The sequence below is a fragment of the Saccharicrinis fermentans DSM 9555 = JCM 21142 genome (genome assembly GCF_000517085.1).
Lineage (GTDB): Bacteria > Bacteroidota > Bacteroidia > Bacteroidales > Marinilabiliaceae > Saccharicrinis > Saccharicrinis fermentans.
This window is the reverse complement of sequence record NZ_KI912107.1, coordinates 5126289-5356974: the sequence shown is the minus strand read 5'-3', so window position 1 is coordinate 5356974 and position 230686 is coordinate 5126289. Positions and strand designations below refer to the sequence as shown.

General features: G+C 38.7%; 168 protein-coding genes, 3 tRNA genes, 2 pseudogenes, 3 CRISPR repeat arrays and 1 riboswitch (2 of these 177 only partly in view). Of the genes and pseudogenes, 69 read left to right on the top strand and 104 right to left on the bottom strand.

The annotated features are described in order from the left end of the window. The 14 genes from CYTFE_RS27690 to CYTFE_RS27685 all read left to right on the top strand — a co-directional run. Positions 1-832, top strand: the 3' portion of a protein-coding gene (locus CYTFE_RS27690; protein WP_052343367.1) for a DUF6051 family protein. It extends 332 nt beyond the left edge of the window; the window shows 832 of its 1164 coding nt (coding positions 333-1164); its start codon lies beyond the left edge, outside the window; its stop codon occupies positions 830-832. Between the two features lie 347 nt (positions 833-1179). Then, positions 1180-1869: a hypothetical protein gene (locus CYTFE_RS0122035; protein WP_027473591.1), complete on the top strand. Its 690-nt coding sequence runs from the start codon at positions 1180-1182 to the stop codon at positions 1867-1869. Between the two features lie 45 nt (positions 1870-1914). Continuing rightward, positions 1915-4167, top strand: coding sequence for a TonB-dependent receptor (locus CYTFE_RS0122030; RefSeq protein ID WP_081736067.1), 2253 nt, complete (start codon positions 1915-1917; stop codon positions 4165-4167). A 12-nt stretch (positions 4168-4179) separates the two neighbouring features. Next, positions 4180-5208, top strand: a complete 1029-nt coding sequence (locus CYTFE_RS0122025; protein WP_027473589.1) for an ABC transporter substrate-binding protein — start codon at positions 4180-4182, stop codon at positions 5206-5208. A gap of 141 nt (positions 5209-5349) precedes the next feature. Continuing rightward, positions 5350-6318 (top strand): FecCD family ABC transporter permease, encoded by a 969-nt coding sequence (locus CYTFE_RS0122020; protein ID WP_027473588.1) that lies wholly within the window; start codon positions 5350-5352, stop codon positions 6316-6318. Positions 6319-6323: 5 nt separating this feature from the next. Then, positions 6324-7100 (top strand): ABC transporter ATP-binding protein, encoded by a 777-nt coding sequence (locus CYTFE_RS0122015; protein WP_027473587.1) that lies wholly within the window; start codon positions 6324-6326, stop codon positions 7098-7100. A 25-nt stretch (positions 7101-7125) separates the two neighbouring features. Further along, positions 7126-8322 carry an ABC transporter substrate-binding protein gene (locus tag CYTFE_RS0122010; RefSeq protein WP_027473586.1) on the top strand — a complete coding sequence of 399 codons (1197 nt, stop codon included), beginning with the start codon at positions 7126-7128 and terminating at the stop codon, positions 8320-8322. A 4-nt stretch (positions 8323-8326) separates the two neighbouring features. Then, positions 8327-9016, top strand: coding sequence for a GTP-binding protein (locus CYTFE_RS0122005; RefSeq protein ID WP_027473585.1), 690 nt, complete (start codon positions 8327-8329; stop codon positions 9014-9016). A gap of 4 nt (positions 9017-9020) precedes the next feature. Beyond that, on the top strand, positions 9021-10025 hold the full coding sequence (locus CYTFE_RS0122000; RefSeq protein ID WP_027473584.1) for an ATP-binding cassette domain-containing protein: 1005 nt from the start codon (positions 9021-9023) through the stop codon (positions 10023-10025). Between the two features lie 168 nt (positions 10026-10193). Continuing rightward, a complete protein-coding gene (locus CYTFE_RS0121995; protein ID WP_161636280.1) occupies positions 10194-11180 on the top strand; it encodes an MBL fold metallo-hydrolase in 987 nt (328 codons plus the stop codon). A gap of 34 nt (positions 11181-11214) precedes the next feature. Further along, positions 11215-12426 (top strand): Lcl C-terminal domain-containing protein, encoded by a 1212-nt coding sequence (locus CYTFE_RS0121990; protein WP_027473582.1) that lies wholly within the window; start codon positions 11215-11217, stop codon positions 12424-12426. A gap of 7 nt (positions 12427-12433) precedes the next feature. Continuing rightward, the gene (locus CYTFE_RS0121985) at positions 12434-13486 is read left to right on the top strand and encodes a sensor histidine kinase (protein ID WP_161636279.1); all 1053 of its coding nucleotides are present in this window, start codon (positions 12434-12436) and stop codon (positions 13484-13486) included. Further along, positions 13479-14192, top strand: coding sequence for a LytR/AlgR family response regulator transcription factor (locus tag CYTFE_RS0121980; protein WP_027473580.1), 714 nt, complete (start codon positions 13479-13481; stop codon positions 14190-14192). The genes CYTFE_RS0121985 and CYTFE_RS0121980 overlap by 8 nt, the downstream gene beginning before the upstream one ends. 41 nt (positions 14193-14233) lie before the next feature. Then, on the top strand, positions 14234-15595 hold the full coding sequence (locus CYTFE_RS27685; protein WP_052343366.1) for an EF-hand domain-containing protein: 1362 nt from the start codon (positions 14234-14236) through the stop codon (positions 15593-15595). An 11-nt stretch (positions 15596-15606) separates the two neighbouring features. Here CYTFE_RS27685 and CYTFE_RS27680 read toward each other — a convergent pair whose 3' ends face one another. Continuing rightward, positions 15607-15846, bottom strand: coding sequence for a (2Fe-2S)-binding protein (locus CYTFE_RS27680; protein WP_044213450.1), 240 nt, complete (start codon positions 15844-15846; stop codon positions 15607-15609). A 188-nt stretch (positions 15847-16034) separates the two neighbouring features. Continuing rightward, positions 16035-17681 carry an ATP-binding protein gene (locus tag CYTFE_RS29125; protein ID WP_052343365.1) on the bottom strand — a complete coding sequence of 549 codons (1647 nt, stop codon included), beginning with the start codon at positions 17679-17681 and terminating at the stop codon, positions 16035-16037. Positions 17682-17980: 299 nt separating this feature from the next. Here CYTFE_RS29125 and CYTFE_RS0121950 point away from each other — a divergent pair, with 299 nt between their 5' ends. From CYTFE_RS0121950 to CYTFE_RS0121940, 3 genes are all read left to right on the top strand, one after another. Next, on the top strand, positions 17981-18556 hold the full coding sequence (locus CYTFE_RS0121950; RefSeq protein ID WP_027473579.1) for a superoxide dismutase: 576 nt from the start codon (positions 17981-17983) through the stop codon (positions 18554-18556). A 52-nt stretch (positions 18557-18608) separates the two neighbouring features. Continuing rightward, positions 18609-19175: a nitroreductase family protein gene (locus CYTFE_RS0121945; protein WP_027473578.1), complete on the top strand. Its 567-nt coding sequence runs from the start codon at positions 18609-18611 to the stop codon at positions 19173-19175. Between the two features lie 142 nt (positions 19176-19317). Further along, positions 19318-20025, top strand: coding sequence for a peptidase associated/transthyretin-like domain-containing protein (locus tag CYTFE_RS0121940; protein WP_027473577.1), 708 nt, complete (start codon positions 19318-19320; stop codon positions 20023-20025). 142 nt (positions 20026-20167) lie between these two features. On the opposite strand, the gene CYTFE_RS0121935 is transcribed toward CYTFE_RS0121940, so the two are convergent. The 7 genes from CYTFE_RS0121935 to CYTFE_RS0121905 form a co-directional block, all read right to left on the bottom strand. Beyond that, positions 20168-22693 carry a glycoside hydrolase family 2 TIM barrel-domain containing protein gene (locus tag CYTFE_RS0121935; protein ID WP_027473576.1) on the bottom strand — a complete coding sequence of 842 codons (2526 nt, stop codon included), beginning with the start codon at positions 22691-22693 and terminating at the stop codon, positions 20168-20170. Positions 22694-22854: 161 nt separating this feature from the next. Then, on the bottom strand, positions 22855-23748 hold the full coding sequence (locus CYTFE_RS27670) for a DUF4249 family protein (protein ID WP_052343364.1): 894 nt from the start codon (positions 23746-23748) through the stop codon (positions 22855-22857). A gap of 3 nt (positions 23749-23751) precedes the next feature. Next, the gene (locus CYTFE_RS0121925) at positions 23752-26103 is read right to left on the bottom strand and encodes a TonB-dependent receptor (protein WP_027473575.1); all 2352 of its coding nucleotides are present in this window, start codon (positions 26101-26103) and stop codon (positions 23752-23754) included. 260 nt (positions 26104-26363) lie between these two features. Then, positions 26364-27155 (bottom strand): acyl-ACP--UDP-N-acetylglucosamine O-acyltransferase, encoded by a 792-nt coding sequence (lpxA, locus tag CYTFE_RS0121920; protein WP_027473574.1) that lies wholly within the window; start codon positions 27153-27155, stop codon positions 26364-26366. Positions 27156-27424: 269 nt separating this feature from the next. Continuing rightward, the gene (locus CYTFE_RS0121915; protein ID WP_027473573.1) at positions 27425-28825 is read right to left on the bottom strand and encodes a bifunctional UDP-3-O-[3-hydroxymyristoyl] N-acetylglucosamine deacetylase/3-hydroxyacyl-ACP dehydratase; all 1401 of its coding nucleotides are present in this window, start codon (positions 28823-28825) and stop codon (positions 27425-27427) included. A 40-nt stretch (positions 28826-28865) separates the two neighbouring features. Continuing rightward, complete coding sequence (gene lpxD, locus CYTFE_RS0121910) at positions 28866-29906, bottom strand: UDP-3-O-(3-hydroxymyristoyl)glucosamine N-acyltransferase (RefSeq protein WP_027473572.1); 1041 nt, start codon at positions 29904-29906, stop codon at positions 28866-28868. Between the two features lie 122 nt (positions 29907-30028). After that, entirely contained in the window at positions 30029-31291 is a 1263-nt protein-coding gene (locus CYTFE_RS0121905) for an HD domain-containing protein (protein ID WP_235208218.1), read from the bottom strand. Between the two features lie 236 nt (positions 31292-31527). Here CYTFE_RS0121905 and rimP point away from each other — a divergent pair, with 236 nt between their 5' ends. The 3 genes from rimP to infB all read left to right on the top strand — a co-directional run bounded on the left by rimP (position 31528) and on the right by infB (position 36424). Beyond that, entirely contained in the window at positions 31528-31992 is a 465-nt protein-coding gene (rimP, locus tag CYTFE_RS0121900; RefSeq protein WP_027473570.1) for a ribosome assembly cofactor RimP, read from the top strand. 21 nt (positions 31993-32013) lie between these two features. Further along, positions 32014-33249 carry a transcription termination factor NusA gene (gene nusA, locus CYTFE_RS0121895; protein WP_027473569.1) on the top strand — a complete coding sequence of 412 codons (1236 nt, stop codon included), beginning with the start codon at positions 32014-32016 and terminating at the stop codon, positions 33247-33249. Between the two features lie 67 nt (positions 33250-33316). Further along, positions 33317-36424 carry a translation initiation factor IF-2 gene (gene infB, locus CYTFE_RS0121890; RefSeq protein ID WP_027473568.1) on the top strand — a complete coding sequence of 1036 codons (3108 nt, stop codon included), beginning with the start codon at positions 33317-33319 and terminating at the stop codon, positions 36422-36424. Positions 36425-36584: 160 nt separating this feature from the next. Here the strand turns inward: infB and gcvH are convergent, their stop codons facing one another. From gcvH to CYTFE_RS0121845, 8 genes and pseudogenes are all read right to left on the bottom strand, one after another. After that, a complete protein-coding gene (gene gcvH / locus CYTFE_RS0121885) occupies positions 36585-36962 on the bottom strand; it encodes a glycine cleavage system protein GcvH (protein ID WP_027473567.1) in 378 nt (125 codons plus the stop codon). A 113-nt stretch (positions 36963-37075) separates the two neighbouring features. Beyond that, positions 37076-37993: a homoserine O-acetyltransferase MetA gene (gene metA / locus CYTFE_RS0121880; protein ID WP_027473566.1), complete on the bottom strand. Its 918-nt coding sequence runs from the start codon at positions 37991-37993 to the stop codon at positions 37076-37078. Between the two features lie 64 nt (positions 37994-38057). Next, on the bottom strand, positions 38058-38657 hold the full coding sequence (locus tag CYTFE_RS0121875; protein WP_027473565.1) for a TetR/AcrR family transcriptional regulator: 600 nt from the start codon (positions 38655-38657) through the stop codon (positions 38058-38060). A 466-nt stretch (positions 38658-39123) separates the two neighbouring features. Then, positions 39124-41286, bottom strand: a complete 2163-nt coding sequence (gene rnr / locus CYTFE_RS0121865) for a ribonuclease R (protein ID WP_027473564.1) — start codon at positions 41284-41286, stop codon at positions 39124-39126. Between the two features lie 2066 nt (positions 41287-43352). After that, positions 43353-43625 (bottom strand): annotated as a pseudogene (locus tag CYTFE_RS0121860) (transposase domain-containing protein); the annotation flags it as partial. Positions 43626-43683: 58 nt separating this feature from the next. After that, complete coding sequence (gene tnpA, locus CYTFE_RS30195; protein ID WP_244880345.1) at positions 43684-43845, bottom strand: IS66 family insertion sequence element accessory protein TnpA; 162 nt, start codon at positions 43843-43845, stop codon at positions 43684-43686. A 235-nt stretch (positions 43846-44080) separates the two neighbouring features. Continuing rightward, complete coding sequence (locus CYTFE_RS0121850) at positions 44081-44746, bottom strand: hypothetical protein (protein ID WP_027473562.1); 666 nt, start codon at positions 44744-44746, stop codon at positions 44081-44083. 209 nt (positions 44747-44955) lie between these two features. Next, positions 44956-45210: a hypothetical protein gene (locus CYTFE_RS0121845; RefSeq protein ID WP_027473561.1), complete on the bottom strand. Its 255-nt coding sequence runs from the start codon at positions 45208-45210 to the stop codon at positions 44956-44958. Positions 45211-45309: 99 nt separating this feature from the next. On the opposite strand from CYTFE_RS0121845, the gene CYTFE_RS31600 reads away from it, so the two are divergent. Next, positions 45310-46047 carry a transposase gene (locus tag CYTFE_RS31600; protein ID WP_262505213.1) on the top strand — a complete coding sequence of 246 codons (738 nt, stop codon included), beginning with the start codon at positions 45310-45312 and terminating at the stop codon, positions 46045-46047. Further along, positions 46037-46531: pseudogene (locus CYTFE_RS31595) on the top strand (ISL3 family transposase). The gene CYTFE_RS31600 and the pseudogene CYTFE_RS31595 overlap by 11 nt, the downstream one beginning before the upstream one ends. 9 nt (positions 46532-46540) lie before the next feature. Next, positions 46541-46837: direct repeats of the CRISPR family, unit length 31 nt; unit sequence GTTTCAATTCCAGTATGGTACGATTAAGGGT. Between the two features lie 128 nt (positions 46838-46965). On the opposite strand, the gene CYTFE_RS31315 reads toward CYTFE_RS31595, so the two are convergent. The 19 genes from CYTFE_RS31315 to cas6 all read right to left on the bottom strand — a co-directional run bounded on the left by CYTFE_RS31315 (position 46966) and on the right by cas6 (position 66468). Next, positions 46966-47157, bottom strand: coding sequence for a transposase domain-containing protein (locus CYTFE_RS31315; protein WP_052343363.1), 192 nt, complete (start codon positions 47155-47157; stop codon positions 46966-46968). Positions 47158-47179: 22 nt separating this feature from the next. Beyond that, the gene (gene tnpC / locus CYTFE_RS27660) at positions 47180-48658 is read right to left on the bottom strand and encodes an IS66 family transposase (RefSeq protein ID WP_052343362.1); all 1479 of its coding nucleotides are present in this window, start codon (positions 48656-48658) and stop codon (positions 47180-47182) included. 94 nt (positions 48659-48752) lie between these two features. Further along, the gene (gene tnpB, locus CYTFE_RS0121830; protein WP_027470460.1) at positions 48753-49088 is read right to left on the bottom strand and encodes an IS66 family insertion sequence element accessory protein TnpB; all 336 of its coding nucleotides are present in this window, start codon (positions 49086-49088) and stop codon (positions 48753-48755) included. Between the two features lie 152 nt (positions 49089-49240). Beyond that, the gene (gene tnpA / locus CYTFE_RS31310) at positions 49241-49444 is read right to left on the bottom strand and encodes an IS66 family insertion sequence element accessory protein TnpA (RefSeq protein WP_244880344.1); all 204 of its coding nucleotides are present in this window, start codon (positions 49442-49444) and stop codon (positions 49241-49243) included. 81 nt (positions 49445-49525) lie between these two features. After that, a CRISPR array of direct repeats spans positions 49526-50621; the repeat unit is 30 nt; unit sequence GTTTCAATTCCAGTATGGTACGATTAAGGG. Positions 50622-50728: 107 nt separating this feature from the next. Next, positions 50729-51196: an IS66 family transposase gene (locus tag CYTFE_RS31590; protein ID WP_407689931.1), complete on the bottom strand. Its 468-nt coding sequence runs from the start codon at positions 51194-51196 to the stop codon at positions 50729-50731. 22 nt (positions 51197-51218) lie between these two features. Continuing rightward, a complete protein-coding gene (locus CYTFE_RS29110) occupies positions 51219-51887 on the bottom strand; it encodes an IS66 family transposase (RefSeq protein ID WP_154665716.1) in 669 nt (222 codons plus the stop codon). After that, on the bottom strand, positions 51874-52170 hold the full coding sequence (locus CYTFE_RS32070) for an IS66 family transposase (RefSeq protein WP_407689950.1): 297 nt from the start codon (positions 52168-52170) through the stop codon (positions 51874-51876). Before CYTFE_RS32070 ends, CYTFE_RS29110 begins: the two co-directional genes overlap by 14 nt. 56 nt (positions 52171-52226) lie before the next feature. Further along, complete coding sequence (locus tag CYTFE_RS29105) at positions 52227-52409, bottom strand: hypothetical protein (protein ID WP_027473558.1); 183 nt, start codon at positions 52407-52409, stop codon at positions 52227-52229. Positions 52410-52503: 94 nt separating this feature from the next. Then, positions 52504-52839, bottom strand: a complete 336-nt coding sequence (tnpB, locus tag CYTFE_RS0121805) for an IS66 family insertion sequence element accessory protein TnpB (protein ID WP_027473557.1) — start codon at positions 52837-52839, stop codon at positions 52504-52506. 5 nt (positions 52840-52844) lie between these two features. Next, the gene (gene tnpA, locus CYTFE_RS0121800) at positions 52845-53195 is read right to left on the bottom strand and encodes an IS66 family insertion sequence element accessory protein TnpA (protein WP_044262992.1); all 351 of its coding nucleotides are present in this window, start codon (positions 53193-53195) and stop codon (positions 52845-52847) included. A 115-nt stretch (positions 53196-53310) separates the two neighbouring features. Next, a CRISPR array of direct repeats spans positions 53311-57330; the repeat unit is 30 nt; unit sequence GTTTCAATTCCAGTATGGTACGATTAAGGG. A 223-nt stretch (positions 57331-57553) separates the two neighbouring features. Beyond that, complete coding sequence (gene cas2, locus CYTFE_RS0121795) at positions 57554-57820, bottom strand: CRISPR-associated endonuclease Cas2 (RefSeq protein ID WP_027473555.1); 267 nt, start codon at positions 57818-57820, stop codon at positions 57554-57556. Further along, the gene (gene cas1b, locus CYTFE_RS0121790; RefSeq protein ID WP_027473554.1) at positions 57820-58824 is read right to left on the bottom strand and encodes a type I-B CRISPR-associated endonuclease Cas1b; all 1005 of its coding nucleotides are present in this window, start codon (positions 58822-58824) and stop codon (positions 57820-57822) included. Before cas1b ends, cas2 begins: the two co-directional genes overlap by 1 nt. Before the next feature lie 11 nt (positions 58825-58835). Next, the gene (gene cas4 / locus CYTFE_RS0121785; protein ID WP_027473553.1) at positions 58836-59348 is read right to left on the bottom strand and encodes a CRISPR-associated protein Cas4; all 513 of its coding nucleotides are present in this window, start codon (positions 59346-59348) and stop codon (positions 58836-58838) included. Positions 59349-59381: 33 nt separating this feature from the next. After that, on the bottom strand, positions 59382-59978 hold the full coding sequence (locus CYTFE_RS27645; RefSeq protein ID WP_044262989.1) for a transposase: 597 nt from the start codon (positions 59976-59978) through the stop codon (positions 59382-59384). A gap of 69 nt (positions 59979-60047) precedes the next feature. Then, positions 60048-62333: a CRISPR-associated helicase Cas3' gene (cas3, locus tag CYTFE_RS0121775; protein WP_027473552.1), complete on the bottom strand. Its 2286-nt coding sequence runs from the start codon at positions 62331-62333 to the stop codon at positions 60048-60050. Further along, on the bottom strand, positions 62326-63249 hold the full coding sequence (cas7p, locus tag CYTFE_RS0121770; protein ID WP_027473551.1) for a type I-PGING CRISPR-associated protein Cas7/Csp1: 924 nt from the start codon (positions 63247-63249) through the stop codon (positions 62326-62328). The genes cas3 and cas7p overlap by 8 nt, the downstream gene beginning before the upstream one ends. A gap of 20 nt (positions 63250-63269) precedes the next feature. Continuing rightward, entirely contained in the window at positions 63270-64802 is a 1533-nt protein-coding gene (gene cas8c, locus CYTFE_RS0121765; RefSeq protein WP_027473550.1) for a type I-PGING CRISPR-associated protein Cas8c/Csp2, read from the bottom strand. Next, the gene (cas5p, locus tag CYTFE_RS0121760) at positions 64799-65539 is read right to left on the bottom strand and encodes a type I-PGING CRISPR-associated protein Cas5p (RefSeq protein ID WP_044212525.1); all 741 of its coding nucleotides are present in this window, start codon (positions 65537-65539) and stop codon (positions 64799-64801) included. Before cas5p ends, cas8c begins: the two co-directional genes overlap by 4 nt. Positions 65540-65664: 125 nt before the next feature. Then, positions 65665-66468, bottom strand: coding sequence for a CRISPR-associated endoribonuclease Cas6 (cas6, locus tag CYTFE_RS0121755; RefSeq protein ID WP_027473548.1), 804 nt, complete (start codon positions 66466-66468; stop codon positions 65665-65667). A gap of 521 nt (positions 66469-66989) precedes the next feature. Here cas6 and CYTFE_RS27640 point away from each other — a divergent pair. After that, positions 66990-67799 (top strand): toxin-antitoxin system YwqK family antitoxin, encoded by an 810-nt coding sequence (locus CYTFE_RS27640; RefSeq protein ID WP_052343360.1) that lies wholly within the window; start codon positions 66990-66992, stop codon positions 67797-67799. Positions 67800-69027: 1228 nt separating this feature from the next. Here the strand turns inward: CYTFE_RS27640 and CYTFE_RS0121740 are convergent. The 6 genes from CYTFE_RS0121740 to CYTFE_RS0121715 all read right to left on the bottom strand — a co-directional run bounded on the left by CYTFE_RS0121740 (position 69028) and on the right by CYTFE_RS0121715 (position 73082). Continuing rightward, complete coding sequence (locus tag CYTFE_RS0121740) at positions 69028-69237, bottom strand: Sec-independent protein translocase subunit TatA/TatB (RefSeq protein WP_027473546.1); 210 nt, start codon at positions 69235-69237, stop codon at positions 69028-69030. Positions 69238-69279: 42 nt separating this feature from the next. Next, positions 69280-70599, bottom strand: coding sequence for an RIP metalloprotease RseP (gene rseP / locus CYTFE_RS0121735; protein ID WP_027473545.1), 1320 nt, complete (start codon positions 70597-70599; stop codon positions 69280-69282). Positions 70600-70739: 140 nt separating this feature from the next. Further along, positions 70740-71894, bottom strand: a complete 1155-nt coding sequence (locus CYTFE_RS0121730; RefSeq protein ID WP_027473544.1) for a 1-deoxy-D-xylulose-5-phosphate reductoisomerase — start codon at positions 71892-71894, stop codon at positions 70740-70742. 15 nt (positions 71895-71909) lie between these two features. Then, on the bottom strand, positions 71910-72785 hold the full coding sequence (locus CYTFE_RS0121725) for a M23 family metallopeptidase (RefSeq protein WP_027473543.1): 876 nt from the start codon (positions 72783-72785) through the stop codon (positions 71910-71912). Between the two features lie 79 nt (positions 72786-72864). After that, positions 72865-72937 (bottom strand) — tRNA-Met (locus tag CYTFE_RS0121720). A gap of 72 nt (positions 72938-73009) precedes the next feature. Continuing rightward, a tRNA-Met gene (locus tag CYTFE_RS0121715) sits at positions 73010-73082 on the bottom strand. 241 nt (positions 73083-73323) lie between these two features. Between CYTFE_RS0121715 and CYTFE_RS0121705 the strand changes: the two genes are divergently transcribed. Continuing rightward, a complete protein-coding gene (locus tag CYTFE_RS0121705; protein ID WP_200871285.1) occupies positions 73324-74682 on the top strand; it encodes a DEAD/DEAH box helicase in 1359 nt (452 codons plus the stop codon). A 104-nt stretch (positions 74683-74786) separates the two neighbouring features. Here CYTFE_RS0121705 and CYTFE_RS0121700 read toward each other — a convergent pair whose 3' ends face one another. Continuing rightward, positions 74787-75104, bottom strand: a complete 318-nt coding sequence (locus tag CYTFE_RS0121700; protein ID WP_027473541.1) for a hypothetical protein — start codon at positions 75102-75104, stop codon at positions 74787-74789. Between the two features lie 684 nt (positions 75105-75788). On the opposite strand from CYTFE_RS0121700, the gene cysK reads away from it, so the two are divergent. From cysK to CYTFE_RS0121675, 4 genes are all read left to right on the top strand, one after another. Further along, a complete protein-coding gene (gene cysK / locus CYTFE_RS0121690) occupies positions 75789-76706 on the top strand; it encodes a cysteine synthase A (protein ID WP_027473539.1) in 918 nt (305 codons plus the stop codon). Positions 76707-76842: 136 nt separating this feature from the next. Next, positions 76843-78642, top strand: a complete 1800-nt coding sequence (locus CYTFE_RS0121685) for an assimilatory sulfite reductase (NADPH) flavoprotein subunit (RefSeq protein WP_052343359.1) — start codon at positions 76843-76845, stop codon at positions 78640-78642. 30 nt (positions 78643-78672) lie between these two features. Beyond that, positions 78673-80388, top strand: a complete 1716-nt coding sequence (locus tag CYTFE_RS0121680) for an NADPH-dependent assimilatory sulfite reductase hemoprotein subunit (protein ID WP_044212490.1) — start codon at positions 78673-78675, stop codon at positions 80386-80388. 18 nt (positions 80389-80406) lie between these two features. Beyond that, positions 80407-80637, top strand: coding sequence for a DUF2061 domain-containing protein (locus CYTFE_RS0121675; RefSeq protein ID WP_027473536.1), 231 nt, complete (start codon positions 80407-80409; stop codon positions 80635-80637). Positions 80638-81073: 436 nt separating this feature from the next. Here CYTFE_RS0121675 and CYTFE_RS0121670 read toward each other — a convergent pair whose 3' ends face one another. Beyond that, positions 81074-82927, bottom strand: coding sequence for an MBG domain-containing protein (locus tag CYTFE_RS0121670; protein ID WP_044262987.1), 1854 nt, complete (start codon positions 82925-82927; stop codon positions 81074-81076). Positions 82928-83156: 229 nt separating this feature from the next. Here CYTFE_RS0121670 and CYTFE_RS0121665 point away from each other — a divergent pair, with 229 nt between their 5' ends. The 3 genes from CYTFE_RS0121665 to CYTFE_RS0121655 all read left to right on the top strand — a co-directional run bounded on the left by CYTFE_RS0121665 (position 83157) and on the right by CYTFE_RS0121655 (position 85737). Next, positions 83157-84011 carry a pyruvate, water dikinase regulatory protein gene (locus tag CYTFE_RS0121665; RefSeq protein ID WP_027473534.1) on the top strand — a complete coding sequence of 285 codons (855 nt, stop codon included), beginning with the start codon at positions 83157-83159 and terminating at the stop codon, positions 84009-84011. A 238-nt stretch (positions 84012-84249) separates the two neighbouring features. Beyond that, positions 84250-85086: a GTP cyclohydrolase I gene (locus CYTFE_RS27635; RefSeq protein ID WP_052343358.1), complete on the top strand. Its 837-nt coding sequence runs from the start codon at positions 84250-84252 to the stop codon at positions 85084-85086. Between the two features lie 45 nt (positions 85087-85131). Further along, the gene (locus CYTFE_RS0121655; RefSeq protein ID WP_027473533.1) at positions 85132-85737 is read left to right on the top strand and encodes a 6-pyruvoyl trahydropterin synthase family protein; all 606 of its coding nucleotides are present in this window, start codon (positions 85132-85134) and stop codon (positions 85735-85737) included. 101 nt (positions 85738-85838) lie between these two features. Here the strand turns inward: CYTFE_RS0121655 and CYTFE_RS0121650 are convergent, their stop codons facing one another. The 6 genes from CYTFE_RS0121650 to CYTFE_RS0121625 all read right to left on the bottom strand — a co-directional run bounded on the left by CYTFE_RS0121650 (position 85839) and on the right by CYTFE_RS0121625 (position 99876). Next, positions 85839-87887 (bottom strand): DUF2264 domain-containing protein, encoded by a 2049-nt coding sequence (locus CYTFE_RS0121650; protein ID WP_027473532.1) that lies wholly within the window; start codon positions 87885-87887, stop codon positions 85839-85841. A gap of 13 nt (positions 87888-87900) precedes the next feature. After that, a complete protein-coding gene (locus CYTFE_RS27630; protein ID WP_162150101.1) occupies positions 87901-89706 on the bottom strand; it encodes a BNR repeat-containing protein in 1806 nt (601 codons plus the stop codon). A 130-nt stretch (positions 89707-89836) separates the two neighbouring features. Continuing rightward, the gene (locus CYTFE_RS0121640; RefSeq protein WP_044212510.1) at positions 89837-90946 is read right to left on the bottom strand and encodes a glycoside hydrolase family 88/105 protein; all 1110 of its coding nucleotides are present in this window, start codon (positions 90944-90946) and stop codon (positions 89837-89839) included. A gap of 104 nt (positions 90947-91050) precedes the next feature. Continuing rightward, on the bottom strand, positions 91051-94167 hold the full coding sequence (locus tag CYTFE_RS0121635) for a glycoside hydrolase family 2 TIM barrel-domain containing protein (protein WP_027473530.1): 3117 nt from the start codon (positions 94165-94167) through the stop codon (positions 91051-91053). A gap of 425 nt (positions 94168-94592) precedes the next feature. Further along, the gene (locus CYTFE_RS0121630) at positions 94593-96626 is read right to left on the bottom strand and encodes a RagB/SusD family nutrient uptake outer membrane protein (protein WP_027473529.1); all 2034 of its coding nucleotides are present in this window, start codon (positions 96624-96626) and stop codon (positions 94593-94595) included. Positions 96627-96639: 13 nt separating this feature from the next. Continuing rightward, positions 96640-99876 carry a SusC/RagA family TonB-linked outer membrane protein gene (locus CYTFE_RS0121625; RefSeq protein WP_154665715.1) on the bottom strand — a complete coding sequence of 1079 codons (3237 nt, stop codon included), beginning with the start codon at positions 99874-99876 and terminating at the stop codon, positions 96640-96642. A gap of 651 nt (positions 99877-100527) precedes the next feature. On the opposite strand from CYTFE_RS0121625, the gene CYTFE_RS0121620 reads away from it, so the two are divergent. Next, the gene (locus CYTFE_RS0121620) at positions 100528-104622 is read left to right on the top strand and encodes a hybrid sensor histidine kinase/response regulator transcription factor (protein WP_027473527.1); all 4095 of its coding nucleotides are present in this window, start codon (positions 100528-100530) and stop codon (positions 104620-104622) included. 30 nt (positions 104623-104652) lie between these two features. Here CYTFE_RS0121620 and CYTFE_RS0121615 read toward each other — a convergent pair whose 3' ends face one another. From CYTFE_RS0121615 to trpS, 7 genes are all read right to left on the bottom strand, one after another. After that, on the bottom strand, positions 104653-105153 hold the full coding sequence (locus tag CYTFE_RS0121615) for a DUF4252 domain-containing protein (RefSeq protein ID WP_161636243.1): 501 nt from the start codon (positions 105151-105153) through the stop codon (positions 104653-104655). A 10-nt stretch (positions 105154-105163) separates the two neighbouring features. Then, a complete protein-coding gene (locus CYTFE_RS0121610; RefSeq protein ID WP_027473525.1) occupies positions 105164-106648 on the bottom strand; it encodes a PspC domain-containing protein in 1485 nt (494 codons plus the stop codon). Positions 106649-106681: 33 nt separating this feature from the next. Beyond that, positions 106682-106909, bottom strand: coding sequence for a hypothetical protein (locus tag CYTFE_RS30190; RefSeq protein WP_152541717.1), 228 nt, complete (start codon positions 106907-106909; stop codon positions 106682-106684). Positions 106910-106914: 5 nt separating this feature from the next. After that, positions 106915-107643 carry a PspC domain-containing protein gene (locus tag CYTFE_RS27625; RefSeq protein ID WP_052343355.1) on the bottom strand — a complete coding sequence of 243 codons (729 nt, stop codon included), beginning with the start codon at positions 107641-107643 and terminating at the stop codon, positions 106915-106917. A gap of 184 nt (positions 107644-107827) precedes the next feature. Next, the gene (locus tag CYTFE_RS0121595; RefSeq protein WP_235208094.1) at positions 107828-108127 is read right to left on the bottom strand and encodes a PadR family transcriptional regulator; all 300 of its coding nucleotides are present in this window, start codon (positions 108125-108127) and stop codon (positions 107828-107830) included. Between the two features lie 88 nt (positions 108128-108215). After that, positions 108216-108428, bottom strand: coding sequence for a hypothetical protein (locus tag CYTFE_RS0121590; RefSeq protein WP_027473522.1), 213 nt, complete (start codon positions 108426-108428; stop codon positions 108216-108218). A 368-nt stretch (positions 108429-108796) separates the two neighbouring features. After that, the gene (gene trpS, locus CYTFE_RS0121585) at positions 108797-109786 is read right to left on the bottom strand and encodes a tryptophan--tRNA ligase (protein ID WP_027473521.1); all 990 of its coding nucleotides are present in this window, start codon (positions 109784-109786) and stop codon (positions 108797-108799) included. Between the two features lie 204 nt (positions 109787-109990). Here trpS and CYTFE_RS29100 point away from each other — a divergent pair, with 204 nt between their 5' ends. After that, positions 109991-110806 carry a CPBP family intramembrane glutamic endopeptidase gene (locus tag CYTFE_RS29100; RefSeq protein ID WP_154665714.1) on the top strand — a complete coding sequence of 272 codons (816 nt, stop codon included), beginning with the start codon at positions 109991-109993 and terminating at the stop codon, positions 110804-110806. A gap of 70 nt (positions 110807-110876) precedes the next feature. On the opposite strand, the gene CYTFE_RS0121575 is transcribed toward CYTFE_RS29100, so the two are convergent. The 4 genes from CYTFE_RS0121575 to porW form a co-directional block, all read right to left on the bottom strand. Further along, positions 110877-111914 (bottom strand): AI-2E family transporter, encoded by a 1038-nt coding sequence (locus tag CYTFE_RS0121575; RefSeq protein WP_027473520.1) that lies wholly within the window; start codon positions 111912-111914, stop codon positions 110877-110879. Positions 111915-112122: 208 nt separating this feature from the next. Next, positions 112123-112548, bottom strand: coding sequence for a tRNA (adenosine(37)-N6)-threonylcarbamoyltransferase complex ATPase subunit type 1 TsaE (gene tsaE / locus CYTFE_RS0121570; RefSeq protein WP_027473519.1), 426 nt, complete (start codon positions 112546-112548; stop codon positions 112123-112125). Positions 112549-112592: 44 nt separating this feature from the next. After that, positions 112593-114158: a T9SS response regulator signal transducer PorX gene (porX, locus tag CYTFE_RS0121565; RefSeq protein WP_027473518.1), complete on the bottom strand. Its 1566-nt coding sequence runs from the start codon at positions 114156-114158 to the stop codon at positions 112593-112595. Positions 114159-114168: 10 nt separating this feature from the next. Further along, the gene (porW, locus tag CYTFE_RS0121560) at positions 114169-117639 is read right to left on the bottom strand and encodes a type IX secretion system periplasmic lipoprotein PorW/SprE (RefSeq protein ID WP_154665713.1); all 3471 of its coding nucleotides are present in this window, start codon (positions 117637-117639) and stop codon (positions 114169-114171) included. 265 nt (positions 117640-117904) lie between these two features. On the opposite strand from porW, the gene CYTFE_RS0121555 reads away from it, so the two are divergent. After that, positions 117905-119254, top strand: coding sequence for a sigma-54-dependent transcriptional regulator (locus tag CYTFE_RS0121555; RefSeq protein ID WP_044212479.1), 1350 nt, complete (start codon positions 117905-117907; stop codon positions 119252-119254). Positions 119255-119290: 36 nt separating this feature from the next. Here the strand turns inward: CYTFE_RS0121555 and CYTFE_RS0121550 are convergent, their stop codons facing one another. The 8 genes from CYTFE_RS0121550 to CYTFE_RS0121510 form a co-directional block, all read right to left on the bottom strand. Beyond that, positions 119291-119527, bottom strand: coding sequence for a CDGSH iron-sulfur domain-containing protein (locus tag CYTFE_RS0121550; RefSeq protein WP_044212476.1), 237 nt, complete (start codon positions 119525-119527; stop codon positions 119291-119293). Positions 119528-119672: 145 nt separating this feature from the next. Next, entirely contained in the window at positions 119673-119915 is a 243-nt protein-coding gene (locus tag CYTFE_RS0121540; protein WP_027473514.1) for a NifU family protein, read from the bottom strand. Between the two features lie 3 nt (positions 119916-119918). After that, on the bottom strand, positions 119919-121028 hold the full coding sequence (locus CYTFE_RS0121535; protein WP_027473513.1) for an Mrp/NBP35 family ATP-binding protein: 1110 nt from the start codon (positions 121026-121028) through the stop codon (positions 119919-119921). Positions 121029-121186: 158 nt separating this feature from the next. Then, the gene (locus CYTFE_RS0121530; RefSeq protein ID WP_200871282.1) at positions 121187-121522 is read right to left on the bottom strand and encodes an MGMT family protein; all 336 of its coding nucleotides are present in this window, start codon (positions 121520-121522) and stop codon (positions 121187-121189) included. Between the two features lie 2 nt (positions 121523-121524). After that, positions 121525-122292, bottom strand: coding sequence for a tRNA (guanosine(46)-N7)-methyltransferase TrmB (trmB, locus tag CYTFE_RS27615; protein WP_044212473.1), 768 nt, complete (start codon positions 122290-122292; stop codon positions 121525-121527). 85 nt (positions 122293-122377) lie between these two features. Next, on the bottom strand, positions 122378-122857 hold the full coding sequence (locus CYTFE_RS27610) for a gliding motility lipoprotein GldH (protein ID WP_052343353.1): 480 nt from the start codon (positions 122855-122857) through the stop codon (positions 122378-122380). After that, positions 122844-123983, bottom strand: coding sequence for a PSP1 domain-containing protein (locus CYTFE_RS0121515; RefSeq protein ID WP_027473511.1), 1140 nt, complete (start codon positions 123981-123983; stop codon positions 122844-122846). Before CYTFE_RS0121515 ends, CYTFE_RS27610 begins: the two co-directional genes overlap by 14 nt. Before the next feature lie 115 nt (positions 123984-124098). Continuing rightward, a complete protein-coding gene (locus CYTFE_RS0121510; RefSeq protein WP_027473510.1) occupies positions 124099-125235 on the bottom strand; it encodes a DNA polymerase III subunit in 1137 nt (378 codons plus the stop codon). Positions 125236-125424: 189 nt separating this feature from the next. On the opposite strand from CYTFE_RS0121510, the gene CYTFE_RS0121505 reads away from it, so the two are divergent. The 4 genes from CYTFE_RS0121505 to CYTFE_RS27605 all read left to right on the top strand — a co-directional run bounded on the left by CYTFE_RS0121505 (position 125425) and on the right by CYTFE_RS27605 (position 128958). After that, on the top strand, positions 125425-126207 hold the full coding sequence (locus CYTFE_RS0121505) for a radical SAM protein (RefSeq protein ID WP_027473509.1): 783 nt from the start codon (positions 125425-125427) through the stop codon (positions 126205-126207). A gap of 1 nt (position 126208) precedes the next feature. Beyond that, positions 126209-127231 (top strand): glycosyltransferase, encoded by a 1023-nt coding sequence (locus CYTFE_RS0121500; RefSeq protein WP_152541714.1) that lies wholly within the window; start codon positions 126209-126211, stop codon positions 127229-127231. Between the two features lie 147 nt (positions 127232-127378). Next, entirely contained in the window at positions 127379-127837 is a 459-nt protein-coding gene (locus CYTFE_RS0121495) for a hypothetical protein (protein ID WP_027473507.1), read from the top strand. Positions 127838-128016: 179 nt separating this feature from the next. Continuing rightward, positions 128017-128958, top strand: coding sequence for a CPBP family intramembrane glutamic endopeptidase (locus CYTFE_RS27605; protein WP_152541713.1), 942 nt, complete (start codon positions 128017-128019; stop codon positions 128956-128958). On the opposite strand, the gene CYTFE_RS0121480 is transcribed toward CYTFE_RS27605, so the two are convergent. The 4 genes from CYTFE_RS0121480 to CYTFE_RS0121465 form a co-directional block, all read right to left on the bottom strand. After that, positions 128944-129645 carry a hypothetical protein gene (locus tag CYTFE_RS0121480; RefSeq protein ID WP_027473505.1) on the bottom strand — a complete coding sequence of 234 codons (702 nt, stop codon included), beginning with the start codon at positions 129643-129645 and terminating at the stop codon, positions 128944-128946. The genes CYTFE_RS27605 and CYTFE_RS0121480 overlap by 15 nt on opposite strands. Before the next feature lie 201 nt (positions 129646-129846). Then, positions 129847-130602 carry a succinate dehydrogenase/fumarate reductase iron-sulfur subunit gene (locus CYTFE_RS0121475; protein WP_027473504.1) on the bottom strand — a complete coding sequence of 252 codons (756 nt, stop codon included), beginning with the start codon at positions 130600-130602 and terminating at the stop codon, positions 129847-129849. A 42-nt stretch (positions 130603-130644) separates the two neighbouring features. Beyond that, the gene (locus CYTFE_RS0121470) at positions 130645-132582 is read right to left on the bottom strand and encodes a fumarate reductase/succinate dehydrogenase flavoprotein subunit (protein WP_027473503.1); all 1938 of its coding nucleotides are present in this window, start codon (positions 132580-132582) and stop codon (positions 130645-130647) included. Between the two features lie 18 nt (positions 132583-132600). Beyond that, positions 132601-133278 carry a succinate dehydrogenase cytochrome b subunit gene (locus CYTFE_RS0121465; protein ID WP_027473502.1) on the bottom strand — a complete coding sequence of 226 codons (678 nt, stop codon included), beginning with the start codon at positions 133276-133278 and terminating at the stop codon, positions 132601-132603. 463 nt (positions 133279-133741) lie between these two features. Here CYTFE_RS0121465 and frr point away from each other — a divergent pair, with 463 nt between their 5' ends. Beyond that, complete coding sequence (gene frr, locus CYTFE_RS0121460; protein WP_027473501.1) at positions 133742-134305, top strand: ribosome recycling factor; 564 nt, start codon at positions 133742-133744, stop codon at positions 134303-134305. A gap of 90 nt (positions 134306-134395) precedes the next feature. Here frr and CYTFE_RS29095 read toward each other — a convergent pair whose 3' ends face one another. From CYTFE_RS29095 to CYTFE_RS0121445, 3 genes are all read right to left on the bottom strand, one after another. Further along, positions 134396-136225 carry an ATP-binding protein gene (locus tag CYTFE_RS29095; protein WP_052343351.1) on the bottom strand — a complete coding sequence of 610 codons (1830 nt, stop codon included), beginning with the start codon at positions 136223-136225 and terminating at the stop codon, positions 134396-134398. Between the two features lie 222 nt (positions 136226-136447). Then, complete coding sequence (locus CYTFE_RS0121450; RefSeq protein WP_052522148.1) at positions 136448-137488, bottom strand: radical SAM/SPASM domain-containing protein; 1041 nt, start codon at positions 137486-137488, stop codon at positions 136448-136450. After that, positions 137466-138479: an OmpA family protein gene (locus CYTFE_RS0121445; protein WP_027473499.1), complete on the bottom strand. Its 1014-nt coding sequence runs from the start codon at positions 138477-138479 to the stop codon at positions 137466-137468. Before CYTFE_RS0121445 ends, CYTFE_RS0121450 begins: the two co-directional genes overlap by 23 nt. Before the next feature lie 269 nt (positions 138480-138748). Here CYTFE_RS0121445 and CYTFE_RS0121440 point away from each other — a divergent pair, with 269 nt between their 5' ends. From CYTFE_RS0121440 to CYTFE_RS0121395, 9 genes are all read left to right on the top strand, one after another. After that, positions 138749-138922 (top strand): hypothetical protein, encoded by a 174-nt coding sequence (locus CYTFE_RS0121440; RefSeq protein WP_154665712.1) that lies wholly within the window; start codon positions 138749-138751, stop codon positions 138920-138922. 4 nt (positions 138923-138926) lie between these two features. Then, a complete protein-coding gene (gene dxs, locus CYTFE_RS0121435) occupies positions 138927-140834 on the top strand; it encodes a 1-deoxy-D-xylulose-5-phosphate synthase (RefSeq protein ID WP_027473497.1) in 1908 nt (635 codons plus the stop codon). 8 nt (positions 140835-140842) lie between these two features. Next, positions 140843-143251: a TonB-dependent receptor plug domain-containing protein gene (locus CYTFE_RS0121430; RefSeq protein ID WP_027473496.1), complete on the top strand. Its 2409-nt coding sequence runs from the start codon at positions 140843-140845 to the stop codon at positions 143249-143251. A gap of 506 nt (positions 143252-143757) precedes the next feature. Continuing rightward, a complete protein-coding gene (locus tag CYTFE_RS0121425; RefSeq protein ID WP_152541712.1) occupies positions 143758-144027 on the top strand; it encodes a hypothetical protein in 270 nt (89 codons plus the stop codon). A gap of 239 nt (positions 144028-144266) precedes the next feature. Beyond that, positions 144267-146162 carry a carboxypeptidase-like regulatory domain-containing protein gene (locus CYTFE_RS0121420; RefSeq protein ID WP_027473494.1) on the top strand — a complete coding sequence of 632 codons (1896 nt, stop codon included), beginning with the start codon at positions 144267-144269 and terminating at the stop codon, positions 146160-146162. 438 nt (positions 146163-146600) lie between these two features. Beyond that, a complete protein-coding gene (locus CYTFE_RS0121410; protein ID WP_027470370.1) occupies positions 146601-147908 on the top strand; it encodes an IS701 family transposase in 1308 nt (435 codons plus the stop codon). A gap of 49 nt (positions 147909-147957) precedes the next feature. Further along, entirely contained in the window at positions 147958-149118 is a 1161-nt protein-coding gene (locus CYTFE_RS0121405; RefSeq protein WP_027473493.1) for a pepsin/retropepsin-like aspartic protease family protein, read from the top strand. A gap of 120 nt (positions 149119-149238) precedes the next feature. Then, on the top strand, positions 149239-150651 hold the full coding sequence (locus CYTFE_RS0121400; protein ID WP_027473492.1) for a C1 family peptidase: 1413 nt from the start codon (positions 149239-149241) through the stop codon (positions 150649-150651). Positions 150652-151214: 563 nt separating this feature from the next. Continuing rightward, on the top strand, positions 151215-151841 hold the full coding sequence (locus tag CYTFE_RS0121395; RefSeq protein ID WP_027473491.1) for a T9SS type A sorting domain-containing protein: 627 nt from the start codon (positions 151215-151217) through the stop codon (positions 151839-151841). Between the two features lie 156 nt (positions 151842-151997). On the opposite strand, the gene CYTFE_RS0121390 is transcribed toward CYTFE_RS0121395, so the two are convergent. Further along, positions 151998-155117: a hybrid sensor histidine kinase/response regulator gene (locus tag CYTFE_RS0121390; protein WP_027473490.1), complete on the bottom strand. Its 3120-nt coding sequence runs from the start codon at positions 155115-155117 to the stop codon at positions 151998-152000. Between the two features lie 115 nt (positions 155118-155232). Continuing rightward, positions 155233-158304, bottom strand: a complete 3072-nt coding sequence (gene ccsA, locus CYTFE_RS0121385) for a cytochrome c biogenesis protein (protein WP_027473489.1) — start codon at positions 158302-158304, stop codon at positions 155233-155235. 301 nt (positions 158305-158605) lie between these two features. Between ccsA and CYTFE_RS29090 the strand changes: the two genes are divergently transcribed. From CYTFE_RS29090 to CYTFE_RS0121370, 3 genes are all read left to right on the top strand, one after another. Then, complete coding sequence (locus CYTFE_RS29090; RefSeq protein WP_152541877.1) at positions 158606-159865, top strand: DcaP family trimeric outer membrane transporter; 1260 nt, start codon at positions 158606-158608, stop codon at positions 159863-159865. Between the two features lie 72 nt (positions 159866-159937). Further along, positions 159938-160108, top strand: coding sequence for a hypothetical protein (locus tag CYTFE_RS30185; RefSeq protein WP_154665711.1), 171 nt, complete (start codon positions 159938-159940; stop codon positions 160106-160108). A gap of 31 nt (positions 160109-160139) precedes the next feature. After that, entirely contained in the window at positions 160140-160607 is a 468-nt protein-coding gene (locus CYTFE_RS0121370) for a DUF4268 domain-containing protein (protein ID WP_027473488.1), read from the top strand. 61 nt (positions 160608-160668) lie between these two features. Here CYTFE_RS0121370 and CYTFE_RS0121365 read toward each other — a convergent pair whose 3' ends face one another. After that, a complete protein-coding gene (locus CYTFE_RS0121365) occupies positions 160669-163239 on the bottom strand; it encodes a phosphoenolpyruvate carboxylase (RefSeq protein WP_027473487.1) in 2571 nt (856 codons plus the stop codon). A 144-nt stretch (positions 163240-163383) separates the two neighbouring features. After that, positions 163384-165093 (bottom strand): glutamine--tRNA ligase/YqeY domain fusion protein, encoded by a 1710-nt coding sequence (locus CYTFE_RS0121360; RefSeq protein WP_027473486.1) that lies wholly within the window; start codon positions 165091-165093, stop codon positions 163384-163386. Positions 165094-165309: 216 nt separating this feature from the next. Here CYTFE_RS0121360 and folB point away from each other — a divergent pair, with 216 nt between their 5' ends. Beyond that, on the top strand, positions 165310-165666 hold the full coding sequence (gene folB, locus CYTFE_RS0121350; RefSeq protein WP_027473485.1) for a dihydroneopterin aldolase: 357 nt from the start codon (positions 165310-165312) through the stop codon (positions 165664-165666). Between the two features lie 230 nt (positions 165667-165896). Beyond that, positions 165897-165968 (top strand) — tRNA-Cys (locus CYTFE_RS0121345). A 1524-nt stretch (positions 165969-167492) separates the two neighbouring features. On the opposite strand, the gene CYTFE_RS27590 is transcribed toward CYTFE_RS0121345, so the two are convergent. The 5 genes from CYTFE_RS27590 to CYTFE_RS0121320 all read right to left on the bottom strand — a co-directional run bounded on the left by CYTFE_RS27590 (position 167493) and on the right by CYTFE_RS0121320 (position 174491). Continuing rightward, positions 167493-169733: a rhamnogalacturonan lyase gene (locus tag CYTFE_RS27590; RefSeq protein WP_052343348.1), complete on the bottom strand. Its 2241-nt coding sequence runs from the start codon at positions 169731-169733 to the stop codon at positions 167493-167495. Positions 169734-169803: 70 nt separating this feature from the next. Continuing rightward, a complete protein-coding gene (locus CYTFE_RS27585; RefSeq protein WP_044212200.1) occupies positions 169804-171252 on the bottom strand; it encodes a rhamnogalacturonidase in 1449 nt (482 codons plus the stop codon). 102 nt (positions 171253-171354) lie between these two features. Then, positions 171355-172098 (bottom strand): DUF4450 domain-containing protein, encoded by a 744-nt coding sequence (locus CYTFE_RS27580; RefSeq protein WP_081736065.1) that lies wholly within the window; start codon positions 172096-172098, stop codon positions 171355-171357. A gap of 7 nt (positions 172099-172105) precedes the next feature. Further along, positions 172106-173329 carry a rhamnogalacturonan acetylesterase gene (locus CYTFE_RS27575; RefSeq protein ID WP_052343346.1) on the bottom strand — a complete coding sequence of 408 codons (1224 nt, stop codon included), beginning with the start codon at positions 173327-173329 and terminating at the stop codon, positions 172106-172108. Further along, the gene (locus CYTFE_RS0121320) at positions 173322-174491 is read right to left on the bottom strand and encodes a glycoside hydrolase family 88/105 protein (RefSeq protein WP_044262981.1); all 1170 of its coding nucleotides are present in this window, start codon (positions 174489-174491) and stop codon (positions 173322-173324) included. Before CYTFE_RS0121320 ends, CYTFE_RS27575 begins: the two co-directional genes overlap by 8 nt. Positions 174492-174739: 248 nt before the next feature. Between CYTFE_RS0121320 and CYTFE_RS0121315 the strand changes: the two genes are divergently transcribed. The 7 genes from CYTFE_RS0121315 (at position 174740) to CYTFE_RS0121285 (ending at position 191414) form a co-directional block, all read left to right on the top strand. Beyond that, positions 174740-177877: a SusC/RagA family TonB-linked outer membrane protein gene (locus CYTFE_RS0121315; protein WP_052343345.1), complete on the top strand. Its 3138-nt coding sequence runs from the start codon at positions 174740-174742 to the stop codon at positions 177875-177877. A 17-nt stretch (positions 177878-177894) separates the two neighbouring features. Further along, on the top strand, positions 177895-179961 hold the full coding sequence (locus CYTFE_RS0121310) for a RagB/SusD family nutrient uptake outer membrane protein (protein ID WP_027473482.1): 2067 nt from the start codon (positions 177895-177897) through the stop codon (positions 179959-179961). A gap of 354 nt (positions 179962-180315) precedes the next feature. Continuing rightward, positions 180316-183474 carry a glycoside hydrolase family 88 protein gene (locus tag CYTFE_RS30920; protein ID WP_052343344.1) on the top strand — a complete coding sequence of 1053 codons (3159 nt, stop codon included), beginning with the start codon at positions 180316-180318 and terminating at the stop codon, positions 183472-183474. Between the two features lie 12 nt (positions 183475-183486). Beyond that, on the top strand, positions 183487-184236 hold the full coding sequence (locus CYTFE_RS27565) for a rhamnogalacturonan acetylesterase (protein ID WP_052343343.1): 750 nt from the start codon (positions 183487-183489) through the stop codon (positions 184234-184236). Continuing rightward, positions 184220-187015, top strand: a complete 2796-nt coding sequence (locus CYTFE_RS27560) for an alpha-L-rhamnosidase (protein WP_081736064.1) — start codon at positions 184220-184222, stop codon at positions 187013-187015. Before CYTFE_RS27565 ends, CYTFE_RS27560 begins: the two co-directional genes overlap by 17 nt. Before the next feature lie 90 nt (positions 187016-187105). Continuing rightward, a complete protein-coding gene (locus CYTFE_RS0121290) occupies positions 187106-188548 on the top strand; it encodes a glycoside hydrolase family 28 protein (RefSeq protein ID WP_027473481.1) in 1443 nt (480 codons plus the stop codon). Between the two features lie 40 nt (positions 188549-188588). After that, complete coding sequence (locus CYTFE_RS0121285) at positions 188589-191414, top strand: glycoside hydrolase family 2 protein (RefSeq protein WP_200871214.1); 2826 nt, start codon at positions 188589-188591, stop codon at positions 191412-191414. Positions 191415-191639: 225 nt separating this feature from the next. Here the strand turns inward: CYTFE_RS0121285 and CYTFE_RS27555 are convergent, their stop codons facing one another. Further along, complete coding sequence (locus CYTFE_RS27555; RefSeq protein ID WP_052343342.1) at positions 191640-194120, bottom strand: glycosyl hydrolase 115 family protein; 2481 nt, start codon at positions 194118-194120, stop codon at positions 191640-191642. Between the two features lie 297 nt (positions 194121-194417). After that, positions 194418-198725 (bottom strand): hybrid sensor histidine kinase/response regulator, encoded by a 4308-nt coding sequence (locus tag CYTFE_RS27550; protein WP_044212199.1) that lies wholly within the window; start codon positions 198723-198725, stop codon positions 194418-194420. A gap of 297 nt (positions 198726-199022) precedes the next feature. Here CYTFE_RS27550 and CYTFE_RS0121270 point away from each other — a divergent pair, with 297 nt between their 5' ends. Both CYTFE_RS0121270 and rhaM read left to right on the top strand, forming a co-directional pair. Beyond that, entirely contained in the window at positions 199023-199991 is a 969-nt protein-coding gene (locus CYTFE_RS0121270) for a glycoside hydrolase family 43 protein (protein ID WP_052343341.1), read from the top strand. A gap of 207 nt (positions 199992-200198) precedes the next feature. Continuing rightward, positions 200199-200513 carry an L-rhamnose mutarotase gene (rhaM, locus tag CYTFE_RS0121260; RefSeq protein WP_027473477.1) on the top strand — a complete coding sequence of 105 codons (315 nt, stop codon included), beginning with the start codon at positions 200199-200201 and terminating at the stop codon, positions 200511-200513. Positions 200514-200522: 9 nt separating this feature from the next. Here the strand turns inward: rhaM and CYTFE_RS0121255 are convergent, their stop codons facing one another. Next, positions 200523-201413, bottom strand: coding sequence for an AraC family transcriptional regulator (locus CYTFE_RS0121255; protein ID WP_027473476.1), 891 nt, complete (start codon positions 201411-201413; stop codon positions 200523-200525). Between the two features lie 131 nt (positions 201414-201544). Between CYTFE_RS0121255 and rhaT the strand changes: the two genes are divergently transcribed. The 5 genes from rhaT (at position 201545) to CYTFE_RS0121225 (ending at position 208064) form a co-directional block, all read left to right on the top strand. Then, positions 201545-202597: an L-rhamnose/proton symporter RhaT gene (rhaT, locus tag CYTFE_RS0121250; RefSeq protein ID WP_027473475.1), complete on the top strand. Its 1053-nt coding sequence runs from the start codon at positions 201545-201547 to the stop codon at positions 202595-202597. Positions 202598-202758: 161 nt separating this feature from the next. Then, positions 202759-204024, top strand: a complete 1266-nt coding sequence (locus tag CYTFE_RS0121245) for an L-rhamnose isomerase (RefSeq protein ID WP_027473474.1) — start codon at positions 202759-202761, stop codon at positions 204022-204024. Positions 204025-204157: 133 nt separating this feature from the next. Then, the gene (locus tag CYTFE_RS0121235; protein ID WP_027473473.1) at positions 204158-205273 is read left to right on the top strand and encodes a class II aldolase/adducin family protein; all 1116 of its coding nucleotides are present in this window, start codon (positions 204158-204160) and stop codon (positions 205271-205273) included. Between the two features lie 2 nt (positions 205274-205275). After that, positions 205276-206652 carry an FGGY-family carbohydrate kinase gene (locus tag CYTFE_RS0121230; RefSeq protein ID WP_027473472.1) on the top strand — a complete coding sequence of 459 codons (1377 nt, stop codon included), beginning with the start codon at positions 205276-205278 and terminating at the stop codon, positions 206650-206652. A gap of 113 nt (positions 206653-206765) precedes the next feature. Beyond that, positions 206766-208064 (top strand): class II aldolase/adducin family protein, encoded by a 1299-nt coding sequence (locus CYTFE_RS0121225; protein WP_027473471.1) that lies wholly within the window; start codon positions 206766-206768, stop codon positions 208062-208064. Positions 208065-208127: 63 nt separating this feature from the next. On the opposite strand, the gene cbiD is transcribed toward CYTFE_RS0121225, so the two are convergent. Further along, the gene (gene cbiD, locus CYTFE_RS0121220; protein WP_027473470.1) at positions 208128-209957 is read right to left on the bottom strand and encodes a cobalt-precorrin-5B (C(1))-methyltransferase CbiD; all 1830 of its coding nucleotides are present in this window, start codon (positions 209955-209957) and stop codon (positions 208128-208130) included. A 135-nt stretch (positions 209958-210092) separates the two neighbouring features. Further along, a riboswitch (cobalamin riboswitch) is annotated at positions 210093-210308 on the top strand. Positions 210309-210447: 139 nt separating this feature from the next. Between cbiD and CYTFE_RS0121215 the strand changes: the two genes are divergently transcribed. After that, positions 210448-212685 (top strand): TonB-dependent receptor, encoded by a 2238-nt coding sequence (locus tag CYTFE_RS0121215; protein ID WP_027473469.1) that lies wholly within the window; start codon positions 210448-210450, stop codon positions 212683-212685. Positions 212686-212723: 38 nt separating this feature from the next. Continuing rightward, a complete protein-coding gene (locus CYTFE_RS27545; RefSeq protein ID WP_052343340.1) occupies positions 212724-213677 on the top strand; it encodes a sirohydrochlorin cobaltochelatase in 954 nt (317 codons plus the stop codon). Between the two features lie 51 nt (positions 213678-213728). Here CYTFE_RS27545 and cobM read toward each other — a convergent pair whose 3' ends face one another. From cobM to CYTFE_RS27530, 15 genes are all read right to left on the bottom strand, one after another. Beyond that, positions 213729-215495 (bottom strand): precorrin-4 C(11)-methyltransferase, encoded by a 1767-nt coding sequence (gene cobM, locus CYTFE_RS27540; protein WP_044212198.1) that lies wholly within the window; start codon positions 215493-215495, stop codon positions 213729-213731. Between the two features lie 78 nt (positions 215496-215573). Continuing rightward, positions 215574-216770, bottom strand: a complete 1197-nt coding sequence (gene cbiE / locus CYTFE_RS0121200) for a precorrin-6y C5,15-methyltransferase (decarboxylating) subunit CbiE (protein WP_027473468.1) — start codon at positions 216768-216770, stop codon at positions 215574-215576. A 181-nt stretch (positions 216771-216951) separates the two neighbouring features. Continuing rightward, positions 216952-218355, bottom strand: a complete 1404-nt coding sequence (gene cobJ / locus CYTFE_RS0121195; RefSeq protein WP_027473467.1) for a precorrin-3B C(17)-methyltransferase — start codon at positions 218353-218355, stop codon at positions 216952-216954. Continuing rightward, positions 218336-219040, bottom strand: a complete 705-nt coding sequence (locus CYTFE_RS0121190) for a precorrin-2 C(20)-methyltransferase (RefSeq protein ID WP_027473466.1) — start codon at positions 219038-219040, stop codon at positions 218336-218338. Before CYTFE_RS0121190 ends, cobJ begins: the two co-directional genes overlap by 20 nt. Further along, on the bottom strand, positions 219037-220356 hold the full coding sequence (locus tag CYTFE_RS0121185; protein ID WP_027473465.1) for a cobyrinate a,c-diamide synthase: 1320 nt from the start codon (positions 220354-220356) through the stop codon (positions 219037-219039). Before CYTFE_RS0121185 ends, CYTFE_RS0121190 begins: the two co-directional genes overlap by 4 nt. A gap of 1 nt (position 220357) precedes the next feature. After that, positions 220358-221428: a nicotinate-nucleotide--dimethylbenzimidazole phosphoribosyltransferase gene (cobT, locus tag CYTFE_RS0121180; protein WP_027473464.1), complete on the bottom strand. Its 1071-nt coding sequence runs from the start codon at positions 221426-221428 to the stop codon at positions 220358-220360. Positions 221429-221469: 41 nt separating this feature from the next. After that, a complete protein-coding gene (cbiB, locus tag CYTFE_RS27535; protein WP_044212197.1) occupies positions 221470-222426 on the bottom strand; it encodes an adenosylcobinamide-phosphate synthase CbiB in 957 nt (318 codons plus the stop codon). Then, positions 222417-223427, bottom strand: a complete 1011-nt coding sequence (locus CYTFE_RS0121170; protein WP_027473463.1) for a pyridoxal phosphate-dependent aminotransferase — start codon at positions 223425-223427, stop codon at positions 222417-222419. Before CYTFE_RS0121170 ends, cbiB begins: the two co-directional genes overlap by 10 nt. Positions 223428-223441: 14 nt before the next feature. Next, positions 223442-224239, bottom strand: coding sequence for a nitrilase-related carbon-nitrogen hydrolase (locus CYTFE_RS0121165; RefSeq protein WP_027473462.1), 798 nt, complete (start codon positions 224237-224239; stop codon positions 223442-223444). Further along, positions 224236-225249 (bottom strand): ABC transporter ATP-binding protein, encoded by a 1014-nt coding sequence (locus tag CYTFE_RS0121160; RefSeq protein ID WP_027473461.1) that lies wholly within the window; start codon positions 225247-225249, stop codon positions 224236-224238. The genes CYTFE_RS0121165 and CYTFE_RS0121160 overlap by 4 nt, the downstream gene beginning before the upstream one ends. A gap of 4 nt (positions 225250-225253) precedes the next feature. Next, complete coding sequence (locus CYTFE_RS0121155; RefSeq protein WP_044212196.1) at positions 225254-226300, bottom strand: FecCD family ABC transporter permease; 1047 nt, start codon at positions 226298-226300, stop codon at positions 225254-225256. Beyond that, positions 226297-227433 (bottom strand): ABC transporter substrate-binding protein, encoded by a 1137-nt coding sequence (locus tag CYTFE_RS0121150; RefSeq protein WP_244880343.1) that lies wholly within the window; start codon positions 227431-227433, stop codon positions 226297-226299. Before CYTFE_RS0121150 ends, CYTFE_RS0121155 begins: the two co-directional genes overlap by 4 nt. 22 nt (positions 227434-227455) lie before the next feature. Then, on the bottom strand, positions 227456-228316 hold the full coding sequence (locus CYTFE_RS0121145) for a sirohydrochlorin cobaltochelatase (protein ID WP_200871213.1): 861 nt from the start codon (positions 228314-228316) through the stop codon (positions 227456-227458). 25 nt (positions 228317-228341) lie between these two features. Further along, on the bottom strand, positions 228342-229760 hold the full coding sequence (locus CYTFE_RS0121140; protein ID WP_044262978.1) for a PepSY domain-containing protein: 1419 nt from the start codon (positions 229758-229760) through the stop codon (positions 228342-228344). A gap of 46 nt (positions 229761-229806) precedes the next feature. Then, on the bottom strand, positions 229807-230686 hold the 3' portion of the coding sequence (locus CYTFE_RS27530; protein WP_052343339.1) for a TonB-dependent receptor. The gene runs 1304 nt beyond the window's last position; 880 of the gene's 2184 nt are visible here — the last part of the coding sequence; the start codon falls outside the window, past its right edge — the gene reads right to left on this strand; the stop codon is at positions 229807-229809.

Here is a 230686-nt window from a genome sequence, read left to right as displayed (position 1 = left end):
TGTATTATTCCCCATGGCTTTTCATATGCAACGTGCGCCTAAGGATTGGAGCAGTAAAAGAGAAATGTATCTTCTCAGTGAAAGAAGAAAAAAGAGATACCCCAATGTCTTAAACTCTACCTTATCCAACGTAGCCATTAGTATGCGCCTACACGCTATGCCCCAACGCTTCATATGGTCAGGATTACAAACTTACTATGATGTTATTCAGTTTATTGAACAATGCAAAGAAGGCAAGCATCCCTATATCCATAAAGATTTTGAATTTAACATTCTGGCTTATTCAATAGGTGGGTTCCTTGCTCAGATACTTAAACTAACCAATCACAAGCAGTACTTCTCCCATGCAAAGGTGGGACTATTTTGCAGTGGTGCCACATTTAACCGTTTATCTCCCGTTTCTAAATTCATCTTAGACAGTGAAGCAAATGTTGCATTATACTCATATTTAGTAGAACACTTGGATAAATTTATACAAAAAGACAACTTACTTCGTCACTACATGCAAGAAGATCACCTGGAGGGAGAGGTGTTCTATGCTATGCTCGATTATAAAAAAGGTCGGGAACTGAGAGAAAAACTTTTAAAAAGACATGAAAACCACTTTTATGCCATCACCCTAAAAAAAGATACGGTTATACCCTCTTTCGAAGTCATCAATACTTTAAAAGGTGCATACCGAGATATTAACATCCCGGTTGACGAGATTGATTTTGACAGAGAATACACGCACGAAAATCCTTTCCCCACCAACAAAAAATCAGCAGCTCAAAGTGAGAGTGAATTAAACAATGTATTTAAGCGTTTTTGTAACTTTTACAATACTAAATAAATTCCATATTTCACGAACATAACACCATTTTATTCCTAAGCTTCTACTTTGGCGATTCTAGTTACCTCCACAGTAGAAGCTTATACCTTCATTTTTGTAAGCAAAAATACATTTATTCTACATTTTTGTAAGCTACAAATAAGTCCCCCACCACACAAGACAATCAACAAGTTACTGATTAATAAAACACTACAACAAAGCACCCCTCATAAACATTCAAATGGCACGTTATCTGATAAAAGTATATCGTCGTTATACTAATTAAGTATTTCGAGAAAAAAATATGCCATAGAAAAGATTTCTTAAAAGGACAATTATAGAAACGTAAAAAAACAAACTATAAACATATGAAACTTAAGTTATCAATTTTTACACTAGCAGTAATACTGTCTTCATGCGACAAGGACGAAGCAATAATCCCCATTACACAAGGAGACTACCCTGTAAAAGAATATTATCTAGAACGCGATCCTAAAGTGAATGTCTGGGGGGCAGGAATAGATTTCGTGCACAGCGAGTCCGAACTAACTGAAACAGATTTAGACTATGCCTATTTGACCGAATCAGACACCTTTTCTTACGACATTAAATTTTACACTGTGAAGGCCTATTCTTATAGCGAAAATGGAGACTTGCAAAGCGAAGGAACGCCCGCTATTTTACTCGCCCCCACAACACAGGCATGTAAGATAGGCGAAGGGATCAGCTATTTCGACTCCATAAGAACCATAAGCGAAGCAATAACCGGTGAGCTAGTCTACGAATCTCCCATTGACTACAGCCTTTATAAAGATTCAGAAACAGGATTTTACGAACAAGAAAATCTTTCCGCCGCTTTAGATGCCTGCATAATAGGACAATCATTCAGAAGCAATATACTTGTTGTTCCAGAAGGAAAAACAGAAGAAGAAGTACAAGCTGTTTATCTTATCAAAACAATCGAAGGTGCTTATGTGAAATTTATGGTACGACGATTTAAACCAGATAAGCCGAACGAAAAGCAAACACTTGTACGCTGGCAGGTCATCAACAAATAAATATTTTTCATCGCATTCAATTTTTCTTTCTCTATAACTAACTTCATGAACCGACATTTGTTATTTACCTATCTCTGCTTGTCTTGTATACCTATGCTCGCACAAAAACAAGTAAATGGTATTGTGGTAAATGATAGGGGGCACACTGTATTTGCATCAGTATATACCCCGTCGGGATTATGGACTAATTGTGATTCATTGGGGTACTTCAGTTTTGAAGTACCCTCCAATGAAAATACCATTTATATCCAATCATTAGGATATCATACAGATACACTTTCATTGGCTAATAACACAAACCAAATCACTGTCCGTTTAAGAAAAAACACCTACCGCATTACACCGATAGATATAATAACCGATCGTAAAATTGAAAGCAAAAGTACAGTATCAGCATTTACGACCCTTCAGAAAGAAATAATACAACTAAACCCACAAAATATAAATGAGGTCTTACAAACAAAACCTGGCTTTACCAATAAAACCAGCTATCAAGCTCCCATTACCTTACGTGGATTATCTGGGAAAAGAATTTTGATACTCCGAAATGGTAACCGACGTTTCAGTTCCTATACAGCAGGTGTCATGTCACATACCATTAATGTATATGATCTTGAACGCATAGAGGTAGAAAAAGGTGCCTCATCGGTAGTTCATGGAGCCTCTGCCATGGCAGGTATTATCAACCTAATTGACAAATCACCCTTCTCTCAGAATGGCTACGATGCAAAATGCACAGTCGGTTACGGTACCATAAATAACGAAAAAACCTTATTGACCTGTGGTGGATGGAGCAATGGAAAACTGGGCATTAAAGCCAGCGTCCGTTATCGTGATGCTGACAACTTTCTCTACCCCAATGGGAAAGTAGCAGAAAACAGCTTTTATTCCGACAAAGAACTATGGTTTACAGCAGCTTATCAATCCGATCGTTTACAACAACTCACATTCACAGCCGACCTGCATGATGGCGGACCATGGGGCAAACCCCTTGGATTCAATGGCACCAATTACATGCGCGTACAAACGCATAAAGAAAAAACAAATAATTATTCTCTGAAATACAAACAGCCACAAGCAGGCATTTGGAATGACATTGAACTCAATGCCTATTATTCCAACGAAAGTAGAGAATTCATTAAAAACTACTATACCGCAGCTGCATATATGCTTTCATACACCGAGACAACCTATTTTTCTGATTACTACTATGGAACTCTTCTAAAAGGAAATATAAAAGTAAGTCCGGCATACCGCATCACTACTGGCGGAGAGTTTTCCCAATTTCATATCTCCACCCCTACAGACGCAGTAGACTATATCGAAGCCTTTGAATTCAACAATAGAGTGAGCGACAATGCCCGGTCTTTTACATCTGGCATTTTTATGGAACACAGTTGGCAATATAAACCAAATATAAAAATACTTTGGGGTATTCGTTATAATTACGGATCTCTTTACGAGGGAGATGCCTATAGTTTAGAACAAATAGAAGAACGCAATTCAAGTAAATCAGCCCTCACCGGCAATATAGCAAGCCAATTCAGACTAAACAATAAAACTAAACTAAAACTAAACCTTGCCCGATCCTTTCGGATGCCTGCAACCAGCGAATTGTACTCGGATAATTATACATCCAACGGAATCCTCTACAGCAATTCGGAGCTACAACCCGAATTTTGCCATAGTATAGACATAGCTTATACACTCACAACAAAATTATTTACAATGGAAATCAGTCCTTTCTTCTGGTACATGAACAATATGATTAGTAAGGAGGAGGTGACTGGTATGCCAGGCACCAATTACACCTATGTAAACATTGGTAAAACACGACTCTTTGGAGGCGAAGTAAGTGGTGTACTAAACCTAAACCACATCATCAAAAATACAGATCACCTCAACCTAAGTGTTGGTCTGGCCTACCTCAATGGAACCGACCTGAGCCATTCGAATTCTGTATTGGACGATGGCACACCTCTGGATTACACGCCACCCCTGAATATGAAATCAGAAATAGCTTATTCCTGCACCATTAAGAATAAGGCAAGACTCAAATTAGCGCTTCGTTCTATATTTTACTCCGAACAACAACGTTTGGGAGAATCGAAATATACCACTCCCTCATACTTAATTTTAGGATCGACACTCAGACTGCAACTTCCACATATCATCACTAAGCCAACACTCAATATAAGCGCCCATAACCTCTCTAACAAAGAGTACTACAGTTACTTGTCGTACCTACCTGGAGAAGGGCGAGCCATCAGATTTTTTTTAACCTTTCATCTAAATTAAATTTAATCATATATGAAAGCTAGCATCCTACTAACAGGTATCCTTTTTATAGGCCAACTTATCAATGCCAAAACAATAAACGATATGAGCGGAAGGGTGATCCATGTACCCGATAACATCACACGTATCATCCCATACGATGCAAAAACCTCCATACTTCTCTTTCCGCTAGCATCTCATGAAATGGTAGCCAAAGGCATACTTCCAGGCAAAAAAACATATAATTTTATTTCAGACAAATACGAAAAAATACCTGGCATCGACATGAACAATATTGAAGAAGTGCTGACTGCCAAGCCCCAAATAATTATAGCCGGATATCACGGTAAACCTATTCAAACAGAAAAGCTACATAAACTCGAGCGTCGTTTAAACATACCGATAGTCACGATTGATCTCTCCATTAATCGCTTAGATCAAACCTATCTATTTATAGGAAAATTACTCAACAAAACCCCCAAAAGTATTTCATACAGCCATTTTTTACACCAATTATATCAGGATGTAGACTCGCTAAAAAGAAACAGCCCAAAACCAAACGCGAAAGTTTATTATACCATTGGTGCATCCGGTTTGCTAACAGATCCTTCAGGATCTAAGCATACAGAAGTACTTAGTTACTTAGGCATCCCCAATGTTGCCCAAATAGACTTACCATCAGGAGGACATGCCAAAGTAAACATGGAACAAGTCATCCTCTGGAATCCGGACTACATATTCTGTGCAGGATTTAGAGGAGAACAAAATGCATACACAACCATCAGCAAAAGCAAAAAATGGGCTCATATTAAAGCCGTGAAAGAAAAACAGCTGTATAAAATACCGGGGCAACCATTGGGTTGGTTCGATCATCCTCCGTCCATCAACAGGATACCTGGTGTCATTTGGATGTGTCAGCTTTTTTACGGGCAATCCGCAGCCATCACCCGAGCTAAAATTATCGAATTTTACGAGCTATTTTACCAGTATAAGCTAAACAAAACGGAATATGAATTAATCTTTAGGCCAGAAAATACATTAGAAGCATCTAATACAAATTGATATTACTGCCATTTATGTCGCAAACCAACTTGTTCACCTACATTTTAAAAAACTATGAAACGAGCCTTGGGAATTGTTTCGCACGCAGGGAGACAAGTAGCTTCAGCGAGTTCCATATGGCCTTTGAAAAAAAATAAACATATGAAACGAGCGCCTTCATCACTACTATTTATCATACTGATATTATTGAACATTGCCATCGCAGCAGTCTCATTAACTTTAGGACGGTATTCCTTTTCAGGTAACGAATCAATAGCACAGTTAAGCACCATTTATATCGATATTCGTCTACCCAGAATACTGGCGGCTTTCTTGGTAGGAGGCACACTCTCTTTAACAGGAGCTGCTTACCAAGGCATGTTTCGGAACCCCATGGTATCGCCTTCTATACTTGGCGTATCAGCAGGAGCAGGATTTGGAGCTGCCTTGGCAATACTGCTAGCTTTAGGTAGTCTGGCAACACAATCCTTTTCATTTATTTTTGGAATCATAGCAGTTGTGGCCGTATATATGATCAGTCTGTCTACTGGCAAAAAGCACGACAAATGTCTTACCCTTATTCTTTCCGGAATGATTGTCGCCACCGTATTTACTGCACTTATTTCGATACTAAAATACATCGCTGATCCATATGACACCCTCCCATCCATCGTATATTGGTTAATGGGCGGATTAACCGACATCGAAATGGGAGACCTCAAATACATCGCCATGATATCCATTCCGGGATTAATCACCCTAACCCTTTCTGGATGGAAACTAGACGTATTATCCTTTGGGGACGAAGAGGCTAAAAGCATAGGTGTACATGTAGATCGGCTTCGCCTTTTGGTGATTTCTGTCGCCACGCTAATGACTGCTTCAGCGGTCAGTATCAGTGGCATTATTGGATGGATAGGATTATTAATCCCCCATATAGCACGTTTGCTCATCGGACCTAAAAATAGTGTACTCTTGCCTGCCTCCTTCCTTATTGGTAGTTCATTTTTAATGATTGTGGATGATTTTTCACGTAGTATATCATCCATGGAAATACCTTTAGGTATTACCACTTCGCTCATTGGAGCACCCTTTTTTATAATTATACTCATGAAAACAAGTAAAAGATAAAAGCTATGATAGAGATGAACAACCTACAATGTGGCTATGGGAAAAAACGAATTCTTTTTCAAATTAACGCCACCATTCAACAAGGCGAAATCACATGCATATTAGGCAAAAATGGCGTTGGAAAAACAACACTCTTTAAAACCATACTGGGACTAGTTCCTCCGCAAAAAGGAAGCTTAAATCTGGAAGGGAAAAATATACGCACGTATTCCCAACATGAATTGGCCAAAGAAATCAGCTATGTTCCCCAAGCTCATGGTTCTCCTTTCTCATTTACTGTCTTTGACGTAGTATTGATGGGGCATTTAACCCATACGAAAGGTTTTTTTGGACAACCCACAAAAAAAGCAAAGCAAGTGGCTATACAATGTATGGCATTTTTAGGCCTAGAAGAACTAAGTCACCAGACTTTTTCTAAGTTAAGCGGAGGTCAAAAACAAATGGTATTGATTGCAAGGGCACTGGCACAACAACCCAAATATATAGCGATGGATGAGCCTACCTCTAATTTAGATATGGGCAATAGCATCAAAGTGATGAATATGGCAAAGAGGCTCAGAGACAAAGGTTATGGCATCATAATGAATACCCATTCTCCAGAACAAGCCATCAACTATGCCAACCATGTCATATTACTCAAAGATGGTCGTATCGCTGCCACAGGAAAGCCCGAGGAAATCATAGACAGCCAAATCATATCAGACATATACAATGCTAATATAGAACTGGTGGAGGCCAAAAGTTCACATGGCCATACATGCAAAGTGTGCATTTCAAGCTAACATTAACAACTGAAAATATAAAATTATGATAACAGGTAGCGAAAATTTATTACAAATAGCAGAAATGAACAAGGCGTTTATTGCTGTATTTGAAAAGCACGGATTGGGTAATTACTTTAAACAAGAAAATTTAAACCGAATAGGTCGTTTTACCCGACTCAACACCCTATTAAAAACAAATCACCTAGATGCGGAATCATTTATCGAAACCTTAAATCAATTACAAAATGAAACCCTTCAAAATGCAGAAACCCACATGACCCGCCAAGAAAACTTACACTTTTCGGCCATGCTGCCATGTGGTTTACGCAATCCATTCAAAGAATTTACTGAAAAATTTATTCAAAACAACCCTAACTCTTTTACGAATTTTAATTATTTAATAGAGGGCAATGTAAACCATGAATTATCCTACTACCCTCTTCTTGACAATATACACAACTCCGACGAATTACCCGACATCATCATGGCTTCTGATATAAATAATTTTTTCCACGAACCCTTTATGAAACGATTTATTCATACTGGTATTTTCGAAAGCTACCAAGCCAATGCCTTAAATAAGTATTTAGAACAGGTACAATATGCCGACCCCCATCAACATTTTACCATGTACACTGCCAATATGCTGGTAATAGTTGTCGATATGGAAAGATTGGGGCATCGAAAAGCACCTACAACATGGAGCGACCTACTAGATCCTTCCTTTAAAAACGATATCATCATGCGTGGCGAAGATGACTTTTTTTGCAATGCAGTAATGCTACCTTTTTACAAAGATGCTGGAATGGATTCAATTAAAACACTGGCTCAAAATATTAAAAGTGGTTTGCACCCTGCCCAAATGGTAAAGCTGGCTAATCAACCCAATACACAAGGAGCCGCTGTTTATATCATGCCTTGGTTTTTCTCTCAGCGCATCAATAACAAACATATAAAAATTGTTTGGCCCAACGACGGAGCCATTGCTAGTCCCGTATTCTTATTGGTAAAAAAGGATAAGATAAATCAACACCAGCATTTTCTGAATTTTCTTTTAAGCCAAGAGACTGGAGAAATGCTCGAAAACCGTTTCTTTCCAAGCACGCATCCCAAGGTACCCAATAGTAGTTTCCCTAAAATGATTAAATGGCTCGGCTGGGATTTCATCTACAAATACGATATAGGAAAACTTAAAGAAGATATTAGAACCGAATTCATGAAAGAGTGGGACAAAAAATAAACTAATGAAAACAAAACTAATAACCATAGCAGGACCACCGTCCTCGGGTAAAACATCGGTAATTATAAAGATGATCGAAAGTCAACCGGGCTTCAAAAACCATTGTGGTGTGATTAAGTTCGACTGCATCAGTTCTCTTGACGAAGAACAATACCAAAGAAATGGCATTACAGCTAAAACGGGCCTCGCAGGTAATTTATGCCCTGACCATTACTTTATATCTAATATCGATGCTTGCTTTTCGTGGGCAAAACAAAACAAGTTCTCTACCCTCATCACAGAGAGTGCAGGTTTATGTAACCGCTGCGCTCCTCATCTAAAAGAAGTGCTCGCTATCTGCGTGCTGGATAACCTAAGTGGCATTAATACTCCCTTAAAAACAGGCCCCATGGTTAAGATGGCAGATATTGTAGTAGTTACCAAAAGCGACCTAGTTTCTCAAGCCGAGCGTGAGGTGTTCCGCTTCAAAATTCAGCAAGTTAACTCAAAATGCAAAGTACTATTTATAAATGGCATCACAGGACAAGGAGCCGACAGATTAGCTACGCTCACCTCATCAGCCAAGGGATTTGAAAACACCGATAACTTAAAGCTACGTTTCTCCATGCCTACTGCATTGTGCTCATATTGTTTAGGCGAAACCCGTGTGGACCAAGATTTTCAAATAGGAATCAACCGAAAAATTAAACTATAAAAATATGGATCCGGAAATAATATTACACAAACCTTTAAAAGAAATTGTAATCGACAACCCCATTTTTACAGATTTCTTCCACTCTTTTCATATAGATGCTCAAGAGGAAAGCAAATCATTTATTGAACTAATGGATCAAATGAACGAAGCATTTTGGGAAGAAAGAGCTTGTTCACGCCAAGAACTAACTACGCTTTTTATAGAATTTATAAATGGAATATGCGCAGCTGACAGCCAAACAAAAATAGAAAACCTGGATGTTCTGGCTGGCGTAAACAAGTTGAAAGAGCCTGAAAAATGTAGTCTCCATCTGCAAACCGGAGAAATTACTTGTATTGTAGGCCCTACAGGATCCGGCAAAAGTCGTTTACTGGCAGATATCGAATGGTTAGCTCAAATGGACACGCCTACCCAGCGAAAAGTTTTAATCAACGGTCGGGAGGCCAACGATGACACTGCCGCTCTCTTTGGCGGGAAATTGATCGCTCAAATAACACAAAACATGAACTTTGTACTCGACATGGATGTGGAAAACTTTTTGATGCTACATGCCCAAAGTCGTTTCTTACCCAATGCTGAACAAATGGTAAAAGAAGTCATCTCCTTAGCCAACGAACTATCTGGTGAACCTTTCGAAAAAAACACGGCGGTTACCTTTTTAAGTGGCGGACAATCCAGGGCTTTAATGATCGCTGACGTAGCCTGCATTGGACAAGCGCCCATTGTGCTAATTGACGAAATTGAAAATGCCGGCGTAAATAAAAAAAAGGCACTCAATCTATTGGTAAACAAAGATAAAATTGTACTTATGGCTACTCATGACCCTTTACTTATATTATTGGCTGACAAACGTGTAGTCATAAAAAATGGAGGCATGGAAAAAGTGATCAAGACCAACAGCCTTGAAAAAGCTTATTATAAAGAGTTAGAGGCCCTCGACAGTACTTTACAGAAAACCAAAGACTTCTTTAGGGTTGGTAATGAATTACAAAGCGGCAAGGAACTATGAACTAATCCATCCTCAGCTACAGGATAAAACCTACGCACATATAACAAAACCTAAAATTCACTTAAAAACCCCTGTTTGTTGATAAAAAACCCACAAACATCAGTTTAAGTTTTTATTTATTCACAAAAATACGTTGTTTGTAAAAGTAAAAACCAAAACATGGGAAGGATGAAATACCTAATAACTTTTTTAAGCACCATTTTAATCGTGTGTCATTTAAACGCACAAGAACTACCAAAGGCAAAAATAGTCCACAAAGACAAGCCCGCAGAAATATCCTATCCCACAGGAAAAATAGACCATACTAAATTTAGTGTCACCATCATCGGATCGGGCAATCCACAATATAACAGTCACCGTTCCAGTCCTTCAGCACTGGTTCAGTACAATGGAACAAAATTTCTGGTAGACATGGGAAATGGAACCCGTGAACAACTGGAGAAACTGGGATATACGAGACGCAACAGTCCTGATGCACTTTTTCTCACCCATCACCACATGGATCATAACGAGGAGTTCATACCTATGGTTCACCAAAAGTTGATGATGCCAGGAGAGTTCTTAGTAGCCGGGCCTGCTCCCATAAAAAAAATGACCGATTACGTCACTGAGTTTTATCGAGAAGACCTTCAATACCGAATGAAGAACAAAGGTCAAACATTCAACGAAGATAAAACCAACGCAATAATAAAGGAGTTACAAGGTGACAATTCGTTCAGCTATAAGGATGTAAACATCTCCACCACAGAAGTACCACATTCCATTTACACCCTTTCCTACCGCTTTGACGCCAATGGCAAATCCATTGTTATCTCAGGAGATCTTACCTACACCCCTCACTTAGCCAAGCTAGCAAAGGGTGCAGATATACTAGTTCTAGACTGTCAGGTAATTCGCAAGGGGGCCAAATCGAAGAGACCAACAAACGCTTCTCGAAACAAAAAAGGAAACAGTGCACATGCTAGCATTGAAGAAGGTGCCCGTATGGCGGCAGAAGCAGGGGTCAAAACTCTTGTCATCACCCACCTTTCCAATGTAAATATTGATGAGGTAGCCACCAAAGCAAAAATAGCAGAACAGTTTAAAGGAACTGTCATTCTGGCCCAAGACTTCTTAACCATCACATGTGATGGAAAAGTATTTATGCTTCAATAAAAAACAAAAAGACATATTTTTAAGTAAAACAAATATGAAAAAGTTATTCATACTACCCCTCGTCATTAGCCTAGGTATGGTAAACACATACGCACAGACAACACCCTCGGCGGGTCAATATAAAATAGTTGACACCGATCAACAAAAATGCTACGATAACCAAAGAGAAGTTACACCACCAGAACCCGGGAAGGCCTTTTACGGACAAGATGCACAATTCAACGGTAATCAACCGTCCTATACCGACAATGGAGATGGAACCATTACAGATAATGTAACAGGACTAATGTGGCAAAAGGGGTTCGAAGCCATGACTTATGAGCAGGCATTGACAAAAGTAAAATCATTTAATTTGGCCAACCATACCGACTGGCGTATTCCAAGCATAAAAGAGGCCTATTCATTAATGCTTTATAGTGGTGTTGACGCCAGCAGCCGCCAAATGAATCAGGTACCACCAAGCGCTAAGCCCTTTGTAAACACCGACTATTTCGATTTTGAATATGGAGCCAACGGCGATCGTATTATCGATACACAGATGATGTCATCCACCATCTACAAAGGAAAGACGATGGGTAATAACACCACCGTTTTTGGCGTTAACCTAGCCGACGGTCGCATAAAAGGATATCCGGTAAGCACACCACGCGGCGACAAAAAACACACGGTCAGATTTGTTCGAGGCAATTCGCATTACGGGATAAATAATTTCGAGGACAATGGCGATGGTACCATCTCCGATTTATCAACTCAACTAATGTGGCAACAGACCGACAGTAAAAAAGGCATGAACTGGGAGGAAGCATTGGCTTGGGTTTCAGAAAGAAACAAAGAAAACTACTTAGGCTACAACGACTGGAGACTACCCAATGCCAAGGAGTTACATAGTATACTAGATTATTCCAACGCTCCTCAGTATAACCACCAAGCCGCCATTCATCCCTTATTTAAAATAACCAAGATCAAGGACGAGGCTCAAAACGACAATTATCCATTTTTCTGGTCCTCAACAACGTTGGCAGGACAAAGAGGAGGACAACAGGCTATCTATATTTGCTTTGGAGAAGCATTGGGCTTCATGAAGAACCGCCGTTCAAATACGACTGAACTAATGGACGTACATGGAGCCGGAGCCCAACGTAGCGATCCCAAAGTTGGAGACCCCGATGATTATCCACAAGGACATGGCCCCCAGGGCGACGTAATACGCATTTACAATTATGTACGAATGGTTCGTAACTTATAATAAAGGCATGAACAAATACAAGGGAGAAAATATAGCATATTTAATTATCTGGTGCATTGTAATAGCCTTACCAGTTTACACCTTGCAAGGCGCACGAGATTTTAGCCATACAAAAGTATATATGGAATGGATTCGACTCATTCCCTTCCTACTTATTTTCATGGTCAATAACAGCATTCTTGTTCCTCATTTCTTACTGAAAAAACAAAACCTACGCTATCTCTCCTTGGTGTTTGTATTAGTAATCATCGTTACAACAGCAAGCCCTTATTTAAAATATATTCAGCACATGGTGTTTGAATCTTTTGACCAAATACAACGAATCAATCCTCGTAGAATATCAGGTAGATCTCTCGAATACAAAATGGCCACCAACGTATTGATTTCATTTTTAGTCATTGGATTCAACAACACCATCAAACTACTCATACTCAGAGAAAAAGAAGAGAAGCTACGTGAACAAAAAGACAAAACACATTTACAAACAGAACTTTCTTTTTTAAGGAATCAAATTAGTCCTCACTTTTTCATGAATACCTTAAATAATATTCATGCATTAATCAGCTTTGATACAGGCCAGGCTCAAAAGTCAATCATACAGCTATCCACACTGATGCGACATCTATTAAACGACTCTCAAGCAGGGACATCTACCATCAAAGACGAGTTTGCATTTATACGTTCATATATCCATCTGATGCGTATACGCTATTACGATAATGTTCACATCAATCTCCATTTAGAAGTGGAGCAAAGTAATAAAACAATACCTTCATTACTCTTTACCTCACTGGTAGAAAATGCCTTTAAATATGGCATCGATGATACCAAGGAGTCCTTCGTAACAGTATCAGCCCATATTAAAGATAACGAGCTATTGTTTGAGATTGCCAATAGCAAACACGAGTCCTTAGAAAATAAAAGAGAAAAAACTGGATTAGGGCTTATTAATCTGGAAAAACAATTGGTACTGCTATATGGCACAAACTACAGCTTAGCCATTGAAGATAGAGAAAAAACTTACTGTGTTAACCTTAAAATCCCTTTGAACAATGATTAAATGTATAGCCATTGATGACGAACCGTTGGCCATCCAACAGATTGAAGCCTATATTAAAGAGACATCTTTTCTAGACTTACAGGGATCCTTCAGGAATGCTTTGGATGCACTGGACTTCCTTAACAGTCACCATGTAGATTTAATATTTGTAGATATTCAGATGCCTAAATTAAACGGATTAGACCTGGTTAAAGCATTACACCAGCAACCTCAAATAATATTCACCACCGCCTACAGTGACTATGCCATTGACGGCTTTAAACTGGATGCTTTAGATTATTTATTAAAACCACTGGACTACCCATCATTCTTAAAAGCATCCAACAAAGCACTGAATTACTTTAAGCTAACCGAACACCAAAGAGAAGCACTAAGTTCTGATCCCCATCATATCTTCATCAAATCGGAGTATAAACTTATAAGAATTGAATTAGATAACATACTTTACGTAGAGGGCAACAGAGGGTATTTACGTTTTTTCCTAGCCCAGGGAAAACCCATTATGACGTTGTTAAGCATGAAAAAAATTGAAGAAAAGCTACCTTCCAATCAGTTCATTCGTGTGCACCGATCCTATTTGGTTAACCTAAAAAAAATAACCATGATCGAACGTTCTAAAATCATTTTTGACAAGGTACGCATACCTGTCAGCGAGCAATATAAAGAAAAACTACAAGCTTACATCGACGACAATTTCATTCTCTAACCACCTATAGCATCAACGCTTACCTTGTGAAATTCAATACCATGACTCAACGCTTCGTCTTCACCATTCTTTGCTTTATTGGTTTACCAATATGGCTTCAATCACAAACCATACAACAAAAAAACACCAGACTCAACAGAAATGTCCCGGAAGAAGGGGTACTGGATAGCGGACCCATTCCAACCATGCATGCCTATACCGCAGACGGCACACCTATCAGTGTTACTGAACTGTGCAAAGGAAAATATACCGTACTTGCAGCAGGATGTTTAACCTGTCCATTATTTCATCAGAACTACCCTGAAATTGAAGCAGCCTATGTGGATTATGCCCATAAAGATGTTCAGTTTTTTTATTTTTACAAATCTCTACGCCATCCTGAAATGAATGGCTATGTACAGGCTCAAAATATAAAAGAACGCTTACTTCAATTAACCGAAGCTCGCAAGAAGTTAAAAACGAAGGTTCCTTGGATTGCTGATACGATGGATGATGATATTCGCATTGGTTTGCGATCTGGTTCCTGGTCTGTCTTCCTAATATCCCCAGAAGGAGAAGTACTCTACGGTTCGGGTCGCATCGACGCAAAAGGTTTACGCAGTGCATTAACGAAAGCCGTTGGTCCACCAGTTCATACAACCCAAGCCAGTGAACTAAATCTACCACACATAGGTAGAGCTCCACAACTTACAAATATAGATTCGGAACTAAGAGTCGCACGTCCCGATGGACTCACCATACTAAACACTACACCCTCCATAGCTGAAGACACCTACTATGTCAAGCTACGTGCAGAAGCCAACGATTCCTTGCTTAAAACTGGCAATGGACGACTTTTTCTTGGATTCTACCCCGACCCCATCCATGATGTTCACTGGAATAACCTGGCTCCGCCCATGCAGTACACGCTCTCACTGCCAGAAGGAGTCAGTGCTTCACCTGCAACAGCAACAGCACAAAAAGGTCCTGGAGATAGCGATACACAACCACGTCAATTCTGGGTAGATATATCATCCAGCAAGCCCTTTGATTCATTGGAATTAACCATGAATTACTACGCCTGCACTTCAGATAAATGTTTCCCGCTATCACAACAGTATACGATAAAAATAGAAAATCAAAATCGTGGCGCCAGAACCTTTGGAATGAACAAAGGACAGTCGGCCCACAAATCCAATCCTTCAAAAACAGCAAGTAGACGCATGATCAACATGGATACCTCCAAGGATGGCTTTGTTTCCTTCGATGAATTCTACAATAAGATAAAGAAAAGACAAGGTAAAACGCCAACCAGAGAAAAAGCACAACAACGCTTTGAGAAAATAGATACCAACAAAGATGGTCTTATCTCATTAGAAGAACTAAAACGATCCATGAAATCGACTCACATACAAAACCCATGATTTTTAGCAGGTTACGAACAACAACCACAGCTACATTTAGGTCCTTCAATATGTCCATGATATGCCATAATCATTTGCTTCACCTCTTCTTCACAGCTTATTCCGTTGGGGTGCGTTTTTTCACATTGATTATCTTTACAAGCATCAGTGCTCCAACGAATATCTTCCAATGATTTTGCGCCTTTCTCAATGGCTTGTTGAACAGTGGCTCTGCTTACCTTACGGCAATAACAAATAATATCTTCTTGCATTATACAACATTTTAGTAGTGGAGCAAAGATATGGAATATTATATAAGAGACAATAAACTCTATGAATTCCTCACAAATAGAAGCTAATCAAACCAAGGGCATCAAAACCGACATTAACGATCTTTGCTATAAAATCTGCCGATTCATCATTATTTAGCAATACATAGCTGCTAGAAAAATTAGAAAACCTAAGCATCAAATGGTGGCTTATGATTAGGAATACAAAAATAAAAGACGGTACCTTTTTGGGGTTCAGATTTCAGGGTTATTTTACCACCCAATAAATTCACATACCCTCTACTAATAGATAATCCCAGACCTGAGCCTTCGAAATTTCTGGAATAAGAAGTATCTTCCTGAACAAATTGATCAAAAATATCGGACTGCCTACTCTCAGCAATGCCAATACCTGTATCTTCAATCCAAAATTGAGCAAGATCACTAGACACCGAGTAGGTGACTGAAACAAACCCTTCTTTGGTAAACTTAATTCCATTCTTTATTAAATTAGTAAGAATCGAATTAAGCTTATACTCATCGGTCACAAAGCTTTCTGACGCCATGACCCCCTCTTCAATTATCTTCAATGCTATCCCCTTAAGATTTGTTTCCTGTTTAAAAAAAGAACGAAGCTGTATCAATATGCCTCTAATATCCACCTCTTGATAACTCGGCTCTTCCAAACCAGACTCCAATTTTGAAACATCAATAATATTATTGATGGTTCCCAACATACGGTTACCACTTTGTTCAATAATCTTTATAAAATTCATTTGTTCTTCGGAGGAATATTCAACTGTTTTCAGGAGTTCGGTAAAGCCTAAGATCCCATTCATAGGCGTTCTTATTTCGTGGCTCATATTAGCCAAAAAAGCCGTCTTCATCTTCTCACTATCCTCCGCTCTCACCTTTTGCCGTTCCAGCTCCTTCATCATGTTCGAATTCAACTCAAGCTGAAGCAAAAGGTCTTTGGTTTTACTTTTCACCTTGGCATTCAGCACCTGGTTAATAATCAACAACAGCAGTATTAAAACCAATATAATACTACCTGCAAGCACAATATTTCTACCACTGTAGTACCAATGTTTCTCTTTCTGCTCATATACGCCAATCCACTTGTCATAAATATCCTGATAAGTACCATTGGCCAATAGAATTTCCAGTCCATGGTCTAACAATTGCGCCAATTCCGGAACATCTTTGTCCACCCTAAAGCCCATATTCCTTTCCAATATGCGCTGATCCAAGGTTTTAATATAATTCTTACCCAGTTTCTTAACCTGATACATACCACCCACTCTCTGAGCAAACACACAGGTAACCTCCTCACTATCCAGAGCTGGAATTAAACCACCGTAATTATTAATGTACAATATATCCACCGTAGGATTAATAGAGGTGATATAATGAGAAAGCACATCATTTTTCCACATTGCCACCTTGGGGGCGTGCAAAGACCTAAACACCTCCAGTGAAAATTTTTTATGGTAATTACTATTGTAGAAAAAACAATGCGATGTATTAATAACGGATCTCGTATAAATATAACGACTATCCGGACTCCCCGGATAATGAATACCGCCCACTGCATTCACCTCCCCCTTGTCCAGGTCCTGCTTTATCGCATGCCACTCGCCACCAATAATGTACAAGTTTGCTTTATAAACATCATTAATGGCTTTTAATATATCCACATTAAACCCTACCAATTCACCCGACTCATCCATAAACTGATAAGGTGGATAGTTGTTACTGAATGCTATTTTATACTGTCCATCGAGCCTATTGGCAGTAAATAGGACAATGAGCAAGATGATAACAACGGGGTTACGCATTAGAGATTATATTGGTATATACAACAAATCTAATTTATTTTTTACTGTAACACAAGTTCATAGTACTATGACGACAAAGGAATTGTCCGATACGGTTTACCAAATGAGTCTATAATTCCATAGAAAGATAAAAAACAACAACGAACAGTATGAAAAATAAAGCATCATTTATTGAGGCAAATATCTGTAATATCATTAGGATTTCATGTTGGATTTTTTAAATTTGCTAATGGTGTTTCAAGCAACTCATATTGTAAAAAACACAACATTATTAATGACAATTTTTAAAACAAACTATCATGAAATTTGAATTACCAGCACTGCCTTATGCAGCCGATGCCCTTGCGCCCATTATTAGCAAAAACACCATTGAATTCCACTACGGAAAACACCATCAAGCCTATGTAAACAACCTAAACAACCTAATTGCCGGCACTGAATTTGAAAATGCAGATTTAGAAACCATCATTAAAAAGGCTGAAGGTGGAATTTTCAACAATGCTGCTCAAGTATGGAATCACACATTTTATTTCACATCCTTTTCACCCCAAGGAGGAGGAGCACCAACTGGTAACTTAAGCGAGGCTATCAATAAAGCCTTTGGTTCTTTTGATGCCTTTAAAGAAGCTTTTGCAAAAGCAGCGGCCACCTTATTTGGGTCAGGATGGGCCTGGCTAGTAAAAGACAGCGAAGGACAACTAAAAATTGTACAGACCAACAACGCTGGAAATCCAATGACCGAAGGTTTGAGCCCTATACTAACTTGTGATGTATGGGAACATGCCTATTATTTAGACTATCAAAACAAACGTCCTGATTACATTGCCAACTTCTGGAAGCTGGTTGATTGGAAAATAGTGGCTGATAGATTCTAAGACTAATCTGAAAAAAAATCTACCATATTATTTCAATAAAAAAATCCTTATTATGCTTAAAGATCTGATATTAAAAAACAGGAGCTACAGACGATTTCATCAAGAAAAGGAAATAGGTGAGGATGAGTTGATTGAGTTTGTCAATCTGGCTCGTCTTTCACCTTCTGCCAGAAATGCCCAACCGCTCAAATATGTTTTGGTACACACGCCCGAAAAAAATAGTATTGTCTTCAAATATTTATCCTGGGCAGGCTATCTGAGCGATTGGCACGGACCCAAAGAAGGAGAACGTCCGTCTGCATATATCATCATGGTGAATGACACATCCATATCGAGCAATTTTTTTAGCGATAATGGCATTGCTTCACAAAGCATTTTGTTAGGAGCTGTGGAAAAAGGCTATGGCGGCTGTATTATTGGATCTGTTGAGCGTCTTCAATTACAAAGAGAGTTGGACATCCCCACTCATCTTAAGATTGTTCAGGTTATTGCTTTAGGTGTTCCTAAAGAAGAAGTGGTCATTGAAGAATTAGACAAAGACTATAAGTACTGGCGCGACTTGAAAGAAGTACACCATGTACCTAAGCGTAATATTCATGATATTATTGTAAAAATATAATTCTTCCAAAACGATTCTTTATTTCCTAAATGGATATAAAGAATCGTTCTTTACTAGTGCAAAATAATACACACAGGCGATCTTCTATAAAAAATGTTCTTACCTTAGAGAATAATGTTTCATCCTTAACTACATTCATACCATGAACTTAAAAAGAATTCTACCCGTTTTATTGCTTATTCTTGGCTCACTAAGTTCAGCACAGGTAACACGAGACTCTCTACTGTTTAGAGGTGTTATTATGGAAGGTGACAGCTTATTCTCCCTCCCCTATGCTAAATATATTATCAACAATAAATCCGGGTATACAGCCAATGAAGCAGGACAGTTCTCATTCTGGGCTAAAATAGGAGATTTTGTACAATTTTCATATGTTGGATTCAAACCCCTTTATATCCAGGTGAATGATAGTCTTGCCAACGAAAATTACTTAATGGGTGTTTTTTTAAGCCGTGACACCATCCAATTATCCGAAGTAGTTATTATTCCTCAAAGGGTTAATCCCAACGCCATTGCCCGTAATATGCCACTATTAAGCACCACAGATGACGTAACTGCACAGAACAATATGGCCATGTCGACCTACCAAGCCAAGACACAACCTGTCACCAAGTGGGATGCTGAAATGAATCAAAAAAACTTTATCCAGGCCCGATCAAACGACATAGCCTATCAAACACAAATTAAACCATCTCAAATAGTAGGAATAAGTAATGTTTCCATCGCTAAAGAAAAAGAGCGTTCTAAAATGAAGAAATTGCAGAAACCCCACAGGGCATACATCACCCAAGCCGAATGGGAATATCTGATATCCAGCTATAACGAAAAAATGAAAAGGAAATTCGAATAAGTTGAGATGATGCAATAAAGCTTTGTCATAAAATTTTCTAATGCATTTCCAGATATAAATACTACTCCCACAGAAGGTGCGGCACAAAAAAGCCAGATAAACAACAGGCGTTCATCTGGCTTTTGTTTATTCATAAGCTCATCTAGTTCATTCGAAGCACTACTTGCTGGGTATCAAAACCCTGCACTTTAGCTTTTACCGTTACATTACCTTTCTTTTTTGTTGACTGTATAATGGCCAAACACCTCCCCTTATTGGTAAGGATGCTATTGGATTGAAAATCCTGGGTATTATCGTCTGCACCAGTATCAACCCCTAACAGGCGTGCTTCCCCTTCTATTTCAAACTCCACCTTTACATTCTCGGTTTTAATGGCACGTCCCTCTTTGTCTACCAATTGAACCACCAGGTGAGCCACATCATAAGCATCGGCCAACAACTCATTTTTGTCTGTTGTTAAAGTTATTCCCACAGGTTGCGTGGTCGTATGCAATTCTGCGATGATCTCCTGTCCATCAAAACCGGCTTTTGCCGTAAGAGTCCCTGCTTCAAAAGGCACTGTCCAACGGAAAATCCGATCCGGACACTCTGACATACTCTTTCTTCCCAAAGTACGACCATTCAACAGCAACTCCACAATTGTATGATTAGAACAAACTTCAACCATCACCAGTTCTCCCTCTTTATAATTCCAGTGCATTCTGGAATCTCTCCAGCGATACGATCCATTATTATTGGGAAGCTGCTGTGCCGAAAATCCTGTTATTTTAAAACCCGACTCCTTAATTGGTAAGGTTCCTATTGAAATATGTGGTTTATTAATCCATATGCTCTTAAAATAATTCCATCCCTGCACCCTAAAGCCTGCAATATCCAATAAATCAGACCACCCGCTCTTGGAGGGCCAATCGCCATGTCGTTCACCAATATAACCAATTCCTGTCCACATAAAATTACTAAACACGCCCGGATTTTCCAGTACCTGTTTCCAATCGTCCCAGGTACCTGGATTTTCGTTGATGGTAACTTGCTTATGCGGAAAATATTTTTGCGCCCATGCAATATCCTTGTTTCGATAACTAAATCCGACCACATCTACAGCATCCGCATAACCACTAACCATACTTGTCTGTGGCACTACCAAGTTAGCGGTAGTAGTTCTACTGGGATCCAACTCCTTCACCCATTTATTCAAGCGCTCAGCCGTTTCGGTAAGTATATAGTCTCCCTTCTCCGATTCATCATATCGTTTCTTCAACTCCTCGGGTGAAAACATAGGTCCACTCCCCCAATAGTTACCAGAGTTTTGAGGATCATCAGGATCTTTCCAGAAACCAGTCACATAGCGGTAGTTCAAATAAGTCCACTCAATCTCGTTACCAATACTCCACATAAAAACACTAGGGTGATTACGGTCACGAAGCACCTGACGTGTCAAATCACTCTTGGCCCATTTTCTGAAGTGTTCCACATACCCACGTGTAATATAGTCATCATGACGATCATGATAATTCTGACGTTTATCCTTGGCATAATCAAACTCATCGAAAATCTCATTTTGAACCAAAAAGCCCATTTCATCGCACAGATCCAAAAATTCCTTAGAATAAGGATTGTGAGCTGTTCGTATAGCATTTACTCCACAAGCCTTTAGTTCCTTTAAACGACGCACCCAAACACCTCTAGGCACGGCAGCGCCAACCAGTCCTCCATCATGGTGTAAACACACCCCCTTTACATCCGTAAATTTATCATTCAAAAAGAATCCTTTACCCGCCTCAAAACGCACACTTCTAATACCAAATGGAGTAGTATACTCATCCACTACAACACCGTCTTTAATCACCTTTGTGAGGGCTTTATACATTTCGGGCATATCCGGCGACCAAAGAGCGGGTTGATCGACTTCAAAATTTTGAACAAAAACATCCTTATTATTTTTATCCAACACACAATCTGTATTTGCACTGGCAACGGCAGCTCCATTGGCATCCAGCAAGGAGGTTGTGATGATAAAGGAGCTTTCGGTATCCTGGTCGTTCTCCACAGTCACTTCCAGCTTAACCTTGGCATGATGCTCCGATACCTCGGGCGTTGTGAGATAAGTTCCCCAAATGGGTATACGTAATTTATTCAGAGTAATAAGCTTCACGTGACGATAAATACCGCTTCCGGTATACCAGCGGCTATCGGCATAGCGCGAATGATCAACGTGTACCGTTAATACGTTGTCTTTTCCATCACTTGTCAAATAATCAGTCAAATCCCAATACACAGGTGAATACCCATAAGGATTTTCACCCAACAGCTTACCATTTAACCAATAAGTGGCATTATTATACACACCATCAAACAATACAAAGGTACTTTTTTGGTCTTGAGGAGCCGGTGTAGCAAAATGCTTTTGGTAAACACCTACACCACCGGGAAGGTATCCGGTACAGCCTTCAAGTGTAGAATCAAAGGAGGCTTCCACACTCCAATCATGAGGCAAACGAACCTGGCGCCATTGGTCATCCTCCATGGGAATCTGAGTAGGTTTAGCGGTATCATTTTGCAAGGCAAATTTCCATCCAAAATTAAAATCTGTCTCTCGTTCTACTTTATCTTCATGTGTCTGACATGAAATAAAGACAATGGTGAACACCCATAATATGTACTTCATCATTTTCTATTCGTTAATATGGTTTATTAATTGATTACTCGTTATTCAACCATACAATAATAGAGAAAGACAATGGATATGCCTCTATAACCGATCTGAACAAAATCCCAACGAGTTATAAACCAAACAGGACAAAAACTAGACATGGGAAATTTACCCTTGAATCACTCTTTTCTTTTCAAAATATCCTCAGTCACTTGAATAGAATCCTGGGTTAACGAATACACCCTAAAAAAACCTCTCCCATCATTACTCACATTTGTAGGCACATTAGCAGGCGGACCACTAAACAAAGGAATCTGCAAACCGGTTTCTTCATCCACTGCCAACAAAAAGTCATAATAGTCTTTGTTAATACTCTGCATCTCCAACTTCACCCAGTCTCCTTTTTGTAGGATATAATCTGTCATATCACCATCACTATCCTCCTCCACCACACTCTGCACCCATACTCCATTCACTTCATTCCCATTAAAAAACTTATCATCGGCATATTCAATATCTGATAATTTGGGAGTAATCAACGCATTGTTCAAATAGGCAATAAAGGCATAGTATTCTTTGGTATCTTCAGGCTCCTGGGTAAAAAGTAGTATTTGCCATTGCTTTTGCCCCTGCGTGGTAGTCCAGTCTAAACTTATGGAATCAATAGGCACAATAGGATTCATCACATTACTGGCCTCATAGGTTTCCGTAATCCCATCCCCATTCACATCCACATTAGAAATACTCAGGGTATAGGTATTTCCGGGAATTCCAACATAAGATGAAGGAATCACATAGCTACCCGGCAGCTCCGTAAGTTCGTTTAAAACAATATTATTTTGCCCATCCGTTAAGGAAAGCACCGCACCCGATACCGAAGGGCTTTCTTGATCACTCTGAAACGCAGAAGTAACAGATAGCTGAACAAAATGATCCTGGTGTTGATTCGTAAAATAACCGTCCACCACCAGTTGCGGTCTATCTGTTTTAAAATCCATCTCTATTTCTTCGGTGCAAGCCCCCAATAGAATAAAGAGCAAGAGAATGTTTATATAAGCTTGAATTTTATTCATATCTTAAAATTTAAAGTTATAAGTGATCGACGGAACATATTGAAACAAATAAGTTTTTTGTGCCTTTATTTCATAGGGGTTGTCGTCATCTTGCTCATAATAAATAGACCAGGCGTTTTTGCGCCCGTAGGCATTATACAAGGAAAAGTTCCATTCCCCTTGCCATTTTCTATTATTTTTATTCTTCGTTTGAAGTGTATATGATATATCCAGACGGTGATAATCAGGCATATTTTCTTTGTTTCGAGAAGAATAGATAGGGATTATATCACCTCCAACAAACATTCTACCCGTGGGTGCAGTCATAGGCGAGCCGCTGGTATATATCCAATTCATTCCAATACGTCCCCGCTTACCTATCTTTCGGTTTAATACCAGCGAAATATCATGATTCCTGCTATAGGGTGAGAGATATTTGTTTCCTTCATTTATTTCCGGAATCTCCCTCCACGACCTACTCCAGGTATATCCAATCCAACCACTGTATTTATCCTTATTCACCTTTAGCAACAGTTCTGCACCATAGGCCCACGACCTCCCTATGCGTAACTCTCCCTCCATTTTTTCATTCAAAAGCAAATCAGGATGATCCTTAAAATCGATGGTATTCTGCATATCTTTATAAAAGAGTTCTACCGAAGTTTCAATGGTATTGGAGGACAAATTTTTAAAATACCCCACTGAGAACTGATCACTGATCTGAGGTTCTATATTAGGTGATGACATAAACCAAACATCCAATGGCGTTCCCGATGTTGAATTACTAGCCAGGTGCAAATACTGACGTGTGCGGGCATAACTACCTTTTAATGACGTCGTCTGATTGAGCATATAAGACAGGCCTAACCGAGGTTCCAGTCCCCAATAACTATTAAAAATATCTCCGGAGCCATATTCTTTTTTATCGATCTCCTCGTAGTTTTCATCAAATTCGAATACGGTACCACGCCCCATATTTTGCAAGCCAGAAAACCGCAAACCATAACGCAAGCCCCATCTACCAAAACTTTGGGCATTAGCCACATACAAAGCATGCTCCAGGGCATTGGCGTCCGGCACTTCAATCCTGTCCATCAAGGCATTTTCTCCAGTCCCCATAGCCGTTGCGGGCACCATCCCATGATAGATGGTCTGTCCTCCAAAGCTAAGCGTATTATGTGGATTCAAGTAATAATTAAAATCTATTTTCAGACTATAATCGGTAAGCTTACTATCCCATTGAAAACCTGAGGTCTCATCATTGGCTTCCAGATGATAATCATAATTACTGTTTATCACGGTAACATTAGAAAATAATTTTGGGCTATACACATGATTCCATCTAAGGGTAAAAGTACGATTGCCGTAGTCAATACTGGAGCGTGTTTCTTTAAAAACATCCCGTCCATTGTAAAAGCTAAAATACAAACGGTTATTATTATTAATCACATGTTTTATTTTGGCATTAATATCATAAAAGAATATTTTATTATCCTTATTATCCTCATCGCCCAACAAAGGCAGAAACATGTCAGCATAAGTACGCCGAGCACTCAAAATAACAGACGTTTTATCTTTTACGATGGGACCTTGCAATGTTAACCTGGAAGATATAATACCGATACCACCGTTTCCTTCCCATTTTTTATTATTTCCATCGTTCATCCGCACATCCACAAGCGAGGCCAGGCGTCCACCATTACTAGCAGGTATATCGCCCTTGAATAATTGCACATCTTTAATGGCATCATTATTAAATACGGAGAAAAACCCCAACATATGCCCTGCATTATATACGATAGCCTCATCCAACAAGATAAGATTTTGATCAGGGTTACCCCCACGCACACTGAAACCACTGGATCCCTCACTCGAAGCCTGAACCCCGGGCATCATCTGAAGCACTTTTATCACATCCACCTCTCCCATCAGAGCAGGCACAGCCTTAATATCCTTATTTTGTAATTTCTGAACACTCATTTGAGGATCGCGCACATGGGCATCCGCCTTTTTGGAGCTCACCACCACCTCTTCAATAGTTTCTGTGTCCTCAAAAAGTTCCACATTCAATGTAATATCTTTTGTAATCTCAATGGTTTTCACCAGCCTCTTATAACCCAGATATACAAACTCGACCTGGTAAGTACCGGGTTTAACACTATAAGAATAAAAGCCATAAAGATTAGAAACGGTACCGGTTTTAAGATTCTTAAAAAGAACTGAAGCAGCAATCAGTAGCTCCCCCGTATCCCCATCTTTTATATGTCCACTCAGCACCACCAAATCCTTATCGGCCGTCACTTTAGAATCACCCTTTACACGATATCCTCCAACAAAAATAAAGCATACTAAAAGGATTAAAATTTTATAGTTCATAATTTAACTCGCTAACAGGTTAAGTTCAATTTTTAATAAGATTGCCATTCAAATTGCCAGCTAGCTTGCTTCTATTCACCATAGCGATGCTATGCTTTATTTGAATAAGTTCTTGATAGATGGCACTTTCTATTCTCATGACGAAATTCTAACACATCATTCTGATGACGACCCAACACAAAGAAAGTTACAAATAAGATAAAAAAAAACGATCTAATTTTCATTAGATCGTTTTTTTTACTTTTTATAACATTGGGTAGTTATCTATCACTACTTGCGGAATATCCTTTTATGATACCACGTTGAGAATTTTTCACAAAAAGAACAATCTCGTCACGTTCTTTCGATGCGGGCAGTTCTGCTTCAATCTTTTCTGTGGCATCCGAATTATTCAATCCACTTTGATAAAGCACCCTATAAATATTTTGTATACCATTAATTTGCTCATTGGTATAACCCCTTCTTCTTAAACCGATAGAATTGATACCACCATATGACATTTTAGTATTACCTACTTTCACATACGGAGGAACGTCTTTACTCAGGAGAGCACCTCCCTGCACCATCACATGTGCCCCAACGTGCACAAACTGATGAATCGCTGACGATCCACCCATGATAGCATAATCATCAATACGCACCTCACCGGCCACCTGTGTAGCATTGGCAATTATCACATTATTTCCAACAATAACATCATGTGCGATATGCACGTATGCCATCAACAAACAATTATTACCCACCACCGTCTTTCCTTTGGATGCAGTACCTCTGTTAACAGTCACACATTCTCTAATGGTAGTATTATCTCCTATTATAGCAACGGTATCTTCGCCAGCAAACTTTAAATCCTGCGGTATTGCAGAAATGACAGCCCCTGGAAATATATTACAGTTCTTACCAATTCTAGCACCCTCCAGAATAGTAACATTGGATCCAATTCTGGTTCCTTCCTCAATCACCACATTTTTATCTATAGTAACAAAGGGTTCAATTACCACGTTAGGCGCTATTTTTGCCTCTGGGTGGATGTATGCCAATGGTTGTTTCATCTGATATGTTTTTCTTTTCTCCAACTGTTCCAGCTCCAACAGAGCTGTTTGGTTCTCTCCTGATTCATTATAATCGTTCATACTGAGGTTTTCGTATCTATTTCGCTTAATAATTCCCCATTTTTTTCCGCTGCGAAAATAAACTAAGAATCCTAATAAAAAAAATAATACGCTATTAATCACAACAGCACTTAACAAATTGACATATAATGGCTTTTAAAAACCAAGCAATGAGAACCGTTTATATTTATTCTTGTTAACTACTTATTTTAAGCTTTATTTCTGGTTACATTGGCCATGAATTCTCCTTCTGCCACCACTGCATCACCTACAAAAGCAGTCCCTTTCATATTAGCGACACCACGTCTCATAGGGGTTACCAATACTAACTTAAAAATAACGGTATCACCGGGCACTACTTTTTTACGGAACTTAATATTATCCAGCTTCATAAAATAAGTAGAATAGTTCTCTGGATCTTCCACTTGATTCAAAACAAATATTCCGCCACATTGCGCCATGGCTTCTACTAATAACACACCTGGCATCACTGGTTCTGTGGGAAAATGTCCTTGAAAAAATGGCTCATTCAAGGTTATATTCTTAACCCCCACCACTGAATTATCCTGGATATCAATAATCTTATCCACCAACAAGAACGGATATCTATGAGGTAACATACTTCTTATCTTATTGATATCGCAAATAGGTTCTTTATTCGGATCATAATGTGGCACCTCTGGTCTATTAGCCTGGCGCTTTATTTCAGCACGTATGATCTTAGCAAACTCAACGTTAGACTGGTGTCCGGGTCGTGTAGCTATAATCTTACCTTTGATGGGTAGACCGGCCAAACACAAATCACCGATCACATCTAATAATTTATGGCGGGCAGGTTCGTTATGATGCACCAGCTCCAGGTTATTTAATATACCAATAGGTTTCACCTCCACTCTGGGCTGATGAAACAAGTCGGCCAATCTATCCAACTCCTCTTGATTTACATCTCTATCTATAATAACGATTGCATTTTCAAGATCTCCGCCCTTAATCAGGTTATGCTTCATCAGCATTTCCACCTCGTGTAAAAACACAAACGTACGACATGCACTTACTTCTTCTTCAAAATCGCTTAATGAAGCCAGAGAGGCAAACTGACTTCCCAGTAAAACGGAGTTTTCAAATGATATCATGGTATCGATACTAAAAGAATCATCCGGCATCGCCACCAATTTGATTCCCTTTTCCTTATCCTCAAATACCATTTTTTCTTTCACTACAAAATATTTTCTTTCGGCTGCTTGTGCCTGAATACCGGCTTCTTTAATAGCTGACACAAAATACTTTGCACTACCATCCAATATGGGAATCTCCGGACCATCCACTTCTATCAGGCAATTATCTACGCCTAAACCACGCAACGCAGCCAAACAATGTTCAATCGTACTCACCGACACATCATTTTTTTGCAGTACGGTACCCCGTTGAGTGTAAGTCACATTTTCTGCATAAGCAGCTATAACAGGTTGATCTTCCAGATCGGTTCTTTTAAACTTAAATCCATGATTCTCCGGTGCCGGTTTTAGCACCATCGTGACCATTGCTCCAGTGTGCAACCCTGTCCCTTGCAGAGTAGCCTCTTTTGCCAGTGTATTCTGATTTTCTACCATATTAAAATATCATTGCTAAATAACAACTACTATTCATAGTTTATTCTTCGCCTTTTAATTTTTTCACCTCTTGCTTAAGTGTTCGCACATCCTTCATCAAGTCAGGCAGATTTTTAAAACCTACCCACGAACGGGAAAAAGCTTTTGCTTCAATGGCGGGAGTACCTCTAAGCAACACTCCTTCTTTTTTTACGTTATTTCCGATACCCGTATAAGCCCCCATCTTAACGCCATCAGCCACTTTCAAGTGGCCTACAACACCGGTATGACCACCAAACATACAGTTTTTTCCAATCACCGTAGAGCCAGCGACTCCCGACATGGCTGCGATCACCGTATTTTCGCCCACTTCAACATTATGGGCAATCTGGACAAAGTTATCCAGTTTCACACCCCTTTTTAAAACTGTTGAGCCCATTGTAGCTCTGTCTAAAGCGGTATTTGCACCAATCTCACAGTTATCTTCCAACACCACATTACCCAATTGGGGTATCTTGGTAAATTCCCCGTCGGCCCCGGGCGCAAATCCAAATCCATCAGATCCCACAACCGACCCGGCATGTAAAATGCAATTGTTTCCAATAACACATGAATTATAAATCTTTGCTCCTGGATACAAAATACAATTATCACCGATGCTTACATGATCGCCAATGTACACATTGGGAAAAATACTTACATTATTTCCAATTTTTACATGATCACCAATATAGGCAAAGGCACCCACATAAGGAAAATCGCCCAGAGAAGCAGTATCCGAAATAAACGAAGGTTGTTCAATACCTGTTTTACGAGGCTTCATTTCTGCATACATCTGCATCAGTTTCGCAATCGAACTATAGGCATCCTCCACCCTAATCATGGTGGCCTGAACCTCCCTCTCCGGTTCAAAAGTATTATTCACAATCACCACTGAGGCGCGTGTATCATATATGTATTTAGTATATTTAGGGTTGGCTAAAAAAGAGATAGTTCCAGGTTTACCGTCCTCTATTTTTGAAACATCACTAATAGTAACGTCCTGATTTCCAACAATCTCTCCATCAATTAATTCTGCAATTTGCTTAGCTGAGAATTCCATTTTTTAAAAAATTTGGTGCAAATCTAATAATATTATCTTCATTAAGCCCATGGTTTGAACCATTTTTCTTCGTCAGCGCCTTGCGGACTCCACACAAAGAACCATTCGACCATAAAGTTTAATTATACTTCTTGTGCCCAGTTACGAATAGATTTAGGGTAAATAAGCACGTTTTTTCTAACATTTTTACTTAACACAGATACATTTAAAATATCCGATGCTTTTGAAATATCCTTTAAGACACCTCCCGAAAATAAAATATTTATCTTCTCGTCGGTTAAACTATAGGCATGATTTTGAATACTCTTGGTATTTACAAAATATGCCACCTCTTCGTTATGAAGGCCCAACTCTTCACTCACTTTCTTTTCAATGCGTTTGGTTCTACGCTTATCAAAGGGCTCTTTTTGCAATTCAATATGAAACAAATCTCGGTTCATAATGGCTTTAGACAATGTGGACAAAACAAAATCATCATGCTGTGTCCAGATTTTAATGGCCGACATAATATCTCCATCATCCAACAGGGAAAACTTATCTAACACACCTACATCCCTTTTAAAGTCTTCCCCACAAATATCATTTTCTAAAAAAAAGCTTAGATGCGGCGTGGCAAACAATCGCTCACCCCGATGACTCAAATACTTGGCCCTCTTTAACACACTCACCAATATAGTTTCGGCCACCACCGCCGTTTTGTGTAAATACACTTGCCAATACATTAACCTTCGTGCAATTAAAAATTTTTCGATGGAATAAATACCCTTTGATTCTACCACCAACTGGTCATTGAAAACATGCAACATCTTAATAATTCTATCCGAGCCGATGGTTCCTTCCGTAACACCGGTAAAAAAACTATCACGCCTTAAATAATCCAGTCTATCCATATCCAACTGACTACTCACCAGCTGGTGAAGGAATTTTTTGGAATAAGAATTTTTAAATATTTGGATTGCCAAATCAAGCTGCCGATCAAATGCCACATTTAAACGTTCCATAAACATAACAGATATCTCCTCATGACTAACACCCCCCACCACTGAATGTTCCAGCACATGTGAAAAAGGCCCATGTCCAATGTCATGCAACAAGATAGCCATATGAACAGCCTTTGATTCCTCTTCGGTAATATCCACCCCTTTAGAACGAAGCACACTCACCGCCTGCCCCATCAGATGCATGGCCCCCACCGCATGTTGAAACCGGTTGTGCATAGCACCAGGATACACCATTGAGGTTAAGCCCAATTGTTTAATACCTCTTAAACGCTGAAAATATCTATGTTGTAATAGGTCGAAGATTAAATCAAACGGTATTTTCACGAATCCATAAACAGGATCATTAATAATTTTCAATTTATTAGATGCGACTATTCTTTTCACAAAAAACAATTTAAATAATACAATCGCAATATAGAATTTTATGTGCAAAACAACCACTAAAAGAACCCTATAACACACGATAAAAAAAATACGAGCTATAATTTTAGTCTTCATTTGATTGATAGTATTGGCACCTTGTTGCATATTAAAAGCATAATAACTATCTTTGCAGCGGTTTTTAACTAAATATCTTAAGGATAGGGGGCGGATGTCCCCTATTTTATTACCAATAGGCGATGATTACAAAAGAACAAATACTCGAAATAATAACTCAGAAGATTGAGGCTGACGGTTGTTTTATTGTTGAAGTAAAAGTTTCTACCGCTAATAAAATAACGGTTCTAATAGACAGCATGGACGGCATCAGCATTGACTACTGTATACAGATAAGCCGTTTAATAGAATCATCGTTCGATCGCGAAGAAGAAGATTTTGAACTTGAAGTTTCCACACCCGGATTAGGACAACCATTAAAAGTACTAGATCAGTATAAAAAGAATATTGGACGAGAAGTGGAAGTAACACCGTTTGAGAATGCACCCTTCAAAGGCACACTTATGGAAGTAAATGATGCCGATTTTTTGGTAAAAGAAGAGAAAAAGGTTAAAATTGAAGGAAAGAAGAAAAAAGAATTGAAAGTATTTAATCGCAACTATAAGTTCGACGAGGTTAAATCGGTAAAAATAATTGTTTCGTTTTAACGAGCCGGCAAATATAAAGTCATGGAAAACATTAATTTAATTGATACTTTTTCGGAGTTTAAAGAACTGAAGAGCATTGACAGAGCAACTATGATTAGAGTGCTCGAAGACTCTTTTAGAAGCGTTTTGATTAAACGTTTTGGAACTGACGAGAATTTCGATGTTATAATAAACACGGACAAGGGAGACTTTGAGATTTGGCGTAACCGCGAAATTGTTGGAGACGATGAATTAGAAGACGACAATCTTCAAATTTCGTTGACAGACGCTAAAAAAATTGATGAAGATTACGAAATAGGTGAAGAAGTTACCGACGAAGTTCGTTTCCTGGATTTTGGACGAAGGGCCATATTGAGTCTACGCCAAAATTTATCGGCACGTATTTTAGAGCTTGAAAAAGATAACATCTACCATAAATATAAAGACAGGATTGGTGACATCATCACAGGGGAGGTATATCAAATATGGAAGAGAGAGATTCTTATTCAGGATGACGAAGGCAATGAATTAATTCTACCCAAGGCAGAACAGATTCCTTCCGATTTTTTCCGCAAAGGAGATAATCTAAGAGCTGTAGTGGTAAAGGTAGAAATAAGAAATAACAATCCATTAATTATAGTATCACGTACTTCTCCGGTATTTCTTGAGAGATTATTTGAATTGGAAGTACCTGAAATTTTTGACGGATTGATTACGATTAAAAAGATTGTACGTATACCGGGCGAGAGAGCCAAGGTAGCAGTAGAATCATATGACGAACGAATTGACCCAGTAGGTGCTTGCGTGGGTATGAAGGGATCAAGAATTCATGGCATTGTCCGTGAACTACGCAATGAGAATATTGATGTTATTAACTACACAACCAATGTTCAACTATTTATACAACGATCGTTGAACCCGGCAAAAATTAACAGCATCAAGCTTTTTGAAGATGACAAAAGAGCACAGGTATATTTACGTCCCGATGAAGTAAGCCTTGCCATTGGTAAGGGAGGTTTAAACATTAAGCTAGCCAGCCAACTAACAGGTTACGAGATAGATGTTTACCGCGAAATGGAAGTGGACGATGAGGATGTAAGCTTAGACGAGTTTACAGATGAAATTGAAGGGTGGATTCTTGACGAGATAAAAGCTATTGGTTGTGACACCGCTAAATCGGTACTCGATCTTAGTATATCAGATTTGGTAAAAAGAACGGATCTCGAGGAAGAAACCATCAGAGATGTAATAAAAATATTGAGCGCAGAATTTGAATAAATGTATTATTTTTGCGGATATCAATAGTTTATGTAACTAATTTTAGAGAAAATCATTAATTCCCAATATGGCAGTTGGTAAAACAAATAGACTAAGTAAAGTAGCTCGAGAATTTAATGTAGGAATTCACACGATAGTGGAATTTCTACATAAAAAAGGTTTCGATGTTGAAACGAACCCTAACACTAAGGTGTCGGATGAAATGTACAACCATATTCAAAACGAATATAACACCGACCTTAATGTGCGTAAGAGATCAGAGGCTCTTAGCAAGCAAAAACCTCAAAAGGAGACCATCTCCATTGAAGATGTGAGAAAAGACCTGGCTCCCAAACAAGAACCTGCTAAGGCTAAGAAAGAGGCTGTTGTAGAAAAAACAGAGACTCCCAAGACGGAGGAACCTAAGGTATTAGGCAAAATTGACTTAAATCAATTTAGCAAGAAAAAGCCTGCCGCCGAGAAAAAACAAGAGGAACCTAAAAAAGTGGAAGCTCCCAAAGAGACTCCCAAGGAAACTCATGCTGCTGCAGCACCAAATAAAATAGCAGAAAAGCCTGTTCAGGAAAAAACTGCTGAACCCAAAAAGGAAGAGAAGAAACCGGTAGAAGCTCCTCATATACCAACTGCCAAACAAAATATTGAGGAACCTAAGGTGGTAGGAAAAATCGATATCGATTCTCTCAAAAAGCCTAAAAAAACGCCGGCATCTCAACCAGAAAAAAACAAAACCGCTAAAACTGAACCCACTAAAGAAGTGAAAGCGAAAAACACTGTTGCTGAACAAAAGCCAAAACCTGAAACAAAGGTGGAAGCGAAAACACCAACAGAAAATAAACCAACAAAAGAAAAGGTGGCTAATACTGAAACAAAGGCTGAACCTGGCAAAAAAGAATCTACTGAAGATGATTCAGTATTTAAACCTACTCAGGTAAAAAAACTTTCGGGTCCAACAGTGGTTGGAAAGATTGTACTGCCAACAACGCCCACAAAATCGGATCATAACGCCGACAAGAAAAAGAAAAAACGCAAAAGAATCCGCAAGGATAAAGAACGCGTTAATATCAATGAAAAGTCGAACCAGCAGGGAGGACAAAGATCGCAAGGTCAACGTACACAAGGACAAGGTGGCCAGAGTGGTCAAGGTGGACAAAGTGGAAACAGACCTAACCGTGGTCCTGCCGGCCAGCGTACACAAGATAATCGCAGTCAGAATAACAAAGGACCTCGCAGAGGCAAACCAGCCCACCGCCGTCCGGTTAAAGCTGAGATTAGCGAACAAGACGTACAAAAGCAAATCAAAGACACATTGGCTAGGTTAACGGCCAATAAAGGTAAGTCAAAAGCTTCTCGACACAGAAGAGATAAGCGTGATGCTGTAAGCCAAAAACAAATGGCCGAAGCAGAATTGGCACACCAAGAAAAGAATATTATACAGGTTACTGAGTTTGTTACGGTTGCCGAATTGGCTTCCATGATGGATGTACAGGTAAATCAAATTATTGCCTCCTGTATGAGTCTTGGTTTGTTTGTATCAATCAACCAGCGTTTGGACGCTGAAACCATCTCCTTGGTAGCGGAGGAATTTGACCATACGGTAGAATTCATCAGTGTTGAGGTGGCAGCAGCCATTGAAGAGGAAGAGGAAGAAGATGAAACAATGTTGGAAGAGCGTTCTCCTATCGTAACAGTAATGGGACACGTTGACCACGGTAAGACTTCTTTGCTTGACCATATTCGTAAAGCCAACGTTATTCAAGGTGAAGCTGGGGGGATTACCCAGCATATTGGTGCATACTCTGTGTCATTGGATTCAGGTAGAAAAATAACCTTCTTGGATACTCCGGGTCACGAAGCCTTTACCGCCATGCGTGCTCGTGGTGCACAGGTTACTGATATCGCTATTATTATAGTCGCAGCAGACGATAATGTGATGCCCCAAACCGTTGAGGCCATTAACCACGCTTCAGCAGCTGGTGTACCCATCGTGTTTGCCATCAACAAAATTGATAAACCGGGCGCCAATCCGGATAGGATCAAAGAAGAACTTGCCAATATGAACTACCTGGTGGAAGACTGGGGTGGTAAGTACCAGTGTCAGGAGATCTCAGCCAAAAATGGTGTTAACATCGAAGAGCTGTTGGAAAAGGTATTGCTAGAAGCTGATCTACTGGAGCTGAAAGCTGTCAAAGACAAAAGAGCTGTTGGTTCAGTTATTGAATCATCATTAGATAAAGGTCGTGGTTATGTGACCACAGTGCTGGTACAATCAGGTACCTTACATATTGGTGATATCATATTGGCTGGAAGCTATATGGGACACGTGAAGGCTATGTTCAACGAACGTAACCAAAGGATTAAATCTGCCGGGCCTTCGGAACCTGTTTTAATGCTGGGTCTGAATGGAGCTGCACAAGCAGGTGAGAAGTTTAATGTGATGGAAAGTGAACGTGAAGCCAAAGAAATCACTAACAAACGTACTCAGTTGCAACGCGAACAGGGCATGAGAACCAAAAAGCATATTACACTAGACGAAATAGGTCGTCGTATTGCCATTGGTAACTTCCAAGAACTGAACGTGATTGTGAAAGGTGATGTGGATGGATCCATTGAGGCTCTTTCTGATTCCCTGATCAAGCTATCCACCGACGAAATACAAGTAAATGTAATTCACAAAGCCGTGGGGCAAATCTCAGAATCGGACATCATGCTTGCCACAGCTTCCAACGCCTTGGTCATTGGTTTCCAAGTGCGCCCATCTATGGCAGCTCGTAAGATAGCCGAGAAAGAAGAAATCGACATACGACTGTACTCAATCATCTACGATGCCATTGAGGAGCTTAAAGGGGCAATGGAAGGAATGCTTTCTCCGGAAATTAAGGAGCAAGTTACTTCTACACTTGAAGTACGTGAAACATTTAAAATCACCAAAGTGGGTACCATTGCCGGATGTATGGTGAAAGAGGGTAAAATCAAGCGCAATTCAAAAGTCCGCTTGATCAGAGATGGTATCGTTATCTATACCGGTGATTTGGCTGCCTTGAAACGCTTTAAAGACGACGTGAAAGAAGTAGCTTCTGGTTATGAGTGTGGTGTAAGTATCACCAACTACAATGACATTAAAGAAGGCGACCTTATTGAAGCATTTGAAGAAGTTGAGGTTTCAAGAAAACTATAAGCTGAAATAAAAATTCTTTATATAGCATCCCTGTTCATTTTATTGAACAGGGATTTTTTTTGCCCTTAATTTCGAATATGCCTCCACCTTAACAATAGGGCAATAAAAAACCCGAAGAAAATCCCCGGGTTAGTATATGCGATTATATTAGGTGGTATAACTACCCAATCAATTCCTTGTATTGCTCTGCTGATAATAGCTGATCAAAATCAGCTGCATCCTCAGCTTGAATTTTAACCATCCAACCACCTTCATAAGGTGCCTTATTTACTAATTCAGGCTGATCCTCCAATGCAGGATTCACTTCAAGCACCTTACCCTTAACAGGCATGTAAAGATCAGAAACGGTTTTTACTGCCTCAATGGTACCAAAAACCTCTTCTTTATCCAAGTCTTCACCTTCGGTTTCTATTTCGATAAAAACAATGTCACCCAGTTCACCTTGTGCAAAATCTGTGATACCAACAGTTGCTTTATCGCCTTCAATTAAAACCCATTCATGATCTTTTGTATACTTTAAATTCTCGGGAACATTCATTTGTCTGCTTTTTTAAATTATGAGTATCAAAATTAAAACAAAATACTATTGCAATTCATGGTAAATGTCATGGTTTACTATTTCGCTACTAACTAGCTACTACAAGTCCACGACTAATTTATTTCGTCCAGTTTATAAGGGGTTTCCTGATAAACGTAATAGTTCAACCAGTTTGTAAACATCAAGCTGGCATGGCTCCTCCAACGAACAATAGGATCGTTGGCTGTATCATCATTGGGAAAATAGTTTTTCGGGATAGAAATATTATCTCCCTTTTCCAGGTCTCTAAAATATTCCTCACGCAATGTAAAAGGATCGTACTCTGCATGACCGGTAACAAAAATCAATCGTTTGTCGGGTGAAGCCACAATATGAACACCAGCTTCGTCTGACTCTGCCAGAATTTTGATACCCTGTATTTTATCTATATCCTTAGCCCTGACACCTGTGAAACGGGAGTGTGGTGCATAAAAAACATCATCAAAACCTCTCATCAGTGGCTCCTTTTTATCAATGACCCTATGTTCAAAGACACCAAAGAGCTTTTCGCTAAGTTGGTACTTAGGAACCCCATAATGATAATATAAGCCAGCCTGGGCACCCCAGCAAATATGGAGAGTACTGGTTACATTTCGTCTACTCCACTCCATTATCTCTTTCAACTCCTCCCAATAGGTAACCTCATCAAACTCCAGATGTTCAACAGGTGCACCGGTAACAATCATACCATCATATTTGTCTCCTTTCACCTCCTCAAAGGTCTTATAAAAATTAAGCAAATGTTCTTTGGGAGTAGACTTTGGAGCATGTGTACTTGTCATCAATAGATCCACTTCCACCTGCAAAGGTGTGTTGGATAATACCCGCATAATCTGTGCCTCTGTGGTAATCTTTAAGGGCATCAGGTTAAAAACGACAATTTTTAATGGACGAATATCCTGCTGACATGCGCGCGATTCATCCATCACAAAAACATTTTCACTTTCCAACACATTACGTGCAGGTAATTTATCCGGGATTTTTATAGGCATATTAATTTTTTTTAGCAACAAAGGCCGTAAATTACGGCCTTATTTCTTAATTTACAATGATATTTTACCGTTTTATTAACCCAAAAAACAAAATATTAAGTATATTTTGAACTTGCTCAACCATATCTTCATATTTATTGGCTGCCTTAAACATAGGTATTTCAACACCCTTTAAAGCCAAGGCAATGGCCATAGCACCCATATGAACATTTTTCATATGGAACGAACCATCAGCAATACCTTCATTGATGATCAGCTCTATCATTTCAACTTCTGCTTTCTCGGTGGTTTCCTTCACTGTTTTAACAAATTCAATCCCCCCAAATCTCTCATCGGTAAGGGCCTTAAAATAATTATTTTGCTCACTGATGGTTTTCATTCTGGTGAGCACATAATCATTTAGCTTTTCTTGCGGATTCTTGTCTGATTCCACAACAACCTTCAGCTTAGAGATCAACTCTCCTTGTTCCTTGTCTATAACCGCTTGAAATATCTCTTCTTTGTTCTTAAAATAATAATACAAAGAACTCTTTCCCTTATGGAGTTCAAGAGCAATATCTTCCATCGTGGTTTTCTTGTAGCCAAATTTGGCAAACAAGCTCTGCGCAGCTTCCAATATGGAAACACGTACAGATTCATTGTAATTAAGGCTTTCAGTTGTCATACGGCATATCGGGATTTTTACGTTTATATACAAATATACGAAATTACAATGGCAATTAAAAGACTTTCACCTCTGAATATACATCGCCCTAATATTTAGTTGAACATTTTGTTCGAAGAAATAAGTCAATAAAATAAGGTGGCTTATGGTATTTGACATAAAAAGTCAATTGTTCGATCATGAATATCCTGGTAAAACCACTCCATATTTCAATAAAAATACGGCTATGTACAATTGCGTACTGTTTGCAAAAGGTAAATAGCGCATAATAAATAGTGGCTGCAAGAAAACAACCGTCTTTTCTGTCTTTGACAAAAAGTTTCAAAGACAAGGCTTTCTATATTTTTGAAACTAAGCAGTTTACTGTTTGTAAATGACTGTTTCAAAAATGAGAATAACGCAGTGTTTGGAGTATTCTTGCAAAGACTAAATGGGAATAAAGCAAGTCACAATCAGGTGCTATTTACTAGTCAGACACCAACTCAAAATCCAATTGTTTCTTGATTAGATTGGCCTTGGCTACAAGTATAGTAACCGGATCACCCAGTTGGTATTTTTTCTTATATCTTCGACCTACGATACAGTAATTTTCTTCATCAAAGCGATAAAAGTCATCACCCAAATTACGTATAGAAACCATTCCCTCACATTTATTATCATCCAATTCCACGTAGAATCCCCATTCGGTAACGCCGGATATAACACCCGTAAATTCGCCCCCTACATGCTCTTTCATAAACTCTACTTGTTTTAGTTTAATGGAAGCTCTTTCTGCTTCTGCAGCCGTCATTTCCATCTTAGAGCAATGTTTACATTGGTCTTCTATTTTTTCAATATTAGCCGAACGACCACCTTCTAAATAGGATTCCAATAGACGATGAACCATCATATCGGGATAACGACGTATGGGAGAAGTAAAGTGCGAATAGTGTTTAAAAGCAAGACCATAGTGACCTACATTATGGGTAGAATAGGTAGCTTTAGCCATGGTTCGTATGGCCAAGGTTTCAATAATATTTTGTTCTTTCTTTCCTTCTACCTCCTTTAACAGTCGATTGATAGAACTACTGATTCGCTCCTCTCCCATAGGCATGGCCTCGTAACCAAATTTACGCACAAAGCGCGCAAAGTTCTCAAACTTATCCGGATCCGGATTATTATGTACTCTGTAAACAAAGGTCTTGGCCTTAGTTCCGCGACCACTAGATATTTCATTTTTACCAATAAATTCAGCCACTCGCTTATTGGCCAATAACATAAATTCCTCTATCAACTTATTGGCATCTTTCGACTCTTTAAAAAAGACACTCACCGGATGCCCTTTTTCATCGATATCAAATTTCACTTCCACACGCTCAAAGGATATGGCTCCATGGGCAAAACGTTGTTTTCTGAGTTCTTTAGCCAAGCGATCCAATGTCAATACCTCATTTTTAAAGTCACCGCTACCTGTTTCAATAATGGACTGGGCCTCTTCATAGGTAAAACGCCTATCGCTATAGATAATGGTTTTGCCATACCAGGTATCCACCAAATTCGCATTGTCGTCCAATTCAAACACGACTGAGAAACACAATTTTTCTTCATGGGGTCGTAAAGAGCACACCCCATTACTAAGTCTCTCTGGCAACATCGGCACAACTCTATCAACCAAATAAACAGAGGTAGCACGCTCATAACCTTCTTTATCGATAATAGTCTTGGGTTTTACGTAATGCGTTACATCGGCAATATGTACGCCCACCTCCCAATTTCCATTATCCAATTTTTGTATGGATAGCGCGTCATCAAAGTCCTTGGCATCTTTAGGATCAATGGTAAAGGTGGTCACTTTTCTGAAGTCGCGTCGCTTTTTTATCTCTTCTTCACTAATCTTATCACCTATTTTCTCAGCAGCTTCTATTACTTTTTCCGGATATTCATATGGCAAATCAAATTCGGCCAGGATAGCATGTATTTCGGCATTGTTCTCTCCAGCATCACCCAGCACATCCACAATCTCACCAAAAGGATTCTTCGTATAATCATCCCAATCGGTTATCCGACCCACAGCCAACTGGCCATTCTCTGCACCATTCAATTTAGCCATTGGGATAAACAAATCCTTGAACATGACTTTTTTATCTGTTACCAGAAAAGCAAAGCTCTTTGATATCTCCACTCGTCCCACAAAGGTATTCCGTTTACGCTCCAGGACTTCAACAACTTCACCCTCAAGGGACTTCCTTCGGCGTTTTGCAAAAGTATGCACCTTAACCAAATCACCATTTAAAGCATTTCGCAGGTTTTGCTGACTCACAAAAACATCATCTCCAATACCGTCCTGGGGCACTATGTAAGCAGTACCTGTGCTGGTAGCATCAACCCTGCCCACCACAAAAGCACCTCGTGACAACAACTTAAATTTTCCCTTGCTTACTTCTGATAAAAAACCACTCTCCAATAATTCGTACAGAACCTCCACCACTGTTTGCTTCAAAACCATTTTTTTTAGGCCCAGCAGCTCCGATATCTGTTTGTAGTTATATGTATTTTTAGGGTTATTCGTAAATACGCCTTGTACAAGACCTACTATCTGACTTTTCTTCAATCCCCTACTTCTTTTTTTTGTTTTCTTTTTACCACTCATGGGTATCTTCATTTATTAATATTACTAACTGCAAAATAACAAATTTTCTATTGACAATAGCTATTTTATACCAATATAATCACATAGTCCCTCAAGGTTTTAAAACCCTAAAACGATTTGCTACCATTAAGGAGAATATTAAATTATAGAGGTATGTATAAATATTTCCACTCCCTCTCCCCTATTATGCCACATTTCAATTCCAGTATGGTGTAGTAAGTACATAATTGCTGCATTTTCTGCGGCATCATGGTTACTACAAAAAAGAAGGCTTTTCTGAGACGAGGCATAGCGACTACTATGGTGAGTTGAAGAAAAGTAACGTAGTGACTTCTTTTGAAGCCATTTAAAGACGTAATAGATTTTCTAATGCATTTTCCGGGTTACAGCTCTCGCCGCCGACCACGGCTATTGTTCTGGCCAACCCTGCGCTCGTTAACCTGATAGTTGAGCTTTCAAATGAGAATCACTCATTGATTGAAAATTATCGTCATGTCCTTTTTGTCATTGCCACAAAAAGGACCAAAAAAGTCTAGAACAATAGATCGCTATCAACCCGCACCGAGCTCCAATTCCATCCTGCACACTCTTCTTTCGCGCTAGGCCAGCCACACTACCTCCTCGAGTGCGCCCTTGAAGCTCTCTCGCCAACGCCGGCCCCGGGGCTATTGTTCTGGCCTGCCCTGCGGTTTTTAAATTGAAACTTTCTTATTTAAATGGAAGATATCCTTTAATTGAGAAATCTTAAATACGGGTTTTTATAACTGAGAGCTTCTATGTTCTACCTAGATTTATATTTAAAACGTAGGTTTCCAATATCTGAGAAACACAACTTCCCAACTCGCCAACTACAACGATTTAGACAACTCGCCAACTAAATGGCCATAAAAGAAGAATTTTCTGAGACGAGCCATAGCAACTACTATGGTGAGTTGAAGAAAAGTAACGTAGTGACTTCTTTTGAAGCCATTTAAAGACGTAATAGATGTTCTAATGCATTTTCCGGGTTACAGCTCTCGCCGCCGACCACGGCTATTGTTCTGGCCAACCCTGCACTCGTTAACCTGATAGTTGAGCTTTCAAATGAAAATCACTCATTGATTGAAAATTATCGTCATGTCCTTTTTGTCATTGCCACAAAAAGGACCAAAAAAGTCTAGAACAATAGATCGCTATCAACCCGCACCGAGCTCCAATTCCATCCTGCACACTCTTCTTTCGCGCTAGGCCAGCCACACTACCACCTCGAGTGCGCCCTTGAAGCTCTCTCGCCAACGCTGGCCCCGGGGCTATTGTTCTGGCCTGCCCTGCGGTTTTTAAATTGAAACTTTCTTATTTAAATGGAAGATATCCTTTAATTGAGAAAGCTTAAATACGGATTTTTATAACTGAGAGCTTCTATGTTCTACCTGGATTTATATTTAAAACGTAGGTTTCCAATATCTGAGAAACACAACTTCCCAACTCGCCAACTACAACGATTTAGACAACTCGCCAACTAAATGGCCATAAAAGAAGAATTTTCTGAGACGAGCCATAGCAACTACTATGGTGAGTTGAAGAAAAGTAACGTAGTGACTTCTTTTGAAGCCATTTAAAGACGTAATAGATTTTCTAATGCATTCTCCGGGTTACAGCTCTCGCCGCCGACCACGGCTATTGTTCTGGCCAACCCTGCGCTCGTTAACCTGATAGTTGAGCTTTCAAATGAGAATCACTCATTGATTGAAAATTATCGTCATGTCCTTTTTGTCATTGCCACAAAAAGGACCAAAAAAGTCTAGAACAATAGATCGCTATCAACCCACACCGAGCTCCAATTCCATCCTGCACACTCTTCTTTCGCGCTAGGCCAGCCACACTACCACCTCGAGTGCGCCCTTGAAGCTCTCTCGCCAACGCCGGCCCCGGGGCTATTGTTCTGGCCTGCCCTGCGGTCGTTTTATTGATAGTTTAATATTCAGTAAATATGCGATCTGCTACATATTGCAAAGTAAAAAAATGCTCCAATCTGGATGTCGATTGGAGCGTTGGAATTCTCTAAGTTTTACTGGAATCTTTTGGAATTAATCGAAATTAGTGGGTGTTTTTGGAATATTCTGACAACTATTAGACTTTTTCCAATTGTGCGGCAAAAGATCAGCCAAGTCTAAATCATAATTGCTGTTGTATAACGCAATCTTAGAAAATACATCTGTAAGCCATTCGCGAGGATTTACATCACTGGCTTTGCAGCATCCCAGTAGTGAGTACATAATTGCTGCATTTTCTGCGGCATCATGGTTGCCACAAAACAGATAGCCTTTTCTTCCAACTGCTAACGGCCTAATTGCATTTTCAGCTCTTTGCTTGTAATTCATGTTCTGATCGGTGGCCATTTGCTCAACCTGATAGATTTTAGCTTTCTGGCTCATGTGCTAATGCCTCTTCCAATTTGTTTCGCCAGTAATAAAAAGTGGAAGGAGCCAAATCTTGGTTGTTACAGAAATCTTTTATGTTCAAACCTGATTCCTGATAATCTTTATACAGACGCTTAAATGTTGTTAATGTCATTCTCATTTTTTGCCATCAAAGAAACTGCTCTAGTATGAAGGTCGCAATATGTGAAAGACCGAAGACTTACCAAATAATGATTCTTGGATGAATATATAAGGCATAATTATGACAAAAAAAGCACCTATCAGTAACGTTGCTTCTACTCTTATAAGAGATTTATTTGTTTCTTGATTGTTCATCTGATAAATAACTTGGTTTCTATTAGATATGCGTCTCGTTGGATTTTTTGAGTATATTATTATTTGTCTGGTATTACTTTTTCAGGGTCTTTAATTTCTAAAGAATCTATATTGTTATACTCTATACCTTCTATTTTATTGCGATAATAAAGTAGAAAACGTTCATGTTCTGTCAACTGGCTTAATATGTATTTTAAGTAATACTTTTTCTCTGTATTATTAAGTTCAGATTGCTTATTTAGCAAATACAGTATCATATCTAGATGGCTACAAAACTTATTTAATTGTGATTTAAATTTAATTGCAATATTCTTAAAATCTTTCTCAGAAATGGTATGTTTCGAAGTTTTTAAACCTAAGCAATCAGTCCCTTCAATGAAATAAGTAAATGCCTTTATTCCTGGTGCTATTTTTTCACATGAATGATCAATAGAAAAATAATTATATCTAAAATTATTGAATTCATTGAACAAAGAAAAAAACATCGATTCAAATTGTTGCTTCTTTTGTAAACGGAATGTTTCATAAATAAGAATGTAAGCAGCAAGTGAAAATATTACACCTATAGTCCCTCCTATTAACCCTCCGAAACGTGCTAATTGTTCAGGATCTAATACTCCGTCCCAAATCAAGAAGTTTCCCTCTATTAAAAAATAGAATGAAAGCATAATTCCTAAAGCAATTAGGATAAAACCTGTATATTCTCTTTTGTATATATTTTTCATTAGATCTGTTTTTTGGTTTTGTCTATTTTAGTAAGTAAGTGTTGACCTTACCAGTTTGAGTTGCATTTTACAATACACTTTAAGCATGAATTTACTCACTATGATGAGTACTTCAAGACATTACAAAAATACAAGAGCTTACAGAGGAAATAGGTAAATTAAAACAGTTTCTTATATTAAAACAGTTTCTTGATGAAAACCATTAGCGGTTAAATATTTTCAAGAGAATTCTGAATCTTGGCATGAAGCTCAGGAGAAAACCCAGAAAGACTAATATTAATTTTCATAGAGTCAAGGTCAGAGAGATGAATAACAATAGTACCACCCTCTTCTTCGATTAGGTCTTTTATGGGTGACAGCTTATTGACAGCACGACTCTTAAAATCTTTTTGGATGTCCCTAATAGCTGCGTTATCAAGAAATCTTTTTACTTTGTGTCCTACGGTGATATTTATACTAGTCATTGATTAAGTTTTTTATTAATAGAACTAAAGATACAAAATAAAATTTTGGCTCTGTATGATTTATAATGGGTAATCATAAAAAGATGTTACTTTTATGTTATGGATAACAGCAAAGAAATATTCTCGATAGCACTAGGGTTGAATCTGCCATGGCAAGTTTCATCAGTAAGTTTTAAAAGAAATGATAATACAAGAGAACTACATATAGATTTATCTTTTGAGCGAGGAAGCCAATTTGTTTCTACGGATGGAGATTCTTATACAGCATACGATACAGTAGAGCGGACTTGGCAACACTTAAATTTTTTCGAACACAAATGTTTTATACATGTCTCTGTACCACGGGTAAAGCAAAAGGATGGAAAAGTTGTTACGCAACAAGTGCCTTGGGCACGTAAGGGCAGCGGCTTTACACTACTGTTCGAAGCATATTCTATGTTGTTAATTGAAAATGAAATGCCAGTAAAAAAAGCCTCAAGTATTATGGGCATCTATCCCCAACGGCTATGGAATATTTTTTCTTTTTGGGTGTCTAAAGCCCATGATGCAGATGACATTGAGGAGCTTGAAGCTGTTCGGTTCGATGAGACATCCAGTAAAAAGGGACACAATTATGTCACGACAATGGTTGATATCGAACAGCGTAGGGTATTATTTGCAAGTCCTGGCAAAGGAGCTGATAATATAGAAGAGTCAGTTAAATATTTAAAAGAGAAATCTATTGATACAGAATGCATTAAACAAGTCAGCATAGATATGTTCCCAGCTTTTATTTCTGGTTGCTTGGAACACTTGCCTAAAGCTGCAATTACCTTTGACAAGTTTCATGTCATTTAGGAGGTTAATAATGCTATGGATGAGTTGTAAAGTGGAACGCAAAGGTAACGACATGTTAAAAGGACATAGGTATACATTCCTCAAAAACAAGTTGGTTCCTAAGCTGCAGAACGAGCGCGACTTATTGTTAGAGATGTATCCAAGGCTAGGTGACGGCTATAGGCTTATGCACTTGTTTAAAGACTTTTGGGATATTGAAAACACAGAAGAAGCAGAAGGATATTTAGCTTATTGGTGCGACATAGCATCAGAAAGTAAAATCGCCCCTTTTGTAAAGGTCGTCAACACCATAAAAGCACATTGGAGTGGTATCTTTAATTATATCGAAAGCTAAATAAACAATGGAATTTTAGAAGGTATTAATTCCAAGATACAACTGGCAAAAAAAAGAGCCAGAAGATATCGGAATATTAACAATTTTATCAACATGATCTATTTTACATGCGGAAAATTAAAATTTGATTACCCACTATATTCCATATAACATCGATAAATTTCAATTCCAGCATGGTACGATTAAGGGGGACATAAGCGCAGATTTAATACAAGAGACATTACAAGTTTCAATTCCAGTATGGTACGATTAAGGAAAAAGAAGCCGGCGAAAAAAAGCTATCTGAAGCCCGTTTCAATTCCAGTATGGTACGATTAAGGGTTTATTAGCGAGAGAGCTTCTTTCTGTTCCTATCTTTAGTTTCAATTCCAGTATGGTACGATTAAGGGTGAAGTCCTCTCTAAAGCCAATTTGGTAGTTGTTTTGTTTCAATTCCAGTATGGTACGATTAAGGGTTAGCGAAAAGGTTCGCATCTACATTGTAAATATGCGGTCTGCTACATATTGCAAAGTAAAAAAATGCTCCAATCCGGATGTCGATTGGAGCGTTGGAAATCTCTAAGTTTTACTGGAATCTTTTGGAATTAATCGAAATTAGTGGGTGTTTTTTTGGAATATTCTGTACAACTATTAGACTTTTTCCAATTGTGCGGCAAAAGATCAGCCAAGTCTAAATCATAATTGCTGTTGTATAACGCAATCTTAGAAAATACATCTGTAAGCCATTCGCGAGGATTTACATCACTGGCTTTGCAGCATCCCAGTAGTGAGTACATAATTGCTGCATTTTCTGCGGCATCATGGTTGCCACAAAAACAGATAGCCTTTTCTTCCAACAGCTACCGGCCTAATTGCATTTTCAGCTCCGTTGTTGTCAGGCAGATATCGGCCATCAAGATGATAGCGAGACAGACGTAAGAAAAGATTGTATGTATAAGCCAGCGCCTTACTCATCTTTCCTCCTTGTAGCGCTTTGGGGTAATAGCCTTCGATCCATTTTTCAAAAGCACGCATGATTGGATAAGCCAAGCGCTTTCGTAGTTCAGCTCTTTGCTTGTAATTCATGTTCTGATCGGTGGCCATTTGCTCAACTTGATAGATTTTAGCAATTTGTGCCAATGCGTATTCAGCCCCCGTTTTGTCTTCTTTTAGACTTTCGGAGAATTTCCTGCGCGCATGAGCCCAACAACCCAGAAGCAAAACACCTTTCTTTTGCTCATAGATTGAATATGCCTGATATCCATCGGTTTGAAGAGCTCCCTGAAAATCCTTTAATAAAGGAAGTATCACTTTTTGTGCTCGGGAGCCTTTGTCGTAGTGAAAGAAAACCAAGTTATTCATTACTGATCGAACCATCCACAGATAAGCCTTTTGTGCTTTGTGCTTTTCGTTGCTAATAACAGGAATGGTACTTTCGTCAACCTGAATATAATCAGATTTTAGAACGATTTCTTTTAAACGTGCATAAAGAGCTCTTAGTAAATCACAGCTTCCTTGAAACCAACCATTAATGGTGGATGCAGGTAATTTTATACCAATCATTTTGAACATGGCCATTTGGCGATTAAAAGGCTGGTGGAAATAATATTTATTCATCATCAGCTCGCTCAATAAAGAAGGCCCTGCATTGCTGCGTGGCAAAGGCAATAATGGCATTGAACCAATACGGATAGCTGATGCTTCTTCGGTGTTTTGATCTGTAGCAATATCCGGTGATACTGATTCTTGCTTTACTGCATATTTAGGACGTTCTATACGACGTACATATACCTCTCCGGGCTTGTGTTCGAGTATTTCTGTTACTTCTTCGCCAATACGCACCCAGTTATCTTGTTTACCTTCCGGTTCAATAACTTCTACCTCTCGTCTAAGGTGGTCAGGAAGTGGTTGACGAACTGGCCTCTGCTTGTTTTTTACAGGCTTGCGGCGCTCATATTCGATAAGCTCTTTTTCTGCGTTTTCAATGATAGCTTTCTCTTCTGCAACGACCTCCAGTCCGTCCCAATCGATCTTTCGTTGATCGGGATCTTCGGCAATATGCTTTTCACTAGAATTGCCAAAAAACTTATGGCGAAACCAAGCGAGCTGGTCGATCAGCTTTTTAATTTGCTGCTCTTTTTTAGCGACTATAGCCTCTAATTTTTTGTTTTTAGCTTCCAAAGTGTCCAGAACCCTATTGTCATTTTTTCGCAAGCGGGAAAGCTCCTGAAACATCTCGTCACGTTCCTGGAGAAGCTCCTGTATTAACACATCTTTATTGCTTGAAAAATCGCTCATTTATCACTGCTTGATTACGAGCTTAAAGATAGTAAAATCAAGGCTTATAGCCAATTTTATCAATCTAAAAATCCTAAAAAAATGCTTCTTTTTGTCACCTCTTTAAGAGCCTTTTTTTAGGCTTCACATTCTTTACAATCAACATTAAATCGTGCCAACTTATAATGTGAGATGTGAGGCTTTCATCAAATGCAGGAAGTTTGAAAACACCACTGTCGAGCTTCTTATGGTAAATTACCAACCCGCCGTGTTCTAGATGAAGTATTTTCATGGTGGTCAGCCTACGGTTGACAAATATAAAAACTTCACCGTCCTGAACATTACGCTTCATTAAGGAGCTTACAATGCCGCTGAGTGTGTAAAAGCTTTTACGCATATCCACTGGTGCCGGATATAGAAAGTATTTAAGTTTATCGTGTAAATGAAACATCAGACTTAATCAAATAAGTGAACAATTGTTTTAATACTTGCGTGTTTATATTATCCCTTAGTAGCATCTTGGTGCCATTGGGAAATACGGATTCAATGGGAGCATCATTGTTTAAAGTAGGCTTACTCTTGATGATAGATGGACTCGATTGGTTATTCGTCGTTAACGGTATTACTGTCAAATTCTAGTGGAACAAAGCTATCTGGCTCATGTGCTAATGCCTCTTCCAATTTATTTCGCCAATAGTAAAAAGTGGAAGGAGCCAAATCTTGGTTGGTACAGAAATCTTTTATGTTCAAACCTGATTCCTGGTAATCCTTATACAAACGCTTAAATGTTGTTAATGTCATTCTCATTTTTTGCCATCAAAGAAACAGCTCTAGTATGAAGGTCGCAATATGTGAAAGACCGAAGACTTACTCTACATTTGTTTCAATGTTTCAATTCCAGTATGGTACGATTAAGGGACTAATAATTCCAGAAACATTTTCCCCCACGACATATGTTTCAATTCCAGTATGGTACGATTAAGGGCGCCCCCTCAACTAAGCTTATTTTTCCGTCAACAAGTTTCAATTCCAGTATGGTACGATTAAGGGTTACAGCTAAGAAAGGATGGGACGGAAAACCTATGCCTGTTTCAATTCCAGTATGGTACGATTAAGGGTACTTAACTCTAGCTTACTAATTACAACAGGAAGATGTTTCAATTCCAGTATGGTACGATTAAGGGAATCTCGTTCGAAACCATAAAAACAGCGTCTGGGTGGTTTCAATTCCAGTATGGTACGATTAAGGGATGGCTAACGCTGGGTTTAATCCTGCATTTTCTAATCTGTTTCAATTCCAGTATGGTACGATTAAGGGACATTTTAGTATTAAGGCATTTCCCAAAATTATAATTCGTTTCAATTCCAGTATGGTACGATTAAGGGCTCATATACACCATCTTTCAAGGTTGCAAAATCCTCGTTTCAATTCCAGTATGGTACGATTAAGGGATAATCATGGACAACGAAACAACATTTTCAAATTTGTTTCAATTCCAGTATGGTACGATTAAGGGCCTCTTCTTTGAGCTGTTTAAACAGCTCCTCCTTTTCAGTTTCAATTCCAGTATGGTACGATTAAGGGAGACGGAAATTGTATTACGTTAAACATAGAGTTTAATCGTTTCAATTCCAGTATGGTACGATTAAGGGATGCGTAATCGTGCTTGGCAGAAAGATTATTTTACTTCGTTTCAATTCCAGTATGGTACGATTAAGGGTGGTACAAAAAAGAAATGCGTTGTAACATTTACACGAGTTTCAATTCCAGTATGGTACGATTAAGGGTGCCTTCTCTCTTTCAACTTCTGATTTAGATTGTTCGTTTCAATTCCAGTATGGTACGATTAAGGGATTTTGGAAAAGTCTGTTTTACGAAGTCGGAATAAGTTTCAATTCCAGTATGGTACGATTAAGGGATTTTGGAAAAGTCTGTTTTACGAAGTCGGAATAAGTTTCAATTCCAGTATGGTACGATGTAAATATGCGGTCTGCTACATATTGCAAAGTAAAAAAATGCTCCAATCCGGATGTCGATTGGAGCGTTGGAAATCTCTAAGTTTTACTGGAATCTTTTGGAATTAATCGAAATTAGTGGGTGTTTTTTGGAATATTCTGACAACTATTAGACTTTTTCCAATTGTGCGGCAAAAGATCAGCCAAGTCTAAATCATAATTGCTGTTGTATAACGCAATCTTAGAAAATACATCCGTAAGCCATTCGCGAGGATTTACATCACTGGCTTTGCAGCATCCCAGTAGTGAGTACATAATTGCTGCATTTTCTGCGGCATCATGGTTGCCACAAAAGAGATAGCCTTTTCTTCCAACAGCTACCGGCCTAATTGCATTTTCAGCTCCGTTGTTGTCAGGCAGATATCGGCCATCAAGATGATAGCGAGACAGACGTAAGAAAAGATTGTATGTATAAGCCAGCGCCTTACTCATCTTTCCTCCTTGTAGCGCTTTGGGGTAATAGCCTTCGATCCATTTTTCAAAAGCACGCATGATTGGATAAGCCAAGCGCTTTCGTAGTTCAGCTCTTTGCTTGTAATTCATGTTCTGATCGGTGGCCATTTGCTCAACTTGATAGATTTTTAGCAATTTGTGCCAATGCGTATTCAGCCCCCGTTTTGTCTTCTTTTAGACTTTCGGAGAATTTCCTGCGCGCATGAGCCCAACAACCCAGAAGCAAAACACCTTTCTTTTGCTCATAGACTGAATATGCCTGATATCCATCGGTTTGAAGAGCTCCCTGAAAATCCTTTAATAAAGGAAGTATCACTTTTTGTGCTCGGGAGCCTTTGTCGTAGTGAAAGAAAACCAAGTTATTCATTACTGATCGAACCATCCACAGATAAGCCTTTTGTGCTTTGTGCTTTTCGTTGCTAATAACAGGAATGGTACTTTCGTCAACCTGAATATAATCAGATTTTAGAACGATTTCTTTTAAACGTGCATAAAGAGCTCTTAGTAAATCACAGCTTCCTTGAAACCAACCATTAATGGTGGATGCAGGTAATTTTATACCAATCATTTTGAACATGGCCATTTGGCGATTAAAGGGCTGGTGGAAATAATATTTATTCATCATCAGCTCGCTCAATAAAGAAGGCCCTGCATTGCTGCGTGGCAAAGGCAATAATGGCATTGAACCAATACGGATAGCTGATGCTTCTTCGGTGTTTTGATCTGTAGCAATATCCGGTGATACTGATTCTTGCTTTACTGCATATTTAGGACGTTCTATACGACGTACATATACCCTCTCCGGGCTTGTGTTCGAGTATTTCTGTTACTTCTTCGCCAATACGCACCCAGTTATCTTGTTTACCTTCCGGTTCAATAACTTCTACCTCTCGTCTAAGGTGGTCAGGAAGTGGTTGACGAACTGGCCTCTGCTTGTTTTTTACAGGCTTGCGGCGCTCATATTCGATAAGCTCTTTTTCTGCGTTTTCAATGATAGCTTTCTCTTCTGCAACGACCTCCAGTCCGTCCCAATCGATCTTTCGTTGATCGGGATCTTCGGCAATATGCTTTTCACTAGAATTGCCAAAAAACTTATGGCGAAACCAAGCAAGCTGGTCGATCAGCTTTTTAATTTGCTGCTCTTTTTAGCGACTATAGCCTCTAATTTTTTGTTTTTAGCTTCCAAAGTGTCCAGAACCCTATTGTCATTTTTTCGCAAGCGGGAAAGCTCCTGAAACATCTCGTCACGTTCCTGGAGAAGCTCCTGTATTAACACATCTTTATTGCTTGAAAAATCGCTCATTTATCACTGCTTGATTACGAGCTTAAAGATAGTAAAATCAAGGCTTATAGCCAATTTTATCGATCTAAAAATCCTAAAAAATTGCTTCTTTTTGTCACCTCTTTAAAAGTCCTTTTTTTGGCTTCACATTCTGTACAATCAACATTAAATCGTGCCAACTTATAATGTGAGATGTGAGGCTTTCATCAAATGCAGGAAGTTTGAAAACACCACTATCGAGCTTCTTATGGTAAATTACCAACCCGCCGTGTTCTAGATGAAGTATTTTCATGGTGGTCAGCCTACGGTTAACAAATATAAAAACTTCACCGTCCTGAACATTACGCTTCATCAAGGAGCTTACAATGCCGCTGAGTGTGTAAAAGCTTTTACGCATATCCACTGGTGCCGGATATAGAAAGTATTTAAGTTTATCGTGTAAATGAAACATCAGACTTAATCAAATAAGTGAACAATTGTTTTTAATACTTGCGTGTTTATATTATCTCTTAGTAGCATCTTGGTGCCATTGGGAAATACGAATTCAATGGGAGCATCATTATTTAAAGTAGGCTTACTCTTGATGATAGATGGACTCGATTGATTGTTCGTCGCTAACGGATTACTGTCAAATTCTAGTGGAACAAAGCTATCTGGCTCATGTGCTAGTGCCTCTTCCAATTTGTTTCGCCAGTAATAAAAAGTGGAAGGAGCCAAATCTTGGTTGGTACAGAAATCTTTTATGTTCAAATCTGATTCCTGGTAATCCTTATACAAACGCTTAAATGTTATTAATGTCATTCTCATTTTTTGCCATCAAAGAAACAGCGCTAGTATGAAGGTCGCAATATGTGAAAGACCGAAGACTTACGGTACGATTAAGGGTAAGGTTTGTAAACAATGACATAAAAAATGGATTAAAGTTTCAATTCCAGTATGGTACGATTAAGGGTTTTTACGAAAAACACTAAAATAAGGACCATAACTGTTTCAATTCCAGTATGGTACGATTAAGGGAGTATCTATCCTTAATAAAAATACATCCTGCTGGCAAGTTTCAATTCCAGTATGGTACGATTAAGGGAAAGCTTTTTGTTCTAGCACTAGAGCATCGTACTCTGTTTCAATTCCAGTATGGTACGATTAAGGGATGTAGTAGCCGATGCTGTAATATTTGCTGTTAAATCGTTTCAATTCCAGTATGGTACGATTAAGGGATTCGATCTCCTGAAATCTAAGATCTAAATCAATAAATGTTTCAATTCCAGTATGGTACGATTAAGGGTTAAAACCATCCCACCTTGAGTAACGGGCTGTTTGGTTTCAATTCCAGTATGGTACGATTAAGGGAGTTAAAGAAGTAGTCCATGTTCGTAATCAATCGCAAGTTTCAATTCCAGTATGGTACGATTAAGGGGACGGGGGGTGTCGCCTTCCAGCTATAACATAATTGTTTCAATTCCAGTATGGTACGATTAAGGGACTGTAAAATTATTCGAAATAGACATTGATATAGCGCGTTTCAATTCCAGTATGGTACGATTAAGGGGCTAATTGGGAAAGCGGATTAAAAAACAATATAAGAAGTTTCAATTCCAGTATGGTACGATTAAGGGAGTATCTATCCTTAATAAAAATACATCCTGCTGGCAAGTTTCAATTCCAGTATGGTACGATTAAGGGAAAGCTTTTTGTTCTAGCACTAGAGCATCGTACTCTGTTTCAATTCCAGTATGGTACGATTAAGGGATGTAGTAGCCGATGCTGTAATATTTGCTGTTAAATCGTTTCAATTCCAGTATGGTACGATTAAGGGATTCGATCTCCTGAAATCTAAGATCTAAATCAATAAATGTTTCAATTCCAGTATGGTACGATTAAGGGTTAAAACCATCCCACCTTGAGTAACGGGCTGTTTGGTTTCAATTCCAGTATGGTACGATTAAGGGAGTTAAAGAAGTAGTCCATGTTCGTAATCAATCGCAAGTTTCAATTCCAGTATGGTACGATTAAGGGGACGGGGGGTGTCGCCTTCCAGCTATAACATAATTGTTTCAATTCCAGTATGGTACGATTAAGGGACTGTAAAATTATTCGAAATAGACATTGATATAGCGCGTTTCAATTCCAGTATGGTACGATTAAGGGGCTAATTGGGAAAGCGGATTAAAAAACAATATAAGAAGTTTCAATTCCAGTATGGTACGATTAAGGGCTTACAGGCAAGGTAGCTGTGTTTATACGTTTATAGGTTTCAATTCCAGTATGGTACGATTAAGGGCATGCATGAATTTTTCTTCCTTAGATAACTCACTAGTTTCAATTCCAGTATGGTACGATTAAGGGCACACTTACATCTCTCTTATTACCTTGTTCTTCCTGAGTTTCAATTCCAGTATGGTACGATTAAGGGAAACTATTTACATACTTCATCAATGCCACCTCGTAGTTTCAATTCCAGTATGGTACGATTAAGGGTGTTATGATTCTGGGATGTTGTATTATTTAGCTATTGAGTTTCAATTCCAGTATGGTACGATTAAGGGAACAGGTCGAAGCTGGACAGGCCGTAATAGTCGAGTTTCAATTCCAGTATGGTACGATTAAGGGTTTCAACTTAAGTAAAGCATGGAGATCGGACATGAACGTGTTTCAATTCCAGTATGGTACGATTAAGGGTGTTCGTAGTCGATAAGTATAGCGGGGATACCACGAAGTTTCAATTCCAGTATGGTACGATTAAGGGATGACTGGAACGAATAAAAGCGAATCAATAGCCCAAGTTTCAATTCCAGTATGGTACGATTAAGGGTCAGAGCAATTTAAGACTATCGATAATGTAGTTCATGTTTCAATTCCAGTATGGTACGATTAAGGGAGATGGTAAAGATACTAGCTATATTCCAACACCATCGTTTCAATTCCAGTATGGTACGATTAAGGGTTGCCCCCATTACTGTTCTCATAAACCTACACTCAAGTTTCAATTCCAGTATGGTACGATTAAGGGCGTGTTGTGTTTACTATTAAAGACAACATTCCTGTGTTTCAATTCCAGTATGGTACGATTAAGGGGACAACTTGTACCAATTATGTGTGAAGCCGTTGTTCCGTTTCAATTCCAGTATGGTACGATTAAGGGTAATAACCTCGTCAGGGAAGCCTACAAGCTGGCCTTGTTTCAATTCCAGTATGGTACGATTAAGGGATTAAATTGTTAATGTCCAATAGTCATCATATTGGTTGTTTCAATTCCAGTATGGTACGATTAAGGGGTAAATCAGATGCAGAACGTAAAGAACTTGAGACTAAAGTTTCAATTCCAGTATGGTACGATTAAGGGTTATAAGGGTTGGCGAATATGTGAACGAAAAAACAATGTTTCAATTCCAGTATGGTACGATTAAGGGAACGATGAGGAAAGAGATCAAATGTTCACACAATATTGTTTCAATTCCAGTATGGTACGATTAAGGGTGATCGAGAAGGGGCAGGCCGAGGGAAAACTAAAGCTGTTTCAATTCCAGTATGGTACGATTAAGGGTCGCTCATGAGCGCACCGACGGCACGCTCATGAGCGGTTTCAATTCCAGTATGGTACGATTAAGGGTTGACAAATTAACTTCTCTAACTAAAGATAATAGATAGTTTCAATTCCAGTATGGTACGATTAAGGGACTGTCTGGTGTTAATCGAGATTTCTTAGCGCTTACGTTTCAATTCCAGTATGGTACGATTAAGGGGTTTGTTCTATAATAAGATTACGATGCTCTAACATCAGTTTCAATTCCAGTATGGTACGATTAAGGGTAAATGTTAACGTCACAAATAAGGCATTTTTATTTTCGTTTCAATTCCAGTATGGTACGATTAAGGGAAAACACAAGAGGAAGGAATTAAGTACTGCCAACGCAGTTTCAATTCCAGTATGGTACGATTAAGGGCCATATGATGATGATGTGACAAACTACCCTCCTAGGTAGTTTCAATTCCAGTATGGTACGATTAAGGGCATTCAGTTACAAACGTAAAAAATAGTAAAAAGATAGTTTCAATTCCAGTATGGTACGATTAAGGGTTACAACTACTTCGATGGTTTATTTAAACAAATTTTCGAGTTTCAATTCCAGTATGGTACGATTAAGGGTATGGTTGACCAAACGCTATTCGATCATCGCCATCGTTTCAATTCCAGTATGGTACGATTAAGGGCTTGGATAAGGAATAGGGGGCAGGATTCTTTAACACCGTTTCAATTCCAGTATGGTACGATTAAGGGATCGTGTTGTGTTTACTATTAAAGACAACATTCCAATGTTTCAATTCCAGTATGGTACGATTAAGGGCATGTGTATAGATAAAAATAACGGTTGGACTAGAGTGTTTCAATTCCAGTATGGTACGATTAAGGGATTAAAAAATCTACAGTTTTATCTCTATATTTTCCGAAGTTTCAATTCCAGTATGGTACGATTAAGGGTTGTTTTACAAGAGCCTCAACGTCTATAGGATCCAGTTTCAATTCCAGTATGGTACGATTAAGGGAATTGATCAAGGTTTTATCAGAGGCGCGGATGCAAAGTTTCAATTCCAGTATGGTACGATTAAGGGGCGAAATTCCTTGCTACAACAGTGCCGATGATATCGTTTCAATTCCAGTATGGTACGATTAAGGGCGAGGTTTCGGATATAGCTATAGCCTTAACAAGCTAGTTTCAATTCCAGTATGGTACGATTAAGGGGACTTACGAATTAGAAGAAAAAACTAAGCTTTTTATTGTTTCAATTCCAGTATGGTACGATTAAGGGATTCTTCTACGCTTATAACTTCCGCTACTTCCCTTGTTTCAATTCCAGTATGGTACGATTAAGGGGGGATGATGGGCAACCGTTACACTGGTGCTCTGGAAGAGTTTCAATTCCAGTATGGTACGATTAAGGGTCGACCGACGACTCAAAAAAAATATCTGATATTCAATACAATAAGATTCACAAATAGCACTAAAACGAGCTATTTAAGTTGTCGATGTGCAAAAGTATAAAATATACTGGGTTTCGACAACATTGTCAAAACATTAGTTATTTCAATATGTCAAAGAACGCAATGATCAGAATGAACCCCCCAAAAAAATAGTCACTGGAGGCCCCAAAATACACATCGACAACTATAAAAATTGATCGAGGTCATTTTTTTCATATCCAACCACCTCTTTTTCAAGCCATTTTTGCTCTCGGCTTTTAAATAAAATTAGACTATCCTGCTCTTCTTCATTCATGATCATCTCAGCTTTTGAAATGAGCTCTTTTAATTTCACCTCTGTTATTTCACCTTCAAAAACCGAGTTTTGAATCCAATTTAAATATTGCCGGCACAATTTTAACATTTTCCCCACTCGTTTTTCACCCATATCGTACATTAATATCACATACATCACCAATAAATTTTAAAAGGTTTATACAGATCCATTCCTAAAAGGTGTTTTTGCAGCTTATAACACTCTAATTTTATTAAGTGCTTGTAACTTACATTTCTTTTCAAACTCCTGTGTTTGATGGTTTCTTCCAAACGTTTTTCAAATGCCTGAATAAATTTTTTCTTTCCCTTCTCCTTCAGCACAATACGATTTAATTTCTCCTCAAAATCATGCACTTGTATCTCTTTTTTGTTTAATACTTTAAAAATAACCCGATCCACTAAAAAGGGCTTAAACACCTCAGCCAAATCAAGGGCCAAGCTAAACCGTCGTTCCCCAGGTTCATGTAAAAAACTAATAGTAGGCTCCAATTGCGTTTTCTGAATGGCACGTAAACATTCTGAATAGCACATCATATTACCAAAGGAAAGCAGACTGTTTACAATATTTAAAGGGGGCTGTTTTGTTCGGATTCCCATTTCATGATCATTAATAATTAAATTGAACGCATCATAATAGTTTTTACGAATATTCCCCTCGATCCCCATCAACTCATTAACATCCATGGTTGAATGAAGCTTTTTTCGAAGAAGTTCAATGCTATCAATGACCGGCATTAAGTCTTTGCCTCTATTATCGTAATACTTCAGATTTTTTAGCATATTAAACGAAGCTCCTTCAATAAAAGATTGGGCAATCTCTAAACGCTTTGATTTTTTTAAATAGCTCTGCGTTTGAGCGATTAACATTTTGCCTGACAAAAGCTTACATTTAGGAGCAAATGATCCAGTATAATTTTCATAGTAATCGTAAAAATGTACAGCAATATCATTCTTCCCCAGAAAATTATAAAGTGCCGAATTGGCATCTAAAGAACCCAAGACATACAATTGATCAACATGTTCAACAGGCAGATATCTCGGTTTTAATTCGTTGCCTTCTTCATCAACCGGTGTAAATTTTAGGGTATTGTCCTTTCTGGATAAACGACCCGGGTTGAATAGATAGTAGGTTTTTTTCATGCGTTTAAATTTTATCCTTCACTTTCAGCACTATAACAAAAATCATAGTAGGAACATTTTTTACATTTGGGTTTATGGATCACCCCCGGACATTTATCTGAATGTATAACTTTGTCAATCTCCACCAACAATTCCTTTATTCGCTCCCTATCGGGCATGCTTAAAAACACCTCTTCTGTCTTTCGTTCTTTCGGATATTCAAGTACGCCTGTTACACCTTCCATTCCGTTTAATTCCATAACATAGATATAGTATTTCACCTGCCAGGCATGAGAATCCAATAGTTTACTAGACTTTTTAATCTCATGTATTACCTTATTTTTCGTATCAAAATAATCCACCTTAATACCATCTATCGCAACTTCTTCGTATGTAGCGCTTCGTTGTTGATAACTGGTTTCATGAATCAATTTGCCTTCAAAAACAAGATCCGACGAATGTTCCATTTGAATATTATTTGCAAACAGCCACAATTTCCGATGACAAACCATGTAATAATTAAAATGAGTTCCAGTGATGTCCATAATTTATAGAATTAGACGTGTTTTGGTGAGACGTTACAAATCCAGCCACTTTTCGAAATTTTCGAAATTAAGCTTTTTATTGTGCATTAATTTAAAATTTGCTTGATGATCAAACCAACCTATTACTGCATCTCGATTTAGCTTTGTTGACTGCGCCGAGACGCAACTCAAGTAGGATGACCAAGGATACTCTATGGGATGCTCACAAAAATTGTGATGCACGGGATTATTATGTATATACAATACCACTTGCCTTAAATAGTCTTTAGTATCAATTCTTTTTCGTCGAAAACTATGCTCAAAAAGACTCCCTGTACGTTTATATCTTTTATTGAATGCTTTTGTATAAGCATTAAAAAGATTGGAGAATTGTTGATTAATACGTTTTTTAACATCCAAAGGACGAAGATCTTCTATGCCCACAGGTTTTGTAATGTATACCAACAAATGGAAATGATTTCCCATCAATACCCAGGCAAACGTTTTGGCCACTGGTGAAATATATTTATCATACAATCTTAGAAAATGCTCATAATTAGTTGTTTCTTTAAATATGGCACAACCATTTATTCCACGATTATAAATATGATAAAACTGATCTGGCTCCAGAGGTAATTTTGGATTCGCCATTTTTTTCGTTTTTTAGACCTTCAAGGTTTTAAAAACCTTACACTTCATTATCCCAGCCGAAATGGTAAGCTATAGAAAGTGATCATCATCAGGGAAAAATACACCTTTTTCAAAATCATAAAATCCCTCTCTGATTACCCAAATACTACTCTTTTCATCGTATATCTGAATAGGCTTAAGATCTAAAATTTTTGCTTTTCTATATTTTTCAATAAGGTACATTGGAACTTCAATTGCATTTATCAGTTTCCACGATTGAAAATCTGAATAGCTTTTAAAGTATGAATTTTCTGGTTTACAAACACAAATACTACTTTGAGAAGTAATGTTTCTACTTTTCCAAAAGTTAGTAGTGTTATCATCTTCTTCGATTTTTTGCATTGGATTGATTAACCAATTGGCGAAAATGTGTTCTTTTAAAAGCTTGGCATTTGCTATAGCTTTAGATGAAAACGCTTGCTCATTTTTGTACACTTCATTAAGCAGTTCCACCAATTCATCTGGACTATAATCTTTTAGCTCAATCATTTTTAGGGTTGCAGATAATGCATCAAAAGGAATCCATCTTTTTTCTCGCCTGTCAAATTCCCCATAGGGAGCAGGATAAAGAAAACCATTCTTCTGAGGAACTATCACGTGCAGACTCCCAATTTTATTTTTATCAAAACGACAAAGCCTTCCTGCTCTTTGAGCTAGTCGATCTATCGGACATAAATCTGAGATCATGAGGCCTGCACTAATATTGATACTCATTTCTCCAATTTGTGTCATAATTGCAATCCCCTTCGCTCTTCCGTTTTGCCATGCTTCTTTTCCCAAACACTCAATTAAAAGCTCTTCTTTTTTTTGTTTGTCGGGTTCCGTAAAACGGCTATGATATACAATTGGAATAACATTTCTTTTTTCGAAATAATTGTAAAATTCCATTGCTTTATCAACAGTATTCGCATAAATAATCGCTGTGCCTTTTTCTATACATTTATCAAGCAAATAACCAATATCATCAGGAGTTTCGTAATCTTCTATTGATTCAATTGCAAACCGCACTCTTGAAGAGTCAGAAGTATCCTCCTTGATGTCTGTAACATTTAATCCATTTTTTTTATAGTCGTACAATACCGATTCTGGCAAGGATGCACTCATTAACAATACAGGCACTTTCCATTCCTTCAACACTTCTAATAATACAAGGATGTTGGCTTGTGTAAAATCATCGTAAAAATCCGCTTCGTCAATGACCAAACAGGAATTGGCCAAATTAAATGCAATATGATGATGATCCTCTCTACTAAATGTTAGTGCTGTAAGTAAATGATCGATTGTACAAACAGTAGTTGAGGTATTCAAGTGACGAGCAAACTGATGTTGTTTAATAGCTTCCAGTTTTTCAATCGAGTTCTCTCTTACCTTTTTGTCATAACGATTAAACCAAGCACTTGAATGGTAAAGACCAGTTTCAGATAAAGTTTCGGTTACATTAATGGCCAGTGCATTTGAAGTAAAACGAGTTGGCATTGCAATAACCAGACGATCTGCTCTATTGTTTTTGATTTGTAGTGATGCCCACAATAATGAAGCATCGGTTTTTCCTGCACCCGTAGGAGCTCGAACCAAAAGGAAATCATCTTGCCAATGTTTTTCGACTAATGATTGTACTCCCCGTTTTTCCTCCCACGGAAATTCATACGAAAACTCACTAAATGGACAAGGAATATTGCTTCCTTCAATTGCACTTGCACGTCTGTCTGCAACTTGCAAAAGTACCCGTAGAGCGGAATAATTGTAATACTTTTTAAGAAGATAAACAAAGTCCTCCTTTTCGCTAACATTATTACTCAGCCTATCAAATTTCTTCCAAAAAACATCCATTCCTTCTCTTTGCCATCGTTCTTGAAATTGATGGCTTAATTTGGAATGATGAGAAACAATAGCTGCTTCAATAATTGAGAGAACCTCCTCTTGTTCTTTTTTTATTTTGAATTGGTCTTCGAGTCGTTTAACCGAGTTCCATTCATGCCGTACTCCTGCTTTTCGAATATTAGCTCCGGCATTTTTATTAACGGCCTTTTCATAATCTTGAAAAGTACCATCATTATACTTTTGCCATTGTTTAAAATCAAAATAATCTTTTTGGCAGGCATCCTGCCATTTAGGGTGCTTCTTCCCTTCATCATGAAAACGTACTGCTATTTCCAACCGTTTCTCAAGAGAAGCACCTGCGAAATCAAGATACTTTTGAACTACAAATGGCTTTGTTTTAAGTATAGCGTGAGCCTCAGACATTACATTCGAAGTATGTTCTTCTAACGAAATGCCTGATGGCTTTGCTAGTATTTTTTGTCCTTTGTTATTCATTACCAAAAGCCTTGGAAAATGTTTGAACTTTAGCATTACCTGACGGATCAAACAAGATGTTGTTCTCTTGATTCAAAAACTCCAAAGCTTCAGAATATGCTTGGTGTACACTATACTCCGACTGGTCGTCACCTAAAAAATACATAGCATTTTTTGCGTCCAATTCAGCAAGTATATTTTTTTGTTCCAGTTCTGATGCTGTAAAATATCGACTCGCTTTCCTTCCTAATAAAGGATCAAAAACAATTAATACTTTTTGAGGCTCCCCACTAACTGCATTTCGCGCTTGACTTGCATAGTCGTTCATATATCTGGTTCCTTGAAGATATAGTTTTACCCTGCGCATTCGTTCATCATCGTTGGCGTGTTTGAAATAGTTTGTCGCTATGTTAAAACTGTTCTCGTAAGTAAAAGCTTTTGAGATGCTTAAACCACTAACATCTAAAAAGAAATTCATATGCATTAAATCGTACTCGCTGAATTCTTTTGTTGCCAATGCCTGGTCTTTTGAATCATCAGATTGATCCATTTTAACTCGCACCAATAAATCACGACCCACCTCACTTTTATCCATTGCAACAGCAGGGGTAACTGATAAAGGTGCAGTTCTCCTTCCTGAATAATCGCCTTTTGATGGGTGCATAAAACCTCCCATATCGGCACGCAAATCATTTTCGATTTGGTTGGTAATTCCATCACCATTGGATACGAAAGTCGTTCCCTTATTTTCGTCAGCCTCATTTAATCGCTTAATTGCAGAAAATAATACATGACGTTGCATTTGCCCCGAAACATATACTTTCCCATCAGGACGACGTTTGATAGATGATGCATTACCTAATAATTTTTCTCCTCCATTTGCTATATGGTTTTCAAATGGTGCTAAAACTGACACTAAAATTCCTTTGATTATCATTTTGCTTATTTTTTTAAAGTTTATACTATGTCTAATTCTTCTTTTCCCTCATTCTCATTTTGCGCTACACTTTCATTTTCTGAAGCCTTGTTGCTTTTTAGTCTTGAAAAGGCAATAATTAGGTTTTGTGCTTGCGATAATTTTAACTCTCCATTCATAGTTGCTTCCATAAAAACATCAGATTCGCTAGGAGCATCCATACCAGATAATCTGCCTGCTCTAGTTACAACTTGCGCTACTAGTGCATCACCTGATTTGGCGGCGAACGCAGCACTTTCTAATTCGATAAGCACTTTTGCTTTCTGTTCTCGAATCTTCTCATGATAATTCGGAGAACCTTCTTTGATTTCTCTCTTTGCTGCATGATATGCAACATTGTTTAGCCACTTGCCCAAAAATCTGACAGAAGTGACAATTTCCGGTTTAATATTTTCCATCTTGATGAAATATGTTTTAAATAATAATTCTAATTCGTGTGAGTATTCTGCCCTAAAGGCCAGAAAATCTTGAAAGGCTGGTGCATTAAACAATTGCAAAAAACGACTACTGAATAGGTCGAATTTTTGATATTCAGTATTGGTTGCCGTTCGTCTACCTTGATTGTACAGTTTTGAATAGTAAACAGCATCAACCATTTTTCTGAGATTTCCTCCTTTTGCTAAATCAATTACATGATGGTTGTAGGTAAAGGTTTGTGCATCTCCATATTTAATCATGTAAATAGTAGCTCCCTTTAAACTATCTAATACGCTTTGTGCTAAATCCGAGACTTCAGCTTGTTTAGCAAATTCACCTATCGCTCCCAGCAATGCGATACTCCCGAGAGCACTGCTTCGTGGGGGATTTGGGAAATTGCCTTTAAATATTAATGGGCGTTTGGCTTCATACGTGACTTTAAGCTTTTCTCCCTTCCCTGATTCATTTTTTAATACATTACCAATCATAAGATTTGCACTTGCTTGTGAAATCTGTAGTTTCTTAAAAAGTTTGATAAACTGAATTGTATCTTTTAAAGACAAATCAGGAATAATGCAACAGTTATACAACTCAGGCATCCCTTTTTTATCAATCCTATATTGCAAACAGGGCTTGCAATGGGTTAATGTTGTTAATATATTATAGCCTAGTTCTTCTATATCAATTTTAGGTTTTCCTCTTCCAATTCCTCCATTTGTTGAAAATGACAGATATTCTCCTGCGATAGGTGTAGTTGCCATTTTTGCTTCTTTCTTTATTGGAGCTTTATCTTTGTTTAGTTCATTTAATAATTCAGACGAAGCTTTAAAAATATTTTTTGCTAGTTTATCTGAAGAGATAACGTTTGGAGAAAGAAAAACTCCTTTTTTAGGGTTTCCTTTTTCATCGGCACAGAAATCGTACAAAACTGAATTATTTCCTTCAATGGTTTTCGCCGGTTTTAATCGGAATTTAGATCTGGATAGTTCTATCGTTTCAGAGATGTGTTTTTTACTGATAGCGTTACCGTCAGAAATACAATATGTTTCCATAATTAATGCTAAACCATACCTACTAAATGGATGTAAATTCTTCATAACTCATTAAATTTTAAATTAATCCACCCTTCTGAATTTCCTAAGTAACAAGCATTGTTTTCAATTAATGCTTTTTTTAGCCGGCTTAATAAATTCATATCAATATCAAGTCCTACGTGTATCACTCCTGAACATGAAATATATTCTCTATTTACCGGCGTAGAATAATATTGCGGAAATGCACCAGTATTGTTTTTAAAAATGTCAAATAATTCCGACGTCGCTATTCTTTTTGGATTCTTTTCATCACGTGGTCTTTTCCTTTTTTCAGGAATCAATTCATAACTAATATTCATTGTTCCTCTTGGGTGAACATCTGCATCTGACCTACGGTACGCCTTACTCCATAGATCATTATAACTTACAATTTCTGGTAAAACAGATAAGCCAACTTCAAAGTACTCATACAATAAAGGAATGTATGTTGAGCCAGATTGAAAATTTTCTATACGAGTCTTTATAGCTCGCTTTTCATCTCTGTCTCTTAACCCTTTTTGTCGAATACTGATTAATTCTTTTCGAATAGCTTTTCTGTCGGCAATATCAATGTGCCACCCCAGAATATTTTCGAAAAGGCCACATATCATTTTTTTATTCGGGCTTTTTAACGATTTGTAAAAAGAGCCGGGTAAATCACTCACCATCGACAACGGAGCCAATGGTTCAATCTCTAAAATTACTTTTTCAGTAATCTTCGGAGGTTCTTTTAAAATTGAAATGTCAATTTCTTTTTTCATAACTTTATGTTTATTATTTATCAATCTCCGCTTCTGCTTTAACATTAACATCTAAAACCTGTTTACTTAAACATATCTCTATTACCTACCCCGTAAAAATAGATGTTGCAAAATATATGGCTATATCATTTTGATGAAGTCATATAATCGGTACTTACTTCCACCCATCCAAAACCACTGCTACTTTTTTCACTAACCCCAGCATTCCAAATCATTTTATGCACATCTACAGGTGCATACAGTTCAAAGTCAAATAAATTACCCACAATACGAGATTGCTGGGGTGTGTCTGGTTTTATCACAAAACCTGAGCGTTTGAAATCATTTAATCTTTTAACCTTAATTTGGTCTGGCTCTATAAATAAATCGTGGTGTGTATTGTTATATTTCTCAATTAAATGCTTCATAGACAGTCCCTCGAATAACTCATCTTTCGGCGATAAATAGCTGGGGTATTTATCATTTTCTTTTTGATAGCTGACTACCCAAGGCGTTTGCAAGCGGTAGCGCATTGTTTCGGTAAATTCAGGTTCGGACAGTGCAGCTACATTGGCAACTGTAAAATCAATTCCATTGAATTTATCGCCTAAGTAAAATTCCTGTGCCATAAATAATCCTTTTATAAAGTTGCAGGCCACTTCATTTACATCGAATGAAATCTGCAATTTTATTTCGTGCGTTGATATTTCAAATAATTTTTTCTCCTTCCACATTTTGGGTTTTCCAAAATTCAACCTCGAAAAACAGAATAGTTTGTAGAGTTTTGTATCGCTATCACCTTTTCCATAGCCTTTGTTATGTAAAAAATTAGCAAAGTCAGCATCCGCTTGTTTCAGGACTTTATATATCCAGGCACTGATATAATATTGATAATCCATGGGTAACATTCGTTGCTTTGTGGTGCGGTTAAGTGTTAATTCAAATCTCATTACGATACGATTTTAAATAATAGTACGATTCTCTTATTTTATAATTGCTGATAAAATCCAAAACTTCTAGCACAAGTTATTTTTGCGACTTGCTGTTGGCAAATCACTAAGAATTCTTTAAACTTATATTTAATGGCTAATAGGAACTGATGAATGTTTATCAAACATGTTGGATTTACGATCCTATTGTCAACCCTATCAAAATCATAAAGAACATAAAGCTTATTTATACAATTTTGCTTCAGCAGATTTTGGGGTACATTGTATTCTTGCATAAGTATTAGGTTAGGTTAAAAACCATTTAAATATACAAAACAATAACAAAAAAAGAAAGAGGTGAAGTTTTGTGTGCTATGAACTTTATACAGAAAAACAAGGATAGACGACCTAATAATTTAGGTCACCGGTTCACATGAGCAAAATAAATCAGAATACCCTAACCTTATAAAATAAAAACAAGTATAAGCAACAACAACATGTAAGCAAATACACCTAGTGACAGAACCATTTACAACAATACTATGTCTCATTTATTAAGATTTTTTAGCTGCTTTTTGATATCATCCATCATCATAGGAAACTGTGCATCAATAAATATACTGGGGCAGAGTAACAAAGAGTATCTAAACAAGATAGATGAAGCCGGCATGAAACAAGGCTATTGGGAAATTAAAAAGGATGACCGTGTTGTGGAAGAAGGCAACTATGTCAACAATAAGAAACATGGCATTTGGAAAGCCTATTACGAAAACCGCAAGTTGAAGCACGAGATTACCTTTGTCAATGGCGAAGCACAAGGGCCGGCTCACTTTTATTATGAAAACGGTAAGCTACGTGAATCAGGAAACTGGCAGAAGGATCATTGGGAAGGAAGCTATCAATACTATTACGAATCGGGTACCATATCCTACGATTGGTTTTACAACGACAATGGTAAGCGACAAGGAGAGCAGCGTTACTTCCATGCCAATGGACAAGTCATGTACCAAGGCCAATGGGAAAATGGAAATACAGAAGGCGCCCTGAAAGTATATGATGAGAATGGCCAATTGATACAGGAAAAATTTTACAATAATGGCACCTTGTCACAGATAGAGAGGCCTACCACACATAAACCTCGCCATAGCACGGCTAAGTTTACAGAAACTGGCTTTCACACCATCATAAATATGGATGGACAGATTGATAAGAAAGGCTTTTTTGTAAAGGGTAAATTATATAATGGAGAAAAACACCACTATGATAAAGAAGGTCACTTAACATCTATTACCCATTATAAGAACGGCGAGGTTGTGGAAGCAAAAGACCTAGAACGAATGAGGGATCAATGACTTCTTTTGAAGCCATTTTAAGACGTAATAGATTTTCTAATGCATCTTTTGGGTAATAATTCCGTCCGGCACACACTTCTTTCGCGCTAAGCCAACCGCACGACCACCTCAAGTGCGCCCTTGAAGCCCTCTCGCCAACGCCGGCCCCGGGGCTATTGTCCTGGCCAACTCTGCGGTCTTTTACTGATTGTTGTGTGTTTAAATAGGGATTATTCATTCATTGAGAGTTATTGAATATGGTTATAGATACGTTGTCACCCTCCATGTTTTAATTGAAGATATTTCGAGATTGAATTGTCCTCATATGTTCTTTTTGTCATTGCCACAAAAAGAACCAAAAAAGTCTAGAACAATAGATCACTACCTCCCCTACAGCGAGCTCCAATTCCGTCCGACGCACGACCACCTCAAGTGCGCCCTTGAAGCCCTCTCGCCAACGCCGGCCCCGGGGCTATTGTTCTGGCCTACCCTGCGGTCTTTTACTGATTGTTGTGTATTTAAATGGGGATTACTCATTGATTGAAAATTATTGAATATGGTTATGAATACGTTGTCACCCTCTATGTTTTAATTGAAGATATTTTCGAGATTGAACTGTCTTCATATGATCTTTTTACTCGGGGAGGTATATTTTAAAAGGCCCTCATGAACAAACTTCGCTAGTTTATCATTGCCACAAAAAGGACCAAAAAAGTCTAGAACAATAGATCACTACCTTACCCTGCATCAGCCAACCCAAATGATGTATTAGGACTTCGTCATGAGAATTAAAAGTGCAAACAATCAAGAACTTGTTGAGATGAGGCATAGCACCAGCTATGGTGAATTGAAACAAGTTAGCTCGCGACTTGATTGGCAGTAATTTTAATTCGCAATAGATTATCTAATGCATCTTTTGGGTATGAATTCCGTCTGGCGCACATCCTCCTCAAGTGCGCCCAGGAAAGCTTCTCTCCACCGCCGGCCCCGGGGCTATTGTTCTGGCCTACCCTGCAGTCTTTTACTGGTAGTTGGATATTCAAATGAGAATTACTCATTAAATGAGAAACACAACTGAACAACTCAACAACTCCAACGACTTAACAACTATAACAACTCCCCAACTAAATATCGCTTCTGGAAAAATAGAGCCAGTAGTAATTCCGGCCGACGCACACCAACAAAAAAGCCGCCCCAATAACAGGAGCGGCATTATCTTTTCGTTGATAAACAATAAAATAGTATTTTTTTACTTTTTATCGTCAGAATTTATATCTCTTTCAGCTTTATCATTTTGACTTTCGTTACGGGCATTTTTAAATTCCTTCATCCCCTGTCCCAGTCCTTTCATCAGCTCTGGTATTTTACGACCACCAAATAAAAGCACAATAGCAATAATAATTAAAATCCATTCGTAACCTCCCATGAAGCCACCTATATATATTGCATTTAATTCCATAACGATTTCTTTTTTTTCAAAAATAACAATTAATCAGGATATTTATTTAAAAAATGCTCTAAATATATCATTTCCATTCGCAAAGATGAGCAGACTAAACAATATAACCATACCTGCTATGGTAGCATATTCCAAGAACTTATCGCTAGGCTTACGGCCCGATACCATTTCATACAACAAGAACAACACATGTCCACCGTCCAATGCAGGTATAGGTAAGATATTCATAAAGGCCAGAATAACCGACAGAAAACCTGTCAATTCCCAGAATGCTTGCCAGTTCCATGTAGCAGGGAACAAGCCACCGATAGCACCAAACCCACCTATTTGCTTCACGCCTTCTTTAGAGAATACTAATTTCAATTGTTTCACATACCCCACCAAGGTATTAATACCCTTAGCGATACCAGCAGGCAAGGCCTCCCAGAAACCATATTTCAAATAAGTTACATCAAAGAAGCTCGAAGGAGCTTCGGCATATACCCCGATGGTTCCTTTTTTAGACACCAAACATCTCACACTATCCCTTTTACCATTTCTGATCAGGCCCAATGTCACCCTTTTCTCTTTGTTATCACCCAGCAACTTTGTTGCTTGACGATAGTATTCGGCATCCACACCATTTATAGCCACCACTCTGTCGCCCGACTTCATTCCGGCTTCATAAGCATTTCCACCTTTCAACACAGAATCTACCACAAAAGGCATACGAATAGCCGCCAGGCTTTTCACCTCCTGGTCAAGCAGATTTTTTCCAAAATTCTCGGGTATAGCTAAAACAAATGTAGAGTCAGCTCTTTTTACAGTAAGCTGAGTTGCATCTTCCAATAAAATAAAAGACACGATATCAGATGATGATTTCACCTGAAAAGTATCAACGGCAGTAACCACATCACCCTCTTCCAGTCCAATATCATGCGCCATTGAGTGATAAGTAAGCCCATATTTAGCATCATCTACATGAATATATGATTCTCCCCAAGTAAAAAGAACCATCCAAAAGATAAAAAATGCCAACAAAAAATTTACCAACACCCCACCAATCATGATCAGCAATCGTTGGTATGCCGGTTTTGAACGGAACTCATAAGGTTTAGGCTCCTCTTTCAGCGCTTCCTTGTCCATTGATTCATCAATCATTCCGGATATTTTCACATATCCACCCAACGGAAGCCAGCCAATACCATATTCCGTATCACCTTTTTTTACTTTAAACAAAGAAAACCAAGGATCAAAGAACAGATAAAATTTCTCTACCCTGGTTTTAAAAAGCTTGGCAAAAAAGAAATGTCCAAACTCATGCAAAATAACTAATATCGAAAGGCTTAATAATAACTGCCCTGCTTTTATAACAATATCCATCTATATAAAATTCGTTTTTTTGAGCTACAAATATATTCCTTTTTTGCTATTATAATAGTAATTAACCCCAAAGATAGCTACATACGACAACTCTTTTTATGTTAGCAAGCATATCCTCCCCTCAGAAACACAGCCTAGCTTTAAAAACCGATAAAGGACTGTGCTATTTTTCTGGCCTCGGCATCCGTTTCAAAATAATCATCCATGGTAGGTTTAGACAAGAAACTGCTTTTCACCATGGTTTCTTCAATAATTCCTGGCATATCTAGGAAAGCGATTTTCTTTTCCAGAAAGGCTTCCACCACAATTTCGTTGGCCGCATTCATAATGCATGGCATATTACCCCCTTTACGCAGCGCTTCGTAGGCAATGGCTAAATTCCTAAAGGCCTCCAGGTCGGTTTTTTCAAAACTCAGGTTCGGATAATCCAAGAAATTAAACCTGGGAAAATCCACCTTACATCTTTCCGGGTAGGTAAGCGCATACTGAATAGGCAATCGCATATCGGGTAATCCCATTTGTGCTTTCATTGAGCCGTCGGTATACTGAACAATACTATGTACAATACTCTGAGGATGCACAATCACATCAATCTGATCCAGCGTCAGCCCAAACAACCAACGTGCCTCAATCACCTCTAGTCCTTTATTCATCATACTTGCTGAGTCAATGGTGATTTTATTTCCCATCTCCCAATTAGGATGATTCAAGGCCTGTTCCGGCGTAACGTTTTCCAAAAAGGCCCGGTCTTTTCCTCTAAAGGGTCCACCAGAGGCCGTGAGATAAATTTTCTCGATTGGATTTTGAAACTCACCAACCAAACATTGGAATATGGCCGAATGTTCAGAATCAACCGGAAGAATAGGCACCTTATTACTGGCCGCCATCTCCGTTATGATATCTCCGGCCACCACCAGTGTTTCTTTGTTGGCCAATGCAATACATTTGCCTGCCTTAATGGCGTTCATGGTAGGCTGTAATCCAGAGAAACCAACCATAGCTGTCAAGACCACATCAACCGTGCCCATCTCCACCACCTGAGCGATGGCATCGGCACCAGCATATACCTTAATGGGCAAATCCTCTAGTGCATCCTGCAACTGTTTATATTTTGCCTCATTGCCAATGACTACTGTATTAGGTACAAATTTACGACACTGTTCTACCAGTTTACCAATTCTATTATTGGCCGTTAATACCTCTACTTCAAATTTATCCGGATGCTTTGATATCACATCCAGCGTTTGCGTTCCGATGGATCCGGTAGAACCCAACACCGCTATCCTCTTCTTCATATGTTACCGGGTATATTATTCAAAAATTATATATTTAGTAGGATCAACTGCATTGCCTTGGTACCACAATTCAAAATGAAGGTGCGGTCCAGTGGTGAGCTCTCCCGAATTACCCACATTGGCAATTGCTTCACCGGCGGCAATTTTATCACCCGCTTTCTTCAAGAGCTTCGCATTATGTTTGTATGCTGAAATCAAATCACTACTATGTTGCACCATCATGGTATAACCAGTCTCTACAGTCCATCCAGAAAAAATAACCGTTCCATCCATGATGGACAGCACAGTATCACCTGGTTTAGCAACAATATCAATTCCATAATGACTTTCGCTCTCTCTAAACTCCTTGACCACAATACCTTTCAGTGGAGAATAAAAATAAATCTGGTTTAGTTCCGGAATCATTTTCCCCTCAGGAAGCACCGCAAGATTATATTTCTCTTCTGCCTCTACACGTTGCCTAAAGGCCTCATCCTCCTTACTTATTTCAAAGTCCACCTTTTGTGGTTTTGAGATGCCATTATCTTGCAGCATCTCTTCTTCAGAAGGAGGCACTTCTCCTTGCACTACAGCCTTGATGGACTCAAAAAACTTATCACGCTTTTCTATTTCTGCCACCAGCGAATCTACCCTGTTATAATTACGTACCAACATCCTACGCTGATCCCCATCCGGATAACCGGGAATATACTCTCTCAAACCGGTGTAGGCAATTAAAAGAATAATCAACAGCACCAATATGATTGCTGAAGACCCCACTACGGTAAAAACATTTAACCTGGACAAACGCATTTGCCAAACCTCTTCGTAGGTTTGCTCATTGAAAATAGCCAGACGATACTTGTTGCGTAACTTGTGAAAGAAGCTCTTTTTAACTTTTGTATTACTCATCGAATTATTGTGATGGTGAATTTAGATGAAGGCAAAGTTAAAAAAAAGCCGAAAGAAACAAATCCTTCGGCTTTTTTAGTAGCGGGAGCCAGACTCGAACTGACGGCCTTTGGGTTATGAGCCCAACGAGCTACCAACTGCTCCATCCCGCAATATATTTTGAGTGACTTACATCACTGTTTTGTCAGATAAAAACCGATAGCTTTAAGTCTATCGGTTTGTAGTAGCGGGGGCCAGACTCGAACTGACGACCTTTGGGTTATGAGCCCAACGAGCTACCAACTGCTCCACCCCGCAATATATTTTTAACTTAAATAGTTTCCTTTTTTGCGGTTGCAAATATAGAGTCTTTTATTGAGAAAGCCAAATGAAATATATAAAATTAAAAGCTTCTGCACGTTCACAGTCTTCACAAACCTAACAAAACACCAAATATCAACATCTTAACACAATAAAAATATTTCACTACCAACACCAAGACCAAGGCTAAACATTCAAAAAAAACTCCCGAAACACTCCACACAGAACAGTAAATAAGATGAATCATATTTTATTCCAATCCTTGCTGTATCTTTACACCATGCAAAACAACAGAAGCAAATATTTAAATAAGCTAGGTATCACCGCACTCAATCCCATGCAAACAGCATCGATCGAAATGATCGAAAGCAATACCGACCTAGTACTACTGTCTCCAACAGGATCTGGCAAAACACTCGCATTCCTACTCCCCTTGGTAGACAAAATTAAAGGCAGCACAGAAAAAACCCAACTACTGATTCTCGCCCCCGCCCGAGAACTAGCCATACAAATTGAACAAGTCATCAAAAACCTAGGAACCGGTCACAAGGTTTTATGTTGTTATGGCGGGCATATGATTCAAACCGAAAGAAACAGCCTAAGACATCCAGCCGAAATCATAGTAGGAACACCTGGTCGAATAGCGGATCATGTACGAAGAGGTCATATTTCGACACAACACATTCAATATTTGGTTTTAGACGAGTTTGACAAAGCACTGGAACTAGGTTTTCATCAAGAAATGCGGGACATCATCGGACAGCTCAAAGAACTTAATCTGCGCATACTGACATCCGCCACCAATATGCAAGAGATCCCATCCTTTGTACGCTTACGTAAACACAAGATCCTCGATTTCCTGCCCCAAGAGCAGCTTCAGGAAAACCTAAGCCTAAAAGCCGTTCGCTCAGAAGGGAAAGATAAACTGGAGGCTTTTTTTAGCTTAGTCTGCATATTGGGCAACGAACCCATGGTGGTTTTCGTTAATCATCGAGAAGCAGCCGACCGCATCAGTAAACACCTGCACGAAATGGGCTTAGCACACGACCTTTTTCACGGAGGTCTCAAACAAGAAGAACGCGAACGCGCACTGATAAAATTCAGAAACGGCAGTCACCACCTGTTACTCACCACCGATTTAGCATCGCGCGGCCTGGATATACCGGACATAAAATACGTAATTCACTACCACCTCCCCAAGGAAAAAGAAGCATTTATCCACCGTAATGGACGCACTGCCCGCATGAAAGCATCCGGCACTGCCTATCTAATACTCGCAGAACAAGAAACACTGCCTGAATATATAGAAGGAGAGCTACAATTTGAAGCATTAAACAACTACAACACACCCCCTTCCCCTCCCCAATGGCAAACAATCTATTTAGACCATGGCAAGAAAGACAAAATAAACAAAATAGACATCGTAGGTTTATTCCTAAAAAAAGGAAAACTCAAAAAAGATGAGCTGGGACTTATTGACGTACTGGATCACAGCGCTTACATTGCGGTTGAACGTAAAAAAGTGAAGCAACTGATCAATCTACTGCAAAATGAAAAAATAAAAGGCAAGAAACTAAAAATCAGAATCTCAAGATAAACTCCGCAGCTTCTCCATTACAATAACGTCCGCCCAATGCAAAAGAGAGTGCACCATCACGACGCACTCTCCTTGCAAAAAAACGAATGAGCATTCTCCTCTTTCTACTTACTACATGCCGAACCGTCTTCATTGTAAAAGAAATCCTGCACCTGTCCCTCTGCATCTTTTACACTGATTTTGTAAACTACTTTCCCATCTGCCTTTGTAGCCGTATATGCTTTAAAAATAGCAACCCCTTCATTTTCCTTGGCAAATTTATCAGCCACCAGCTGAGGAATTTTATCCACAGCAATCTCGGTAAATGCTAATTCATCTTCCACTGCAACAACCTGAGCTTGTTTTACTTGTACATTCATAGTTGCAAATAAAGCTGTTGATCCAAGTAATGCCACGAAGGCCATAATTACAATACTTTTCATCTTGAAAATTTTTAATGGTTAAAAACTAAAAATCGGTTACACTATGGTACCGTACTGACCTATTATAAATAAAAGTAGTGCCAAACTAAAACAAGCAAGAAATAAAAGACACACAACAAACTAACAACATGAATGTTATACCACAACACAAATGTAAAATAAACACAATACCCAAGATAAAGAATGTGGACTTTTCACCTCATTTTGTTGAATATTTAGAGGTGTACATGCAACACTTTGTTACCGTCCGCTACCCTACATAATACCACCAATATAATCTTTACAAGAAACTCCAAACACTACGTTATGCTCATTTTTAAAACAGTCATTTATAAGCAGCAAACACCTTGCTTTCAAAAAAAAATCAAAACCTTGTCTTTGAATCTTTCTTCTCAAAGACAGAAAAAACTGTAGTATTCTTGGAGCCTCCATATAAACAAGTAGATTCCCTACAGCACACATATAGACCTACTATTTTTATATGAATATAAAACCCCGCCAAAAACAAAAACACAATCACCTAATTATTAAATACATAAAAAATACAACACAGCAAAAACACATCCACCAAAGTCTGTTTACATACTTAATTAGTATGCTTTTAACTTCATTGGCATTTCTTTTTAAAACTCTCATCTACTATGTTTGTACCAGACAATTAAGAAACATACAAAAACATTTAATATGAGCGGAATTGCAAATAGTACTAGTGCTTTAATAGGAAATACCCCTTTGGTACAAATCAACAAACTAAACGAAGGAAAAGCCCAGGTAGTAGCCAAGTTAGAATTTTTCAATCCGGCTAGTTCCGTAAAGGACAGGATTGCGCTTGCCATGATAGAAGACGCAGAAAAGACGGGAAAACTAGACAAAGAAACAGTTATCATAGAACCCACCAGTGGAAATACAGGAGTTGGACTTGCATTGGTTTCAGCCATAAAAGGATACCGACTTATTTTGACCATGCCGGAGAGCATGAGTATTGAACGCAGAAAACTCCTAAAGAAATTTGGAGCCGAGTTAGTACTAACTCCAGCACCCAAAGGGATGAAAGGCGCCATTGACAAAGCCGAAGACTTAGCGAAGGAACACGAAAAATCATTTATTCCACAACAATTCAACAACCCGGCGAATCCATCCATTCACAGAACTACCACTGCTGAAGAAATATGGAAAGATACAGATGGCAAGGTTGATGTGTTTATTTCCGGAGTAGGAACTGGGGGTACCATCACAGGAGTAGGTGAAGTACTCAAAGCACGCAACCCAGCATTAAAGGTGATTGCCGTAGAGCCAAGCGATTCGCCCGTGATTTCCGGAGGACAAGCAGGCCCCCATAAAATTCAAGGAATTGGAGCAGGCTTTATCCCCACCAACCTAAACACAGCCATCATCGACGAGGTCGTGCAAGTGAGCAACGAAGATGCTGTTCAAACCAGTCATCAGGCAGCCATAAGCGAAGGGCTACTATGTGGTTATTCATCAGGGGCAGCACTTTGGGCAGCACTAAGCGTATCAAAAAGAGAAGAGTTTAAAGGGAAAAGAATAGTAGTATTATTACCCGACACCGGCGAAAGATACTTGAGTAGTTTTGAGATTTAAGCGCACCTGCACACTTATTGCCCCTCTCAACTCCTCCCCCATCCCCAGCAACTCCTTAATAATAAAAAAATGAACACCTTAGGCCGTTCTGAACAAATTGAACGGCCATGGGTTTGTCATATATTTAGACTAAATTATGATTGACGCTATCAATAAAATATTTACGCAAGAACAAATATCTCAGGCAAAGCAACTTTACGAAGGCCTGACAGACAAACAAAGATTTTGGTTGTCGGGATATATGGCCGGACTAAATCAGAGCGGCGGCCTCCTGGATGGTGCTTTACAAGAAAGCAGCGCTTCTATTATTGGCTCCAACGGTGCCTCTGAAGTGGCTGTAGCCAATAAGCTCAGCATTATTTACGGGACCCATACGGGTAACTCGAAACTAATTGCCGAGCAATTCGCTGTCTTGGCAGAGGCAAAAGGCATTGATGTTTCTTTAACCAGCATGCCCGAATACAAAAACCGCAAGCTCAAAGAAGAAAAAAATTTACTTGTCATTGTTTCTACACATGGCGAGGGAGACCCTCCGGCTTCGGCAGAAGATTTCTACAACTACATCTTCGGAAAAAAAGCGCCCAAAATTAACCAGTTAAATCATGCAGTTATCGCCCTTGGCGACAGCAGTTACATTAACTTTTGCCAAACAGGTCGCGACATATTCAATCAGCTCAAATCCCTGGGTTCAAACGAAGTTCACGAATTAATTGAGCTGGATATAGACTTTAAGGAGCAGCTGGATGAGGTTCTTCCAGCCTTAGCCAATAAATTCGCAGGCTCCAGCTCAACTGCCACAAACCCATTGGTTCGGACTACCAACAACGAACTCAACAGTGATGAGTGGATAGAAGTAGAAGTACTCGACAAAGTATTATTAAACGGAAGAGGTTCCAGTAAAAAAACATACCATATAGAATTAGACATTGAAGACACCGGACTTAGCTATTTACCCGGTGATGCTTTGGAAATAAGAGCAGATAATGACGACAAGCTTATCCTGTCCATACTCAACCAATTAAATATCCCAGAGGATGAAACGATTGAAGCAGATGGAGATACAAAAAAAATAAAAGAAGCTTTAAAAACCGGATACGAAATCACGACAATAACAGTACCCGTTCTTAAAAAATATGCTGAATTTGCGCATAACGATCAGCTTTCAGCCATCCTTGAGAACAAAAGCAAGCTAGCCGATTTTCTATACGGCTTAGATTTCTTAGATCTAGTGACACATTTTCCTGTTTCACTAGAAGCAAAAGACCTACCTGCCATATTACGAAAATTACCAGCACGCGTATATTCCATATCGTCCAGCTATGACTATAACCCCGACGAAGTTCATGTTACAGTTGGTGCTGTCAAATACCAATTAAACAACAGAGATCACTTTGGCGTATGTTCTAGCTTTTTATCGGACAGAATTAATATCGGCGATCATGTTTCGGTTCGTGTAAAGAAAAACGAAGGCTTTCGCCTCCCCTCCGACGATACAAATCTAATCATGGTGGGACCCGGCACCGGAATAGCCCCCTTCAGAGCCTTCTTGCAACAAAGAGAAAACAACCAGGCTAGTGGTAAGAACTGGCTATTCTTTGGCGACCAGCATTTTCAGACCGATTTTCTATACCAGGCCGAGATGCTTCAATACAGAAAAAAAGGACTGTTATCGAATATCGACGTTGCTTTTTCACGAGACCAGGAAGAAAAAATATACGTACAACATCGTTTAAAAGAAAAAGGAGAGTTGGTGTACAAATGGCTCGAAGATGGCGCTTGTTTTTATGTATGCGGTGACATGAAAAACATGGCCAAAGATGTAAAAGCCGAACTCCTCAACATCATTCAACAGTACGGTAACAAAACCAAAGAAGAAGCAAATGCATACCTTAAAAAACTATTCACTGAAAAAAGATTTCAGGAAGATGTTTATTAATGATGCAATTAAAAACTTAAACAAAGACTCATGGCTAAAATTACAGAAAACGAGATATTACCATCCTGGAATCCTTCTGACGTAGAAAGAATTAAAACACAAAGCAACTTCTTAAGAGGAAGCCTTGAAAAGAGTTTGAACGATCTCGCTACAGGAGCCATTGCGGAGGATGACACCCAACTCATTAAATTTCACGGCAGCTATCAGCAAACCGACCGAGACCTGGAAGTGGAACGTAAAAAACAAAAACTAGAATCTTTGTACAGTTTCATGATCAGGGTGCGCATACCCGGAGGTCTGGCTACCGCCGATCAATGGATTGCTTTTGATGAACTCTCAAAAACCCATGGTAACAATACCCTTAAGCTGACTACACGCCAAGCATTTCAGCTGCACGGCATAATCAAGAGAAGGCTGAAAGAAACCATGCAACACATCAACGAAACACTGCTGGATACCATTGCCGCCTGCGGTGATGTAAACAGAAATGTGATGTGCACCACCAACGAGGCCATCTCACCTCTGGTGCCGTCTGCCTATAAAATGGCCAAAGACATCAGTGCACATTTACTACCCAAAACATCGGCTTATCATGAAATATGGTTGGATAAAAAAATACTGGTAGACGGAAAACAGGATGAAGAGCCCATCTACGGTAAAACATATCTACCTCGAAAATTTAAAATTGCCATTAGCATTCCTCCCTATAACGACACCGATCTGTTCTCCAATGACATTGGACTAATAGCCATTGGCAAAGGAGATCAGATAGAGGGATTTAACATCGCCATTGGCGGTGGACTGGGCATGACCTTTACCGAGGCAGGCACCTATCCTCGACTGGGAGATATAATAGGCTATGTTCCTTATGACAAAACCATTGAGGTAATTGAAGAGATTGTAAAACTTCAACGAGACTATGGTAATCGTGAAAACAGAAGAAAAGCACGTTTAAAATATACTGTTGACCGTATAGGTCCTTCTGTCTTTAAAGATATGATTGAAGAAAAGCTGGGCTACAAGCTGGCAAAATCAAAGCCCTATCAGTTTAAAACCAATGGCGACCTTTTTGGGTGGAAGAAGGCTGCCAGTGGCAAATGGTTTCTTGGCTTATACATAGAACACGGCAGAATTAAAGATTCTGATAAACAGTCACTAAAGACTGGTTTGCGAAAGATTGCCGAACTGAAGAAATGTGATTTCAGACTAACAGGTAACCAAGGTTTGGTATTAGGCGCCATAAAAGATGAGGACAAGAAAGAGATAGAAGCATTACTCAAAGAATATAAAATATGGCCTGTGGGTCAGCTGAGCGGCGCTCGTAAACACGCACTGGCCTGTGTGGCACTAAACACTTGTAGCCTGGCCTTTGCCGAAGCTGAACGTTACCTCCCATCATTGATGGACAAAATAGAAGTCATTCTGGCAGATAACAAGCTTAGCAATGATGAAATATTAATTCGGATGACGGGATGTCCCAACGGCTGTGGCAGACCATTCCTAGGCGAAATAGGCTTTGTAGGTCGTTCATTAGGTAGATACAATATGTACCTGGGTGCCGGATTCTCAGGAGACCGACTAAACACGCTGTACAAAGAAACACTATCTGAAGAACAAATATTAGATGAACTAAAAGTTCTGCTAGGTAAATATGCCGCGGAAAGAGAAAAAAACGAACGTTTTGGTGATTTTGTTGGTCGAGTTGGCATCATTCAACACCAAAGCAAAATAAAAGAATTAGAATAACCTCACACACTAATTCTTATGGAAGAAAAAAGATACCGAACATTAATTAAAACGATTTCATGGCGCATAACAGGCACCATCGATACCTTTCTGGTAGCCTATTTGATAACCGGTAAAATTGGAATGGCAGCTTCCATTGGAGGCGTTGAAGTTTTTACAAAGTTATTTTTATATTACTGGCACGAGAGAGCCTGGAATAAAATTAACTACGGAAAAACTAAACCCAAAGAACCAGAATACTTTATTTAGTCATTTAACGCGAATGATGCATGAGAACTTCGTAATAGATTTTCTAATGCATCGTTCGATAAATAAAGCAATAATCCGTTTTTCAATAGTATTCTAATTCATTTAAAGCGGTTATGGTAATCTTTCCATTAACCGACCAACCAAGATTCGTTGTACTTCGTTCAGTGGAACTACCTGGTAATTTAAAGTTTTCGATTCCAGGAATAACAATATAGTAACAAACCTGCTTTAGCTAATTCTTTCTGCCAGTAAGCTTCAACTTGTAGTATTTTTTGCAAAGAGTAGAGAGAAAAGAAGGGCTGATTCCCATGGAGAATTTTTCATAAAGAATACGATACCTATATATCAAAAAAAAGAGGCTATGTCAGATATTCGACACAGCCTCTTTTTGAATTTAAATTAACTTAAATCTTCTAAGGTTCTCTTCGTTGACTACTTACTTCTTAACAATCTTTACCTTAAATTGATCTACCACCAAAATATATACGCCATTGGCCAAATCTGACAAATCAATTTGAGAGGACTCCATCTCACCGTCCATCACTATATTTCCGGTCACGCCAAACACCTTGTATTTGCTTCCGGCATTGGCACCTGAAACATGAATAATACCCCGTGTAGGATTGGGCCACACAGCATACTGCGTCGAGCCTATATCGTTGACATCAGTAGAAAGTTGAACGGTTAGCGTACCATTCTCATAAACAAAGTTATAATTAGGATCCATGGCATTGTCAACCACAATATCATAAGTTCCTGCCACACTCGCTGCCGTAGCATCGCAAGATATGGTAGGCAAGGTTTCCAGATCTGTCAGGTCATCTGCACTAACAAAGCCACTTATTTCATACGTTAACTCAGGATTCTCATCACCCACAGACTTCTCCTTATCATGTGCAGTAACCGTTAACGTTCCCTTCATTATTGTAAATAAACCATCCACATACGAAAAGTTATAATTATCGTCTGAACCATCTCCAATAACAATAATATACTCTCCGGGCGGGGTTGAAACAGAAACCAGGGATAATATGTCTGGCACCGATTCAAGATCAGCTTCCGTATCGCCTGCCACGAAGCCCGAATAAGAAATTGTTAATTCAGGATTCTCTGCTCCATAAACCTTACTCTGATTATCAGCCGTAGCGGTCAATGCAGCCTTACCCACTGTTAAACTCTGTTCCATCTGCGGTGCAGGCCCGTAGGAATCATTTCCAGCTTGATCTGCATATATGGTACACGATCCTGCACCAACAATATGCACCTTACCATCAACAATGGTAGCCACACTAACATCAGACGTAGAATAACTTACAACCAATCCACTGCTGACAGAAGCTCCGGGCGAGAAATCCACATCACCATAGACAACATCCGGCAATGTTCCAAAACTAATCGTTTGAACCATCTTTGTTGTAAATTCCTGTGCCGAGCCATAGCTGGTTCCATTTTCATTGATCGCATATACATTAAAGGTATAACTAGTGTTCGCACTTAAGGACTCCAACATAGTACTATAGGAACCCAAACCAGAACCTATGGACACTTTGGTCACTCCGGTTCCTCCTACTGCTGGATTGCTATTGACCGAAGTCTGCGCATACACCACACCACGCTCAGTAACATTACCGCCCCCATCACCAGAAACCACACCTCCCACACTCACTGAAGAAGAAGTAACAGAGCTGGCACTTACAGCAGTCACTGTAGCAGCAATAGGAGCATTCTTTATGACCAAGCTCATATCATCCAAAGCCACATAATTAGTTGCACCAACAGACTGAACCTCCAACTCATCGATATTCAGGCTATTCCAATCCGTCGAAAAAGTAGCCGTTGCCCATCCTCCTACTCCTCCGCTTATATCTGTCGGGGTCACCTCTATTTCCTGCCTTTTCACCTCTGTGCCATTACGTTTTCCAATAAAAAGCACAGGCACACTACTTGGGCTACTACCAGCATCAATAGATGGCCATACCGCCGCACTGTATAAATTAAAGACTTTACCTGACGCAATGGAAATAGAACCCAAAGTCTGAGAAGGCAGCGGAACTCCAAATTCCGATTCCATATAATAATTAGACGCATTCGCACCATAGGCATTATAGTGAACAACCTCCAATTGACCACTCACATTAAACAAAACTCCTTCGCTTGTAAACGAAGTAGCATTGATCTCTAGCTCAAAATCCTCTGTTGTTTGCGAATAGAGAGCCAGCGAGCACAAAAGCAATGTAAACAGCATAAAAACCTTTACACTCCATAAAAAAGCAAAGTAATTTTTCATCATATATTAAAAATTAAGGTGAACAAATGACAGTATACAAGATAGCTACCCTTTAAATACGAAACAAGCAACTCCAAAATAAAAATCTATCATTCAATAAGATATACGCTTATCTCGTTAAATAGTTCATATTTTCATCAAAACTATTTTTTATTCACCATGTAGGCTCGCAAACAAAAGGCTATTGCCAGCTTGCGAACTTTATTATATCTTAAAGCAAAAATCTTCTCCAATGGAAAACAAACCAAATATGCCACCCATATATATTGTTTCCGGTGGCAAAGGCCTTGCCGGCCACACGATTGTTGAGTCGATGTTAATACAATACCCCGACCATAAAATACCGGTAGTCATAGAGCCCGAAGTGAGCACACAGGAACAAATTGATAAAATTACCGATAAGGTAGTGGAAAAGAATGGGGTAATCGCACATACAATGGTCAATCATGTTGCCCGCAGAAAACTCATTGACAGCTGTGAGCAAAAAGAAATAAGACACTTTGATCTGGTAGGCAGCATGAGCGATTATCTGGATACGGTATTAGATATGAAACCCGTTGAACAGCCCGGTTTATTTCGCTTAAGAGATATGGAATATTACCGTAGAGTCCGTGCCATTGAATTCACCATGATGCATGACGACGGTCAACACACCGACAAAATAGCAACGGCAGATATTGTTTTAGCAGGTGTTTCGCGCACGGGAAAAACACCACTTAGTATTTACCTGGCTATGTTTGGTTGGAAGGTGGCCAATGTGCCCATTGTTCCAGGAACTCCAGTACCGGATACACTCTTTCAAATTGATTCCAAACGGGTTTTCGGCCTGACCATCTCCATGGCTTACCTAATAGCACAACGAAGCAGCAGAGTCAATCGCATCCACATGAACCCCAATACAGATTATATTGACAGACGCAAAGTCCGCATGGAACTTGACTATGCTGCCAATTTGTATAAAAAAGGAAATTTTACGGTATTGAACATTACCAATAAACCCATTGAATATACCGCCAATGAAATACTCACTATTTTAACAGAACGCTTTGGTAGTGACAAATGGAAACTGGACGAAGAACACCACTAAACAAAGAAAAAACTACAAAAAAAGTCTGACATAAGCTATGTACCTGTGTTCCCTGTATCATGCACTTACCATCATACAATACCAGCTAGTACAAAATAAACCAAACAATTGTTTAATATATTTCAAAGTGAATTAAACACTTTGCCCAAAACGATGTTCTTTTTATAGAACATTATTTTAAATTGCGAGTTATTTATATGGAAATGCTTTTTCAATTTTAGCTTAAAATATGGTAGTTATGAAAAATACAACTGCGAACACAACAATAAAAAAAGTACAAAAACGTGCATCAGTATTACCCAAAGACTCAAAAGCCAAGGGTAATTTTGATTATTTAATGGAATATGTAAAAAATAAATTTCAAATAAAATTTCCATCAAAAGATTTTCACGAGGCTTGGGCTGCATACAATCAACTACAAAACTTTAAGATTTCGGAGAATGTAGAGACCGTAGGCGGCATTACAGAAGAGGCGCATTATATCATGCGAACCATCACTGAATATCATTTTAATCAGGCTTTCAAGGCAATGAAAATTGACATGAATGATCCGAATGTTGGTGGAGAAAAAGGCACACCCTATAGAATGGCTAAGATGTACTGTGGCAGTGATCTTAACGACGCTTCTGAACTATTATCCGGACGTTGGTCACACCGTCCGGAGATGGCCAGCTTTCCCAATGAGAACGATCAAAAATACCCCATCACCAAACGGGTTGACATTGTATCAGTATGTTCTCATCACACAGCACCATTCAGCACCTTATTCCGAGATGGTTCCTATGCACTAATCAGTTATATACCCGACAAGAAAGTACTGGGCATATCTAAATTACAACGTATTGTAGACTGGGTAGCACGCAGAGGTCATCTGCAAGAAAACCTTACTAAAATGATTTACGATGAAGTTTGCCAAGCCGCAGAGTCAGAGTCAGTATATATAAAACTAAGCGGACTGGTACACACCTGCGAATCACTACGAGGCACCCAAAGCAATGAAGGCGCTTTTAGCAGTGAATATTACGGAGGTGCTTTTAAGAATTTCGAAATAAGAAGAGAGGTAAGTCATCAATAAAGAAAGCACCATTACAAAAAATCATCATAAGGAATCAAGTATAAAATGATAATACGAAAAAAATTCAAGTTTGAGGGAGCCCATATTGTCAGGGACTGCTCAAGCAACAGGTGTAAGAAATCATTGCACGGACATAGTTATATTGTGGAAGTGTTTTTGACTTCCAACAAGTTGGATTACGGACAGATGATATATGACTTTGGACTTACCAAGGGAACCATTAAAGATATCATAGATAGCTTTGATCACGCCTATGCCATGTGGAGCAAGGAAAGTGATGATTTCAAATCTTTTATAAAAGCCAACAGCGACCGTTATATTATCATGCCCGTAAGTCCTTCGGCTGAGTGTTTTTCTTTGACCTTGTTATTTTTAATAGACAAAATATTACAGGCCACCGAATTTAAGAATGGAGAAGGAGACGTACGTGTACGCTCAGTTAGAGTTCACGAAACAGAAACAGGCTATGCAGAAGCTTTTCGTGAGGACTTAGAGTGGTTCAACTTTTCGTTGAAGGATATCATTTTTAGTTCAGAGATCAAAAACGAATGGACTGACAAAGAGATGTATGACAAGCTAATCGCCTACTACGACAAGCAATTGGGCACAAAACCATTTAGCAACCCTGTTGTCTCCAGGCATTTTGAATAAAAAAGTACATCCTAAAAATAGCTACCTGCTCTAATCAAAATATTCGCAACCAGAATAATTGACACCTAGAGCAGGTAAGCCCAAATTAGCGAAGCCTAACTTCACTGAAAACGAATGCTTTTCATCCCCAGGTCATTCAAATGAACCTTTACCTGTTGTGCCTTATCAGACACTTCAAAGGACTTAACCGGACATAATTCATCATCAGACCATGCCTCCCCTGATTTTTTCCACAACATCAGAGTGGCATATATTTGTGGTATTTCACGATACTCAGAACCACCTATTGCCTCTATGACGGCACTCTTATCACTAACAGGATGTAAGTTCTTAGTATTAAGTACCACTACATATTCCCATCCAAGCAAAGGCACCATGGCCAATTGGTAAGTACCATTATCGATGATGGTAGCTTGATAAACCCCAACCTGTCTGGTGGAAACTTTTATTTCAGTATCAAACTCCGGCAACGCATAATGTCCTAAACGCATTTCCACACGCTTTGTACTAACATTTCTATCCACCCTTAAAATTCCGTTGGTGATAGGAATATCCACCAGGTTCATTTTAATATTTTCATCCGTTTCAAGGACTGCATCCCTATAATAGCAGCCATCTTCAAACTTTTTAAAAGAATACAAACGAAAAACTTCCCATTGCCCTTTGGCATTTTTCAATCCGTAATTCATGGCAATCTCTCCATTTTCGCCATCTGCTTGCCAAGGAAATATACTACTATACGACAATCTATTATAGTTCTCTGTGGATCTAAACTTTTGCCAATCGTCCTTTACCTTTTCATGACACCAAGCACGTATCTCCGAAGCTCCCAGAATCGGATAATTTGTCATCAGAACATTTGATCCCTTTGCAAATTTATTGTACACACTATCTGTGCTGTATGTTTCCCATGGACCATCATTTTCTATGGCTGTCCAAAAGCGATCATCTTTAGGCAATAGCAGTCCCAGAAAAGCTTTTCCCATCCAATACACACTCCCTCTACAACTATAATTTTGCACTGCCGGCTCATACGGTCCATAAAAACCCAAGGTAGGAACACTATCCTTAAGAAATTCAGGATGCTGCAAGAACTGCAAGATAGTCCGTGACGATATTTTTCGTAACCAACCTAAATTAGCAGCATCTCCACCATACTTACCCATAAAAGGAAAAGGCGCTATCGAACCAAAACGATAAGAGATACTACGTCCATACATCAACATCTCACCCTCTTTTGAAAACATATTGGGATAATTATAATTCAGATCCTGAAAATGAGCAATCAGTTTTTCAGCAAGCGCTGGATAATTTTTCAATCCAAAAACATCCGACCAAAGCACACTGTATAATTGAAATGCCCACATACTATAATAATCATATGCAGGACTATCATTATACCATCCATAGCCTTTATATTTCTCGATACTCTTATTTAGATAATCCAATAACAATTCTTCATTGACTTTATATCCCTGATCCTTAAAAAAACTCAGGATAAAAATATTAAAGAAACGCCAATTAGAAGGAACCGTTGGTCCATCCCCATAGCTTAACATTGTATGAGCCAGGTCGTCTTTTTGATTCTGCGTTAAAGGCTCCCATATCACTTCTGGTGCAACAAATAACGAGATCGCCAATGCCCCAAATTCTACCAAATTTTGACTTGGCCCACCATTTTTAGGACGGGGCACAATAAACGAAGGGCTCTCGGGGTTGATCAGGTTTAGTATTTGATGGCGGTAATAATCGGCCACTCCAATTCCATTCAATGTTAAGTCGGGGTTTTCCTTTAACAAAGGAGCTGCCACAAATAAAGTTCTACATAAACCTTCCAGTTTTTCGGTAGGGACTTGTTTATCATTATGCGGATACGTTTTCCCAGCTTGCTTAGGGAATTTCATAGGGTCGTCCAATGTATTAATATATGAAAAAGCACCATTTAATATATATTCAGCCGCATTCACCCAATGTGTGCGTGTCATACCTGTTGCAGGACTCAATTGATAATCAGGATTCTTTACTTCAAAAACATTGACTTTCCCATTCTCTTGTTTAAGATCCTTTGTTTTTTGCCTATTACACGATGACGCTGCCAACAATAAGACCGCCAGCAAAAAAAACGAACTAAAATTATTTATAACTTTCATGACCGATGAAATTTTATTTACTAAAAACATTTAATGAATGAACCCTTTCCACTATATCAGTAATTTGAATACCATTTAATTCTGCTACATTCATATTAATTACCTGGTCAATAGCGCCATTAATATACGTTATCAATTCTTTATTAGAATAGCTAACCGTCAAACTCACACTGGAGTATGGACTAACATTCCACCAGACACCATTGGTTGCTCTCGGCTTATATTTCCAAATATCAGAATTTCCAAAGGTATTCGTACTTAAATAAACCGCTTGATCCTTCACTCTTACATAAGCCTTCAATGTATGTTGATCAATACCATAGGAAAAACATTCGGTAGTTATTAGATCGCCCCAATAGTTTGCTGTATCCAAAGAAGCTTCCAACTGAACTGTAAAATTATCAACTGGATCCAAGGAAAAAACCCGTTTCACTTGTTTATCTTGTGCATCCTCATAATGTAACACATCATCCCCTTCACTAATATTTAATTTACGCTTCACATTATAGTCGGCCCTGATGCCGGTACAAAAGCCCTTAGGACGTTTAGCACTCACAATCCAATCATAGTAATCTCCATACATCCAGGTCAGTTTCAAAGGAGAATCTCCTCTTTGGGCGATGACATAAGGACGAATATTATTGAATTCAGAATTCTTAGTAAGCGTATCTGAAGAGCAGATCTGACCATCCACATCCAGCACATACTTAATTATCTCATACACACGACCGAACTTACCATCAACAGGGACAGAACAATACACCTCATTGGTATTTTGATCATCAATGGCCATTCCTCCACTATAACATTTTTCAATATTAGGCGATTGGTGAAAATGCCCTCCGCCATTTGCAAGAAATGATTTTTGCCAAGCTTCACCATTCCAACGCGCATAATAATAATCGTGCGATGATTTATTCTCATTGATAGTTACCATGGCAATCAGTGGCTTTTCATCTTTATCAAGGGTCACTTGCCACAGCCAATTTCTTAAACTACTGGCATCCACAACGGCATCGGAGAAAGATTCTTGGTAAGCGGCAGTGGCTGCAACATGGTATAAATCCTCCCCTAGTTTAGACAAGACTCTTCCCCTCACATCTTTCAACTCCAAAGTATTAATATCTACATAGTTATAATATAAGTAATTAGGCATTGTTGGATCCGGATGTCCGGTTGTATAAGCCATTACAATTTTATCTTTTCCGTTTGATGCATATTTAGCATAAGGACGTGAAGCTGTTGATTGCACCATTTGAAAAGGACCCCAAACACATTCTGTTTTATCGTCGGATGTAGGAATTGTAAATTTGGCCATAGTAGGATGCCAGCTAATACCCCGCCAACAGATATAAAAATGCTTTGGGTCATCCGACAATATAAATGGAGAAGGATATGTGGTATTATTTTTTGTAGCAATCTTATGCTCTTTCCCTAATGAGCTAACATCCCCCGGCTTTGTTGAAATACGATAATAAAAACAGGGCTCATCAGTATGTCTCGAATAGAATATCATGACCCTATCATCTGGTAAAATCAAAAAAGTTGGATTATCATGATCATCCGGTTGAAAATAAGATCGAACCAATACTTCATTTGATTCCCCTGTAACAAAATCATGCTGCATAGCTTTTATATTTCCGTGAACATCAATATATCCAATATATGACTTATTAATGCTCCCATCAACACTTTGATGATGAATCGCTCTTGGATCAGCAAACCAGCACCACGCGCCCTTACTGGTCACTTCATAGGGTGTAAGCACTGTATTATTTACGCATTGTCGTTTGGTACAATGAACGAAAGTTGTTGCCACAAAAAGCAAACAACTTATAAATTTTATTGGATGCATAACTTTCAACTGACTTCCTCTTTTATAAAAAATAAATTAAAATTGTCTGGAACATGAAACAAACCACGATAAAACAGTCGTTTTCTTGCAGCCACTATTTATCTAAAAAGACTACCATTTCAGACGCTGCCAGCAAGAATGCGCCAACGCCGAAGTTAGCTGTAGAATTTTTATCCACCGTTTGACCAGGGATGGCTCTTTCGCCAATTGGCTGAATGTAGCCCAGCATACCACTCTCCTGCAAAGCCATGGAGCTAAGGTATTTCCACGATTTTGTCACCACCGGTTCATAAGCATCAACAGAAAGCACACCATTGTTCATCCCCCATAAGTAACCATAGGTAAAAAAAGCAGTTCCGCTGGTTTCAGGTCCTGGTGCATGTGCGGGATCCAAAATACTGCGGGTCCAGTACCCATCTTTTTGCTGCGCTTCTTTTAATGTAACGGCCATTTTTTTATACACATCTACAAAGGTATTCCTATACACATAATCAGCTGGCATATCCTGTAATACCTTCGCCAAACCAGCAAAGACCCAACCATCACCTCTTGCCCAAAAATCTTTTAATCCATTCATTGATTTATGTCTTGGATAAACATATTTGGCATCTCTAAAGAACAAACCAGTTTCCTCATCGTACATGATACTTTGCGCATAGGTAAAATACTCGAACAATTTATCCAGATAAAGCTCATTCTGAGTAATTTTATAAAGCTTTGTCATCACAGGCATTACCATATATAAGCCATCAGCCCACCACCAATAATCCTTATTATCCGTACTCATTTCATATTCCATAACCTCTAAAGCACGTTTAATCTTTGATGAATCTTTTATCTCATCCATATTAAACAAGTCTATGTAAGTCTGAAAACACACCTGCCAATCTCCAAATAACACATGATCATCATTCTCGCCATAATGATACTTCCAGTTTGCCTTATCATCCGACTTGGCGCCCTTCCATTCGTTATGTACGGCCCACGCTTCAGAATAAGCCTTGTACGCTTCTTTCCCTGTCACTTCATAAGCATAAATATTTCCGGTATGGTATGCCGCATTATCCCAAAAAGCCCGGCCATGCTCAGGATTATTGGTCTGCCAATAATCATTCACCCTTTCAATTATGGCTATCACATCCTGTTTTTCCACGGAATTCAAATTTTCGGCGGTCACATTCTGTTTGCTCTTATTTTGAGGCATACATGCTACAATTAAAAGTGTAAACAAGATCATCCCCATTATTTTAAAATTATTCATTGTGCTTATTCATTAAATTAATTAGATTTTCTTCGATTGTTTAATCACTATTTCACAACGCTGATAACAAAACCATAACTATATGTTTTATCCAGTAATAAATATGGTTGATGCGGATAGCGTCCCCAACTATCATCTCCTCCCAAGCCCCGCTGTTTTAAATCAACATTTAAATAAACCTGATGGCGAGGCGTAATGTCAGAAGGATGCATTTGCTTTTTAGATAAGCCAGCATCATAATCTTCTGTTGGATTATGGGCCACTTTCACACTCAAGGCTTGCAATCCTCGAACTCTAATACCCATCCCTTTATCATTGGTTAGCGTGAGCCATCGAACATCTGTTTTATTTCCATTTTCCTGTGGACGTATATAATCAACTCTTTGATCCTTCACACTACTTTCATATATACCCAATAAGCTTGCCGTATTTCTGTCTGAATAATTTTCCCATGGTCCACGACCATAATATTTAAAATGATCAAACTCCTTTGCCAGTCGCATTTGCATACCAAAACGAGGTAACTCAGGTAAATCATCTCTTCCTGCTTCCCATTTCACTTGGACCTGAATGCTCCCATCAGGAAAGATGGAATAGGAGATAAAGTAAGGACTAGACACATCCAAAAGCCACAACTCACTATGAATCAAAACACAACTATCTTCTTCAGAAACTGTAACAGACTTTAGTAAGCGATTTCGACCTGCCGATCGCCAGACATTTAATTTCGATGGCATTCCATTACCATAATCGTTATCAGTGGCAGCTCTCCAAAAATCAGGTTCTGGGCCACCATTCAACAAGTTTATTCCATCCACCTTATAACCCGACAACAATCCACTCCTCTTGTCAATCCTCACATCAACATTTCCCGCCTTTACATCAACACGATAATCATTTTCAACCACTTCAAGTGCTCCTTCGGCATTGACAGACTGGTTAAAATAATCATTCGTATCAAAAACGAACTGTTCCCTAGCTATCTCAAACCCTTGGGGTAAAAAGACACCATCACTCATCGTGTAAGCATAGATGCCAAGTGTATATTCTACTCCCTTTTCTGCATTCCAAAGAGGTAAAGCAAGCTTTACATCTTTAGACAAACCAGCCGACAAAGACACCTTAAATATCTCTTCACGAACAGACGCACCATTTTTCTTTAGCACCCATTTAAACCTATAATCTTTTAAATTACGATCTAAAAATCTATTTTGAATTGTAACAACCCCTTTACGAATATCCTTTGCTGAAAACAAAATATCCTGGTAAACTTTTTTCACTTCCATTAGTCCCGGATGCTCAACTCTATCAGCCGAAACCAATCCATTCGCGCAGAAATTTTGATCATGGGTATATTTATAACCACCTATATCGCCACCATAGGCAAAATAATCTCTTCCAGAATCATCAGTCGCAAATAAACCCTGATCTACCCAATCCCAAATAAATCCACCTTGCATATGGCTACTTACCTGAATGATATTGAAATATTCCTGAAAATTACCATTGCTATTACCCATCGCATGTGCATATTCACACATAATAAACGGACGCGTTACATCGGTACGTTCAGCATATTTTTTCATGGATTTGATACCCGGGTACATGGGACAAACGATATCGGTATTACGGTTTTGTCCGGCCTGTTCAAACTGAACCATACGCGTTGGGTCTTCCTTTTTTAACCAGTCGTACATATCATAAAATACAGGTCCATTTCCACACTCATTGCCCAAACTCCAAATAATAACCGAAGGGTGGTTTTTATCACGCTCAAACAAACGTTTTATCCTATCTTTATGCGCATCTGCCCATTCAGGCAAGTAAGCCGGGTGCTTATCTTTATTAAACCAAGCCTGCCACTCTGCCCCCATGGCATGCGTTTCTATATTCGCCTCATCCACAAGCAACAGTCCATACTTATCACACAAGTCATACCATAAGGTACTATGCGGATAATGACTTAGACGCACAGCATTGATGTTATGCTGTTTCATCAGAGCAATATCCTTCATCATTGTTTCCTCATCAACCACATGACCTGCATAAGCGTTATGCTCATGCAGGTTCACTCCACGAACCAATAGCGGTTTGCCATTCAATAATAATTGCGCATTTTTAATTTCAACCGTTCTAAAACCAACTTTACAAGAAACGGCCTCTATCAATTGCCCCTCACTATCCATTAACGAAAGCAATAAGGTATATAAATACGGTGTTTCATTACTCCATTTATGGGCCTTAGTGACATTTCCCTTTATATGCAATCTTTTTTGAACATCACCACCTATTTCCACCTTCGTATCTTGCGCAAAAACAGTCTTATCTCTTCCATCAATCAGGCGAACGCCAAGACTCACCTGTGCGTTATTTTTAAGCTTATTAGCTACATCCACCTCTATATCCAGGATTCCATTCTTATAATTCCCATCCAAACCTGCTTTGGCAAAGAAATCCGCAATACGAAGATGGTCAGTACTGTACAGATAGATCCCCCTATCAAATCCCGACAGTCGCCAAAAATCCTGGTCTTCTAAATAAGAACCATCGCTCCAACGATAAGCTTCCACCGAAACACTATTCTCACCCGTTTTTACAAAATCCGTAATGTCAAATTCGGTAGGACTTTTGGTATTCTGACTATATCCCACCTTTTGTCCATTCACCCACACATACATAGCCGCTGCACCACTTTCGAAATGAATAAATACCCTACGATGTTCCCAATTCTCTGGCAGCTGAAAGCTTCGCTTATAACTACCAACAGGATTATGACTGTGATCGATCAGAGGAGGATTCTTGGCAAATGGATAGGTTATATTCGTATAGATTGGTGTTCCATAACCATTTAATTCCCAATTTCCAGGAACAGGCATCTCCCCCCAATCACTTACATCAAAATCATCTGTATAAAAACCAACGGGTCTATCTTCCGGTTTATATACCCAATTAAATTTCCATACACCATTCAACGACAAATACCAATCTGAATCTTCATACTTATTTATTTTGGCAGCTTGCAGACTTTGATATGGCACAAAAGTAGCTTTGGTTTCTTCCTTATTGATTCCAAATACCTGAGGATTCTCCCAATCGGGCACTTTGTCCTCTGCAAAAACACTTCCACAAATGAACAATGTTATTAGTACTAAAAGCTTGTGCATAATACTATAATATTTTTATATTGTTAATAATTTTAATGCAAAATCCAGACTTGCCCTCTTCACCTTATTTTCCAATAAATTCCTCCAACTGCACCCTTTACTTTGACAACTTTCCATTGACATCCCTTACCACAAGGTTATGTAGGGTATAATTTATACTCCCTCCAAAAACTTCTGCCAAGACATATATGTTAAGCCCATCAAGCTCTCGCTGTGCACCTTATTTGTAATATCAAAGACAATACAATTACCAGATTTTTATATCAAAACACCTTCACTTGAAGCACTTAGGCCCAAAGCATCTCTTACCAATGAAACAACCTATTCATCTGTGTAGGCTAAACCTTGCCAAACAACCACTTCATTTTATCTAATATAGATAAGGGATATGATCCCTATATCTATATTATTTTGTATGACAATTACTATTCTGCACCCTGACCAGAAACAGTAGGCCATCCTGGGTTTTGATAAATCGGAGATGTGGAAATTGTTTCTCCATCATTTGCTGTTATAAGAAAATGTTGAACAGCAATGGGCTCCAAATAATGTGCTTCTGTAAAATTAAGCCCGTTATAATAATTGTTATTAGATTGTACAATTTGATATGGTCTTAAATACTCACTCAAGCTCGAAGAAGATATCGTATTGTCTTTTTCATCAGCTTGATCTGCCAATAAGAGTCCATCAGCATAATCATTTTGCATTGGCCCCCAAATCTTACATCCTTCCACCTGAAAATCATTCAATTGATCCATGGCTCTCCACCTAATAAGGTCATTATAACGTTGCCCTTCACCAATCAATTCACATCGACGCTCTCTACGAATATTATATAAAGTTGCATCAATAAGAACACCATGCGAATAGGCTCCCCAATCATATAATGCTTCCTGACTCATATCTGTTGCAGCAATCGTTTTATTATAATCTTCATCTACTCCAGCCCTCGCACGAATTGCTCTCCAATAAGAATCTGCTGTAGCATTAATGGTTCCTGTTTTCTCATAACTAGCTTCAATATAAGTCAAATACGCCTCCGCTGCTCTAAAGATGACGGGTGCAACAATATCTTGACCTAAAATTTGCATATTATAATCCAAGGCAAAACCTTTACCCAACATATAGCCCGTTGACGTTGAATACTTACCGTCGGAACTATAAACTTCTGGCGCTATATCAAACATTTCGGGAACATCGATATTTTTAAATGCCTTAACTTCACCTGGGGCTTTCATAAACAATTGCCATCTAGTATCTCGGTTAACCTTTGTGTCTTGGATATAATCATCACCTTGATAACCACTTGCTACATCATATACTGGCAGACCATTTTGCATTAGAAAAGAATGCTCCATTTGGTGCGTATAGCCTTTTTGTGCACCATGATAAATATAGTGATTGAAGCTATGCGCTCTATCTAAATCGACCGAATACTCTCTGTACATTATTACCTCATCATACGACGATGGATCAGGTGTTGCGAACATGTCATAATACATATTAAGAGCCTGACTTGCACTTTCCTGTATAACGCTATTATTAGACACCAGGCTGATGGCTTCTGCAACTTCTTCTGAAGCATTCATTGCCTCTGTTAAGAAAAAGTCCACTTCATTACCCAAACTGCCACTTGGAAAACTATAATTACTATTGTACTCCTTATTCGCACCGGGCCAGTCTGTACCATTAGGAACCAAGGCAGTACCGGCATGATATTTTAGCCAGGTAGCCTCAAACAAGGCAACTCTAGACTTAAGTAACAAAGCAGCATTACGTGTGATACGAGTTTTCCCTCCCGAAGGATTGTCCAACAACAAATCAATCGCTTTATCTAAATCTTCTAATATAAAGCGCGCCACCTCGTTACGAGGCTGTCTTTTAGATGCCTCAGTTAGCAACTCTTGCGCATCAGGTAAGGGTTCCTTAATAATAGGAAAATCGCCTAGCTTCCTTAATCGATAAAAGTACTCATGCGCACGTAAGAAATAACCTTCTCCAACATAATGTCCAATATTCGCAGAGTTACCACTTATTTCTCCCGCTTCAAACCGTTCTGAAACAGTTGTTAAGTAATAATTCAATGCATAAATATTAGAGAAGTTCCATTCGCCGCCAGTTGCACCTACCGTCCAGAGACCAGGAACGAAACGACTACTAGATCCTCTTGTTGTTTCATTATCGGTGGCTAAGTCATCAAAATAAAAAGACTCACCTCCACTACCATAATGACTAGGGAGCATTCCTCCTTTCGAATCGCTTCCTCCATTATAGTTACCATAATCTGCATAATACTTAACCGTATACGCTGCCAAATGAGATTCATCCATCAAGTACTTCTCTGGTGAAATTTGTGACGGAGGAGTTACATCCAAGTAGTCATTACATCCTGCCATAAAGCAGGCAGACACTCCTACAATTAAACTTTTAGCTATTGTCTTATATAAATTATTTTGCATTGCTCTCATTTTTTTAGAAGTTAACACTCAAACCAAAACTATACGTACGTGACAACGGATAAACAGTACCTCCTTGTTTTCCGATTCCTGCTGTTTCAGGATCCATAGTTTTTGATAAACTTGTAAATGTTAACAAGTTTTCTCCCGAAACAAATAACCTAACTTTCTGCAGTGCAATTTTATTGACCAACGCTGTGGGTAAAGTATATCCAAACTGAAGGTTTTTCAAACGCAAGTAAGCTGCATTCTGTAAATATCTTGTTTGAGCTTTATGATTTTTATTGTTGAATAAAGGGCGAGGGTAATATGCATCCATATTTTGCCCTAGCGGGTGCGTTGGATCAGCTCTAAAATAATCAAGATGTTCATGAAGCGCTGTTGACCACCACTGTCCACTCCCTGTAGCTCCCCAGAAAACCATACTATTTTCACCTGGATCAAAATCACGCTTCAGAACACCTTGCCAGAACATATTAAAATCAAATCCTTTCCATGCGGCATCAATATTAATACCGGTACGATAACGCGGAGTTTTATTACCTATTTTTTTTAGGTCACCCATATCGTTCAAGGTATTATTACCATTATCAACTTTTCCATCATTATTAACGTCGGCATACATAATATCTCCTGCTGCCCAATTACTACCTAGAGCAGACTGACCACCATTGTCAAGAGATTCCAAATGCGCATTCATTTCTTCATCTGACTTAGCTATCCCAATGGTTGTATATCCATAAATTTCACCTGTCAATGCACCTGAACGATATTTTGACAAACTCTGAGTAGGATTACCATAGCTTAAGATTCTTGTACGTGAATCAGATACGTTCAACCTAAGTCCATAGCTTAAATCACCAATTTTATCTCTCCATTTCAACTCCAGCTCCCAACCGAATGTTTTTAAATCCGTATTATTGGTTTTAGGGACACCAATACCTAAGGTGGCAGGCAATTCCACACCTGTACCAACCATATCTTCAGTTTTTCTCTCGAAATAATCAAAAGAACCGGTCAAACGATTATTTAGGGCGCCCACATCAACTCCAATATTGGTCGTTTTTACGCTTTCCCAAGTCAGAAACGTTGATATCAACGAAGGAACACTGGCTGTATTCGGTTTAGCACCATTAATAAGCCAATTACCATTAGAAGAACCGGTAGGTATTGTTTGATATGTAGGATACCAATTGGTTGTATTTTGATTTGCAAGCACACCATAAGACCCTCTCAATTTAAACGTATTGATCGTTCCTGAAATAGGCTCCCAAAAATTTTCTCTGGCAATATTCCATCCTAATGAAACAGATGGAGTCCAAACCCATCTCTTTTCTGCTCTAAACCTAGATGTTCCATCATATCTTAAATTAAACTCTGCCAGATACTTTCCATAATAATCATAATTAAGTCTTCCAAAGAAACCAACCGTACTCCACTCCTCGTATTGTCCCATTATAGACATATTATCGTCATTGGTAGTCAAGTTCAATATTGGCAAATCATTGGTAATCATATCCGTGCGCTGCGCACTCATTTTACGGTATTTCATTTGCTCCGATTGGAATCCCAAAGTACCTCCCAATGTATGATCCCCCATTGTTTTCTTGTAATTACCAAAAACATTAGGATTTATAAAAGTAGATTTATAGGCGTATTCATGAACCTGATCATTACCTGGACTTGTAAGTGCTTTATAAGTACTCTCAGGGTTATTGGCATAATGAGAAAAAACCCTGTTTTGATCCCAATGTGTCCAATCATCTCCTGTAGTAACGTTCATTTCTCCAATAATATTCAGATCCTTAATAGGCGTAAAGGTTGCTCTTACTTGTTGAGTTAGCTTGTCATTTTGTTCCTTATGACGTCCCCCTTCTGACATGGTTTGTATGTAATTAATATCAGACATATAATATCCATTGGGATCTTTGATGGCTCTGGTTGGACGTGCTCGCCTAAGAATATGATCATAAAAACTGTCATTCATGGCGGTAGGTCTTTCATATTCAGAACGAATAAATCGACTTGAATAATCAACCTTAACATAGTCAGATAATTGTGCTGATATCTTGCCATTGATACTATATCTGTCGAAATTTTCTGTTCCATATCTCATAAAGCCATCCTGTGTCATATAGTTAGAAGACACGTAATAGGTAATACCGCCCTTTCCTCCACTGATACTCATATTATGTTCTTGAGAAGGAGACCATGTTTTATAGTATTCTTTTAGCCAATCAACATTGGCATAGGTATAATCATAATTCCATTTTCCACCACCACCTTCATAGGCAACGTCTGTGGGATCTAATTTCCCGGTATAATAATCATGAACCAACTCCTTATAACTCTCACTATACAAATGAGAATTTGACACATTAAAGTTTGCGTCATCATAAAAGTTAACAAACTCCCAGGAATCTTGCATATCAGGCAATAATATGGGCGTATTGAATCTAAAGTTGTTATTATAATTGATCACAGTTTTTCCTTTCTCTCCACTTTTCGTAGTCACTAAGATTACTCCAAAAGGTGCACGTGAACCATAAATTGAAGATGCTGCCGCGTCTTTAAGCACAGAGATACTTTCAATGTCTTGTGGATTTAAGGTGTTGATATCACCTTCCATTCCATCTATTAAAACCAAGGGAGAACCACTCGATCCATCACCAATGGTACCTGTACCTCTAACATCAATAGTTTTTTTTGCATTCAATTCTCCACCATTTCCACTGGTAGAAATATTAAGGCCTGGTATCACTCCCTGTAAGGCCTGCACAGCATTCGCAACCGGACGCTCCTCCAAATCTTTAGAACTGGCTGTTGCGACAGAACCCGTAACATTAATCTTTTTTTGCGTGCCAAAACCCACCACAACGATTTCACCTAACTCTGCCAAATCACTGGTTAGAGTCACATTGATGATCGACTGCCTGTTTATTTCTATACTTTTTGACGTGTAACCTAAATAAGAGAAAAGCAATACTCCATCCTGTGGAGCTGCAATACTATAGTTTCCTTCTACATCTGTAATCGTCCCAGTTGTTGTGCCTTCCACAACAATGGCTACTCCGATAAGTGCTTCTCCTGAATCCGAATCTTTAATATTCCCCTTCACAATTATGCTTTCTTGCGCATAACTATTAAACGGAATCAACCCCAAAAACAGCATAAAAGAAATCACTAACACATTGCGAGAAAAACAAGTGTAGCTTGACTTTTTTTGATTCATCAATTTAATTATCTTTTTCATACTTCATATAATAGATTAGTTATTCGAAAAATTTACAACACCTTTCATTCTACTCCGTTGTTTTCTTTCTTTGTCTCTTGTTTAAAAGAAACCTTTTAGCACAAACTCCATTGGTAGTATTCATTTGTTTTTTTATTTATAAATTAAGAATTGTTAACACTGCAAATGTGAGTATTTTCAGCAAAGAAAGAGGAGACGCATATTTCACATTGGACGAATTTTAATTCACATGCTGATTTTCAAATAATTAACCTTATGGACTGACGGTTTTTTCTACCATAATGAATGTTTATTCGCCCCTTCTATTTGTGAAAATATGTAAAAACGAAAGCATGCAAGTGGAAAGAAAGTAAAATCACAGTCATAAAAAGGGATGCAACAAAAGATTTAAATATAAATTCTCATTAATTACATTTATATTTATTCACATCAACAAGTTCATAAAAAACGATTAAACCAATTTAACAAGCATATTACATATACACCAACAGAACATTACATACCTTTGCTCAGCACAGAAGTCGGTTCTACAAAGCTTTTAAAACCCAGTGGAAATAGATAATCAGAAAACAACGTACACCACAATCATTCTATCTGAGGAGAATAACCATGGTACATTCCACATAGGCGCTATAAAAAAAACTTAAACACATGAAAATTAAATCCTTATATACATTCCTTCTTACTTACATTGGCATTGGGCTAGCCCAACTGACATTCGCGCAAAACATGAGAGTCTACCAACTACCTATCATGGACCAATTACCTTCCAATTCTGTTTTAAAATTATTCCAGGACAAAGAAGGGTACATGTGGTTTGGGACCCAAGATGGTTTTTGTCGCTATGATGGGTATATGATGAAAGTATTTCGCTCAGACCTAAACAAACCCCATTTATTAAGCAGTAACAAAATATCGTCTATAACAGAAGATTTTAATGATCATATTTGGATTGGCACTTACGAAGGTCTTAGTATCCTAAATAAGAAGACATACGAAATCACCCCCCACCCCGACTCCACACTACAACACAAAACCATTTATAATATACTGAATGCTTCAGATAGTACCATTTGGGTAGGTTACAGCAATGGGGTGACACGTTACAATCCCGACTTTAGTATCCGCGAGAACTACATGAACAATCCCCGGCTCTCCCACTCACTTCCCAACGCAAGTGTTAATCATATTTTTGAAGATAACTATCAAAACATATGGCTCGCATTATGGGGGCACGGTCTTTACAAGTACAATAAGGAGACCAACACCTTTATTAAACAGCCTAGGATTGGCGTTTTTGATAATCCTTTTAAAATATACCAGGATACCCACAATAATTATTGGATAGGCAATTGGGATGAAGGTCTGTACCTTTTTAATCCGAACTCTTTTTCGAACAGTCCATACCAAAAAATAGCATTAGCTCCATGGAAAAATGACATTAAAGACAATCGTTTTTTCAGTTTTGTGCAGGACGAAAACTTAGGTTACATCTGGGCCATGTCCATGTCCGGAGTAAGCACCTATCAATATGATGATTCCGGCGAGTTAAAAAACATTGACACGCGTCACATGCTAAAGAAAACCAATAATATTTTTAGTGAAATAAGTAAAGACAAAGAAGGCAACCTATGGATTGGTGCATTCAGTGAGGGAGTTTTTAAGATAGATTTTAACAAACCCCTTATAGAAAACTTCCCTATTCACATATTACAAAACAAAAACAACATAGCTCCATCCTTTACTGCTATTTGCGAAGACGGCCACGGAGATATTTGGTTCAACCAAAATAGGGTTGGTCTTTTTGTGTACTCCCCGAAACAACAAAACATTAGATACTACGAAGAAATAAAAGAATTAGAAACCAAATCAAAATTAAAAAAGATAAATCTCATAACATACATTGCAGGTCAGAACGAAATATGGATTAGCAATGTAGAAAACGGCACGATACTTTGCATTCAAAAAAACGGCAAAGAAATAAATAACACACACGAGCTTAATCTAGATACAATTCTTAAAAATCCAGGAATACCATCTATGATTTACGAAGACAAACAATCTAATGTGTGGATAGCTACCAACAAGGCTTTATTTGCACAACCCGCTGGTTCAAAAAAAACAATACTTGTTCACAAAAATTTTCCAACGATTACTTCTATAACAGAAGACAACAATAATGCACTATGGATAAGTACCGATAAAAATGGGATATATAAAATAGCCATTCCACATACCCTAAGTGACTCCCTGGTTGCAAAACTATCCTTCAAACACATTACTGACAAGTTATTAAACAGTCACCTAGAAACCATCACTGCTGATCTTAGCGGTACCATTTGGATTGGCAAAAAAAACGGAGGTCTAATTGCTTATAATACAACCAGCAAAACAATGACCGACAGAACATCTGATTGTGGACTAAAGGGAGAGGCCATCCTAGATATCATATCAGATAAATACAACAACATTTGGATTACAACATACAAAAAAGTCATCGAATTCAATCCCCAAAACAACGCATCCATATCCTACTCTTCATCTGATGGTATGCAGATTAACTCACACCTAAAAAATGCCTTATACAAAACAAAAGATTCAAAACACATATATATTGCTGGCAATAGAGGGTACTCCCGATTCAGTCCCTCAGAACATTTATTAGCATCACCAAGAGAACAAAAAGTTAAAATAACCGACATAAAGATTCAAAATGAATCGATACTAACGCCAGACAAAATTAACAAATATGATAAATCGCAGAACACATTAACCTTATCACCTACAGATAAGAATATTGAATTATACTTTTCCGCATTAAACTTTAGCAACCCCAACAAAATTCGATATGCATACAAACTAGATGGCATTGACGACCAATGGGTTTATGTGGATGAGGGACGACAGTTTGCTGTATATAGTCAGCTAAAAAAAGGACAGTATAACTTTATGGTGAAGGCATCCGATGCACATAACCTTTGGGGCAACCATATCACCACCCTTCAAATAATTAGAGAACCTGCGATCTATGAAACAAATACCGCATTTGTACTATACTTTTTACTTATTTCATTTGTCATATACGCTCTTATTTACATTATGATGGGAAGAATAAAACTGCGAAACAAGGTAAAAATGACTGAATTTGAAAAAAACAAAACAGAAGAGCTAACCCAAACAAAACTTAAATATTTCACCAATATATCACACGATTTACTGACCCCTTTAACCATCATATCCTGCCTTATTGATGATATAGAAACAACGGTATCGCAAAAAATACCACAATTTACACTGATGAGATCCAATGTTGTCAGACTAAAGAGGTTACTACAACAAATTCTTGACTTTAGAAGAATTGAAAGTGGCAGGATGAAACTCAACATCACACATTCAGATATTGCTGCCTTTATTAACGATATCTGCCACAATCATTTCTTACCTATTTTCAACAAGAAGCACATCACATTCACCTTCTCTTCTTCTAAAAAAGAGATCAATGCCTATTTTGATGCGGATAAAATTGACAAAATACTATTCAACTTATTGTCCAATGCATTTAAATACACCCCTATAAACGGCACTGTTCAGGTAAGTCTAACTACTATCTTGGAAAAAGAACATACTTTTTTAACCATTCAAGTGAGCGATACAGGTGCTGGAATCGCGCACAACAATCTGGATAAAATATTTACCCGTTTTTATACCAACAAAACATTATCGGCAAGTGATACACACGGCATAGGACTCTCCTTAAGTAAGGATCTTGTAGAGTTACATTATGGCACTATTTCAGTAGACAGCGAATTAAACAAAGGAACTACTTTTACCATTAAAATTCCCATCGACAAGGCAAGTTACACCTTTGAAGAAACGTCAGCACCCATATCTATGGAGATTACCGAAAATCAGGATGCACAAATCAGCAACACAGCCGAAGATTTTGATACAGACAATGAAAATTCAAATCATTTATCAAACATTACAATCCTAATTGTAGAAGATAATCAGGATTTATTAAAACTGATGAGTCAAATATTGGCTAAGACCTATCATGTAAAAACAGCCACCAATGGACTGGAAGCTTTAGAACTAATAAAATCCACTGACATTGATATTGTGGTAAGTGACGTAATGATGCCAAAAATGGACGGTATAGAACTCTGTAAAACAATAAAGAACAACCTAGAAACCAGTCATATCTCCATCATCGTACTAACTGCTAAAAATAGCATTAACGACCGAATAGAGTGTTACAACGCCGGCGCCGACGCCTATATTTCAAAACCATTTGAAATGAAGGTTCTACAGGCCAGGATTAACAATTTCGTCTCTCATAAACAAAACAAACAAAAAGAATTCAAAACAAATTTAGAAATCAATGTATCGTCATTGGAAAATCACTCCATGGATGAACATTTTTTAAACCAGGCCATTTCCATCATAGAAACGCACATCTCAGAGACTACATTCGACATCAATATGTTTGCCTCCGAACTAAACCTTTCAAAATCTTCACTTTACAGAAAAATCAAAACCATAACCGGCCTATCGCCCATTGAATTCATAAGAAATATCAAACTTAAGCATGCCAGCTTAATGCTGAAAAACAATATCACGTCCATTTCAGAGGTTGCCTACGAGGTAGGTTTTTCTGATCCAAAGTATTTTTCTTCGTGTTTTAAAAATGAGTTTAATATAACTCCCAGTGAATATCAAAAAAAACACCACACAAATTCGAAATAATATGAGCCATTTTATAAGCCAAAAACAAGATTAATCTTTATAATCCTCTATCTTACGCTTAAGCACATCAACATCTTTGATTCTGAAATCACCAAAAAATGAAAGCAAGATGCCATTTTTATCTCCTTGAAAAATAATATGGCACTCATATACTTTTTTGCCTTTACGCTGCACCCATATTTCCGATTCTTCGTCATCATCGTCATCCTCCACCTGGCTATAATTACCCTTTTTCATATACTTACGAACCTGTTCCATAAAGCTTATGTCGGGTAAAACATCCGGTTTATACAATACCAGCTTTACCTCATTGAGATCTCCGGTTACACTATATTCCTCACCATCCTGATCACCATCTACATCAAAATCAATAAAGTCGAGCATGTTTTTAGAAAAAGAAAGATAGGTCACTTCATCCAAGATGCGGAAATCATCAAACATACGCTTCGCTATTTTCTGCTGGGAAAACACTGACAAGCTATGAATACCAACGCATAATATTACTACAAAAACTCTTACACTTTTTTTCATATGTTTAAATTTAATCATCAAGTCTATTATTTACAACCCACTCTAACTCATCTGCCACTTCCACTTGAACACTCTCAGGAACTAATATGACAACATTTAAGCCCTGATCTCTCAATTTACTATTTGCACGAAGAGTAAATAAAGGATCTATATGTATGGTAGAATCCCTAAGCATCCAAAAAAACTCAATATCCTGGCAGTTAATTTTTGCTTGTGAAATGGATTTTCCCTTGGCACTTCTTTTTATTTCGATAGCAAACGAATCACCTCGAACCAGGTCTATCCTAGGTCTTCCCTGTACATACAATTTATTATCAGCACAATAAATATCCAACCGATTAAAATCAAACAAATGATCATGGTACGTTGGCATATAGGTATTCACATTGGCTTTCAGGTAAACAACACTGCTTTGTGGCAATTCCAACTTTTCATTTTGATACACATCTTCAGTCACCCTATACTCCCTGGCCACTCTTGCAAAAGCATAAAACAATAAAATTAATCCGGCTATCCACAGTACCAAAGAAGACACTGCTACTATTTTATACTTAGATCTAAACCGGAACACCAGCTTAAAGCCCAAGTAAAACAAAACAATAAGTGGTATACAAGTCACCAGTACCAATCCAACACTTCCAATCACCATATCTTCGGCACCCACAAACAAAGCAGGAAGAGAGGTAAAATAATTGCCTACCCCTGAAAAGTCCATTATTGTAAAGCCAAGGGTAAAAGTCACGATAAGTGATACTAAGAAGGCGATCGCAATAAACATCAGCACAACCCCCACAACAGACACCACAATGCGCAACAAAGTCCGAAGCGCATCGCCCACCACGTCCGTTCTTTTAGAGAATGATCCTGAAAAATCCTTATAAGCCCTAGACTGCTTAAATTTTTCAGCCACCTCTTTATATTCATTCTTCAGGTGCTGCTCCCATGACTCATAACCTGCGGGTCCTTTCATTTCAAGCTTTTGGGTGATGGTTAATGCCTTAGGCATTACTATCCACAATACCACATACACTGGCAAAGAAGCACCATAAAGAACAAATGCCAAAATAAAGATGACGCGGAACACAAGCGGGTCCATATCAAAATAAGCGCCCAAGCCACCACACACGCCCCCCAATACGCGACTCTCAGGATCGCGATACAATCGTTTTTTATAAAGCGGAGAGCCGGGCATGGATGCATTGCTACCATCAGACTGAGGCTCTGCTTGATCCTCATCAGCAATTTCCTGCGGTTCACCCATCGTATCTATTACCTCTTCTACTTCCTTCAATGTAATGACCTGTTCAGAAGATTTCTTTTTCCCACTGAAAAGCTCCGCTATACGTGCCTCTATATCACTAACAATTTCTTTGGCTTCATCCTTATCTGGAAAACTACCTTCAATTTTTCGCAAATATTGATTCAGCTTATCATATGCATCCTCATCAATATGAAAAGCAAAACCATTTAGGTTAATATATAATGTCTTCTTCATTTTTAATGTTTTAAACAATTAGCAAAGGCGCCGTCAATACATAAATAAAATACTCCATAAAAAGCCAATCACCTTAAGTCCTACAACAACCAGAAATACAAAAGCAATCAGGTAAATAATAAATTTGAATAGCGATTTAAACACAAAACCAATGACCAACAGTACCAACACCATCACAAACATGGCAGGTAATTGCAGAAAAGCAATATGCCCCAATTGAAAGTTCACATGCTGTATCATTGTAGGCTGAAATACTTCCATAGGTATCATTTGGCAAAAAAAAACATAGAAACCACCAGCACCACAATCATCAAAACCGTTTTGTCACCTTTCGAAAACTTATTCCACCAACTCTCCCCTTTTTTATAAACCTTAGAATCACGCACCTTACTAAATCGTTGTTTTACATCCTCAAATTCATTACGGATTGCCTTCTCAATATTACTTATAGTCACATTCTCACCCCGCATCTCAAGACGTTGAGCCGTTGTTAACGCAGCAGGAACCACTATCCAAAGAATAATATATATGGGAATTGTAATTCCGAGTCCAAAAAATATAAACAAGGCAAAAACAATACGAACAATAACAGGATCCATATTTAAGTAGGCGGCGATTCCACCACAAACACCTCCCAACACCCTTCCGTCGACATCACGAAACAAGCGCTTGCTCGCGCGTCCATATGAATATTTTTCATACTGCTGATGAGAAGTTTCAGACGCAGCTCCTTCATCCTCAAAATCCTCAGGCTGCCCCATCATTGCTATCACCTCTTCCACCATTTCAATGGTTACAACTCCTGTCTTGCCAGAAATTCTATCTCCCAGAAGTTCTGCGATACGACTTTCAATATCATTGATAATCTCCTGCCCCTCTTCTTGCTTTTTGAAATAACGCTCAAGACTATCCAGATATGCTCTTAAACGAGCAAAAGCATCATCATCTATATAGAAAACCCTCCCGCTTAAATTTATATTTACTGTTTTTTTCATATGTTTATAATTTGTTTCTTAATGGTCAAATGGAACTCACCAGAATAAATCATCCTCCTGTGTGCGAAATAACTCCCATGTCTCGTTTCATACGATTCTCATATTGCAGAAACACCGATCACCCAAACAAACAACATGCGGTTTATCAGCTAGGCAGTTGCCTGTTATTCCCATTCCAGGTTATCTAATTATTATTAATCACCCGTACTGCATCCACCAGTTCTTTCCACGACTGATCCAATTCACCTAAAAAATCACTTCCTTTATCGGTCAACTCATAATACTTTCGTGGTGGACCTTGCGTTGATTCTTCCCAACGATAGGTCAACAGTTCTGCATTTTTCAGCCGGGTCAACAACGGATATAATGTACCTTCCACTACTATCATCTTAGCCTCTTTCAGCTCATTGATAATATCGGATGCATATTTATCACTGCGAGAAAGTATGGAGAGTATACAGTACTCCAGTATTCCCTTTCTCATTTGTGCTTTTGTATTTTCCACCTTCATATCTTGTCCTCCTGTATCGTATTGAGTAAGCTAAAAACTACTCAACATTTGATCCAACTTCTTATAAGTTCATTGTAATTTCTCTGCCGATGGTAAAGCCCAAAGACACTCCATCCATATCAAAACATTCATCCATCGAAATAGAATGTGTATTCATCTCCCAATCACTAAAACCATCAAAACAATCTCCTTCAGGTAACAACCGAACCACCAACAACGACAATAACAAGGTTGCCGTAAAAATAATCGCTACTTTTTTTTCTATTGCTTTCATATGTTTATAATTTGTTTCTTAATGGTCATATGAAACTCGCCAACATTAATCATCCTGTGTGTAATAATTCTCATGACATGTTTTATATGACTATTTATAAAATACCTGCCTATACCTTGAATATGGTATTGCAAATATATGGTTTTTACTTGGTACTATGCAATACATACTACTATATTTTTTTAAAATATTTCTCCCCAAACAACACTAATCGCTGTTTATCAATGCATTAAAACGTATAAAAAAATTACTCTTGTCCCAAAAACCCAAAAAGCCTGTTCCAAAAATGGAACAGGCTTTTTTCTATTGTGCTACTACCTACGGTATGAAACTACCTTTTGACAGCTTTGCTTATATTTTTAAATAGACTAAAATCTTTTAATACCTATGATTTCACGAATCTCTTTTACCGTTTTTTCAGCATTTGCTTGTGCTTTCTCCCTCCCCATGGTTACAACCTTATTTAGATAAACATCATTGTTTTTAATGTCTTCTATTTTTTCTCTAATGGGTGTATTAAACTTGATGATATCCTCAGCCAATTGTTTTTTCAGATCACCATAACGAATTTCACAACTCGCATACTTATCTTTAAAAAACTGAAGTGTGTCGGGAGTAGAAACAACCTCCATTAAGGTAAACAAATTTTGAATAGGCTCAGTAAGTGGCGCATTGGGCTCCGTTGGACCACTATCAGTAACAGCCTTCATTACTTTCTTCTGTAAAGTTTTTGGATCATCCACCAGATAAATTCCATTACCTTCAGATTTTCCCATTTTACCACTCCCATCCAGTCCGGGAATCTTTACCAAAGCTTCTCCATAATTAAAAGACTGTGGAATTTTAAAATATTCCTGTTTATACAGATGATTAAAACGGCCGGCAAATTTGCGTGTCATCTCCAAGTTTTGTTCCTGATCTTTGCCCACGGGAACCTTGTCGGCATGGTGAATTAAAATATCACAGGCCATTAGTACCGGATAGGTCAATAAACCTGCATTAACATTTTCAGGTTGTTTACGCGCCTTATCCTTAAACGATGTGGTACGTTCCAATTCTCCCAAATAAGCGTTCATACTCATCAACAGACTCATCTCTGCAATCGCGGGTACATCACTTTGGATATAGATGGTAGCTTTTTCAGGATCCAGGCCACAAGCCAAATACTCAGCCAATACTTGCTTTACGTTCACATGTAAATCACTGGGAGTGGGATGAGTTGTTAAGGAATGGTAATCCGCAATAAAAAAATAACAATTATACTCCTCCTGCATTCTCAAAAAATTCTTAACTGCTCCAAAGTAATTTCCTAAATGTAAGTTTCCTGTTGGGCGTATACCGCTGACTACCGTTTGCATATTATATGGCTTTTATTAGTTCTTTATAAATATTTGACCGACAAAATTCGCATTTTTTTCTTAAAACATGAGCGATCCATCAAATTATTTATATACAAAATAGGATTTCAGCTAAACAAGATCCACACCACAAAGCCCCTGAGCCTCCAATTGTTTTTAACAATAATATTTACTACTTTAGCACAACAAACCAAATTTATTCCAATGCAACAGAATAAAACCTATCCGAACATTGCACAAAGCTGGGGTATTATGGGTGTAGCAATTATTTGTATGCTTTTTCTATCCCCATTACAAATGACTCTAAATAAAGTTATTGGAAAAGAAATCACTTTTTTCATTTATTACCTTTCAACCATGGGTGCCACATTTTCCTTTGCCCACTTTATCAGAAAAAAAACAATATCACAGTCGAACTATAATATTAATTTAAGTAATCCCACAAGCATAATATTAGTCTCTATAGCTACTCTATGCTTACAGTTGGGTATTCTATCCCCCCTGACGAGTCTGGTTCCGATGCCAGATTTTTTCAAACTAATCGTGCTCGAACTTGGAGAAATGAAGGGCTTTTTTTCTTTTGCAAGCTTTGTAATCGCGGCTCCCATTTTTGAAGAACTCATCTTCAGAGGAGTCATGCTGGACGGATTATTAAAGAGATACTCTCCTAACAAATCGATTTTTATTTCCAGTCTGATTTTCGGCATCGTTCATCTAAATCCCTGGCAATTCATCACAGCTTTTGGCATCGGGTTATTTATGGGATGGGTTTATTACAAAACAAGAAATCTATCACTGTGCATTATTATGCACTTCACCAACAACTTACTGGCTTTTTTAAGTATGCAATTCACCAACATGGAAGAAGTACTTGAAAATACCTTTGTTGAATCAAGCGGAGGATTATACAATGCCATCATGATTATCACAGGCTTCTCCATCATCTTTTTACTATGCCTATGGTTATTGATTCGAAAATTCAAACAAGACACAATAAATAAAACAAGCATTAGCCAATAGGCAAGGTTGACATCCTCATTCATCCATAAAATTCAACACAGTCCATCAAAAACAAACATTACCCTGGTCCTCATGAGGACTTTCCACCCGACATTAATTCAGTAATGACCCGATACCTAGGATACTGATCCAGGATTATTTTAATAAAAACGGTAATAGGAATAGACAATATAAGGCCGGGGATACCCCAGATATATCCCCAAAACATCAACATAACCAATATAGTAATTACATTCACAGAAAAGGTTTTGCCCATAAAAACAGGTTCCAACACCCCTCCCATCAATACCTGGACTGCAGTTATCGCAAGCACAAAAAACAGAAGGGTACTCATGGGTTCTATTTCAACAAAAGCGAATAAGGAGAGCAATACCACTGAAATAACAGAACCAATCATTTGAACAAAATTAATCACAAAGGCAAAGAGTCCCCAAAATATGGGAAAACTAACATCAAAAGCCAGACAAGCCAGACCAAAACCAACACCAGTTAGCAAACTTATGGCAAACTTAACAATCACGAACTTAATAATATCCTTTTCAATCTTTCGGAATATTTTAACGGAAGAATGACGAACTTTAATCAAGGTACTATTCAGTAATTTCTCAAAATTAACAGAACCCGAAAGCAACAATACCACAAAAAAGGCGGTCATCAAGGTACCCGACAGTAGATTACTAATAAAGTCAAGCGAAAATCCAATACTATCCATCACGTTACCACCTTTAAAGTAATGCAGCAAAACATTATCTCCTTTAATACGATTAACGCCAAAGAAATTTTCAATCATCACAACCAAGTCGATCAATTTTGTTTCTGCTTTTTCAAAAAACAAGTTATCAGCCGCCATAATTTCGTTGCTGGTCAATTTAATGAGTTCACCCGCAAACTTAAATGCAGCGATCAGTAGTAACACAACAAAAAAGACGCTCAACCATTTGGGCACATTTTTTTTATCAAACCAGCGCATCAAAGGCAATAGCAACAGAGCAATAAACATAGCAGAAACCAAAGGCACAAAGATAAAAGAGAGTGTCTTCAGCAGGTAAAACATAAGCGGAATAACAATCAGCAATAAAAATGTATTGGTAGTTTTTAGGTCTTTCATATGTTTATAATTTGTTTCTTAATAGTCATATGGAACTCGCCGTGATAATCATTCACCTGTGTGAGAGATCACTCTCATGGCTCGTTTCATATAATGACAATAAAAATCGTTTTTTGAAAAAATAAAAGAAAAAATAGGCATACCCAATGCGCATCATTTGCTTAGGGCCAATAAGCTATTCATATTTTGCATAAAATTTCAGAGTAATTCACTGCGAAGCACTCACTTTGATTTCTCTTGACCCATCATCCAGAACGCTGATGGTCACATCGTATCTATTTTCGGGAAGCAAGGATGCTATTTTCTCGGGCCATTCCACAAAGCAATAATGCGATGAGTAGAAATAATCCTCATAGCCTAAATCAAAAGCTTCCTCTTCCTCTTTTAAACGATAAAAATCAAAATGATAGATGACATCATCACCCACTGTATTATACTCGTTAACAATGGAAAAAGAAGGACTATTAACCACATCAACCACTTGTAACTGCTTACACAATGCTTGAATAAAAGTTGTTTTGCCAGCTCCCATGCTGCCATAAAAGCAAAAAACTGCCGGCTCTGCATACGCTTGCAAAAAAGCCTCTGCAACAACATTTATCCTATCTAGTGAAGAAATTAAAAATTTACTCATCAATTAAAAATTGCTATTTGTTTTATTTGAGCGACCAGTATCACTCAATGATTCTTTGGTGACAATACCACATATGGAATCAACATTTCTTCCATAGACACTCCCCCATGCTGGAAAGTATCCTTATAGTAACTCACATAATGGTTATAATTATTCGGATAAGCAAAAAAATCCTCATTGGTTGCAAATATATAACTTGTTGACACATTTACCTTGGGTAATTGAACTTCTTCTGGTTTAACAAGCTCAAATACTTCCTTGGCTTTATAATTCAGATTTTTCCCTTGTTTATAGCGCAAGTTGGTTGTTGTAGTACGGTCTCCTACTACTTTAATGGGATTTTTCACCCGAATAGTGCCATGATCTGTAGTAATAATCACCTTCACATCTTCATGCTCCAACTTATCCAGTAGCTCTTTCATCACCGAATGAAGAAACCACGATCGACTGAGCGAACGATAGGCCGACTCATCATAGGCCAGTTCCTTTATCATCTTACTCTCTGTACGTGCATGTGATAGCATATCCACAAAGTTAAACACCACCACTGCCAAATCATCATTTAATAAATTGGCATAATTATCAATTAATTGCTTCCCTGTATCAATATTACTCACCTTTAGATACGAATAACGATACTGTTTACGAAAACGCTCAAAGAAAGTACCTATCAACTGTTCTTCAAACTGATTTTTACTCCCCTCCTCATGCTCATCAATCCAATACTGCCCATACATTTTTTTTATTTGTGCTGGCATTAGTCCTGCAAACAAGCTATTACGAGCATAATGCGTAGCAGTAGGCAAAATACTACTATAGATTTCCTCTTCCTCCAAGCGAAAACCATTCAGCACCTCCTGTTTGAGCATTAACCATTGATCAAATCTAAAATTATCGATCACCAGCATCACCACTTTCTCTCCTTTATCCAGCAAGGGTAAGGTAATTTTTTTCATAAAGTGGTGCGACATTAGTGGAAATTCATCATCGTCCCCTTGGATCCAATTGACATAGTTGCGTTTTATAAACTTAACAAAAGCATGATTGGCTTCAGTCTTCTGCATTTTCAACACCTCATCCATCTCACCTTTGGTATCTTCCAGTTCAATTTCCCAATAAACCAATTGTTTATATATCTCAACCCAGTCATCAAAGCTATAAGAATCATTTATCTTCAATCCAATCTTTCCGAACTCCGTTTGATAAGTACTCGTCGTCTTCTCCGCTACCAGTCTGCGCTGATGCACATGTTTTTTTATAGCCAGCAAAATTTGCTTTGGATGAACCGGTTTAATAAGATAATCCGAAATCTTGCTTCCTATAGCCTGATCCATGATATCCTCCTCCTCACTCTTGGTGATCATCACAATGGGGACCTCAGGCATCATATTCTTGAGTTTACTCAACACCTCCAAGCCACTCAACCCGGGCATATTCTCATCCAAAAAAATCAAATCGAAATACGCTTCTTCTACCAATACCAAAGCATCCTGACCATTGGTAGCAGTTTTCACAACAAAGCCCTTTTCTTGCAAATAAAGTATATGCGCTTTCAATAAATCAATTTCATCATCTACCCATAATATATTTACCTTTATTGCATTCGCCATAGTCATTATTTTAGTATTCCGATTTATAGAACTGTTGATACAAAGCAAATGATTCCGCACTGCTCAGTCTTGAGAAATTATTATCACTAATGGCCCATAAATAATTTTCGGTACGGGATATTTCGCGCATTAAAAAACTGTTCAGCTTTACTTTATTTAAATATGTTTTTGCTTCACTGGCATTGGCAAAGCCTTTAACAATGATATAGTAATAATCGGCTCCCATTTTATTGTGCTCCACTTCATATTTTGTACCATAGTTACTTTTGGTATAGTTTTTAAACACAGTTCCCATTCGCTCCGTATTAATATAACCTTTTTTAAATAAAATCATTGCATGATGAGCTCCTTCTTCATATTTAAAGGGTGAACTTGTTTTTTCAATGATGGGCTGCGTCTTTATGTCGGTCTCCTGAACTGGCTCCTCTATTATGTCAGGCTCCTCTGTCTCCTGCCTACCAACTTCGCGCTCAGTCTTTTCCTGCACTTCAGACTCACCTTCACTACGGATACGCTCCGAAACCTCTATCTCTTTTTCAACCAGCTTACGATCCTCTTTGGTACGCAAAATAGTTTCCTTTTGCGATTCCGGAGCCTTACCTTCACTCACCAATGATTCTCCTGTTCCAGCTATATTCTTCTGTTGCTTTTCCTGGCTATTAACATTCCATGCTTCCCTTTCAACCCGATTACGCTCATCCGCTAAATTTTTAAATGCTTCAGCAGACAAATAATTCTCTGCAAAAAACTGATCATAACCTTCTACATCTCCCGACGAAAGCAGATACTCCATATTCTTACCATGCATAACATACATCTTCTTATACCTCAAGCCATCAACTTCAAATATCTCAGATCGTTCACGTAATGAATAAAAATAATCCAGCGCTTCTAAGCGGTTAAGAAATCCAGAAACAGTGAAAACCGGTGTTGCATCAGGCAATTGGCTTTTCCCCATTTCATAGTCATTCAATAAAAATTTAGAAAAGTTATAATCTGCAATATTAAATTTCAGTCTATTCATATCCGCTTCAGGATTGACCAATAGCACTAGACTATGACTCGCCTTATGATCAATAGTATAAGAAGTCGCCACTTGATGATCTATACCAGCATTGCCTATTTCTTTTTGCTCCTTGACAAACTCCTCATTACGTTTAGACACTAGGTTAGACGCAGTAGCACCCTTAACAGGCATTCTTCCCTCCTCATACAAAGCCAGTATAGCACTGGCCATGGTTTGTTCTTCACTACCCTGGTAATCCTGAATAATCTCACTAAGCTCATTCACAAAAAGATCCGTACTTCCTGATTTTGCATAGGAAAGTGCAGCCAACAATTTAAACTTAGACAACAGCACATTTTCAGCATCAATACCTTTCGCCTCGGCCAGATGAGCAACAGGAACACTAAAATCACCAAAGAGATAACTGGCATAACTTTCCTGATAAAGCGTTTCCATTCTTCTTTTTCTGACCTCTCTCTTCTCAAAGTATCCCGGATCATTCAGATAGGCTGTAAACTCACCATCCGGGAACCTATTTATTATCGTTGTTTTTATCTCTGCCATCCTCGGTGTATCCCGCTGCATTTCGTAACACAAGTACAGGTTCATATATACATCTTCTATAAAATCACCTTGGGGATATCGCTTGGCATATTCTAAAAAGGCATCTATGGCATAAGGGATATTCTCCAGTTCATCTTTATAGATCAGTCCTTGGTTCATCAAGGCGCCCTGAATTCGTTTATTGGAAGCTTCTTTTTGTGCTGGGGTCAGTGGTATATCCTTCAAGTAAGCATCCTTACCCAACGGCTTACTTAACTCTTCTTTGTTCTGTCCCGGCAGTGCACCTATACTATCTCCTGCATTATCCACTGGCAGCTCTCCCAGCTCACCAAACATATCTTCAGGATTTTCCACATCCTCCGGCTCATCCATTACGGCCTGCTTATTGGCCCTACGCCAATTATCCTCAAGCTTTCGTCTTCCCCATATCTTTTCAAACTCCAATTTACCCATACCTACCGACGTTTGGTTGTAAAAATACCATTTACCACCTTGCGATTGGGAACTAACAGAAGACTGACTCACTATTGGATCCCAAAAGACATCGCCATTTGCCTCTCCTTCCTTCTTTTTCTTTAAGGCATCCAGCCTCATCTTCTCTTGCTCAATAATATCGGCAATCAAAGCCTCACGTTCCTGTTCAGACATGGCAGCAACGCGCAAAAGACTATCCTCACGTTCAACAACATCCAGATTCGACACCAAGCCTTTCAGACTCTTATGCCTTGCCTGAATCACCTGAAAACCAGGAAAACTTTCATTGAGATTAACAATTGCGGTATCTAAATAATAATAGGCAGGTTTATATTCCGGCCTGTCATAATATATTTCCGACAATTCAAAAAAGGACATTCCCTTTTGGTAATTATTATCGATACTTTTCTCTATGGCTAGTAAAAAATTTTCCATGGCCTGGTCCTCTTGCTCCTCCGCTTTGTATGCCATTGCAAGAGAGTAATAAATCTGGTCCTCATAATCGGAATTCCGTTTGTCTCTCAAAAGACGCTTAATTTCCTTTTTAACGGCTTCCAATCCACCTTCTTCAAAGAGCACCCCAGCGCGATTTACCTTGGCATTAAAGGCCATCTCATACGGAGGGTTAGATTTAATAACCGCTTCATAGGCCTTGCTTGCCTCAGCATACTGTTCCTGTGATTGATACAGCTGTGCCAAAATAAAGTTAAATCTTCGTCGGTAATACTTCGACCAAGCCCCATCTACCGCCTCTCTCATAAATGGAATGGCTTCGGCATATCTGGCCTGGCGCATATAATAATCGGCATAAGTAGCTGCATAAAGTCCATACAGCCGTGAAGGAGCCTTTCCCTCCATATTATAATTTTCTAGCAAAATTTTCGCCTGAGCAAAATCCCCTAACTCAATGGCCGCCCGGGCATTCCATATTTCAGCCTCATACCATTCCGGTCCTTCTTGAAATTCGCGGAACATATATGCAAAACTTTGCTGTGCCATATAGTAATCATGCTTATAAAAATGAGATTTACCGATCAATAGATAGGCATTATCCACCCACTTATTAAACTCATTCTGGCTCAAGAATTTTTTATATTTTACAGACTGCTCTTCACGCTTATTTTCAGGCTTTTTCCGAATAGAATGCACTTTAATTAACTTGGTTCCCTTTTCAATGGCCCTATCCATCTGACTCTGCGCCACAGACTCGCTGCCTTTTTTTGAATCAGGAAATACTGTAAGCACTTGCGTATAATCATCCTCATTATTTTCTTCAATCGCTTTAAGCCCCTCCTTAAAACTTTCGTATCCGTTAAAGTACACATTGTAATGTGCAGTCATGTTATGGTAAGCCCTTCTGACACCTGTATTTTTTTGGGTGGAGCAAGCCCCTAAAACAGTCATTATTAACAGGAAATATATTCTTTTAAATCTCATTTATTCTAATAAATTATCAATCGTCAAATTGCAATAGGCAGTCATGGCAACAAACCTCTGGAAGCACCTTTTTTACAAGTAATTATCCATCACAATTAAAACTACGTTTGCTCAAAATTATTATATCTAATTTCTAATTAACCATCTTTGCCAAAACAATTTTATATATTGTAGCGTATTTTTACGTACTTAAATTCTAAACCAAAGTGATAGTTCCTAATTTATGAACAAATATATTTGAATTATCATAAAAAGTCAGCTATTAATGAAAATTCATGTAGTTGAAGACGACCGGGTCTTTAATAAATTAATTGAACACTCCTTATCTCTGAATCCGGATTTTGAGATAGGTACTTTTTTTGATGGGGAATCATTTTTCAAACACCTGCCTGACAACCCCGATATTGTCACACTTGACTTGGGACTACCGGACTACACGGGAGATGAGATTCTAAAAAAAATAAAAAAATACAATCCTGATATTGAAGTAATTATCATCTCAGGCCAGGATAGCATAACCACAGCGGTCAACCTATTGAGAGAAGGGGCCTACGACTACATCACCAAGGACGAAAACATAAAAGATCGTCTACTCAACAGTGTCAACAATATCCGCAGTAAGAAAAAGCTTCTTGAAGAAATTTCTCACCTAAAAAGTGAGATAGCCCATAAATATAATTTTGGCAATGCCATTATTGGCGACAGTCCGGCCATGAAAGAAGTATTTGCTTTGCTTTCAAAAGCAGTAAAAGTACCCAATATCAATGTATCCATATACGGCGACACGGGAACAGGCAAGGAACTCATTGCTAAAACAATCCACTACAACTCCATACGAAAAGCAAAACCCTTTATTGCGGTTAACATGGGTGCCATTCCCAGCGACTTAATTGAGAGCGAACTCTTTGGGCATGAAAAGGGAGCCTTTACAGGAGCCATTCTCACCAAAAAAGGAAAATTTGAAGAAGCAGAAGGCGGCACCATTTTTTTAGATGAGATAGGTGAAATGGACATCAATCTACAGGTAAAGCTACTACGGGTATTACAAGAAAGAGAGATTACACGTGTAGGAGGCAACGAAGTAATTAAGGTAAACACACGCATTATTACTGCTACCAATAAAGATTTAATGGAAGAGGTTAAGCTGGGGAATTTCAGAGAAGACCTATATTATCGCCTATTGGGCTTACCTATTCATCTTCCACCCTTAAAAGACAGGCAAAATGACATTATCACCCTAAGCCAATTTTTCTTAAATAGTTTTTGCGAAGACAATAACCTGGAGCCTATGGCTTTTACCTCTAGAGCCAAAAAGAAACTACTGGGCTACGCTTTCCCTGGAAACGTACGTGAACTAAAGGCCATTATTGAATTAAGTGCAGTTATGGCTGGCAGTCAGCAAATAGACGAAGAAAATATTCTTTTAAATTCCAACAACACAGAATTGGATATTTTGTCAGAAGAAATGACACTAAAAGAATATACCGAAAGAATCATCAGACATTACCTTCGTCAATATAACAACAACGTACTTAAGGTTGCCAAGAAACTAGACATTGGCAAGTCTACCATCTATAATATGATAAAACGAGAAAAAGAGAGCGACTTAAAATAGCCTCTTTTTTGGAATCGAGCATGTTATTTTCTTGTGTTATAATTTAAGATGTGTTCCATCACACATGGGTTTTGTGTGGGATCTCTTGCATCCACACAAGAAATGGACACCCGACTTTTCAGGAATAAACTCCATGGGGGTAAATTCACTTCCCTGATGAGAACTGTCGCAGAATGGTTGCTTTCCACTCTTACCACAAGCACACCAGTATACAGCTACGCCTTCTTTCAGATCTACTTCGTAGGGACCTTTTTGAGCAATTTTAGCTTCCATGAGATATATGTTATGTAATAAATATTTTGAACATACAAGTTACAATAAGTTTATCAAAAATGAAAAGCAATACAAAAAAAGAGGGCATAATAAAAGCCAACAATAAATGTTGGCTTTATATGATAAACGCTATTTATTTCAGGTTCTATTCAAGAATAGCCAATACCTCCTTCACTTCAGGAACAGCTTTTTTCACCACTTGTTCCACGCCGTTTTTCATCGTCTGATAACTCATTGGGCAGCCCACACAAGCCCCCAACAATTTCACTTTCACCACTAGATCATCCGACACCTCTAACAAAGAAATATCTCCTCCATCCGCCTTCAAATAAGGTCTAATCTCCTCCAGTGCTTCTTCAATAACTTTAAAGTGCTTGTTTTTTTCCATGACTTAGCGCGTTTTAATTTCAACAATCTTAGTAGGCGGCAGGTCGTTATTTCTCTTCTCTATTGCATCCACAACTTTTTGAGCAACCTGAGCAAAAGCAACACCGGTAGCAGTTTCTTCGTTTAGTACAGCAGGCTCCCCTTGGTCGCCACCTTCACGAATACTCTGAACAATAGGAATCTGTCCCAACAGGGGCACTTCCAGTTCATCTGCCAAACGCTTACCTCCATCTTTACCAAAAATGAAATATTTATGATCAGGCAATTCCGCAGGTGTAAACCAAGCCATATTCTCCACCAAACCAAGAATTGGGACATTAATATTTTTACTTTTGAACATACTCACTCCTTTTACAGCATCAGCCAGGGCTACATCTTGGGGTGTAGTCACAATGACAGCTCCGCTGATGGAGAGCGTTTGAACCATAGTAAGATGTATATCGCTTGTTCCAGGAGGTAAATCGATCAATAAATAATCCAGCGCACCCCAATTCCCTTCTGTAATCAACTGTTTAATGGCATTGGTAGCCATCGCTCCTCTCCAGATAGTAGCATCCTTAGGGTTTACGAAATATCCAATTGAAAGCATCTTCACTCCATACTTCTCAACAGGGATAATACGATCTCTACCATCTATTTTATCCAACAAAGGACGGGCGTCTTCCGTTTTAAACATTTTAGGAATAGATGGACCAAAGATATCTGCATCCAACAAACCCACCGTATAACCGGCCTTAGCCAATGCCACTGCCAGGTTAGATGTTACGGTAGACTTACCTACTCCACCCTTACCGGAAGCTACTGCAATAATATTTTTTACATCGGCCAGCAATTTTACTGGTTCGGCCTTGGGCTTCGGTTTAATCTTAATATAGATATTACCCCGAATTTCAGCATCCTCACCAACATAGGTCTCAATGGCCTGAACACAAGCCTTCTTCAACGAAGGAATCATTGGGTCATTGGCTCTATCAAAGAGCAAACTGAAACTAATTTTTTTGCCATCAATCTTTATATCGTCTTCTACCATTTCTAACGAAACAATATCTTTTCCCTTTCCGGGATGACGAACATGCTTAAGCGCATCTAGTACGAGCTGAGGATAAAAACTCATTTTAAAAATATTTTAGTATATCATTGAATAAGGAAAAATACCTTTGGCAGACTATAATGCATTGTTTATAGTGTCTGTATTATCCTTATTTAATTTGATTAAGAATAAGTACAAATATACACACATACTTTTAATATGCGCATATGCCCATAAGAAAATTACATTTCCTTATCCAGTTCAACAGGATCCCAGAAATGACCCTTAAAATCCACCACTTGATCGTTAACGACCACCATTCCTTCATTCTCAAGTAATTCCTGCATCAAGGTATCACTCCCGAAGGCTGCTTTTCCCGAGAGCTGTCCATTTCTATTTAACACCCTATGAGCCGGTATATAGCCTTCTGAGTGCCTTAAATTACTGAGTGCCCATCCTACCATCCTACTGGATCGTGCAGTGCCCAAATATCTGGCGATGGCTCCGTAAGAGGTAACCTTACCCCAGGGAATTCGCTCTACGACTTCATAAACCCGTTGAAAAAAGTCGTCTTGCATTTTTATTTTTTTTGCACTTTGGTTTCTTCCGGCATCTTTGCCCCCCTATTATAACTACGGTATTCGTCGAACTCAATATCAATTTCCGGCTCCACCAATTTCATCTTTTGTGGGATGGAAAATTTAATATATTTGATAGGAATACCTTGTTCGTAAAACTGAGATTCGTAATATGTTTTAATGGACAAGACTTTATCAACCACATCACTATGGTACAAATCGGCCGTATTAATTTGAGCGGGCAAATCATTTTCCGTTACCACTGCATTGGTATATGTATACAAAAAGTTACTATCCGTTTTTAAGTGCAGTGTCCCATTGGGTTTTAATATTTCACGATATAAATTCAGAAAGCGGGTTGATGTCAGGCGCTTTCTTGTCTTCTTCATCTGCGGATCAGGAAAGGTAATCCAAATTTCATCCACTTCACCTTCAGCAAAAAAAGAAGTAATTAATTCTATCTTTGCACGAATAAAGGCCACATTATTCATTTCTTTTTGGAGGGCTTGTGTTGCTCCTGTATAAATTCTGGCACCTTTAATATCCATGCCAATAAAATTTTTCTCGGGGTATAATTCTCCCAACCCAACAGTATATTCTCCCTTTCCACAACCTAATTCCAAAACCAATGGATGATCATTACCAAAGAACGCTTGCTTCCATTTACCTTTCATATGAAAGTCTTCTCTGTTAGGCTCGTCAAATGAAGCCTGAAAAACATGACGATAAGTCTCCAATTTGGCAAACTTATATAACTTATTCTTACCCACTATTTTATAGTCTACTATTTAAAAAAAATCCATACCTGCCACAATCTATCATATAAAAAGTAGCAAGCACTGGACCATTTTTTTTTTAATTTACTTCAATAATTTTAATACCCACACCCGTAATACCTGTTAGCATAGTATCTCTCATTCCCTGGACTACATAATACTTATATGTACCCTTTTCGGGGAATCGAATATTCAATTTATACGGATGCACACTTTTATATACCTCACTTCCCAGGCTACGTTTCCCGTACCAATCGCCAGCCTTATCGGCCAACAAACAGTCTAGGGTATCACGTTGCACATGCCCTCCGGGAGATACGGCATCCACAAAAAACCAAATATTATTATAGCTATATGCATCAGTATTTTCCACCTCCAGGAGCAAGTGACAGCTTTCCTGAAGTTTGGTCACCTCGCTTTGAAAAACCGCCACAGTATCCTTATGCCATCCTGTCCCTGGCACCTCTGCCACACCTTCGTAAACCACAGTAGGGCCACAGGAGACAAACACAAGGCTCAGACACAAAACACAAGCACTTAAAATTTTATTTTTTAGCATTACCTCCTGAATTATTTCTATTTGTAGGTTTCCTTCTTCTTTTCTTACGATTCCGGTTTCCTCCTTGTTTCTTAGGGTCATCAAAACGCGATATACTCTCTTCCCCCACTACATTTTGGTAATCCAGGGTAATCGCTTCCTGTTTGGCAACAACTTTTTCGTCGACCAAAGCACTTGCTTTTTTGCCTTTTCTATTTAACCTTATTACTTCTTTAACTTTATCAACAGATATTTCAACCAGATTAGCAGGTATATGTCTATCGGTAGAATAGGTCATCATTCTTCTGAAAATATCTGTTTTAAAATGATAATACGTATTATCCTGTGTTTCAAGAGGGATATTGGTTTTCGGAAAATCCTTTTGTGCATCAATATAAGCATCCAGCTCAAAATTCAGGCAGCACTTCAACTTACCACATTGTCCTGCCAACTTTTGTGGATTCAGAGATATTTCCTGATAGCGAGCAGCATTCGTAGTAACAGAAACAAAATTGGTAATCCATGACGAACAGCACAACTCACGACCACAAGGTCCAATACCTCCAATACGTCCCGCTTCCTGTCTCGCACCAATTTGGCGCATCTCAATTCTCACCTTAAACCTATCTGCCAACACTTTAATCAGCTGACGAAAGTCAACTCTCTCATCTGCGATATAATAAAAGATAGCCTTCGTTTTATCACCCTGATATTCCACATCACCAATCTTCATATTCAGATTGAGATTCAGGGATATTCGTCGGCTTTCGATCATGGTTTCGTGTTCCAGCTTTTTGGCCTCTTCCCATTTTTCAAAGTCAATAGGTTTGGCATGTCGATACACCCTTTTAAAATCGTAGTCTTTAATATTCAAACGATTTTTTTTCATCTGCATCACCGCAATTTCGCCGGTACAAGAGACGGTGCCAATATCGTGCCCCGGAGAGGCCTCTACAGCCACCACATCACCCTTGCCCAATCGTAGACCATTGGTGTTTTTAAAATAACTTTTTCGCGTATTCTTAAACTGAATTTCCACTATATCTGACACATTGCAACTTTCAGGTATATCGGCCAACCAATCAAACACTTCTAGTTTGCCGCACCTGTCAGTACAACTACTGCACTTTGACTGTACTTCTTCCATTATCTACTTTTTATAAGGCCTAAACCTTGGATATATATTAAATTATCCGGGACTTATCATTACCTTTAACAATAAGACCTCGGACATACTTTGCTCAAAAAACAGCTAACACCCACTAATTTCCTTCTTTAATGGATATTATTAATCGCAATCCCAAATCGAACAGAACAATTTTACTATTTCCATTTTGTCCTATATGCGAATCGGCCAAGGCAAAATCTTCGGCTATGGTCATTGCATTTTTATCATTAATGAACGGCGAAAACTTTTGCGACCACTCCATTTGTTGTGGCGTGAGATAAACAATGTCAGACTGTTTAAAGTTCATGATATAATTTTCACGTATCATATTGATACTGTAATTTAAAAAATTACGCTGCATCTCCCTGGGGTGTCGACTCATTTCTTCCACCCATTTTAGTAGGTCACCAACCTTACGGGCATAGCTATGGCGCATCATCTGAATAAAACGATCGAAAAAAAACTCATTTTCTTCGCTTCTTTTCACTTGTTCTTCGCCAAAAATTAAGTTTCCGTTTGCTACCTTGGCTGCCCCTTCGGCTTCTTCAGGTGCTATCTGATATCTTTCTATTAGGTGGTTCTTAATTTCCTCAGGAGTAAAGGCTGGTATCTTCAACTGCTGAGTACGCGACAAGATAGTGGATATCATTTCATCGGGCTTATTGGAGACCAAGATAAATATAGTATTTTTCGATGGTTCTTCCAGGACTTTCAATAATTTATTGGCCGTTGATTCATTCATCTTTTCAGGCATCCAGACAATCATGACCTTACGCTTCCCTTCAAATGTCTTTAAACTCAACTTCCTAATGATTTCTGAACTCTCCGAAGTAAAAATGGCACCTTGTTTATTATCTCCCTCTTTTCGGATTTGCCGCAACCAGGTGGTCAAACTAAAATAAGGTGTTTGGGTCACCAACTTACGCCATTCCGAGATAAATGTATCACTAACCGGGTTGCTGGCTGCATTACTTTTAATCACCGGAAAAACAAAATGCAAATCAGGATGTACCAACTTGGCATATTTCTTACACGAAGAACACTCCCCACACGAGTCTTTCTCACCAGGATTTAAACAATTAAGATATTGAGCAAAGGCAATGGCCAAAGCCAGCTTTCCATTTCCTTCAGGTCCAGTAAAAAGCAATGCATGACTAACATGGTTTTCTTTCACCATACGTACCAACCTGGATTTTATATCTTCCTGACCTACAACTTGTTTAAACAACATGAATATCCTCCGTTAATTTTGCAATCTGCCAAAGATAACAATTTCAGTAAAAGAATAGAAGTTAAGCCACAAAGAACTATGCATACCTCCTTCATATTTTTAAGGGATGAAACAAGCAGTACTATTACTACAAAAACGCAATGATTTTTATGCTTTTTCAAGTACATTTGTAATCTTAATAAAACAACAATGGGAACTTTTCTTTTCGATAAAATAATATTTGGCCCGGTACAGAGCCGTCGCTTAGGTGTATCGCTTGGTGTGAATCTACTACCTGTAAACAAAAAGATTTGTACATTTAACTGTATCTACTGCGAATGTGGGTTCAACGGAGACAACAATACATCAACCTCCACTCGCATGCCTTCTCGGATGGAAGTGAGAGTAGAACTCGAGACTGTTCTTAAACAGATGCAAGCAGAAAACAATGCGCCCAATGTAATCACCTTTGCCGGCAACGGAGAACCAACTGTACACAAAGACTTTGAACATATTATTGATGATACAATTGCCTTACGCAATACCTATTTCCCGGATGCTAAAATTGCCGTATTATCCAATGCTACACGAATACAAAAAGACAGCGTTTTCAAGGCTTTACTTAAAGTTGACGACAATATACTCAAGCTCGATTCTGGTCTGGAAACAACCATTCAATTATTGGATCAACCCAATCCGGACTTTTCGCTAAAAAAACTAACCGAAGGTCTTATGGCATTTAAAGGACAAGCCATTATTCAAACGATGTTTGTCAGAGGTGTATACCAGGGTAAAAAGATAGACAACACCATCGATGCCGATATAAAATCATGGCTCGAACTAATACAAAAAGTATCACCCAAAAGCGTTATGATATATACCATAGAAAGAGATACAGCAGCAAATGGCTTGGTGAAGGTACCATTGGATGAACTCAAAAACATAGCCCAACAAACAGAGGATTTAGGAATATCAACCCAAGTCTCTGGATAAATTGAGCGTCCAAACAACATACTTGGTTTGCCCCTTAAACTGGGGCTTGGGTCATGCCAGTAGAATGATTCCTCTTGTACACAAATTATTACAAGAAGGAAATCAAGTACTGCTGGGTGGTGATGGCCAGGCCCTCCAACTTATCTCCGCAGAATTTCCTCAACTCAAAACAATTCACATTCCTGATATAGAGGTTCACTTCTCCCCAAACAAAATAAGCTTAAATTTACTGAACCTTGGCATCCGAATGTTGCTAACATCCTGCAAGGAACACCGCATTTTAAAAAAAGTAATCGACACTAACACAATAGACGTTATTATTTCTGATAACAGATACGGTTTATGGAGCACCCATATTAAATCCATATTAGTAACGCACCAACCAATGATAAAGCTTCCAAAGCCATTTGGTTTTGCAGAGTTTGTGGTTCATCTACTCCTACAACGATTCATCCGTCGTTTCAACGAATGCTGGATACCTGATTATGCCGACAAAAACAAGTCGTTAAGTGGCGATTTAAGTCATAAGTATAAACTGGCATCCAACGCCAGGTTCATTGGTCCGTTGAGTAGGTTCAACTATATTCGCGCGCAAGCCACCCAACACGTTTACGATATTGTGGTTGTTCTTTCTGGCCCTGAGCCCATGCGAACACAACTAGAAGAAGAACTCAGAAAAGTACTTCTCAGAAGTAAGTATAGCACAATGATCGTACAAGGTAAGCCCCATGAAAAAGTCATTTTAAAAAAGCATAAAAATGTACACTCCATCGCACATCTGTCGGCACCACAATTAAAATACGCAATACTTAAATCAGCTCTATGCATTTGCAGATCAGGATACAGCTCTATCATGGACATCACAAGTCTTCGTGTAAAAGCCGTTCTAATTCCCACCCCTGGTCAAACAGAGCAGCTATATTTATCCCAACATTTAAAACATCAATTTTGCATACTCTCCCAACAAGATATCAGTGCACACCTACTAAGCATCATTGCCCAAAGAATATCCCCCAATAAATAACTAATATTTTTTAACATTAGTTGTAACTTTTCAATGGTTTGTTTCGTTTCAGATGGTGGTTGTCAATAACAAATAACTATTGACCATATAACCAGTACAAAGAAACCAAATAGGATCCGTAAGGATAGCTAATTCAATACTAAAGAAATGATTTATATAATTATCACATTGGTAATCGTAATAACTGCCACCATTATATTGACCCATAAATCAATCATGCGGTTAATTGCAGAGAAGAAAGCGCTACCTATCATCGAAAATATTCTATTTTCGGGAAGTGAACAAAACAAAAAGAGAATTATCAGTGAAATCCACAAATTAAGTAATAATAGACTTAGCGATGAGCTGGCAATGGATTACTTTTACAAAATTAAAGGATTACAGGTGGTTAACATCAATCGCCCCCTTAATTTTTGGGTAAAAATGTATTTAACCACACCTACAAAAATTAAATTGAACTACTTTGAACAAGTAAAGTTCTATGAAACATTTTTAAATTACCCTGCATTGCATAATAATATGGACAACAAAGCTAAAGTAAACCAAATAGAAAAGAGTATTAAAGCCCAGCTCATTGGCAAATTCATACCACAGAAGCTTGCATAACAACAAATGACAACATACACTGCCTATTCAACACTTTCAAAAACACCGTAGCTCTTGCTACAATCAGATATGAGAGCCGATCATTGCCAAGAGCATACAAAAATGCACTGACTTTTCTGCTCTCCGCTTTCAATTTTCGTGAATTGCCCCTATATTGTTTACCCAAAATCAGGTTAAACGTGAAACAATTTTTCAGCCACACACCACCATCACAAAAGCTTTTGTTATTGATCATCATAACACTACTCAGCTGGTTTATTATTTCGCTGGCAGGCACCCTGTTAGCTTTTCCTATTTGGGGAACAGAAGCCCTTACCGACACGGGACAACTTTTAAACAATGTAGCTTTCTTAAAATACTTTCAAGTATTACAAAGTATTGCTTTGTTTATTGCGCCCCCCATCATCTTTGAGTATATAACAAGTGGGCAAATCACACTTCGGCACTTTCGAGAAATCAACATTAACTCCACACTAGCCATCGTAGCCATTCTGCTTGTTATAGTGGCACAACCATTCATCAGTTTTTTGGGCGTATTTAACAACGGAATTGTTTTACCTGAATCATGGCTACATATTGAAGAGTGGATGAAAGACAAGGAGAATGCAGCCATGCAAGCCACTGAAATTTTTCTTTCAGCCAAGGGTTGGTCCCAGACAATTATAAATGCTATTATCATTGCTGTGATACCCGCCATTGGAGAAGAACTCATGTTCAGAGGCTCCCTACAACACCTTTTTAACAAAATTCTAAAGAACAAACACTTTTCTGTAATCCTAAGCGCTCTGTTATTTAGTGCTATTCATATTCAATTTTTCGGTTTCCTCCCCCGCTTTATTCTCGGTGTACTTTTTGGATACTTGATGGTATATGGAAGGAACATATGGCTACCAATCCTGGCTCATTTTACCAATAACTTTATGGCCTTTATTTTATACCAACACTATGCAAGCAACAGCACAACCAACGATAATCCTTTAATTGTAGGAAACGAATATCCCCAGATGATTTGGGTAGTATTAAGCATCATGGGAATCATCACATTGCTATACCTATGCCTTTGGTTTACAAAGAACAGAAAAGGTCGAAATCATGCTTCCAGCACCTCACAAGGAAGTTGATTTTTCATCCTTACGAAACATATAAACCACTCCATAATGAGCACACTTACTGCGTCGTTGATCGCCGGGCAAGTCCTTATAACACTCTTCTACCCCATTCCATATTTTTACAATTAAGTGATCGATTCTGTCACGCATATCAACCACCTTCTCATGCATCTTTTGAGTAGTCTGAAGTAAGTTTTTATGATTGTTGAAATACTCCACAAACTTTTCAAACTTAACTTTTACCAGTGCAATAGATGGATTATATATCCGGGTACCTCCGGTCATCATCCTACGCTCTTCACCTTCTACCACCTTTTTTCCCCAATGAAGCAGGAGTTGCTCAGTACTTAGATCAGGTACTGATTTATCGTCCACATCCAGACCAAACATTTTCCTCACTTCCGGCTTTAGTTCCTTTCTGATGATACAGAAATTAAGCACCTGAATAAAATGAGAAACATAAATCCTGGCCTCCTTAAATTGATCGGCCAATAGTTTACCATATTTTGCCTGGCGCTCCTTGCTAAAATTATACTGAGAAACAATCTGTTCAAACTGGGGAAGTACGCCTTGTATATCCAGGTATAGCTGTTGCGAATAGGCCAAATCATAGGGATAATTTTGCCTACCTTTCTCTAAAGCAGCTTTTAATGCACGTAACCGAGCCTGGTCGGTATTGGGAAGTCGTCTGTAGGGCATCAATAATATTTTTGTAGTGAAGCATTCGCACCGAATTTATAAAAAAATACAAGTAACTACAAACCATACCCTAATAGAATTCGCCAATCACTATGTTTTTTTTACCTACGGCTCTTAAAATGAACATGACCTACAGTTGCCACAAAAAAATAACGGCCACCCTGTTAACAGAATAGCCGTTATTACTAATATTATATATGCTTAGTCTTGCAATTTAGCAGCCAAGAATTCTCGATTTAAGCGTGCAATATTTGAAATTGAGATTCCTTTAGGACATTCTACCTCACAAGCTCCGGTATTGGTACAATTACCAAAGCCCAATTCATCCATCTTGCTCACCATTGCTTTAGCTCTGCGAGCAGCTTCCACTCTACCTTGTGGTAACAAGGCCAGGTGGCTTACTTTGGCAGAAACAAACAGCATAGCGGATCCATTTTTACAAGTAGCTACACAAGCACCACAACCAATACAAGAAGCGGCATCCATTGCTTCATCAGCGTCATCTTTAGGAATAGGAATCGCATTGGCATCAGGTACACCTCCAGTACTGATAGAAGTATAACCTCCGGCAGCAATAATCTCATCAAAAGCAGAACGATTTACAATCAAATCCTTTATCACAGGAAAACCGGCCGAACGCCATGGTTCAATGGTAATAGTCTCACCATCTTTGAACTTACGCATGTGCAACTGACAAGTAGTAACATCGTCATCCGGTCCATGAGGGCGTCCATTGATGTATAATGAACACATACCACAAATACCTTCACGACAATCGTGATCAAATGCTACAGGTTCTTTTCCTTCTCCGATCAATTGTTCATTCAAAATGTCCATCATTTCAAGGAATGAACTATCGGTAGATACTGCCTCCAGTTTGTATGTTTCAAAACGACCCTTATCTTGTGCATCGTTCTGACGCCAAACTTTTAGAGTCAAACTTATATTATTATCCATTTTTCTCTGTTTAACTATTGAACATTCAATTAACCTACGCTATTATTTGTAGTTACGTTGTGCTACTTTCACCACCTCAAACGTAAGGTCTTCTTTATGCATTACAGGCGCTTTATCTTCACCTTGATACTCCCAACAAGCGGCATAAGCAAACTTATCATCCTGACGAAGTGCTTCACCTTCTTCTGTTTGGAACTCTTCACGGAAGTGGCCTCCACATGACTCTTCACGGTTCAGAGCATCACGTGCCATCAAATCGCCTGTTGTAATAAAGTCAGCCAAACGAGATGCTTTTTCAAGCTCCACATTCATACCTTTTCCTGATCCCGGTATTTTAACGTTCGTCCAGAATTCTTTTTTAATGGCTGCAATTTTTTCAATTGCCTCTTCCAGACCTTTCTTGTTACGTGCCATACCCACAAAATCCCACATCACCAATCCTAGTTCTTTGTGTAAACTGTCCACAGAACGATTCCCTTTTATGGATAGTAATTTTTCGAATTTAGCTTTAGCAGCTGCTTCGGCTTCCACAAATTCTTTTTCGTCACCGGTCATACGAGGCGTACGAATATCGTCTGCCAAATAATTTTGGATTGTATAAGGAAGTACGAAATATCCATCAGCTAAACCTTGCATCAATGCTGAGGCACCTAGACGGTTCGCACCATGATCAGAGAAGTTAGCTTCACCAGCGGCAAACAAACCGGGAACTGTGGTTTGCAATTCATAGTCAACCCAAATACCTCCCATGGTATAGTGAATAGCCGGATAAATCATCATCGGCTCTTTGTAAGGGTTATCATCAACAATCTTCTCATACATTTGGAAAAGGTTTCCGTAACGTGCACGGATGGTATCTTCACCCAAACGTTCAATGGCTGTTTTAAAATCCAAATAAACAGCCAGACCTGTAGTACCCACACCAAAGCCTGCATCACATCGTTCTTTAGCAGCACGAGAAGCCACGTCACGAGGAACCAAGTTACCAAAAGCGGGGTATCTTCTTTCCAAGTAATAATCGCGTTCTTCTTCTGACAGATCCGTTGCCTTTTTCTTACCTGCACGAATAGCCTCCGCATCTTCTTTCTTTTTAGGAACCCAGATACGACCATCATTACGTAATGATTCAGACATCAGCGTTAACTTAGATTGAAACTCTCCATGTACAGGAATACAAGTAGGGTGAATTTGCGCAAAACAAGGATTTGCAAAGGCAGCACCTTTTTGGTATGCTTTAATGGCCGCTGAACCGTTAGAGCCCATGGCATTGGTTGAAAGGAAGAATGTATTACCATAACCACCTGTAGCCATAACAACAGCATGTCCAAAGTGACGAGAAAACTCACCAGTCACAAGGTCACGAGCAATCACACCACGTGCTTTTCCGTCTACAATCACATAATCCACAATTTCAGTACGCGTATACATATCAACCGTACCCGCATTTACCTGACGCATCAACGCTTGGTAAGCACCAATCAACAATTGTTGACCTGTTTGTCCTTTGGCATAAAAAGTACGACTTACTTGCGCACCACCAAAAGAACGGTTATCAAGTGTACCACCATATTCACGAGCAAAAGGAACACCTTGAGCCACACACTGGTCAATGATGTCATTACTCACTTGTGCCAAACGATAAACATTGGCTTCACGAGCCCGGTAATCACCACCTTTTACAGTATCATAAAATAAACGATGAACAGAGTCACCATCATTGGGATAGTTTTTAGCAGCATTGATACCTCCTTGCGCAGCAATAGAGTGTGCACGACGAGGAGAATCTTGTATGGTAAAGTTTTTTACTTTAAAACCCATTTCACCAAAAGAAGCAGCAGCCGATGCACCAGCTAATCCGGTACCAATAACAATAATATCTAAGTTTCTTTTATTTGCGGGGTTCACCAACTTTTGGCCGGCCTTATAATTATCCCATTTCTGAGCCAACGGCCCTTCAGGTATCTTTGAATCTAACTTCATTTCTTAAGAATTAAAGGATTAAGAAAACAACATAAAATAAACTGCGATCACAATAAAACCAAGGTTAATTACCCAAGCAAACACAGTACCGATAACGGTCCATCGTTTACGCCAGATACTATTGCTGGCTCCTAAAGTTTGGAAAGCCGACCAAAAACCATGCGTTAAGTGTAAGGCCAACCCTAAAGAACCAATAATATAAAGAATGGCCTTCAAAGGATTTTGCAGATTTGCTTTTACCAAAGCGTAAGTATCATGCATTTCCACACCTCCAATTGTTGTTGATTGAGCACCGTGAGTAATTTGGAGAGGTACCCAATAATCAATAATGTGAACTGTTAAAAAAGCAAGAATTGTAAGACCTAAAATCCACATGTTTTTAGATGCCCACATAACCTCTTTGGTATTGTTGCCAGAAGCATACCTACTATTTCCGCGCGCTTTATTGTTTTGTGCGGTCAACAAACCTCCATAAAAAATATGCACAATAAAACCCAAAGCTAAAATGGGCTGAAGACCAAATTTAATAAGCGGTAAAGCCATGAAGTTTGCCGCCACATTAAAAGTCTCGCCGCCATCAGGCACCAATAACGTTAAGTTAATGGAAAGGTGGACTATCAAAAAGATAATCAAGAAAAGCCCCGAAATACTCATCAAGAGCTTTTTTCCAATTGAGGAACTAAATAAATTACTCATACAGTTTAAATATTAAAATCTCTAAAAATTATACTATAGTCTTGTATTTGCGAATGCAAAGGTAGTTTGTTAACGGTTTTTTGCAATGGAAATAAAGAAATAAATCTCTATTTAAATTCGGTCTAAGCACTTCTAATAAATTAGCTATTTATTAAACAGTTACCCAACCTGAAAATACACAAAAACAGCTTTCTAACCGACCATTGTAACATTATTTAACAAATAGTTGTTCGATATTTTACGTGACAAAATAAAAAAATGCATCCACTAAAGCAAACCCCACAAATATCATCATGTGATACCCAAACAATTTAGACTGCTATAAAAAGCAAACTCAAATAATAATGTCCCTTTTTAAATTCAGCCAAAGTTTTTTACTTTTGCATAAACAAGCGAGTATTATCCACTAGCTTTGTTGATATTACATAATAGAAACATTCACACGGTAATTTATATTTAGGCTATGACAGAAGAAATTCAAATAGTGATGGAAATGGCGAAAGAGAAGATGGAAAAAGCCATCTCTCACCTAGAGCACCAATTGGTAAAAATTAGAGCAGGCAAAGCAAGCCCAGGCATGCTAGAAGGTATCATGGTAGACTACTACGGATCGATGACCCCCCTTCAACAGGTGGCCAACGTAAACACACCTGACCCTAGAACAATAGCCGTTCAGCCGTGGGAAAAAGCAATGATTGAACCTATTGAAAAAGCCATTATGCTGGCCAACCTAGGTTTAAACCCTGAGAACAACGGCGAAATGATTCGCATCAACGTTCCCGCATTAACTGAAGAACGCCGTAAAGACCTGGTTAAACAAGTGAAAAAAGAAGGTGAAGATGCCAAAATAAGCCTGCGTAATGTAAGAAAGGAAAGTAACCTAGAGCTTAAGAAAATGCAAAAAGAAGGACTTTCTGAAGACATGGAGAAAGATGCTGAGGCTGAAGTTCAAAAACTTACCGACCAGTATTCGAAAGTTATAGATCAACAGGTTGATAAAAAAGAGAAAGATATCCTTACCATATAAGGTATCATATTTATAAGTTATCCAAAGGTCAGCTATATAATAGTTGACCTTTTTTATTAGCGCCACGCCTCCCCTGCTTTTTTTCAGCCACTATATAAGTGTTTCTTCTGTTCCTGGAACATATTTATGTATGGTTTTCAACAAACTCTCGTAACCAATAGGCTTGGCAATATAATCATCACACCCGGCCAATATCGATTTCTCACGCTCTTCTGACATGGCATAAGCCGTTTGCGCTATAACCGGCACGTTGCGTTTCTGTTTCTTAATTTCACGTGTAGCATCGTAACCATCCATCTCAGGCATTTTAATATCCATCAGTACCAGATCTATATTATCAATCCTATTAAAAATATCAACCGCCTCAGCACCGGTACGTGCCCATATCAAACTGGCATTGGAGATCGATAGGGCTACCTCCAGATATCTAAAATTATCTTCCTCATCCTCCGCAATTAAAAAGGTTTTTCCTTCCCAATTATACACATTATCTTTCTTTTGTATTTCGTACTTCGCCTTTACATTCCTCACCTTGTGGTATGGAATGGTGAAATAAAAAGTAGTGCCTATATTGGGTTCTGATTCAATCCATATTTTACCTCCCATTAAATCCAGCAGGTCTTTCACAAGTGACAAACCAATTCCTGTTCCGCCATAAAGCGTTTGTCTTCCTTCCGAGAATTTATAAAAACGTTCAAATATCCGATCTTCTTTACCTACGGGCAATCCAATACCTGTATCCTTAACATAAAATTGCAGGACCTCTTCATTTTTGAGTTCATACCCAAATTCCACAAAACCCCGGTCTGTAAATTTGATACCATTTCCCACCAAATTAACCAACACTTGTTTCAACCTAGCTCCATCGGTTAATATCATGGTATTTCTATCGGCGATTCCCTCTTTCAAATACAACTTAATGTTCATTTGTCCCCTTCGTTGTATATCTTTATAGAAACTGGTATAAACATCATCCAGCACCTCATGCAGACAAACGGCAGAATTACGAATCTGCAATTGACCACTGTCTATCTTAGAAATATCAATTAAGTCCTCAACAATGGTTAAAAGATTTTTCACATTCAGGTTAATCAAATTTACAAACTCTTCTTTTTCAGGATTACTTATTTCTTTGTGTGACAATAGATTACTAAAGCCAAGTATCGCATTCATGGGAGTACGTATTTCATGCGACATATTGGACAAAAAAGAATTCTTTAGTACATCCGACTCTTCGGCTTTTACAATAGCTCTCATTAATTTCTCCCGTTCTCTGCCCAATATGTGCTGGTAACGATGTTCCTTTTCAAAGGAAAAACGCATTCCATTAATAAAAGATACCATTGGAAACAAGGTAATAATATTCACAAATACAAACAGAACACATAAGTTGATATAAAAAGCAAAACTGATCTCCTGCAGCAATTTCACCTGAAAAAGCCCCAGATAACCAACGACACCAACAACTAAAAAGAGTAGTCCATTAAAAAAAATTGAATTTACACTTCCTCTGCGACCGAGCATCATACCTGACAATACAGAATAAGAAAGCAACAATACAAGACCCAATGAAGCCGGGCCATTTTCAACAAACAAAAATCCACCCAAAAGATAGACCGAAGCCGCAATCCAAAACACCCTTATACGAAAAGGAAGTGTGCGCACCAGTCCTGTAAAAAGCACACTTAAAAAGAACAATGAACTAGATATGGCCGCCACATAGTTTTCGTCTTGCAAAAAGGAAAGGGTATAATACAAATAAGCTACTAAGCCTATAGCTATTAAGGCCAAGGTAAAATAATGAAACACCCGTTCTCTCCAATAATGAAAACCACCTCCCGAAGGAACAGTTGTAGGACCCAACTTCCTTTTAACCCAAACATTAATCCGTCTTATGGTTTTACTCTTTTCTGTAGTCATAAATAAAAAAGCAGGGTTGCTTAAAACATAACCTGCACGCTAAAGTCCTCACTCACGAATTGTGCTATAAAGGTAAAACTTTCCACTTTATATCAAATTTAAATTCATAAAAATAACAGCTCTTTGATAGAGAAACATAACCCTGTAATACTAAACGACCCCCATAAGAATACAATCTGTTAAAATAAAGCGAATTATATAAGTCCGAACTATATTTTGACGCTATTTACGACTCAGTGGGCAATTATTACAAATATCTATTTCGTTTTGATGCAAAAGAATATTTCGCCTAAAACTCAAATAAGCAGGAGTACTCCACACTTCAACCATGCTTTGCTCATATATATTACCCATTATATATTTGGCGTCCTTATCAAAGCAACAAGGCAGCAAATCGCCCTCCCAGGTAAGCACAGCAGAACTCCAATGTTTCCAGCACTTATTTTTATACTGGTCTCCCAAACCAACCGATCCATCATGATTTACCTTATATCTAGAGAGACGTGCATCCGTAGGAAGCATATGAACTTTGTTTTCCACCCCATAAATCTGTGCTTTTTTAACTTCAACCATATCCACACCCATAGCCCATACTGTCTTCTTGAATTCTCCAATCTGATGTTGGTTATGATGAAAGGCAATAAATTGCGCACGTATAATAGGCTTGTTTAAGCCCAGCTCCCTTTTGGCCTTTACCAAGTTCAAGATGCCATCCAATACTTTTGACAATTGGCCACCAACTCTATATTCTTCATATACAGGCTGGGTCATACCATCCAACGATACCACCAAAATATCCAGTCCGCTTTTTACCGTTTTTATAGCCTGCTGATAGGATAAAAATTGAGCATTGGTCGATGTCTCAACAACAAGTCTGGCTTTTTTTGCTTCTTTCACCAGTGCAAAAAAATCTGGATGCATGAACGGCTCGCCCTGGAAATAGAGATTCACATGCCACACTGTTTTTCCAATATGATGCAACATGGTTTGGTATCGTTTTACATCAACCATACCCTTATGTCTACTGAGCGTTCGCAAACCCGTTGGACATTCGGGGCATTGCAGGTTACAAACATTCAATGGCTCAATACTTACGGCCCAGGGTCTTCCCCAAATACAAGCACGTTTTAGCAGAGCACTATATACATACGAGAGTTGCAACTGAACAATATTAATGATTCGTACCCAACTAATCGTTCGCAAATACATCCATGCAATACGGCTTGCTACCAGCTGCGTTCTAATTTGTTTCGAGAATATCAAATACTTGATTAAGATTAGGTGACAAAATAATTTCTGTTCTTCGATTCTTTCTTCGGGCCTCAGGTGTTTTAGCCTCGTCAATGGGGACAAACTCACTCCTGCCGGCAGCTGTTATACGCGACGGCTCAATATGGGCATTTTGCAGTAATATACGGGTCACCGAGGTGGCTCTTTTCACACTTAGATCCCAATTATCAAGCAATACACCACTTTTATATGGCACATCATCTGTATGTCCTTCCACCAGCACATTAATATCTGGTTTCTGCTCCAATACACCAGCTATCTTCTTCAGGGCTCCTACCCCAATTGCACTCACCTGATAACTACCTGAACCAAACAAAAGCTTTTCCTCCATCGAAACATAAACCTTTCCATTTTTGATATGCACCTCAAGCTCATCACTTCCAAAGTCTGTTAATGCATTCGCCACAGTATTTCTCAATGCATTCATCATAGAATCCTTTTCAGAAAGGGCACGTTCCAATTCGGTAAGACGTCTATTTCTGCGGGCAAGCTCATCTTGCATCACATCCAATTCCGAAGAGGCCACTTCCAGACTATGTTGTTTATCGGCCAATTCCCTTTCGGCCAAAAGCAAGGCATCCTCTCTTTTCTGCAACTGTTCATGCAAAGATTGTAAATGAGCCAACAACTCAGCAGATTCACCCGAACGATTCTTAAGGGAAGAATTCTCTAAAAAAGAATTATACTTTGATAACAGTTCTTTATTTCTATTCTTTAAAGACCAATTTTGTTTAGCCAACCTTAGGGTATCCTTTTCCAACATGGCCAAGGCTTTTTTCATCCGCTCAATATCGGCTTTTAACTCATCATTATCCACCTCCAGATCCTGAACCTCTGCCTCCAGTCTTCTCTGGGCTGCCATGCAATCCTTCTCGCTTTGCTGTAACTCCTGAAATTGTTTAAGCGGAACGCAAGAAAACAATCCAAGCAAAACCAGCGTCACTAATATAAAATGTATTTTCATGTTTAAAATTTATCTTTCAATGGTCATATGAATCTCTCAATTAAAGTCATTGTTCACCAAATTTCACATGTAAGGACATTCATGAATACGATGTATTTCATTGTCCTGTGTGTGAAATAATTTCCATACTACTTTTGATTTATTGAGATAACCAAAGCTTTCCATTTGTTTATAACAATCCTGATTCATGGATCCAAATATCACTATAATTTTTGAAAGATTAAAGATCTTAGGTGCCCAATCCTTCCCTACCCCTCAAATATCTGATTATGGCAAAATGCAGACATTCGACACCTATTAATTCACCCCAAAGTATTATATTTGTGCCCGATATTTTTTTACCCATTAACAAAAAAATGACACAGGAACAACCGGAACATATAATCAAGCTAAAAAAAGCATTGGTAAGCTTGGCTGATTATCTGTACACTACACAAATTTAAACCAATGAAAAAAGGGAACAGCAAGCTTGAGCAGATTAACACCCCTGACGACTTAAAGAAATTTAGCGAAAAGGATCTTGAACAGATATGTGCCGAGCTACGGGATTTTATTATCGATGCTGTATCTTGCAACCCGGGTCACTTTGGCGCAAGTCTGGGTGTCGTTGAACTGACCGTTGCTCTTCATTACGTTTACAATACACCTTATGATAAAATCATATGGGATGTGGGTCATCAGGCATATGGACACAAAATATTGACTGCCCGTAAAAATAATTTTCACACCAACAGAAAGTATAAAGGTTTAAGCGGATTTCCGAATATTACCGAAAGTGAATACGATGCTTTTGGTGTAGGACACTCTTCTACCTCCATATCTGCAGCCCTGGGAATGTCCATCGCTGCCAAAGCAAATAACGAGGACGACAAGCATGTTGTAGCGGTTATTGGAGATGGCAGTATGACCGCTGGCCTGGCCTTTGAAGGACTTAACAACCTAAGCAGCTCAAAATCTAACATGTTGATCATATTAAATGACAACAACATGGCCATCGACCCCAACACCGGAGGACTGAGCGATTACCTGGTAGACATATCAACCTCGCAGACATATAATAAAATAAGAAAAGAAGTAATAAGAGGGCTGGAGAAGCTTAAGATTACCGGCCCCGATTCACGGCATAAAATTGTTGCCATCAATAATAGCATCAAATCACTGCTCACCAAGCAGACCAATATATTCGAAGGCCTAAATATTAGGTATTTCGGCCCTGTTGATGGACATGACATTAACCACTTGGTGAAAGTACTTCAAGACCTAAAGAACATCCCAGGACCTAAGGTCTTGCATTGCAAAACAAAAAAAGGCAAGGGCTTTAAGTTAGCCGAAGAAAACCAAACAGCCTGGCATGCAACAGGAGCCAAGTTCGACAAAAACACAGGTGAAAAACTGGATCACACTTCCAACAAACCCAAGCCGCCTAAATACCAGGAAGTATTTGGGCATACCATTGTGGAATTAGCCGAAAAAAACAAAAAAATAATGGGCATCACTCCTGCCATGCCCTCTGGTTGTTCCTTAAATATCATGATGGAGAAGATGCCAGATAGGGCTTTTGATGTAGGTATTGCAGAGCAACACGCAGTAACATTCTCTGCCGGCCTGGCCATAGAAGGCATGGTGCCCTACTGCAATATCTACTCCTCATTTATGCAAAGAGCCTACGATCAGGTAATACATGACGTGGCGATACAAAATCTAAATGTTGTTTTTTGCCTGGACAGAGGAGGCCTCGTAGGAGCTGACGGAGCCACCCATCATGGGGTATACGACCTGGCCTTTTTCCGCCCGGTACCTAACCTAATTGTTTCTTCACCTCGTAACGAAGAGGAACTGCGTAACCTGATGTACACGGCACAATTACCCAACATGGGACCCTTTGCCATTCGTTATCCCAGAGGTACAGGCACCACCACACAATGGAAAACCCCCTTTAAGAAGATTGAGGTGGGCAAGGGTGAAAAACTAAAAGATGGTGACGACCTGGCTTTTATCACCATAGGACCATTGGCCAACAAGGCATTACAAGCATGTCACAAGCTAGATGACGAAGGCATATCTACTGGTTTATACGACCTGAGGTTTGCCAAACCCATTGACGAGAAGCTCCTACACGAGGTATTTAAAAAATACAAAAAAATAATTACAGTAGAAGATGGAACGATTATTGGAGGAATAGGTAGTGCTGTTATTGAGTTCATGGTGGAAAACGGCTATTCGGCACAGGTAAAAAAACTAGGTGTTCCCGATAGATTTGTTGACCATGGTACCCAAACAGAATTACAGCATGAATGCGGTTTTGATAAACAAGGAATGATAGAAACCGCTAAAAGCATGTTTCAACAACCGTAATTTAAACCATGTATCAAATACATAAACACTGTTTACTCTTTACTTTCCTACTAATTTGTGTTTCTCCGCTGGCGCAAACCATTAAAGTTGTTGATGCTGACATACATATGCCTGTATCAAACGTAATGGTTTTTGACGAGACAGAGACCATGACTGCCGGAACCAACGACGACGGAATAGTGGACATATCTCTTTTTAAACGGGACGCCCATCTCTGGTTTAAACACCCTGCTTATGAACTTTATGTGCTAAGCTCCAAGAAACAACTTCCTAAATATATCACCCTATGCCCCAAAATATTTACCCTGGATGAGTTCGTGGTTTCTGCTTCCCGTACACAAGAAAACAAAAAAAATATTCCTTATTTTTTGAAATCGGTACAACCCCGCACTATTCAATTTAAAAATACACCTACCGCAGCCGATATTCTAAGCAGCAGCGGTTATGTGGCCGTACAAAAAAGCCAGAGTGGTGGTGGCAGCCCCATTTTAAGAGGCTTTGAGGCCAATCGTGTATTACTGGTAATGGATGGCATCCGTATGAACAATGCCATTTACAGAAGCGGACACCTACAAAATAGTATTACCATCGATCCATATGTATTAGAAAACACAGAAATTCTTTTCGGCCCATCATCTGTCATGTACGGAAGCGATGCACTGGGCGGCGTCGTCAGATATTTCAGTAAGGATCCGATTTTGTCAAACAATGATTTAACAGAGCTGTCTGTTGAAAGCTCCATTCAAAGCATGAGTGCCTCCAACTCCACCAAAGCCAACATTCATATAAATGCCGGATTCAAACATTGGGCTTCTCTTTCCAGCTTTACATACAGTGACTTTGGAGATATAAAAATGGGCAAAAACAAAAGCAGCAATGTGCCGGACAATTGGGGCAAAGTGTTTCATTATGCCCAAAGAATCAATGGAATAGACTCAATGATAACAAATAAAGATCCATATACTCAACCATATACAGGATACCAACAATACGACTTATTACAGAAATTTAAATTCGCCACCTCACGTAACCACGCTGTTATTTTTAACTTCCAATACTCCACCTCTTCCAATATAAACCGTTTTGATGCGCTCAACGACTATAAAAACAACACCCTCAAATACGCACAATATTATTACGGCCCACAAGAAAGACTACTCACATCAGCCCAGAGCAAGTACAACAAAGAAACCCAATGGTTTTCGTCAATAAACACCATTGTGGCTTATCAAAAAATAAAGGAATCCAGGTATAGTAGAAAATTCAACAATACCAACAGGCTTTCACAAGAAGAACATCTTGAGGCATACAGCCTAAACTTAGATCTGGTAAAAAAACTGAATGCTTCTTCAAAAATAAACTATGGAGCCGAAATTCTATTTAATGATATGTCTTCTCACGGAAAGTACACCCACATAGAAACGGGGGAGCACAGTACAGCAAGCAGTAGATATCCCAATGGAGGTAGCTTCTTTCAATCATATGCCATATATTTAAACTACCATAAAAACCTCCACGAAAAAGTCAACATCAATACAGGCATCCGATTTGGGTATTTCAAATACAACTCTACGTTTAAGGCCGATAAATTATTTACACCCATTGTTAGCAATCTAATAATGGATAATAAGGCTCCTTCGGCCAGTATGGGCATGGTTTACCTACCCAGAGATTCCTGGAAACTTTCTGCTGTTATAGCATCCGGCTATCGCGTTCCCAATGTGGATGATTACGGTAAGATTAGGGCCAAAAATGATGAAATAAGTATGCCCAACCCATTCCTAAAACCGGAATACGCCTTTAATGCAGAACTTTCTGCCGAAAAAAGCTTTTACAACGAAAACTTCATTGTAAACCTCACCTTATACAACACCTGGTTACACGATGCCATCGTTCGCGAATACTACAATTATCAAGGAAGTGACTCTATCGAATATGATGGGGATATGTACCGTATGTATATCAACAGCAATCAACAGAAAGCCATCATAAAAGGTTTATCGGCAGGAATGCAAGCCCAACCCTTTCATAACATATCTGTAAGCGCTACCCTCAATTACACCCATGGTCAAGTGAGTTCTACTGGTGAACCCATGGGACATATCACACCAATCTTTGGGAAGGTGACTGTCCATTACAGACATAAAAATTTCAAGACTGAATTTTACATGCACTACCAGGGCGAGAAAAAATACAAAGACATGTCGCCCTACGGAGAAGATAACGAAGATGAAGGAACGCCCGGTGGCTTTCCGGCTTGGCAAACCTTTAATCTGGCAACGCAATATCAACTACATAATGCTGTCACAATACAAGCTTCAGTAGAGAATATACTGGATAGACACTACAAAACTTTTGCTTCCGGAATCAGTTCTCCCGGTAGAAGCTTAATTCTATCATTAACAGGAAGATTCTAATTGCAGAAACAGAGGTCACAGGGGTTGTTGAAGGAAAAGCTTCAACAACTGCAGGCCCACAGGTAGCTGTAAAAATTGAAAGTGCAGGATATAAAGTAAATGAAGGCTCTGCTAAGTCGTTAGAATTTTCTGGGGGATTGATAAAGATGGCTTAAAAGTAGAGTAGATATACTAATACATTTGCAAATGTAAATAACAATAATATTGTACGTTTTTTACTATCATTTTAACCATTGTGTATTACTAATATTTATGCTTTTATAAAATATTAATGCTTGAATACAATATTAGCATACTACTATTTCGTTTTGTACATTACATATTTTTGCTTATTTTTGATTCGACCAAAACAATATTGAAAATTTTTGATTCCTATTTTTTAAATATGAATTTAACTATAAATCAATACAAGATTATTCTTAAGTAAGAATCTTCGAAAGCCATTAAACTTTAAACTGGAGGACAACCAAATGATCTTAAATGAAAAGGCCATTCCGCTAAAAAGGATGGCATCATTAATTACTGCGCAAAAGACGGGTAATGGCGAACAATTTGCTAAAAGAATAAAAATATCGCGTAGCAAATTATACGAATTACTGGAGGACTTCTCCTTAATGGGGGTACAAATCAACTACTCGAAAAAGTACAATACCTTTTATTACGCTAATAATTTAAAAATTAAGGTGAATACACCCATTGAAATTGTTCCTATCGAGGAATGCCAAACTATTAACGGTGGCCTATTTTTAATGCAAGCTTCTATTTTAAAGTTTTAAACCTATTCTATTTTTAATTTATGAGTGATAAAATATTTCCGGCCGATATAATAAATCATGCGGTAGAGAATCATTTTGTGGTTAATAACAAGAGGTTTAACCGCGTGTACATTGGAGTAATTGCACTTTTGCTTATCGGTGTTTTTTATTGGAGCTATTGTTGCTGACCATACTAATTAAATATCAAATTGAACTAGGAGGTCTGTTGTTTAACAAGCAGACTTCCTAGTGTTTTTAATATGAAAATCAAACTTTACATAATTCTATGCTTGGAGTTAATTTCTTCATTAATTATTGTTTCTGCTCAAACATTTGAAGGAAAAATTACCGATGCCCAAAGCCATAAATCCATTCCCTTTGTGAATATTAGCCTAAAAGGAACTTATAACGGAACGGTATCTGATGCCAATGGAAATTACAAACTAAAAATTCCTCAAGGAAAGGATTATACCATTTGCTTTAGTTATATTGGGTATCAATCAAAAGAAATAAAGCAAAGTCTACTGAAAAACAATCCTAATGTTGCATTGCAGCCTTCTTTAATCCCCATTAGCGAAGTTGTCGTAATGCCCGATAGTACCCTGCGAAGTTTTTTACGCAAAGCTTATGATTTGATTCCTAAGAATTACCCTGACCTTCCCACCTCCTATCAAGTTTTTTGCCGTGGAGGCATTCAAAATGGTAATGAGGAGTATATTAGATTTAATGAAGTTTTGCTTCGGGCCTATAAGCCATCCTACCACAATAAATCAGATGGTACTGTTGAGGTTCTGAAAACCCGAAAGTATAGAGAATCTGAGCAAAGTGATGACTTTAGATATTTCTATTATGGAGGTGTTCATAGTATTCATAATGACGATATTATTAAAAATCGTAGTATTTTTTTAGAACCTCATAAAGATTATAATTATAAATTAGTAGGGCAAGAGCATTATAATGATAGGAAAGTATATGTAATAGCTTTTAAACCTAAGCAGGGTAAAAAATTACGTTATAAAGGCAAGTTTTATATTGATGTGAAAAGTTTAGGATATTTAAAGGTAGAATTAAAGCCTACAGATAAATGGATAGAAGAAAGATATAATGATATATTAGGTTTGCACCGCGACATTAAAGGCAAAGATTTTGATTTTGTGGTAAATTACAACATACTTGATTCTATTTTCTATTATCAATCATCCTATTATAAAGAAAAGCTTGTTCATAAGGATAGTATTTATTATTTAATAGATGAAAATGTAGTTACTTCAATGCAAAAGGATTCAGTGCAAAAAATTCCTTTCGAACAACAAACCCCTATTAGCTACGTACCCACACTCGAAGCTACTGAATATGCACAAAGCAACTGGAAAGATTATGCTACCATGCCCAATGCTATTGAGATTGATACTATTATGGCAAAAGAATTATTCAATAAACCTACACCTAAGCCTAGTAAAAAGGAGATACTTATAAAAATACTGAGCAGACTTGATGGTGCATTTGGAGTTACCTATTTTGATTATTCTATGCCGGCATCTCAAATTAATTTGAGTTACAAACATCATAATTTTAATAAACAATTGGATGTGTCAAGTACTGTGTTAAATTTTGAGACCTGGATGATATATAAGTTATCACCCTATCATGGGATTGGATATAAAACAAATGCTTCATTAAGTAAATCTTACCATAGTAAAGCCGGAGCTTTATACTATAACCTAAGGCTTCCAATAAAAACAGTAGGCAAAAATGTATACGGAAATATTTCTCTAGGATATTCATGGCGCAATTTCGGACAAAGCCTGGGCACAAGTAATTCAGATGCCGAGTTTAAATTTGGTGGTAAAAAGTTTACTGCGGATAAAGTACGAGCTTTTACCGGCTTAAAACAGCACGGTTATGAAACTGGATTTAACCTGATGGTTCAACTAAGAACAATGTTGTATTTAAATGTGGGAGCCAATTATTTTTGGGCCAACAAAACCCAGGAGACCATTTATATCAAAGAAGCGAAAGGAATCTTCAGAACCGAGGCAAACGAAGCATTAAACCAAAGCGATATTAACTATCAAATTGACGGTGTAGATTCAACTATTAGTGGTGTGATAAATAATAATTGGGGGCTAAGCTTAGGAATAAGTATATGTTTTTAGTTTAATTCTTTTCTTCCTTTGCCCATTGTACCAAGAAAGCGTTCAACTCTTGGGGATTTTTGTTGTATGCTTAATTTTATTCTTTCGCTTTGTTGTTTCAGGAGAATATATAGATCTAATTTCAGCTTTTGTACCATTATTAGAAATAATTCGCATCAAAAATAATACGATTCTAATCTTACGCTATTAAAATTAAGAGTATGGTGAAAAAAGTTGCGAAAATAATCGCAGTTCTATTAGTTCTACTTTAACAGATTAAAATGATCACTGAAAAAACGATAATTTAGTATTGTTTTTCTTTCGTAATAAACAGTAAATTAGTATATTGCAATTGAAACAAAGAACAAAACTCAAGTTTGCAATGGGTAACGGGCGAAAAACTTAAAAAAATATACGAATAATGGTAAAACACTGCTAGCGGTCAACAACCGACTTGAAGTGTATTTATCTGAATTTCAGCACCATTTTAAAAATAGAACAAAATCCAACTTCGACAAAGCTACTCAATACGTCGAAGGTCTAGCTTTAAGCGATTTGAAAAACATCGAACGCATCACTGAGACATTAAACGCAGACTACCATAAGATGCAGCATTTTATCACCGAATCCAATTGGGATGCAAGAGCTGTCATCGACCAAATAGCAAATCAGGTAGACCAATCACTCCCAAACCAAAAATTAAAAGGATTACTCATAGACGAAAGCGGATGGGTGAAAAAAGGTGACAAAAGCATTGGTGTTGATCACCAGTATTGCGGGAACGTTGGGAAGACTGCAAACTCGCAGGTTGCAGTTTTTGGTTGCTTGTGCACGGACAAATATGCAGCGTTGGTCGACACGAGACTGTACCTTCCAAGGTCATGGTGTACTAACAACGCCAGGTGTGAAACTGCTGGCATCCCCAAAGAGGACAGGGTTTTCAAGACAAAACCGGAGCTGGCTACAGATATTGTGAAGCACCAACTGGAAATGGGTATCGAGTTCGATTACGTTGGGGGGGATGGACTTTATGGCAATGACCTTGCGTTTACCCGTTCGGTTGAGGATATGGGTTTGGTGTACATGCTTGACATTCATAGCGATCAAAAAATCCACCTTGAAAAACCAGAACTACATATTCCAGAGCGAAAGAGCAATCGTGGGCGCCCACCCAAAAGGCCGAAGGCAAGCACCCCATCGGTAAACGCTAACGAATATATAGAAACGCTTACAAACAAGGACTGGAAAAAGCTTGACATTCGTGATTCTGCCAAGGGAAAGCTGAAGGGATTGTTCCATTTTAAGACAGTTTACATTTGGGATAAGGTTCAGAACATTGTTGAGAAACGGTTGCTGGTCATTTCGAAAAGAAAGACAAAGCAGGGAGTAGAAATAAAATATTCGTTCACTAACGCAGAACTTGCTCAATACACGCATCAGGCGCTGGCATACATGCAGGCACAACGCTTTTTCATTGAGCATAGCTTCAAAGAGCAAAAACAGATAGTAGGCTTGGATCAGTTCCAAACCCGCAAATGGCTGTCATGGCATCACCAAGTAGCCCTCAACTTAATGGTGGGCAGCTTTATGCTGAAAGAAAAACTATTGAATCAAGACGAAGTCCCATTGTTGTCGGCAAGAGACATTATGGATTTTATGGTATACAAATTTTATCGTGAAATGACCGATGAACGGATGCTGGAAAAACTGCAGCAGCGACATGAAAAGCGACAGCGTGACATAGACCTCTGTTATTCAAAGCAATAAATCTGTTAAAGTAGAATTAGTTGGTATAATTATTTTTGTTGTTTTTATTGTGTTTAACACAATTTCTCAGCACAAAAAATTAAGAGGAGGTCAATTGGTAACTAATTTTGTTACTGATACAATACACTTTACATACGCCCCATCTGGACATATTCTTATTCAAGCTAAAATGAATGGAAGCAAGAAAAGCTATCCGTTTATTTTAGATAGTGGTGCATCAAATTTTGTATTTAGCAATTTCCCACAAGGCGACAGCCTTGAAAATAATGTTTTTGGAATAGGGATAGGTTCAAAGGGGAATGTGTTTATAAAAAAGATTAAAGAGATAGATAGTTTACAAATAGGGAATTTGACTTTTGTGGAACTTTCTGCAAACAAAATAGATTTTGACTCTGATTGCAGTGAAGGTATATATGGAATTATTGGAACTGGAGTTATGTATCATCTCGTTTGGCAAATCGATTTTGAACAACAGTTTATTGTTGTTGCAAAAGAGGTAAATAATCTTACGTTGAGTAATAATAAAATAGTAATACCTCTTCATGAAAATAAATACAGCCATCACTTAAGTGCTTATATTAAATTTAGCGCGCTTAAAAAATCAAAAGAAATACTGATTGATTTAGGTAATAGCGGGTCTCTAACTTTTAAAGAAGAAGTTTTGCTTGTCGATTCCTTAGATTTAAAGTGTAAGGAAATTAGCGGAAGTGCTAGAAAAGGACTTGGACAGGATGATAAGATAAAAGGCGGGGAGAAATATTACTTGCTGGATAGTCTACTTTTTAATAGAACTTCCTTTTTTGTAAAGGATATGCCTATTAGCACTAGTCCCAAAGGATTAAATCTTCTTGGACTTGGTTTTTTTAAAAAGTATAGAACAACTATTAGTTGGGCCGATAAAAAAATAATATTAGAACCGTACGAGCATGAACAAAACTTTATTTGGTCTACGTTGGGTTTTTCAACGAGGTATGATAATGAATTAAATAAGGTTGTAGTAGCTAGTGTTACAGATAGTACTGCTGCTTATCGAGCAGGTTTGCCTTTAGGTGCAGAGGTGGTTTCAATTAATGGCATTATATTTTCCGATTTATCAAGTTATTGTGACTACAAAAGTGCAAAATTATTACCAGACACTGTTAATGTGACAATAAAAGAAAGCAATTACAATAAAGAATATACATTGGTAAAAGAGCCAATTTTCAATTAAGTGTTTGTATTACTATTGTTGTAAGCTTCATGAAGAGTTTTCATTAATTCAAATCTTATCTATAGAAGCTAAGGTTTTATTTCAAACTGTTGTTATTTTTATGCCCAAAACAAATAACACATGAAGAAAATAATTATATCCGCACTATTATTGTCGGCATGGGCATTAAAAGCGCAAGAAATCACCTCCGACATGCTTCAGTCCTTTGATCAGGAGGTAGGACAAAGTGCCAGTGACAAGGCTTTGATCAATGCTATCTCTGGCAGTGAACTCAAAACTCTGGCATTAAACCGCCACAACATTGCAACCAACGACCACGCCTTTAAATACAAGGTAAAAGTAAATGGCATCACCAATCAGAAAAGTTCAGGACGTTGTTGGATGTTTACCAGTTTAAACATTCTACGTCCCAAAGTAATCGAGAAATACAATTTACCAAACTTTGAATTTTCGACCAACTACCTATATTTTTATGATTTACTGGAAAAATCAAATCTATTCTATGAACAAATTATATTAACCCGCTCCCTAAAGATGAATGAAGACATTGGTCCTTATGTGGCCAATATGAGCAAAAAGGAAAGTGGCCAAACCGTCAGCTACCTATTTAAATATCCCATCGGTGACGGAGGAGTATGGAACAGCTTTGTTAATTTGGCAGAAAAATACGGAGTAGCCCCTAAAACGGTGATGCCAGAGACCTTTCATAGCGAAAAGACATCTGAGCTCAATAAATTACTTCGCAGAAAACTACGCGAAGATGGCTTAAGGTTGCGGGAAGCAACCAATGAAAAGCATGCAAGGGCATTAAAAAAAGATATGCTAAAAGACATCTACCGCATACTAACGCTCACCTTGGGCAAGCCCCCAAAATCTTTTGAATGGCGCTATACAGACAAAGACGGTAAATTAAGTGAACCAAAACAATATACCCCTTTGGAATTTTACCAAGCCATCATAGATATTGACTTGAACGATTACGTCATGTTAATGAACGATCCCACACGTCCTTACTACAAACACTATGAAATTTCGTATGACCGCAATGTGATGGAGGGAAAAAACTGGACATACATCAATCTACCCTCAGATAAGATAAAAGAAATTGCATTGGCATCCATCAAAGCCAACGAAGCTATTTATGCATCCTGTGACGTAGGAAAGCAACTAAATAACAAAGAAGGTTTATGTGCCACTGATAACTATCAATACGGTCAGCTATTGGGCGTTCCATTTAAGATGAATAAAAAAGAACGGATCATCACAGGCGAAAGTGGATCAACACACGGCATGGCCTTAATTGCGGTTGATGTCGACAAAAACGAAAAACCAATCATGTGGCAGTTCGAAAACAGTTGGGGCACTGAATCCGGGCACAATGGCTACCTTACATTCACCGATGATTGGTTTACCGAATACATGTTTAGAATCGTACCTCATAAAAAATTTATTCACCAAGACATCTTACATATTCTCAACAGCGAGCCTATCATACTTCCTCCTTGGGATCCCATGTTTCAAGAAGACAAATAAACACAACATGGAACAGGGCTCACAAAAAAAACACGTAAATAATTAAGAATACCCCCTTTTTATTCATGAGACCATCTTAAAAACCACTATTCCCAACTTTTAAGATGGTTTCTTTTTTACACAACTCTCCGTTCTCTCAACTACAGAACCTTCAATGGTTAAAATGCAAACCACACCTACATATAAACCTCTACGATAAGAAAAAGAGTTACAGCTCTGAATTAATGATCATTACCCTCAAAATAAGATTATTTTGTTTCTAACACTCATTAACAAATCAATCACTCACCCTATTTTTTTTAACATTGAAGAGGGCGATATCCAACAATTTGTTAAAACAAAGGCTTAGTGTTAAGGACTGTTTGCAATGTTAATTTAATGTTACCTGAGTATTTATTTATTGTTACATACCGCCCCTTTTTGAGGCATCTCTTAAATAAAATTAAAAGGAATAGCTCTACCCCCTGTTTTTTGCAATCACCTCGCAAGAAGTATATACTTTTACATTGTCAGCTAGAGATAAAGTTGACGTAATTATTTAAATCAAACAAAAATAGAAAAGTATGAAAACAACAAAAATGATGAGAAGATTGGTATTGGGAGCGATGCTTATCTTTACAGCGACAGCAACATTTGCAGGAGACGGTGGTAAGACAACCGGTAACGTATCTATCCTTCCTTATTTGGATACTGACTATTCAATTGTATCGCTATCAAATCAAGCCGACAAAGCTGCTATTTTTAGCATTAATGATGCACAAGGCGAAACAGTATATAAGGAGTGGGTTAACAAAGAAGGTTTTGCTCAAAAAATTCTTGACTTTTCGAACCTTGAAGATGGCGAATACACAGCAGTATTGAAAGCCCGAGGAGCAGAAAAAATCTCTAAAACATTTTCTGTTGCAGACCACAAACTGGTAAGCGAAAGAACACAAGTTGTTACTGAGCAAGAATTAAGAGCATTCTTTAACCTAGTTGACAATATGCTTTACGTAAGCCATATTTCTTTCGGAAGCAACACTTTCGGTATTTCTATTTCAGACGCCATTGGTGACGAAATATTTGAAAAAGGATTCGACGGTAATTCTACATTTTCTGGTAAGTTTGATATTTCAGCATTACCAACAGGAGAGTACAAAGTAAGTATTAACTCAGGAAACAAAGAGTACAGTTATGCCTTCAGCAAATAATGATCAAAACGACCAAGGCGACCAATTAATATCGCCCAGCACCTTATTTTACAAATGTGTATCTCAAATATTTCTAGAGATACACATTTTTTTTTGAGCCAAAATGAATAAAAACAAACATTGTGTTTCTCATTTCTTCAACACACATCGCACAAACTATCCTTTACCTGGCGCTTCAACCAAAAACTGATCCATTAAAGCAAGCAATTCTTCCCTTGATGCAGGCTTTGCAATAAAGGCATCAAAACCACTCTTCTCCATATCCATTTCTGCAGAACGAATGGCCTCAGAAGTATGTGCAATTACAGGAATATTTTTATTGAGTTGTTTGATTGTTTTTACCAATTCAAAGCCATCAGAATCAGGGAAAGCCATATCCATAAGAACCAAATGAATATCATTACGATTCATCAATAATTTAGCAGCACCGGCTGCAGTTCTGGCAGACACCAAAGTAATACCGGTTTTTTCAATATACTTACGCATTTGAAGGTGAGCACTGCTATTCTCGTCCACCAACAACATCATCTTATTATTCCAACTATATCTTTTTCGCAATAGAGGTATCGATACGCCCTTTACCAAAGTAGTTTTAGGAACCGCCAGTTGATCACTACCCACAGGATGTATAAAATAAAACTCCGCACCTTTATTTCTCTGCGAAATCAAACCAATCTCACCGCCCAATGCCTTAATCAGTTTTTCACAGATGGCCAATCCAATACCCGTTCCCCTATACAACCTATCTTCATCCAACGCATGTCCTTTTCGAAAAGGTTCGAAAATAACTTTCTGTTTAGCCTCTGATATACCAATACCAGTATCCTTCACAAAAATTCGTATTCCAACATTCTCTACCGAAAAGCCAAATTCAATAAAACCCTTGATGGTAAATTTCATGGCATTACCCAATAAATTCACCAATACCTGACGCAGACGAATGGGGTCGGTCACTATTTTCACCTTAAGTCCTTCCGGTCTGGAATAATACAACTTAACCCTTCCCTTGTGTTCCACTTCAATCCGCGGAACAAACTCATTGTAAATACTATGCAATAAATCATCCAATAATACTTCTTCACGTACAACAGATATCCGACCACTTTTTATCTTGGCCACATCAATAATATTATTGATCAAGCTCATCAGACTATCTGAGTTTTTATGTATCACATCCACATACTCATCAATCTCATTTGGCGGCAATTGATTTCCTCTAATCAAGGAAGAGAAGCCAACAATAGCATTCAACGGCGTACGTAACTCATGACTGATATTAGCCAGGAATTCTGACTTAAGCTTATCGGACTCCTCTGCCCGTTCCTTGGCACGCACAAGCTCCTTCTCGGCCTGTTTATAGGAGGTCATATTACGACCAATGGCCAAAACACTGATAACCCGTCCATTTTCATCCTTCTCGGGCGATAAGTTCCATTCCAGATACAAGCCTTGCGCTGCATCCCCAAAGTCTTGTTCTAAAGACGCTGCCTCACCATGATCAAACACATCTCGAACCTTTGCTTGCCAAGCATCCCACATTAAACCATTAAGTACGCCCATCTCATGAAGAGTATTTCCAACAATCTCTTCTTCTTCTAAAAATTTAAAATGACTCATCAATGCAGGATTAAAATACTCCACCACGCCCCCTTTATTTAAACGAAGTATTACATTAGGAGAATTCTGCGCCAAAGTACAAAACTCACGCTCGCTCTCCTTTAATGCCTTCTCATTCTGCTTCCTAACCGAAATGTCTTGAATGGTAAAATAATAATACAAACGGCTATTTACAGATAAGGAAGTACCCACCAACTCCACATCCACCTGACGATTAGACTTTGAACAAACAACCATATCACCTTTATAAGCACGGCCACCTTTTACAATACCAATCGCCTCTTCCATGATTTTTCGGGACTCCGCAGGCACAATATCATGTACCTTCAATGAAGCAAACTCCTCCAAATCACGTTCCAACAGCAAGCTAGCCGAATTATTAACATAGATTATGCGGTCATTTTCAATAATCAATACAGCCAATGACAGATCATCAAGCACCTGCTTCAAGTATATTTGCTCCTGTATCAAATCTCGGTTCTGATCCAACACTTGCGCATAACGACTATTGTGCTCCTGTTCACTATCCACTTGGCTCATATACTCAGACAGCGCCAAAGCAATGCTTTCCCATAATTGCAATAGAATGTGGAAATCATGATGAATATAATTACCAAACTCACCAATCAACCAGCCTGCATATTCTTTTTGAACAAAGACTTTATTAAATAACATAAACGAAGTTCCCGACACAACATCTATTCCTGCGGCCTCAATGGTTCCCGCATCAAGATACAGGCCAGTCTCCTCCTCCTCATTCAGATTCAACTTTTCAAGATCTGCGTTAGATAGCAATTTTTCCTCATGCGTCAGCGAATATGCCCAAGAAAGCTCATGTTCATTTGAAAAACCAGACTTATCAACAAAATAAACACTTCGTAACCCCAACTCTTTGCCAATTACTTTGAGCATTTGGTTCAGCGATTTTTTGGTTCGTTTATTACCTTTAATTTGATGAAGAATCTTATTACGCAGTATATTTAGATGCCAGAGACTGTCCGCACGACTCTTATGCCAAAGGACCTCGAGATGCTTAGTCATCCATAAAACCACTTGCTCAATTTCTTTCACCTCAAAAGGATACCACTGGCGCTTAAAAGCACATGATTCCATCAGTACAAAGGCATTTTTATAGGATAAAAAAGAAACAGGAACAAACAGAATAGACTGAATACCAAACACATTCAATTTATCCTTCAAAGAGTTGCTTATATCAAGGTCAAAATCAGTGCTGCCAAAACATTTTCCATGATTAGCACTATCCAAAGGGCACTCTTCAAGCGTAATACTTAAATTTTCAGAAGAACACTCATGCGCCACAGAGTTGGCCCATTGCTGTTCAATAACATAAGAAGAAATATCGTCGTCGAAAGTAAAAAACGAGACGCGATCAGCGCTATAATGAACACCCATACACTCCAAGCACGACACCAAGGCACTACTAAAGTCATCCGCCTCATTAGATATTCTCTCTATCTGACTTAACAAGAAAGAGTTAGCTCTCACCATTTCATTGGAGACCACATACCTATTAAGCATGCTTTTCAGATGCTTATTCTCAGCCTCCAGGGACTGAAGCCCGGAAATATTCTCCAAATTATCCCTTCCCATTCCTTTAGAGCAACTTTTAAAACGATAGTAACCATTGAATAGAATCATTCAACCAATGGTTTACATACCTTATGTCAAATATATAAAAAGATGCTATGCAAAGAGATACTTTTAGACGAATATTATCAACATAAAATAAACACCCCATTACAACAAATGGAAATTATGTATTAAACTTTTTTAATCTATTGGCATTATATACAGCATAGGCAGAAACAACAAACACCGTTACAACAGTATAATACACAAAATCAGGGATTGGCACAGGATCACCTTTGGCATAAGAATGCATACCGGCCAGATAATAGTTTACTCCCAAATAAGTCATAATAACAGAAAAGAAGGCCACAACGGCGCCCACATTAAAGGCGACTACACTTTTTAAGCCAGGAATAAAACGCATATGTAAAATAAAAGCATAAATCATCACTGTCACCAAAGACCAGGTCTCCTTAGGGTCCCAGCCCCAGTATCTACCCCATGACTCATTCGCCCACACGCCACCTAAAAAGGCACCAATTGTAATCATGTATAACCCCACCGTGAGCGACATCTCCATGATACTACTCAATTCCACTATAGAGAGGTCCAACTTCTCTTCTTTAGATTCTTTTTTAAGTCCTATCAATATTAAATTAAAAAAGCCCATTAACGCCCCCAGACCTAAGAAACCATAACTTGACACAATCACCGCAACATGAATTGTTAACCAATATGACTTAAGAACAGGAACCAGGTTAGTTATTTCAGGGTTCATCCAGCTTAGATGAGCCACCATTAAAACAATACCTGCAAATACGCCAGCCACCGAAAGAGCTATGGGTGACTTTTTACTAAAAACCAGACCGGCCAGATGAATAGACCAGCCAATGAAAAGCATGGATTCATAGCCATTACTCCATGGTGCATGTCCCGAGATATACCAACGCAATGCCATCCCAGCAGTGTAAACTACAAAAAACAATCCCAATAAACCTACCCCTGTACGATTAACATAGCCAGGCGATTTTTTAGGTAAGAATAAAAATACAAACTGAAATATAAGCAATAAAAGTCCCAGACCAAACAATACGGGAGCCATCAATAAAAACAAATTGGTTTTATTATACAATATTTCAAGTTTACGAACTGTATTTGATGGCAATATTTCTGCAGCAAACTTAGTCTGAAATTTAGAAATTCCATCGATATAAGTATCCATCTGTGCCGCATTTCCTTCCCTTAATGATTGGAGATACACAGAAAACACATTGCGCACAAATAGGCTATCACCTTCCGTGAGAGAAGATGCCGTTTGTCCGGGTAGTAACCATGTTGCATTCACATCTCCCGGAACAGGAAACATCTTGAGAAGCTTACCTGACTGCACCAAGTAAAAAACATTTACCTGCTCGTCTACTTTGATCACTTCGTTTTGGAATTTACTTCGGTAAGCAGGCTTCGTACGATAAGCTTCTTCCACCTGTTGATGCAATTTATAATTTCCGGTCGCCCCAAAAAAATCAGAAAAAGAAGCTTTCTTACCCGCATTTCCAATAATCCCTTTCATGGGCCCCTTCTTTATTGTAATTAAAGGCACATGCTTCCACGCCTCGGTATTGGTTAAGATACTTAACACCACTCTATCGGCAGAATATCCTTTATAACTATTATGCTTAACCAATTTCCTTAATATTTCACCATTCAAAGAGTTCATCGGCTTAATACGTCCTCCATTGTCCTGCACCCAAAGATTTCCAAATCTTTCTGCCTGCTGTTGCGTCACATTAATATAAGCATCTAAATCCTGCGCCTGCATGCCAGCTGAAAAGCCAACCAACAACACCCATATCAATACTTTTTTCTGATTGGTTATTTCTGTTATTCGTCTACCCAACTGTCGGAATCGGCTTTGAGAAGCCATCAACGACAATATCATGGAAAGAGTCAGCAGAAAATAACCCAGATAAGTAACAAGGGTTCCCCACAAATCATTATTAACCGACAACACAGTCCCCAATTCATCTTCATCATAAGAGGACTGATAAAAACGGTAGCCCTTATAATTCAGTATATTATTCATAAAAATCCTAAAATGTTTCACCACACCATTTTCAGAATCCTCCAGGGTAACCTCACTGGCAAAGGAAGAAGGGCTCTCTGATCCTGGATATCTTTCTAATTGAAAATCATTTAATCGAATGGAAAAAGGAGCTGTTAACAATTTAGAACCATAACTCAAGGTAACTTGTGCTCCACCTATCTCAATCACCTTGTCCTCTCCGATCAAATCACCACGTCCTTGCAGGGTCACTTCTTTAGTCAGGCCATCCATATCAATGCGCACTACCACAGCCTCCATTCCACTCCCCTGTTGGCCTTCTTTAACAGGTACAGCATTTAACGCCGCGCTTTCCAGATAATTGGTCTGAACCATAAAAAAATCTCCTGTTCCATATAACACATTGGAATAAAAAGGTTGGGGTGCAGACAAGTCTACCTCCGTTTTTTCTTGCGTCCCCATATCGGTGATAAACACAGGATGCGTTGTTGTAAAATACAACTGCTCATCCTGAAGAAAAATATTAAAATCACATTCTTTTTCCACATCAAAACCCACCGAATACTTTCCCACCTGAATATGTTCGCCTTTAAAAAGCATTAAGTTATTTCTTCCTCCACCCACAGAAACAACCATCGAAACCAAGGGTTTACCATTGGGGTCTTCCATGGGAACCATGCTTGTATTCTTCATGAACGACACACTCTTTAGCATCATTTTATGTCCTCCCACACGTACGGTCTCTTTAAAATAATCTGCACTCTTTTCCGACATCAACACGGCCTGCTCAAAAGCAACCTCATCCGATCCCATACGGACCGTTCCTGCGATATAATTTTTAGCGGAACGAAATTGATTCGTAGCTTGTCCCTCACGAATATGCATCATACCTTCATATCCTACATAACGTGTAAGCGCTGCTCCTATGATAATAATGAAAAAAGACATATGAAAAAACAACACTGGTAGCTTTCCTTTTCTCCACAAATAAGGTTTACCCAGGTTCAAAAACATATTGATCCCCAACAAAACAAATATCCCTTCAAACCACCAAGAATCATAATACAATGCTTTTGCGGCATTCGTTCCAAAATCATTTTCAACAAATGTTGCGATGCCCATGGAGGCAGCTAATACTAAAAATAAAGTACCCATTAAATACGGTGCAGATAAGAACGCAATTATTTTCTTCATATTAAGACTATTTGTCAGAGACCAATAAAATCAGGTCTTTTCAATACTATTTAAACAATAAAATACGTGAATGTAATAATTATTTACTACGATTTCGAAACTATCATATATATTTGCGCTCAACAAAAAAAAACGAAACAAAATATATACCACCAAAGCAATTACAGCAAATGATCCTATAGAGTGAATGCATATATACATACACACAGGCTGTAGGCATGCTTTGCCAATAGAACACATTTAATTAAATAATGTTTTTTAGCGACCCAAACATTACAAAAACAGAAATCCTATTTTCACAATGAAGAAATTAACAGTAAGCCTAATGGCTTTTTTTACACTTTTACTAAATGCCCAAGAGAGCAAAAAAAAAGTCATCGTAAAAACCTATGGTTTTATAGGTTTTGACACGTATGTAGACTCACGTGCTAGTCTGAATGTAAGAGGTTCCGGTTTGCTCTACCCGTTAGCACCTGCATGGGACGATCAAGGCAACGATATCAACGCCCAGTCGAAATATGATTACAGCGCAAGCATTTCACGCATTGGCTTTGCTATCAAAGGCCCTGATGCTTTTGGTGCCACCACTTCGGCCAAAGTAGAAGCCGACTTTGCGGGCAGCTCGGGCAATAATAGAGATTATGCCTTACGCCTTAGACAAGCCTATTTCAATCTGGATTGGGGAAGTTCATCTCTATTGGCAGGCCAGGCCTACCACCCCATGTTTATACTAGAAAATTATCCTGCCACCCTTAATTTTGTGGTAGGAGCTCCCGTCCATCCTCTAAGTCGCGCTCCTCAGTTACGTTTTACGATCAAACCCACCGACCATCTCTCCATTGCATTATTTGCCCTATCGCAGGGAGACTTCATCAGCAAAGGCATCACAGAACAAGTGGAAATGGCCCATATACCCGAGTTAACCGCTCAAATCAAATACGGCTCCACCAAGGGTTTTTGGGCAGGTGCTACTTGGGGTATCAAACAGGTACAACCAGCCTTATTGGATGATAACAATAAAATAAACAAACATAAAGTAACCAGCATGCATGGAAATATATCGTTCAGATACACCACTACAGCTGTAACACTAAAAGCCGAAGGAGTGTACGGTGGCAACATGAGCAACCTGGTGATGATAGGAGGTTTAGCACGCAAAATTCAAAATGGATCTCCTGTAAATGGAGCCTTTGAAGCCATTCGAACCTCTTCAATATGGACTGACATACACACAAACGGCAATACCATCCAATGGGGATTTTTTGCCGGCATAACGAACAACCACGGAACATCCAAGGAATCCGCCATTGTATTAGACACCGATCCCAACACCCCCGGCATGGAGCTGGATGTTTCCCACTATACACTGGGAGGAAATATCGAATACATTTATATTCTGTCTCCACGCGTAAGCTTCACTTCCGGCCCACTAACCATTGGTTTGGAAATGAACCATACAGTTGCCGCATACGGTAACGAGTACAATAACAAATCAAAACCGATACATACAAAAAACTACGGCAACACCCGATTGATGCTAGGTTGCAGATACCATTTTTAAAAGCTCAACAAAAAATATTATTTTAAGCCCCAAAGAAAAAATATAGATGATCTTTTAATTTAAAAAGGAAGCATGAAAAAGACACTTGGCATTACAGCAGCCATATTTATCGTACTCGGCTTCGGCATGATACATGGCTCATATAAAAATGCAGAAATATATGGTGGCAGTTTAATTGGACTAGGAAGCATGGTACTCATGTATTTATTATACACCTCAGGATCCAGTAAAAACGAAGATTAACACCCCTCAGTATTTAAACGAAACAATCAGGATGTATTCAAAAGAAGAAGAGAAAGCACTCAAATTAGAATTCTGGCGTAAACTAGGAAACCGCACCAGGAAAATTCCGGGACAACGTGGGAAAATAAAGGTATGGATAGGTGACCGTACACAAATAAAAGGTGTGGATCTCAGATTTGATGTGAGCAGAAAGAAAATTGTGGTGGCCTTGGAGATAAATATAAAACACGAAAGCCGAAGATTGGCTTTATATGAAAAGCTGGAAGCTACCAAAAAAATTTTCGAAACAGAATTTGGAGAATCACTCACCTGGGATTTTGCCTACGAAAAAGAATATGGAGAAGAAGTTTGCAGGGTTTATAAAGAAATGGACGGTGACTTTATGATACCAGAACAATGGCCCGCTATTTTTACCTTTATGATTGACAATATGCTTAAGATGGAAAAGGCCTTTTTAGAAGTGAAAGACTTTTTAAAATACGATGAGTTGGGACAATGAAATACCAAGGGCTGGCAGTACTGCAAAAAGCACTAGCAGCCCTTGCGTAAAACTCTTCTCCTTACGCGGAATTTCTACTGGCGTTAATATTTCCGAACATAGCACGGATCACCATTTTTTCATACACCTCAACAGGTATATCTCCACCTTCAGCCTTCGCATCCTGAATTTTCATGAGGGCATACTGCTGAATCATCAACAAGGGTAAAACCACACGTTCTCTTAACTGAATACTCATTCTACTGCGAGGATTATCCGTTAAGAGACCTGGCAGACCCGAAACTTTCAATAGCATTTCCTTGGTCAGCACATACTCTTTATATAACATTTTCCAAAACTCACCAAAGCGCTCATTCTTTTCCAGGTATCGTGTCAGTTCAAAATTGGTTTTACTCATACTCTGCATACTATTGGAAAGCAAGGTCTTAAAAAATATAGAATCCTGATACAAATCGATACATGATTGCAAATTACCTTTTTCTTCCTGCTCTTTCAATGCTGTACCCAAACCATAGAATCCCGGAACATTTTGCTTCAACTGACTCCATGCTCCCACAAAAGGTATAGCACGCAAGTCATCAAAATTTATTTTATCCCCTCCACCTCGCTTACTCGGACGACTGCCGATATTAGCCTTACCATAATATTTCAAGGTACTGATCTCTTCCAGGTAAGGAACAAATAACGGATGCTCTTTTAACGAAAGATATTTTTTATAACTACTCTCAGCCATTTCCTCAATAAAGTCATGCTGCGTCTCCTGCAATTGATTCTGAGGCTTATTAAATAACTTGTTGGACAATCCAGCCGACAGCAGGTATCCCATATTATGCTCTGCCGCCTCTTTAATGCCATAATGAGAACTGATGGTTTGTCCTTGCACAGTCATCTGTATCTGGCGACTATCAATATTTTTACCCATGGCTGCGTAAAAGCGATGTGCATTACCACCTCCCCGGGCTGGGGGTCCCCCACGTCCATCAAAGAAAACGACCTCCACATCACTTTCACGCGATTTGAGGGTTATATTTTCTTTGGCTGAGAAGATAGCCCAGTTAGCCATCAGGTATCCACCATCTTTGGTTCCATCGGAAAATCCCAACATCACCGTCTGCCTATCGGCTCTACTACTCAAATGCTTTCTATAGGTAGGGTTAGAATACAGTGTTTGCATAGCCTCGCCTGCCATTTTAAGATCGTCGATGGTTTCAAATAAGGGAACAATATCTACTGTTAGCTCATCATAGCCCCAGCCACAAATACGAAACATCGCCAACACCCTAGCCACATCTATGGGACCACGGCAATTGCTAATAATATAACGATGTGCACCTCGTTCCCCATTCATCCTTTGAATATCCTTGATAACTCCAAAGGAAGCCACCGTATCCCTAACCACATCATCCTCAAAAATATTAGCATCAGCAGCCCCTCTGGCATTCATCAACAGCTGAATCTGCTCTTTCTCACTCATCTCAAAGATATGAGCAGGAAGAATATCAGGGTAAGCTTTAATCACTTCCCTTAGCGCTTGTGCAATCACCCGACTATCTTGGCGAATATCAATGGATGCCAAGTAAAAACCAAATAACTGAACTTTGCGCTTAAGCGACTGAAGTTTCTCCACAAATAAACCATGGTGCTGCTCAATAATCAACGTTTCTATTTCGTTGATACGCGCCAGAAAGTCTTCCAAATGAACATTAGAACTTCCTGTAGCATTGCCCAGCTCTGCCTTGAGCAATGCTTCTACTTCCGCCACCTTATCATAAACACCGGCAAAGGTAATTCTACGTTTTAGTTCCCTCACATCGCCATAATAACAAGTGGTGATCGTGTTTCGTAAACGAGCGGCTACCTCTTTGGTAGTATCTACTGTAACAAAAGGATTTCCATCACGATCGCCGCCCGGCCAAAAGCCCAACGATATAAACTGGTTATTTTGCTCCAGCGCTTCTCTATAATCCTCAGCTGTTTTATCTAACAGCTGACCTATCGCTGGATAAAAAGTATCACGCAAATAAAAGGTTAAACGATTGGCCTCATCCAAAGGCGTAGGCTTAATCTTCTGGAAAAACGGTGTTTTACCCAGCTGCTGCAACAGATCCCTCACCAAAGCCACCTCCCCATTTTTAATGGCGATCATCAAATCGGTTATAATAGCCAATACTGGCCCGGGGTAGAACTGGGTTGGGTGAGCAGTTAAGACCACACGCACCCCAAACTCCTTGATTGCTTCAGCCATTTTATCCTGCAAATTGGCTTTTTTCACTCTATCACTAATGGATGAGTAGGAGTTTTCTCCATTGATGCGATGTATTTTTGTATAAGCCGCATCTTCCAAAGCATCAATCAGCACAATCTGACGCTCAATATATTGAATCACCTTAAACAAAAAATCATTTTGATCTTCGGTAGAGAGCTCTGCTTTATGACTGGCAAAAAACTTTTGGAGAATGGCCTTCGGATCCTTCCCTTGCTCCAACCCACTGGAACAGGCCTGGTATAACAAAGGAATTAAATTTCCTGCTTTTTCAACAGCCTCCAGCTGCAAGGACAAAAACAGGCTGTTATATAACTGATACTTCAGTTCAATCTCCTCTTGATATGATTTTACAATTAGACTATCCATGTTATTTTTTAGCTTATAGAATTTCCGTCTTTAAGATACAATTAAAAACAACAAAATTCCGAATCTGTTTCTATAACAAACAAAAACACACAACAAAGGGCGCTTAAAAAGCACCCTTATATCAGTTATTCAGCACAAGGCTGCTTACTTTTTTTTGGACCAGCTATCTTTTAAAGCGACTGTTCTGTTAAAAACCAACTTTTCACTCGATGAATCCTTATCGACACAGAAATAACCCACACGCTGAAATTGAAACTTATCCAATGGTTTAACCCCTTTTAACGAAGGTTCTACCTTGGCAGTAATCACTTGCAATGAGTCTGGGTTAATAAACTCAAGATGATCCACATCTTTTTGTGACGCAGGTGCTTCATGACTGTATAACCTATCGTACATTCTCACCTCAGCATCCAGCGCATGTTTTGCTTCTACCCAATGGAGTATACCTTTAATTTTTCGTGTTACCGTAGTAGATCCACTCTTGGTTTCAGGATCATAGGTACAATAAATTTCCTCAATTTCTCCTGCCTCATTCTTCTTATAATCGGTACAAGTTACAGCATATGCCCCTTTCAAACGCACTTCCCGTCCTGGTCCTAACCTAAAGAATTTGCGTGGTGGCTCCTCCATAAAGTCATCGCGTTCGATGTAAACTTCTCGTGCAAATGGCACTTGACGGCTTCCCATAGAATCATCCTCAGGATTATTGATGACCTCCACCATCTCTTCCTTTCCTTCGGGATAATTGGTGATAATTAATTTAATAGGATTAACCACTGCATTAACACGCGCAGCTCGCTTATTTAAATCCTCACGTACACAACTCTCCAACAATGCCATATCAATCACCCCATCACGTCGAGCTACCCCAACCTTATCTGCAAAAGCACGAATAGATTCGGGCGTATAGCCTCTTCGGCGCAAGGCAGAAACTGTTGGCATACGAGGATCGTCCCACCCCGAGACAATTCCCTTTTGTACAAGCTCCAATAACTTACGCTTGCTCATTACAGTATAATTAAGGTTCAGGCGGGCAAACTCAATTTGTCGTGGTCTTACATTATTTTGTACTTCCGGATCTGCTGCCATAATTTGATCAAGGAACCAATTATACAATGGACGATGCACTTCAAACTCCAGCGTACAAATAGAGTGGGTAATACCCTCAATGAAATCTTCCTGACCATGAGCAAAGTCATACATGGGATAAATACACCATTGATCACCTGTACGGTGATGTGATTCGTGAATTATACGATACATCAAGGGATCACGCATGTGCATATTGGACGATGCCATATCTATTTTTGCTCGCAACACTTTTTCTCCCGCAGCAAACTCCCCCTTTTTCATGCGCTCAAACAAATCCAGATTCTCCTCTACCGAACGGTTTCGAAACGGGCTTTCCATACCTGGTTCTGTGGGAGTTCCTTTTTGCTTAGCAATTGTATCTGCACTTTGATCATCTACATATGCCTTGCCACTTTTAATAAGCTTGATAGCCCACTCATAAAGCTGTTGGAAATAATCGGAAGCAAACTTAACCTCTCCTTCCCAATCAAAACCCAACCACTTCACATCCTCCTGAATACTTTCAACATATTCCACATCTTCCTTTACCGGGTTAGTATCATCAAAACGAAGATTACAACCACCTCCATATTTTTGGGCCAGACTAAAATTTAAACAGATTGATTTGGCATGACCGATATGTAAATATCCGTTAGGCTCTGGTGGAAAACGCATTAACACTGCTCCACCATTCTTATTATCGGCTAAATCTTTGTCGATTTCCAGATGAATAAAATTTGTTTTTACTTCGTCTGCTGTATGATCCTTATTGTTTTTGTTCATAGGTGACTTTCTAAACATTTATATCGCATATAGGAGAAAAAATCATCTCTTCAACACTGTTGCATTTAAAGCTTACAAAAATAAAGGTTTTAAGCATATTGAACCACATTTTTCTACAATATGTTTAAAATATTAATTAGGCCGGGAAACAAAATCTTTTGTACTTTGTCTAAAACCTACGTTCCTAATTTATAAATTCGCACCAAAATAGAAAATATGCAAAAAGGAATTATTGAGCTGGAAGAAATGGAGTTTTATGCCTACCATGGTTGTTTTAAAGAAGAGCAAGTTGTAGGAAATAGATTCATGGTTAACATTGCCATACAAGTAGATGTGGAAAAACCCAGTCATTCAGACAACATCAATGATGCGCTAAATTATGTGAGCGTTTATGAACTGACACGGCAAGAAATACAACAAAACTCCCATCTGGTAGAACATTTAACGGAACGTATTTTAAATGCGATCCACCAAAAATTTGATTACGTGGACTGGGTAAAGGTGAAAGTATCCAAAATGAATCCTCCCATGGGCGGACAAATGAAAGCTGTAAGTGTAACAATGCAACGTTAGCGTATTTCCATCCACAATAAGAGATACTCTATTTTGTAATAGGTGGGACATTTATCATTATACATGAAAATAGCAACCCCAATGGTACCAGATGCAAAACGCGGTACAGACACACCAACACATTGATAATATTATCCTTACACCAAACACCAAAAAAAAACCACTTGCATCTCCACATTTTATTTGCGAGTACAAAAAATATTTACTTATTTTGCAAGCCGAATCAAAAAGGTTCCTTGGCCGAGTGGCTTAGGCACTGGTCTGCAAAACCAGGTACGGCGGTTCGAATCCGCCAGGAACCTCTGAGAAAAAACAAAAGGATTGAAGTTTATACTTCAATCCTTTTGTTTTTAAGGCTTCTCAACTTTCTACATAGTGGGTCAGTGCCAAAAGTTGGGTATTATACTTTTGTATTGAAAGATTCTGTTGCAGCATTGGTACTTTCGTTATCTAATTGAGAGCAATGTTTCTAACTTATATGATAATTTTCTTTACTTTTGAAACTTCCGTTAATGTCCTTTTTATCATTGCCATAAAAAGGACCAAAAAGGTCTAGAACAATAGATCACTATCTGCCCTGCATCAACTTCCCTTTCCGTCCGGCGCACACTTCCTTCGCGCTAGGCCAATAACACTACCACCTCAAGTGCGCCCAGGGAAGCTTCTCACCAACGCCGGCCCCGGGGCTATTGTTCTGGCCAACCCTGCGGTCTTTTTACTGATTGTTGTGTGTTTAAATGGGGATTATTTATTCATTGAAAGTTATTGAATATGGTTATGGATAAGTTGTAAAGACTTTCGTTATACTTGAAATTATTATTGAAATCTAATATCAACATATTTAATTACAAACTATTAGCTTCAAAGTATCAGTGCCAAAAGTTGGGTGTAAATGTTGTTTGTAGTTGTCATGCAAATATTTTTGTTAATCTGAATAAGAAGAATTTTACATCAACAACACCTCTGAATTGCCTTCTGAAATCCTTTACTTTTGCATTGAAAGATTCTGCTGCAGCATTGGTACTTCCGTTATCTAATTGAGAGCAATGTTTCTAACTTATATGATATTTTTCTTTGCTTTTGAAACTTGCGTTAATGTCCTTTTTATCATTGCCATAAAAAGGACCAAAAAGGTCTAGAACAATAGATCACTACCTGCCCTGCATCAACTTCCCTTTCCGTCCGGCGCACACTTCCTTCGCGCTAGGCCAACAGCACTACCACCTCAAGTGCGCCCAGGGAAGCTTCTCGCCAACGCCGGCCCCGGGGCTATTGTCCTGGCCAACCCTGCGGTTCATTAATTGATAGCTTTGTACATTAATAGGAGATATCCTTTAGATGAGAGTTCTTGAATATGGTTATGGATAAATTGTAAAGACTTTCGTTATACTTGAAATTATTATTAAAATAGAATGTCAACACCCTTAACTTCAAATCCTTAGTTTAAAATATGCTTTCCGCTTGAAGATTTCCGATAGGATACGATCTGGAAATAATCTAATATCCCTTCTGGTAAGAATAGAGCCAGTAGCTCCGATGATAGTTCTTCTTTCTCAATTTATTAAATCCGTTTCTATTTAACAGCTAAACAAATACTTTTTTTTAACAGACCCAACTTTTTTGCGTGATCCTACATAGTCTTTGCAAGAAAACTCCAAATACTGCGTTATTCTCATTTTTGAAACAGTCATTTACAATCAGTAAACTCCTTGGTTTCAGAAATATCGAAAGCCTTGTCTTTGAAGCTTTCTTATCAAAGACTGAAAAAACAGTCGTTTTCTTGCAGCCACTACATATGAAGATTGAAAAGCGATATTTCAATGTTTCTAATACATCATCCGGGTTGAAAACTTAACTACCACACTATCCTCAAACACAAAACCCTTATACAAAGCTTGTAACACAACCCTTACGCTTTGGTCACCTGAATAATCCTTTGACTGAATTAAGCAAGACCTGTTTGTACTCACTACTTTGTCGTTCGCCAGCCACTTATAACGCTCATAATTTATTTTTACATCCAAGCCATACTCCGAATCAATGCAGGTAATCGTATCCAAGACATTCCTTTGAGCCCCCTTATACCGCGTATTCATATCATTTACATGACCATCCTTCGCCCACCCAGATTTTGAATGTCCTGCACGTCCAAGGCGATACGTATCATTCCAGAACTTCCCTAAATCAGAGCCCAGATAATATCCCAACTGCGTTGGTTGATTATAACCCACATTCTGAATAGCAGCACTTAAACGATACATATGATCACTCAACAAAGTATAAAAACGATACTTCGTATTAAAAGGAGTCACATACAACCTTATTTCCTTATTATCTTTCGTTCTTACTAATAACTCTTCACGCCAATCTCCCACCATATCTACCTGTAGACAAGGATTTCCTTTGGTCCAATTATTGGCAGCTAAATCCGCCTCCCTAGGCAAGTGAAGCTCATCTATTCCGTCACCATTCCATTTGGTAATACCTATTCTTTCCTTCCCTGTCACCCCCGAACCATCCAGTAACTCCCTATTCAAATCACCATCCCACCATAAGCCCATGTTAACTGAAGGGGTAAACTGTGTAATCAGTCTTCCATTAGCAGTATAAACACCACCCGAATGAGTAGTCCAAAGCTCAACACCCTTAAAACGAGGGTCAATATCAGCAGCCATCGCTCGTCCCACATCCTCCACCGATGGAATACCCCAGAGTAAGGCCCCGGTAGCTGCATCTCTCAACTCAGAACCGGCTCTTGTGGGTACATGCTCATGACAATCCCATACTTCCAAACCTGGACGCTCAATATCTATATCAGTTAAATGCATCGCATCTCCATGCCCAAGTTGAGTATTATATCCACCAGAGCCATCATCATCTATCAAACAAGCGCCATAAGTGACTTCATCCTTACCGTCTCCATCTACATCTCCAACAGCTAGGCTATGATTTCCCTGACCTTTAAAATTCTCATATATAAGACTATCTGTACTAAAATGCCATCTCTTACTTAGCTTACCCATCCTAAAATCCCAAGCCTCCAACACCGTCTTCTCGTAATACCCTCTACAAATTAATATACTTGGCTTAAAGCCATCCAAATAAGCTATTCCTGCTAAAAAGCGATCAACCCTATTACCAGTTCTATCTCCAAATTCATTGGGCTTACCCCTGGAAATATAATTACACCTAGCGAGCTCTTTTCCGGTTTTACCTTCTATCACCGACAAAAATTCAGGTCCTGACATAATTTTTCCATAGCTCAAAGACAGCACATCCCTATCTACATAATCAGTGATACCATCCCCATTGATATCACCCATAACACTGCCGTCTCCAAATACAGTACCCTCTGCTGTTTTCACCACGACCTCAGACAGTCCATCACCATCAAAATCATAAACCAGGATCTGAGTATAATGCGCGCCCTGTCGTATATTCGTCCCGAGGTCAATCCGCCATAAAAAACGACCATCTAAGGCATAAGCCTCTATCAAAGTTCCTCCATCACAAACACCCCTATGCGAATTATCCTTACCACTATTCTCCCTTTTAAGAATAATTTCCATCTCGCCATCACCATCTAAATCTCCCAAAGAAGCGTCATTAGGACTGTAGCTCCACAAACTATCACCTGGAAATTGACGGATTGGTATAGACACATAAGGAGTTGTAGCCTTTTGCGGTGTGAGCATATAAGATGCAAGCACTCTATTAGTCCGACTATCAGTAATCAAATATTCATTATTTACCGAAGTATTAACCGTTTTATCCCTAAAGAAAGTTGATGTAAGCAAGGGCATCTCATTCAATTTAACCTTTCTTCTACTTCCTGTTTTTCTATACACATCAAAACCACGCTTCACATCATCACTTGGTAAGTATCGCCAGGTAATAAAAACATCACCATTTTCATCTTGGATAGCAATCAATCCCCTCCCCAGCTGTTCTTTTTGAATACATGATGAATAATTTGGCCCCTTTAATATCTGACCATCCACCCACCCCGTAAAAAAAAGAATAGCAAAAAAAGCGCAAAACAATCTTGATATCAATACCTTATACATCCTCTTAACTTAACAATGATTAAACAAACCTACAACTAACAAAAATAAGTCTCACACTTTTACATTACACTTATTTACACTTCCTCGACGGAAGCGCACAGGGATTTTCCACAAGCACTCCTCCTACCCTTACTTTAAAAATATCGACACTTTCCGCATCCTCCAAAACAAACAAAGGTCTTTCATCATAAGAATCAAAGTAGAACCTGATATTTTCAAAAATCACATCCTGAACATGACGCACAAAAAAACCAGAAGCAGGCACCACCCCAAACATCCAAGGTTCCGGGTATTTTTTAATGTTTTCAGGAATGACATCATCAACATCTGAAATTTTAACCCCACCTTTAAAATGAATATGTATATTAGAAAAAGAGACTTCCTCAATTCGATGACCAGGGATACCGCTTATAATATTTGAAAAATTCGAATCCGCATTAAAAACATTCACATTGCTTATTTGCAGCCTTTGCAACTTCCCAATGGGCGTACCAATAGGACTGCGTTGACGACCGCCCAGACGAATAAAAAATGGCGCATTACCCACATCTCTCATTGTTATATTGGAGACTACCACATCCTGCAACCAACCTCCATCCACCGATTCTATTGCCAAGCCTCTACTTCTTTCAAAAATACAATTACTAATTACAATATTTTTAAATCCCCCACTAGATTCAGTACCTAATTTAATTCGTCCTGTATTTGGACCATGATCAGGAGCTACCGCTTCATTTGTTTCCCACTTTCCATTTAAAACAGAGCCCATATCATAACCTGAAACAAAGCAACCATCTATGATCACATTCTCGGTATCTTTAAAATACCCCAAGCCATAACTTGCTTTCAACACAATTGCATCATCCCATGGACAATTAACCGTACAGCCTGAAATTCGAACATTCCTGCAACAATCAATATCAAAGCCATCCCTATCCGTATCAGCTTTCACATTGATTATATGCAAGTTATCAACACCAGTAGCTAATACTGCAAAATGCCCACAGTTTAACATCGATATATCTTTTACTGTAACATTCTTGCACTCCTTAAAAGACAATGCCTTATTTCCTACACCAGGCAACCTACTTTCCTCTCTGGTCAAGCCCTCCCCATTAATAAGTCCATTCCCACAGATATTTATATTTCGTTCTCCAATAGCCCATAGTAAAGAATTCTTCCAATGACTATGTCCAAAATCCTGAAAAAGATTATCCATATTTGGTTCCGCCTGATCATATCCTTTCTTTTCCGTTGGAAAAGCAGCCAATATTGTTGCTCCCGAACCTATATGAAGTGTCAGATTACTTTTTAGGCGTATCGAATAACAGGCATAAGTTCCCGCAGGAAAATAAATAGTACCACCTCCATTTTTTGCTGCTTCGTCAATGGCTTTATTTATGGCCCATGAATCAATGGCAACACCATCTCCTATTGCCCCAAAATCTTTAATATTATAAATTTCAGCTTGTAAAAAAAGACCTTGTATAAAGGCCGTAAATACCAATAATAGTCGCATGTACTTAAACTTTAAACACCTGTAAGCATTTAACCCGGATGATGCATTAGAACTTCGTCACAATTTTAATGCACAATAGATTTTCTAATGCATTTCCCAGATTCAATCAGGTGTTGATTTCATCCACTCAGTTTCTTTATTCACCACATAGCTACCCTCTTTAAAAAGTTTTGGAAGCATAAAATAATTGTAATCTGCCCTAGGATTTAAAAAATAAAAACAAAAATAATAGTCCTTCCCAGTGGTCATTGCAACATCCGATGACACCACCTGATACCTCGTTTTCTTTCCTGATTTCAACAAACAAAGAGGCTGAGCTTGTTTTCTGGCATCAGCCAATCTTAAGCATCCTCCCGAAGGAACCAAGCCCCCAAGGACCCTAAGTTTTTGACTGCTACCATAATAAAGTGTAAATGACTGCCCCTCGATACTAAAAACATTTAAAAGACAATCCTCAGGCAAAATTTCAGATATCCATTGATCAGCATCCACCTCCTTATTGGAAGCTCCCCCAAACATCCATATAAGTCTAACGTCTTGAACAATATTTTCCCCCTTCAGCTTCATTACAGCCCCCTGACTATCCTCCAATGATCTCACTATTAATTCCATTGTTCCACCCCCCATAATATTATCCGCAAGAATATACCTAAGTTGATTTTTCGATACATCCAAATGAACCGTTGTAAAATCAGAAAACCACTTACTCTCCCCTTTAACTTCCACACCCAACCTTAAAGTTCCGGCCAATTTAGGCGTCAGTAATGACCAATCGGGATTTTGGGCTCCCAATGACCCTATCAGTAAGAAAAAATACAAGATTGCATTTACATACTTTGTCATCATAAATACTTTAGTTTCCCTCCGGTTTTTCTAGTTCAACAGAGGGGGTTGGATACCACTTAAACTTGTTAAATTCATCTGGGCTAAACGGATTAAAATCCGCCACATCCTTTCTAAGGTATTCCACAATAGGTAAATCAATTTCCTTCATCCCATATATAACACACTTGGCTATCTGATAGCCTCCATAAGGATTAAAATGCGTATTGTCTTTTAAAGCTTTACTTTGATTTGGAAATGTATTTGCTGGATAATGTACAAATGCATTTATAGAACCCGATACCCCCATAGCCTCATACAAGTTACGAGTGTAAGCATGAAGATCAATTAAGGGCACCTTGTTCTCCCTAGCCACTTTCCTCATGGCATCAGGATAAGCTCCATGCGTATCTACTATTTTACCATCTTCATTAAAACTCCGACGCTGTGTTGGCGTTACAAATACAGGATAAGCTCCCTTAGCACGTGCTTTAGCAACATATTCCAGTAAGCGATCTGTAAAATTCAAATATGCCCCCTTCCCCTCTCCTTTTTCCTTTTGATCATTATGTCCAAATTCAACAAAAAGGTAATCTCCCGCTTTAATCTGTGTCAAAATCTTATCCAACCTTCTTCGTACCATAAAACTTGTGGCTGTTTCTCCGGACTCGGCATAGTTAGCCACGCAAATACGTTCATTAAAAAAGCGAGGCAAGATTTGCCCCCAACCACACCAAGGTTCATTATCCTGATCAACAACAGTTGAATTTCCACAAAGAAAGACTGTAATGACTGAGTCAATAGGTGTTATTTCAATAGATTTTACTTGAGGCGATGCTCCATTGAACTCGAAAGTTAAGTCTGCATCCCAATTCAGCTTATCTTTCTCTCGGCTTTTTATCCGAACCATCTGACCTGGTTCAATGATCGTGTCCCGCTTATTTATATTAAAATAAACATCTTTCAGCTCCCCTTTTTCTGTTTTTATGCCATCAAAAAACATCCTTCTGGATTCTCCACGAATAACCGTATGTCCTTCACTTTTATCAGAGCCAACCTTTACATGCACCCTATAATTTCCATCCGCTACATTTTTAAAAGAAACAAAACCTTTTTTTGATATTTGTAGAGGTTGTATAATCATATGCCGTTTCTGATGTTGCCTACAAGAATACGTCCACAACACAATAACAAACGCCAACAACGAAAATACAATTACCTTTTTATATGTTTTCATCATATCCATCTTACTCATACTGTTTCATTTTATACACTTCGACACCTGCAAGCAGAAAACATCCAATACCGTAATCCTCAAAATCGGGCATACTTTGAAAAGTTACTGGCTGACCATCTTTAGGTTCCTTTCCTGTTCCCTGCACATAACCTAAAAAGCCGTTGGGATGAATGGCATCTTTTACAATTGAAGTCCATGCCTTTGTAATGAAAGGGCCATATTTCTCATAGGATAACAAACCATTATTTACTCCCCAGGCCAAACCATATAAAAACAAGGAAGTACCTGTGACTTCTTTTCCTCCATAATTTTCGGGATCATGTAAACTCACGTTCCAAAAACCATCTTCTCTTTGGCATTTTACTATAGCCTTTGTCATCAACATATAATCACTCACATAATCCTTATAATGCTTCTCATCTTTAGGAATTTCACTCAGAACCCTAACCAATGCGGCGTACACCCAACCATTCCCTCGAGACCAATAACAATCCTCTCCATTGGGCTCTTGATAAGGCGGAATAAAATCGGCATCTCGCCACCAGAGACCGTCTTCTTGATTAAAAAGACCTGTTCCGGAAATTTTATTGCGACAATCTTCATACATATCCCACATCTTATCCCAATATTTAGGCTCATCCAGTGTAGCTCCAAGCTTTGCAAAAACAGGCATTCCCATTTGTACAGCATCAATCCACCACCAATCATCATCCTGAGGTGTATTGACTAACATATCTAAATTAGCTTTCACCTTACGTATACAATTCGGATCTTGATTTATGCGATATAAATCAAGATATGTTTGCCCAGCACAATAATCATCTGCATTACGTGTTACCACTCCATCCCGATAACCCCACTGATGAAAATCAGACCAATTATATGCATACTCATAAAAAACTTCCTTTGGATATATAGAATATAAAGCCATCAGTCCTTCATAATAAACACCCCTAGTCCAAATATTACTTGGCCGGACTCTACCAACATTTGATGTCGCAGTATAATCACTATACTTCTCCATAAAATAACTATTTACACGAAGCAATGAACTTAAAACCTGCTGACGATGAATACTTTTCTGTGCCACCATTGAAGACGAGCTATAAAATGCACATACCAAGAAGCATGATAGCAACAGATGCTTATTACATAAATACCCTTTAATGAACAATCCCATTTTTAATGTTTTAGAAATTTAAAATCAAAAATACGGGTCGTTACAACAAAAAAAATGGAATTAAATACACAAGCCTAGAAAATCATACTCCTCAAAATAAACCGCAAATAAATACATGTTTTAGGACTCGTTTCCATTTTTTAACATTTATAGAAATCTAATTTTACATTCGATTATTGAAACAGATTGCACAAACACCGTGCATCACAAAAGAAAATTTTTATGAACCTATTAAAATCTAGTTTAGTATGACTTTATTCAAATCCAGAAAGAATCTAACTTTGGAGCTTCTGATTGTGCTCCTTACAGGTTGTTTCTTATTCAGTGGGAATAACACTGTTTATGCCCAAGAATCAACAATTACCATCAGCGGTATGGTAAAAGACAATTCAGGCGATCCAATAGTGGGAGCAACTATTATGGAAAAAGGATCCACCACCAACGGTACAATTTCCGACATCGACGGTAACTATCAAATCAAAGTTCCTTCCAATGCTGCTTTAGTAGCGAGCTTCATTGGTTTTGCGACACAAGAAACCTCCGTTGCCGGTCAACCAAAAATTAATTTTGTTTTAGAACAAGAATTTACAAACCTAGACGAACTGGTAGTAGTTGGATACGGCGTACAGAAGAAAAGCGATGTCACCGGTGCGGTTGCCAGCGTCAGTGCAGACGCAATAAAAGCGATGCCAGTAAAAGATGCTGTACAGGCAATGCAAGGAAAAACTGCCGGTGTCGACATCACTTCAAACCAAAGACCTGGGGAGAATTCGAGTATCAGCATCAGGGGAGTTCGTTCTCTGAATGCCAGCCAAAGTCCACTATATGTCGTAGATGGAATGGTTGTTCAAAGTGGAGGAATTGACAACATCAATCCCAGCGACATAGAGAGTATCGACATTCTTAAAGATGCATCAGCTACAGCCATTTACGGATCAAGAGGTGCAAACGGTGTAGTATTGGTCACCACAAAGAAAGGAAAAGCAGGAACCGTAAGCTTCAATTATAATGGTTCAGTTACCATAGAAAAAATGTATGATGTAACTGAAATGATGGACGCTGCCGAATGGTTAGACTATGCAAGACTGGCTAAATACAATATGGGCAGTTATGCTTCAGCATCTCCCTCATACGAAGCAGATCTAGCAACATGGGGGTCGGTAAGCGCCTCCTTTGCGAATATAGAAAAAGGATGGGTAAACGGACAGTGGGACCCCAGTAAAGTTGAAAACTACGATTGGAAAAGATACGGAAAACGCACCGCTGTTTCAACAGAACATACCATTAGCGCCTCAGGAGGAACAGAGAAGTTTCAGGGATATGGCTCTTTTGGATACTTACACCAAGAAGGCACTCAGCCCGATCAACTCTACAAAAGATACACCGCTAAAACAAATTTTGAAGCCTCGCCGACCAATTGGTTAAAGTTTGGAACCACAATGAATCTAAGCTGGGGAGAACAAGACTATGGCTATAGTTTTACAAAATCAGTAACCGGTGCTGGGGATTATTATTCTGCATTAAAATCAATGCTTCCATGGGCCGTTCCTTATGACGAAAATGGTGATTACATCAGAAACCCTGCTGCAGGTGATGTAAATATCATAAACCCAATAGATGAACTAAAATACAACACAAACAATCGCAGAACATTACGTGCAACCGGAAGCTTTTATTCTCAAATTGATTTCAGCAATATCTGGCAAGCTCTAAGCGGTTTAAAATATCGCATCCAATTTGGTCCAGAATTCAAATATTATCGTTTGGGCGTATTCAATGCAGCCGACGGAATTAATGGGGATGGCAATAATGCAGCCAAATACAATACAAATAACACACAAGCTTGGACCTTGGATAACTTACTTTATTATGACAAAACATTTGCAGACCTTCATAAAGTAGGACTAACATTCATGCAATCTTCATCAAAATATCACTACGAGAATGGAAACATGTCTGCCGTAGATGTGGCCTCCACCGATGAGCTATGGTACAATTTAGGATCTGGAGGAGATAACTATTCTCTGGGAACAGGATTGTCAGAAAAGCAGATGGAATCATATATGGCACGAGGTAATTATACCTTTAACGACAAGTACTTATTAACTGCATCCATACGTTGGGATGGAGCTTCTCAATTAGCTGAAGGAAACAAATGGGCAAGTTTCCCTTCTTTGGCACTTGGCTGGAGAATAGATCAAGAGCACTTCATGAGTAGTTTAAACTGGATCAATGGTTTAAAAGCTCGCTTTGGTTATGGCATAACGGGTAATGCTGCAATTGGAGCATATGATACAAAAGGAGCATTGGCCTCTTTATATTATAACTGGGGAACAAGCTCTTCATCTTTAGGATACGTTGCATCTGATCCTTCTGTAAAATACCCCCCAAAAATGGCCAATAGCGAATTAAGCTGGGAAAAAACAGCTCAGTATAACGTGGGAATAGACTACGTACTCTTCAACAGTCGATTAACAGGTAGTGTAGATGTATACACAACAAAAACCACTGACTTATTGATGATAATGTCTATCCCAAGTCTCACTGGCTATACTTCAACCTGGGCAAATATTGGAGAAACAAAAGGCTCTGGCATTGACTTGCAAATCAACACCATTAATGTTAAATCAAATGACTTCACCTGGGAAACCAATATTACTTGGTCTAAAGATCAAAGTGAAATATCTAAATTAAATAATGGACTCAAAGAGATACCGAACAACGCATGGTTTGTTGGTGAAGATATTGGTGTGTATTACGACTATGTATATGATGGTATTTGGAAAAGTTCTGAGGCGGCAGAAGCCCAGAAATATGGACGTAAACCTGGCCAAATAAAAGTCAAAGACTTTAACAACGACTATACCATTGATCCGAATGACGATAGAAGGATCGTTGGTAATAAGCGACCTGACTGGTCGGGAGGTATGATCAATACATTAAACTATAAAAATATAGAGTTTTCGTTCTTTGTATACTCTCGTTGGGGTAATACTTTCAGAAGTGGTAAAGAAACACTCGACGGACGTTACGCTATGCGTAAGATTGATTATTGGATAGAAAACACCCATGAAGATGCCGAATATTACTCCCCTGGTTCTAACGGTGAAGCAGCAGACACATACGCCAGTTCAATGAATTACCAGGATGGATCGTTCATTAAAATGCGTAATATAAGTTTAGGATACAATTTCACACCAAAACAATTAAATAAATTTGGAATTAGCAACCTAAAATTATACGCCCAATGCATGAACCCCTTTACTATTTACTCAAAATGTGATTATTTAGATACAGACCTGGCCGGATACAATAACAACACCACATCTACGGGCTCATCTACCACACTTAAAGGATTAGTATTTGGAGTAAATGTTGAATTTTAATTTATAAAAAAACAATTATGAAATTAAAAAATATATTACTTACACTGGGCTTAACAATAAGCTTAGGACTATATGTATCTTCGTGTAAAGATGATTTTTTACAAGAGGATTTAACAACCACATACAGCACCCAACAGTTCAAAACCCAAGAAGGATTGGACCAGTTGGTAACCGGAACATATCAAAAATTAAAATTTAAATTTAATTATACTTGGGGAATAAAAATGTTTAACGTGGGAGTGGACGAGTTTACAGACGCCAACAACGCCATCCCTGATTATAACTGCTACAGTTCTGATTTAAACTCAGAAGAAGGAGGGAACAATCAACCCCTTTGGCAAAATATGTATGCTGGTATTGAATCTGCCAATACAATCATCACCAACATGCCGCTATATTACGACACAGACAATACTAATTACAATACACGATTAGGTGAAGGTTATTTTTTACGCGCGTATTTCTATTTAACACTTGTCTCACAATATGGAGGAGTTCCTTTAAAATTAAAACCTTCCACTGGTGTTGAAACATATTTTACACGAGCTACAGAAGAAGAATGTTTTGCACAGGTCATTTCTGATTTCAAAGCTGCTTATGACCTATTACCCACAACTCCTGAGGCAACAGGAAGAATAACCCAAGCAGCAGCAGCGCATTTCTTAGCAAAAACGCACTTAACTCGTGCCAGTGAGTTGTATAACCCCTGGAATTCAACATATGTGGAGGACGATTTAGATAAGGTCATAATGTATGGCCAAGAAGTAGTTGATGCCCATCCTTTATGTACCAATTATGTAGAATTATGGGATTACCAGCAAGCCAATGGTGCCAACGAGAATGTTTCTGAAGTTGTTTTGGCGGCTCAGTTCTCTGATGACAACTCCACCTGGGGCAGGTTTGGAAACCAAATGCATTTGTACTACCCATCTGTATACCAGGATATTTCCGGAACCAAAAGGGACATTTCTGGAGACCGTGAATTCTGCTATGCAAGAACAACCAATTACACAATGGATGTCTTCGACCGTGTTAATGACTCTCGTTTTTGGAAATCATTTATTACGAGTTACGGTTGCAACTCCACTGCTGATGCTCCCGAATGGAACGAAGAAAATGCTTCATTAGGTCCTGTTGGGAGTGTTGCAGGAGCCAAACGATTTGTTGGAGGAGACTTAGCAATAAAATATATTGTTAATGATGCAGGTGACAACAGATACAACCCTGTTACCAATGATGTAACTGGAGTATTAAAAAATGGCACCATGCAGAACACACATACCTTTGTTCGATATTTTGATGGAGAAAACCATGAATGGGTCGGACAGCATGGTAATGAAGGCTATTATGGTGTTCAAAAGCGCTTTGTGGCATTATCCAAATTCCGAGATGGATATAGAGTATCTATTTCATCACAGTTTGGCACTAGGGATGCGATACTGGCTCGTTCAGCTGACGATGTGTTAATGATTGCAGAAGCCTACATCCGCAAAGGAGAGTCTCAATATAACAATGCAATTATTTGGCTCAATAAATTAAGAGACAGAGCAGCCTATATGGATGGAGAAGATCGATCCATCCACACCGATGGAGGACAAGCTTATAAAAACAACAGCTACTGCGAAGGTAAAGGTGGCGGTTATTCGGCTGATGGAGCCATATTCTACGATCGCAATACATATTATGAATCTAATCAAGATATGGCAGTTACCACCGCTTCAACCTTAAATGAATTACACCTATCTTCAATTGATGATATATATAATTCACCTGTGGACGTTCCCATTTACAATGCACTTGGATGTGCCAGCAATGCGGATAAAATGATGTGTTTTCTTTTAAACGAAAGAACTCGGGAACTCTGCGGAGAAACCTTACGTTGGGAAGATTTAACACGCACCAAAACACTAGAAGCACGCTTTAAAGCATTCAATGATGGTTGGGTTCGTGGAAATTCGACGTTTAATGCCGACAAGCATTATTACAGACCTATTCCCTTATCTTTTCTCAATGCAATTACCAATGAAAATGGGGAAGCACTCAGCGCAGAAGAAAAGCAAGCCATGCAAAATCCAGGTTACTAATTCTTGAACTACATGTCTTATTAAAAATAGAATAGAGCTTAAGGGTAATCCTCCAAATGGGTTACCCTTTTCTACAAAAAACGAATCCTCTGCCAGAAACTACCAACCATCTCAAGCCAGACTGAGAGCAAGTCATTTTATTGCCATCTGATCAAAATGCTGCGAAACCATATCCCATGGTTTACTCAGTGCGATTGATGACTGACCTTGACCAAAGCAGTATTTACAAGTGTTTTCTTACCCAATTGTGTATGATATGACATGAATACGGAATAATATACATATTATAAAAATGATTCATATATACTTTTGAACAGAATTAGATAAAGTAATCGCATACATAAAAAAATCACGATGAAAAGCGCATTTATGAATAGACACTATTTTAATTTTTTCAAATATATTCTTATATGTAGTTGGATAATTTTTCATTATTCTCATTCCGCTGCACAAGAGAAAAAAGAAAAAAGAAATAAAAAAAGAAACAACATAGAAGCTTCGATAAGTAACGATGCCAACACTCCTCTGCACCTAACTAAACCCAATTATCCGATCAGTTACGCAACGCCATCTTCCGCTAAGATTGAGTCGCAGATGGAATCTATCCTCGCCTACCTTTCCAGCGTTACCCCAACTACAATCATTGATTCAAAGACACAACAAATACTTTCGAACTTTGAGAATATAAATCAATATTCCTATTTGAAGCATGGAGAATTCAGGTTAACCTCATACGAATGGGGTGTTACATATGCTGGCATGATACGCATGGCGCAGGTAACAGAAAATGAAAAATACCTGAACTATGTAACTGAACGTTTTTCCATGCTATCAGAAGTGGCGCCCTATTATAAAGCTATTTTAAAAGAAACAGGAAAAATAGATCCTTCCATCACAACCGTTCTACAACCTAAGGCACTAGATGATGCGGGAGCTATGTGCGCTGCCATGATCAAAACATCTACATTTGACCAGCCTAACAGTGCCCTTGACACTTTAATCGGCAACTACATGGATTATATCATGTACCACCAATACCGATTAAAAGACGGAACATTTGCCCGTAACCGCCCACAATATAACACGGTTTGGCTAGATGATATGTTTATGAGTATTCCTGCCATATTGCAAATGGGGCAGTATAAATCCGATAATAAATACATACACGAAGCCATTCATCAAATCAAACTCTTTAAGGATAAAATGTTTATGGACGAAGAGGGACTTTTTCGACATGGTTGGATAGAAGGTTTACAACCGCAACCTAGTTATTGTTGGGCACGCGCAAATGGATGGGCACTTCTAACGCTTTGTGAGGCCTTAGATGTTTTACCTGAAAATCACAAAGACAGGCCATGGATCAAAGAAATATACAAAAAACAGATCACATCCTTAGCAAAATACCAATCAGGACAAGGCCTTTGGCACCAACTGATTAACAAACCTGATTCTTATCTGGAAACATCCGCCAGTGCTATCTTTGTGTACGCCATTGCTCATGGTATAAATCAAGGCTGGTTGAATGCACAAGTTTACGGCCCTATTGTTTCTTTAGGCTGGAGTGCACTTTCTGAAAAGGTAAACACACATGGCCAGGTAAACGGCACATGTGTTGGCACAGGAATGGGCTTTGACCCTGCCTTCTATTATTATCGTCCAACAAGTACACAAGCAGCGCATGGCTATGGACCTATGTTACTGGCCGGAGCCGAAATGATTGAGCTTTGCAAGAATTGGTTTCCCAAAAAGAACGACAGCGCCATTCATTTTTATGCACAAGAGCTACCCTACACAGAACCTATATTTAAAGTGGGTAATCCCAGACACCCTCCTTATAAAAAAGCCGGAAGTAGTCGCAAAGGCAATAATCCTGTTGTTTTTATCATTGGAGACTCTACTGTAAAAAATGGTAGAGACCGAGGGGATGGTGGCCAATGGGGATGGGCAAGCTTCTTTGATCACTATTTTGATACCACAAAAATCACTATTGAAAACCATGCCTTAGGAGGTATTAGTAGCAGAACATTCTTCACCTATGGCTTATGGCAGGATGTTTTAGAAGGATTTAAAGAAGGAGATTATCTATTTATCCAGTTCGGGCATAATGATGTAGGTTCTTTTGACACGGGTCGCGCACGCGCTTCCATCAAAGGTGCTGGTGAAGAATCAAAAGTTTATGTCATGGAAAATACCAGAGGACCCGAAACGGTATATACTTTTGGCCACTATATACGTCTCTTTATCAAACAAGCCCAAGCCCAAGGTGTAACTGTGATCGCTTTATCCCATACGCCCCGTAACAATTGGAAAGATGGCAAAATGGCGCGCGTAACAGATACTTATGCAAAGTGGACAAAGCAGGCTGCACAAGCGCAAGGTGCATTTTATATTGACGCAAACAACTTATGCGCATCTGCATATGAAAAGATTGGGCAAGCAGCTACCATGCCATACTATAAAGATAATGTGCATACCTCGTATAAAGGAGCCATATTAAATGGAAACACCATTGCCCAAGCGGTGTACAAACTTCATAATTGCCGTCTAAAGCAATACTTAAAATTAGATGCATTGGATAACCCTCCCAAAGTAGCTCCCAGCCCCTTATTCCGCGATAAACAATTCGATGGTGCAGCAGATCCTGTTGTTATCTGGAATAAAGCAGAGAAAAAATGGTTTATGTTCTATACCAACCGCAGGGCCAAATTAAAAAATAACAAAGGGCTTGAATGGGTGCATGGAACACCGATAGGTATAGCCGAATCTGAGGATGGCGGCTTAACATGGAAATACAGATCGGATGCAAAAATAAACTATGGAGGCCCAGACATTACCTATTGGGCTCCCGAGGTCATCGAACACGATGGTAAGTATCATATGTTCCTGACCGTCGTTCCGGGAATATTCACCGATTGGAATCACCCTCGTCATATCATTCACCTAACAAGCAACAATTTGATAGATTGGAATTTCCAATCAAAATTAAATTTAGCATCAGATAAAGTCATAGATGCAGAAGTAATAAAAGCTCCCAATGGAAAATGGAGAATGTATTACAACAACGAACAAAAAAATAAATCCATATACTACGCAGAGAGTAGTAATTTACTTGATTGGGAAAATAAAGGACTGGCTGTGAATGAGAAAAGAGGTGAAGGACCAGTGGTCTTTTATTGGAAAAACAGATATTTCATGATTATTGACTCTTGGAAAGGCCTCTCTGTGTTTAGCTCTAAAAATATGAAAAACTGGTATTTACAGAAAGAAAACATCCTAGAAAAACCCGGTTATTTTAAAGATGATGGGGTAAAGGGAGGTCATGCCGATGTTATCATAAACAACGATAGAGCATATATATTTTACTTTACCCATCCCGGAAGAACTAATGATATTTGGGATGATACTTATGAAACAAGAAGATCTTCTATTCAAGTAAGAGAACTGAAATTTATCAATCATCAGATTGTATGTAACCGTAATTTACCTGTAAACATAGAATTAATACAACCTTAAAAATTAAATCACATGAAAATACAAAACCTACTAATAATAGCAATAGGTATATTACTTATAAGCTGTAGAGAACAAAAGAATGAAAGCATAAATATATTTATTTGTGGTGATTCTACCGCACAAAGCTATGACACCTCCAAAACGGTCATGAGGGGATGGGCACAAATGCTACCTGATTTTTTTGATGAGCACGTTACTATAATTAATAAAGCAAAAGCTGGACGCAGTACAAAAAGTTATTTAGCAGAAAAACGATGGAAAGAAGTGATGGATTCAATACAAGCCGATGATTATGTGATCATCCAATTTGGTCATAACGATGCTTCATCAAAACCAGAGAGACATGCTTCATACGCCGATTATAAACAAAACCTAATTAAAATGATTAAAGAAGCTAAAGCAAAACAAGCACGTCCAATTCTAGCTACATCAATTGTAATGAGAACATTTAAAGACAATGCATTAATAGATGACCGACTAAAAGCATACCCTGCTATTACACGTCAATTGGCCGATTCATTGAACATTCCCTTAATAGACACCTGGCTTCAATCAAGAGACTTAGTTGTTATGCTAGGCGATGAACCATCAAAAGCTTTATATATGTGGATTGAGGCAGGCATCGATTCTATTCGTCCCAACGGTTCACAAGACGACACTCATCTCCAATCAAAAGGAGCTGTAACCATTGCAGAAATGGTAGCCACAGATATAAAAAAACAAAATCTTAAAGATATCGCGACACATGTTATCATACCTTAAAAATGCATGCTCCATAAGCTTAATACTATTCGCTGCCTTCTCACTTGAAAGCTGCCAGACTAACATCCAATGGCCGGAAGAGTCTGTGGACACAAAACCGGGAACACGCTGGTGGTGGATGGGTAGCGCTGTAGATAAAACAAACCTGAGTAAGAATATGGAAGCATATGCCGATGCCGGTATTGGTTCCCTGGAGATTACCCCCATTTACGGTATCCAGGGGAACGATTCCAATGAAATAGACTTCTTATCGGACAAATGGATGCAAATGTATATTCATAGTCAGCAAGAAGCACTGAGATTAGGAATGAAGATAGATATGAATACCGGAACAGGATGGCCTTTCGGTGGACCAGATATTACACCCACGGATGCAGCTAGCAAATTACTGGTAAAGGAATTCAATCTATCAACAGGTGAGAGATTAAAGGAATTAATTATTCCAGAAGAAAACAGACAAAAAGAGATCGCCACATTAGCTTGTTTAATGGCTTTTTCAGAGAAAGGAGAAAAACTGGACTTGACCAATCAAGTAAGTCAGCACAAACTACATTGGCAGGCCCCAAAAGGAAAATGGAAATTGATAGCCCTCTTCGAAGGAAATACTTTTCAACAAGTAAAGAGAGCGGCTCCCGGAGGAAAAGGATTGGTATTAAATCACTTTTCGGAAAAGAGTGTCTTAAAATACCTCCACAAATTCACACACGCTTTTAAAGAGAGAAATGCTCCGGTCCCTAATTACTTTTTTAACGATAGCTATGAAGTATATCAGGCCGATTGGACTCCTCACCTATTAACTGCATTTGAAAAAATGCAAGGCTATCGATTACAAGATTATCTTCCTCAGTTTCTGGATACTTCCGGAGGCGACACCACAGCAAGATTAATATCCGATTATCGAGAAACCCTATCGGAATTACTGCTACAAAATTTCACAATACCGTGGACCCAATGGGCACATGATATGAAGAGCAAAACGAGGAATCAGGCCCATGGCTCTCCAGCAAACCTCATTGACATTTATGCAGCAGTTGACATTCCTGAATGCGAAGGCTTTGGACTATCCGACTTCCATATTAACGGACTGCGAAGTGATTCCTTGACTCGACACAATGACTCAGACCTTTCCATGTTAAAATATGCATCATCTGCGGCACATATCACAGGAAAAAGATTCACCTCATCAGAGACATTTACATGGTTAACCGAACACTTTAGAACTTCTTTCTCGCAGTGCAAACCTGATCTAGATTTAATGTTTGTATCAGGTGTTAATCGGGTATACTTTCACGGAACCACCTATAGCCCTGAAGATGCAATATGGCCGGGTTGGAAATTCTATGCTTCCATTGACATGAGCCCCTCCAATCCCCTCTGGTGCAACGCCAAACCATTTTTCAAATACATATCAAGAGTACAATCGTTCATGCAAATGGGCAAACCGGATAATGACTTTTTAGTATATCTTCCTATCTATGATATGTGGCATGACCTGGATGGCAGAATGCTCATGTTTAGTATACATAAAATGAAAGAGAGAGCTCCTGAATTTATTAATGTGGTAAACGAAATCAGCCAGGCCGGATACGATATGGATTACATTTCGGATCAATTAATAAGCACAACACAAACCGACAACCATTCCTTACTTACTTCAGGAGGTTCGTCCTATAAAGCCATCATTGTTCCATCTGCCCATAAGATGCCCATCGAAACACTGCAGAAGCTAATTGACCTGGCCCAGCAAGGTGCAAAGGTGGTATTTTTAAACGACTACCCCACTGATGTACCAGGTTTTTCAAACCTAAACAAAAGAAGAAAGCAATTCAAAACACTGATCAACATGCTTCCTCCACACAAATCTGATCTGGCCTTATCAACCCCATTGGGGAAAGGTTGCATCATTACCGGGTCAAATATCAAAAACACCTTAAAGAAAACAGCCGTTATACCCGAGGAAATAAAAACCAAAGGCAAACTACAATTCATACGTCGTAAAAACAAAGACGGATATTTCTATTTCATTGCGGCCCTAAAAGAAGAAGATACTGATATCTGGGTAAGCCTACCTCATCGTTTTAAGTCCGCCGTATTCTTTCATCCCCTTGACGGTCAAATTGGCAAAGCCAGCACCAAACAACAAAACGGACAAACATGCGTTCGCATACAACTTAAATCCGGACAATCAATCATTCTTCAAACGTATTCTAACAAACGTATCAATACTGCCCCCTGGCCATATATGAATGAATTAGCACCTCCTTTCATCCTCAACAATAACTGGAGTCTGTACTTTAAAAAAAGCACCCCAGCCATTAGAGACACTTTTACTTTACCCCAACTAATACCATGGACAAAACTCAAACATAAAAATGCCAAAATAAATATGGGCACTGCTGTGTACTCAACTTCTTTTTCCATAAATATTCAAACATCAGATGAATGGTTATTGGACCTGGGAGACGTCAGAGAGACTGCAAAAATTCGCATGAACGGAAAAGATGTACAAACCTTATGGTCGGTACCATACCAACTATTTGTAGGGCCATATTTAAAAGACGGTCTCAATAAAATTGAAATTGAAGTAACAGGCTTACCAGCTAATCATATTTCGAATATGGATAAGAAGGGAGTCGCTTGGCGTAAATTTAAAGAAATAAACTTTGTAGATCTGAACTATCAAAAAACAGGATACGCACATTGGGATGTCATGCCTGCCGGCTTAAATAGTCAAGTTAAACTGATACCGGTAAACTTTTCCCCTAAAAAAAATAAATAAAAATCGAGCCATGGGAATGCACTCGCAGGCAGGGGGGGATGATTAATCCTAATGAGTTCCATATGTCCTTTGAAAATTTAATGTAATCATATGAAAACAATGCTATTATTACTTCTAACCATACATCTTACGTGTGCTTACACGCAAAACAGCGAAACAATACCTCATTTCGAATGGATGGATCAGGTGGGCGCGCACAGTCAACCAAACAATAAGCAAACCTTTTTAGTTAACGACTTTGGTGCTATTGGCGATGCCATAACAATGAACACCCAAGCCATACAAAACGCCATTAACCAAGCAGAAAAAGCAGGAGGAGGCACTGTTACCTTTCAGTCGGGAATCTATTTGAGCGGCTCACTTTTTATTGGTGACAACATCAATTTTCACATCCCCAAAGGAACCATGATTATTGGAAGTCAAGACCTGAAAGACTACAAATGTATTGACACGCGCGTGGCAGGCATAGAAATGAATTGGCCCGCTGCATTGATCAATATTATAGGAAAAAAAAATGCTGCAATTACCGGAGATGGTGTAATACATGGAAAAGGAAAGGTTTTTTGGGACAAATACTGGTCCATGCGTAAGGAATATGAAGCCAAACAATTGCGCTGGATTGTTGACTATGATTGTGACCGACCAAGAGGAATCTTGATTTCCGATTCCGAAAACATTACTGTAGATGGCATCGTACTATACCAACCTGGCTTTTGGAGTTTACATATACTATACTCAAAATACGTTACCGTAAATGACATTACCATTAGCAACAATATCGAAGGTCATGGCCCCAGCACAGACGGAATAGACATTGACTCATCTTCATTTATCCTGGTTCAAAACAGTACCATCAACTGCAATGATGATAATATTTGCTTAAAAGCCGGCAGAGATGCTGATGGACTAAAAGTTAACCGGCCCTGTGAGTATATTGTTATTAGAAATTGCACCGCTGGCCTTGGGGCTGGACTTTTTACCTGTGGAAGTGAAACCTCAGGAGATATAAAACACGTTGTGGCGTATAATTTAATAGCCCAAGGCACTACCTTTGGTTTAAGATTTAAGAGCACTACCCAACGCGGAGGAAATATTGAAGACATACATTTGGCGAACATTACAATGCAAGATGTCAAATATCCACTTAGTGTAGACTTGAACTGGAACCCGGCCTACAGTAACTCATTGTTACCAGAAAGTTATAATAATAAAGAAATACCAGCGCATTGGTTAAAAATGCTAGAGAAAGTGGATCCCCAACAAGGGATGCCTAAGTTTAAAAATATTCATTTCTCCCATATCAAATGTACCAATGCAGAATCCTGTATAACGATTGAAGGCATAAAAAAAAGCACCATTGACCATTTTAGTTTTAATCACGTAAGCATTCAAGGAAAAAAAGCCGGACATATAAAATATGCTAAAAACTGGATCTGTAACAACTTGCAGATAATTTCAGATGAAGTCATGATCTTAAAGAATAACAAAAAAGTAAACTTATTTCATAACGAAGAACCATACCCATTTAAATAAACAATAAAAACACAAAGTGCTTATCTTAATGAAAAATATTATGATGAAACATAACTTACTTATCATCCTTCTCCTCTCGAGCCTCTCCTTATGCGCTCAAGAAACAGAGAGACAATATCTTTCCGGAACAGGCTTAGGCCACACTATTACCTGGGATTTCTTTTGTTCTGACGGTCAGAACAGTCAAAAATGGAGTAAAATAGAAGTCCCTTCACAATGGGAACTAGAAGGATTTGGAGAATACACTTACGGCAGGTGGTATAAAAAAGAAGGTGTCCAACCTTCCAAAGAAGTTGGAACATACAAATATTCATTCAAAGTACCTAAAACATGGGAAACCAAACAAATATCTATTATTTTTGAAGGTGCCATGACAGATACAGAAGTATTCATCAATGGAACCAAAGCAGGAGAAACACATCAGGGAGGCTTCTATCGGTTTTCGTATGATATCACAAAAATAATAATTCCAGGAACGAACAATGAACTCAAAGTAATTGTACATAAACATTCCGAAAACAACAGTGTCAACAATGCAGAACGCAAAGCTGATTGGTGGACTTTTGGAGGGATTTACCGCCCGGTTTACCTAGAAGCAAATCCACCCATGGCCATCACGCATGTTGCCGTTGACGCAAAAGCCGATGGAGTATTAAATGCAGACATTGACTTATCTCAAGAAGCCTATTCCAATCGGTTGCTAGCATCCATAGAGCCATTAACTGGCGAAGGACATTTTGATACAAAAACAATCAAGATCAACAATAAAAATACAAAACAGCATATCCACTTAAACTGGGATGGTGTTAAAAACTGGAACCCGGAGAATCCTCAACTGTACCATTTAACACTGAAGCTAACCAACAATAGAGACAGCATATTACATATCTGGACATCCAGAATTGGCTTTAGAACAGTAGAATTCAAAAAGAAAGATGGTATCTATGTAAACGGCACCAAAATAGTTATGAAAGGTATCAACCGCCACTCATTTCACCCCGATGGAGGACGTACCACCAACCCAAAGATCAGCAAGGATGACGTTTTACTCATGAAAGAAATGAACATCAATGCCGTCCGCTTTCACTACCCACCAGATCAGCACTTTTTAAACATGTGCGATTCCATTGGATTATTTGTAATTGATGAATTAGCTGGTTGGCAAAATTGTTATGACTCGCAGGTAGGACATAAGCTACAAAAAGAAATGCTGACAAGGGATGTCAATCATCCAAGTATCGTATTATGGAGTAATGGTAACGAAGGAGGCTGGAACTATGAGTTAGATCAACACTTTGCAGATTACGACCCCCAAAATAGACACGTCATACATGCGTGGGCTGACTTTAATGACATTGATACACACCACTACCCTACTTACTTAACCGGAGTAGCACGATTTACCAATGGCTACAAAGTATTTATGCCCACTGAATTTATGCATGGCATGTACGACCAAGGACACGGTGCAGGACTCGAAGACTTCTGGCTAAACTGGACAGCACACCCCTTATTCGCAGGAGCCTTTATGTGGGCATTCAACGATTGTGCGGTAAAACGAACCGATAAAAATGGCATCCTGGATTCAGATGACTATAGAGCTCCCGATGGGATAGTGGGCCCTTATCGTGAAAAAGAAGGTAGTGTGTTTACCGTTCGCGAAGTGTGGGCTCCTATTCAATTCAAACAGCTGTATATCACTCCTTCATTTAAAGGTAACTTTTTAATCTCCAACACCTATCTATATACCAACCTGAAGGACTGCAACATGAAATACCGCCTTTACAAAATTGACTCTCCTCTTCGAGGAAGTAAAAAAAAGATCTTAAAAGAAGGATCCGTATCTCTTCCCCCATTAAACCCTGGCGAAACCGGCACAGCAAAAATGGAATTACCTCGTGACTTTTTTGAAGGTGATGTACTCGAACTGGAAGCCTACGATCATCACAACAAACCAATTTGTACATGGACCTGGCCTATAAAATATGCTAATGAATACTATTTATCACAACAGTCCAACAAAAAAAACAATGGAAAAGTAAAAATACGAGAAACAAACAACTCCACAACACTGGAGACTAACAATGTAAGTGTTACCTTTAATACCCTAAACGGTGAAATCACTCAAGTAAAAAACACAAAAGGAACAATCCCTTTTAACAATGGCCCAGTGGCAGTTGGCATGAAAATAAAATATGTAGAATGTTATCACAAAAACACTGGTAATACAGCTCTATTCGTTGCCAAATACCTGGGAGGAATAGACTCTATTGTATGGACCTTGAACGCAGATGGTCTTTTAAGTATGGATGCCGTTATGCTCAATAGAACCCGAGGAGGAGCAGGCTTTGATGATGCCTTTACGGATAACAAAATCAATCATTTTGGACTCACTTTTTCTTATCCGGAAAAAATGGTTCAAGGAATGGAGTGGTTTGGCCGCGGTCCCTATCGCGTATGGAAAAACCGAATAAAAGGAACAAATTACAATCTTTGGCAAAAGAATTACAACAACACCACTACCGGCGAAAGTGAATATGGCCTCACCTACCCTGAATTTAAAGGTTATCATGCGAATCTATATTGGGCTACTATCCAGTCCGATCAAGCCCCTTTTCATGTTTACGCCAAAAGTGATGGCATATTCTTACGACTATTAACCCCCGAGGAACCAAAGGGTAGAATGCAAGGACGGCGAACCATGCCTTCTTTCCCATCTGGTGACATATCCTTTTTATACGATATACCCGCCATACAATCCTTTAAATCTGTTGCGGATCAAGGACCACACAGTCAGCCAGGCAACATCAGAATAAAAGTAGGAGACGAAGGAGTAAAAATGAAGTTAATGTTTGATTTCAGATAATCCATTCATACGATAATTGAAAACTTGCCATAAGAGGACAAACAACACATACGCCCTCTTATGGCAAGAATACATAAAAGACAGCACATCACTCTTGCATTTTCCATGGGTGTACCCAAAAGAAAAACGTCACAAAAAATTACTTGTAATCCGTTTCAAAAGCTAAGTATAAATATCATTTATGCTTACTATTCAAGCATTTTAGCGAACCTGAATAAGAAGATGCTATTTAGGTATTTCATAAAAGCGATGATGACCTACCAAACCAATTGCTATTTGATCAATTACAATGCCGGTTTGATTTACCGACAAACTCAACTCATGCTCCCCCGGTTGATCTATCTGCACCATATATTTTACCGACTTAAAATTTCTCAGGACATTATTTTTCCACTCCAGACTTCTCCCCTTGGTGTTCAATTTAAAATTCTGATACGCCCTATTATCCAAAGAAACCCCCAATTCGTGATCAAAATGAATAGAGTGCGTAGGCAAACATCTTATCTCAACCTCATATTTACCCCTCTCTTTGGTGTGAAAACGATACGAAACACAAGGCCTATCCTCCGCAAAATACTTTTGAACAAAAGGATATAGTGTTACAGAAGCGTTACTGTATCCCAGACCATGAATCACCTCCCATTGAAAGTTTTCAAAACCCTTCGCTTGTTTAAAATCTTTTGCTTGAATAAAAATCACCGCTTCCTCTGGGAGAGCTCTTTTTTCCAAAGAATCCACCCTAGCCATATGATAATCAGGTAGCTGAAAAACAGGAAGACTACGCGGCTTACTATCCATCATATACTTCCATTTACCATTGCTAATACTTGTGTTATATCGCATGGTTAAAGAGTCTATATCCGCATAGGCTTGTTTAACACCCTCATTAAATGTGCATTTATCCTTATATGTTTGGGCATTATAGGCCATTTGTGCAAACATAAACTTAAAATTCATAGCAGCAGCTCCACAAACAGGATATTCAACCAACTGAAAAAAAGAATCTTGTAATCTGGAATCCACCCCTACTTTTACTTTATTCATTTGATCCACTAGATCCTTATAATAATCAATTCTTCGTTGGACTTCATTTCCATTTGAAAACTGATTAAAATCCGATTCTCTGGTAATCGTTGTAGGTTCTGTTTGACTCCAACCCATGTACTCCGGTTTCCTCAAAAAAGCAAGCCGATAATACTCGTCCATCAAATTTGCTATCAAAGCTCCATTATTTACACCAAACTCACGTGAATAAAAATTACGTAGATGCTCTTTTATATTCATTGAATTCACGCCATTTATATCCCAGGCCAAGTCCAGGAAGAACTCCATATTATATTCGTTAGGCTTCATATCTCCCACATTCGCGATCCACATTTCATCGGCCCCATTTTGGTACGCTTTAGACATTTCATACCAAATCAAACCGGGCTGTGTTGTACTTAACCAAAGGTAATCATGAGGCCTTCCCCAATAACTCAGATGGTAATAAACACCGGCCCTCCCTTTTCTTTTTTGCTCCTCTTCATCACTTAACCTACGGATATAGCCATAATTATCATCACACCACATCAACGTTATATCTTCCGGCACATTTAATCCGGCATTATATAAGTCCAGCACTTCCTTATAAGGCACCAATACCTGTGGAATATTTTCTATTGATGCTTTCAGCGTTGACGATAATATATCACGTTGATCCTTCAGAATAGTATCCAATATTTGAACCATTTCAGCCCTATTGGACGCACCTTCCATTTTTGAATCGTGTATTCCACGCATCCCCATAGTATACAAACATTCCATACCAGCATCTTTTGTTTCAGAAACCCGATCTTGCCAGTACTCCTGAACATTTCTACGGTTGGTAAAGTAATTAAACCTCCCATCTTTTGACATATTCCATTCCCTCACATTATTCCGTAACATTGGTTCTGCATGGCTCGAACCAATAGCAATGTGATATTTCTTTGCCATTTCGGCATTTCCCTCTATTGCAAAAAACGGTTTTGTACAATGATGCATGGCAGGCCAAATAGTGTTGGCTTTTAAACGAAGTAACAATTGAAATATTTTTTCATACGTTTTAGGACCAATATCACCTGTTTCTGGTTCAAAAGTCCTGGCGGCCCATGGTTGAAGACCCCAATCTTCATCATTTAAAAAGATACCCCGATATTTTACGGAAGGAGACTCTATAATACCTTCAGCAGGCAGTTCTAAAGACATGATTTTTTGTGGTAATGGTACTACATCTGCCCACCACTTCCACGGTGATATACCCATTCTTTCTGCTACTTCAAATATACCATAAACGGTTCCTCTAATATCACTTCCTACAATAAATAATTTATTATCTGAATGTTGTAATAAAAATTGCTCCCATGCATCTTGCCATAACTGTACATCAACAACCTTTGCTTCCTGAATTATAGGATCGTTAAACAAGCCTATTATTATATTATTATCTGAAGTATTGACTTCTGAAAGTTCTTTTATTTCCTTAATAATCCATTTTGATCCAGTAGCATATTCAATTGATTGAGCTACATCAGAAATGGCCCAATGAATTAGTGAATCACATTCTTCAGAAACATAAATAACCAGTGGTTCTCCAGCGCTTATGGTAGTATAACCATGAGATATTTGTTTTTTGCAGGAGAGTAATGCAAATAATAAAATGATGGTGTAATAACATACTTTCATAACTATTTTTTAACGGTTACACGAAACTCATCACAGCAATCATTTTCATAGAAGAAAAAGCTTTGACTTCTTCAACCAGAAACCCGAATGTTACATTAGATCTTCGTTATAAAACTAAAAGTCCAATAGATTTTCTAATGCCTTTTTCAGATTAAAGATACTGGTGACCCGTTTCATCAAATAAATTTTACTTTTTGATCCACAAAGATACCTCCCCTCCCAAAGATTCACCTGTGAATAAATACCATAAGTATGTATTATCATTATAAAAAAACTTCAATAACCAGCACTGAGCACTTATTCTCCTTTATGACTATCATTGGCATCATTAAGGACTGCAGCACCATATTTTGATGGAGCACAGCCAAACTGGGCTTTAAAGCACTTACTAAAATAAAAGGGATCTTCAATCCCTACTCGCCAGGAAACTTCTGAGACATTATATTTGCTTTCAAGAAGAAGTTCAGCGGCTTTCTTCATCCTTTTTATTTTAATCAGGTCATTGGGTGAGTAACCGGTTAACCCCTTTACCTTTTTATAAAAGATGGTTCTTGACAATTTTGCTTTCTTTGTAAACTGCGTAACCGTAAAATCAGGATCACTCAAGTTTTTATCTACAATATCATTTATCAACTCAAAGAAGCGCTGATCCTTTTCTCCCGCACTAATAATTCCTTTTTTAACATCCATATCAATGCAAAAACGCTTTTTAAGTTTCTCTCTTTGTTCTATCAAAGCATACACTCTGGATATCAGATATTTTAAACTAAAAGGTTTCATTATATACTCATCAGCACCACATTCACTTCCCTGAAGTTTGATGGCTTCTGATGATAATGCGGTCAGCAAAATAACAGGAATATGACTAGTCTCAAAATTATCTTTCAACTTCCGCGTCAATTCCAACCCGTCCATCTCAGGCATCTTAACATCACAAATTATCAAGGAAGGATTCAATGTCAAAGCCTTTTCTAATCCTATTTTACCATCCTCTGCCACATCCACATTACAATGATGCGTCAATTCTTCTTTCAGGTATTCTCTTATGTCATAGTTATCATCAATGATCAATATTTTCCATTGGCGGGGGGTCGCTGGCCTGTTAATGGCATGATCTTCATTATATTCTGCTTGGTCCACAAGCCCTGCATTCACATCTTCTTTCTCAATAAAGCGTGCATCAGTATAAACGGCTGCATCCGAAGGCAATTCCACAGTAAATATTGAACCTCCCTGCGGGTTTGGAGAATAGTTGACAGTTCCCTTATGAACCAGAGTAAACTCCTTCACCAATTCCAAACCGATACCTGTACCTTCGGCCGTAAAATTCAATTTCATAAAACGACTAAAAAGAAGATCTCGTTTATCTTTGGGGATACCCACCCCTGAATCTGCAACACAGATAATGCAGTTCCCACTTTCAGGATCTTTTGTTATGCGACAAGTAATCTTACCATTCACCGGTGTGAACTTAAACGCATTGGAGAGTAAATTAAATAATATCTTTTCAACTTTATTTCGGTCTATATACAAATCCCACTTATCCTGGATCCCCTCAAAAACATAATCTATTTTTTTTTGAAATGCACTTTCTTTAAAAGTATAATAAGCATTTAGTGCAAAATCTCTAATATCTGTCTTTTCTAAATTCAGGGTTAATACATTATTCTGTAACTTCCTGAATTCTAACAACTGATCAATCAGTCGCGACATCTGAAGAGTATTACGAGAAAGAAGAGCAACATTTTTCTCCACCTCAAGAGGAAGCGCTTTCATATCGATCATTCGTTCAATAGCGCCTTTAATAAGCGTTAACGGAGTTCTAAATTCATGGGAAATATTTGTGAAAAAACGTAATTTATAATTGGTCAATTGTTTCTCCATCTTAACTGCGTTATTCAGCGAATTAATCTTCACTAAAAACCTAAAAAAGACAAACATAAGCATGGTGATACACAAGGCATAAAATAAGATGGCATAAGTTGACTTCCACGGTGGTGGTAAAATGACAATACGACAAGAGGTAAGCTCTTCATTCCATTGTCCATCGGCATTGGAACCCCTTACCTTAAAAACATACTCCCCATCCGGCATATTTTTATACCTAGCCCAATTATTATTAGCCGGCAAGCTCCAGTACTGATCATACGACTCCAAGTTATAGGAATATTTATTTCTGAGAGGATCAGTTAAATCCAGACAGGAAAAATGAATGGTGAAAGTATTTTGATCATGCTTTAAAACTACTTCTTTGGCAATACCAATAGACTTTTTGAGTGGTGATTTATCCGCACCTATTTCTAAACGCTGGTCAAAAACAAACATATCTGTCAATAATACCTTAGGTGCAGCATTATTCACAATCGTGTCAGAAGGATCCAACACCAACAAGCCATCTAAAGTTCCCCAAAGCATTTTACCATTCTCTTGCAGTAAACAGGTATTTTCGCTATAAAAATTACCATATGAAGTATTGGAAAACTGATAAGCCAGAAAGGTATTTTTATCAGGCTCAAAATGAGCCAAACCATTCTCTGTACTAACCCATAACGCACCATCCTCTCCTTCTAAGATAGAAGTGACAATATTAGAAGGTAAGCCCTCGTCTTTGGTATATTTAACAAAGGCTCCTTGCTTATCTGGATTATTCTTATCCAATAAATTCAACCCACCTCCTGCTGTTCCAATCCACAATTGTTCATATTGATCTTCATAAATAGTTTTTATATCATTACAATTCAGTCCAACCGAATGCCCTGGATTATAAGTATACACAGTATAAGCTTCCGGATTTTCAGAGACCTCCGCCGGATCAAAGCTAATAAGTCCACCATAACTACCTGCCCAAATAATCCCCTTGCTATCCTGTAACAAGCAACGTAGATATCCTTTGTTTTCATGATGATTCAAAAAATGGCGAAAACTAAATATACCATTTGTTTCTTCAACTTGGTCCAATCCACCTCCAAAGGAAGCTACCCATATACGCCCTTCATCATCTTGAATAATATCAAAAATAGAATTATTACAAAGGCTATTTTCGTTAGCCTGCTGAGAAAAATGATATAATAACTGATGGTTCTCTCGGGAAAAAACATAAATACCATTCCCCTTCGTTCCCACCCAAAGTCGTCCTTTAACATCTTCCATTATCGTATATGGATTAATAGACTTTCGCACTAGTTCTTTGAACTTAAAATCAGCATCATATAGATACAAGCTACCATTCTTGGTTCCCAACCAGATCTTTTTATCTCTATCCTGATGCACCACACGTACATTATTCCCTGTTCCTATAGAAACAGTTTCTTCTGGTTTAATATATTCAATCGTAAACTTTCTCTTGGTCACTTTTATAACACCGGTATATTCACATCCTATCCAAATATTCCCAAAATGATCTTCAGTGATCGATAACAAATAATCTGATGCCGGACTATTAAAACCCTTTTTATATGTATAGTTAACCAATTCATCATTTTCCACATTATACCTGTATAAACCATTTCCATAGGTGGTAATCCAACAAATACCTTGCGTGTCTGTAAAAATATTATACCTGCAGTCATCAATTACTTCTGCAATGCTGTTCGATACTAATTGCATGTTCTTTGTTTGACACGTGGATGTATTGTAAAAAAGCATGCGCCCCGATTGATCGTAGATCCATAAATTATTAGAGGCATCCTGAATAATCTGAGGAGGTGTACTAAAATGAATACCTGAAGCGAAAGTATTTTCAGTAAACAATCCGGTCAATAAATCTACCTCCAACAGTTGACGTTCTCGTGTAGAAATAAGCAATGTATGCTCATTTAAGAATGCAGATTCAAGAAAAGAAAAAGAGTTGGGCGCTTGAAAAGAAGAAAGAAACTTCTGTTTTAGTATATCGTACCTGAAAATATAGTTCTTCCCCGTCAGGAAATACAAAATTCCGTCTTCTTCAATTACATTACGAAATTCTCCCAATGCCTGCTTATTATAATATTGAGTAATCTCTCCCGACTCACTAACGCTGTTTAATCCTTGCGAACAACATACCCAACTCGTATTGTTTCTATCCTGAAATATAAAATTAACATTGGTTTGAGATAATTTATTCATGAAATTATCGGACTGAAAAGAAACTTCCGGAATACGTGCTGCATTCTTTTGTATTTTAATACAGCCATTATCTCCCCACAACCATATATCTCCCCCTGCAGTCTCAACATAGTTAGTATAAAGAAGCGGTATTTTAACATCACGATATCTAAACTCAATGAATTGCTCTTTATTAGGGTCGTAGCAGCTAAAAGAATTATCGTATGTACGAATCCACAAATACCCATCACTATCTTCAGATATCTCTCTTATTCTTTGATCCGATAAATTCGTATTGACTCCTGGTTTTGGTTTGTGGGTGATAAAACGGCTACCATCATACCTCACCAATCCATCAAGAGTACCAAACCATAAATAACCCTTCTTATCCACCAAAACACTTCTTACTGTATTTTGCGACAAGCCATCCTTCGTGCTTATTTGAGTGAATAACAATTCTTCTTTTGCATATATTTGAATAGAAAATAAAATCGATATGACATAACAGATAACCTTCCGCATTTTTCCCTTTTTATAACAAAATTATTCTATTGATGAACACAAGCAAGCTAATCATCCATGTGTAACATATGAAACGAACCATAAAAATCATCTCACACAAGGGTATGATTAATTTCGACAAGTTCCATATAAGCATTGAAAACTCACCTTAAACATATAAAACAATAAATATAGGTAAAATGCAAAAACATAAACTTCAAAATACCAATTCTTACAGGAAATTGTATGATAATCCATTCATTTGAATACCCATTAAAATTACCTTGCAACTATATATAATCAATCTATATTTAAGCAATGCTCGTAAACAAAAACTTAGATTTAAAAAGTATCACCGTTTGGCTTTTCTTTATCATAATACTTAGCGCTTGTGCTAAAAAAAAAGAAGTTTACTTATTCTCATATTTCACAGACAATGGCCAAGACGGACTTCATCTCGCCTATAGTTACAACGCACTGGAATGGCACACGCTAAACGGTGGTGATTCCTTTTTAACACCTACCATAGGCAAAGATCGGCTCATGCGCGACCCAAGTATCGCCCGAGGTAAAGATGGCACCTTTCATTTAGTATGGACTACAGGCTGGTGGGATAAGGGCATTGGATATGCCTCTTCCAAAGATTTAATAAACTGGTCTGAGCAAAAGAACATCCCGGTGATGGAGCATTTACAAAGTACCAAAAACACATGGGCGCCTGAAATATTTTACGATAAGAACAACGACTTATTTTATATTATTTGGGCTTCCACGGTTCCCGAATTGTTCCCCGAAATTAAAACCTCAGCCAATGAGAAGGGCTTGAATCACCGTCAATACTATACCACCACCCGTGATTTTAATTCATTTTCTCCCACTAAGCTTTTCTATGACCCTGGCTTTAGTGTTATTGATGCAGCCATATTACAACGAGAGTCGAATTATATGATGGTGATAAAAAATGAAATGTCTATTCCCGAGGAAAAAAACCTCCGTATATCATTCACCCACTCTTTAGACCAAGGATTTCCAGTTACACTTTCAGAAAACATTTCCGGGAACGCATGGGCAGAAGGCCCCACAGCGCTAATGGTGAACGATTATATTTACATTTACTTTGACAAATACCGGGAACATCAGTATGGAGCCATCAGGTCAAAAGATGCACAAACATGGGAAGATATTTCTGCATCAATTCAGCTTCCCAAAGGAATTCGTCACGGCACTGCCTTTTGCGTAAGTGAAAATGTTTTAAATAAGCTTTTAAGCAAGAAAACTTACCAATAATTCCTTATTTAGTCTTTGCAAGAAAACTCCAAATACTGCGTTATTCTCATTTTTGAAACAGTCATTTACCATCAGTAAACTCCTTGGTTTCAAAAATATCGAAAGCCTTGTCTTTGAAGCTTTCTTATTAAAGACAGAAAAAACAGTCGTTTTCTTGCAGCCACTATTTAAGCCACTTTCATCTATTATCACCCTATAAATTATCAAATGAAACGATTAGCTTTTAAAATGTACCTAAACGATGGACAGAAAGAAATATACAAACAAAGACATAACAAAATATGGCCCGAACTAAAAATGCTTTTAAAAAACGCGGGAGTTCATGAGTATTCCATATTTCTTGATGAAGAAACCAATGTATTATTCGCCTTCCAAAAATTATCTGGAGACAAAGGATCTCAATATCTGGGTCAGACTGATATTGTAAAAAAATGGTGGGCTTTTATGAATGACATAATGAAAACCAATAACGATAATTCTCCTGTAACGATAGAATTAGAAGAAGTATTTTATATGGAATAAGAGTTCATATCATTTCAGGTGTCCATTTCTAGCAACCGTGCCTCTTAACTCCGAGGGGTTACATCCTATTTTTTTCTTAAAAACCCTGCTAAAATAATGAACACTATGAAAGCCAAGATCATAGCTAATCTCTTTCAAATGCTTATCAGAGGTTAGAATAAGTTCTTTAGCACGTATTAATTTTAAATCTAAATGATATTGATGAGGAGCTATACCCGTGTATTTCTTAAACATCTTTCTAAAATAAGAATATCCAATGAAACTATCTTCTGCAAACTTTTTCAAATCGACCTTCTCTTCTACTTTGTTTCGCATATGAAACCGGGCTTCTTGTATTAATTTCTCGATGGGCTTACCCGAAAAATTACGTTGTTTCTGCCATGCTACAATATATCCCAGTAGTTTAATAATATGCCCCGAAGCGATATGCTGATTTCCTGGTTCTTCATTTTTCACCAGTTCAAATATCTTATCGTAGGCATCTATAAAATCTTCTCGCATACCACAATGTATTACTGATTGACCCAACAGTACTTTATTCTTTTTAAGAAAGTGATCAGCCAGAATACCATCAAAACCAATGTAATGCTCTACCCATCCGGTTCCCTTAGTGGGCTTGTAACGATGCCACTCTCCTTTACGAATAATCATCAAAGAACCAGGTTTAACACTGAACTTCCCTTTTTTATTTTCTAAGACACCTGATCCGCCCGTGACAAAATTAATCTGATACTCCTGTAGAGTTCGTCCATTATTCCATGTGAAATAATATCCGCTGGGGTGCTTTGGCGACGGATATATCACTCCCGCAGGAATGGTTGACCTTCCTGCGACATTTAAAAACAACCCCCAGTCTCTGTCCTCTTCACTGGCCGACACATATTTAAAAAAATCCTTCATACCTAGTCCAAAAAGTGCAAAAGAAACGCCAGTTTGTGCATTGACCGAATGCCCTGTGGTCCATACTTTTGCTATGATAGTATTACAATAAAAAATAAAAGTACCAATTATAATATACTAAAGTCAAAAATATGCAAGCATTATTCGGAATTATTTATCATTCGTTGGGAGGTTTTGCCTCTGGTAGTTTCTACATGCCCTTTAATAAAGTGAAAGGGTGGTCATGGGAAATTTTCTGGCTTTTTGGCGGCTTATTTTCTTGGTTAATAGTACCACCGTTGATGTCATGGGCTACAGTACCTGACTTCTTAACATATATTATATCAGCGGAAGGAACGATTATACGTGCTGTTTATTTATTAGGAGTGTTGTGGGGCATTGGAGGATTGACCTATGGCCTAGGTGTCAGATACTTAGGAATGTCTCTAGGAAATTCTATTACCCTAGGCTTTTGTTCGGCATTTGGCGCGTTAGTACCTCCTATTTTCTATGATATCAGAGGCATGGAAGGAAGAACGACCATAACGGATATGCTGCATAGCACAGGTGGCATGGTCGTTCTAACAGGAGTAGTAGTAAGCCTGATAGGAATTGCGGTATTAGGGAGGGCCGGAACTATGAAAGAAAAAGAACTATCTGAAGAAGAAAGCAAAGCCAGCGTAAAAGAGTTTAATGCAGTTAAAGGTATCACAGTAGCCATCATATCAGGGATTCTAAGTTCATTCTTTAATTTTGGTATAGAAGCGGGAAAACCCATTACTGAAGCAGCGGTAGAAGCTGGGAGTAATCCTCTTTTTGTGAATAATATAACTTTTGTGGTAATTCTTTGGGGGGGCTTAACCACCAACTTAATATGGTGTGTATATTTAATTAGAAAAAATAAAACTTTCAGCGAGTATTTCGACATCAGCAAACCTCTCAAAAACAACTACCTGCTATGTGCATTGGCAGGAACAACATGGTTCTTACAATTCTTCTTTTATGGCATGGGAGAAAGCAAAATAGGAAGTGGAGCGAGTTCCTGGATACTACATATGACCACCATCATACTTACTGCCAATGCCTGGGGAATTTATAATAAAGAATGGACAGGGGTTCAAAAGAGAACATTATCAACCTTTATTATAGGTCTGACTTTAATGATATGTTCGGTATTTATCGTTGGAATAGGTAATGCCATGTAATAGCTTGAACCTAGCCTGTCCTATTCATAAATTAGCTTTAACAGAGTGAACTAAAAATAAATAAGCAAAGGTGAATAAAGTGCACACTTCTTAAGTATGAAATGCTACATCACATTGACTGGTAAGAAATACATTCTAAAAAATTAAAATATTTATACATTATGGCAAATAAAGAAATAATAGCAAAGGCCTACGAAATAGCCAAAGAGCAATACGCAACTTTGGGCGTAGATACGGATGCCGTATTAAAAAAAATCAATGAGATAAAAATAAGTCTTCACTGTTGGCAAACAGATGACGTGTCAGGTAGTGAAAATCCTGATGGCCCCCTTTCCGGAGGCATTCAGGCTACCGGCAACTACCCAGGGAAAGCGCGCAACGTAACTGAAGTGATGGCCGACCTGGAAAAAGTAATGTCAATGTTACCCGGAAAACAACGCGTGAACGTGCATGCACTTTATGGAGACTTTTCTAAAGGCAAGGTCGATCGTGATAGAATCAGCGTAAAACAATTTCAAGGATGGATTGACTGGTGTAAAAAACAAGATATTGGCATGGATTTTAATGGCTCCTTCTTTTCTCATCCAAAAGCAGGTAGTGGCTTTACCTTATCTTCAAAAAACGAAGAGATACGTAAATTTTGGGTAGAGCACTTAAAGCGCTCTCGTGAAATTGCAGCAGAGGTGGGCAAGCAATTAGGTTCACCTTGTATACTAAATACCTGGATTCCTGACGGCTCAAAAGACACCCCTGTCGATCGCAATGGCATGCGTTCTTTGTTGACCAAATCTTTGGATGAAGGTATGGCACAAAAATTCCCTAAGGAGCACATGAAAGATGCTGTTGAGAGTAAAGTATTCGGTATCGGCGCAGAATCTATGACTGTAGGATCACACGATTATTACCTGGGTTATGCCATAAAAAACAATAAGTTAATTTGTTTAGACAATGGTCACTTCCATCCCACTGAAGTAGTTGGAGATAAGATTTCATCTTGCCTTCAGTTTGTTGACGAGGTATTATTACACGTAACACGCCCTGTTCGATGGGATTCAGATCATGTAGTGACGCTGAACGAAGAAGTACAATTAATTGCTTCGGAGATTGTACGCAATGACTTTATAAACCGTGTAAACATAGGTCTTGATTTCTTTGATGCATCCATCAACCGCATTGGAGCATATGTGATTGGCACACGCGCTACCCAAAAAGCTTTTATGATAGCTATGTTAGAACCCACCTCAACATTAGTGAGGTTCGAAGAAAACAATCAAAACTTTGAACGCTTAGCACTACTTGAAGAATTAAAAACAAAACCATTTGGTGCTGTCTGGGATTACTACTGTTTACAAGAAGGGGTACCAATTGGTGAGGATTACATAACTGAAATACAAAGCTATGAAAATGAAGTTTTGTCCAGAAGATAATTATTAATAGAGTTGGGTAATTGTATTGTGCAGTATCATTCCTAAGCAATTTTTACCCACCTCTCTTGGATGCTTCAATATAATTCGACTCTCTACTCCTATGTTTTTGTTGATCGCCCTTAAAAATCTTCTTATGAAAAATAATCTCAATCATTTAATCAAAATATCTCAATCATTTGGTCAGAATCCCGCATATATCATTGCGGGAGGTGGCAATAGCTCCTTTAAAAACAAGGACAAAATGTGGGTCAAGGCCAGTGGTACATCAATGGCAATCATAAAAATAGATGATTTTGTGTGTTTAGACAGAAGAAAGATGCAAATCCTTTCTCAGAAAAAATACAGTAATGACACCTCTACAAGAGAGGTGGAGGTCAAACAGGATCTGCTAAACGCAGTCTTATCTCCCATAGGCAAAAGACCTTCGGTGGAAGCCAGCATGCACGAAATAATTCAATATGCGTACATTGTGCATACACATCCAACGGCTGTTAATGGCGTGTTATGTGCTAAAAATGCTGAGAAAGTAATCAATGAAATATTTGGTGATGAAGTGATTTATGTGCCCTATACCAACCCTGGCTATGCACTCTTTAAAGAGGTTCGTTTCGCATTGCAAAAATATCGCACCCGCAAAAACAAAGAAGCACAAATTATTTTTCTTGAGAACCATGGGGTATTCGTAGGTGCGAATACTTGTGAAGAAATCAATAATATCTACACTTTTATTGAAGAAAAATTAAAAAATGACATTCCTTATCCTTCCGACAAAAATGTACATGAGGATCTTGCACTGAAACGGTTTGCTGAGCAGATTAACATACAAAACAACGAAGAAAAAAAATACAAAATCATCGACAACAGTAAGTTAACACAACTATTCGTAAGAAATAGCACTGCCTTCTCAGAGGTGAATATTCCATTTACACCGGACAATATAGTGTACTGTAAATCTAAATATCTGTTTATTACAGATCAAGAAGATGTAAATATGAAAATTGCAGACTTCAGGAAAATCAATGGTTATTACCCCAAAGTGATCGCATACGAAGGTCACGGTCTTATCTGCATAGAGGACAACCTGCGCGCAGCAAAAATAGTGCTGGATGTTTACAAGGATATGATGAAGATTAGTTATTTATCAAAATATTTTGGAGGACCCAGACCTATGACCCAGATGCAGATTAACTTTATTGATCATTGGGAGGTAGAAAATTACCGCAGAAAAATATCTAAAGAAAATAAGTAATAATGATATCTAAAGCTATTGCAATATTTGACATTGGTAAAACCAATAAAAAATTTTTGTTATTCGACCAGAAACTGAAAATAATATATCAGAGCGAGCAAAAATTTAAAACTACGGTTGATGAAAGTGGCTTTGAGTGTGATGACATCATACATATTCAAAATTGGATAGTTGACACTTTAAACAGACTTATAGAGAATGCCAAGTATGACATTCAAGGAATTAATTTTTCAACCTATGGAGCATCCTTGGCTTTTTTAAATAAAGAAGGAGGCTTATTAACCCCCATATATAACTATTTAAAGGCTATCAATACTGATATTCAAAACACCTTGTTTGCAAAATATGGTGGAGTAAATGAATTCTGTCGTCAAACAGCCAGTCCTGCTTTAGGCCTACTATTAAATGCAGGCATTCAAATACTTTGGCTAAAGAAAGAAAAACAAGAGATTTGGAATCAGGTAAAAAACATTCTTCATCTTCCCCAATACCTCTCCTACATACTAACCGGTAAGTTGTGCTCAGAACCAACTTCAATAGGTTGTCATACCTTTATGTGGAATTTTGATCAGATGCAATACCACACATGGGTAAAAGAGCTAAAAGTAGACCTTCCCACTCCGGTAAACAATAATACCGTATACCATGCAAACATCAAAGGGAAGCCAATAAAAACAGGCGTGGGTATCCATGATAGCTCCGCTTCATTGGTACCCTATCTGGAAAATTCAACAGAGAAATTCATCCTAGTCTCCACAGGCACTTGGTGCATTAGCATGAATCCTTATAACAATGAACCATTAACCAGTCATCAACTAATGAATGATTGCCTATGCTTTTTAAGTACTCAAAAACAGCAGGTGAAATCATCCCGTTTATTCATGGGGCATTACCACGAACAATTCGTAAAAATGCTAAATACTTATTTCAAAGTCGATTCTGATTATTACAAAAATATTCCGTATCAAGAAAATTTAATTAAAACATTATATAAACAACTTGGTGATAATCGGGTTTTCTTTCCAATGGGGATAAACGAGTTCGAGAGAGGGATAAGCAAAATAGACTTATCCGTTTTTTATTCTTTTAATGAAGCATATTCCTATATGGTGATGGAATTAACTCATTTATGCATTGCTTCTATCAACCTCATCATACCATCAAACGATCAAACGGAGGTAATATATGTTTCTGGTGGTTTTGCTAGAAATCCAATATTTTTAAATATTCTAACAAAGCACTTTTCAAACAAAAAAGTCTTTACCTCAGATATTGACAATGCTAGCGCACTTGGTGCAGCATTGGTAATTGCAGATCAAATAGATGGATTTGGCATGGACACAAATGAATTCATGCAAGAAATAAGACGTTTGGTTTAATAAAATACATCAGAAAAAATTGGCCGCGAACTCCAAGAAAGTCATTCTCCAACATAAAGTAACGAGTAAGTCAGGTTCGTAAGTCCACTAAAAGATAAATTTAATTAGAGTATATGAAACAATTAGACGTAAAGTTAATGCACCCCAAAGTGCAGATAACAAAGGTAATTAGTAGGATCTATAAAAATGGGATGACGACTACCTCAGGTGGTAACATTTCCATTAAAGATGAAAATGGCGACATATGGGTAACACCATCGGCCATCGACAAAGGTACATTAACCGAAAAAGATATCATTTGTGTAAAAAAAGACGGCACCATAATCGGCGATCACACCCCTTCATCAGAATTTCCATTTCACAAAGCCATTTATGATGTGCGACCTGAAATAAAAGCAGTTATTCATGCACATCCACCCGCTTTGGTTTCCTTTAGTATCGTACGAAATATTCCCAATACGAATATCATTCCACAAGCCAAGGAAATTTGTGGTTCCATTGGTTATGCACCCTACGGCATGCCGGGTAGTGAAGAGTTAGGAGCCAAAATTGCAGCCCAGTTTAAGGATAGCAATAATATGGCAGTAATCATGGAAAATCATGGCACCGTATTAGGCGGTTCGGATATGATGGATGCTTACACTCGCTTTGAAACGCTGGAATTTTGTGCAAGAACCATCATTAATGCTAAAACGATAGGTGAGCCTGTTTATCTGACAGATGAACAAATCAAGTCATTTGAAGTGCAAATTCCATACGACATACCTAAGAATAAAGTGGTCTCCTACCCACCTGAAGAGCGCTCTATCCGTCAGGATATTTGCAATATTGTCAGACGAGCTTGTGATCAAGGTTTAATGATTAGTTCATATGGAACAGTATCGGTGCGTTGGAAAGACAATGACTTTTTGATTACACCTCCCAATGTTGCGCGCTGGGATATCATGCCCGATGACATCGTACAAATAAAAGATGGTAAAGCAGAGCCTGAAAAAACACCCAGTCGATCCTTTTCTCTTCATCAGAAAATTTACGAGATGAATCCTCACATCAACTCTATCATCCTTACACAACCACCTCATCTCATGGCCTATGGAACAACAGGTGTTAAATTTGATGTGAGAACCATTCCTGAAAGCTGGATATTCCTGCAAGATGTTCCTTGCCTGCCTTTTGGAACTCATTTTGAAGGCGACAATACAATACCTGAATTACTGAGCGAATCAGTGCCTTCTGTACTTATTTCCAATGATTCATTTCTAGTAACCGGTGATAAACTATTACAGACCTTTGATAGATTAGAGGTGGCTGAATTTAGTGCCAAATCACTGGTGATGGGAGCACCCCTGGGAACATTATTTCCAATCAACGATGCGCAAGTTGAAGCTTTAAGAAAGAAGTTTCTAGGCTAAGTAGAAAACACTACCAGCTAAAAAAACGAGCAACACTAAACATAAAAGTCGTTGCTCGCTTTTTTAACTCACCTTCACAGCCCCTAACTCTCCTACTTGCAGATAAAAAGTAAAACGACATTCTTTGGGTAGCAGTTTCAAACAATTCTGATGACATAACTCTGCTACTTGCTTATAAAAAGGCTCCTCCTCCGAAAAAGGAATTATATCTGTTATTGCATTGGCCAATTTTTGATTCTTTATTTGTTCCACAATCTCTTCTGCATAGCCGGCCTGCATAGCTAAATTGGCTATAAACGCAGGATTAAAAACCACCTTCTTACTATAAGTATCCATATGCCCCTCAGCAAGTTTTACGGCCTTCCCTAACATCAGGGCCATATTTATTTTGTCAATTCCTTCTTTGGCGGACAATTTTAAGGTTTCGCCCACCATATTTCCAAAATGAATAAAGGCCACCGAAGGCAGGTGCGAAAATGTTTCTTTCAGTCTGTTCTCACTTCTTTTTCCTGAGGTAAGAACAACCTCTCCACAGGTACTTTCAAATGCCACTCTAACCTGTTGCCGGATACTCTCCAGAAATGCTTTATTGGAATAAGGCTCTACTATACCACTGGTGCCCAAAATTGAAATACCTCCAAGCACACCAACACGCGAGTTAAAGGTTTGTTTGGCCAGCTCTTCCCCTTCCGGCACAAAGGGCTTAACAGCAAAACCATGTGCTAAACGATATTCCTCTATCATCTGACTTAGCATGTCCGTAATCATTTTACGAGGAACTGGATTGATCGCCGGCTCACCAACTTGCACTTGCAAACCAGGCAAAGTGACTTCACCAACACCTTTACCCCTCTGAAAATGAATACCCACAATATCACTGATGGATAGCTCACAACCAATCTCTTTGGCATGTGTAACGTCGGCATCATCACCTGCATCCTTCACCACGACACAAGCTGCCGATTTTTCACTTAGTTCCTGCGAAAAAATCACCAGTCTCACTTTCTCTCCTCCCGGCAAAACCACCTCTACCCAGGCAGGAAACGCTCCTTCCATCAATGCGATACAACAGGCTTTGGCACATGCCGCAACACAGGTGCCGGTTGTAAAACCTCTTCTTAAGACTCCTTCTTCTTTTAATGCTGATTTTTTTAACTCATAAAACAACTGTAAAAATCCCTTCGGATTATTCGCTACCTGTTTAAATTGCGGTAAAGCTGGTCTACGCACCACCCATAGCGGTATATTCAACTGACAAGCAGCCTGTACCTTGGCCTCAAAAAAACCCGACTCTCCACTCTCTTTACTCATAAGAAGTTCGGCATGCAGCTCTTTAGATAGAGCAACCAAACCATCCTTATCTCCTTCCGGTTTCATGGGTATAATATAATGAGAAGGAATACCCGATGCCTTGGCTTTCTCCCTGCTCAAAGCCGTATCTAAGATCCTAAAATAAAGCCGCTTACTCTCTCCGACCGACTTAAAGCGTTCGATCGTCTGCACCCCCGTTAAGGCCAATATATTTTCATACGTACTATTCAATAAGGCATTATTCATCTCCTCATACGAATCAAAATACCGCAACAAGGGAGAAGCAAACGAAGAATACTGCCGCTCATAACGAATCACCTCTATCTGCCTAGCCGCAGCAACGCAACCTATGTTGTGATGCAATTCCTTCGCAAAGGGATGGGCAGCATCAATTATCAATCGAATATTGTTTTCTTCACAAAAAGTATTCAGAGCCTCCTGATTCATAGCTCCAAATATCCTTTTCCCTTTAATTTGTTGATGCACATCTGACTTTGTAGAATAAAAATATGCTTGTCCTATCTGATCAAACAGTTCTGCAACTATCATCCCTTCTGTTGTTCCTCCAAAAACCAATACCATAATCCTTTTCTTAAATTTTCACTGTTTTATCTAAGCCCTGAAAAGACAAAAGTAAAAATTCATAGATAATTAAAAACCCTCATGTTATCATAAAACTTATTTGCGCAATCTATTTACCTAAATAAATTTTTTATATATTTGTCGCAAAATAATGGTGATTATCTCTTCTACAGTTGAGATAAGAGAGGGAATCCGGTGAAAATCCGGAACAGTACCCGCTACTGTAAGTCCGGGTTTTAATTGCAACAACAATTAAAATCTTTTGTATCTACACCACTGTTCGACAAAAATCGAATGGGAAGGTTACAAAGAAGGACAAGTCAGGAAACCTGCCATTGCAATAACTTTTTATTTTAAGCTTCCGGGAAAAGAGGTTAAAATTGTTCTGTGTTTTATTTGTACACTTGCTTTTACGAGCTACTTTTCTGGTTGCATAGAACCGTTATCTATGTATAAAAACATACTGAGCGTTGTTACGTTATTCATATGCATGACAACATATGCACAAAATATTATCCTCGAGGGGAACGTAAGCTGTAGCGGCACCCAGGAGGTCTTACCCTTTGCCAATGTATATATCGACAGTCTGTATAACACAGCCACCATTACTAAAAAAGATGGCTCGTATAAACTTCACCCTTCTTCTACAGGAACATACAATTTGTGCGTTTCGCATATAGGATATGAAAAATTTTGCACCACGGTTCATGTGAATAAAGGCATCAACCATATTGACATCACCCTAAGCCCTTCCTCCTATAAGATGAACCCCATTGTTGTCACCGGAACGGGAACACAACATAGAGTAGATGATGTACCGGTACAAACGGAAATCATCACCCAGAAAGATATTCAGGAAATAGCAGGGCGAAATATGGAAGATATTATATCCGGCATCTCATCCTCGGTTGATTTCACATCCAGCTCCATGGGTACAAATATAAAAATTAACGGACTGGGCGCAGATTATGTACTCATCCTTCTAAATGGCAAAAGGCTCACTGGTGGAGTTGGAGGATATACCGACCTTAGTAGAATCAGCACAGATGATATTGAACAAATTGAAATTGTCAAAGGGGCATCTTCAACCCTATATGGATCCGATGCCATTGCCGGGGTAATCAATATCATTACAAAAAAAGAAAAGAAGAAAACTACCATCTCTAACAACACGCGAATGGGAGAGTATGGTGATTTCAAACAATTCAACGCCTTCTCCTACAACAAAGGAGCACTTTCTTCAAAAACAACGTTCTCCTATCAACAAATCGATGGTTGGCAGCTCAATAACATGAAATATAATCCATCTTGGGAAAGCAATCACAACCTACCTTTTTTAGTTCGCACATATGATAAACCAGTAAACAAATCACGTGGTTATACCATCACCCAAAATTTTGATTACCATTTTTCAAAAAAACTACAAATACATACGCACGCTTCTTGGTACGAAAAAACGCTTTACTTTCCATTTAAAGGACGAATGCATAACTATTATTACAACAATCAAAATGCAGCATTGGGTGTATACTATAAGTTAAAAAACAAAAACTATATGGAGCTGAATATTGATTATGGAAATTACTTGTATTACAACGAATATCCATACAAATATAATGAGACATACATCACAAATGACGATCTAATTAAGGTGACCTATTATCCTGGCGATCGTTTTAGAAATTCGGCACAAAGAATCATAAATGCACAGTTTAAAACTGTTGTACATATGAACTCAAAGAACAAATTAAGTATGGGTGCTGAACTGATGAGCGATAAGCTTGAAGCCAAATACCGATTAACAAAACCCACGGTATCAGCCCATACTGCATCTATTTATTGTCAGGATGAAATAAAGCTAACTAAAAAAACCGTCTTGGTTGCGGGATTACGTTTACTATCACATAATATCACAGGCACTTCGGCAACACCCAAGGTTTCAGCCATGTACAAACAGTCAAAAATAACCCACAGAGTCAATTACGCATATGGTTTCAAAAGTCCAACGCTGAAAGAGCTATACTACTACTACAAAAGTGAACGAATGGGAGCATTACGTCTCTATTTAGGCAATGAAGAATTAAAACCTCAACGCTCCCATTATTTATCATACGCACCAGAAATTAAATTGAAAACAATCACAACCGGATTCAATGTATATCACAACAGAATCTACGATAAGATAGACTTCGAAATTATTCCCACGGAATACGAACATGCCCGTCAAGGCATTGAAGAAACCAAAATGCGCTACAATATTGATAATGCACGAACCTTGGGCATCGATTACTATTTCAGCTACAGAATAAGTCATCCCATCTCACTGCAAGGAGGGTATAGCTATGTGGATGCCAAAAATATGACAGAGAACATCCCATTAAATGGCGTATCAAAACACAGCGCAACTCTTAAAGTATCCTGGAATAAAAAATGCTTAAAAAACAAACTAAACCTACTTATATCAGGCGTTTACAAATCAGAAAAATTTTATCTGGAAGAAGATTTGACAAAAAGCTATGCCAAACCCTATCAACTATGGAAGCTAACAGCCAATTACGAATACAAACAATTTAAAAATATGGATATCACATTAACCTCTGGCATTGATAATATATTCAACTATGTGGACGATAGTCCATATGGATCTCATTATGGAACATTAAATCCTGGAAGAACACTTTATGCAGGTATTAAAATTCAATTCGCCAAAGAAAAACAGACAAACTAATTATCAACCAAAATAAACATTCATTAAAATCAAACACTATGTTTAGTATTAAAAAAAAACTTGTAATCTTATTTGCAATAGCGGTATTACTGCCTGCTTGCGATGATGACAACTCCTCAAATGAGTTTGAACTAGGAAACAAAGACGGTATCATGCTGGTTACCTTCGGTTCTAGCTACGAAGCCCCTCAAAAGACATTCGAAAATATTGATGTCACCGCCAAAGAAAAGTTTACAGGAGAAGAGATACGCTGGGGTTACACCTCAGATATTATCCTGAACAAACTACGCCAAGGTAACGGGGAAGGAAGCTTAAACGGACAAATCATAGACAGGGATACCCCGCAAGAAGGGTTGAGGATCATGATTGAAGAAGATGGCTACCGAAAAATAAGTATCCAATCGTTACATGTAATCCCGGGTGAAGAATATGACGAACTGATGGAAGCCGTAGAAGAGACAATGCATAAATACCCCGGTGTAGAAATAGCAGTTGGCAAACCATTACTCAGTTCTACCCAAGATTTAAAAGATGTTGCAGCCATTTTGGCCGATAAATTCTCTGATCAGAGAGTATCCGGCGAACCAGTACTTTTTATGGGACATGGTACTCCACATGAAAACGATAAAGTCTACCTAGAATTGGAGGCTGAATTACAAAAGCTAGCTCCCCACTTCTTTATTGGAACGGTTGAAGGTGTAGGCTTTGAAGCTGGCATCACCTCCATCGACGCTATCATCACTAAACTAAAAACACTGGACCTGAATTCTCAGAAAGTGACCATCACTCCTTTGATGTCCATTGCCGGCGACCATGCCAACAATGACATGAACGGTATTATTGATGATACGGCGCCTGCAGAAGAACAATCATGGAGAGTTAAACTGGAAAAGGAAGGCTATATGGTTACTGATGTAATGAAAGGATTAGGAGATTATACTGAAATAAATAACATTTGGCTGTCACATTTGGAAGACGCTAAACTAGATTAATTCATAGGTGCTACTAAAAAGGGGTTGTTATAAATGACAACCCCCTTTATTTTATTTTCCTTGCCGAAAAGCATGGGTAAATTTTTTGTCATACAACTTTGAAAAACCTGAACGATTATCGATTGCTTTTCCTACCACAATCAAGGTCGTCATGGTAAGCTTATTCTCACGCACCGTCTTCGCCAGTGTTCCCAGTGTACAACGATATATCTTCTCATCCCTCCAGGTTAACTTATAACACACAGCCACAGGTGTTTCTGAGGGATAGTGCTGTATCAGTTCGTGTTCCACTTTTTCTGCAATGGAAGCACTTAGGTAGATACACATGGTACTTTGCGACTTAGCCAGTTTTCTCAACTGCTCTCGCTCAGGCACAGGTGTTCTTCCTTCTCCTCGGGTGAGTATAATGGTTTGCACCTCTTCCGGAATGGTGAACTGCGACCGCAAAGCTGCCGCAGCGGCTTGAAAGGAAGATATTCCCGGTGTAATACGATAGCTCCAGCCCATCTGATCCATGATGGCCATTTGTTCTTGAATAGCCCCATAGATACATGGATCACCAGTATGTAGTCGCACCACCAACAATCCTCGTTCATAGAAAGGACGCATCGTTTCTATCTGCGTCAGCAAATCCATTTTGGCCGAACTTTTTACCACACAACCCGACTTTGCATAATAGGTTAATTCTTTAGGCACCAAACTACCCGCATACAATATTAGGTCTGCCGTTTCCAATAACTTTTTACCTTTCACAGAAACCAATTCCGGGTCACCAGGTCCTGCACCAACTATCTCAACAAATCCTTTGCGTTCATTTTCTTTATGAATAGCCACCGAAAAAGTAAAAAACTTTTCCCCAGCCTTCATCTTTGTTTTTTCCACCAGAAGACCATTGTCCGATAAATGCATGGCAGCAGCCTCTGCCACACCATAACTTCCTGTCACTTGGCTTACTTTCGCCGAGGGGTTCGGAATATCGTATTGAGCTAAGGTAGCTCCATCAAAAGACTTAAGTGCTATATGATGCTTCTTACTAAAGGCCAAAAAAGCCTCCTCATCTGCTTTTAAATCCACTGTCCCTGCTGCGGCTACAGAGGCAAAGGCAATCTTGTGCTGTTGCAGACTCGCCAACAATTCTCTTTCAAATAATTCAAAGGGCAGGTCACGCTGACAGCCCAAACCCAATTGTAGTACTTTAGGACGATAAAAAATAGCCTTATCCCCAAAATCATAAATAAATGGTGTAACCGCTATCACAACGCTATAATCTTCAACCTGCATCTCTTTCGCATTAAAAAATACGTCCACATGCGATGGTGCACTGCTCTCTAAATCCAATGTACCTTTATCCCTGACCTCCAACAACAGCGCTGTTTTTTCTCCATTCACAAATGAAGCCATCAGGTGGGTCAGTTGATTCCCACACTCCAGTTGCCAACTGTATTTTTGTGGCAATAAATCAAGCGCCCACAAACCTGCGGTGTCACTAACTGTTGTTATCACAGGCTGCGCCCCACATAAACGTCCTATTTCTTTAGCCCACTGATTACCTCCTCCAATATGACCGGATACAACTGGCTGCACAAACTGTCCATTAACATCCATATTCAGCACAGCAGGGTCGGTCTTTTTATCTTTTAAGTACGGGGCTATCTCTCGCACACAGATACCTAAAGCGCCAATAAAAACCAATACTTTATGGCTGTTCCAAAGAACACCATAATCGTTGGGCGAGCGATGCACTTCTGCTCCTAGCCCCTTCTCAATCAACTGCTTTGCCAGCAGTTCTCCCTTATCTGAGTGTGTTATTATTATCATTGATATGAATTTCTATTATTAAAAATCATTATTAGATGGCAAAAATCCTGCTTTAATATCCGCTAAGCATTGGCATCCTTAAAAATCTGGTTTGTCCGGTTTTTGCGCAATCAATATGGTAATGGGGTTAAATTGATCAACGCTCATCTGAACCGATTGCGTGATCTGATATGCACGCTGATGGCACCAAGCGACAAAACGCTTTTTGCTGCTTTCGCTGACTGAGTTAAAAGCAATCAGCCCCTTCTCTTTCAAGTACAGATGAATATCATCCAACACAGCTTCCATTCGTCCTCCATACCCTCCTAAGAATACAGCATCAGGCTTCTTCAACTCCCTTTTTTGAACCTGAAGATAATCACCTATCAAAACCTCAATACCTGGCGCTTTAAACTTTTGTGCATTCCGGTGGATGATACCTTCTGATTCCTTTCTGATTTCAAATGCGACCACTTTCAAGTGCGGATGATTCAGACGGGCATCAATTGAAACACTGCCCGTACATGCTCCCACGTCCCAAAATACCTTTTTGGTATTCAGCTCCATAAAAGCCAGTGTTGCCATTCTGATGGGCATTTTAGTAATCATTTTTGGCCTTCCTTCCAAAGGTTCAAATGCACTTTCCACAATACCTTTAAGAGGGATGACATCATCGGTCTTTTCCAGATAAAAACAATTGGGATGTTGAAAGGTCATTTTTGCAGCATCCTCAATACTCAATTTCAACACCCGTTGATTCTCACCTCCCAAACACTCTCCAAAATACATGCTATAGTTTGTATAACCGAAATCAAGCATACGGTGAGCGATAGTAGTCGGCGTATTTTTTCTATCCGTAAGAATCCCCATACGTTCTTTACCTTGTATCAGTGCCTTATCAAACGCATCAAAGGATCGTCCTGTTAAGGAAATCGTTTGAAACTCACCATAGGGTAACTGAAACTGATGTGCCAACAATTGCAACGAGTTAAAATCTGGTAATATATCTATTTTCACATCAGGAAACTCACGTTTCAAAGTTATGCCGATACCATAGAACAGCGGATCGCCCGAAGCAAAAATCACCCAATCGTCACAGGCATCCTCTATGGCCTTATACAAGTTCGATAGGGGTACAATAATGTCGTGCCAACTACTTTCTGCGGGCAAAAGGTCGGCTACCAACTGCTTATGCCGACTACCCCCAGCAAAAAATTTGACCGATTGAATCAATCGTTGCTCCTTGGCTGTAAACTCGGGTACTCGATCCGATATTCCTATAATTGTAATCTTCATTTATAATAAACAATGAATATGAAACATAAATCACTTGATCACTCCTATGTTCAAGATACAAACTTCCAATGCCCAAGTGCTGGCTTGCTATATTTACATGGCATGCATAAAGCCTACCACAATCGTTACTTCCGCATAAAAAACACTTTATATATGGCACCCTTCAACAGCCATACGCTACTTAAAGTCCCTCTCCCGGATGCATTTCTTTGGCTTCGTTCCAACTTAAAATAGCATTGAGTATGGTCGCAGCCACATTGCTTCCTCCCTTACGTCCGTTTACAAAAACAGCTGGCAAATCAGGACAGCCATATTTCAACTGCCATTTACTTTCCCTTACGTTGACAAAACCCACTGGCGCGGCCACAACACCAGATGGCTGAGCCTTTCCATTACGTATCAGTTTCACCAGTTCAATCAATGCAGTAGGAGCATTTCCAAAGGCAAAAATCGCATTGGGATGCTCCTGCACTGCCAGACGGATACCGGCTTGTGTTCGGGTTATATCCATATCCGAAGCCATTTGTCGTACCCGATCATCATCCAGATAACATTTGATCTGCAACCCCAATTTTTGCGCCGTAGCACGACGGATACCTCTGGTGACCATGGACACATCGGTAACAATAACAGGAGGATGTCCTGCATATAACTTTTCATGCAGTACTTCCACCACATTATTCGTCAATTCCACAGACTCATTTAAGCTAAAATCTGCCGTGGTATGAATACAATGCAATGCCACCCATGTATGGGCCAAGGACCTATCTGACACATCTATATTCTCAAGAATAGTCCGAAAGCTCTCATTCATAATACGTCGTCCCAGTTTATCCGAATTCACTTCTTTAGAAACATAGTAACCTCTTGGCGTTACCATCTTTCCAGCACTACTAAAAGTTTGGCTATTCCCTATAATCAAAACGGTAAACATATCAGCCATAGACACATCCAGATCTACCAATTTAACAAGTTGAATCTTCTCATCTTCCCGCCCCACATTCCGGGCAATACCCACAGGTGTATCAGGCGATCTTTGTTCTAGGAACAACTCCTTTAATCGCATCAATTGCCAAAAGCGACCTTTACTTAAAGGATTGTATACAGCGGTCACAAAGTCAGCTTCGGCAGCTGCCACAATGCGCTTCTCTATTTTCTCCCATGGCGTTAGTAGATCCGACATGGATATAGAACAAAAATCATGACCCAATGGAGCTCCCAATCGAGCAGCTGCAGCAAACATCGCTGATATTCCGGGTACTACTTCCAGTTCGACCTCCGAATTCCTTTCAGCTTTCATCTCCCACAACAAAGGAGCCATTCCGTATACTCCGGAATCACCACTACTAATTACGGCTACTACCTTACCACTTTCGGCCAACTCAAAGGCCTTTTCGGCTCTTTGACGCTCTTTTTTCATACCGGTATCAATCAACTCCTTACCGTGGGTCAACTGACTTACGTGCTGAAAATAGTAACTATACCCTACAATAACCTCAGCCGCCTCAATGGCATATTTAGCTTGCGGTGTAAGAAATTGTTCTTTCCCCGGACCTATCCCTATACTATAAATCTTTTTGTCCATAAAATACGATTAATGAAAAATAAGGTATTGTTCTACATTCCAAATCCTTATCCTCTGTTGTTGAAAATTGCTGATCTGTTCCTACTTTTTCTATATAAAAAAATGCATGACTACTATTCTTCAAAAAAAGATACCAGTCTTTTAACACACTCATTTTCATCACCACCAAGGTTACATTCTCTTTCAAGGCCTCCTCAATTTGCTCGAAACTATCTGGCCGGGCGATCACCTTAAACGCTTGGTTACCTTCCACAATGGCTTGGACACCTTGAGACCCTGCTGCAATAAATGCAGGAATGCCAGGAATTAATTCGTAATTCATCTGCTCTTTCTTAGCCAAATCCAACAAATAGCCAAAGGTGCTATAAAATAACAAATCACCTTCTGAAACCACGGCTACGTGCCTTCCGGCATCATATTCTTTTTTGATGGCATCAAAAGCTACCTGGTAGTTATCTGCTCTATTTTTCCCCGACATAGGAATATACAATGGGGCACAAGTGACTTTAAGCTCCAACGCATCTAATATCCTGGCAGAGAAGGATACATTATTACCTCCACCCACCTTCGTTGCCGGATAAAAAATAATATCAGCTGCTTGCAAGGCTCTCAAGCCCTTCACCGTAATTAATTCCGGTTCTCCGGGTCCCAGCCCCACCCCTGTTAATTTACCTTGTTTATTCATAAACCCAATTCATTTAACAATTGCTGCATTTTTTCTTTCTCTCCCAAATAAAGATGCATATACGAAGCCCAGCAGTTTTTTTCTCTAAAGACCGCCATTTCTGCCGTTTTATTACGTGCTGTTTTAACCTGAAATTCAGCACTCCCTTTTTCTTTTCCAATAAGTCTGGAATAATGAAACTCATGTCCTCTCACGGCCATACTGTGTCCCAAGAGCTCCCGATACCCCAGGTGTAATTTCATGTGTTCAAACGAAGTATCAAAATCAAATACACCACACATCTCAAAGGCCTCTCCATTTTTCTGTATCAGTTTATTTCCCAGATACATCATTCCGCCACATTCGGCTATCAATGCTTTTCCTGAATCAATATAACTAATAATAGCCCTTCTCATGGCTCCATTCTCCGACAATTCCTGGGCAAACAACTCAGGGTATCCACCCGGCAACCACACTAAATCTGCCTCTGGCAAAGCGTTATCGTGCAAGGGACTAAATTCCTTTACATCCCCTAATTGCAATAAAACATCACGGTTGGCAGAATAGGAGAAACTAAATGCCTCATCGTGAGCCATCGCTATTCTCAGTTTTCCGCCAGCACGATCCTGTGTTGAAGCAATGGTCATTTCTTCTCGTTTTGAAAGGCTCAACAACAAATCTATATCTACCTTCTGCTCCAATAGCTCAGCAGCCACCCCTACTATTTTCAGGTTCTTATTTTCACCTGGCAAATGAAGTCCGAGGTGACGTGATTCAATATGCAAGCGTTCATCACGAGGCAAATAACCTAACACATCCACCCCTGCATCTATGGACGCTTCTTTTAAAAACTGAAAATGCGATTCACTGGCCACTTTATTAAAAATAACACCGGCTAACTTTATACGTGTATCAAAGTTTTTAAAACCATATAAAAGAGGAGCCACAGAATAAGCTGTGCTGGATGCATCCACCACCAAGACAACCGGCATATGTAACAGTCGAGCCACTGCAGCCGAGCTTCCTTCATCTTTTTTGGCTCCATCAAACAACCCCATAACACCTTCGGCTATGGCCACATCAGCATCTCTACTCTGCTTTTTAAAAACATCTTGCACATGCTCAGCAGAAGACATCCATAGATCTAGGTTATAGGATGACTTTCCTGCTATCTTTGTATGATGCATGGGATCAATATAGTCAGGACCGCACTTAAAGGGTTGCACCTTAAAACCACGCTTTACCAAAGCGTGCATCAAACCAAGCGTAACCATAGTCTTGCCTGAATTACTCTTGGGGGCCGCCACCAAGAATGATGACATTGAATTATGTACCATGCTATTTCTCAATATATTTAACACTCGTCGTATCTTCCACTTCTGTTTCATCAAAAGTGGTCATCCTATTTAACATTTCAACACTGCCCTGAATGATGGGGTAAGCAACTGCGGCTCCTGTTCCTTCTCCCAAACGCAAATCTAAATCCATAATCGCCTCTGCCTTCATATGCCCCAACATTAATTTATGACCATTTTCCTTGGAAGAATGTGCAAAAACTGCATACTCTTTAACCGTAGAACAAATTTCATAGGCAGCCATAAAGGCCGAAGAGGTAATAAAACCATCCACCACAATCAGCATTCTTTGAGCAGCAGCCTCCAACATTCCTCCGGCGATGGTAGCAATCTCCAATCCTCCAAAGCGAGCCAAATTATCCTCCGGCTTATCAGCAATGCCATGTTTAGCAATGGCCTGCTTTAACACTGCTGCTTTATTCACCACTCCATCAGGACTTAAGCCACATCCCGGCCCTGTACAAGTTTCAACAGGCGTTGAGGAAAATACAGAAAGTAAAGCCGTAGCCGGACTGGTGTTTCCTATCCCCATTTCTCCGAAAGCAACCACATTACTACCCTTTTGTGCAAAAGAGCGAACCACATCACGACCATTCTGTATCGCTTGATTACACTCTTCATCTGTCATGGCATGTTCATGCAAAAAATTACGTGTCCCTTTTCTTACTTTTTTATCAATGAGTTTGGGATGCTCAGGAAAATCATAATTAACACCCGCATCAACCACATACAAGTCAAAGCCATAAACATCACAAAACAAGCCTATACCGCCTCCGCCACCAATAAAATTAAGCACCTGCTGCCATGTAATATTAGTACTCACAGGACTAACACCCTCATCGGTAATCCAGTGATCAGAAGCCACGGTCAACATCACTGGTTTGCAGAGCTTTGGAGATAGGGTCTGCTGTATTAACCCAACCTGTGCTGCAATACGTTCCATCTGTCCCAACGAACCAATAGGTTTGGTTTTCCGGTCAATTTTATGCTGAAGTGCCTCTTCCAACTCCGCATTACCGGTACTCTGAATATTCAAATTTTTTAATGCTTCCATCTGGGAATTTATTTAAATGCTTTAACTTTTATCATATATCATTACCATAGGCTCAAGGGCAAATGCATGCTCAAAAGAACAGCCATACCTATGAGTACCATTCCAACCACAACCCATTGCATATTACGCACTGTCTTATCCAGGTCGGAACCCAAAATAATACGATCCTTTTCTCCTATAACAGGTTTACGAACAGCCTTTCCAAAATAAACATGCGTACCCCCAAATTGCACATCAAGGATGCCGGCCAAAGCTGCTTCCGGGTAACCAGCGTTAGGACTGGTATGTGCTCTTCCGAACCAGAAAATAAACCGAAAGGCTTTCTTTTTAAAGCTAAACAAGGCCATCAAAAAAGCAGTTATTCTCGCCGGTATATAATTCACCACGTCATCCAGCTTGGCCGAAAAACGACCATAATACAAATATTTATCACTCTTATAACCTATCATTGAATCCTGTGTATTGATCATCTTATAGCTCATCATGGCAGGCACACCACCTATGATAAACCAAAACAAAGGAGCCACCACCCCATCACTCAAGTTTTCTGCCAACGTCTCCAGTGTAGCTTTTTTAATATGTTCCTCATCTATCTGGCTGGTATCACGTCCCACAATACGAGCCAATTGTCTCCGCCCCTGTTCTAAACCCTCCTTTTCCAGCACACCAAAAACTGCCTTACCCTCATTGATCAACGTGGTGGCAGCAATACCATAAAAAACAAAAATGCTTTCAACAAAACACCCCACAAACAGATGTATCGCATATGCTCCATATATGAGACCTGCAAAAAACAAATACACAACCACAACCATCACTAGTGAACTAAGTGCCCCTTTCCATAATCGATAAGGATGGTGATTTAATTTTTTATCAGCCAATGCAATCATATTTCCAAAGACTACAATGGGGTGAGGAAGGCAGGTTGGATCCCCCAAAGCTTTATCCAAAATAAAACCTACGACTAACGCCACACAATGACCATATACTATCTCCACTTTCTGAATGCTTTAATGAGTTCATTATTTTGCGATGGCGTTTGACAGGCCACACGAAAATGCTCATCTGTCAATCCTCTAAAATTAGAAGCATCCCGTATCAATATGCCATATTTATCAATCAGCTTACTTTTTACCTCACTTGCTTTCCATCGAGATTTAACCAGAAAAAAAGTAGTATCCGAAAATACAACCGAGAAACCATCTACCTTGTTAATTTCATTTTGCAGTCTCTTTGATTCCTTAAGGATCGTGGCCAAATCAAAACCATCCTTACACCCTTCTTTTAAACAGTACATCCCTGCCTTTTGGGCTAAGATATTGATACGCCAGGGAATGATTAATTTTTCAAGCTGAGCAACTATATCCGGAGCTGCCAACAAATATCCCAATCGCAATCCAGGTATAACAAAACGCTTGGTGAGAGAGCGGATAATTATTAAGTTCTTGTATGCAGACAACCATTTTATCATGGATACATCCTCCTCCACAAAATCAATATAAGCCTCATCAATCACAAACAAAGTGCCTTTGTTATATTCAACAACAGCTTGAAGAGTATCTGGTCTGAAAATCTTACCATCTGGATTATTTGGATTGCACAACCACACCAAATGTTGTCCATACACCACCTTATCCTGAAGCTCTGTATTGGATACAAATTCAAGCTTATGATTATACCTATGGCAAGCATCTTCATATTCAGAGAAAGAGGGGTAATAAATCAACGAATTACATCCTTGTTTCCAAGCAGCAAGAAGATAAAAGGCCTCCACCGCTCCATTGGTAACCAATGCACTTCCTGGCGGTAAGTGATATGCCTGTTCTATACACAACTCTAATTCTTTGGCTCTGGGCTCCGGATAAGAGCTACAGTCCGAAACACTATTTTCCAGATGTTTCTTTAAGCCTCGGTCCATTCCACCGGGCTTAACATTGGAACTAAAATTTATATGTATCTTATCATATTGATAAAGATCATCTCCATGTCCATATATCATCACTCATGATTCTTTCATTCATAATAACTTCTCAATAAATCTGTCCGTTTCCAATGGTTGAAATGTCCCATTTTTGTCTGGTGAATTCTTTCTATCTCCTCCAACGAGATAGTCACCATGCTACTGCCATCTGTTTCTTGGCCAATCAGCTCTCCTTTAGGGTTTATTATTAAAGCCAACCTGACCCCTCCACTTTCTCCTTTCATGCTCATTCCCAAATTACAAGCCATCACAAAACAACTATTATCATATGCTCTTGCCGGCAGAAAACGCTTAAAACGCGCCAACTTATCCACTGCGTTCTCGCGGGGAGATGCAAAAGGCATGGCTAAAACATGTGCACCTTTTCTGCTTTGGATACTACTAATCTCTGGGAAATGCGTTTCATAACACAGCTGAAATCCAATCTTTATTTGACCCACTGCATAAACATTCATTTCATTTCCTTCTGAATAACATTCTTTTTCAGTGGGTCCTAAGTGTGTTTTTCTATGAACACCAACCACGGCTCCGTCTGAAAATAAAAAATGAGAGATATAATAAAAAGTCCCCTCCTTTTCCGGAAAACCAATGGCAAAGGCCAGACTTACTTGCTTCGATATATTTTTCAAGTCCTGAAAGATGGCCTCTTTTTGCGCCAACACCTCATCTATGACTTCCCTATCTTTGGTATATCCGGATAGGTTTAGCTCCGGAAACAATACAAAATCAACCCCATTAGCCTGCGCCTTTTCAATCCATTGTATGGTGTCCAATACATTTCGCCGAACATCACCTACTTCACTGTATGAACTTACTGCCAATAACTTCATAACAATTTACATATATGCGTAACCACCCGCTCCACCGAAGTTTCTCTGGTGACACAAACATTGTTTTTATATAAATTAAACAGCACCTCTCCTTGATTACTAATCTCCACCCACACTGGTTCCTCTTTATCTTTTTGTGTGGTTTTGATGCCCTTACGCGCCAATGCTCTGCGCAACAAAACATATTCAAAGCCATGTCCCTGTACTGATACGGATGCTTGAAAATCATACTCAACCCTAAAAAGGCCGGTACGGTTATCAAACTCGATACCACTTTTCTGAAAAATAGTCTGAAACTCGTTGGTGAGCAACAAATCCTCCGGGCTACCAATCATGAGTGGCTTATGAGCTGTTAACAACCACAATCTGTCGGCCATTTGCATAGCCAAATCCAAATCATGAGTTGACATCAATACTGACTTGCCAGAAGTATTGGCAATTTGCCTTAATAGATGAATAATTTCAACACGCGACGGCATATCCAAAAAGGCGGTTGGCTCGTCCAAAATAATCACTAGCGTATCCTGAGCCAGTGCTTTGGCAATAAAAGCCTTTTGCTTTTCTCCATCGCTCAGATTCGAGAGCCGTTCTTTCTTTTTATGGAGTATTCCACATTTTTGAATGGCCGAATGTACAATACGCTTATCCTCTTCATTTAGTATACCAAAGGTCCCGGTATAGGGGCTTCGGCCCAAGCCAACCAGCTCCTCAACCGTGGCATTAGGCACGATAACCCGATCAGTTAGCACAACTGCAGCCATCTTTGACAGCTCTTTTTCTGAAAGATTCAAAAGATTCTTTCCCAACATGGAAGCCTCACCATCCAATGCTGCTTGAAAACCGCATATGGTACGAATCAAGGTACTTTTACCAGTACCATTCTCGCCCAGCAAACAAAGCAATTCCCCCTCATACATACTTGCATTCAATCCTGCATGCACCACTTTGCTTCGCTTTCCTTTGCCGTAACCAATGGTCAGCTTATTGATATTTAATATTTCCTTTTTCAAAATCTTACTCCATTCTATTTTCCTTACGTCGTTTCCAGATGACCCATATTACCACAGGTGCACCAATAAAAGCCGTCACCGAGTTGATGGGTAATTCCTGTTCCACGCCGGGCATACGCGCCAATAAATTACACAAAAGTGTTGTGGCAGCACCCAAGAGTGCAGCATTGAGTATCAAGAAAAAATGGTTTGATGTTTTTGAAAGCAACTTTGCCAGATGAGGTACCGCTACTCCTATAAAAATAATAGGTCCGCAAAAAGAAGTAACAATAGCTGTCATAAAACCGGCAAAGGCAATAATAAAAAACCTGGCTTTTTTTATATTCAAGCCCAGGTTAGTGGCATAGCGATCTCCCAAAGCTAATAAGTTAAGTGGTTTGCTGAGCCACGTTGCCATAAGAGCAGGAACAATGGTTATCACTCCAAACAATGATGCTCTGTCAGGTGCCAAGCGGCTAAAACTACCCAAGCCCCATATAACATAATTATGCACATCCTCTTCAGGACTATAGAATTTTAAAAGACTAACCAATGAACTACTCAGGTAGCCGATCATAACACCAATTATCAATACACTTAAGGTGCCTCCTATGCGATGCGATATAAATAAAATCAAAGCCAGTACGCCGGCAGCTCCCAAAAGGGACGAAAAAATAACTGCAAAATCTCCCCAGGCTCCCATACTGGTAAAAGTAAAACCTAAAATATTTCCGGTAAAAAGCATCACAAAAGCCACACCCAGACTGGAACCAGAAGAAATACCCAATACAGACGGTCCTGCCAATGGGTTACGAAACAGCGTCTGCATCAACAAACCTGCCACCCCAAGTGCCATCCCCGCTCCCATGGAAACAATGGTTTGTGGCAGACGTGTTTTTAAGATAATATTCTCAAACACCCGATTAGCTCCTCCTCCTGTAAACAAGATAGTCTTTACCTCATGCAAAGGAATATGAACCGAACCCAGCACTAAATTAAGTGAAGCTAAAACCACCAATAAAACAATGGCCAGCATAATCACAAACGATATCCTCCCAATTTTCTTTATCATCTTAATTTTTCGTAAAAATAAGGTGTATGATGTGGCAATAACTCCGGATGAAAATAGTGAATATAATCAGCAAGCAGTACGTCCGGCATCATACCAACCTGCTCATAATAAGGTTTTTCCCTAATATTACACAAGAGCACATTTTTAGCTTTAAAGGCCTTAAAATCTGCATATCTAGGATCTTGCTTTTTTAAATCATTCAGTGTTAATCCTGATTTTTCCGGATGAATAATACGCCAATAATCACATTCCGAAGCTTTATGATATACCGTTTCAAAATCTAAAGGGTAAGCACCTTGCTTATCATCTTTAATAAAATAATCAGCTCCAGCATCTCTAAAGTAATGGGCATAAAAACTATTTCCTCCGGGAACATACCAACTCCCGGACCGCATTTTTCCGGAAAACACAGTCGGTCGTTTTTTCACATGGGCAGTCAGCGCTTTCAGTCTTTCGTAACTTGTTTCAATACCTTCAAAAATAGAGTCTGCTTTTTCCTCTTTTCCCACGAAAAGAGATATCATCTTTATCCATTCGGCACGTCCCAGGGGTGTTTCTTCGTTGTAGGCAGCCATGGGAACCAGCGGTATTCCCAGGCTTCGCAGCACATCAAAGCCGCCCACCTTAAAAGGTGACACAAAGATCACATCGGGATCCAATGCTGCTATGGTTTCCAGGTTAAAACTTCCTTCCTTACCAATTTTCTTCACCAGCCCCGATTCAACCCTCTCTCTCATACCTTCATGTCGCAGATACCTACTACTGTTAATAGCCACAATATCGTCAATGTCATCCAAGGCAAAAAAGTAAGTCAGCTGGGTCGAAGACAGGCATATAATCTTTTGGGCGGGTACTTTTATGGTATTTAATACGCCCTGAGCCTCTGCTTCCGTTTTAACCAGCTTAAAAATATCATAGCCTCCTTGTTCTCCTTTTCTGTGAACTTTTAGCTCCATATGATCTGCCGACTTCCCGATAGAAAATTCCCTGGCATGTCTTAAAACAACCGGTTCCGTCTCTGTTTCTTTCTTTTTATTCGACTTACTTGCATCTCCATTACAAGAAGAAAGCATGCAACTCAAAAACAAAACTATCAGCAACTTACTCATCACTTTTAAATTAAATTTCAACATTTCACCAATAATTACGCCATCATTATTCGCTATATACTGCTTTTAAATGCTCCATCCATATATTTACCACCGAACTATATTCAGCCAGTCCTTTTAACACCACCTCCACCTTGAATCCTTCTTTTTCCAGTAAGCTTTTCCAGCTATCTTCCTCATCACTTGCCATATCGTTACGGGCATGATCGCCTGCCACCGACATAAACGGAGTAAGCATTACTGTTTTTATCCCGCTCTTTTTTAACTGAGGAATCGCCTCCTCCAAAGTGGGAAAACCTTCAACTGTACCCACAAAATATTTGTGAGATATTTGATTCAAATAATACTGAAACCCCGGATAATAAACATTGGCACTATGACTCGTGCCATGGCCCATTAGAAGCAAAGCTTTTTTCTCACCTATTTTTTCTTTGAACTCATCATCTATCACACGCGCCAGTTTCATATGATCTTCATGATCATACAAAAGGGGAGCACCCAATTTTGCACGCTGAATACCCTTGGGCATTTTATTAAATGCATTAACAGTGGCCTTTAAATTTTCATATTCTTCGCCGGGAATAATATGAAGCGACTGAACCGCCACCTGTGTATACCCATCTTCGCCTAATATGGCCAAGGCCTCTGCCGGAGAGTGAACATGTTCGCCTCTTTTCTTTAATATCTTTCTAATAATCTTGGACGTATAAGCCCATCGTACTTCTGTATCTGGAAATTCAGCTCTCACCATATCTTCAATATGAGTAAAAGCCAGCCTTGCCTCCGGATAACTGGTACCAAAGGTTACCAAAAGAATCGCCTTCTCCGTTTTTACATCTGCAAAAGCGGATGACATTTTAAACGATAACACCACAAACAATAATATTTTACACCAGTTTTTATTCATTATCATACTTTTAACAGCCTTCATTTTACCAGCCCAAGTTCCTTTTAAACCACTTTATACCTATTACAAACCCTGTTACACTAATGGCCAATCCCATTAAACACAGCAACACCAGAATCGTTTTACGCAATCCATCCATTTTTTTAAGCATGGGAATATCCAGCGTATGCAAAAAACGATACAACCACCTGCGTAAGCGCGTATTTCGTGTCAGGGTTTTTACTGCTTCTCCGCTGGCCGGGTCAATATATAACCAAGTATTTGCGACATCGTCCACCATTATTTTATAGGCTGGTTGAGGCAAATAAATCATTCCTGAACCAGCATAATAATTATCGTATGTGAACTGCTCTTGTATCGAAAACGGAATTTGACCTAATAATATATTTGCCTGAGACTGTATATCGCTCATTGAATAAGGTCGCTGCGAAATCACACTATCGTTATACAATGTATAAACATCCGGCTTCTGATAGTCCTCATAATAAACATGATACTGCGCCTGACCCAAAACGCTTTTCCATTCTATCTTTCGCACACCATCCTTATTATCCAATGCTTTGTAAATATTCCAAGGTGTAGTATGATGATGCATACGCAGGTCTAATTTTTGATTCCAACCCACTTTTACCTTATCTGATTTTTTTACACCAACCATCCAATCCGGGATGGAACTAACCGAAATAAGTCCACTTAAAACAAAGGTAAACACAAAAAAACCAAAGAAGAAACCCGTGATATGATGCCACTTATACCAAAACTTTTTATAGGGGGTTATACTATTCTTCGAGCGTTTTCTATAACGTATTACTCCTGCATAAATACCAGTCACGGTCATCAATATTCCCAAGGAGGCCAGTATTATCACCACCAGTCTCCATGTTTTTTCTAAAGACCTGAGTTGCTTAAAATAAATCCAATGAGGAATGGCACCCAATCGGGCACTCCATCGCTCCAGTCGCTTTGTTTCCTGAATGATCTCTCCTGTTTTGGCCGACACATACAGTACCGTATGCTCCTTATCCGCCATATAACATTTGTAAAAAGGCAACAAAGGCTTATAGTAATTCCATGGCACCCACTGACTTAGATCGTCCATCCGTTCTATCTTACGCACCGGATGGCCATTAAAAGACTCTGTTAAGCTTTGGGCATATGCCTCCGTAAACACTGGCACCTCCATTAAAGTACGTGCGTCAAATACTTTATTGCTTTTCCTACCGGAACGAACACGATAAACGGGGTTTCCATCGCTAATCTCAAGCGAAACATTCCCTTTAAATGTTTCTGACGGAGCTTGCAAGTTGGTCAATGCCTCCGGACTAAACTCTGCCAGATGCAAAAAACGCTCTTCGCGAGAAGCGTGGGGAAAGCCATCAAAAATCAACACGATTCCTGAAAAGCACCAAAACACAAATATCAGGCTCAAAAAAGAACCTGACATATTATGAATTTTTATAATCTGTTTATTAATCTGTTTCAAAATATCTTTATTGTGCAAAATGAATAGTTACGCCAGCAAAAAAAGTACGTCCGGGGTGAATGGTTCCGTAATGCGAACCATAAGGACTATCATCTACATAATCAAATACATTATCGATACCCAGCTGGGCTTCTAGCACAAAAGCACCCAAATTGGAGAACCGATGATTGGTGGTTACTTTCCATAAATCATATCCTTTGGCATTATCATCACCATTATCATATGATTTATCATCCTGAATACGCCCTATCACATTAGCATTAAAACGGTACGACTTCCAGGCATGTTCGTAATTCACCCTTACATTACCATAATTCTGCGCCACACCATCCAGACGTTCATCATTACTAAGATCTCTAGCATCCACATAGCTATATCCACCTCCCAAGGTAAAGCCAGCCCCCAATTTCGCATTCATCAAAAAGTCAAAGCCTCGCGACCGTGATTCATCCACATTGTAATGCTGGCGTCGTTTACTGATTCCGTTCTCAGCGTCACCCTCAAGCAATTCAACATCCCTATAATCTATCAGGTCATTCACTTCATTCTCATAAGCCGTTAAACTGGCCGATATCACATGGTGATTGAGCTCAATGCCTGCGGAATAAAACTGTGACCTCTGAGGATCCAAATCCTGATTACCCATATATAAAGTCCCTCCTTTTTCATAGGCATAATACAACTCTTTCAATGTGGGAGCTTTAAATCCTTGTCCATAAGTAGCTCTAAAGTTGAGACTATTCAATTTATAAAGAACAGATACTTTAGGTGTAAATGCGCCTCCAAACTCTTTATGCTTGACGGCTCTAATACCTGCCACTACATTCAAATGGTTGAACAAGGTAATTTCATCCTGTGCATAAACAGCAATGGTATGAGCTGCTGCT

Bases quoted from the DNA above. Each gene is read 5' to 3' on its own strand.
- CYTFE_RS0122035 (WP_027473591.1), top strand. From the start codon at position 1,180: ATGAAACTTAAGTTATCAATTTTTACACTAGCAGTAATACTGTCTTCA.
- CYTFE_RS0122030 (WP_081736067.1), top strand. From the start codon at position 1,915: ATGAACCGACATTTGTTATTTACCTATCTCTGCTTGTCTTGTATACCT.
- CYTFE_RS0122025 (WP_027473589.1), top strand. From the start codon at position 4,180: ATGAAAGCTAGCATCCTACTAACAGGTATCCTTTTTATAGGCCAACTT.
- CYTFE_RS0122020 (WP_027473588.1), top strand. From the start codon at position 5,350: ATGAAACGAGCGCCTTCATCACTACTATTTATCATACTGATATTATTG.
- CYTFE_RS0122015 (WP_027473587.1), top strand. From the start codon at position 6,324: ATGATAGAGATGAACAACCTACAATGTGGCTATGGGAAAAAACGAATT.
- CYTFE_RS0122010 (WP_027473586.1), top strand. From the start codon at position 7,126: ATGATAACAGGTAGCGAAAATTTATTACAAATAGCAGAAATGAACAAG.
- CYTFE_RS0122005 (WP_027473585.1), top strand. From the start codon at position 8,327: ATGAAAACAAAACTAATAACCATAGCAGGACCACCGTCCTCGGGTAAA.
- CYTFE_RS0122000 (WP_027473584.1), top strand. From the start codon at position 9,021: ATGGATCCGGAAATAATATTACACAAACCTTTAAAAGAAATTGTAATC.
- CYTFE_RS0121995 (WP_161636280.1), top strand. From the start codon at position 10,194: ATGAAATACCTAATAACTTTTTTAAGCACCATTTTAATCGTGTGTCAT.
- CYTFE_RS0121990 (WP_027473582.1), top strand. From the start codon at position 11,215: ATGAAAAAGTTATTCATACTACCCCTCGTCATTAGCCTAGGTATGGTA.
- CYTFE_RS0121985 (WP_161636279.1), top strand. From the start codon at position 12,434: ATGAACAAATACAAGGGAGAAAATATAGCATATTTAATTATCTGGTGC.
- CYTFE_RS0121980 (WP_027473580.1), top strand. From the start codon at position 13,479: ATGATTAAATGTATAGCCATTGATGACGAACCGTTGGCCATCCAACAG.
- CYTFE_RS27685 (WP_052343366.1), top strand. From the start codon at position 14,234: ATGACTCAACGCTTCGTCTTCACCATTCTTTGCTTTATTGGTTTACCA.
- CYTFE_RS27680 (WP_044213450.1), bottom strand. From the start codon at position 15,846: ATGCAAGAAGATATTATTTGTTATTGCCGTAAGGTAAGCAGAGCCACT.
- CYTFE_RS29125 (WP_052343365.1), bottom strand. From the start codon at position 17,681: ATGCGTAACCCCGTTGTTATCATCTTGCTCATTGTCCTATTTACTGCC.
- CYTFE_RS0121950 (WP_027473579.1), top strand. From the start codon at position 17,981: ATGAAATTTGAATTACCAGCACTGCCTTATGCAGCCGATGCCCTTGCG.
- CYTFE_RS0121945 (WP_027473578.1), top strand. From the start codon at position 18,609: ATGCTTAAAGATCTGATATTAAAAAACAGGAGCTACAGACGATTTCAT.
- CYTFE_RS0121940 (WP_027473577.1), top strand. From the start codon at position 19,318: ATGAACTTAAAAAGAATTCTACCCGTTTTATTGCTTATTCTTGGCTCA.
- CYTFE_RS0121935 (WP_027473576.1), bottom strand. From the start codon at position 22,693: ATGATGAAGTACATATTATGGGTGTTCACCATTGTCTTTATTTCATGT.
- CYTFE_RS27670 (WP_052343364.1), bottom strand. From the start codon at position 23,748: ATGAATAAAATTCAAGCTTATATAAACATTCTCTTGCTCTTTATTCTA.
- CYTFE_RS0121925 (WP_027473575.1), bottom strand. From the start codon at position 26,103: ATGAACTATAAAATTTTAATCCTTTTAGTATGCTTTATTTTTGTTGGA.
- lpxA (WP_027473574.1), bottom strand. From the start codon at position 27,155: ATGAAACAACCATTGGCATACATCCACCCAGAGGCAAAAATAGCGCCT.
- CYTFE_RS0121915 (WP_027473573.1), bottom strand. From the start codon at position 28,825: ATGGTAGAAAATCAGAATACACTGGCAAAAGAGGCTACTCTGCAAGGG.
- lpxD (WP_027473572.1), bottom strand. From the start codon at position 29,906: ATGGAATTCTCAGCTAAGCAAATTGCAGAATTAATTGATGGAGAGATT.
- rimP (WP_027473570.1), top strand. From the start codon at position 31,528: ATGATTACAAAAGAACAAATACTCGAAATAATAACTCAGAAGATTGAG.
- nusA (WP_027473569.1), top strand. From the start codon at position 32,014: ATGGAAAACATTAATTTAATTGATACTTTTTCGGAGTTTAAAGAACTG.
- infB (WP_027473568.1), top strand. From the start codon at position 33,317: ATGGCAGTTGGTAAAACAAATAGACTAAGTAAAGTAGCTCGAGAATTT.
- gcvH (WP_027473567.1), bottom strand. From the start codon at position 36,962: ATGAATGTTCCCGAGAATTTAAAGTATACAAAAGATCATGAATGGGTT.
- metA (WP_027473566.1), bottom strand. From the start codon at position 37,993: ATGCCTATAAAAATCCCGGATAAATTACCTGCACGTAATGTGTTGGAA.
- CYTFE_RS0121875 (WP_027473565.1), bottom strand. From the start codon at position 38,657: ATGACAACTGAAAGCCTTAATTACAATGAATCTGTACGTGTTTCCATA.
- rnr (WP_027473564.1), bottom strand. From the start codon at position 41,286: ATGAGTGGTAAAAAGAAAACAAAAAAAAGAAGTAGGGGATTGAAGAAA.
- tnpA (WP_244880345.1), bottom strand. From the start codon at position 43,845: ATGAGAATGACATTAACAACATTTAAGCGTCTGTATAAAGATTATCAG.
- CYTFE_RS0121850 (WP_027473562.1), bottom strand. From the start codon at position 44,746: ATGAAAAATATATACAAAAGAGAATATACAGGTTTTATCCTAATTGCT.
- CYTFE_RS0121845 (WP_027473561.1), bottom strand. From the start codon at position 45,210: ATGACTAGTATAAATATCACCGTAGGACACAAAGTAAAAAGATTTCTT.
- CYTFE_RS31600 (WP_262505213.1), top strand. From the start codon at position 45,310: ATGGATAACAGCAAAGAAATATTCTCGATAGCACTAGGGTTGAATCTG.
- CYTFE_RS31315 (WP_052343363.1), bottom strand. From the start codon at position 47,157: ATGTACTCACTACTGGGATGCTGCAAAGCCAGTGATGTAAATCCTCGC.
- tnpC (WP_052343362.1), bottom strand. From the start codon at position 48,658: ATGAGCGATTTTTCAAGCAATAAAGATGTGTTAATACAGGAGCTTCTC.
- tnpB (WP_027470460.1), bottom strand. From the start codon at position 49,088: ATGTTTCATTTACACGATAAACTTAAATACTTTCTATATCCGGCACCA.
- tnpA (WP_244880344.1), bottom strand. From the start codon at position 49,444: ATGAGAATGACATTAACAACATTTAAGCGTTTGTATAAGGATTACCAG.
- CYTFE_RS31590 (WP_407689931.1), bottom strand. From the start codon at position 51,196: ATGAATTACAAGCAAAGAGCTGAACTACGAAAGCGCTTGGCTTATCCA.
- CYTFE_RS29105 (WP_027473558.1), bottom strand. From the start codon at position 52,409: ATGAGCGATTTTTCAAGCAATAAAGATGTGTTAATACAGGAGCTTCTC.
- tnpB (WP_027473557.1), bottom strand. From the start codon at position 52,839: ATGTTTCATTTACACGATAAACTTAAATACTTTCTATATCCGGCACCA.
- tnpA (WP_044262992.1), bottom strand. From the start codon at position 53,195: ATGAGAATGACATTAATAACATTTAAGCGTTTGTATAAGGATTACCAG.
- cas2 (WP_027473555.1), bottom strand. From the start codon at position 57,820: ATGTATGTGATATTAATGTACGATATGGGTGAAAAACGAGTGGGGAAA.
- cas1b (WP_027473554.1), bottom strand. From the start codon at position 58,824: ATGAAAAAAACCTACTATCTATTCAACCCGGGTCGTTTATCCAGAAAG.
- cas4 (WP_027473553.1), bottom strand. From the start codon at position 59,348: ATGGACATCACTGGAACTCATTTTAATTATTACATGGTTTGTCATCGG.
- CYTFE_RS27645 (WP_044262989.1), bottom strand. From the start codon at position 59,978: ATGGCGAATCCAAAATTACCTCTGGAGCCAGATCAGTTTTATCATATT.
- cas3 (WP_027473552.1), bottom strand. From the start codon at position 62,333: ATGAATAACAAAGGACAAAAAATACTAGCAAAGCCATCAGGCATTTCG.
- cas7p (WP_027473551.1), bottom strand. From the start codon at position 63,249: ATGATAATCAAAGGAATTTTAGTGTCAGTTTTAGCACCATTTGAAAAC.
- cas8c (WP_027473550.1), bottom strand. From the start codon at position 64,802: ATGAAGAATTTACATCCATTTAGTAGGTATGGTTTAGCATTAATTATG.
- cas5p (WP_044212525.1), bottom strand. From the start codon at position 65,539: ATGAAAAAAGAAATTGACATTTCAATTTTAAAAGAACCTCCGAAGATT.
- cas6 (WP_027473548.1), bottom strand. From the start codon at position 66,468: ATGAGATTTGAATTAACACTTAACCGCACCACAAAGCAACGAATGTTA.
- CYTFE_RS27640 (WP_052343360.1), top strand. From the start codon at position 66,990: ATGTCTCATTTATTAAGATTTTTTAGCTGCTTTTTGATATCATCCATC.
- CYTFE_RS0121740 (WP_027473546.1), bottom strand. From the start codon at position 69,237: ATGGAATTAAATGCAATATATATAGGTGGCTTCATGGGAGGTTACGAA.
- rseP (WP_027473545.1), bottom strand. From the start codon at position 70,599: ATGGATATTGTTATAAAAGCAGGGCAGTTATTATTAAGCCTTTCGATA.
- CYTFE_RS0121730 (WP_027473544.1), bottom strand. From the start codon at position 71,894: ATGAAGAAGAGGATAGCGGTGTTGGGTTCTACCGGATCCATCGGAACG.
- CYTFE_RS0121725 (WP_027473543.1), bottom strand. From the start codon at position 72,785: ATGAGTAATACAAAAGTTAAAAAGAGCTTCTTTCACAAGTTACGCAAC.
- CYTFE_RS0121705 (WP_200871285.1), top strand. From the start codon at position 73,324: ATGAATCATATTTTATTCCAATCCTTGCTGTATCTTTACACCATGCAA.
- CYTFE_RS0121700 (WP_027473541.1), bottom strand. From the start codon at position 75,104: ATGAAAAGTATTGTAATTATGGCCTTCGTGGCATTACTTGGATCAACA.
- cysK (WP_027473539.1), top strand. From the start codon at position 75,789: ATGAGCGGAATTGCAAATAGTACTAGTGCTTTAATAGGAAATACCCCT.
- CYTFE_RS0121685 (WP_052343359.1), top strand. From the start codon at position 76,843: ATGATTGACGCTATCAATAAAATATTTACGCAAGAACAAATATCTCAG.
- CYTFE_RS0121680 (WP_044212490.1), top strand. From the start codon at position 78,673: ATGGCTAAAATTACAGAAAACGAGATATTACCATCCTGGAATCCTTCT.
- CYTFE_RS0121675 (WP_027473536.1), top strand. From the start codon at position 80,407: ATGGAAGAAAAAAGATACCGAACATTAATTAAAACGATTTCATGGCGC.
- CYTFE_RS0121670 (WP_044262987.1), bottom strand. From the start codon at position 82,927: ATGATGAAAAATTACTTTGCTTTTTTATGGAGTGTAAAGGTTTTTATG.
- CYTFE_RS0121665 (WP_027473534.1), top strand. From the start codon at position 83,157: ATGGAAAACAAACCAAATATGCCACCCATATATATTGTTTCCGGTGGC.
- CYTFE_RS27635 (WP_052343358.1), top strand. From the start codon at position 84,250: ATGAAAAATACAACTGCGAACACAACAATAAAAAAAGTACAAAAACGT.
- CYTFE_RS0121655 (WP_027473533.1), top strand. From the start codon at position 85,132: ATGATAATACGAAAAAAATTCAAGTTTGAGGGAGCCCATATTGTCAGG.
- CYTFE_RS0121650 (WP_027473532.1), bottom strand. From the start codon at position 87,887: ATGAAAGTTATAAATAATTTTAGTTCGTTTTTTTTGCTGGCGGTCTTA.
- CYTFE_RS0121640 (WP_044212510.1), bottom strand. From the start codon at position 90,946: ATGCCTCAAAATAAGAGCAAACAGAATGTGACCGCCGAAAATTTGAAT.
- CYTFE_RS0121635 (WP_027473530.1), bottom strand. From the start codon at position 94,167: ATGCACAAGCTTTTAGTACTAATAACATTGTTCATTTGTGGAAGTGTT.
- CYTFE_RS0121630 (WP_027473529.1), bottom strand. From the start codon at position 96,626: ATGCAAAATAATTTATATAAGACAATAGCTAAAAGTTTAATTGTAGGA.
- CYTFE_RS0121625 (WP_154665715.1), bottom strand. From the start codon at position 99,876: ATGAAAAAGATAATTAAATTGATGAATCAAAAAAAGTCAAGCTACACT.
- CYTFE_RS0121620 (WP_027473527.1), top strand. From the start codon at position 100,528: ATGAAAATTAAATCCTTATATACATTCCTTCTTACTTACATTGGCATT.
- CYTFE_RS0121615 (WP_161636243.1), bottom strand. From the start codon at position 105,153: ATGAAAAAAAGTGTAAGAGTTTTTGTAGTAATATTATGCGTTGGTATT.
- CYTFE_RS0121610 (WP_027473525.1), bottom strand. From the start codon at position 106,648: ATGAAGAAGACATTATATATTAACCTAAATGGTTTTGCTTTTCATATT.
- CYTFE_RS30190 (WP_152541717.1), bottom strand. From the start codon at position 106,909: ATGGAAGTATTTCAGCCTACAATGATACAGCATGTGAACTTTCAATTG.
- CYTFE_RS27625 (WP_052343355.1), bottom strand. From the start codon at position 107,643: ATGAAAAAAACAGTAAATATAAATTTAAGCGGGAGGGTTTTCTATATA.
- CYTFE_RS0121595 (WP_235208094.1), bottom strand. From the start codon at position 108,127: ATGAGAAAGGGAATACTGGAGTACTGTATACTCTCCATACTTTCTCGC.
- CYTFE_RS0121590 (WP_027473522.1), bottom strand. From the start codon at position 108,428: ATGAAAGCAATAGAAAAAAAAGTAGCGATTATTTTTACGGCAACCTTG.
- trpS (WP_027473521.1), bottom strand. From the start codon at position 109,786: ATGCAAACGGTAGTCAGCGGTATACGCCCAACAGGAAACTTACATTTA.
- CYTFE_RS29100 (WP_154665714.1), top strand. From the start codon at position 109,991: ATGCAACAGAATAAAACCTATCCGAACATTGCACAAAGCTGGGGTATT.
- CYTFE_RS0121575 (WP_027473520.1), bottom strand. From the start codon at position 111,914: ATGAAAGACCTAAAAACTACCAATACATTTTTATTGCTGATTGTTATT.
- tsaE (WP_027473519.1), bottom strand. From the start codon at position 112,548: ATGAGTAAATTTTTAATTTCTTCACTAGATAGGATAAATGTTGTTGCA.
- porX (WP_027473518.1), bottom strand. From the start codon at position 114,158: ATGGCGAATGCAATAAAGGTAAATATATTATGGGTAGATGATGAAATT.
- porW (WP_154665713.1), bottom strand. From the start codon at position 117,639: ATGAGATTTAAAAGAATATATTTCCTGTTAATAATGACTGTTTTAGGG.
- CYTFE_RS0121555 (WP_044212479.1), top strand. From the start codon at position 117,905: ATGAAAATTCATGTAGTTGAAGACGACCGGGTCTTTAATAAATTAATT.
- CYTFE_RS0121550 (WP_044212476.1), bottom strand. From the start codon at position 119,527: ATGGAAGCTAAAATTGCTCAAAAAGGTCCCTACGAAGTAGATCTGAAA.
- CYTFE_RS0121540 (WP_027473514.1), bottom strand. From the start codon at position 119,915: ATGGAAAAAAACAAGCACTTTAAAGTTATTGAAGAAGCACTGGAGGAG.
- CYTFE_RS0121535 (WP_027473513.1), bottom strand. From the start codon at position 121,028: ATGAGTTTTTATCCTCAGCTCGTACTAGATGCGCTTAAGCATGTTCGT.
- CYTFE_RS0121530 (WP_200871282.1), bottom strand. From the start codon at position 121,522: ATGCAAGACGACTTTTTTCAACGGGTTTATGAAGTCGTAGAGCGAATT.
- CYTFE_RS27610 (WP_052343353.1), bottom strand. From the start codon at position 122,857: ATGCTAAAAAATAAAATTTTAAGTGCTTGTGTTTTGTGTCTGAGCCTT.
- CYTFE_RS0121515 (WP_027473511.1), bottom strand. From the start codon at position 123,983: ATGGAAGAAGTACAGTCAAAGTGCAGTAGTTGTACTGACAGGTGCGGC.
- CYTFE_RS0121510 (WP_027473510.1), bottom strand. From the start codon at position 125,235: ATGTTGTTTAAACAAGTTGTAGGTCAGGAAGATATAAAATCCAGGTTG.
- CYTFE_RS0121505 (WP_027473509.1), top strand. From the start codon at position 125,425: ATGGGAACTTTTCTTTTCGATAAAATAATATTTGGCCCGGTACAGAGC.
- CYTFE_RS0121495 (WP_027473507.1), top strand. From the start codon at position 127,379: ATGATTTATATAATTATCACATTGGTAATCGTAATAACTGCCACCATT.
- CYTFE_RS0121480 (WP_027473505.1), bottom strand. From the start codon at position 129,645: ATGCCCTACAGACGACTTCCCAATACCGACCAGGCTCGGTTACGTGCA.
- CYTFE_RS0121475 (WP_027473504.1), bottom strand. From the start codon at position 130,602: ATGGATAATAATATAAGTTTGACTCTAAAAGTTTGGCGTCAGAACGAT.
- CYTFE_RS0121470 (WP_027473503.1), bottom strand. From the start codon at position 132,582: ATGAAGTTAGATTCAAAGATACCTGAAGGGCCGTTGGCTCAGAAATGG.
- CYTFE_RS0121465 (WP_027473502.1), bottom strand. From the start codon at position 133,278: ATGAGTAATTTATTTAGTTCCTCAATTGGAAAAAAGCTCTTGATGAGT.
- frr (WP_027473501.1), top strand. From the start codon at position 133,742: ATGACAGAAGAAATTCAAATAGTGATGGAAATGGCGAAAGAGAAGATG.
- CYTFE_RS29095 (WP_052343351.1), bottom strand. From the start codon at position 136,225: ATGACTACAGAAAAGAGTAAAACCATAAGACGGATTAATGTTTGGGTT.
- CYTFE_RS0121445 (WP_027473499.1), bottom strand. From the start codon at position 138,479: ATGAAAATACATTTTATATTAGTGACGCTGGTTTTGCTTGGATTGTTT.
- CYTFE_RS0121440 (WP_154665712.1), top strand. From the start codon at position 138,749: ATGGCAAAATGCAGACATTCGACACCTATTAATTCACCCCAAAGTATT.
- dxs (WP_027473497.1), top strand. From the start codon at position 138,927: ATGAAAAAAGGGAACAGCAAGCTTGAGCAGATTAACACCCCTGACGAC.
- CYTFE_RS0121430 (WP_027473496.1), top strand. From the start codon at position 140,843: ATGTATCAAATACATAAACACTGTTTACTCTTTACTTTCCTACTAATT.
- CYTFE_RS0121425 (WP_152541712.1), top strand. From the start codon at position 143,758: ATGGCATCATTAATTACTGCGCAAAAGACGGGTAATGGCGAACAATTT.
- CYTFE_RS0121420 (WP_027473494.1), top strand. From the start codon at position 144,267: ATGAAAATCAAACTTTACATAATTCTATGCTTGGAGTTAATTTCTTCA.
- CYTFE_RS0121400 (WP_027473492.1), top strand. From the start codon at position 149,239: ATGAAGAAAATAATTATATCCGCACTATTATTGTCGGCATGGGCATTA.
- CYTFE_RS0121395 (WP_027473491.1), top strand. From the start codon at position 151,215: ATGAAAACAACAAAAATGATGAGAAGATTGGTATTGGGAGCGATGCTT.
- CYTFE_RS0121390 (WP_027473490.1), bottom strand. From the start codon at position 155,117: ATGATTCTATTCAATGGTTACTATCGTTTTAAAAGTTGCTCTAAAGGA.
- ccsA (WP_027473489.1), bottom strand. From the start codon at position 158,304: ATGAAGAAAATAATTGCGTTCTTATCTGCACCGTATTTAATGGGTACT.
- CYTFE_RS29090 (WP_152541877.1), top strand. From the start codon at position 158,606: ATGAAGAAATTAACAGTAAGCCTAATGGCTTTTTTTACACTTTTACTA.
- CYTFE_RS30185 (WP_154665711.1), top strand. From the start codon at position 159,938: ATGAAAAAGACACTTGGCATTACAGCAGCCATATTTATCGTACTCGGC.
- CYTFE_RS0121370 (WP_027473488.1), top strand. From the start codon at position 160,140: ATGTATTCAAAAGAAGAAGAGAAAGCACTCAAATTAGAATTCTGGCGT.
- CYTFE_RS0121365 (WP_027473487.1), bottom strand. From the start codon at position 163,239: ATGGATAGTCTAATTGTAAAATCATATCAAGAGGAGATTGAACTGAAG.
- CYTFE_RS0121360 (WP_027473486.1), bottom strand. From the start codon at position 165,093: ATGAACAAAAACAATAAGGATCATACAGCAGACGAAGTAAAAACAAAT.
- folB (WP_027473485.1), top strand. From the start codon at position 165,310: ATGCAAAAAGGAATTATTGAGCTGGAAGAAATGGAGTTTTATGCCTAC.
- CYTFE_RS27590 (WP_052343348.1), bottom strand. From the start codon at position 169,733: ATGTATAAGGTATTGATATCAAGATTGTTTTGCGCTTTTTTTGCTATT.
- CYTFE_RS27585 (WP_044212200.1), bottom strand. From the start codon at position 171,252: ATGCGACTATTATTGGTATTTACGGCCTTTATACAAGGTCTTTTTTTA.
- CYTFE_RS27580 (WP_081736065.1), bottom strand. From the start codon at position 172,098: ATGATGACAAAGTATGTAAATGCAATCTTGTATTTTTTCTTACTGATA.
- CYTFE_RS27575 (WP_052343346.1), bottom strand. From the start codon at position 173,329: ATGAGTAAGATGGATATGATGAAAACATATAAAAAGGTAATTGTATTT.
- CYTFE_RS0121320 (WP_044262981.1), bottom strand. From the start codon at position 174,491: ATGGGATTGTTCATTAAAGGGTATTTATGTAATAAGCATCTGTTGCTA.
- CYTFE_RS0121315 (WP_052343345.1), top strand. From the start codon at position 174,740: ATGACTTTATTCAAATCCAGAAAGAATCTAACTTTGGAGCTTCTGATT.
- CYTFE_RS0121310 (WP_027473482.1), top strand. From the start codon at position 177,895: ATGAAATTAAAAAATATATTACTTACACTGGGCTTAACAATAAGCTTA.
- CYTFE_RS30920 (WP_052343344.1), top strand. From the start codon at position 180,316: ATGAAAAGCGCATTTATGAATAGACACTATTTTAATTTTTTCAAATAT.
- CYTFE_RS27565 (WP_052343343.1), top strand. From the start codon at position 183,487: ATGAAAATACAAAACCTACTAATAATAGCAATAGGTATATTACTTATA.
- CYTFE_RS27560 (WP_081736064.1), top strand. From the start codon at position 184,220: ATGTTATCATACCTTAAAAATGCATGCTCCATAAGCTTAATACTATTC.
- CYTFE_RS0121290 (WP_027473481.1), top strand. From the start codon at position 187,106: ATGAAAACAATGCTATTATTACTTCTAACCATACATCTTACGTGTGCT.
- CYTFE_RS0121285 (WP_200871214.1), top strand. From the start codon at position 188,589: ATGATGAAACATAACTTACTTATCATCCTTCTCCTCTCGAGCCTCTCC.
- CYTFE_RS27555 (WP_052343342.1), bottom strand. From the start codon at position 194,120: ATGAAAGTATGTTATTACACCATCATTTTATTATTTGCATTACTCTCC.
- CYTFE_RS27550 (WP_044212199.1), bottom strand. From the start codon at position 198,725: ATGCGGAAGGTTATCTGTTATGTCATATCGATTTTATTTTCTATTCAA.
- CYTFE_RS0121270 (WP_052343341.1), top strand. From the start codon at position 199,023: ATGCTCGTAAACAAAAACTTAGATTTAAAAAGTATCACCGTTTGGCTT.
- rhaM (WP_027473477.1), top strand. From the start codon at position 200,199: ATGAAACGATTAGCTTTTAAAATGTACCTAAACGATGGACAGAAAGAA.
- CYTFE_RS0121255 (WP_027473476.1), bottom strand. From the start codon at position 201,413: ATGAAGGATTTTTTTAAATATGTGTCGGCCAGTGAAGAGGACAGAGAC.
- rhaT (WP_027473475.1), top strand. From the start codon at position 201,545: ATGCAAGCATTATTCGGAATTATTTATCATTCGTTGGGAGGTTTTGCC.
- CYTFE_RS0121245 (WP_027473474.1), top strand. From the start codon at position 202,759: ATGGCAAATAAAGAAATAATAGCAAAGGCCTACGAAATAGCCAAAGAG.
- CYTFE_RS0121235 (WP_027473473.1), top strand. From the start codon at position 204,158: ATGAAAAATAATCTCAATCATTTAATCAAAATATCTCAATCATTTGGT.
- CYTFE_RS0121230 (WP_027473472.1), top strand. From the start codon at position 205,276: ATGATATCTAAAGCTATTGCAATATTTGACATTGGTAAAACCAATAAA.
- CYTFE_RS0121225 (WP_027473471.1), top strand. From the start codon at position 206,766: ATGAAACAATTAGACGTAAAGTTAATGCACCCCAAAGTGCAGATAACA.
- cbiD (WP_027473470.1), bottom strand. From the start codon at position 209,957: ATGGTATTGGTTTTTGGAGGAACAACAGAAGGGATGATAGTTGCAGAA.
- CYTFE_RS0121215 (WP_027473469.1), top strand. From the start codon at position 210,448: ATGACAACATATGCACAAAATATTATCCTCGAGGGGAACGTAAGCTGT.
- CYTFE_RS27545 (WP_052343340.1), top strand. From the start codon at position 212,724: ATGTTTAGTATTAAAAAAAAACTTGTAATCTTATTTGCAATAGCGGTA.
- cobM (WP_044212198.1), bottom strand. From the start codon at position 215,495: ATGATAATAATAACACACTCAGATAAGGGAGAACTGCTGGCAAAGCAG.
- cbiE (WP_027473468.1), bottom strand. From the start codon at position 216,770: ATGAAGATTACAATTATAGGAATATCGGATCGAGTACCCGAGTTTACA.
- cobJ (WP_027473467.1), bottom strand. From the start codon at position 218,355: ATGGACAAAAAGATTTATAGTATAGGGATAGGTCCGGGGAAAGAACAA.
- CYTFE_RS0121190 (WP_027473466.1), bottom strand. From the start codon at position 219,040: ATGAATAAACAAGGTAAATTAACAGGGGTGGGGCTGGGACCCGGAGAA.
- CYTFE_RS0121185 (WP_027473465.1), bottom strand. From the start codon at position 220,356: ATGGTACATAATTCAATGTCATCATTCTTGGTGGCGGCCCCCAAGAGT.
- cobT (WP_027473464.1), bottom strand. From the start codon at position 221,428: ATGGAAGCATTAAAAAATTTGAATATTCAGAGTACCGGTAATGCGGAG.
- CYTFE_RS0121170 (WP_027473463.1), bottom strand. From the start codon at position 223,427: ATGATATATGGACATGGAGATGATCTTTATCAATATGATAAGATACAT.
- CYTFE_RS0121165 (WP_027473462.1), bottom strand. From the start codon at position 224,239: ATGAAGTTATTGGCAGTAAGTTCATACAGTGAAGTAGGTGATGTTCGG.
- CYTFE_RS0121155 (WP_044212196.1), bottom strand. From the start codon at position 226,300: ATGATAAAGAAAATTGGGAGGATATCGTTTGTGATTATGCTGGCCATT.
- CYTFE_RS0121150 (WP_244880343.1), bottom strand. From the start codon at position 227,433: ATGTTGAAATTTAATTTAAAAGTGATGAGTAAGTTGCTGATAGTTTTG.
- CYTFE_RS0121145 (WP_200871213.1), bottom strand. From the start codon at position 228,316: ATGAATAAAAACTGGTGTAAAATATTATTGTTTGTGGTGTTATCGTTT.
- CYTFE_RS0121140 (WP_044262978.1), bottom strand. From the start codon at position 229,760: ATGTCAGGTTCTTTTTTGAGCCTGATATTTGTGTTTTGGTGCTTTTCA.